Raw genomic sequence first — 230,686 nt, 5'->3', positions numbered from 1 at the left:
AGCACTCTGGCACAACTGGCAGACCACCGCAGGCGGCTGGTCGGGGTGGCAATCCCTCGGCGGCTGGATCGACCGACTCACCGTGGAACGCAATGAGGACGGCCGGCTGGAAGTCTTCGCCCGCGGCGCCGACGGTGCCGTCTGGCACAACTGGCAGACCTCCCCAGGCGGAAGCTGGTCCGGCTGGCAGTCCCTCGGGGGCTGGATCGACCTGATCGACATCGGCCACAACGCCGACGGCCGGCTCGAGATCTTCGCGCGTGGAGCGGACAAAGCACTCTGGCACAACTGGCAGACCACCGCAGGCGGCTGGTCGGGGTGGCAATCCCTCGGCGGCTGGATCAACCGACTCGCCGTGGGCCGCAACGAGGACGGCCGAATCGAAGCGTTCGCCCGCGGCGCCGACGGCGCCGTCTGGCACACCTGGCAAGCCTCCGCAAACGGAAGCTGGTCCGGCTGGCAATCCCGCGGTGGCTGGATCGATCAGCTGAAGGTCAGCCAGAACAACGACGGACGGATCGAGGTGTTCGGCCGCGGTGCCGACGGCGCGGTATGGCACACCTGGCAGACCGCGCCCAACAACGGCTGGTCCGGTTGGGCATCCCTGGGGGGCTGGATCGACTTGATGGACATCGGACAGAACGCGCTCTGAGATGTGTTGCGGCACGTAGGGGCAGGGCGTCCAGGCCCCTACGTTGCCGCGCTACCGTGATGCTTACAGCCGCGTTTCACGATCAACGGGGTGCACCCGCACCGGCACACCGGTCAGCCACGCCATGCCCGCCAGCGCCTCGACGTCTTCGGGCTCCGTCGACATCAGTGCATTGACATTCGCGCCACCGGCGCGGTTGGCGACTTTCCATCCGCCGGTGCCGTCGTGCCCCCAGCCGTGCGGCACGGCGATGACGCCCGGCACAATGTCTTTCGTCAGACCCACCGCCACAGTGATCTTTCCCCACGGCGAACTGATCTGGATCTTGTCACCGTCGGCAATCGCGAGTTCGGCGGCGTCGTCGACATGCATCAACGCCCGGTGGCCCCGGTCACCACGCATCAGCAGCGGTGAGTTGTGCATCCAGGAGTTCTCCGAGCGCGGCTCGCGCATCCCGATGAGCCGTAGTGGGTACTGCGCCGGTTCTTTCCGACGACGCAGCTTCTCGATCTCGCCGGCGATACCGTCGTGGGCCAACCTGACCCGCCCACCCTGGTATGGCACTGTCTTCGGCAGGATTTTCTCGCGCAAGTGCGGTTCGATGATCACCCCGTGTGGGCGGTCGGCCGCCAGCTTGGAGAAGTTCAACGCGCCGCGGCGCAGGCCGAACCGGTCGCCGCCGTCGGCCAGCCGGATCACGGCGTCCATGAGGAGCCGGGGACCGAACTCGATCCCCATGAGGCTCAGCACCTTTCGCATCACGGCCACCATGGCGAAGCCCGGGGTCTGTCGTGCCATCCGCCGCATCAGGCCGTCGACGATCTGCCATTCGGGTTTCGCCTGACCCGCCGGAGCCACCACCGCCTCGCCGGCTTGCCGGAACGGGGTCAGCTGCTGCCCTTGAGCCAGGACGGGAAAGTCGTCACGCTCGTACATGGTGGTGGTCGGCAGCACGTAGTCGCAGAGCGCCGTGGTCTCGGTGAGATAGAAGTCCAACCCCACCATCAGATCCAACTGCGCGGCCGCCGAAACCAGCTCGGCACCGTTGGGCACCGACAGCACCGGATTACCCGCACTGACGAAGAGTGCTTTGATCTGACCCGGGCCCGGTGTGGCGATCTCCTTGGCCATCATGGTGGCCGGTTCTGAACCGAACACCTGAGGAAAGCCGCCCACCCGTGAGCGATTTCGTCGGTAGGCCCGTTGCATGGCGGGGGCCAGCAGCTTCAGAGCCAGCCGCTGGCCGGGAATCCCCAGCGAGCCGAACATGGCACCACCGGCCCGGTCGAGATTCCCCGAAACCAGATTGACCGCATCCAGCAGATACGACGTCAACGTGCCGCTGCGGCCGGTGCTGGTGCCGAAGCGGCCGTACACGCTGGCACCGGCCGAGCGGGCCAGATCCCGCGCCAGACCACGAACGGTGTCGGGGTCGATGCCGGTCACCTCGGCGGTGACCTCCGGGGTGAACGGCAGGCAGTGCGCGCGAAGCCAGTCGACGCCGGTGGCTTGGCGCTGGATGGCGTCGATGTCGGCGAGGCCTTCGTCGAACATGACCTGGAGCAAGGCGAGCAGGAGAAACGCGTCACTGTCGGGCCGGATGCCCAGCCATTCGAACTGTGCGGCGGTCTCGGTCCTGCGCGGATCGATGACGACGACGCGGCCGCCGCGCTTCACGATGTCGTGCAACCGGTCCTTGATGCGCGGGGCGGTGATCATGCTGCCGTGGGAGACCACGGGGTTCGCGCCGATCACGACGCACAGTTCAGCGCGAGTCAGGTCGGGAACCGGAATGGCGGCGGGCGAGCCGTACAGCAGTTGGCTGGCCAGGATTCGATTGCTGACGTCCTGCGACGATGCCGTGAAATAGTGCGACCGCCGGCCCAGGCCCTTGGTGAACAGGCCGGACCACATCGCGTGACCGAAGCTGAACGCGCCGGGGTTGCCCATGTACCAGCCGACGGCACCCGAACCGTGCTGTCGCACAATCGTGGTGAGCCGCGCGGCGATGTCGTCGAGCGCCTGGTCCCAGCTGACTTCCTCGAACTGCCCATCGGGCCGCCGGCGCAGTGGAACGGTGATTCGATCGGGGTCGTTGTTGATCTCGGTGAATGCGATGCCCTTCTGGCAGGCGAATCCCCGGGAGAGCGGATGATCCTTGTCCGGCCGAAGGGCGGTCAGCCGACCGTCTTCGACGGTGGCGATCATCCCGCACAGCGGTTCGCAGATCCGGCAGAAGGTCGGCCGGTGCTCGACGAGGGGTGCCATGGGGCTGAGGATACGACGCGCGCGTCAGCCGAACTGCACTTTTGGACACACCCGTCCTCAGATCTCGCCGCGATCAGAAGCGGGACCCGACACCCTGCACGGCGAAGTAGGCCGACGCCCGCTGCGCGGCCAGATCCGGATCGGTGAACAGCCCCAGCCCGCCGGCCACCCGCACGAGTTCGGCAAGGTGCAGCAGATTGCGACCGGTCTCGAAGCCCTTCAGCATCCGGAAATGATGCTGGCCGCCGTCGAGATACGTCAGCCACGCCACGCCCACCTTGTAGTACTGGGTGGGGGCGCTGAACACCAAGCGGCTCAGCGGCAGCGTCGGCTCCAGGATGTCCCGGAAACCGGCGGTGTCACCGGCGTCCAGACGCGCGAAGGCCGCCGAGGCGAACCGCGGCACAGCCGCGAAGGCACCGAGCAGGGCCTCGCTGTGCCGGGTGCCGTCACCGGCGATCAGGTCCACGTAGTTGAAGTCGTCGCCGGTGAACACCCGTGCGGGCGCCGGAATGAGCTCGCGCAGCAGGGTTTCCAGCGCCGCATCCAGTAGCGAGACCTTGATCCCGCGCACCTTGTCGACGTGGGCGCCGATGATGTCGACGACGCATCCCATGGCGGCTTTGGGTTCGTCGTGCCCCCAGTAGCCCGCCAGCGCGGGGTCGAACATCGCACCGAGCCAGTGCAAGATCACCGGCCGGGTGACCTGCGCCAGCACCTCCCCGTAGACCTTGGCGTAGTCCTCGGGGCTCTGCGCCGCCCGGGCCAGGTGCCTGCTGGCCATCATCACCACAAAGCCGCCGGCACTTTCGATATCGGCGATCTGCTCCAGGTAGGCATCACGAATCTGACCGAGATCGGCTGTCGGACTGTCGATTTGATCGGTGGCGATACCCACCACCACGTCCCCGCCGCGCTCGTCGGCATCGGCGAGGGTCCGCAGGGCCAGCTCGCGGGCCCCGGCCCAGTCCAGGCCCATCCCGCGTTGGGCGGTATCCATGGACTCCGCGACGCCCAGGCCGAGCGACCACAGGCGCCGGCGCAGCTCCAGCGTGGCATCCCAGTCGATCTGTTCGACACCGGGAACCGCATCGCAGGCCCGCAGCGGGTCGGCGACCACATGCGCGGCGGCGTACACGGCGCGGCTGGTGGGTGGAGCCGAGGACGTGATCAGCGCCGCCGGTGCGGCCAGCTCCACCTGGGTGAGTTTGCCGTCGGAGTCCGGCAGAACCAGATGTGTCATCAGCGGGCGTCCAATCCGCCGTCGGCGAGCACGGTCTGGCCGGTGATGAAGCTGGCACCGTCGCCGGCCAGGAAGCACAGCAGCGCGGCGATCTCTTCGGGCTGGGCTGCGCGGCCCAACAGATTGGTGGCCACCTCTTTGCGCACCTCGTCCGACCAGGATTCGGACATATCCGTCAGCACGAAGCCGGGGGCCACCGCATTGACGGTGATGGACGGAGCCAGCGCCTTGGCGAAGGACACCGTGACGTTCTCCAGGGCGGCCTTGGCCGCCGAATACCCCGTCACCTCCGGGCTGGCCAGGTTGTCCCGGCCGCGGATCGAGGACACCGTGACGATCCGGCCACCGCCGTTGGCCAGCATGGACGGTGCCACCGCCCTGATGAAGTTCACCGGGCCCAGGACATTCGACCGGTACTCGTCGATCCAGTCGTCGGTGGAGCCGGACAGCGCGTCGGTGGCCAGCACACTGCCCAGCGTGCAGATCAGTGCGTCGATACGGCCGTGTGTCCCCAGCGCGGCATCCACCAATTCCTGCACGGCGGCGGCATCCTGGCCGTCACAGTGGTAGGCGGTCGCATCGAGTTCGGCCGAAAGCTCTTTCAGCGCAGCAGAATCGCTGCGCCCGTGCAGGATCACCCGAGATCCTCGGGCGGCCTCCTGGCGGGCGGCGGCGGCTCCAATACCGCGGGATGAGCCGGCGATGAGCACGGTTCTGGTCACGAGTTCCTCCTGGAGTTGGTCTCACCGGAGGCGGCGAGATAGCCACCGGCGAGGGAATCGATCAGGGTGGCGGCGTCCGCGGGCGCACTGGACGCCAGGACCCGCTTGAGAATCGACTGCGCACCCGGGGTGGTGTCCAACAGGCTCTGAATCAGGGTGTCCGCCGCGGTACGCACGTCGGCGTCCACGATGTCCACGATGCCCAGCCGAAACGCCTCGGCCGCGCTGACGGGCACGCCGGTGAGCGCCAGCCGCCGGGCCGCGGCAAGCCCCGCGATCTCGCTGATCTTGCCCAGCCCGGACCACCCCGGTGTGGTGCCCAGCGTGGCCTCCGGCAGCGCCAGCACCGCGGACTCGGCGGCCACCCGGAAGTCGCAGTGCATCGCCAGTTCGAGTCCCCCACCGAAGGCACTGCCCGCCAGCACCGCGACGGTGGTCTGCGGTAGTTCGGCCAACGCCCGGAACACCTGCTGGCCCAGCCGGGTCCACCGGCCCCGCACCAGTTCGGCTGACATGTCGGCGAATTCGACGGTATCCGCGCCGGCGCAGAACACCGGGCCTTCACCGACCAGCAGCACCACCCGGGCATCTGAGGCGGCAACCTCTTCGAGCCGGGCCCGCAGTTCGGTGATCAGATGGGTGCTCAGCGCGTTGCGCTTGCGCGGCCGGTCCAGCACGATGCGCGCGACCCGGCCCGAAACCTCCAGCCGGACCGTGCCCTTCTCGAACCCATCGGTCACAGTGCATTCCGCTGCAGGCTTGTCCACCGACGCTCGGTCAGCAGGTCGATGTTGGCGCGGCCACCGAGGTCGTCACCGAGGCCCGACGCGGCGGTTCCACCGAACGGCACCTGCGACTCGTGCATGGCGGTGCCGTCGTTGACGTGCACCATGCCCGAACGCACCTGATCGGCCACACTCCACGCCTTGTCGAGGTCGCGGCTGAACACCGACGTGGACAGGCCGAACCGGGTGCCGTTGACGATCTTGAGCGCCTCATCCACCGAGTCGACGACGGTGACCGGCGCGATGGGCGCGAACACCTCCTCGTCGTGCAGCACCATTCCGGGGCGCACCTGGTCGACGACCGTGGGACGCAGGAACACTCCCTCGGCGGTACCACCTTCCACCACCCGGGCACCGAGTTCGACGCTGCTGGTCACCATCGCCAGCGCCTTCTCCACCTGACGCTCCGACACCATGGGTCCCAGATCGACCTCGGACGTGTACGGGTCGCCGACAGTCAGTTTCGCGGCTTCGGCCGACAGCGCCGCGATGTAATCAGCAGCCACATCGGCCAGCACGATGTGGCGTCCCGTGGCGATACACACCTGGCCCTGGTGACCGAACGACGAACCGGCACCGCACCGCGCGGCGAGTTCCACATCGGCATCGGCGAGCACGATGCTGGCGTTGTTGCCGCCGAGTTCCAGCGCCACCCGCTTCAGCAGGGGTGCGGCGGCGACGTTGATGCGGCGGCCGGTCTCTTCCGAGCCGGTGAAGTGGATCATGTCGACCTGCTGGTGTTTGACCAACCCGGCGCCGGCAGGACCGCCGGTGAGCACCTGCACCACACCGGCCGGCACCCCGGCTTCGGCGAGCACTTCGGCCAGCATCAGTCCGCCGGTGAACGGCGTCTCCGGTGCGGGTTTGAGCACCACCGCGTTACCCAGCGCGATGGCCGGCGCCAGCACCCGCATCGCGATGTGCACCGGCGCGTTCCAGGCGGTGATCAGTCCGACGACGCCGACGGGGCGGCGCTCGATGATGTTGACACGGCCGCGCTGCCCGGACGGGATGATCTCCCCCAGCGGGGTGGTGGCCAGTTCAGCGGCCTGGAAGAACTCGATGACGCTGGCGCCGATCTCGCCCTCGGCCTTGGGACCTACGGCCCCGCCCTCGCGGATCAGGATGTCCTTGAACCGGGCCGTTTCCCGCTCCAGGATCGCGCCGCCGCGGCGCAGGATGGCCGCTCGCTCGGTGGCCGGGGTGGCCGCCCATTCCCGCTGCGCGGCAACAGCACCGGCGACCGCACGCTGGACGTCCGACTCGGTGGCGGTGACGGACTCGCCGATCACCGCCCCGGTGGCCTTGTCGGTGACCGGGAGGACGTCACCGTCGGAGCCGACGAACTCGCCGTCGATGAACACGGAACGTTGCAGGGCTGCGTTGACAGTCATGTCTTCCTTCAGTTTCAGGACCAGTCGGCGCGCGCCGCGGCCCGGCCGAGCATCAGGGCGTGGATCTCACTGGTGCCGTCGATGATCTGGGTGATCTTCGCGTCCCGCATCAATCGTTGCACCGGATAGTGCAGATGAACGCCGTAGCCGCCATGCAGTTGCACCGCCTCGACGGTGTTGCGCATCGCGGCGTCGGTGGCGAACATCTTGGCGGCGGAGATCAAATGGGAGTCGCCGCCACCGCCGGCGGCGTAACTGGCGACGCCTTCGCGCAACAGCCCGCGGGCGGCAAGATAGTCGGCGTGCATCCGGCCGAGCTTCTCCTGCACGATCTGCAGGTCGGCCAGCGACTTGCCGAACGCCTGCCGGTCGCGGACATAGGCCGCACTCTCGCGCAGCGCGGCCCGCATGAAACCCACCCCGTAACACCCGGCGTCGAGCCGGGCCAGGTTCAGGCCTTCCAGCATGCCGCGGAAACCGTCCACCTGCAGCCGCCAGGCCGACGGGATCCGGCAGTTGTCGAAATGCACGTTCGCCATGGGCATTCCGCGGAACCCCGACATGGGTTCGTCTTTGCCGACAGTCACCCCGTCGGCGTCCAGCGGTACCACGAACGCCGCCGTGGGGGCGTCCCGGTCGGCCGAGTTCAGCTTGGTCAGAACGATGCAGAAGTGCGCGGCCGGCGACTGGGTGATCCACGCCTTCTCGCCGGTGATGCTGACGGTGTGGTCGTCGAGTTCCACCGCGACCGTGCGGCCGGCCCGGATGTCGGTGCCGGAGTGCGGTTCGCTGAGTGCGAAGCTGCCCCGCACCGAACCGTCGATGAGCCCGGGCAGCCACCGGTCCCTGACGTCGACGGGCGCGTAGGCCGCCAGCAGGTAGCCGTGCAGCCGGGCGATCGAGATGCCCAGCGCCACCGCTCCCGAGTACGACGCCACCAGTTCGGTGGTCTCGTGGGCGAGCGCGAACATGGTCGGATCGATGGTGCCGTCGTCTCCGAAGATCAAGCCCTGCAACCCGAGATCGGCCGCATCGGCCAGCAGGTCGGGGAAGAATTCACCGGTGAGGTCGATGTCCTGGGCGCGGGGGCCCACCCGCGTGGTGCAGAAGTCAGCCACCACACCGAGGAACTGTTCGGCGTCGGCGTCGAGTGAATACGCAAGTGTCATGACGGCACTCCGTTGTCGGCCCACTCGTAGCGGATCACGCCGCGCAGGTTCTTGCCCGCCAGCAGGTCGTCGTAGGCGTCGTTGATCTGCTCGATGCGGTACTCCTTGGTGACCAGGCCGTCGAGGTTGATCTGGCCGGAGTCCCACAGCTTCAACATCTTCGGGATGTCATTGCGCGGGTTGCAGCCGCCGTTGAGCGATCCGGTGAGCGTCTTCTGCCACAGCACGAAATCCGACGGGTTCACCGGGATGCTGGGCTGGTCGTGCCGGGTGAGGCCCACCACCGCGACGGTGCCGCTCTTGCGTACCGACCGGACGGCCTGGCCGATGGTCTCGGCGGTAGCGATGGCCTCGAACGCCTTGTCCACGCCGACACCCCAGGTGAGTTCGGTGGCGAACTCCACCGGGTCGGTTGTGTTCGGGTTGACGGTGTGTGTGGCGCCGAACAGCTTGGCCTGCTCCAGCTTCCAGTCATTGGTATCGCAGGCGATGATGCGTTTGGCACCGGCGATCTTGGCGCCCTGCACGATGTTCATCCCGATGCCGCCGACCCCGTAGACCATCACATCCTCACCGGGCTCGACGCCGCCGCGGTAGATCGCCGTGCCCACGCCGGTGGTGACACCGCAGGCCACCAGGCAGGCCCGCTCCAAGCGGTAGTGCTTGTCGACCTTGACCACGGACTGCCCGGGTACGACGGTCCACTCGCTGAAGGTCGACACCAGGCAGAACTGACCGAGTTCCACGCCGTCATCGTCGCGGAACCGGTAGGTCCCGTCGATCTGCGGTCCCTCCACGGTGTGCGCGCCGAGATCGCAGAGGTTGGTCTGGCCGTCGGTGCACCAGCGGCAGGTGCCGCACGACGGCAGATACGACATCACCACGTGATCACCGGGAACGACGTGTGTCACGTTGGCGCCCACCTGTTCCACGACGCCGGCACCTTCGTGGCCGAAGATCATCGGCAGGGCGGCGATCTGGTCACCGGTGACGTGGTGCATGTCGGAATGGCAGACACCGGAAGCGACCAGATGCACCAGCACCTCGTTGGGTCCGGGTTCGTCGAGTTCGACTTCCTTGACCTCGAAGCGGGTGTTCAGTCGGTAGGTGACGGCGGCTCGTGTGCGCATGTCAATTCTCCTGTTGTTCGTTGGGGATTCGGCGATCGGGGCTGAAGAGCGAGCTGGACATGGTTGTCACGACGTCGGCGAGTTTGGGCCGGAAATCCATCAGCGCGATCACCTGTTCGGCGGTCCAGCCCGGCGCCACCTCCATGAGCACCGGTCCGTCGTCGCCGAGGGCGAACACCGCGCGTTCGGTGACGTAGATGACCTCCTGGCCGCGTTCGCGGGCCAGGTGTGCATTGAACGTGACTTGGCGTACCTTGTCGATGAACTTGCGGTGCTTACCTTCTGAGGTCACCTTGGGGTGCCCCTCGGACAGGTCGATGCGCAGACCTCCCGCGGTGAGTGTCCCGCAGAACACCACTTTCTTGGCGGCTTGCGAGATGTTGATGAACCCGCCGGCACCGAAGATCCGACCGTCGACCAGGGACGAGTTCACGTTGCCTTCCTTGTCGACCTCGGCGAAGCCCAGGCACGCCACATCCAGGCCGCCACCGTCGTAGAAGTCGAACTGTGAGGCGTGCTCGATCACGGCCTCGGGATTCCAGGACACCCCGAAGATGACCCCGCGCTCGGGCACCCCGCCGACCATGCCCTGCTCGACAGTCAAGGTGATCTCCTTGAGCCGGTCCTCTTCGAGCGCGGCGGTGGCCACACCGTCGGCCATCCCGACCCCGAGGTTGACCACCGAGGCCGGTTTGATCTCGTCGAGTGCCCTGCGCGCCACCACTTTCCGCTCCGACAGCGGCATCGCCGGGGAACGGCCGAACGGGACGTACACCTCACCGGAGAAGGCCGGGTTGTATTCGTTGATCGCGGTCTGCCACTGGTCTTCCTGCACCACCACGATATCGATCAGATGGCCCGGCACCACCACACTCTTGGGATTCAGTGTGTGCACGGCGGCCACGCGCTTCACCTGGGCGATCACCAGCCCGCCGCTGTTGCGCGCGGCCGTCGCGGCCGCCAGCACCCCGAGTTTGGCAGTCTCGTGTTCGAGGGTGAGGTTGCCGTGTTCGTCGGCGGTGGTGCCGCGGATGAAGGCGACGTCGAAGGACGGGCTGGGATAGAACAAGTACTCCTCGCCCTTGATCTCCATCACCTCGACCAGGTCGGTGGTGGTGGCGTTGTTGAGCCGGCCGCCGCCCTGGCGTGGGTCGCAGAACGTGCCCAGACCTACCTTGGTGATCAGCCCCGGCCGTTTGGCCGCGCTCTCCCGCAGCAGTTGTGCGAGCACGCCCTGGGGCAGGTTGTAGGCCTCGATGTCACCGTCGTGGGCCATCTTCGACAGGGTGGGTGTCATGGCCCAGTGTCCAGCGATGGCACTGCGCAGCAGGCCCGGCAGGGCCAGCACGTCCATGCCGGAGCCGTTGCGGTCGCCGACCCCGCTGCAGAAGTACGCCGACAGTTGGCCGGGCCCGCCGGTGCGGCGGTAGCGGTCGGCCAACGCGTTCAGCAATCCCGATGGTTCGATGACTCCGCCGCCGGAGGCCTCGACCAGCAGTCGCGCCCGATCGGGGATCCGTTCGATGGCGTCCCGCGCGGACAGGAATTCGGGTGTGATCGTCTGACTGATCCTCATGGCATCGCTCCTCCCCCATTGACGTTGATGGTCTGCCCGGTGACGAAACTCGCTTCGTCACCCACCAGCCAGGCGACCGCCGTGGCCACCTCGTCCGGTGTCCCGAATCGACCCATGACCAGCGATCTCGTTTTCTGTTCCACCCACTCGGGCGTCGCGTGTGCCGCGGTCATCGGGGTCTCGATCGGTCCCGGCGCAACACAATTCACCCGTACCGCGGGGCCGAGCTCGCGGGCCAGCGCCCGGGTCAGTCCACCCACCCCGGCTTTGGAGGCCGTGTAGGCGGCGCAGTTGATACCGCCCACGTAGCCGATCTGGCTGCCGATGGTGACGACGGTGCCCCCGGTCTTGGTCAGTTCGCCCGCCGCGGCCTTGACACACAGGAACGTGCCGGTGAGGTTGACCGCCAGTGTCTGGTTCCAGGTCGCCAGATCCAGGTCGGGCAGAAACTTCTGTTCCATCACGCCCGCCAGCGTCACCAGGGCGTCGATGCGGCCGTATTCGGCAACCGCTGTGGAAATGAGTTGTGCCACATCACTTTCGGAGGTGACGTCGGCCGGCACCGTCAGCGCGTCGCTGATCGAGGGCGCGGCACTGCCCGGGTGATACCCCAGTACCAGGGTAAAACCGTCTTTGGCCAGCCGTTGCGCGACGGCACGGCCCAGCCCGCCGTCGGCGCCGGTGAGCACCGCTACCTTGTCAGTCATCGGACACCGCTCCCTGGAACGCGAGCTTCATGACGGCTTCCTCGGACGCGTCGGCACGGCTGATCTCACCGACGGTCCGCCCGGCGCGCATCACGACAATCCGGTCGGAGGCGCCCAGCAGCTCGGGCAGCACCGACGACACCATGATGATCGCCAGACCTTCGTCGGCCAGGCTCCGGATCAGCCGGTGCACTTCGGCTTTGGCGCCGACATCGATCCCGCGGGTGGGTTCGTCGAGCAGCAGGACCCGGGGTTGGGTGGCCAGCACCTTGGCCAGCGCCACCTTCTGCTGGTTGCCGCCGGACAGTGATCCGACGGGCATCGAGGTGCTCGCGGCCTTGATCCGCAGTTCCTTGAAGAACCGGTCGACGATCTTGGCGCCCTTGCGGCGTCGCAACCAGGGGCCGGTACTCATCGCGGCCAGGCTGGCCAGTTCGATGTTGGTGCTGATGGGCAGTCCGAGGTGCAGTCCCTGGTTCTTGCGGTCTTCGGGCACCAGCGCGATACCGGCGTCCAGCGCGTTACGGGGGTGCGCCGGGCGGTGCGGCTTCCCGTCGAGACTCATCGTTCCGCCGGCGATCCTGCTGGCTCCGAAGATCGCGGCCAGCACCTCGGTGCGGCCGCTGCCGACCAGGCCGCCGATACCGAGGATCTCCCCCGGGCTGACGTGCAGCGACGCCGAGACCACGCCGGGAGCACTGATGTCACGCACGGTCAGAACGGGGGCGTGCTTGTCCGCCGTCTCGTCGTGCCCGTGATACACCGACTCGAGGTTGCGCCCGATCATGTGCCTGATCAGCGAGTCCTCGGTGAACTCGGCGGCGGGCGCGGTGATGATGTGTCGCCCGTCGCGCAGCACGCTCACGGTATCGGCATACTCCAGCACCTCCGGCAGGTCGTGGCTGATCAACACCACCGCGGCACCATCGTCGCGCAGTTCCCGCAACAACCCCAACAGTCGTACCGAATCATCGTGTGGCAGCGACGATGTGGGTTCATCGAAGAACACCACCCGGACATTCTGCGCCAGGATCCGCGCGATCTCGATGAGCTGCTGCTCGGCGATGGACAGCTCGCCGGCCTGCCTGCGGGGGTCGATGTCCAGGCCGACCCTCTGCAGATGCGCCTTGGCCTGGTGCGCCAGGGCGCGCCGGTCGATCACACCCCACCGTGACGGTTCGGCATTGACGAGCACGTTCTCCGCCACCGAGATCGAGCCGATGACCGAGAGTTCCTGGTGCACGATCCCGATACCGAGCGCCGCGGCCTGGGTGGGGTTCTTGGGGTTGATCGGCTGTCCGTCGAGGGTGATGGTGCCGGCATCCGCCGTCTCGAACCCGGCCAGGATCTTCGACAGCGTGGACTTGCCTGCACCGTTCTCGCCGACCAGCGCGTGAATCTTGCCCGGCTCCAACGTGACTGATACGTCTTCGAGCGCCGCGACACCCGCGTAGTGCTTGGAGATACCGGACGCCTGCACCAGCCCGGTGCGCACAGGAGCTACCGTGCCTGCTGGGGAACTCATTCGCCCGGCTCCCCACCGCGGGTCACCCGGTCCAGCACCACCGCGGCCACCACCACCGCACCGGTGACGATCTGCTGCCAGTAGAACGGGACGTTCATCAGTGTCAGGCCGTTGCCCAGGACAGCGATCACCAGCGCTCCGAGGAAGGTGCCCGCCAACCGCCCGCGACCACCGAACAGGCTGGTACCGCCGACCACCACCGCGGCGATGACGTCGAGTTCGAAGCCCACCGCCCCGGCCGGCTGCCCCGACGAGAGCTTGGCGGTCAGGATCACCGAGGCGACACCGGCGCACAGCCCGGCAAAAGTGAAGGCGAACAACAGCACTCGGGATACCCGGATCCCGGACAGCCGAGCCGCTTCCCGGTTGCCGCCGACGGCGTAGATCCGGCGCCCGATCTTGAGCCGGTGCAGGATCACGTACCCCACGGCGAACGTCACCGCCATGATGATCACCGGGATCGGCACCGGGCCCACCTTGCCGACGCCGATCTGGGTGAAGGCGCTGTTGTTGATCGAGATCGGGTAGCTGTTGGTGACCAGCAGGGCGATACCCCGCAGGGCCGTCAGGGTCGCCAGCGTCGCGATGAACGCAGGTACCCGGCACAGCGTGATCAGGACCCCGTTGAGGAACCCGCACGCCGTGCCGACCACCAGGCTGAGCAGTACCGCCACCACCGCCGACGCTCCCGTCGACAGGATCGCGTGCTGCAGATACAGCGCCGCGATGCTGCCGGTGAGGGCCACCACCGAACCGACCGACAGGTCGATACCGGCAACCAGGATCACCACCGTGGCCCCGACCGCGGCGATGGCTGTGATCGACACCTGCTGAAGGACATTGGTGAGGTTGGCGCTACTGGTGAAGTTGGGCGCGCTGACGGCGAAGACCGCGGCCAGCAGTACCAGTGCGACCACCGGCCCGAGTTGGGCGAGCTGGCGCAGGCTGGGTCCGCCGAACCCCTTGCCCTTGGGCTCCTTTGTCTCGGGCGGGCCTGGAGGACGCAGTGGTGCCGAGGTTGTGGTCATGACTGCTCCGTTGTCAGAATGCCGGCTGGGCGCCGGACTCGATGGTTTCCTTGGTCACCAGGTCCTCGTCGAGGACGCGGTATGCGGGCACCGGGTTACCACGCAGGTAGTCGACGATCTCTTCGACGACGATGCCCGCGGTGGGCTTGTGGATCACCGTGGCCAATGCCTGGCCGGACTGGATGGCGGCGAACATGTCGGTCTGGCCGTCCAGGCCCACCACGTCGACGCCCTGGCGCCCACTGGAATTCAGCGCCGCGATGCCACCGAGTGCGGCTTCGTCGTTGGCGCCGAACAGCAGGTCGACGTTCGTGTTGGCGGCGAGCATGTTCTGTGCGGCCTTCTCGGAGTCGCCGCGGCGGTAGTTGCCCGGCTGGTTGGCCACGATGTTGAAGTTGCAGGACCGCAGCAGCGGCAACAGGAAGGAGTTCACCCGGGCATCGCTGGACTGGTCGCCGGGGATGCCGGAGATGATCGCGACGTTGACGTCTTCCTGCCCCTTGTAGTGCTCCACCACCCACTCACCGAGCTGCTGTCCCTCGTTGGAGTAGGGCGCCAACACCTGCGACACCGGGTCGACGCCGAGCATGCCCTTCTGGGAGAAGAAGTACGGGATCTGCGCGGCCTCAGCCTGTTTGAGCACCGCGTCGAGACCCTGGGTCGTGGCCGGCATCATCATCAGCGCGTCGGTGCCCTGAGCGATCGCGGTTTGGATGTCGTTGAACTGCTGGTTCACATCGTCGTTGGCGCTGATGATGTTGATCTCCGCGCCCAGCTTGGTCGCGGCTTCCTCGGCCAGCTGCTTCTGCTTCACCAGGAAGGGGTGGCTCAGGCCTTCGACCGAGAAGGTGATCTTGATGGGGTCGCCTTCAGGGATGGGGTTGGGGTTGGTGCGCTCATCCTTGCCCGATTCGGCAGCGGCAATGCCGTAGAGGTTCTTGCTGAGATCTGCCTGTAATTGTGCGATCTGGTCGTGGTTCTCGGCGCACCCGCCGTCGTCGATCTCGACGTTGGTTGCCGGCGCGGCCGTGTCGGACGGGTCGGCGTTGTTGTTGACACTCGAACTGCACGCCGTCATGGCGACCACCGAAGCGGCGCAGACGACTGCAGGCAGGATCTTGCGGATCTTCATTTCTCTCCTTTGGGAAACGCGACGACTGCGGACCCGCTGATCAACTGCTTCCGAGTGGTGTCGTCGACAACTGTGATGGTGAAGGTGGCCCGATGGGTCACGGGATCGAGATGCGCGCACACTGCCTGCGCGGTGACGGAGGCACCTTCGAAGGCGGGTGCCAGGAGGTCGAACTGGTAACTGGTGGACACCCCGCCGGGCGCGACGAGTTCGGTGAGGGCGGTCTGGACGTAACCGGCGACGAGCATGCCGTGGGCGACGGGACGCTCGAACCGGGTGTTGGCGGCGTACTCGGCGTCTTCGTGGATCGGATTGTGGTCACCGCAGATCTGCGCGTACGCCCGGATGGTGCCGGCGTCGATGATCGCGGTGTGCTCAGCGCTGGCGCCGAGCTCCATATTGTGGAACGTCTTGACCGTCTCGATACTCACTGAGCCGACCGCTCTTCTGTTTCTTCGATCGGCTTGAACCTCCGCAGGAGTTCGGCGCTGATCGCTTCCGCGGTCTCACACACCAGGTCGGCGAACTTGCCACGGAGGTCTTCTTCGGAGAACCGGAAGATGGGGCCGCCGACGCACACCGAGGCCACCACATTGCCGGACGGGTCCAGCACCGGGGCCGCGATGGAGCGCACGCCGAGTTCGCGTTCCTCCAAGTTGAGGGCGTAGCCGTCGCGCCGGATCTCGTACATCGCCTCGTGCAGTTCCACCGCGGTCGTGATGGTGGACGGGGTGTAGCGCGCCAGCTCCAACTGGTCGATGATGCGCTCTCCGACACCGGGCGGCAGGAACGCCAGGATCACCTTGCCCTGGCTGGTCGCATGCAGGGGAATCTGCTGTCCCACCTCGCCATACATCTGCACGGAATGCGAGGAGGTCATCACCACGAGGTAGGTCAGCTGTAGCCCTTCCCGGACCGCGAGGAACACCGTCTCGGTGGACTTGTCCCGCAGCTGCGCCAGCAGCGGCCGGCCTATCTCCTCCAGCGTCGCGCGGTCCACGCGGTCTCCGACCAGCACCCGCATCTGCGGGCCCGGGACGTACTTGCCCGCGTCGTTCTGAATCGCGAAGCCGCGATCGCACAGCACCCGCAGCAACCGGTGCGCGGTCGGGGCTGTCAGATTCGTGGCTTTTGCAACTTCGCCCGCGGTGGCGCCTGGATTGAGCGACACTTCCGTCAGGACGTCGAGGACCCGGTACGCACTCTGGGCTCCCGCGATTTCCATAATGTGGTCTCCATATCCATATTGTGGATGTGAGCTAGACCATAGGCCGGTGTCCTGGGTGCCGTCAAGCACTCCACAATGTGGAGGCATCGCTGCGCATTGGAACCGCCTACCGTAAGCGTTACAGTTGGCGCATGAATGACGTCGCGATCATCGGTGTCGGGCTGCATCCCTTTGGCCGCTTCGAGGGCAAATCCGCCATGCAGATGGGCGTGGACGCCATCCGCGCCGCTGTCGCCGACGCAGGCGTGTCCTGGAGCGATGTTCAGGCAGCCGCCGGAGGCAGCTGGACGGTGGCCAACCCGGATGCGATCGTCGGCATGGTGGGCCTCTCCGGCATTCCGTTCACCAATGTGTTCAACGCCTGCGCCACCGCCGCCAGCGCCGCCAAGGCATGCGCCGACGGAATCCGGTTGGGCGACTACGACATCGGTATTGCCATCGGCTTGGACAAACATCCGCGCGGTGCGTTCACCGAAGATCCCGCCCTGGTGGGGATGCCGTCCTGGTACGCCGAGAACGGGCAGTACCTCACCACGCAGTTCTTCGGCATGAAGGCCAACCGGTACCTGCACCAGCACAACATCTCGCAACGCACACTCGCCCGCGTGGCCGCGAAGAACTTCCGCAACGGCGCCCTGAATCCGAACGCGTTCCGCCGCAAGCCGATCAGCGAGGACGCCATCCTGGGTTCGGCGATGCTGAATTACCCGCTGACGCAGTACATGTTCTGCGCACCCGATGAGGGCGCGGCCGCCGTGGTGATGTGTAATGCGGCGATTGCGCATCGTTATACCGACAAGCCGGTGTACCTGCGTGCGGTGGAGGTGCGCACCCGTCGCTACGGTGCCTACGAGGTCAATACGACGTTCGCTCCGGTCGACGAGGACGTCTCGCCGACGGTGTATGCCGCCCGCGCCGCGTTCGAACGCGCCGGGATCGGCCCCGAGGATGTCGACGTGGTCCAGCTGCAGGACACCGACGCCGGCGCCGAGATCATCCACATGGCCGAGGCCGGCTTCTGCGCGGACGGCGATCAGGAGAAGCTGCTGGCCGACGGCGCCACCGAGATCGGCGGGGCCCTGCCCATCAACACCGATGGCGGACTCATTGCCAACGGCGAACCGATCGGCGCCTCCGGCTTACGCCAGATCCACGAGCTGGTGCGGCAATTGCGTGGCGAGGCCGGGGATCGTCAGGTACCCGGGTCACCCCGAGTCGGATTCGCCCAGTTGTACGGCGCGCCCGGTACCGCTGGCGCGACCATCCTGAGCACCTAGTCGCCCCCCATTCACGCGCGCACTTCAAGCCGGCGAACCACTCGGTCCGCCGGCTGTCCACGCCGCCCGCCTCACTCACGGATCGTCGGGGGCGAGGATCCGGTCGGGGTGGTGATAGACGTTGATGCGGGTTTGGCCGCAGTCCAGTTCCGGGGGCGGGATCCATTCGGTGATGCCGTCCTCGGGTCGGTTTCGGGTGGTCCAACCGGTGGTTTCCACCATCCGGTTATCCGGCCCACACGCCAGGGTGAGGTCTTCGATATTGGTGTCGCCGCCGTCTTTCCAATCGCGGTTGGCGTGATGGACCTGGCAGCGGTACCCGCAAGCGGTGCACCCAGGCATGGTGCAGCCACCGTGCTGGGCCAACAGCATGATCCGCTGCCCGCGGGAGGCGGTCCGGCGGGCCCGACCCAGGTGCAACGGCACCCCCTTCCCGTCGAACAGGGCGAGGTAGTGGTAGGCGTGGGAGGCCATCCGGATGACCTCGGGCATCGGGATCAACGTCCCGTCGGCGGTCAGGCCGTGGCCCACCCCTTTCTCCAGGTCGGTCAGATTCGCTTTGACGATGACGGTGACGGGCAGCCCGTTGTGCTGGCCGAGGCCACCGGAGGCCAACAACGCCCGACCCATCGCCAGCAACGCATCATGATTGCGTTGGCCCTGGGTGCGGGCATCGGTGCGAGCGCGCTCCGGATCCGGTTCCCCGTCCACCTGCGGGGCCTCATCGGCCGGGTTGCACATACCCGGGGCCGCCAGTTTCGCCTGCGCGGCGTGCAGGGTGGCCGCGCATTCCGGGGTGAGCCTGCCGTGCACCGGCACGTTGCCGTCGGCGTCCTGCTTACCGATGGTGAAATACCGGCCGGCCTGGCGGTCGACATCGCTGTACTCGCCGTCTTGGTTGAGGAGGTATTTCAGTCGGTCGGCGACTTCGGTGAAGCCGTCGACATCCAGGGTCGAGGCGTGGCGGGCCAAGTCGGCTTCGGCGGCTTCACGGGCCGAGAAGTCCACCGATGCCGGGAGTTTCTTGAAGAACGTTTTGACCTTCGCCACATGCTCCGGACCGATCAGGCCGTGGGCCTGGGCGGCGGCGATGTTCGGCAACGCCGGCTCCAACGGTTCCCCGGTCAGCGCGGTCCGCGGACCCAAAAGTGAGGCCGACGTGAGGCGGCGCGCGGCCTCGGCCTCACTGATCCGCAACCGGGCGGCCAGGACCTTTTTGAAGCTGGTGGAGCCCAACTGTTTCGGCGCGCATTCCGACCTCAGGCGTTGATACACCTTGTGATCCAGGGCCGGCTGCATCCAGGCGACGGTTTCGCGGCGCTGCATCAGCGCCAACAACTCCAGCGGAGTGAACGCATCGATCGACAACGAGTTCATCTGCGCGGTCAACACTTCGATCTGCGCCTGGGCAGCCAGCATCGCCTCCTTGTCGGCGATGGCGGATGAACTCATGCTTCGAACACTAGTTCGACGCACCGACAAAACGGCACGCCGTGTGACTACTGATACCGAAGCGACACAGGGGAATTGCGCCCGGTTCGAACCGGCGCATTCCCGATACCTCGGCGGCAGTGATCTCAATTCGACTCCCTACCTACTAGAAGGTAGGCTACGTTTCATGGCCGAACCCACCACCGCAGATGCCATCGTCCGCTGCGCGCAGACCTCGATCATCGCCGGCGGCTACCACGGCTTCAGTTTCGCGACCATCGCCGACGTCGTGGGTATTCGCAAGGCAAGCATCCACCACCACTTCCCCACCAAAGCCGACCTGGTACTGACCCTCGTCCGGCAGTACCGACGTGAGGCCGAGGAAGGCTTCGCCGCGATCGAACACAATGTCTCGGACCCGGCCGATCAGCTGCGCGCCTACACCGGCTACTGGGAATCCTGCATCGGCGAAGCAGAGAGCAGCTATTGCGTGTGCGCCCTCTTGGCCACACAGATTTCTGTTCTGCCCGAGGATATTTCGCTCGAACTCCGAGCCTATTTCCGCACCCTGTCCGGATGGCTGGAAGCAGTTCTGAACCGCGGCGCCGAGCAGGGCAGCTTCATACTCGCCAACGACGCCCACTCCGAAGCCGAGACCTTGATGGCTACCGTCCACGGCGCCATGCTGTCGGCCCGCGCCTACGGCGATCCGAACACTTTCGCGGCCATCACCCGGCCTGCGATCGACCGACTACTCACCCCCCGCTGAACCAAGGAGAAGAACATGGCAGATCAAACGAACAACCAGTGGCTCAAGACCTATTACCTTCTGCGCGGCACCGTTTCGGTCGTATGGGTAGGTGCGGCACTGCTCGTCATGGGACAGGCACCGGTCGTCGCGGGCGCGCTGTTGCTCGTCTATCCCGCCTGGGACGCCGCGGCCAATGTACTGGACGCCGTCAAGAACGGCGGGTTACGCCGCAATCCCACCCAGAGTTTCAACGCCGCAGTCAGTGTCATCACCACCGCCGCCGTGGCCGTCGCGCTCACCATGAGCATGAATGCGGTGCTCGCCGTCTTCGGTGTGTGGGCGGCGCTGTCCGGCCTGTTACAACTGGCGACCGCAGTGCGTCGATGGAAAAGCCATGGCGCACAATGGCTGATGATTCTCAGCGGCGCCCAGTCCGCGTTCGCGGGCACCATGTTCCTCGGCAAGGCTGCCGGACCCGATATGCCGAGCGTCGCCGATCTCGCCCCGTACGCCGCGTTCGGCGCGTTCTACTTCCTCGCATCGGGCGTGTGGCTGATCGTCACGGACGCGCGCCGACGCCGACTTTCGGCGTAGCACCGTAATTCGGCTTGCCCAGTCCCAGCACGTGCTGGGCGATCATGTTCCGGAACACCTCGAGGGTGCCACCGTAGATCCCCGCCAGCGGCGCGAACCGGTACACGTACTCAGCACTGCCTCCATCGGTGGCTCCCTCGGCACCCACCGGCAGCACCGAAACACCACCGAGCACGTCCATCAGATCCGGGGCGATGTCCCGCATCGTCTGTGCGATGGCCACCCGGCCGAAGATGCTCGGCGTGGACAGTGCTGCCTCCAACCGAGCAGCGCTGCGGCCCAGCCGATATGCCACTGATTCGTCGCCGATCATGGCGGCGGCCCGAGCGGCGGTAGCATCCACCGCCGAGGACATGAATCCCGCCTGGTGCATCATGATCGACACATCGGCCAGGCCGTCCTGCGCGGCGGCCACCGCACCGTGCTCGGCGTTGAGTGGCTCCCGCAACACGGTCCAGCCGCCGTTGACGTCACCCAGCCGGTACTTGTCGTCGACGCGCACATCGCTGTAGTAGACGATGTTTGTGCGGTCACCGTCGACGGTCCGGACACCTTGGATCTCGATGCCGTCCGAGTCCAACGGCACCAGGAACATCGTCAGGCTCTTGTGCTTCGGCGCCGAAGGATCGGTGTTGGTGAGCAGAAAGACGTACTGGCAGTTGTGCGCGCCGGTGGTGAACATCTTGGAGCCGTTGATAATCCAACCATCACCGTCCCGCACCGCCCGGGTCTTGCAAGTGGCGATATCGGAACCCCCTTCGGGCTCGGTGTAGCCCAGACACATCCGGACCTCACCGGAGAACACCTTCGGGAGCACCTCCTGAACCAGTTCAGGCGAGCCGAAGGCCGCTACCGAACGCGCCACCATCGCCGTCGTCCCCCACGTCACCCACGGCACGTGGGCGCGACGCTTCTCCAGCTCCCAGATGCGACGACGGATCCGGGTGAAACCGCCGTCCGCTTCCGGTTTCCACTCACCCTCCAGGTAACCGGCGGCGCCCTGTGCGAGGTGCACGGCTTCGTGGAAGTTGTCGCCGGTCTCCCGGTCGTGCTGGATCACCTCGTCGGTGACATGGGTGCGCAAGAACCTGCGGGCCCCGTCGAAGAAGGCCTGATCGTCCTCCGACAGCGCTACTCGGGTGAAATCCACGTCAGTTCCCGCTCTCCCGCGCCGCGACCAGCCTTCCGATGTGCTTGGCCGTGGCTCCCGGATCACCGGCGGCAAGCGGCCAGCCACGCGCCCGGACGAGATACGCCGACGACGCCGCCTCCGCCGACACACCGAGCCCACCCTGGATGTGCACCGCCATGGTGGCGGCTTTGGCGGCCTCTTCTGTCATGAAGACGAACGCCGACCCGGCCAGCTCCGGCCGCTCGTCGGGCTCGTTGTCCAGAAACCACGCGGCGCGCCGCGTCAGGTTGCGGCCACCCTGCACGGCTATCGCCATATTGGCCAAGGGATGCGAGATCGCCTGCAGCGTCGAGATCGGCACGCCCAGTGTGTATCTGGACTTGGCAAATTCCACGGCGATGGTCATGGTCTCCTCGACCAGGCCGGTCAACGCAGCAGCGGTCAGTAGCCGCCACTCATCGAGCGCACCTTGATATGCCAGCACCGCGTCGGACCCACTGGCCAGCACCTCAGTGGTGTCCGCGGCCGCCGGGTCCACCCAGGCCATCGGCAGCCGGCCCAGGTTGTCGACCTTGACCGGACGGGTGGCAAAGCCCAGCCGGACGATGTCGTCGCCCTCACGTACCACGATCTGGTCGGCGATCGAGCCGGCCGAGATCAAACGCGGTCCTCCGGACGGTTCCAGCCGCAGGTCCAGCGCCACGATCTGCTGACCCGACACCACGTCATCGGTGGCAGCGCCCAGACGAGCCAGCAGCCGGGCCGCGCACACGTGGTCGATCCAGGGCACCGGCGCCAGCATGCGCCCCAGTTCTTCGGCCACCAGCGTCAGATCGACCAGCGTCGCCCCGTCACCGCCGGCGGACTCGGGAACAGCCATGGAGGTGGCCCCCATGGCGCACAGCCGTTCCCACAGACTCTTGTCGAAACCGGTGGCTTCCGCCGCCCGCACCACGTCGATCGAGCAGTGCGCTTTGAAGAACTGGCGGTAAGCCGCCTGCAGGTCCACGTGGTCGTCGTTGAGGCTGTAATCCTGCCGTCGCAGTTCGTAGCGGTCCATCACGGCTCCTGGTCTCCGAAGAAGAACGACTGTGCGTTGTCGAACAGGTAGTTGTCGAGCACCTCGGGCGGCAGGTCGAGCGCCCTGGCCTCCGGGACCACCCGGTGCTGGGTGAGCACCGGCCAGTCGGAGCCGAAGATCACCTTGTCGCGGCCACGCGTCCGCATGTAGTGCACAAGGCTCTCCGGCAGGCGTTTCGGCGACCACGCCGACGTCATCAGTCGCAGGTTCTGGTACTTGATCAGCAACCGGATGGCGACGTCCCACCACGGGTCGGCGCCGTGGATCATGCACAGTTTCAGCTCAGGGAACCGGACGCACACCCGGTCCAGATGAATCGGGTTCTGCACCTCACCGGGGATCGGTGGACCCGGAATCCCCGTGTTGACGCACAGCGGCAGACCCAGCTCAGCACACTTGGTGTACAGCGGGTAGTACACCGCATCGCTGGGCGGGTACTGCCCATCTCCCCAGAAGCTTGGGCCCACAACGGCATACACCACCGGGAGGTCCGCGACCACCGCGCTGAGATCGCGGAGCGCGGGAATGGGGCGCAGTAGGTTCACCCCACCCATGGCGAGGGCGAACCGGTCCGGCCGCGCCTCGACGAACTTACGCGCGGTGACCGAGGGCTTGACCAGGTTGTCCATCAGGATCGCCTTGGCGACACCCTGGGAGTCCATCTCGTCGAGCAGTTCGGTCAGGTCCACGGGTGCGAACATCGACCGCGGGCCCTTGAAATAGTCGTCGCGCACCTTCAGCATCCATCCCGGCTGCTGCTCCGTCTCCCCGAAGTGGACGTTGACCAGACAGTCGATGACCGGGTTCACAGCGGCTGCACCGCTCGTTGCACCGCTTGGGTTTTCGCCCACCGATAGTCAGCCTTTCCGTTGCCGAGCCGCCGGACCCGGTCGACGACGATGTACTCCTTCGGAGCCTTGAATTTCGCCAGTTGAGCGGCGCACAATTCCGCCAGGCCGTCGGCCGCGCCACCGCGCAACGCGACGAGCGCCACCACCTCTTCACCCCAACGCTCGCTGGGGCGCCCGACCACCAGGGCGTCCGCCACATCGGGGTGCGCGCGCAGCACTTCCTCGACCTCTTCGACGAAGACTTTCTCCCCGCCGGTGTTGATCACCAACGAGTCCCGGCCAAAGAGCCGCAGTGTGCCATCGGGTTCCACCGAGGCCCGATCCCCGGAGATCACCACCCGCCGCCCGTCCACTTCGGGAAACGTCTTCTGAGTGGCGACAGCATCGTCGAAGTAGCCCAACGGGATCCGGCCGTTGCGTGCCACCCAGCCCACCTCGGGCTCGCCTGGCGAGACGAATCTGGTGTAGTCCTCGGAGAGCACCAGACCACCGGGCCGCAGCTCGAAGGTGTCCTTCTGCTCACCGCGCCGGCTTCGACCGAAGCCCATGTTTCCGGTCTCCGACGAGCCGTAGCCGTTGATCAAGGTGATCTGGGGCAGGTGATCCAGCAGTGCCCGTTGATGTTCAGGGTTGGTGGCGGCACCGCCCGTGCCGATGGCGAACAACGACGAGAGATCATAGGAACGACGGCCGAGTTCCTCCAGCAGAGGCACCGCATACGCGTCGCCGACCATGGTCATCAATCCCACCCGGTGCCGTTCGGCGGTTTCTAGCACGGTGCGGGCGTCGAAACCGGTGCCGGTCTGGTACAGAATGGTCGGCTGCCCGCTGAGTACCGCGGAGAACGCCGTCCACAGCCCTGCCGCGTGCATCAACGGCGATACCGCGAACCACGGCGGCCCGGCGTGGCGCACCTTGTCGTGGATCTCGTCGACGGATTCGTGATCGGCGCCGTTCATCGACGACACGTAGATGTCGGACTGGCGCCACATCACCCCTTTGGGCCGCCCGGTGGTACCGCCGGTGCAGATCATCAGCAGGTCATCGGCACAACCTGGAGGTGGGGTCACCGAATCCCCCTGCGCCAGCGCATCGTCCAACATCACACTGCCGGGCAGTATGGGAGCGTCGTCGCCGTCGTCGACACAGATGAGCAGACGCGCTGCGCCGGTCGGTACGACATCACGCAGGGACCGGTGATACATGATCGCCGTCGGCCGCACGTACGCCAGGAGTTCGGAGACTTCGCGCGGGGTGTAGTAGTGGTTGACGTTCACCGGCACGGTGCGGGCCTTGAGGCAGCCGAGCACGGCGTCGACGTAGAGATCGTTGTGCATCACCAGCGCCACCCGGTCCTGGCCGCACTCCCAGTTGCGCAACGAATCTCGCTCCTCGTGCGCGCCGAGCCCGTGGGCTGTCAGGAAACCGGCAAGTCGACGGGTCCGCTGCGCGGTCTGGGCGAAGGTACTCACCCGGTCACCACACACCGTCATGGTGCGGTCACCGATCACCTCGGCGATGGCGTCGACGACGCCGCCGATGGTCCACTCGCTCATGGCCGGCTGGACGCCGTGACGTCGGCACCGAGCAGCGTCAGTGCGTTGTCGCGCATCACCTTTCGGGTGTCTTCGGCGCTGAACTCCGGGAACTGGGGAATGTCTGCGGTGAACGTCATGGGGTCAGCGAGGCCCTCACCATGAGGCCAGTCCGAACCGAACAGGATCTTGTCCACACCGATGGTGTCGGCCAGCACCTTCACGTCGTCTTCGTAGTATGGCGCGATCCAGACGTTGGCGCGAAGCTGCTCCACCGGATCTTTCTTGAAGTGATACGGCGCGGTGTTGGCCGCCTTCTTCAACCGCTTGATCAGCCGGTAGACGAAGTACGAACCGTTCTCGATGCTCGCCACTTTCAGCGTCGGGTGCCGGGTGAACACCTGGTGCACGATCATCGAGGCCATGGTGTCGTGAATGGCTCGGTCATCGAGGAGGAGTTGATCAAGCGGGTCCTTCTTGCCGAAACCCTCGAAGGTGGCCTTGCCGCCCCACAGTGCGGCGATCGCCAGATAGCCGCTGTCGGACAGGTGGAAGCCGACCGGCACGCCGGCCTCGGCGAGCCGCGCCCACACCGGGTCGTGCAGCGGGTCACCGAGCGAGCGCGGTTTCACCACGCCCGGTACCGGCGCGGGGCGTACCAGCACCATCTTGGCGCCGCGGGCGAGTACGAACTCCACCTCCTCGACGGCCTTGTCCGGGTCGGCCAGGGAGATGATGGGTGCCGACAGGATCCGGTGGTCGGGCCGGTCGAATCCCCAGTCCTCGTCGAGCCAGAGGTTGAACGCATGCACCGAGGCCATGGTGGCCTCGATGTCGTGCTTGAGCGCTTCTTCGACCCCGCAGGCGAAAGTCGGCAGCATGAACACCGTTTCGAGGTTCTGCCGATCCAGCACCTTCACGCGGGCATCACGGTTCTGGTACTCCGGGTGATCCGGCAGCCGGTCGACCTTCATCAGGGAGGCGGGATCCACCCCCTCGGGGATCTCACCACGGAAGAGCAGATCGAGGCAGCCCGGTTCGATGATCGGATCGAAGGTGGGGTTGGGGATGAAGTGGTTGACCTTCTCACCCATCACGGCCAGCGTGCGCTTGCCGTCTTGAACCATCTGCACCCCACGGCGTTTGAACTCCCTGGGCAGATGCCGGGTGAACGCGTCCAGCGGTTCGTAATAGTGATTGTCGACGTCGATCGCCTGATAGTCCAAGGGCTTTGGAGCGCTCATGACCTCTCCCTCATCGAGTCTGCCAGCGGTGGAAAGTCGGGGCTGCGCTTCTCGAGGAAGCTCATGATGCCTTCGACGACATCGGGGCGCAGCAGCGACTCGTGCATCAGCTTCTCGGCGCGTTCACTGGCCTCGGCGACGCCGCGTTCGGCATCGCCGTAAACCTGCTGCTTGATCACCGCCATGGACGCCGGCGAGCAGTTGCGGGCCAGGTCCCCGGCATATTCCAGAGCCCGGTTGAGCAGCGCCTCACCCGGCACCACCTCGTTGACCAGCCCCAGCGCCGAGGCTTCTTCCGCGGCGAAGGTGCGCCCGCTCAGCAGCAGATCGGTGGCCACTCCCCAACCCGCCAAGCGCGGGAGGATCCAGGAAATTCCGTACTCGGCGATCAGTCCCCGCCGGGGAAACGTGGTGGCGAACTTCGCGCCCGCGGCTGCGAAGCGGACGTCGCACATCAGGGCGTGGGTGAGGCCGATCCCGACGCACGATCCGTTGATCGCCGCGATCAGGGGTTTGGCCAGCGCGGTGAGGAAGTGGGGATGACGTTCCCCGACGAGTGCACTGACGTCACGTTGCTGATCGCCGGAGCCGGCCAGCGATTCGCCGATGGTGGCCATCGACCCCAGATGCGCGCCGGCGCAGAAGGCCGTGCCGTTGCCGGTCAGCACCATCGCCCGCACCGAGGGATCAGCTTCGGCGCGGTCGATGCCGGCGTAGAAACCGGCCGCGATATCGCGGCCCCAGGTGTTGAGTCGGTCGGGCCGGTTCAGCGTGATCACCGCGACGCCGCTGTCGGTGACGTCGTAGAGCACGGCTTCGGTTGGGAGGGAATCATTTTCGCGGGCCGCACTACCCATCTCCCGCGGCACCTCCCCCGGATTCACCGACCGGCCACCCTGTCCGAATCACTCATACTGTATACCTTTCAGTAGCTGGTTCCGCAAGGCCGGATCACGGGGTGCGAGCTGCGGCGATCAGGTGAAATCGGAACCTCCGTCGACGTTGATGTTCGCGCCGGTCATGTAGGAGTTGCGCCGGGACGCCAGGAAGGCCACCACAGGGCCGATCTCCTCCGGCAGGCCCGCCCTGGGCAGCTGCGCCGGATGGCCGAAATGCTCGCCGATGGCGTCCATCAGCCGGTAGGGATCATCGCCATCCACGCCCACCGTCTGTGCCCACGCCTTGAGCGACTCCGAGGCCACGCTGCCCGGTGAGATGACGTTGACCAGGATCTCGTCGGGCGCCAAAGACAGCGACAGGTTCTTCGAGATGCTGGTGACCATCGCCTTGGCCGCGGTGTATGCGGGCAGCCGGGCGCTCTGCCGTTGCGTCGAGGTGGCCGAGAAGTTGACGATGCGTGCCCATTCCGCGCTGCGCAGCAGTGGTAGCGCTGACCGCACACTGTGCACCATCGACATCACCCCGGTGTCGACCGCCTGCCGCCACTGCTCGTCGGTCAGACCCTCGAACGCTCCTTGCACATTGGGCCCGACAGCGTTGATCAGGATGTTCAGCTGGCCGTCCCAGCGATCCGCCGTCTCGGCGAACGCTTTCTCGATCTGGGCCTGGTCGGCCGCATCGGCAACCAGACCGACCGTCTCGGAACTGCCGGCGGAGTCCAGTTCGGCCACCGCGGCATCCAACGCCGCACGGGAGCGGCCGATGACCGTTACCTTCGCACCGTCTTCGGCCAGGCATCGCGCCGCGGCCAACCCCATACCGCGGCTACCACCCACCACGACAGCCGTGGCGCCGCCCAGACCCAGATCCACCGTTACCAGCACTCCCCAGCTACGGAAATAGTTACCATTCGTCTTACCGTAGACACATCAAGGCAGCTGCCGTGACCGATGCGACATTGTGGGACGAGTCTCAGCCACCCGCAGCGAAGGGCTCGACCGGATGCCTACCGGTAAGGTTGTCGACATCGCAGGACCCGGATCGTGATGGAGGTGCCCCGTGGCAAAGCAGGTAACCGCGGAGAAGCGGCAACGGCGTGAACGCGGCTCCATCAACCCCGACGACATCATCAAGGGCGCTTTCGAACTCGCCGAACAAGTGGGTATCGACAACCTGTCCATGCCGCTGCTGGGTAAGCATCTCGGCGTCGGCGTCACCAGCATCTACTGGTACTTCCGCAAGAAGGACGACCTTCTCAACGCCATGACAGATCGGGCGTTACGCGAATACGTTTTCGCCACCCCGTATGTCGAGGCGGTCGACTGGCGCGAGTCGTTGCGCAACCACGCGCACACCATGCGCAAGACGTTCATGGGCAACCCCATCCTGTGCGATCTGATCCTGATCCGCTCGGCGCTGAGCCCGAAGGCGGCGCAACTGGGCGTGCTGGAAGTGGAGAAGTCCATCGCGAGCCTCGTCGAGGCCGGCCTGTCGCCGGAGGATGCCTTCGAGACCTACTCCGCGGTGTCCGTCCATGTCCGCGGATCCGTTGTGCTGCAGCGTCTTTACGAGAAGAACCTCACCGGCGAGGATGGCCCGGGAGCACAGTTGGACGACCGCATGAAGATCGACCCGGAAAGCACGCCCCTGCTGGCCGCGGTGACCGCCGACGGCAAGCACCGCATCGCCTCCACCGACGACACCAATTTCGAGTACGCGCTCAACTGCATCCTCGATCACGCCGAGCGCCTGATCGAAGAGGGCCCGGCGCGCAAACCGAAAACCCGCGCACGCAGCCGCGCGAAGTAACCCTCGTCACCCGAGATCGGGTTCGGGCACGTGAAAGTGCTCGTCGCGCAATCGGAAAGCCTCCTTGGTGCCGTGTTCGGCACGGGTCTTGACGAAGTTGAACTCCCCGGGGGAGAACTGCAGGTTCGTCCCGTAAGCGTGGAAAAGGTAGCTGGCTACCTCTTCGCCCTGGTAGGCCTGGCTCTGCTCAACGAGCCGGAATGCCTCTTTGGCGATGACGACACCGTCAGCCGGCATCTTGGCCGCCTTCTGCGCCCAGTACCGCGCCCGCGGCGCCACCGCCTCAGGCGCGCAGGTCTCGGTGAACACCCCGAGGTGTGCGACGGTGCCCGCCTCCACGATGTCGCCGGTCAGCAACAGCCGTCTCGCCAGGACCGGGCCGAGCCGGTGGAAGAACATGTGCAGACTCCCCAACGCCGGACCCAGAAAACGCGTGGCGGGCATACCGATTCGGGTGTCGGCGCCGATCACCGCGATGTCCATCATCAACGCCATTTCGAAGCCCCCGCCCAGGGCGTAGCCGCTGATCTCGCCGACGGTGATCTTCGGGAACCCCATCAGATTGTGGTAGAAGCCGAATGACTTGCGGTCCACGGTGAGTCGCCGGCGCTGGCTGGGGCGTTTGGTGGCGCCGGACTTCTCGCCGTACCAGCCGTAGGCGTTGTTCATGTCGGCGCCGGTGCTGAACACCCCGTCGGCGCCCCGCAACAACACCACCGTCACGTCGTCGTCCTCGGCGACGATGTCCAGGCAGCGGGCCACCGCATCGCGCATCGTTGCATCGTAGGAGTTGCGCTGCCGGGGATTGTTCAGCGTGACGGTGGCGACCCGGATGTCCCGGTCGATCTCGAACAGCACCCGGTCATCGTCTGGAGCACCCATACCCGCATCCCGTTCCGCCGGACGTCATCGCTTGCTAACTTGTACAAGATAGTAAATGGTGATCCCTACTGTAGGGCTATCCGTATAGCAGCGGAAGGGTGCATCCCGTGGTCGAGAACGTGGCTGACGAGGGCCGGGTGCTCACGTCACACGCCGACGGGATCCTGCGCATCACCCTGGACCGCCCGCAGCGGCGCAATGCGTTGAGCCACTCGATGATCGACGAACTGGTCACCGTGCTGACCGGGGCGGCCACTGACGACTCGCTGCGCGCCGTCGCCCTCGGCGGTGCGGGATCCGACTTCTGCTCGGGCGCCGACTGGGTGGCCACCAACGCCGAGGCGCAGCGCCCCCGCACCGGGCATCTGTTACGCAAGATCCCGTTGACCGCCAACCGGGTGGTCGAACTCGTGGCCACCATTGCGCTGCCCGTGGTGTGCGCGGTGCGGGGCTGGGCCGTGGGGCTGGGCTGCAACCTCGCACTGGCCGCCGACTTCACCGTCGCCGAGTCCGATGCGACATTCTGGGAGCCGTTCGTGTCCCGGGGATTCACCCCCGACTCGGGCGCCACCTGGTTACTGCCCAGGCTCGCCGGTCTGGCCCGGGCCAAACGCATGCTGCTGCTGGGTGAGCAGATCACCGGCGAACAAGCCGCGGAGTGGGGTCTCATTCACGAGGTCGCACCCGCCGAAGACCTGGACACCACGGTCGAGGCGCTCCTGGCCCGGGTGGCATCCGGGCCCACCGTGGCCATCGGGCTGGCCAAACAAGCGATCGCCTACGGCCAGCAGGCCACCCTCGGACAATCGATGCAGCGTGAGCTCTCTGATCTCGAACTCTCATGCCGCACCTCTGATTTCAAAGAGGGTCTGGCCGCCTTCAGTCAGCGGCGCACACCCGATTACCGAGGCCGATGAAGGGGGGCGCATGCCGGACTACACAACCATCACCTACTCGGTGCGTGACCGTACTGCCACCATCACGCTGAACCGTCCGGAAGCGCTCAATGCACTGAGCCCGCACATGATCAGCGAGTTACGCGCCGCCTACGACGACGCCGAGAACGACGACGACGTGTGGTTGCTGCTCGTGACCGCCGTCGGCCGGGCCTTCTGCACCGGCGCCGACGTCAAGGAGATCCCCGCCGACGGCCGGGTGATCTACGAGCGGCCCTACCTGTCGACCTACGACCAGTGGGAGGCACCGCAGGAAGGCACGCCACCCTTTCGGCGAATGACCAAACCGGTGCTGGTCGCCGTCAACGGGATCTGTTGTGGCGCAGGGCTGGACTGGGTGACCACAGGCGATATCGTCATCGCTTCGGACCAGGCCACCTTCTTCGACCCGCACGTCAGTATCGGACTGGTCGCCGGGCGGGAAGTGGTGCGCCTGGCACGCTCCCTACCCCGTTCGGTGGCGCTACGGATGGCACTGATGGGCAAACATGAACGGCTGAGCGCGCAGCGCGCCTACGAGCTCGGCATGATCACCGAGATCGTTCCGCACGACCGTCTGCTGGACCGGGCACACGAGATCGCCGACACGGTGAATTCCAACGCACCGCTGGCGGTCCGCGGTACCCGTCTGGCCATTCACAAGACCCTGGACCTACCGCTGAACGAGGCCGAGATCTTGGCCGAGACCTTCCGTGAGCGCGTGGTGCGCACCGAGGACGCCGTGGAAGGCCCGCGAGCCTTCGCCGAGAAGCGGGCACCGAACTGGTTGTGCCGGTGACCCAATCCGCCGCGGCCCCATTCGAGACGATTCTCCTGGAGTTCGATCGTGAACTCCGGGTAGCTACCATCACGTTGAACCGGCCGGACAGGTTGAACGCCTTCAACCGGACGATGTGTGAGGAGATGCAGGCCGCCTGGCGCATCGTCAAGCTCGATGAGGGCACCAACGCGGTGGTGTTGCGGGCCGCCGGCACCCGGGCCTTCAGCGCCGGCCTGGACATGAAATCGAGCTACGGGCAGCCCGACAACGTGTGGAACCACGAAGACCCCGGCGAGTTGCTCAGCCCCAAGTGGCAGAAGATGTGGAAGCCGGTGGTGTGCGCCGTGCAAGGCATGTGCACGGCCGGCGCCCTGTACTTCGTCAACGAATCCGATGTGGTGATCTGCTCCGACGATGCCACCTTCTTCGACTCTCATGTGACCGCGGGGCTGGTGTCAGCGCTCGAGCCGATCGGGTTGATGCGGCGTATCGGGCTGGGCGAGACACTGCGAATGGCGTTGATGGGCAATGACGAACGGGTGTCGGCAGCGACGGCGCTACGCATCGGGCTGGTCAGCGAGGTGGTGAGCGCCGACAGCCTGTGGACCCGGGCCCACGAGATCGCCGCCACCATCGCCGCCAAACCACCCTCGGCCACCCAGGGCACGGTCAAGGCCATCTGGGAGTCGTTGGACAAGCCGTACCGCGCCGCGCTCGACCAGGGTCTCATCTACACCCGGCTGGGCAATCCGTTGGGGACCGCCGAGCTCGCAGGTCAGGCACGCCGACCCGGATCTCCCCGAGTCCGCTGATGCGGCATCCCCTTTCGCAGCGCATCACCGACGTTCTGGACCTGGATCCCCACGCCAACGCCATACAGTTCGACGGCCAGTGGACGACCTGGCAGCGGCTCGCCACCGCCGTAGCCGTCATCAGCGCGCTGATCGACCGCTACGGCGGCAGTGCGCAGCCCCGGATCGGGATCCTGCTGCGCAATCAGCCCGCCCACGTCGCGGCCCTGCTCGGGGTGCTCGCGTGTGGAGGCACCGTCGTCGTGCTCAACCCGTCGCGCGGCGGCACCCGCACCCGCACCGACATCGCCGATCTCGACCTGCCCGTTGTGATCGGGCTGCCCGATGACCTGGCCGATGCCGTAACCCCCTCCCCCACCACCACACTGGTGGCACTCACCGACCGAACACCCACCGTGGTGTCCGCGGCATCGGCCCCGGCGCCGGGCGCCGACCGGCCCGGGGTGGCGGTGTGGATGCTCACCAGTGGAACCACCGGACCGCCCAAGCGTGTCGACCTGACCTACGACATGCTGGCGCGCAGTGTGATGAGCCAGAAGAAACCGGAGGGGATCCGCGCCGGGGTGGCGATCGTCAATTCACCACTGGTGCACATCGGTGGGGTGTTCCGGGTACTGCTGTGCGTGGCCGAGGCCCGGCCGTTCGTCCTGCTGCCGAAGTTCGACCTGGACCGCTGGGCCGCGGCGGTACGAGAACACCGCCCCCGCGCGGTGTCGCTGGTACCTGCCGCGCTGCGGATGGTCCTGCAGTCCGATCTCACCGCCGCCGACCTCGCCGGCGTGCAGGTGGTCACCTCCGGCACCGCGCCGTTGTCCGCCGACGACGCCGACGCCTTCACCGCCAAGTTCGGCATTCCGGTGCTGACCTCCTACGCGGCAACGGAATTCGGCGGCGGTGTGGCCGGCTGGACACTGGCCGACCACCGCGAGTTCTGGCACCGCAAACGCGGCAGCGTCGGCCGGGCGAACCCAGGTGCGCAACTTCGTGTCGTCGGTGAAACGGGCACGCCGCTGACTCCGGGCCAGGTGGGACTACTCGAAGTGAAGCCTGCGCAACTGGGCGCGAACACCGACTGGATCCGCACCACCGATCTGGCCCGGCTCGACGCCGACGGATTCCTCTGGATTCTCGGACGCGCCGATCAGGCCATCATCCGCGGCGGATTCAAGGTGATGCCCGACGAAGTTCGCGCCGCTCTGGAAACCCACCCCGCCGTCCGTGGCGCCGCCGTAGTGGGTAAGACCGATGCCCGGCTGGGAGCGGTTCCGGTCGCGATGGTGGAGCTACGGGCCGCCTCGCGCGCCGAGGAACTCGCCGGTTTCCTGGCCCAGCGACTGGCCCGATACGAGATACCCGTGCAGATCGAGATCGTCGAGACCATTCCGCGGACTCCGTCCGGAAAGCCCGACTTGTCCGCTGTGCGCGAGCATTTCGGTGAGTGAGGGGATCACTGGCTTCTCAGGCGTAGCCGAACGGCCACCGCGGCACAGGAGATGACCGCCAGGCCACCCAGAACTGTTGTCCACGAGAGTTCGACTTCGCCGTCATCGTCCCGTTCACGGCGCTCACCTGGCTGTGGACTGTTGTGATGGCCGCGGTGTTGTTGCGGCGTAGGCCGTTCTGAGTGCGTGAGCGCGGTCAGACGATCGCGCGCTCGCGGAGTTCGGCGATGTGTGCAGCGTCGTAGCCGATCTCGGTCAGCACTTCCTCGGTGTGCTCACCGAGCAGTGGAGCACGCCGGCGGATGGTTCCCGGTGTCGCCGACATCCGGAAGGGCGTCTCGATCACCGGCACGTCACGAGGCGCACCGGGGAACGGTACCCGCTGCAGATAGCCCATCGCCCGAACATGCGGGTCGTCCAGCACATCCTTTGTCGAATGCATGGGTGCGGCAGGAAGTTTCGCCCGCTCCAGCAGGGTGAGGATCTCCGCTTTGGTTTTGTCGGCGCACCACTGCGACATGATGTCGTTGAGCTCGTCGCCGTGCTCCCACCGCCGGTCGTCGTCGGCGAAGCGGGGATCGTCGAACAACTCGTCGCGCCCCACCAGTTGGCACCAGCGCCGGAACATCGGTTGGCCGGCCACCTGAAGCAGCACCCAGCCGCCGTCCGCCGACCGGTAGAGGTCACACGGCGCGACGGACGTGCCGCGGTTGCCCATCCGCGGCTTGTCGATTCCCAGCAGATCCCGTTCGATCAGGAACGCGTTCGACAGCATCATCGCCGTCGGCAACAGCGCCCCCTCCACATGCTGGCCCTGTCCGGTCCGGTCGCGGTGGTACAGCGCCATCATCACCCCGATCGTCAGTGTCAACGCCGTCCCGAAGTCGGCGTACGGCACCACGGTTCGGATGGGTTGGTCGGGCAGACCCTGGCGATGGGTGGCACCGGACATCACCTGTCCGGCCCCGTCGAATCCGATGCGCCCGCTGTACGGTCCGCCTTCGCCGTATGCGGTGGCGCTGGCCAGGATGATGTCGGGCTTCACCGCTCTCAACGTCTCGTAGTCCAGTCCGCTGGCCCGCATACCTGCGGCCGGCATGTTGGCCACCACGATGTCAGCGCGCGCCACCAGTTTCCGGGTGATCTCGGCGCCCTCCGGCGTGGTGGAATCCAGGGTCAAGGACCGCTTGTTGCGGTTGCACTGCAGGAAGGTGCCACCCTCGCCGGTGTCGGTCACCGACTGCACCCAACGGTCCTCTCCCCCTTCGCGTTTCTCCACCCGCAGCACGTCGGCACCCATATCCGCCAGCAGCGCGCTGCACCACGGGGCGGCGATGAACCGGCCATAGTCGAGCACCCGGATACCGTCCAGCACCATCACGTCTCCACCCCCTTACCGTCGCCATTACTGTACTAGCGTCGGTACACCGTTGCGGTGAGGCGGGTGATCACAGCCGCAGAAGTGGCCCGGTGGCGACCGGCCGGCTCGGTGCCACCACGGCGGTGGCAGACCACGGCCGGAACTCGGCTGACCGCGCGGGCAGGAGCACCCCGATCACGGTCCCACTGGTGGGACCCACCGGCGTTTCGAGAGGCAGAGTCTGACCGGGCGTGCCGTAGATGCCCGCGCAGTCGTCACCGTCACACCTCCCCGTCGCCGGATCGATGCGGCCGTCGAGGATGTCGGCGACCCACCCGTCGATGAGCGTCTGCGCGGCCGCCTGATTCTGCGCCGTCGGAAAGCCTTGGTAGAGATGCGATATCAACTGGATGAGCCAGGTGCCCCCCTCCATGGCATCGAGGTGTTTGCCGTTCTCGAGCACCACACCGTTGAACTTGCCCGGCCGGTGTTCATTCAGGGCCGCATCCACCCTGCGGGATTCTTTGGGAGCGCCGAGTTCCAGCACCGGGATGTAGGTACCGAGCCCGTCGAGCTTGTCCAGCGCCTCGGGCAGCACGTTCTGCTGGGGCGCAGCATCGAGCAGAACCACGCCCGCCAGCTGATTGGCTTCACCACCGGCGATCACCGCATCCGCGTAGTACCCCGCCGCCCCAGCCACCAGATTGCCGCCGAGCGAGTGCCCGACAAGTGCGAACCTGCCCGGCAGAGCAACCCCCGCACCGTATCGCTGCGCGTAACCGGCGGCGATCGCACTGGCTGTCAAGGCGTCTCGGTTGCCGAGGAACAACGCGGCGGTGGCGCGCAGCGCCTGATCGTCACCCAGCCAGAATCCGTCCGCGACGTAGCGGTTCGAGGACAGCGTCGGGACCACGACGATGCTGTTGGTGGTCTCGGCCAGATTGGCCGCGGTGTAGCTGTACATCGCACCGACGCCCAGGAAACCGTGTTGCAGCAGGATGATTCGCTGCGGCGGTTCGTCACCCTCGGGGTAATACCAATGGGCCGGGACGTTGCGTCCTTCGGTGATCTCCAAAGACGATGTGCGAACGGTGACCGTGCTGCCCGGCGGTACCACCGGGGGCCCGGCGATGAAGGTGACGGCCACCCCGACGAAGTCGAAGATGAACGACTGGACCAGTTCCTGCAGGGTGCGCTGCGGCACAGCAGCCAGAGCCGGAGTCTCCGTGGGGGTCAGCGCCGTGCGGACCGCACGTTCCTCGGGCGACGCGCCGTACCGGCCGACCAGCGCGACGGCGGGTTCCACATCCGGGGTGACGGGTGCCGGATCGGCGGACTCGATCTCTGCCGGCGCCTGATCCGGCTCGTCCGCCGACGGGATGTCGTCGTCGACGATCACGACTTCGGCGGCGGTTTCCGCCGCTTCCTCGGCACCTTGCTGCGTCTTGTCGTCGGAGTCGGTGTCGGTGTCGGTGTCGGTGTCGGCATCTTCGGCGTCTTCGCTATCGGCGTCGTCCGTATCGTCGGCGTCCTCCGTGTCGGTGTCGTCGGCACGGGTGGTCGAGTACGCACCTCGTCTCTCAGATGCCTCCCGGGCCTGCCGGCGGGGACCTGTCGTTTCGTCCTTGTCCGACGAGTCGGCGCTGGTGTCGGCAGATGTCGAGGTGTCCGCTCCCGTGTCCGCGCTCGCCAGGTCAGCTCCGGCGATGAGTGCGGCCGAAACACCCGCAGCAACCGCACCCGCTCCCATCAACGCCGACAACCGTGCCACGAGACCTCCCAAAGACTACTTCCGTTGACAAGCGTCAAGTTAGAGGATTTTGACGCTCGCGTAGACAGTTTTGGGAAACTGCTCAGATCCGGTAGTCCTCGAGCAGTCGCTTGCTGATGATGTTCTTCTGGATCTCGCTGGTGCCCTCGCCGATCAACAGGAACGGGGCGTCGCGCATCAGTCGTTCGATCTCGTACTCCTTGGAGTAGCCGTACCCACCGTGGATGCGAAAGCTCTGCTGGGTGACCTCGGAGCAGAACTCGCTGGCCAGATACTTCGCCATTCCGGCTGCGACGTCGTTGCGTTCGCCGGAGTCCTTCAACCGGGCGGCGTTGACCATCATCAGGTGTGCGGCTTCGACTTTGGTGGCCATCTCGGCGAGCTGGAAGGCGATGGCCTGGTGTTCGGCGATGGGTTTACCGAACGTTTGACGCTGCTGCGCGTACCGCGCGGCGAGTTCGAAGGCGCGGATGCCGACGCCGCAGGCCCGGGCTGAGACGTTGACCCGCCCGACCTCGACACCGTCCATCATCTGGAAGAAACCGTGCCCGGGTTCCTCTCCCAGCACGTCGGTTGCTGACGCGGTGTACCCGTCGAAGATCAACTCGGTGGTGTCGATGCCCTTGTAGCCGAGCTTGTCGAGCTTGCCCGGGATGACCAGGCCCGGCAGCACTTCGCCGAACCCCGAGGGTTTCTCGATCAGGAACGCCGTCAGGTTCCGGTGCGGTTTGTCGGCACCTTCGTCGGTGCGCACCAGGGCGGCCACCAGAGTGGAGCTGCCGCCGTTGGTCAGCCACATCTTCTGGCCGTTGATGGTGTAAGTGCCGTCGTCGTTTCTGGTGCCGCGGGTCCGGATGGCTGCGACATCCGATCCGAGTTCGGGTTCGGACATCGAGAAGGCACCTCGCGTCTCGCCGGTGGCCATCTTCGGCAGGAAGTGCTGTTTCTGGGCATCGGTACCGTGTTGACGGATCATGTAGGCGACGATGAAGTGTGTGTTGATGACGCCCGAGACGCTCATCCAGCCGCGGGCGAGTTCCTCGACACACAGCGCATAGGTCAGCAGCGATTCGCCCAGGCCGCCGTACGCTTCGGGAATCATCAAGCCGAACAGGCCCATCTCCTTCATGGCATCGACGATGGCCTGAGGATAGGTGTCGGTACGCTCCAGGTCCGAGGCGTTCGGGATGATCTCCTTGTCCACAAATTGCCGGACCGTGGCGAGGATCTCCGTTTGGAACTCGGAAAGCCCCAGTGTCTGAGCGAGTTTCGTCATGAGTCATACCTCTCGAAAACCGCAGCCAGGCCTTGTCCGCCGCCGATGCACATGGTCTCCAGGCCGTAACGCGCCTGCCGCCGGTTCAACTCCCGGGCCAGCGTCGCCAGCATCCGGCCGCCGGTGGCTCCCACCGGGTGGCCGAGCGAGAGACCCGAGCCGTGCACGTTGATGCGCGCCAGATCGTCTTCACCGGCGTTCCATTCCCGCAGCACTGCCAGCGCCTGGGCCGCGAACGCCTCGTTGAGTTCGATCAGGTCGATGTCGGCCAGCGTCAGCCCCGCCTTGCCGAGAGCGGCCTCGGTCGCGGGCACCGGTCCGATGCCCATGATGTCCGGCGCCACCCCGGCCACCGCCCACGACACCAGACTCACCAGTGGGGTCAGGCCGAGTTCACGCGCCTTCTCCGGGGTGGTGACCACACACATCGACGCCGCGTCATTCTGGCCACTGGAGTTTCCGGCGGTGACGGTGGCCTCCGGATCCTGTTTGCCGAGAATCGGTTTCAGCTTGGCCAGCGACTCGACCGACGTGTCGGCGCGGGGATGCTCGTCGGTGTCGATCAGCTCGTCACCACCGCGGGTCGGCACACTGACCGGGATGATCTCCTCGGCGAGGATGCCTTCTTTCTGCGCCGCCACTGCCCGCGAATGCGAGGTCACCGCCAACCGGTCCTGCTCGTCGCGGCCGATGCCGTACTGCCGTCGCAGGTTCTCCGCGGTCTCCAGCATGCCGCCGGGCACCGGGTGGCTACTGCCGCCCGCCGTGGTCCGGCCGCGGGCCAGCGCGTCGTGGATCTGCACCCCGGTGCGTGCGCCGCCCCACCGCATATCGGTGGAGTAGAACACCACGTTGCTCATGCTCTCGGCCCCGCCGGCGATCACCAGGTCGTTGTTCCCGCTGCCCACCTGTAGCGCCGCCTGGATCACCGCTTGCAGGCCGGAGCCACACCGCCGGTCGATCTGCATGCCGGGCACCGTGACGGGCAGACCGGCGTCGAGCGCAACCACCCGGCCGATGGCCGGCGCCTCGCTGTTCGGATAGCAGTGCCCCAGGATGACGTCCTCCACCGCATCGGGTGCGATCCCGGTGCGCTGCAACAGCCCCCGCAGCGCAGCCACCCCGAGGTCGACGGCCGTCAGCGCCTTGAACATGCCGCCGTAGCGGCCGATCGGTGTGCGCACCGGCTCACAGATCACCACCTCTTCCACAGGTGCCGGATTCGTTCGCCTCGTTCCCGTCACTCGCTGGCGCTCCTTCCGCTCACTCGCCTCACAGGTGCCGGATTCGTTCGCCTCGTTCCCGTCACTCGCTGGCGCTCCTTCCGCTCACTCGCCTCACAGGTGCCGCCCGCCGGTGACCTCCAGCACGGTGCCCGTCATATAGGACGACAGGTCCGACGCCAGGAACAGCGCGACGTTGGCGACCTCACCGGGTTCACCGGCTCGCCCCATGGGCACCTCCGCGACCTTGGAGTCCCAAATCCGTTGCGGCATGGCCTCGGTCATGGCGGACCGGATCAGGCCCGGCTGAATCGCGTTGACCCTCACGCCCAGGTGGGCGAGTTCCTTCGAGGCCGCCTTCGTCATCCCGACGATGCCGGCTTTGGCTGCCGAATAATTCGTCTGACCCACCATGCCGACCTTTCCCGAGATCGAGGACATGTTGACGATCGCCCCAGTTTTGTTCTCCCGCATGATCGCCGCAGCATGCCGGATCCCGTTCCAGGTTCCTTTCAGATGCACCGAGATCACCTGGTCGAACTGGTCCTCGGTCATCTTGCGGATGGTCGCATCGCGGGTGATGCCGGCGTTGTTGACCATGATGTCCAGGCTCCCGAATGTGCTCACCGCGGCACCGACCAACGTCGCCACCTCCTCGCCGCTGGTGACGTCGCAGCGCACCGCCGCGGCCACATCGTCCCCGAGGCGGGCGGCCGCAGCCTGGGTGGCCACCAGATCGAGATCCCCGAGCACCACCCGCGCGCCTTCGGCGACAAACCGCTCGGCGATCGCATACCCGAGCCCCTGGGCACCACCGGTGATCACCGCGGTACGTCCGGACAACAACGCCATCAACTCACCCCATCTTCTTCTTGGCGGCTTTGACCAAGCCGCCGCCGATGATCAACCGCTGGATCTCGCTGGTGCCCTCGTACAGTCTGAGCAGGCGGACCTCGCGATAGATCCGCTCCACCGGCACTCCACGCATGTAGCCGGTCCCACCGTGGATCTGCACTCCCAGATCGGCGACCTGGCCGGCCATTTCGGTGCAGAACAGTTTGGCCGCCGACGGCGCGATGCGGCGGTCCTCCTCGGTCACCCACTGGCAGGCCGCCTCACGCACCAGTGCTCGACCGGCCAGCACGCCGGTCTGCTGATCGGCGATCATGGCCTGCACCAGCTGGAAGTCACCGATCGCGGTGCCGCCTTGGGTGGCCGTCGCCGCGTAGGCCACCGATTCGTCGAGCACCCGCTGCGCGGCCCCCACCGCCAGCGCGGCGATGTGCACCCGTCCGCGCGCCAGTGAGGTCATGGCAGCGCGGTAGCCGTGGTCCTCACTGCCACCGACCAGCGCCGTCTCCGGCACCCGCACATCGGCGAGGCGGACATCGGAGGTCCAGGCACCCTCCTGGCCCATCTTGGCATCCTTGACACCCACTTCGACTCCCGCTGCGTCCGCGGGAACCAGGAAGACCGCGATTCCGGCGCCGGCGGCGTCCGCAGGCCGGGTGCGGGCGAACACCACAAAAAGATCGGCCGTCGGGGCGTTGGTGATGAAGCGCTTCTCCCCCGAGATCACCCAGTGGGCGCCGTCACGGACCGCTTTGGTGCGCAGACCCGACGGATTGGAACCCGCGCCGGCTTCGGTCAACGCGAAGGAGGCCACCACCTCACCACTGGCGATCCCCTCCAGCCAGGTGGTCTTCTGCTCCTCGGTGCCAAACCCGACCAGCACCTGACCGGCGATCCCGTTGTTGGTGCCGAACATCGAGCGCAGCGCCAGCGACGTGTAGCCGAATTCCATTGCCAGCTCGACATCCTGCATGAGGTTGAGCCCCAGCCCGCCCCACTGTTGCGGAATCGCGTAGCCGAACAACCCCATCTTCTTGGCCTGCTCGCGCAGGTCATCGGGCACCCGGTCGTCAGCCAGGATCTCCGCTTCGCGAGGCACCACGGCGGTCCGGATGAAGTGCCGGGTCTGCGCCAGGATCTCGCGGAAGTCGTCATCACCGACTTCGGTCGTAACAGTCATCCTCGGCATGCTCCTCGCGTCTGGGACCGGCCATCGGCATACTTTACAAATACCCGCCACAATGTCACGCTACGTCGGAGTGGCACAACCCCGGTTCGACAGGTGTCAGGCCACATGGGCCGAGCCTAGCCGCCCCCGCTGGCCACAATCGGTTAGCCTGGCTAAGTTAGTCGTGAACCCAGGGTCAACCCAGTGAGAGGACTTGATGAGCGGAAAACTCACCGACAGAGTGGCTTTCATCACCGGAGCCGCACGCGGCCAAGGCCGGGCGCACGCCGTGCGACTGGCACAGGAGGGGGCCGACATCATCGCCGTCGATCTGGCCGGGCCGCTGCCGCGCAGTGTCCCGTACGACTCGGCGACGCCGGAGGACCTGGCAGAGACCGTGCGGCTGGTCGAGAAGACCGGCCGCCGGATCCTGGCCTCGGCGGTGGACACCCGAGATCTCGCCGGGCTGACCGCCGCCGTGGACAAGGGCGTCACCGAATTCGGCAGACTCGATGTCATCGTCGCCAATGCCGGCATCACGGTGCCCGAAGCATGGAACGAGACCAGTCCCGAGTCCTTCAAAGACGTGATGGACATCAACGTCACCGGCACCTGGAACACCGTCATGGCAGGCGCACAGAAGATCATCGACGGAGGCCGCGGCGGTTCGATCATCCTCATCAGCTCAGCGGCGGGTCTCAAGATGCAGCCATTCATGGTGCACTACACGGCGAGCAAACACGCCGTCACCGGAATGGCCCGTGCCTTCGCCGCAGAACTGGGCAAGCATTCGGTACGCGTCAACAGTCTGCACCCTGGCGCGGTCAACACCCCGATGGGCACCGGCGACATGATGGCGGCGCTCAACCGCGCCAACGAGACCAATCCCGGTCTGATGAATATGGTGACGCCGTTCCTGCCGGAGTACATCGCACAACCAGAGGACATCTCCGATGCGGTGGCCTGGCTGGCGTCCGACGAATCCAGGATGGTCACCGCGGCACGGATCGCCGTGGATCTGGGTGCGACGGTGTTCTAGAGAGCATGCGTTCGCCGGCTGGGTCCTGGTCCTACGCCACCGCCGAAACCACCCAGACCCGGCCCACGAACTTGACCACCCCGTCGACGAGGTGGCGGCGCAGTTCAGCGCGGACGTCCTCGACCAGCGCCGCCCAGCCCGCGGCGCCGAGTCCGAGTTCCAGTTCCGCACGCGCGGCGCGGCCCGTGGAACTGGTCAGCACCACGGCCAACCGCTCCTCCACCCCGTCACTGCCGTCGATCCCGTAGTCACAGATACCGTCGAAGGGCTCGACGGTGATGTCATGCCAGCCGGCCTCGGTGAGTATCTGACGCGGCCGGCGCCGGTCGCCGAAGGCCAGGGGCCCCACCGGGTCGGACGCCGATGCCAGAGCGGGATTCTGGAGGCGGGCGGCCAGCACGCTGTTGCCCAGGGTGAACATCGGATTGTCGGCATCACGCCAGCAGACGAAGGCGAGGGTGGCACCGGCAGCGGTGGCGGCACGGATGTTGGTGAAGGCCGCCACCGGATCCTCGAAGAACATCACCCCGAACCGCGACACCACCCGGTCGAAGGGGCCCAGCGCGCGGAGGTCGGCGGTCTGAGCGTCGGCCAACAGCACCGTGGCCTCTGCGGCCCGCCGGCGCGCTGCTTCCACCATCACATCAGAGATGTCGACGCCGACGGCGGAGGCGCCGGCCGAAATGGCCCGTTGCAGCAAAGTCCCTGAACCGCAACCGATATCGAGTAACCGGTCCCCCGGGCGAACTCCGACGGCGCGGAGGATCGGTTCGGTAAAGGGGGCGAGTACGGCTTCGAAGATGCGCTCGTTCGTCACCCAACTGGTGCCACGTTCGGACCAGTTGTCCCGCATCTCCTCGTTGGCCACCGCCCCACCCTAGATGGCCGGCACCTCAGACCGTGTGGTGGCGGCCAGTACCCGCTGCAGGAACCGGACCTGATCGGTGGAGGCCTTGTCGAACCAGTCGTGGCCTGGCCACACGTCGAAGTGATCGCACGGGTAACGGTGCACCTGGCCCTGGCCGTGCACCGCCGTTCTGGCCACCGCGTCGGCGGGGACATACCTGTCGAAATCGGCGATCTGCACCAACAGTTTCCCGCGCAGAGTCTTGGCGTGCGCCTTGGTCTTGATGGTCGCGAGTTCCAAGCCCACCGCGGCGTCGACCTCGTTGCGCCAGGTGGGTCCGGACATCCCCACGTAGCTGTCGTAGGCCCCGTCGAGCGCCAGCGCTCCGGCACCGCCGGGGGTGGACACCAGCGGCATCATGACCGGCGCCCGCCCCCGCGCGACGGCGATCCGCGAACGCACGCCGTTGGCGGTGGCGCGCAAAGCACTCCACACGCTGTACTGGGCCAGAATCGCACGGGCTGTTGCCAGGGAGTTGGTCAGCGGCGTCATCGCGATCACCGCCGCGACATCACCACGGCCGGCGCCGGCGCGGATGACGTGGCCGCCGGACAACGACGACCCCCACAGCACGATCCGGTCCGGATCCACACCGTCGAGTTTCTTGGCCGCAGCCATCGCGGCCTGGTAGTCCCGCACCTGGCGCTCGATCGAGATCTGCTGTCGCGGGACACCTTCCGAAGAACCGAAACCCCGGTAGTCGAAGGCCAGAACGTCCAGGCCCGCGGCGCTGAAGTTCTCGGCGAACGGTTGCAGCCCGGAGTCCTTGGTACCACCGAAACCGTGGCCCATGACCACCACCGGTCTGCCCCGCGCACCCGACAGCGCGTCGCAGGCGCCCACGAAATGCCATCCGGTGCAGCGTGTTCCTTCAGAGGGGAAGTCGATATCGGTGTATGTCATGCCGTCTCCTGGGACCGCTGCGGCATCCACGCGATGCCGTAGATCGTACTGAGCCATATCGCCGCGATGCCGTCGATGAGCTGGGCCCTCGTCAACACCCCGCCAAGGGTGAGCCGCTCGAGCATGCGGCCGTTGACGTCCAGCAGAACCGACGCCAGCACCGAGGCGTCCAGACCTTCCGGTGCGCGACCCGCCGCACGGTCGGCACGGATCATCGCCGCCACGGAGTCGACGAAGGAGGCGGTGGCGTCATCCCAGATCTCCCGGATGGTGCCACCGGAACCACGCGCTTCCAGCATCGCCTTGAAGAGGTGCCGATGCCGGGTCCACATGAGGATCAACCCATCGAGCATGGTCTGTATCCGGGCCTGCGGAGGGCCTGTCGAACCGGTGAACTCGTCACTGACGCGTAGCGTCTCGTCGACCATCTGCTCCATCAGCGCCGCTACCGCAGCGGCCTTGTTCTCGAAGTAGAAGTAGAACGCCGACCGGGTCACCCCCGCCTCACCCGCGATGTCGGCGACGTTGATGGTCTCCAGATCCGAGTCCTGCAACCAACGATCCAGTGCCTCCAGGATCGCCGCGCGCCGCACGTCACTGCGCGGTGGCGGGCGCCGGTCGGTGCGCGACCTCATGTCCGGGCCAGATGTGTGGCGGCGCGGCGCATTCCGGCCGGGATCTCGCGCACCCGGATGTCGTGCTCGTAGTAGAAGTAATCAACCTGCTGGGTGTGCCGCGGCCGGTCCACGCAGTGCCCGGCATGCACCTGCTGGTCGGCATCGATGACCCGCTCCATTTCGTCCACCGGGGGCAGCGCGTACTTCCCCGCCGCATAGGCCGCCAGCAGCCGGGCCTGGCATTCGACAAAGGGGAACAGGGTGGGGATGGCCTGCGCGAAGCCGATGAACACCAGATTGTCGAGACCCGGTTTGAACATCCGCTTGTACAGCCGGATCTGATTGTCGGGTGCGCTCAGGAACTCCGGGTCGAAGAACGGGAAGGTGATGTTGTAGCCGGTGGCGTAGATGATGACGTCGAACTCGGCGCTGGACCCGTCCTCGAAATGCACGGTGGCGCCGTCCAGCCGGGAGACATTGGGTTTGGGGGTGACGTCGCCGGAACCGAGCCGCAACGGCAGTTCCACCGACTGGGTGGGGTGGGCCTCGAACAGCTTGTGGTTGGCCGGCGGCAACCCGTAGGAGGTCGGATCGGTACCCAGTAGCGGCGCCAGCATCTGGATCGCCTTGCGCTGCCAGGACAACGGCAGGTACGGCGTGGTGCGGAACAGCTTGTCGCCGGGCTGGCCGGCGATGTACTTGGGCACGATCCAGGCACTCGACCGCGTGGACAGTGTCACCTGGTTCTGCAACGACTTCGAGGACAGTTCGACGGTGATGTCCGCCGCGCTGTTGCCGATACCGACGACGAGGATGCGCTTGCCGGTCAAGGCGAGCGGTGTCTGCGGATCGATGTAGTGATGGGAATGGATGACCTCGCCGGTGAAAGTGCCGGGAAAATCCGGCATTCGAGCGTCCCAGTGGTGTCCGTTTCCGACGACGAGCAGATCGAAGTGACGGGTGGCACCGGCCTGGTCCTGGATCTCCCAGCCACCGGCGGTGGGCCTGGCGTGCACCACCCCGTTGTTGAACTCGATGTGGTCGAGGAGCCCGAAGGCGTCGGCGTAGTCGTCGAGATAGGCCTTGATGTCGGAGTGGTGCGGAAAGGCCGGATAGCTCTGCGGCATCGGAAAGTCCTTGAAGGACAGACGATGCCGTGAGGTATCGATGTGCAGCGAGCGGTAGGCGCTACTGCGGCCGTTCGGGTTGCCGAAGGCCCAGTTGCCGCCGATGCGATCCGACATCTCGAAGGTGGTGTACGGAATGCCGTAGTCCTTGAGCATCTTGCCTGCCGTCAGGCCGCTGATGCCGGCACCGATGATCGCGGTGGTGGGTGCAGACTGGACCATCGTTGGCCTCCTGTCCTCGATGCATGGACAGTAACGCCGCATTTGACATAGGTCAATGAATTCTGACGCGCGTCAGTCAGCCGCGGGCCCGCACCAGTTCGGCGGTTCCGAGCTCGCGTACCGCCTGGCAACCGCGGCGCACCATGGTGGCCACCATATCGTCGCCGCGCTCGGTGCCGACGGCGAAGGCGAAGCCCAGCGCGGAGATCAGCGGAGCCTGCAGCATTCCGTACCGGTAGTCATGCCAACATGTTTCGAGGTCGTAGCCGGTGACTCCGTAGCTCAGCAGGGCCTGGTGATACTCGGCGACCAATGTGCGGTCCAGATCGGCGCGCAGTCGCGGCTCGAGGCTGGTTGCGGCGAAGTACGCGAGGTCGCGGGCGGGCAATCCCACCCCCAGGGTCTGCCAGTCGACCACCCACATCCGCGTCCCGTCCGGATGGAACAGCACGTTGTCGAGTCGGTAGTCGCCGTGGATCAGGCTGAAGCGTCCGAGGTCGGCGAGCCAGGGGGTGACCAGGCCCATGACATCGACGAATGTCGCGCGGTCGTCGCCAGCCAGCTTGGCTCCCAGTTTCTCGACGGTGATGTCGGCGCTCATCACCGCGACCTCACCCATCCCCTTCTTGGACGCATCGTCGAGCATCGACATCGCCAGGCCGGGGAACGTCAGCCACTCCTGCTGATTCCAGGTGGGTCCGTGCAAACCGGCGATCGCGCGTACCGCCAACCGTGCCTGCGCCTCGTTGCAGCCGAGAATCTGATCGCCCTGGACAGCCGGCGCCGCGTCGGTCAGCAGCAAGGCGTAATCGGCTGCGTCGTCGGTGATCTCGCAGTGAAAACAGGACGGCACCGGGACCTGCACCCGGTGCGCCACCGACTCGTAGAACGCGCACTCACTGCGGTAACCCAGGACTACACGGTCACGGACGGTGTCGTCGGCGGCCGGCAGCTTGATCACGAACGTCGCCGGCAGCGCGCCTGGATCACCGGCGTAGGTGACCGACACCCGGTAGGTGGCACCGGTCTGACCCGTTCCGACCGCCACCACGTCGGCTCCGGCGACCTCGGCTCGCAGCACCTCGGACAGCCATGCCGGGGTGACGTCGTCGGGATAACGGGGAATGGACACCGGGACCGTCATGGCCGGACCCCTTCCGAGAACTCCCGTTGCGACCGGCGCTGCTGGGCCATGAACCTGATGGACATGCGTTGCATCAACCCGGGAGCCAAGCGGGCCAGCAGCCAACCGGCATACGCCGTGCGAGGTACCACCAGCAGGGCACGATTGCGGTCGATCGCGCGCAGGGTGTCATGGGCCAGCCGGTCCGGGTCGTAGAACTCCTTGCTGCGCTGACCCATTCGGTAGAACTCACGCCCGTTGATGCCGGTGATCAATCCCTTCTCCAGGATCGGCGTCTCGACCGCGGCCGGGCACAGGGCCAGCACCCCGATGTTGTGGGCGGCAGCTTCGCTGCGCAACGCCAGCGACAGCCCGACGACGGCGTGTTTGGTCATCACGTAGCTGGTGATCTGGCCGGCGGCGGCCAGTCCGGCCATCGACGCGGTGTTGATGATGTGACCGGAGCCCTGCTGCACCATCTGTGGGTACGCGGCTGCCACCCCGTGCACCACACCGCGGATGTTGACGTCGATGATCGAATTCCAGTGCTCCAGCGTGAGCAACTCGGTGTCGGCGGCCCAGGTGATGCCGGCGTTGTTGAACATCAGGTCCAGGCGCCCGGCGCGCAGCACCACGTCGTCGACGGCGGCCTGCACCGAGTCGGCGTTGGTGACGTCGACCCGGATCGAGCGCGCCCGCGGCCCGAGCCCCGCCGCAGTGTGCTCGGCCGCATCGCCGTCGACATCGGTGCACAACACGTGAGCACCTACCTCGATCAGCGCGCGGCACAGTGCGGCGCCGATTCCCGAGCCCGCACCGGTGACGATGGCGTGTTTGCCGACAAGAGATCTCACGCCTGCGCCGTCCGCGCGGCGTGGCCGAGCACGGTGCCGACCCGGACCAGCGGTGTGGGACAACAGTCGACCACGGCGTCGCGGTCAGCGTCGGTTTCGGACAACTCGGCTCCTGGCGCGTGCGGGGGCATTACAGCTGACGCGTCAACTGTAAGTCATACCGCACGGACTCCGGCAGCGTTTCGCACAAGCCCGCCCGGCCTCAGAGCTGGATGCGGCCTTCCAGTGCCGCCAGCCCGATGTCGGTGCGGAAATGGCTGCCCGGCAACCGAATCGCCCCTGTGAGTGCATAGGCGGCGTCGCGCGCGGCGGCCAGGTCGGACCCGGTTCCCACCACCGACAGCACCCGTCCACCGGAGGAGACGACGGCCCCGTCGTCGCGGCGGGCGGTGCCCGCATGCAGGACGCCGGCGGCCTCCGCACCGGTGATGACATCACCCAGCCGCGGACGGCCGGGATAGTTCTCCGCGGCGATCACCACGGTGACCGCCGAACCGTCCTGCCAGCGCAGCGGGCCGAAGTCACTCAATGTCCCGGTGGAGGCGGCGTAGAGCAGCTGGCCCAGCGGTGACTTCAGCAGCGCGAGCACCGCTTGGGTCTCCGGGTCGCCGAAGCGGCAGTTGAACTCCACCACAGCAGGACCGCCCGACGTGATGGCCAGCCCCGCGTACAGCAGTCCGGTGAACGCACTGCCGCGGCGGACCAGTTCCGCCGCAACAGGTTTGACAATCTCGTCGACGATCTGGGCGGTCACCTCGTCGGGCAGCCACGGCAACGGTGCATATGCGCCCATCCCACCCGTGTTGGGCCCGGAATCATCGTCGCCCACCCGTTTGAAGTCCTGAGCCGGCAGCAGCGGCACCACCGTTTCACCGTCCACCACACAGAACAGCGACACTTCTGGACCGTCGAGGAACGACTCGAGCAGCACGGGGTGACCGCCGTCGAGCAGGCCGGCCGCATGGGCGCGCGCGACGTCGCGGTCCGGAGTCACCACCACACCTTTGCCGGCGGCCAGCCCGTCATCCTTGACCACCCACGCCTGTTGGCCGGCCGCCGGACCGAATCGGTCGAGCGCGGCATCGAGGTGGCCGGGGTTGTCGACGACCTCGCTGACAGCGGTGCGCACTCCGGCCGCCGCCATGACATCCTTGGCGAACGCCTTCGAGCCCTCGATGCGCGCCGCGTCCTTGGACGGGCCGAAGGCCGCGATACCGGCGGCACGCAGCGCATCGGCCACGCCGAGGACAAGCGGCACCTCTGGCCCGATGACCACCAGGTCGGCGCCGAACCTGCGGGCCAGCGCCACCACTTCGTCGCTGGAGCTGATGTCGACGTCGTGCTGTTCGGCCGCTGCGGCGGTGCCGGCGTTACCCGGGGCGATTGCCACCGCGTCAACCTGGGGATCCCTGCCCAACGCCAGCAGCAGAGCATGTTCACGAGCACCGGAGCCGATTACGAGGACGCGCACGAGGGTCAAGCCTAAACCGTGTCAGGACGCGCGCCGAGCAACCTCATGAGCGGCAGCGAAGGCAGCGACCGCGGCGCCGGCCCACACCCAGGGCCGAGCGGTGGCGCCGCACAGGGTGGGCGCGACCAGGAACGCGAACACCAGTTCCCGGTCGACCTCCCCGAGATCGGCTCTGGCCTGCGGACAGTCCAGGACGTCGTACAGCGGCGCCAGGCACCATTCCCGCAGGTGATCGGACAGCGCGCGCCGCTCGTCGGCGTCCGCGTCATCAGGTACCAACACCTCATCGAGGCGCGCGGCGGACCCCCGGTCGAGCGCCAGCCAGCACAGGCCTTCCACCAGATGCGGCGACTCGGTGACTGCGCGGGCCTGCTCGGCGAGTACCGCGCTGAGCCGCTCCCGCCACGGTCCCGGCGGCGGTGGCGGCGGCGTGGGCGGGATGGTTTCGTTGAACGCGGCCGCGACCAGTTCCCCGCAACCCGGAAACTGCCGGTACAGCGTGGCCCGAGATACCTGGGCGGCGGTGGTCACCGCGTCGACGGTGATGGCCGCCGCGCCCCCGGTGTCCAACAACTCGACGGCGGTGTCGATCAGCAGCTCACGCGACCACACCGGCCGTGCGTCCGCCACCACGATGCCACCCCTTTGCCTCGCCGCCTACTGAAAGTTATACAGTAGCGACGTCAGTTGACGGTCACTCCTCGCCGAGGTTCTTGCCGGTATGCATCCGCACCGCGTCGTTGACATTGGACTTCTTGTCCGCGCCTTGGCCCTTCTCCGCGGCTTTCCTGCGCTTGGCCGCGACCCGGCCGACCACGCCGTTGAGGCCGGACCCCAGGGGGAACCCGACGTAGTGGGTCAGGAAGACCGCCATCTCCTTCAGCTCGGCCTCGGTGAGCTCTTCGTTCTCCAGGGCCGCGTTGACTTGTACCTCGGTCAGATCCTGCAGCCCCAGCGCGGTCACCACCGACAGGGTCATCAGGCGCTTGTCGCGCATCGACAGGCCCGGCCGGGTCCAGATGCTGCCGAAGAGATGCTCGACGGTGAGGTCGAAGTACTCGTCACCCTCGATGTTGGGCATCTCCCAGGCGTAGACCTCGTTCATCTTCTGCAGACCTTTGCGGCGCAGCTCGTCCATCGTCATTTCCCTCGGTCATCTTCTTCGCCGTGCGGCACACCGAGCCCGGTGGCCAGATTCTGCAGCGCGATCTTCGCCAGGGGCAGGTCCACCCCGGTCGCCTCACCCAAGCCGAGCGCCAACCGCAGGTCCTTTTCCCCCAGGCCGCGGGTGTGGACGAACATGTCGTACAGGAAGTGGTCGGGGGTCAGCGGTTTGGTGTCATCCCGGGCCATGATCGCGCCGGGCCCACCGCTCTGCGCATCACTGTGGCGCACCACCCGGCCCAGCTTCTGCAAGTCGATACCTGCCGCCTCGGCGAGCTGCTGCGCCTCACATGCAGCGGCAAAACCGATGAACGTCAGCATGTTCCGGGCCAGCTTCATCCGGGTTCCCGCGCCCGGTTCGCCGGCGCGTACCACCAGGGAAGCCCACTTCTTGAACACCGGCTTGACCAAGGCGTAGGCGTCCTCGTCGGCGCCGACCATGACAGCCAGTTCACCCTTGTCAGCTGCCGCCGCGCCACCGCTGACCGGCGCATCGACGATGTGAACGCCCCTGGGCCGCAGCTGCTCGGCCAACTCACCGGCGGTGCCGGGCTCGATCGTGGAATGGATGGCGATGACGGTGCCGGGTTCGGCATGCTCGGCCAGCTCGCCGACGACACTGCGCACCTGCGCGTCGGTGAGCACGGTCACGCTGATGACGTCAGCCCGGGCGACGTCGGCGACGGTGTCCGCCGGCGTCGCTCCCAGCTCGGTCAGCGGGCTCATCGCCTCCGCCCGAACGTCGAAAACGACGAGGCCGCCCGGCCAATCGACGAGCCTCTTGGCCATCGGTGCGCCCTGGTTGCCCAGACCGATGTATCCCAGCTTCAGCTCGCTCACCGGTGCACTCATCGAATGATCTGTCCGCCGTCGACGTTGAAGATCTGGCCGGTGATCCATTTGGCTTGGTCGGACAGCAGGAACAACAGCATGCCCACCAGATCCTCCGGCTCACCCATACGCGAGAGGGGGATGCCCTTCACGATGTCGGCGACCATCTCCTGCGGGGTTGTGGTCCGGTTGGCCTCGGTGTCGATGGGCCCCGGCGCAATCGCGTTGACCCGGATGTTCTGGCCGCCGAGTTCGGTGGCCAGCTGCTGGGTCAGGCCGTTGATACCGACCTTGGCCAGGCCATAGAAGTTCGAGTAAAGCCAGGCCGCCGTGGAGGATTGGTTGACGATGGCGCCGCCACCGCGTTTGGCCATCTTGCGGTACACCGCCCTGGTGCACACCAGTGCGCCGTCGAGGTTCACGCTCATGAACTTCTTGTAGTAGTCCCAATCCACGGTGATCAGGAAATCCAGCTTCATACCGCCGAAGATGGCGGCATTGTTCACCAGGTAATCGATGCCGCCGAACTCCGAAAGAGTCTGCGCGGCCATCTCCTTCGCCGATTCGGGATCCGAGACATCGACCCGGACGGCCAGCGCCGTGCCGCCTTCACCCCTGATACCGTCGGCGACCTTCTGCGCGCCGTCGGTGTTGATATCGGCGACCACCACCGCCGCACCTTCCCGGGCGAGTGCTTCCGCGTAGGCCTGTCCGATACCGCCACCGGCACCGGTGACGATGGCCACCTTCTCCTTGAACTGATCGCCGTAAAGACCCATGCACAGGCCCTCCATTTCTCCTAGTTGACAGCCGTGGCAATGAGTTTCGTCTCGAGGTACTCCTCGAACCCGGCCACACCCATCTCGCGGCCGACCCCGGACTGCTTGTACCCGCCGAAGGGTGCGTCCGCTGAGTACCAGACGCCGCCGTTGACGTTGACGGTGCCCACCCGCAGCCGCGACGCCACCGCCTGCGCGCGGTCGTCATCACCGCTGTACACCGTGGCGGACAGTCCGTAGGGCGAGTCGTTGGCGATCCGCACCGCGTCGTCGTCGCCGTCGTGGGCGATGACGACGAGGACCGGCCCGAAGATCTCCTCCCGCGCCACCCGGGCGTCGTTGGTCAGCCCGGAGATCACCGTCGGCTCGATGAAGAAGCCGGTCTCACGGTCAGCGGGGCGTCCTCCACCGCAGGCGAATCGGCCACCCTCGGTGATCGCCAGATCCAGATATCCCTGGATGCGATCGCGCTGCCGCGCCGAGATCACCGGGCCACACACCGTGCGTTTGTGGGTGGGATCCCCCGGCTTGATACCCCCCATGGTGGCGGCCGCCGCAGCGACGGCGTCGTCGTACTTCGCCCGGGGCACCACCAGACGGGTGGTGATGGCGCAGCCCTGACCGGCGTGCATGGCGGCGGTGAACGCCGCGATGGAAGCGGCCACACCCAGGTCCGCGTCGTCGAGGACGAGGAACGCCGACTTGCCGCCGAGTTCGAGGAACACCTTCTTGATGGTGGCAGCGCCGTCTGTCATCACAGCGCGTCCCGTCGCGGTCGACCCGGTGAACGAAACCATGTCCACACGAGGGTCTTTCGACAACAGCGCACCGACAGCGTGATCGCTGGACGTGACGATGTTCAGCACGCCCGGCGGGATGTCGGTGTGCTCGGCGGCGATCTGACCGACCGCGGCCGCGCACCACGGCGTGTCCGGCGCGGGTTTGAGCACCACCGTGTTCCCGGCCGCCAGCGCGGGGCCCAGCTTGGCGAAATTGATCTGGTGTGGGAAGTTCCACGGAGTGATGGCCCCGACCACTCCGACCGCCTCGCGAGCAACCGTGCGTCTGGTCGGAATGCCCTGTGGCGCGGCGTCATCGAGCTGCTGCCGCCACTGATAGCTCGCGGCGGTGTCCACCGAGAACGCCAGATCGTCGATCGGGCCCTCGAGTTGCGCACCCGAGGTCAGCATCAGCGGCGCACCGACCTCGGCGATCGTCAACTCCCGCAGTTCTTCGATGTGGTCCTGGAGCGCATCCCGCAACTGACGAAGACAGCGCACCCGGAACTCGGTGTTGACCGACCAGTCGGTGTCGTCGAAAGCCCGCCGGGCAGCCTCGATGGCGCGGCCCATGTCTTCGATGTCGGCGTCCGCGGCCACCCCGAGCGTCTCTTCGGTGGCGGGGTTGACAGTGGGGAACGTGCCCGCACTGCCGGCCACCAACTTGCCGTCGATCAACAGATCGCTGGTACCACCAGCCAGTAATCCCATCGGTGACTCCTCCTGAGCAAGCTGCGTCGGCATCCTGGACACGTGTCTGATCGTTGTTGGTCCGAACATAGCCGCCGGGCAACTCCGATAGCAAGAGCCTCGACGACACAGCTACGCAAAGATGCCTTGAACTGCGAATTCATTACACCGTCTTGCCGTAGGTACGCGTCCTCGGTTACGTTGGACATGTGTCCAGTGATGCCGTGGTGGCGGTCACAAACGAACTCGGCTCGGTTTCGCGGAACCGGCGCCAGGAGGAGACCTTCCGCAAGGTGTTGGCCGCGGGCGTCGAGATGTTGCGCGAGTCGTCCTACGCCGACCTGACGGTGCGTGCCGTCGCCAAACGCGCGCAGGTCGCCCCCGCCACCGCCTACACGTACTTCTCGTCGAAGAACCACCTGATCGGTGAGGTGTACCTGGACCTGATCAAGCAGGTGCCCTACTTCACCGATGTCAACTCCCCGGTGCTGACCCGGGTCGACAACGTGCTGCGCGCACTGGCCCTGGTGGTTGCCGATGAACCGGAGGTCGCCGCGGCCTGCACCACCGCACTGATGTCGGGCAATGACCCCGCGGTCACGGCGGTGCGCGACCGCATCGGGGGCGAGATCCACCGCAGGGTCACCTCGGCCATCGGCCCCGAGGCCGACCCTCGCGCGGTGTCAGCGCTCGAGATGGCGTTCTTCGGCGCTCTCGTCCAAGCCGGAACCGGGGCCGTCACCTACCACCAGATCGTCAACCGGCTGACCTACGTCGTCGGCCTAGTCCTGGGAGATCAATGACCGTTTCAGCCGAGAACGAACGTACGCATCCCTTTCTGGATCCGTACGACTACGACTTCCACGAAGACCCGTACCCGTACTACCGCCGGTTACGTGACCATGCGCCGCTGTACCGCAACGAAGAGCTGGGCTTCTGGGCGCTGTCGCGGCATGCTGACGTGCTGCAGGGCTTCCGCAACAGCACCACGCTGTCCAACAAGTTCGGGGTGTCGCTTGACCCGGCGTCGCGCGGGCCGCACGCATCCAAGACCATGTCGTTCCTGGCGATGGACGATCCCTCACACCTGCGGCTACGGACCCTGGTGTCGAAAGGCTTCACGCCCAGGCGGATTCGCGAGCTGGAGCCGCGCGTCACCGAGATCGCCGTTGCACACCTGGATGTCATGGTGGAGAAAGCGTCCGGCGGCGAGACCGTGGATTACGTCGACGAGTTCGCCGGCAAGCTGCCCATGGACGTGATCTCCGAACTGATGGGTGTCCCGGAACCCGACCGCGACACGGTGCGCGCGTGGGCCGACGGTGTGATGCACCGCGAGGAGGGGGTCACCGATGTTCCTCCGGAAGCCATCGAGGCGTCGCTGAACCTGATCGTCTACTACCAGGAGATGGTCGCGCAGAGGCGCAAGAACCCCACCGACGACCTGACCTCAGCGCTGCTGGACGCCGAGATCGACGGTGACCGCCTCACCGATGACGAAGTGCTGGGTTTCATGTTCCTGATGGTGATCGCCGGCAACGAGACCACCACCAAACTCCTTGCCAACGCCGCGTTCTGGGGGCATCGAAACCCCGATCAGCTCACCCCCGTGTACGAGGACCCCTCACGGATCCCGCTGTGGGTCGAAGAGACGTTGCGCTACGACACCTCCAGCCAGATCCTGGCTCGCACGGTCCAAGGCGACCTCTCGCTGTATGACACCACCATTCCCGACGGCGACGTGGTCCTGTTGCTGCCGGGTTCCGCGCATCGCGACGAGCGGGTGTTCGACAACCCCGACGATTTTGTGATCGGCCGAGAAATCGGATCGAAGCTGATGAGTTTCGGCAGCGGCGCCCATTTCTGTCTGGGTGCGCACCTGGCGCGGATGGAAGCCCGCGTCGCGCTGACCGAACTGTTCACACGTATTCGCGGTTTCGACGTGGACGAGGACAACGCGGTCCGGGTGCACTCGAGCAATGTCCGCGGGTTCGCCACCCTTCCGATGAGCCTGGAGATCTGACACATGCCCCGTTTCGCACCACTGCCCGAACGCAGGCCCGCCATCGTCGCGGGAGCCTCGTCCGGCATCGGCGAGGCCACCGCGATCGAGCTCGCCCGCCACGGCTTTCCCGTGGCCCTCGGCGCCCGCCGGGTGGAGAAGTTGAATGACCTGGTGGGCAAGATCAACGCAGACGGCGGTCAGGCCGTCGGGTTCCACCTCGACGTCACCGACCCCAATTCGATCAAATCCTTTGTTGCACAGGCTAACAGTGCACTCGGCGATATCGAGGTCCTGGTCGCCGGTGCCGGTGACACCTACTTCGGCAAGCTCGCCGAGATCGCCGGTGACGAGTTCGACTCCCAGCTCCAAATCCACTTGGTCGGCGCTTTCCGCCTCGCCTCCGCGGTACTGCCCGGCATGCTCGAGCGCCAGCGCGGTGACCTGATCTTCGTCGGCTCCGACGTCTCGCTGCGTCAGCGTCCCCACATGGGTGCCTACGGCGCCGCCAAGGCGGCGCTGGTGGCCATGGTGAACAACTTCCAGATGGAGTTGGAGGGCACCGGCGTTCGCGCTTCGATAGTCCACCCGGGCCCCACCAAGACCTCGATGGGATGGAGTCTGCCCGCCGAGAAGATCGGCCCCGCCCTGGAGGATTGGGCCAAATGGGGCCAGGCCCGACACGACTATTTCCTACGCGCATCCGACCTGGCGCGCGCCATCACCTTCGTCGCAGAAACGCCGCGCGGCGGCTTCATCGCCAACATGGAACTGCAGCCCGAAGCCCCGCTGGCCACCACGACCGACAGACAGAAGCTTGCTTTGGGCGAGGAAGGGATGCCTGCGCAATGACGACAACCACCGAAGTACCCAGAGTGTCCGGGGGCGAAGAGGAAGAACACGGACATCTCGAGGAGTTCCGCACCGACCCCATCGGACTGATGAAACGCATCCGCGAGGAATGCGGCGATGTCGGCTGGTTCCAGCTGGCCGGCAAGCAGGTGGTCATGCTCTCCGGCGCGGAGGCCAACGAGTTCTTCTTCCGTTCCAGCGACAGCGATCTCAACCAGGCCGAGGCCTATCCGTTCATGACCCCCATCTTCGGCGAAGGCGTGGTGTTCGACGCCGATCCCGAACGGCGTGCGGAGATGCTGCACAACTCCGCGCTGCGCGGCGAGCAGATGAAGGGCCACGCCGCCACCATCGAGAACGAAGTCAAGCGGATGATCGCCGACTGGGGTGACAGCGGGGAGATCGATCTGCTGGAGTTCTTCGCCGAGTTGACCATCTACACCTCGACGGCCTGCCTGATCGGGGTCAAGTTCCGCGACCAGCTCGACTCACGGTTCGCCAACTACTACCACCTGCTCGAACGCGGCACCGATCCACTCTGTTACGTCGACCCGTACCTGCCGATCGAGAGCTTCCGGATTCGCGACGAGGCGCGCGCCGGTCTGGTCGAACTCGTGCAGGACGTGATGAACGGCCGTATCGCCAACCCACCGGCGGACAAGCGGGATCGCGACATGCTCGACGTGCTGGTCTCGATCAAGGACGAGGAAGGCAATCCGCGCTTCTCCGCCAACGAGATCACCGGCATGTTCATCTCGCTGATGTTCGCCGGCCACCACACCAGCTCGGGCACGTCGAGCTGGACCCTGATCGAACTGTTGCGCCACCCCGACTACTACGCTCAGGTGCAACAGGAACTCGACGAGCTCTACTCCGACGGTCAGGAGGTGAGTTTCCATGCGCTGCGCCAGATCCCGAAAATCGACAACGCTCTCAAGGAGACGCTGCGCCTGCACCCGCCGCTGATCATCCTGATGCGGGTGGCCCAGGACGAGTTCGAGGTGGCCGGGCGCCCCATCCACAAGGGCCAGATGGTGGCCGCGTCCCCGGCCATCTCCAACCGCATTCCCGAGGACTTCCCCAATCCGGATGCGTTCGACCCGGACCGCTACGAGAAGCCGCGCCAGGAAGATCTGCTCAACCGCTGGACCTGGATCCCGTTCGGCGCCGGCAAGCATCGCTGCGTGGGAGCCGCCTTCGCCCAGATGCAGATCAAGGCGATCTTCTCGGTTCTGTTGCGTGAGTACGAATTCGAGATGTCCCAACCACCGGAGAGCTACCGCAACGACCACTCCAAGATGGTGGTGCAGTTGGCTCGGCCGGCGAAGGTCCGCTACCGCAGGCGAGTCAAGGACTGAGCCTGATGGGTTGCTATCGCGTGGAAGTCGACGAGGACCTGTGCCAGGGCCACGCCATGTGCGAGCTGGAGGCCCCCGACGTCTTCACCGTGCCCAAGCGCGGCATTGTCGAGATCACCGACCACGAACCTCCCGACGAGATCCGCGAGGATGTCGAGCGGGCAGTTGAAATGTGTCCCACCCAAGCACTTCTCATCACAGACAAGGATTGACAATGGCGTCACACAAAGAGCTGCAGGACTGGACCGACCGCTGGTTGCAGGCCAACCGGGACGCCGAGAAAGCCGGTGACTGGAAACCCTTGGCCGACTTCTACACCGAAGACGCCACCTACGGCTGGAACATCGGCCCCAAGGAAGACGTCATGTGCATCGGCCGCGACGAGATCCGCGACGTGGCACTGGGTCTGGAGATGGAAGGGCTGGAGAACTGGGTCTACGAGTACCAGAAAGTGCTCATCGACGAGCATCAGAACGAGATCGTCGGGTTCTGGAAGCAGATCGCCAACAAGAGCGACGGGTCCAAGGACGAGATCTACGGCATCGGGGGCAGCTGGTTCCGGCTGAACGACGATCTGTTGATCGAGTGGCAGCGGGACTTCTTCGACTTCGGCCACGTGCAGAAGGCGTTCCTGAAGCTCATCGAGTCGGGCGATCTGACGCCCACCATGCAGAAGCGCATCGAGCGCAGTCTGGCCGGGGAGAAGCTGCCCGGTTACTACCCGCTGGGTACCGCACCCGTCCCGATCTGGTGAGGTCCGGGTGTAGCGCTTGACACCCGTCGAGATCAGGTGAGACCTTCGTCACTACAGTAGTTGAAGCCGAGACGAGATCAGTTCTCCACAGAAAGCGAAAACGCGATCATGAAGACAAAAGGCGCCCTCATCTGGGAGTTCAATCAACCGTGGTCGATCGAAGAGATCGAGATCGGCGATCCCGTCAAGGACGAGGTCAAGATCCAGATGGAAGCGTCGGGCATGTGCCACTCCGACCACCACCTGGTGACCGGTGGCATCCCGATGGGCGGTTTCCCGGTGCTCGGCGGGCACGAAGGTGCGGGCATCGTCACCGAGGTCGGTCCGGGGGTCGAGGGTATCGAACCCGGCGACCACGTGGTCCTGTCGTTCATCCCGTCCTGCGGTGTCTGCCCGTCGTGTCAGTCCGGCCTGCGCAACCTGTGCGATCTGGGCGCCGGCCTGCTCGGGGGCACGGCCGTTTCCGACGGCACCCATCGCATCCAGGCCAATGGCCAGAACGTCTTCCCCATGACGCTGCTGGGCACCTTCAGCCCCTACATGGTGGTGCACAAGAGCTCGGTGGTGAAGATCGACAAGTCGATCCCGTTCGAGGTGGCCTGCCTGGTGGGCTGCGGCGTCACCACGGGCTACGGCTCCGCCACCCGCAGTGCCGACGTCGCCCCCGGCGATGACGTGGCCATCATCGGTATCGGCGGTGTGGGCATGGGCGCCCTGCAGGGCGCGCTCAACGCGGGCGCGCGCTACATCTTCGCCGTCGACCCGGTGGAGTGGAAGCGCGATCAAGCGCTCAAATTCGGTGCGACACATGTCTACCCGGACCTGGACTCCGCAATGGCAGGCATTGCCGAGGTCACCTGGGGACTGATGGCCAAGAAGGTCATCGTCACCGTGGGCGAGCTCGACGGCAAGGACGTCGACAACTACCTCAACCTGACGTCCAAGGGCGGCACCTGTGTCATGACTGCCATCGGCAGCCTGCTCGACACCCAGGTGACCCTGAACCTGGCGATGCTGACCCTGCTGCAGAAGAACCTGCAGGGCACCATCTTCGGCGGCGGGAACCCGCACCACGACATCCCGCAGTTGCTGTCGATGTACAAGGCCGGCCGGCTCAACCTCGACGATATGGTCACCCGGCAGTACAAGCTGGAACAGATCAACGACGGCTACCGGGACATGCTGGAAGGCCGCAACATTCGTGGCGTCATCCGCTACACCGACGCCGACCGCTGACAGTCCACAGGTATCCGGGCCCACAGCACCGCGGCCGGCCCTCTCTCCCCCTCGTACCTCGGGCTCGTCGACCGGCCTGACACAACTAGGCCGGCCCTCTCTCCCCCTCGTACCTCGGGCTCGTCGACCGGCCTGACACAACTAGGCCGGCCCTCTCTCCCCTCGTACCTCGGGCTCGTCGACCGGCCTGACACAACTAGGCCGGCCCTCTCTCCCCTCGTACCTCGGGCTCGTCGACCGGCCTACCCTGAAGCCCATGGCAACCATCTTCACCAAGATCATCAACCGGGAGATCCCGGGGCGGTTCGTCTACGAAGACGACGAGTTCGTCGCCTTCCTGACCATCGCGCCGGTGACCCAGGGTCACACCCTGGTGGTGCCGCGGGCCGAGATCGATCAATGGCAAGACGTCGACCCGGAGGTCTGGGGTCGCCTCACCGCGCTGTCACAGCGCATCGGACAGGCAGTCGTGAAGGCGTTCGGCGCACCCCGCGCCGGGCTGCTGATCGCCGGCCTGGAAGTGCCGCATCTGCACGTACACGTCTTCCCGGCCTACACGCTGGGTGATTTCGACATCTCGGGCGCCGACCCCAACCCGTCACCGGAATCGCTCGACGAGGCCCAGGCCAAGATCACCGCCGCGCTGGCCGAGCTGTAGTCAGCTGACCGGCGCGGGTTCGGCGCCGGTGGCCTTGACGGCCGCGTCTTCGAAGCGCGGTAACCGCACTTCGAACCGGCACCCCTTGCCGGGGGCCGTGGTGACTCTCACGGTGCCACCGTGGGCATAGACCAGCGAGTCGACGATGGACAGCCCCAAACCGGTTCCGCCGCTGGCCCTGTCACGAGAAGAGTCGGTGCGGTAGAACCGCTCGAACACCCGCTGCGCGTCGTCCTCACTGATGCCGGGGCCCTCGTCGGCGACCTCGAGGATGGCGCTGTCGCCTTCGGTGCCAACCCGAACAGTGATACCGGCGGTTTCGGGGGTGTGCTGGATGGCATTGGCCACCAAATTGCCGAGCACCTGGCGCAACCGGGCCTCGTCGCCGATCACCTCCGGGGTGCCGGGGCCGTCGAACACCTCCATCGTCACGCGGCGCCGCGGTGCCACCGACTGCGCGTCGTGCACTGCGTCGGTGGCCAGGGCCAGGAGATCAACACGGTGCTGGTCGAGCGGACGCTGCGCATCCAGCCGGGCCAGCAGCAGCAGATCCTCGACCAGCAGGCCCATCCGGCTGGATTCACTCTCGATCCGCGACATCAGCATCTCGACGTCGCGGGCCGCGCCCTGGCGATAGAGCTCGGCGAAGCCGCGGATGGTGGTCAGGGGGGTGCGCAGTTCGTGGCTGGCGTCGGTGATGAACCGCCGCATTCGTTCCTCGGAGCGGCGCGCCTGCTCGGCGGAATCCTCCGACGCCGCCACCGCACGCTGGATCTGTGCCAGCATGCCATTCAGCGCAAGTGACAACCTACCCACCTCGGTGCGCGGATCACGTTGCGGCACACGACGTTCCAGCTCACCGCCGGCGATCGCAGCGGCCGTCTGCTCGACCTCGACCAGGGGACGCAGGCTGCGGCGGACCACGGCGAAACTGACGATGCCGAGTACCGAGAGCACGGCGGCGCCGATGCCGAGTTGGGTGTAGACCAGCGACCGCACCGTGGACTGGACGTCGGAGAGATCCATCGCCACTGTGGTCAGCTCGCCGTGTGAGCCGCGCACCGACACCGCACGCCATTGCACATGTGATCCGTCGGTCGAGCCGACGGTGGTGGGGATGGGGCCGACATCGTTGTGCTCGGGTAGTGCGGGTTCGGCCTCGCGATCGTTGATCGCCATCCACACCCGGCCGTCGCTGCTGACCCCGCGCACATAGAAGTTGGACGGCGGCCGTCCCGGGTTGGGACCCTCATTCGGGGGCGCGGACATGGGCCGCGGTTCCTGCGCCCAGCTCTGAGACGCGTCGATCAGGGTCTCGTCGACGCGGCTTTCCAAGCTGTGGCTCATGATGGTGGTCACCGCGATGCCCGAGGCCAGCAAACCGCACGCAACCAGCACCAGCGTCGCCGCCACCAGTGCCACCCTCAGCGGCACACCTCGTCGTAGGTACTCGGACATAAAGCTATTGTCCGCCGCTACCGCGGCTCCCTGAGGACATAACCGACACCTCGCAGGGTGTGCAGCAGCCTCTTGTCGCCGGTGTCGATCTTGCGACGCAGATAGGACACGTAGGACTCGACCACGTTGACGTCACCGCCGAAGTCATACCGCCACACGTGATCGAGGATCTTCGGCTTGGACAGCACGGTGCCCGCGTTGATCACGAAGTAGCGCAGCAAGGTGAACTCGGTGGGTGACAGTGACACCGGCTCCCCGGCCTTCCACACTTCGTGGGTGTCCTCATCGAGTTCGATGTCGGCGAAGGTGAGCCGCGAATTGCGGGGCTCCTCGGTGGTCTTGCCGGTGCGGCGCAGGATGACGCGCAACCGGGCCACCACCTCTTCGAGGCTGAACGGCTTGGTCACGTAGTCGTCGGCGCCCAAAGTCAGACCCGCGATCTTGTCCTGCAGACTGTCGCGCGCCGTCAAGAACAGTGCGGGCGCATCGATACCGTCGGCGCGGAGCCGGCGCAACACACCGAAGCCGTCCATTCCCGGCATCATCACGTCGAGGATCACCGCATCGGGCTTGACCTCGCGCGCCCGGTCGAGCGCCGCGGGGCCGCTGACCGCGGTGTACACCTCGAAGCCCTGGAATTTCAGGCTGACGGACAGTAGTTCGACGATGTTCGTTTCATCGTCGACGACCAGCACCCTGGCCTCGGGTTTGGTGACTGCTGATGCCGGCGCTCCCATAAGCATCCAATTTCCTCCCAATTGCTTGTACACAACCGGGGAGAATGCTGTGCGGTTGCTGTGAGTCTGTTCTCGACAATACCGACGGTACGCGCAAAACCGCAGCCATACACTGGCCCGCATGAACCTTCTGGCACTGGCGACAGCGCCCGTTCGGATTGGCCTTGCCGCCACCGAAGCCGGCCTCGACATCGCCAACGGAGCGCTGGGCCTGGCCAAGAGGTCGCTGGCCGAGGCCGGGATCGAAGGTGCGGGCACCCCGTCGGTGACCAACATCTTCGGACTCAACGACACCGTCGCCCGGGCCAACCGCATCGCCGCGCTGATCGACGATGACGCTCCGCTGGGCCGGGCGCTGGCGCCCGACGGCCCGATCGACCGACTGTTGCGGCCCGGCGGCCTGGTGGATCGGCTGACCGCCCCGGGCGGGGTGCTGGACCGGGTGACCTCCGAGGACGGGTTGCTGGACAAGCTGACCGCCGAGGGTGGCGGCCTGGAACGCGCGCTGGCCCCGGGCGGCCTGGTGGATCAACTGCTCGACGAAGACGGCTTGATCGAGCGCATCCTCGCCGAAGACGGCCTGGCCGACCGATTGCTCGCCGAAGGCGGACTGGTGGAGAAATTGACCGCCCGCAACGGTCCACTCGAGCAACTCGCCGACGTCGCCGACACCCTGAACCGGCTGGCGCCGGGCCTCGAGGCGCTGGCCCCCACCATCGAGACGCTGCGCGAGGCCGTCATCACCTTGAGTTCAGTGGTGAACCCGCTGTCGAACATCGCCGACCGCATTCCGCTGCCACGCAGGTTCGATCGTCGCCCGCCGTCACGGAATGTGACGTCGCAACGCGTCATCGAGCACGAGGACAACTAGCCTGCAGGTCGACAGTCACTCCGGAGAATCGGCAGAAAGCCTGTCGGCGGGTGACTCTCGACGAGTTTCGTCGTCGGAGGGTTACCGGATAAGCTGTGCCCCGTTCGACCCGCCTCCGTAGCTCAGTGGTAGAGCACCGCTCTTGTAAAGCGAAGGTCGTCAGTTCAATCCTGACCGGGGGCTCCACATACTTTCGCGCGTCCCACCGCAATTTATTGCAACTTTCAAATAGGCCATGCCGTTCCGAAAGATGCCTCCCGGTTATCGCCTGTATTCATTGGTGATCGGTTAACATCTCTAACCACTGACGCGTGCCTAAACGGGTCGCAGCCGCAGCGGGGCGGCCGGCCAGCGGGAAATTCCGGTTACTCACCCACTTACTGCTTCTCGAGAAGAATCGACACTTCTCATTTGTTGCTGCCCCGGGCTATCTGCAGCTCACGGGCCACGCACCCTTGCCGCAAGGAGGGACCGGTGTCGCTGGGGGGATGCCTGACGGAGTGCGGCCGCGGAAATGCGAAGGAACTTCGGCGGGTGATATGAATTCACTTTTCTCTCCCATTGCAATCATCGGTATGGCCTGTCGGTTGCCCGGTGGCATCAGCTCACCAGAACAATTCTGGGAAGCGTTGATACGTGGTGAAGACCTGGTCACCGAAATTCCCCCCGCCCGGTGGGACGTCGAGGAGTATTACGATCCGCAGCCAGGAGCGTTCGGCCGGTCGGTGTGCAAGTGGGGCGCGTTCCTCGATGACGTCGCCGGTTTCGACGCCGACTTTTTCGGGATCACCGACGGCGAAGCGACTGCGATGGATCCGCAACACCGCTTGCTCCTCGAGACCTCATGGGAGGCGATGGAGCACGGTGGCCTGAGTCCAAACACGTTGGCCATGTCCCGGACCGGCGTGTTCATGGGATTGATGCACGGGGACTACCAATTCCTGCATGCCGAGGCCAACGCGCTGGAGGGACCGTACGGGTACCTGGGCAACAGCTTTGCCATGGGCTCGGGGCGAATCGCCCACGCGATGGGACTGCGCGGTCCAGCGCTGACGGTCGACACGGCATGCTCCTCCGGCTTGATGGCGGTGCACATGGCCTGTCGAAGCCTGAACGACAACGAATGCGATGTCGCTCTTGCGGGCGGTGCGTCAGTTTCCCTGGAACCCCGCAAAGCCTGTTCGGGTTCTGCCATCGGAATGCTGTCCGCCACCGGACGCTGCCACGCATTCGACGTCGCCGCCGATGGATTCGTGGTCGGCGAGGGTTGCGCCGTACTACTGCTCAAACGGCTGCCGGATGCGTTGGCAGACGGCGACCGGATCGTGGCCGTCCTGCGGGGCACGGCCGCCAACCAGGACGGCCGCACGGTGAATGTCGCTACGCCGTCCCACACCGCTCAAGTCGAGGTCTACCGCGCGGCGTTGGCCGCAGCAGGTGTGGACGCCCGGACCGTGGGCATGGTGGAGGCACACGGACCTGGCACTCCGGTGGGTGACCCCATCGAATATGCCAGTCTCGCAGAGGTATACGGCCTCGCCGGACCCTGCGCGCTCGCGTCGGTGAAGACCAACTTCGGGCACACCCAGTCAGCTGCCGGAGCATTGGGACTGATGAAAGCGGTTCTCGCAGTACAACATGGCGTGATCCCGCGTAACCTGCATTTCACCCGGCTACCCGATGAGATGGCCCGGATAGAGACCAACCTCTTCGTGCCACAGACGAACACCCTATGGCCCGACAACAACGACCGCGGCCCTCGGCGGGCGGCGGTGTCGTCCTACGGATTCTCGGGAACCAATGTCCACGCAATCGTGGAGCAAGCTCCCGAAGCGTCCACACCAGGTGTCTCCACCACGTCCGCCGTCGTCCGCCCCCTGCTCTTCCCGCTCTCAGCCACGTCCGCTGACGGGCTGCGCAAGACCGCGGCACGGCTCGCCGACTGGGTAGCAGCACACGAGCCGGGCCTGGCGGCACCGGACCTGGCGTATACCCTCGCTCGCCGGCGTGCCCATCGGCCAGTGCGCACGGCGGTCATGGCCGACAGCCTCGAGGAACTGACCAAGGCACTGAGCAAGGTCGCCGACGGCGATATTCCTTGTCAACGTGCGGTCGGGCAGGACGATCGGGGTCCGGTATGGCTGTTCTCCGGCCAGGGTTCGCAGTGGGCTGCGATGGGCGCCGAACTGCTCGCGGCAGAGCCGGTGTTCGCCGCAACAGTCGCCGAGTTGGAGCCGCTCATCGCGGACGAGTCCGGATTCTCTGTGACCGAGGCGATTTCGGGGCCCGAATCCGTGGCCGGAATCGATCGGATACAGCCCGCCCTGTTCACCGTGCAGGTCGCCCTGGCAGCAACCATGAGTGCTCACGGTGTGCGGCCAGCTGCCGTGATCGGCCACTCGATGGGTGAGGCCGCAGCCGCAGTGGTGGCGGGAGCGCTGTCGATGGAAGACGGGGTACGCGTGATCTGCCGCCGGTCGCGGCTGTTGTCCACCATCGCCGGCGCCGGAGCGATGGCCTCGGTGGAAATGCCCGCCGAGCAAGTACTTCTGGAGCTGATGGCCCGCGGGATCAACGACGTGGCGCTCGCCGTGGTGGCCTCGCCGCAGTTCACGGTGGTCGGCGGCGCCACCCAAACCGTGCGGGAACTCGTCACTGCGTGGCAGCAACGGGAGGTGTCGGCCCGAGAGATCGCCGTCGATGTCGCCTCGCACTCACCACAAGTCGATCCCATCCTCGACCAGCTGTCCGAGGCGTTGGTAGAGCTCACCCCACGGGCACCGGAGATACCCTTCTACTCCGCGACGGCGTTCGACGCCCGCGAGCAGCCTGTGTGTGATGCCTGGTATTGGTCGGACAATCTGCGTCACATGGTGCGTTTCGCCGCGGCTGTCCAGGCGGCCCTGGAAGACGGCCACCGAGTCTTCGCGGAGTTGGGCCCGCATCCCCTGCTCACCCATGCCGTCCAGCAGACGGCCACCGGCCTGGGCATCCCCGTAGCCGTACTCGCTGCCAGTCGCCGCGAACAGAAGCTGCCGCATGGGCTGCGCGACTTCCTCGCAGACCTCCATTGCGCCGGTGCGGCGGTCGACTTCTCGGCGATCCATCCGGGCGGTCAGCTGGTGGATGCACCGCTGCCCGAATGGGATCACCGGACCCTCCTGCTTGCCAGAGGTGAAGGGGCAGGGGCGCGCAGCGGCTCGACGCGTCCGCTGATGGGGACGCGCGTGCGGCTGCACGAACAGCCGGAGCGCCACGTCTGGCAGAGCGAGGTGGGTACCGCCGAACAACCGTGGCTCGCCGATCACCGGATACACAATGTGGCTGTTCTTCCGGCAGCGGCTTACTGCGAGATGGCGTCGGCAGCAGCTCGCACGGTCCTGGGCAGCGACGTCGAGGTCCGCGACATCCACTTCGAGACAATGCTTTTCCTGGATGCCGAGACACCGATATCCGCCATTGCCACAGTGGCCTCGCCGGGCTGTGCCGACCTGGTGGTGGAGACCTTCGCCGAGAACAAGCGAACTCGGCGAGCGACGGCGGTGCTTCAGAAGGCCGAGGATTCGGAGCAGCCGGCGGCCTACGACATCAACGCCCTTGTCCTGTCCCATTCATGCCGACTGGACGGCGCCGAGATGCGGGAACAGTTCGAACAGCACGGGTTGAATTACGGCCCGGCTTTCGCCGGGCTGATCGCGGTGCGCACCACCGACGAGACGGTCGACACGATGTTGGCCGAGATCCGGCTGCCAGGCCCCATCCGCTCACAACACGGCGCGTACGGTGTCCATCCGGCGTTGTTGGATGCCTGTTTCCAATCGGTGGCGGCACACCCGCACGCTCAGGCGGTCGGCTGCGCCGGTCTGTTGCTGCCGGTCTCTGTACGCCGATTCCGCAGCTTCGCGTCTGCCCGCACTGCCCGCTACTGCTTCACGCGGGTGACCCGTACCGACGGAGCCGGTTTGGAAGCCGATCTCGATCTGCTCGACGAGCATGGGACAGTGCTGCTGACCGTCGGCGGGCTTCGAGTGGGCAGCTCCGCTTCCGAGAGCGCCATCCGCGATCGTGTACTCAACGACCGACTGCTGACCATCGACTGGGAGCAGCGCGCTCTGCCGGAGGCCGACCACGAGGCCACCGGTACCTGGCTGCTGGTGAGCACCAGCGTGGACATCGACGCTCTGGCAACACCGCTCGCTGATGCGTTGCACGCCGACTCGGCTGGCTGCACCTCGATGACGTGGCCTCAGCACTCCGACCACCGAACCAAGGCCGGGTTGCTCACCTCGCATCTGGGTGCCGAGACGGTCCATGGGGTGGTCATACTCACCGGCGCCGGAACCGACTCCGCTGCCGACGATTCCGCGGTGCTCGGCCGAGGGCATGTCCAGCACCTGGCCGGCATGATCCGCGAGATCGCCGGAATGGATGATCCACCGCGGCTCTACGTCATCACACGGAACGCCCAGACCGTGTTGCCGGGCGATGTGACGAACCTCGCCCAGGGCGGGCTACGCGGGCTGGTGCGAACGGTCGGCACTGAATATCCTCACCTGCGCGTGACCCTGATCGACATGGACCAGGGCACCGAGGTCCAGCAGTTGGCACAACAACTGCTGGGGAATTCCAGCGAGGACGAAACGGCCTGGCGCGACGGCGGATGGTACACGGCGCGCCTCACTCCGGCGCCGCTGCGCCCCGAGGAGCGACGGACAGCCGTGCTCGCCCATCCGGACACCGGCATGCGCTGCCAGATCCGCACACCCGGTGACCTCCGCACACTGGAACTGGTTGCAGTCGACCGTGTTTCACCGGGGTGCGGCGAGATAGAGGTGGCTGTCACCGCAACGGCGGTCAACTACGACGATGTGCGCTACGCCCGCGGTGGACACCCCGGCGACGTACCGGTGCTCGGGATGGATTTCGCCGGCGTGGTGACTGCGGTGGGCCCCGGCGTGACCACCCATCAGGCCGGCGACCACGTGGGCGGCTTCTCCAGGAATGGTTGCTGGGCCACGTTCCTCACGTGTGACGCCCGTCTGGCAGCGACACTACCGCCGGGCCTTCCTGACGATCAGGCGGCGGCCGTGACCACTCCGTATGCCCTGGCGTGGTACAGCCTCCACCATCAGGCACGGATCACCGCAGGTGATCGCGTGCTGATTCACTCCGGCACCGGAAGTGTGGGGCAGGCCGCGATCGCCATCGCCCGCTCCGCGGGGGCGGTTGTCTTCACCACAGCCAGCAGTGAACAGCGGCGACGTCTGTTGCAGGACATGGGTATCGAGCATGTGTATGACTCGAGCAGCGCCGGATTCGCCGAGCAGATTCGCCGTGACACCGACGGAAGCGGCGTTGACATCGTGCTCAACTCGCTGACCGGTGAGGCGCAGCGCGCGGGCCTGGGAGTGCTGTCCGCCGGGGGACGATTCGTGGAGATCGGCCGAAGCGACGTCCATGACAACCCTCGGCTGGAATACTCCCCCTCCCAACACAATCTCACCTTTCATCGCGTCGATCTCACGATGCTGTCAAAGAGTCACCCGGCGCGGATCGGTGACCTCCTGAGTACGGTTTACCGCCTGGTCGCCACCGGTGAACTGCCGCTGCCGGAGGTCACTCATCATCGGTTGGGCGACGCAGCTGCCGCCATCGACGCGAAAAGCGCTGATGCGTCTACGGTCCGACACGTGCTCGACGTGCCGCAGGCCGGGAGATCCACCGTGGTGGTGCCGCCCGAGCGAGTCCGCGCCTTTCGAGCGGACGGTTCCTACGTCATCACCGGCGGGTTGGGCGGCATCGGACTGTTTCTGGCCGAGAGGATGGCCGCAGCCGGTTGTGGACGCATCGTGCTCAATTCCCGCGCGCACCCGAATCTCAAGGCGCGGGAAACGATCGAACTGATCCGGGCGATGGGCACCGACATCGAGGTGGAGTGCGGTGACATCGCCGAGGCCGGCACCGCCGCACGATTGGTGGCGGCGGCGACCGCCACCGGGCTCCCGTTGCGCGGGGTGCTGCATGCCGCCGCGGTGTTCGAGAACGCGATGCTGCCCACCGTCACCGACGAGCTCATCGACCGCAACTGGCATCCAAAAGTCGACGGCGCATGGAACTTGCATCTTTCGACCGCCACTGTGCCGCTGGACTGGTTCTGCGTGTTCTCCTCGGCGGTGGCTCTCGTCGGCTCGCCCGGGCAAGGAGCGTATGCCGCGGCCAACAGCTGGCTGGACGCGTTCACACGGTGGCGTCGGGGCCAAGGCCTTCCGGCCACGGGGATCGGGTGGGGATTGTGGAACGAAGTCGGCCGCGCCGCCGAGCTCCGAGCCGGGACCGGCGAGGACGTGTTGCTCGGACAGGACGGCGACGGCACAGCGATCGCGCATTGGCGGGACACCGCCTTCACCGCCGACGAGGGCGCCAATGCGTTCGAGGCCCTGCTGCGCCATGACCGGGCGTACTCCGGGTACGCCACGATGAGCGGGACGCCCTGGTTCGCCGCTTACGCCGAGCGGAGCCGGTTCGCAGAAACGTTCCGGTTCAAGCGGCACACCACCGGCCAGACACACGGGCTCCTCGACGAGCTGTGTGCACTTCCGGCAGAAGAATGGCCCGCGCGACTCCGCCGCCTGGTTTCCGATGCCGTCAGCCAGATTCTGCGTCGCACCATCGACCCGGATCACCCTCTGTCCGAATACGGCATCGACTCCATGGGCAACTTGGAGCTTCGCACGCGCGTCGAAGCCGAGACGGGGATACGGCTGACCACCAACGACGTCACCACCATTGCGGGTGTGGCCGGGCTGCTCTGCGAAAGGCTCCGAGTACCCGCTGGGTCACAGGTATCGGACTGAGGGGGAACGGTGCACGTAGGTGCAGGGTCAGCGGGCGGGCTCTTCGTGGGAACGGTGCACGACTGGGTGCCGGATCCCGGCAGGATCGTGTCGTGGCAACCATCTCCGGCATCCCTGGCCAAAGCCCGGATGGCTCCCGTGAGCGAGGTGCCACTCAGCGCGATGCAAGAGGGACACCTGCGGGGCTTCTCGCGCTACGCCAGCCGCGGACTCGACTATGCGCGCTTGGTGATCGGTGCCGGTGACGAACCCGGCCGGTGCGACCTGCGCGCGATGAGCTACTGCATCAACTCGCACCTGCGGCGGCACAAGACGTATCACAGTTGGTTCGAATACCGGGGTTCCGCGGATGTCGTTCGGCATACCATCCGCGATCCCATCGACATCGAGTTCCTGCCGATCGCCCACGATGCGATGGCCCCCGAGGAGTGGCAACGCTTTGTGCTGTCGACACCTGATCCAGTGCAGTGGGATTGTTTCCGGTTCGGCATCATTCAGTACCCGAGCCACTTCACATTCTTCTCGATCGTCGATCATGTGCATTGCGACCCGACGATCATCTCCGGGTTGTACACCGAGATCGCGATGAACTACCGGGCCCTCGTCCGAGGTGGTGCACTCGTCCAATCGCCGCCTCCAGCCAGTCATGACGACTTCTGCATACGCGAGAAACAACGCGTATCGGGCCTGACCGTGGACTCCCCGGAGATTCGGAGGTGGATCGAGTTCGCCGAGGACAACGGCGGAACACTGCCGGATTTTCCCCTGCCTCTGGGTGATCTGTCCGTGCCCACCGGTGGCGATGTCATGGTTGACCGCTTGATGGATCAGGATCAGACAGCCGTATTCGAAGCGCGGTGCATCCGGGCGGGTGCCCGCTTCAGCGGCGGCCTGTTCGCCTGCGTCGCTCTCGCACAGCACCAGTTCACCGGTGCTGCGACCTACTACGGTCTCACGCCGACGGACAAGCGACGGTCGTTGGCAGAGTTCTCGACGATGGGCTGGTTCACCGGCGTGATTCCCCTTGTGGTGCCGGTCGATCCGGCGTCGTTCGACGCTACTGCCCGGGCAGCGCAAGCCTCCTTCGATGCGAACCTGGACCTTGCCGATGTGTCGTTCAACGAGGTACTGACGTTGGCGCCCTGGCTGAGGCCATGGGGGCCGAATTGCACCATGGTGAACTACATGGATACCGGGCTTCCTCCCTTCTCCGCGACCGTCGCCTCACACATGAAAGACGCGAATGTCAGGATCTTCTGCGATCCCAGGGATCCCGCCCACCTCTACATCTCCATCATTCGTCTCTTCGACGAACTGTCGATATGGGTGAACCTGCCGGACAACCCGACTGCCAGGGATTCGGTCACCCGGTACCTGGTTGCGCTCAAGGCCGTTTTCAAGAGGGTCACCGATGGGCGACGCGCCGGCACGTTGATCCAAGTACTGGACGAAACACATTGATGGCTACGACCCACGAGCGGGTCCTCTGGTGAGGGTCGTGTTGGCCGCGCACGGAACTCGTGGCGATGTCGAACCCTGCGCCACAGTCGGTCTGGAACTGCTCCGTCGAGGGCACGAGGTGCACATGGCGGTTCCGCCTGACTTGGTCGAGTTCGTGGAGTCGGTGGGACTTGCTGCCGTCGGATACGGGCCGGTTTCGGAGGAACAGGTGAACGCGCTCGCGGATTTTGTTCATCACGCCTTCACACCGCAGAACCCAGTCAGTTTCGCTCGCGCCGGGCGAGAACTCTTCATCGAGGGCTGGGCGCAGATGAGCAAAACGCTGGTATCGCTGGCCGAGGGTGCGGACCTGCTGGTCACCGGCCAGACCTACCACGGAGTTGTCTCGAATGTGGCTGAATACCATGGTATTCCGTTGGTGTCCATCCACCACATACCGATCTCCGTCAATGGTCGACTCGCGTTTCCGTCGTTACCGTCGCCGGCTCCCCTCGTCCGCTTCTCTCTGAGGGCGGCTTGGTGGCTGTACTGGCAGATGACCAAAGATGTCGATGACGCACAACGCCGTGAGCTGCGCTTGCCGGCGGCAACAGCGCCTGCCTCGAAACGAATGGCCGACCGCGGATCACTCGAGATCCAGGCCTATGACGAAGCCTGCTTTCCCGGCCTCGCGACCGAATGGAATGGCCGACGCCCTTTCGTGGGCGCGCTGACCTTGCAGCTACCAAGTGAATCCGACAGTGAAGTGGAGTCGTGGATTCGTGCTGGACCATCACCTGTCTACTTCGGCTTCGGTAGTACACCCATCCGGTCTCCCGCGGACACCATCGCAATGATCGCGGCCGCCTGTACCGAAGTGGGTGTCCGGGCGCTGGTCTACTGCGGCGCCGGCGGTACCGAACACTTCGAACACGTCAAACCCGTTGGGATGATCAACTATTCAGCTGTCTTCCCGATGTGTCGAGCAGCTGTCCATCACGGCGGTGCAGGCACCACGGCCGCGGCCCTGCGTGCCGGAATCCCCATGGCGGTCTTGTGGGACGTTGCAGATCAACCGTTATGGGCGGCTCAGGTCACCCGATTGAAGGTCGGACGCGCCCAGCGCCTGTCGACGACAACCCGGAAATCGCTCGTCGCGAACCTGCGGCACGTGCTCCAACCGCAGTACGCCACCCGGGCTCGCGAGATCGCCACACGGATGACCAAGCCCACCGAGAGTGTCTCCACGGCAGCCGATCTCCTGGAGAACGCCGGTGGCAGGAAGCGGGCGACCTGAGCTCACCCGCAGCCGAGCCTGTCCAGGTTCGATTGGATGAGCCCGTACGGATAAGGGGTGTGCTCGACGACGTGACGCAGGTGCGCCATGGATACCCGCCAGCGCTTGTCGCGGCGCGCCAGCACCGTCTTGAGGAAAGGGAAGCGAAGATCGGTGATGAGGCCGTCCCACTGGTAGAGGGTGCCGTTGTTCCTCGCGAAGCGCTCACTACCCCATCTCTGCGCCGACGAACTCCGGTAGATCGTCCGAATGGTGTCCGCGGAAACGAACGGTTTGACCCTGAGCCCCGCTTTACGGGCTCGTTCGGATAGACCGACCTCGTACCGCCAGATGAGAGTCCCCTTGTGCACGACGTAGTCAAAGTCATTCCAGAACTCGTCGAGGAAGGGGCGGGTACGCGAGTTGAGATCCCAGGCCAGCAGAAACGATTGCAGATGGGGAACCATCTGGGTGTTCTCGATGGCTCCGTACATATCGGCATCCCGGAACGAACTCCACATCTCCTCGATGGGGAACAGCGGACCGTACACGCTGTCGTTGGCCATCACGAAGCGGTCGAACTGCGCAAGCGACCAACCGCGTTGCCTCAGTAGACACCATGCGAGGTGCCACGAGCCGAAGTCCAGGGAAAGGGTGCGCCGAGTGTAGATGCCGGCACAAAGAGGCAGGATGGGAGCGACCGAGCTCGGTACGAGCGTGGGCGATCCCGAGACGAAGACAATGGTGGCGCCCAGGTCGTGGAGCGCCTTCAGGTAATAGGTGACGTAGGGATCGACGACGCCCTGGGGATCATAGTGCGCGAAGAGAACGAGCGTGCGGCCATCCGCCGGAGGCTTCGCCGGCAGCTCGAGATGGGTCTCACACAGAAACCGGAAAGCGTTGCGGTCCACAAGATAACGGCCGGCTTCCGACGAACGTGCCAGCTCGGTGCCCAGCAGGTTCACTGGGTTCAGAAGGTTCTTCGCGAGCACCGACCACCTTCTAAGACGCGTCCAAGCGCACGAATTGGTTTCGGCGGTACAGCTCGACACAGGCCGCTCTTCTGACTTTTCCGCTTGTCGTGGTGGGGATCGAACCGGGCTCCACGACAACAAGATCGGTGAGGCTGAGCCCATGAATGCGCGAGATGGCAGACGTGACGTCTCGTTTCACGGTGTCGTAGCCGGTTGTTCCCTGGTGTCCGGACTCTGCGCGATTCTTGAGTTCGAGGATCGCCACCAGCCGTTCGGTCTCGCCGTCCGGAACCGAGATCGCGGCACACCGACCGGGCGCGACACTGTGCATTGTTGCCTCCAGGTCGTCGGGTGAGTGATTGCGCCCGTATATGACCAGGAGATCTTTCATGCGGCCGACGATGAACAGCTCGCCTTCGGAGATGAAACCCAGATCGCCGGTCCTCAGCCACGGCCCCTCGGGGGTGCCCGCTACCGCAGACACGAGTCTGGCGGCGAACGTCTGCTCCGTCTCTCGCGGTTTCTTCCAGTAGCCGACGGCGACATTGCCTCCGTGCACCCAGATTTCACCGGTCGACCCCTGCGTGCACTCAGTTGCGGTTTCGGGATCCACGATGCGCACTGTCGGTGACTGTGGCACGCCGTAACTCACCAAGGGTGTGCCGCCTGCACCTGTCCACCGCTTCGCTCGGCCGGCGGTCAGTTCTCGAGAGTCGAAGTGGACGACTTTCGGAGGAGCACCCGCTTCGCGGGTCGCGATATACAGTGTTGCTTCGGCCATTCCATACGATGGCCGAAGCACACTTTCCTGGAGATTGAAACGCGCGAACCGCTCTGAGAAGCGCTGCAACGTAGCCGGCTGCACCCGCTCACCGCCGTTGAAGATGCTGAGTACGTTCCCCAGATCGAGCCCGGCCATGTCTTGGTCTGTTGTCTTGCGTGCTGCCAGTTCCAGCGCGAAGTTGGGCGCTGCTGAGAGTGCGCGGCTGTTACCGGCCAGCAACTGCATCCACCTCGCCGGTTTCTGCAGAAACGACACGGGGCTCATCAGCACAGTCGGCAACCCCGACAGAACCGGGCAGATGATTCCGAGATGTAAACCCATGTCGTGGAAGAACGGTAGCCAGGACACCAACGTGGTGTCCGGCGGAGCGACGCCGCCGTGGTCACCGAAGAAGGCGGCATTGATGTGCGCGAAATTGGCCACGGTGTTCTGGTACGAGACCACTACACCCGCAGGAGTGCGGGTTGATCCGGAGGTGTATTGCACATAGGTGGCGTCCGTCGCGCCGGGCGGCCGCGGCACCACTCGCCGCTTCGAGTCCAGGTCCAGCTGGTCGACCTCGACAACCACAGGAACAGATGCACGTGACGTCGACTCGACATGCTCGGTGAGTTCGCCGGCGACAGCGGATGTCGTGAGCACGACCGAGGGCGACGCGTCAGACAGCACTGAATCGGTCCGATCGTCATGGACGTTTCCCAACGGAACGGCGACGTATCCGGCATGCAGTGCACCGAGAAACGCCGTGATGTAGTCCAGTCCTTGCGGCGCCGAAATCACCGCCCGGTCACCCGGTGATCCATGCTGTCGGAGCTCGTGTGCGAGGTTGAGCACGCGCAGGTACAGCTGCGACCACGTCAGGGATTCGGCCGTGCCCGCTCGGTCCTGTTCGTAGTCCACGAACGTGAACGCCTTTTGGTGAGGCTGCAGGCTGGCACGCTCGCGCAGCAGGGCCGGAAGGGAACCCATCGCCATGGGCGTCAGATTATCGAAAACTGCCCAGGCTGGGGGGCCGGTTTCGTCCAGTTGTTCGCGTACGCAACGATGTGCCGTCCGGCGGTGTCTTGCTGCGCGGCGACACGTGACATCAGTGTGCTGGAATGTGTTCAGTCACAGGACCTTCGATGGTGTGGGTGGCATCGGGTTAAAGGGCTCCCTGGCCTGCCGGGGTGGCCAACGTGCCGAAATCCCGCTATTCCAACCGATACTCATGCCATACTGCGCCGGTGGCGCTCCAACGTACGCCCACAGAAGGCCTCATTGCCCGACTGAACCGCAACCCGGTCTTGCTGAAGGCGCTTGACTCACGATTCAAGTACGGGTACCGGTTGCTCAGCCGTCTGCTCGCCAGAGACGACGTCCTCTTTCTCAACTACGGGTACGAAGAGGCTCCACCGATGGCCCTGCCGCTGACGGCGGCCGATGAGCCCGACCGGTTTCCCATTCAGCTCTACCACCGCACCGCTACCCAGGTCGATATCGACGGCAGAGAAGTACTCGAGGTCAGCTGCGGCCATGGTGGGGGTGCCGCGTACCTGATGCGGACGCTGCACCCGGCCTCCTACACGGCGTTGGATCTGAACACAGTCGCAATAGACTTCTGCCGAAGAAGGCACAAGCTGCCCGGTTTGACGTTCGTCCAGGGCAACGCCGAGCGCCTCCCGTTCCCCGACAAATCCTTCGACGTGGTGATCAATGTCGAGGCCGCAATCAATTATCAGAACGTCCCGCGCTTTTTCGCAGAGGTGAGGCGCGTCCTGAGGCCGGGAGGCCATTTCCTGTACGCCGATATCCGCTACGCAGACACAATGGCCCAGTGGGAGAAGGATATTGCCGGCATACAGATGCGTATGGTGTCGGAAACCGTCATCAATGACGAGGTGATGCGCGGCTTGGAGAACAATCGGCTTCTCACCCAGATCACTCGCCGCCTGCCGAACATCGCCCTGGTCCGCGGAATCGCCAGCGACTACGCGGGCGGGCCAGGCTCGTTGATCTACCGGCGACTGGAGAATGGCGAGGCGTCCTACCGGTTGTTCTGCTTTGCAAATATCTGAGCCCGTCCGTACGGAATTTTGAATTGAACACGGCTCCTTGCGCCGTTGTTCGGCGTCGTTCGTGGCGAGCACCAACGCTCATCACAGACCCGGCTTATTCTTTGAGGACCCCCCCTAATTTCGGGGCCGGGAAGACGGAGGGCGGATGGCTGCCGTAGCTGCGTGCTGGACGTGCGGTACGGAGCGCCTCGAGAATGCACGGTTTTGTCACACGTGTGGCTCGCCGTTCGCCGAGCCCGACGCACAGGCGGAATACAAGCAGGTCACTGTGCTGTTTGCCGACGTCGTGCAGTCCATGGGCATCGCCGCGGCCGTTGGCGCGGAGCGGCTTCGCGAGATCATGGCCGATCTGGTCAACCGCTGCACCAAGCTGGTGCACCGCTACGGGGGCACGGTGGACAAGTTCACCGGCGACGGGATCATGGCGGTCTTCGGCGCGCCCGTGGCCCGGGAGGACCACGCTTTGCGAGCCTGCCTGACCGCCTTGGGTATTCAAGAGGACATCAAGCGCCTTGCAGTCGAGGTCCGCGAGCGCGACGGGGTTGAGCTGCAATTGCGGGTGGGACTGAACTCGGGCCAGGTGATCGCCGGTGAGATCGGTTCCGGACCTCTCGGTTACACCGCGGTTGGCGAACAGGTCGGGATGGCGCAGAGAATGGAATCAGTGGCGCCGCCGGGTGCGGTGATGCTCAGTGACGCCACTGCCCGGCTCGTCGCCCACGCCACCGTCCTGGCCGATGCCGAGGAGGTGCGGGTCAAGGGCAGCGACGTCCCGGTGCGAGCGCACCGTCTCATCGGCCTGTCCGACGGACCTGCCAGAAGTGCTCGCCCGCACGCGGCCTTGGTGGGTCGCGAGTACGAAGTCGCAACGCTCACAAGCCTGCTGGATCGGGCGATGAGCGGGCGGGGGACCGTGGTCTCCGTTGCCGGCCCGCCGGGTATCGGGAAGACCCGGCTCGTCGATGAAGCTGTCGCGCTGGCCCGTCATCGTGGTGTTGAAGTGTTCACGGTCTTCTGCGAGTCGCACACCAGTGATGTCCCTTTTCTCGTGGCGGCGGGGTTGTTGCGCGACGCCGTCGGGATAACAGATCTCGACGAGGAGGCAGCGCGCGCACAGGTGCGTGCAGTCTTCTCCGGGGCCGCCGACGACGATGTGCTGCTGCTCTATGACCTGATGGGTATCGGCGAGCCAGACAGGCCGCCTCCTGCGATCCGCCCCGATGCGCGCCGTCGCCGGTTGAGCGCGCTGATCAACTCCGTGTCGCTGTCGCGTGTCCAACCGGTCCTCTACCGGATCGAGGACGCACACTGGGTCGATGAGGTCAGCGAGTCGATGCTGGCCGAATTCCTGACCGTCGTACCCCAGACCCCGGCGCTTGCACTGATCACCTACCGTCCCGACTATCACGGTGTTTTGGCACGAATGCCCAACGCACAAACCATTTCGCTGGCGCCCCTGAGCGATGCGGAAACCGCGGAACTGCTCGACAACCTGCTGGGCCTCGACCCGTCGGTTGCCGGCGTCAAGTCACTTGTTGCCGAAAGATCCAGCGGGAATCCGTTTTTCGCCCACGAGATGGTCCGCGAGCTCGCCGAGCGCAGTGTGCTTCAGGGCGACCAAGGCGGTTTTCGGTGCACCACGGACCTGGCCGAGATCACCGTTCCGGCTACTCTGCAAGCGACTATCGCCGCGCGCATCGACCGCCTCGATCCTGACGCCAAGAAGACGCTCAACGCCGCGGCGGTCATCGGGTCGCGGTTCACGCAGGAGTTACTGGCCGCGGTCGGCAATACTCCTGCCCTAGACGCGCTTTTACGGGCCGCGCTGATCGATCAGGTCCGTTTCATCCCCGATGCCGAGTTCGTTTTCCGCCACCCGCTCATCCGGACCGTGGCCTACGAATCCCAGTTGAGATCCGACCGCGCCCGGATGCACCGCCGGCTGGCCGGTGCGATCGAGACGCGCGAACCGGAATCGGCCGACCAGAACGCGGCGCTGATCGCAGAACATCTCGAAGCGGCCGGCGACCTGCGTGATGCCTACGGTTGGCACATGCGGGCGGCGGCGTGGGCGACCTACCGCGACATCGCGGCAGCACGGTCGAGTTGGGAAAGCGCCACCAAGCTGGCGGATGGCTTGCCCACCGTCGACCCCGACCGGGCAGCCATGTGCATCGCTCCACGCACGATGTTGTGCGGGATCGCCTGGCGCGTGCATGTGAACAACGTCGGAGACCGCTTCGACGAACTGCGGAACCTGTGCAGCGCCGCGGGCGACAAGGCATCACTGGCCATCGCGATGGCGGGCCTGGTGGTTGATCACACCTTCCAGGACCGGGTGCGTGAGGCGTCGGGGCTGGCGTCCGAAGCCATCGCCCTCATCGAGTCCATCGGCGATCCGGCCCTGACGGTGGGGCTGTCCTTCACGCCGATCCGCGCCAAGGCCGCAAGTGGGGAGTGGTCCGAGATGCTGCGCTTGGCGCAGCGAGTCATCGACCTGGCCGACGGCGACCCTCGTATGGGCAATTTCCTGTTCGGCTCTCCCCTGGCCCTGGCCTTCGCACAGCGGGCCATTGCGCGTTACACCCTGGGCCGTCCAGGCTGGCGAGACGACCTGCAGCAGGGTCTGGCCATGGCGCGGGAGGCGGACTCCTTGTCCTATGTCACCGTGGTCAGCTATATCTACACCGCGGGAGTACCGGCCGGTGCGCTGCGGCCCGACGATGCCGCGGTGCGCGAGATCGAGGAAGCCCTGGCGATCGCTGAAAGGTCCGGCGACGACCTCCAATTGGGTGTCGCCTGGTTGACGTTGGGTCTTGCGCTGGTGCACCGCGACACCGATGCCGAGCGTGATCGCGGACACCAGCTGCTGACGGAGGTCCGTGACGTGTTCGTGCGCGGAGGGCATTTTCTCTGCGACATCGCGATGCTCGACGCGTTCATATTGCGCGAGGCAGCGCGCCGGGGAGATCGCGACCGGACGCTTCCCCCGATGCGCGCCGCCGTCGACCACCTGAACCGGGCCGGGCAGCTGCTGTCGTGGGGCATCATGGCGACGGGCGTTCTGGTGGAGACATTGCTGAGCCGCGGCACCGACAGTGACCTGATCGAAGCTCAACGCGCAATCGAGTTGCTCGCAGCCGCCCCCGCCGACGAGGGCCTGGTGGGACGCGAGATCTGGTTACAACGGTTGCGGGCCCTGGTGGCGCAAGCGCAGGGTGATGCCGAGGCATACGTTCACTTCAGGGATCGCTATCGGCAGTTGGCGCGCGCACACGACCTCGAGGGCCACATCGACTGGGGTCAGTCGATGCCCTGACCACGACGGCCTTCTCCGGCCCCGGGGAATAATCGTGACATGTCACCTACTTATGTCGGACAGGTCGGGAGGACTCACCTCCGGACACGACATCAAGGAGAACGTCATGGCGCAGTTGACGGGCAAGACGGCACTGGTGACAGGCGGCACCTCGGGTATCGGACTGGCGGCAGCTCAGCGCTTGGCCGAAGAGGGCGCGCACGTCTATCTGACCGGCCGAAGCCAGGAAGGTGTCGACAAAGCGGCAGCCGAGATCGGGCGCAATGTCATCGGCGTCCGCAGTGATATCACCAGTCAAGCCGATCTCGACCATCTCGCCGGGGAGATCCGCGCCGGGGGTCACGGACTCGACATCATCTTCGCCAATGCCGGCGGCGGCGAGTTCGCCACGCTGGAAGAGGAGACGCCGGCGCATCTGGCGGACACCCTCACCCGCAATGTCGGGGGCACCACGTTCACCGTTCAGACCATGCTGCCGCTGCTGAACCGGGGCGCGTCGGTGATCCTGGCCGGATCGACCGCCGCCACCCGCGGCACCCCGGCGTTCGGCGCCTACGCCGCCTCCAAGGCTGCCATTCGCTCCTTGGGCCGCACCTGGGCCGCCGAACTCGTCGACCGCGGGATCCGCGTCAACACCGTCATCCCCGGGCCCATCGAAACCCCTGGACTCAAAGAGCTGGCACCCGCCGGCCAGGAGCAGCAGATCCTCGACGCCCAGGCCGCGGCCGTTCCGATGAGCCGCGTCGGCCGTCCCGAGGAAGTGGCCAACGCCGTGGTGTTCCTGGCCTCCGACCAGAGCAGCTTCATGACGGGCTCGGAGGTGTTCGTCGACGGCGGGGCGAATCAGGTCTGATCGAGCGCGCTCATGTCACGGAAAGTCCGGACGGGGCAGGGCGCCCTCCCGCAACAGCGATTCGTACACGGCACCCAGGACGTCGGCCAGCGCCGCCTCCTGTCCGCCGTCGAGGTCGGCGAAGAACGCGCGGCGCACCCATTCGGCGTGGATGGGTGCCGCCTCGCGCAACACCGCCCAACCGTCCTCGGTGAGAATTGCGTCGGTGCCACGGCCGTCGGTCGCCGAGGCGGCCCGATCGACCAAGCCCCGCTTGGTCATCCGCACCAGGTGATGTGAGAGCCGGCTGCGTTCCCACCCGATCGTCGTCGCCAGGACCGTCAGCTGGGCACGGCCCTCCGGGGCGTGCGACAGGGCGTTCATCACGGTGTAGTCCCCCAACGACAGGCCCGAGTCGTTCTGGAGTTGCCGGTTCATCTCGTATTCGAGCCGGTGATACACCTGCATGTAGTTCAGCCAGGCGCGTTGCTGCGACGGGGTCAAGGGGTAGTCGCCCACACCGCCTATCTAAGCAACCACCCGGTGGTGGTGAGCGCCACCGACACGAGCCCCCGCGGTCGGCCACATCCGCGCCGCCACGCAGGCTGCCGTCATCGCCAGCGCCGCCAGAATCCCCGCGGCAACCGCCTGGCCTGCCCACAACCCGAGCCAGCCCGCCAACGGGTAGGTCAGGAAAAAACATGCGTGCGACAGCGAGAACTGCGCGGCGAACACGGCCGGCCGCCCTGCAGGTTCGGTTTCGTAACGCAGCAGCCGCGCCGAGGGAGTGTTGATCAACGACGCTCCGGCACCCAGCGCCAGCCAGGCAACCGGGAAGGTGAGCCACCCGAGCACCGTCGTGGGGCCGATGAGCAGCAACCCCGACGTGACGGCCAGACCCCCGGTGATCACGGCGGCACCTGTCAACATCATCCGCCGGTCGGTGACAACGGCGAGCAGCCGCGGCACCACCAGCGCGACCGCCATCGAGCCCCCGCCGTAACACGCCAACAACACGGCCACTGCGGGATTTCCGCTGCCGAGGACGTCATGGACGTACACCACCGTGTTGACCACCACCAGCGCCGTGGCCGAGGCGACGGCCAGATTCAACACCACCAACGACCTCAGCACCGGACGACGGAACATCGTCTGCACACCGGCGCTCACCCGTTGCCGAAACGATCCACCGGCTTCGCCGTAGACAACTTGCGGCAGAGAGGTTTTCAGGACCAGGACAGCGGACATCACGAACCCTGCCACGGTGCCGAGGAACAGGTGGTGGTAGGTCATCACCGACAGCAGAGCGGCTGCCAGAAGCGGACTCAGCAACGTCTCGAGGTCGTATGCCAGGCGCGACAACGACAATCCGCGGGTGTAATCCTGTTCGGCGACAAGGACAACCGGGATCACCGACTGGAAGGTCGGGGTGAAGGTGGCCGATGCCGCCTGCAAGACGAAGATCAGGGCATAGATCTGCCAGGTGTGGTCGACGAACGGCAGCAGCAGCGCAATCGAGGCCCGCACCGCGTCCGCACCGACCAGCAGAACCCGTCTGGAGATCCGGTGGGTTGCCGCCGAAACAACCGGTGCCACAACCACATAAGCCACCATCTTGATGGCGAGTGCGGTCCCCAGCACCGCACCGGCAGCGGAGCCGGCCAGGTCATAGGCCAGCAGCCCGAGCGCCACCGTCAGCAGTCCGGTTCCCACCAGCGCGACCACCTGCGCGGCGAACAGGCGCCGGAACCGCGGGTCGTGCAGCACCTCGATCACGGCAGGCTTCTCGGCTCGGCCGGGCGCACCGCGGGCTGACCACGATGATGGTCGGGCACCCCCGGGCCGGCATGCTCGGCGTTGAACACCGCATCGCGCACCAGCTCACGGACGTGCTCGTTCTCCAAGCTGTAGTAGATCGTGGTACCCGCACGCCGAGTGCGTACCAGTCGCGCCATGCGCAACTTAGCCAGATGCTGCGAGACGGACGGGGCCGGTTTGGCGACGTGCTCGGCGAGCTCGTTGACGGAGAGTTCACCGCCGACGAGTGCCCACAGGACCTGAATGCGGGTGGCATCGGCCAGCATGCGGAAGACCTCGACGATCAGCGCGGCCTGATCCTCACCCAACCGAGCCGGGCGTGGATCCTTATCTGCATTCATACGTAGATAGTAAGCCAGTCAGACACGGAGGCAACCCGGACACCCGGAGGAATGTGGAGGACGGCGCCTCAGGCGGTGACGTCGCGGGCACCCAGGCGCAGGTGCTCGATGTGGTACACCGCTTCGTCCAGAAGCAGTGCCACGTGGTTGTCGTACAACCGGTACACGATGTTGCGACCACTGCGCTCGCCGCTGACCAGGCCGAGCGCCCGCAGCAGCCGGAGCTGATGCGATACCTGAGGCTGCTCCATCCCCACCGCTGTCGAGAGTTCGGTGACCGTGCAGGGCGATTGACGCAGCCGGGTGAGAATGAGCAGACGGTTGGGCGAGGCGAGAGCCTGCAGGGTCTCGGCGACTTTCACCGCCGCTGCGGCGTCCAGCGACGCCGCAGGCGTCACCGCACCTTCGACGCCGTGCCCCATGCGCCCATTCAAGCACAACGGCTTGACATCACTTGATACATATACAACTGTATATGTCTCCAGGTATATCTTCGTGTGTTGAGTGGCGATTTCAGGGGGAACCGACCGATGAGCCTGACTGTGGCTGAACCAGTTGCTGCGCAACACGTTTCCCGTGGTGCGCGCTGGATCGGCATGTTGTGGTCGGTACCGTCCGTGCGCTGGGCAGCGGTGGCGCTTCTGCTCTTCTGCCTTGGGCTCATCCTGCAGGTGAGCGGCGCGCCCGAACCGTTGTGGTGGGCTGTCTACCTGGCGTGTTACGCCACCGGCGGCTGGGAACCCGCGCTGGAGGGCCTCAAAGCGTTACGCGAGCGCACGCTCGATGTGGATCTGCTGATGATCGTGGCCGCGATCGGCGCGGCGGCGATCGGGCAGGTCACCGACGGCGCTTTGCTGATCGTCATCTTCGCCACGTCGGGTGCACTGGAGGACCTTGCGACCAAGCGCACCGAGGATTCGGTGCGCGATCTGCTGGACCTCGCTCCGGAGACTGCGGTGGTGGTGGGCCACGACGGACGCGAGCACTCGGTCCCGGCCGAGGATCTGGCCGTGGGCGATGTCGTTCGTATCCGCCCCGGCGAGCGCATCTCCGCCGACGGTGTGGTGACCTCCGGCGCCTCCGACGTCGACCAGGCGTCCATCACCGGAGAACCTTTGCCCGCCTCGAAAACACAGGGCGACAACGTTTTCGCGGGAACCCTCAACGGGTCCGGCACCCTCACGGTCACCGTCACGCAGGACCCGTCGACCACCGTGGTGGCGCGCATCGTCGCGCTGGTCAGCGGGGCCTCGGCGACCAAGGCCAGGACACAACTGTTCATCGAAAAGGTGGAGCAGCGGTACTCCGTCGGGGTGGTGGTCGCCACGATCGCGTTGTTCGCCATACCGTTGACATTCGGCGCTGATCTGCAGTCGGCCCTGTTGCGCGCGATGACGTTCATGATCGTGGCTTCACCGTGTGCCATCGTGCTGGCCACCATGCCCCCGCTGCTGTCGGCCATCGCCAACGCCGGCAGGCACGGCATCCTGGTCAAGTCGGCCGTGGCGATGGAGCGCCTGGCCGATGTCACCACCGTCGCCCTCGACAAGACCGGCACGCTGACCCTGGGCTCACCGAAGCTCACTGATATCCGGTGTGCCACCGACGATTTCGACGAAGACGAGATTCTCCGGCTGGCCGCCGCAGCCGAGCAGTACAGTGAGCATCCGCTCGGCCAGGCCATTGTCACCGCGGCTCGTGACCGCGGAATCACAGTTCCGGCGGCCGATGGTTTCGAAGCGCTGATCGGCCGCGGTGTCCGCGCGCGCGTCAGCGGCCGCACCGTCGAGGTCCTCGGCCCCCGCGAGCACGCCGAGACGCCGGGCCTGGCCGAGATCGAGGCCGCCGGCGCCACCGCGGTTGTCGTGATCGATGACGGAATCCTCGTCGGCGTCATGGGACTGCGTGACGAACTGCGGTGCGATGCTGCGCCAGCCGTCGCGGCGTTGACCCGGCAGATGGCCACCCCACCCGTTCTGCTTACCGGCGACAACACCGACGCCGCTACGGCTTTGGCTCGCACAGCCGGGATCGGCGAGGTCCACGCGGGCCTGCTGCCCGACGGGAAAGCCGACGTGGTGGCCGCGCTGGAGGCGACCGGCCAACGGGTGCTGGTGGTCGGCGACGGGATCAACGATGCCCCGGCGATGGCCAGCGCGCACTCGTCGATCGCAATGGGCCGCTCGGGTTCTGATCTCGCGCTCGAGACGGCGGATGCGGTGACGGTGCGTGACGAACTGGTGGTGATCTCTACGGTGGTGGAGTTGGCGCGCCGGGCCCGCCGGGTCGTCATCGCGAACCTCGTCATCGCCGCGACGTTCATCACGGTCCTGGTGACCTGGGACCTCGTGGGCCATCTGCCGTTGCCGCTGGGAGTGGCCGGGCACGAAGGTTCCACAATCCTGGTGGCACTCAACGGGCTGCGTCTGCTGACCGACCGGGCCTGGCGACGCGCTCAAGGGCGTTACGTCTCGTCGGCGAGCTGATGCCGGTCCTGATGCTGACCGGGCGCATCGGCGTCGTCGTTCTTGTGGTTCAACTGCTCCTGTAACTCACGCTGCTCCGCGGTCGCTTTGGTGGCGTCCTCGGGCGTGGCGGGGGGATTGTTCTGCTGCTCCATGACCGCTGGGGTGCCCAGCCTCAGCCGGAAGCCAAACCCTTGTCGGCGTTGTGTGCGGCCACGGCGGCGTTGAGTCGGCAGGCGGCGCCCTCCATGTGGGTGCGCATCGCCTCGCCGGCGGCGTCGCCGTCGCGCACCTCGATGGCCTCGTAGATCGGCACGTGTTCGCGGTATGACGGTTCCCGCGACGGGGCGGCGTCCATGACATTGCGGATCCAGACGTTCAACAGCGACGAGATGCTGCTGATCATGTTCGACAGCACCGTATTCCCGGTGGCCCCGGCGATGCTGAGGTGGAAAGCGACGTCGGCGTCGACGAACTCGTCGGTGTTGGTGGCGTCCCGCATCCCGTGCAGATGGTCACGGATGATCGCCAACTGGTCGTCGCTGCGCCGCTCGGCAGCCAGCCGCGCCGTGATGGGCTCGATGTGCTTGCGCGTCTCCACGAGGTCGGACGTGCGCTGCTCTCCGACCAACAGGCCCCACTCGACGACCCTCGGCAGCAGAGACGAATCGGGCGACCGCACGTAGGTGCCGTCGCCCTGACGGACCTCCAGCAGACCCAGCAGGCCGAGGGACTTGAGCGCCTCGCGCACCACGAACCGGCCCACGCCGAACGATTCGGCGAGCTGGCGTTCCGACGGCATCCGGGTGCCCGGCTTGATCTGACCAGAGAACACCGCGTCGAGCAGAGCCTTGGCCACCTCGGACGACAGCGGCTCGCGAGGAGCCTGCTGAATACGCGCAAATTGGTCGCCCACCGAACCACTGTAGCTCAGGACCTCTCCGGCGCCGGAAGGGTCCGAGCAACCGCGTCAGTTGATCGGCACGTCGAGGATGGGGCGATCCTGGGCGGCACCCGGCCCGTCGAAATGCCACCACTCCCCCGAATACACGGTGAATCCGCCGGCTTCCATCGCCTCCCGCAGCCGGGTGCGATTCGCCTGAGCGGCTGGGCTGACACCCTCGGTTGCGTACGCCAGCGCATGGGGTGAAAAGTCATCGAACCCCGTACCCATGTCCGCCCCGGCGATGGTGACATCAACCGATCGTCCGGCGGTATGGCTGCGCGCGAACGGCCCCGGCCTGGCCACCCATGCCGGGTCCGGTGTGTGTTCGAACATCGTCACCTGCACACCATGCGGCCGGTAGCAGTCCCAGAAGACCAGCACCTCACCGTTCTCCCGCAACCTGGCTGCCGCGGTCGCCAGACCGGGTGCCAACGATTCATGGATCAGGCACCGCGCATCGGCGGGGTACAGCGGCATGCCGACAAAATTGTTCGCCGTGGCGTAACGCAGGTCGATCACCGCGTCAGGGACGGCGGTGCGGACATCGACCAGGCCGGCGGATTGCGCCTGTTCGGAGATCGGGGGTATCGGCTCGGCCGATGCCGTGCCGGAATGACCGGCTGCCGCCAGGCAGCACGCGGCGAACACCATTCCCACCCGTCGGTACCCCATGCCGGTCAACCCTCCAGTTCCGCGACCATCTTGGCAATCCGGAGGCGATCCCGTCCGGTTTGTCACCCGACGGCGCGCCCTCCTGAGCGGGAAGAGTAAACCTGGACCTGTGCGTATCGGATTCATCGGGCTCGGCAACATGGGTGCGGCGATGGCCGCGAACCTCCTCAACGCCGGACACGAGGTGACGGTGTTCAACCGCTCCGCGGCCAAGGCCGACCCCTTGGTACAACAGGGAGCGATCCGCGCCGACGGGGTGGCCGATGCGTGCGTCGGTGACGTCGTGTTCACGATGCTCTCCGACGACGACGCCGTGCACCACGTCGCCTTCGGCGACGAAGACCTGCTCGGCGGCATCGTGGACACACTGGCGCCCGGCGCCACACACATCTCGTCGAGCACCATCAGCCTGGACCTCGCCACCCGGCTGACCCACGCGCACGCCGACCACGGCCAGCGTTTCGTGTCGGCACCCGTGTTCGGCCGGCCTGAGGCGGCCGCGGCGGCCACGTTGTTCGTGGTGGCTGCGGGCGCACCGGAGTCCGTCAACGGCGTCGCTGCGCTACTGGATGCGATCGGTCAGCGGACATTCGTGGTGGGTGAGGACCCGCCGGCGGCCAATCTGGTGAAACTCAGCGGCAACTTCCTGATCGCATCGGTGATCGAGTCCCTGGGCGAGGCGATGGCGCTGGTGGCCAAGGCAGGCGTGGACAAGGGACAGTATCTGGACGTGCTGACCTCGACGTTGTTCGGCGCGCCGGTGTACCAGACCTACGGCAGGATCATCGCCGACGACGCGTATTCGCCGGCCGGCTTCGCGGCGCCGCTCGGGTTGAAGGACATCGGCCTGGTGCTCGATGCCGGTGAACGCCTGCAAGCGCCGCTACCCGTGGCCAGCCTGCTGCGTGACCGCTTCCTGACGCTGCTGGCCACCGGCGGCACCGACCTGGATTGGTCGGCCATTGCGAGTCTGTCCAGCCGGGATTCCGGGCGGTGAACGGCGGTTCCGCGCCGCTTCCGGGGCGTCACACCACCCCGCGTAGCCCTTCGGCCCCGAACACCGGCTCCAGCATCCCGGACAGGTCCGGTCCGCGGCGCAGGCCGTGGCCGCCGTCGACGTTGATGATCTGACCGGTGATGTACTCCCCGGCATCGGAGAGCAGGAACAACGCCAGGTTGGCGATATCGGCCACCTCACCGACGCGGGGCAGCGGGGTGCACGCGCGGTAGTCGTCGCTGATCTGCGGCGAGCTCATGATGGGCTCCACCATGTCGGTTCGGGTGAGCCCGGGCCGGATCCCGTTGACCCGCACCCAGGACGGGCCGAGCTCGTCGGCGGCGAGTTGAAGTAGCGCGTCCAACGCGGATTTCGCCGGGCCGTACGCACCGAACCAGCGGTGGGTGTTGCTCGAGGCGATGGAGGAGATGCCGACGAAGGATCCGCCGCCGCCGCGCACCAGCTCCCGGGCGGCGTGCTTGAGGACGTACATGGTGCCGTTGACGTTGAGGTCGACGGTGCTTCGCCACAGTTCGGAGTCGATCTGGGTGATCGGGCCGATGGTGTGGCTTCCCCCGGCGCTGTGGACAACGCCGTGCAGCCGGCCGTGCCAGGCCGTGGCCGCCTCGACCGCCCGGCTCACCTCGTCCTCGTTGGTGACATCGGCGGGTTCGTAGAGGATCGCCCCCTCGCCGCCCCCAGCCTTGATCTCGTCGGTCGCCGCCGCGAGCCGGTCAGCATTGCGGCCGATGATCATCACGTTGGCGCCGGCGTCCACCAGCGCGCCGGCCACCCCCTTGCCGATACCGCTGCCGCCCCCGGTGACCAGGTAGGTCCGATTCTCGACCGACAACTGCACGCTGACCCCTTCATCCGTGATCCGGTGTTGCTCCGGTAATGGAATCACGGTGATACCGCCGAGGTGAACAGATCGCGCAAACTGTCTACCGTCAGGGGGTGTCCGGGCGCGCCACCTTCGCAGGACCGGCCGTCCGCCAATCTTCCACGTCCGGCGGCATTCCGACCGGCGCCTTGTTCTCGTTGTGCACCGACCAGTGCGCGTGGCCGAGTTCATGGATGTGGAAGCCGTGCCTCAGCGCTTCGGTGAAGCCCATGGCGTCAGAGGCGGCGTTGACCGAATCCTTGATGAGCAGGGAGGCGATGGTGGGCACCTTCGCGATGCGGCGCGCGAACTCCAGCGTCTTGTCCTCCAGCTCATCGCGCGGGAAGACCTTGGACACCATCCCCAGGCGGTAGGCCTCCTCGGCGTCCAGCGAATCACCGGTCAGCAGAAGCTCTTTGGCTTTGCGCGGCCCGAACTCCCACGGATGCGCGTAGTACTCGACACCGGGCATGCCGAGCCGCACCCCCACCACATCGGAGAACTTGGCGTTGTCGGCGGCCACGATCAGATCGCACGCCCAGATCAGCATCAGCGCCGCCGAGATGGCGTTGCCCTGCACCTGGGCGATGGTGATCTTGCGCAGATCGCGCCACCGCCGGGTGTTGTCGAAGTAGTAGTGATACTCCTGCAGGTACAGCTTCTCCACACCGTGGCGGTTGGCGCCCCGGTCCCGAAAGCTGGGGTGCTGATTCGGGCCCGGCGTGTACTCCCCCACCGAAACCTCCGAGCCGAGGTCGTGGCCTGCCGAGAAGTTCTTGCCCCGCGCCGCCAGGATGATGACCCGCACGTCATCGTCGGCCTCGGCCCTCAGGAACGCCGCGTCCAGCTGCACCAGCAGGCCTCGGTTCTGGGCGTTGTGCGCCTCGGGGCGGTTGAGCCAGATACGGGCGATACGGCCCTCATCGAGGGTCTCGTATTCGATGAACTCCGGAGTCGGTTGGTCGGCCATGTGCCACCTGTCTGTTCGCCGCGACGGGACTGACTGCACATTACGACTCGGCGCTGGAATGTCACGCACGGACCCGCCCCGAACCCCGGTGGGACCCCGCCGTCGGCCGCCATTCACCCGACGCCCACCACGCAGTTTCCGCCGTCGCATATGGTTGGAGAATGGCTCCGAAACCTGATCCCGCGGAAATCGATGATGTCGAACCCCTCGCCGATGACACCGCCAGCCAGGCGCGACGGGTAGTCGCCGCCTACGCCACCGACGCCGACGAGTGCAGGGTCTTCCTGTCGATGCTCGGTATCGGACCGGCGAAGCTCGGCGCCTAGATGACGGCCGGGGAGGACCGGCCGGCCGCTTCCGAGGATTCGGCCGGCCCTTCCTCGGCCACCCCGGTCGGGGACTCCGATTTCGTCGTGGTGGCCAACCGGCTGCCCGTCGACAAGGTGAAGCTGCCCGACGGTTCCACGACGTGGAAACGCAGTCCCGGGGGTTTGGTCACCGCACTCGAGCCGCTGTTGCGCAAGCGCAAGGGCGCGTGGATCGGCTGGCCGGGCATCATCGCCGAGGAGGACGACGAGACCGGCGACGTCCAGGACGTGGACCATTCCGAGCCCATCGTCGACAACGACCTGCTGCTCTACCCGGTGCGGTTGAGCGCCCAGGATGTCGCCGAGTACTACGAGGGTTTCTCCAACGCCACGCTGTGGCCGCTGTACCACGATGTGATCGTCAAGCCGATCTACCACCGGGCGTGGTGGGACCGCTACGTCGAGGTCAACCGCCGGTTCGCCGAAGCCACCTGCCGCGTCGCGGCCAAAGGCGCAACGGTGTGGGTGCAGGATTATCAGCTGCAGTTGGTGCCGAAGATGCTGCGGATGCTGCGCCCGGACCTGACCATCGGGTTCTTTCTGCACATCCCGTTCCCGCCGGTCGAACTGTTCATGCAGATGCCGTGGCGCACCGAGATCACCGAAGGCCTTCTGGGCGCCGACCTGGTGGGCTTCCACCTACCCGGGGGCGCCCAGAACTTCCTGATCCTGGCGCGCCGGCTCCTTGCCGCCAACACCTCGCGCGGCAACGTCGGAGTGCGGTCCCGATTCGGCGAGGTGCAGTTCGGCTTCCGCACCGTCAAGGTGGGCGCGTTCCCCATCTCCATCGACTCCGACGAACTCGACCAGAAGGGCCGCGGCCGCGACATCCGCAGGCGGGCCAGGGAAATGCGCGCCGAACTCGGCAACCCGAAGAAGATCATGCTGGGCGTCGACCGCCTCGACTACACCAAGGGCATCGACGTCCGCCTGGAAGCGTTCAACGAGCTCCTCGAGGAAGGCCGGGTGGACCGCGAAGAGGTGGTGTTCATCCAGCTGGCCACCCCGAGCCGCGAACGGGTGGAGAGCTACCGGCTGCTGCGCGACGACATCGAGCGTCAGGTGGGGCACATCAACGGCGAGTTCGGCGAAGTCGGCCACCCGGTGGTGCAATACATCCACCGACCGGTTCCCCGGGATGACCTGATCGCGTTCTTCGTTGCCGCTGACGTCATGCTCGTCACCCCGTTGCGCGACGGGATGAACCTGGTGGCCAAGGAGTACGTCGCGTGCCGCAGCGATCTCGGCGGCGCGCTGGTGCTGAGCGAATTCACCGGCGCCGCAGCCGAATTACGGCAGGCCTACCTGGTGAACCCGCACGACCTCAACGGTGTCAAGGACGCCATCGAGACCGCGCTGAGCCAGGATCCGGAAGAGGGCAGGAGGCGGATGCGCGGCTTGCGCCGTCAGGTTCTGGCCCACGACGTGGACCGGTGGGCGCGGTCGTTCCTGGACGCCTTGGCCGGCAAGCCCAGCACGGAACCCTCGGAGCCGGCCGGCCAGTGAGGCGCGGCCGGGCTCAGATGGGCGTGATGTAACTGATCAACCACTTGCCGCCCACCTTCTGGTAGTCGACCTTCAGACGGCTGCCGTCGTAGACGGATTCCTTGGACTTGTCGGTCACCGTCCGGTTCATGTACACCATGACCGACCCGGAGTCACGTTGCGCCTCGAGAACTCCGACGCCGACGACGTTGGCCTGGCTGACCACCTGGCGTTCACGCGCCTGCGGAATGATCTGCTCGGTGGCGCGCTGCTGGAACTCGCTCCGGTAGTCCGGCGTGAGCAGATTGTAGGCGTCGGTCAGGCTGCCTTCCACCGTCTGGTAGTCATAGCCGAAGACCTTCGGAATCTGTTCTGCCGCAAGGGGAGCCAACTCCGCACGGGTACTCTGCTGTGCTGCCGTCTGGACCCGGTCCCAGTACAGCCCGGCACCGATGGCTGCCAGTGCCACGATCCCGGCCACCACGACCACCGACAGCGACGCGAAAAACCAAGCGGCCCTGCGTCGCATCAGTTGCCTCCGTCCGGGTACTTCAGGTCATAGCCGGTCATCCGGCCGTTGTCGTCCTCATGGACGATGACGCGCATCCGGTAGGCCTGCGACGGTTTGTTCACCCCGTCGATGTCGGTCACGGTGACGCGCACAGCCACCAGCACAGAACCATTGTCGGTGTCCGGGTCCACCGCCTCCAGGGCCGCACCGCTGACCACCGCCTCCGAGCTGGCATTGGTGTCACGGAACAGCGACTTGAGATTGTCCACATTGTTGTTCTGGCTCATCATGTCTCGCAGCGGCCCACTGATCCCGTCGACGAAGCGGTTCACGCTGTCGTCGACGGTGTCGGGGGTGTAGGTGAACATGTTCACCACCGTCTGCGTCGCGGTGTCGACGAACCGTTGCTCACGCGCCGCCTGAGCCTCACCGTCTCGTTGCTGATTGCTCAGTACCAGCACCACCGTCGACAGCACGGCGACAACGATCAGGGCGGCGGCACCGGCCACCGCGCCCACCCGAGCCAGATTGGGCTGCCGCCGCGGCGGTGGCCCGACGGGTCGGGCGGGTTTGGCCACCACTTTCGGGGCACTGTCCACAACCGCGGTCACGGTGGTGCCGTTCACCTGACCGGCCGGCCCCGCCGCGCGAGAGGCACGCCGCCGCGCACGTTTCCGGGCATCACCGGCCGGCGGGACATCCGCAGCGTCGTCGACGTCGGATCCCCCAGCGGGAGTGTCAGCCATCAAACCGGCCTCGGATCGAGCATGAGATCTACCCAATTCTCGGCGGGTCGGTGGTCGGAGTCGCCCGCGGCGTACACGCCGGTTCCACCCGCCGGATCGATGAACGTTCCATCCTGGTCGTAGGTAGCGTACGCCGGACCACTGGCCTGTGGTTGTGGTGCCTCCGCGGGCAACGGGCCGGCCGGCAGCGGAGCCGGGGCCGGTGGCACCGGAGCACCCGGCGGTGGCGGCGGAGCGGGCCGCCCGTACGGCGGGGCCACCTGATCAGGTGGTGCGAAGAACGGCCACGGCGGCGGCGGTGCGTTGTTGTTCGGCGGCACCGGCAACGGGAACGGCGCATTGGGCGCCGGCCCCGGACCCGGCTGCACCCCTGGCGGCAGCTGCACCACCGGTGGGCCCGGGTCGTAATCGGCTTCCGGCGGGATCATCGGGAACTTGTTGGGTGGCAGCACATTCCGGCCATCCTCGATCGGCGTTCCGTACGGGACCGGCGGACCGCGCCACGGATTGTTGCCGATCGGCACGTATCCGACCGGATCACGGCACAGCTGAATGGTCGGTGCCCGCTTGCCCGGAAACTCCTGGCACGGGTAGTTACGTGCACCGCGCACCACCGCCGGGTCGTTCTGGGCGGTCTTGCAGTACAGGTCGGTGGGCAGGTCGCGCACCGTCTCGTCACCGGGGGAACGGATCTCGGTGGCCGGGATGAAGCCGACATTGCACGTCGGCGGGTCACCGAGGTCGATCTTGAAGTCCAGCTTGCCGCCTTCGTCCACCGGGCTGCCACCACCGACCGTCAGCAACGCGGCCATCAACGCCGGGAAGATGACGAACGACTGCTCCAGCGCCTTGTGATAGATCACGCCGATGCGGCCGAGGTTGGCCAGGTTGGCCGCCAATACCGGGAAGCTGGGCCGGATCCCGCTGAATGCCGTGGACGCGGCGTCCGCCGCGCCGGGTGCGGTCTGCAGCAGTTGACGCACCTGCGGGTCGGCCTGGGTGACCTCGCCGGTGAGCCGTGCCAGCCCGTCGGCCAGGGACTTGATGTCGTCCCCGCTGCGGATCTGGGCGTCCAGGAACGGCCCGGCCTGATCGATCAGCGCCGAGGTCTGGCCGTAACTGTGGTTCGCCTCGTCGATCAGCAGCCGCGACGACTGGATCAGCCGTGCCAGTTCCGGCCCGGACCCGTTGAAGGCGTTGAACGTTTCCCGGAGCAGGTCCTGCAGACGACTGTTGTCGATACTGCTCACCAGTTGATCAGCCTGTTGCAGCATGCTGGCGATGTCCTGGCCGATGAACGTCCGGTCCTGACCGATCGAGGCGCCGTTGGCCAGCATCGTCGTCGACGGGTCCTGCGGGGGCACCAGGTCGATGTACTGCTCCCCGACCGCCGAGACGCTCTTGACCGTCGCGGTGACGTTGTCGGGTACCGGTGTGCCGCTGTTGAGCCGCATGTTGGCCACCACACCGTCGGTGGTCAGCCCCACCGACTCCACCCGGCCGATGGTCACCCCACGGTAGGTGACGTTGGCGTTCTGGTAGAGGCCGCCGCCGGCAGCGAAATTGGCCTCGATCTTGTACGACCCCAACCCGACCTTGGCAGGCACGTGGAGGTAGAAGATCGCGATGGCGCCGACGGTGAGGACGGTGACGATCGCGAAAATCGCCAACTGGATACGCGAGAGCCGATCGAGCATCAGCCACCACCCCCCTCTCCGTGCTGAGTCGCCGTACCTGCCGGGATCTGGAACGGATCCGCCGCCTGGCCGGACAGGTTCGCCATCGAGCCGATCAGGAAGTCCGGCGGGTTGAGGATCTCGCTCATGTGCTTCATGTTCGGGTCGAGTCCTGAGGTGGTGAAGATCGATTCGCCGAGTCGCCGCAGCGTGAGGTCGAAGGTGACGAACACGTTGAGGTAGTCACCACGCACGGCCTGACGCAGATACTTGTAGTGGAACGGGAACGTCGGCAGGAACGCCAGGTCCTTGATGAAGTAGTCGGCGTTGTCGTTGAGCGCCTTGATCGCCGGATAGAAATCCTTCAGATCCTGCGCGAAGTCCACTTTCGTCTTGGCCAGGATGTCCGAGGCGACGCCGGCGAAACTCTGCAACGCCGCGAAGGTGTCGACGATGTTGCCGCGGTTGTTGTTCAACACCTTCAACGCCTCGGGCAGCGTGTCCAGGGTGCGGCCCAGGCTGTCCTTGCTGCGCGCGAGGATTCCGGCGAACCGGTCCAGGCCCTCGGCGGCGGCGATGATGTCACCGGTCTGCCGCTGCAGAGAGGCGGTCAGCTCGGCGAGCCGGGGAATCAGGGCTTCGAAGGTGCCGCTGCGCCCGGCGACCGACGCGTAGAGCTCCTCGGTGATGTCCTGCAGCGCACCGAGATTGCCCTTGTTCACCACCACGCCGAGCGAGGCCAGGACCTCCTCGGTGGTGGGATACCGGCCGGCGCTGGTCTCCGGGATGTTGGAGCCCTCCTGGAGTTTGGTCGCCGAAGCATCGGCGGCCGGCGGTACCAGTTCGATGTGCTGGCTGCCGAGCAGCGACGTCTGGGCCACCCGGGCCGTGGCATTCTCCGGCAGGTCGACATTCGAATCCAGCGACAGCTTGACCGCCGCGTAGAAGGTGCCGTCGGGCCGCTGCACCGCATCGATACCGGACACGCTGCCGACGGTGACGTCATCGACCATCACCGGCGAGTTCTGCGGCAACGTCGCCACGTCGGGCAGCTCCACCGTGATGGTGTACGAGCCGGAGCCGTGCCCTCGGGTGCCCGGCATGTCCAGTGAGTTCAGTCCACCGAACGAGCAGCCCGCGAGCATCAGCGCGCCGGTGCCCAGTGCGGTGGCCTGAAACAGCTTGTGTCTCATGTTCATCCTCCAGCTCCCGCAGGAGGCGGCGGCACCGGCCACGGCGGCGGAGGCAACGACGGTGTGCCCGGCGGAGGCGGTGCCAGCACACCGGGTGCATCAGGTGACACCGGCGGTCCCGGCGGGGCCCCGCTGCCGACGATGTGCGGCGGCCCGGGTGAGATCTGTCCCTCCGCGATCGGCGGCGGCAGCACCATGTCGCCCAGTGTCGCTCCCGGCGGGATCGACGGCGGCGTCACGCCGGGGGCGGGCTGCCACTGCAGGTACGGTACGGGCGTCTTGGCCTTGGCCTCGGTGGCCGGGGTGTCATAGATGATCTGACCCTTGTAGGCGGTGATGCTGTTGATCGGGTGGAACAGCAGCGGCGGGAAGTTCATCGTGATGCGCCGCAGCACCGGACCCATGCGCTGCCTGCAGATCTCGGCGCGTTTGTAGTTGTCGGGGTTGGCGCCGGTGTCGAACGTGCCACCGCAGATGAACTGCACCGGGTTGGCGAAGTTCGGCAGTGACAGCGAGCCGCCGACGGTGCCTTGTGCGGGGTTGTAGATGTTGTAGAAGTTGGCCAGGCCGTTGGGCGTGACGTGCAGGATCTGCTCGATGTCATCGCTGTGCTCGGTCAGGATGTTGGTGAAGTCGGCGAGCTTGTTCACCGAGTCGATCAGGGTCTGGTTGTTGTCGCCGACGAACTGGCGCACATCCTCGAGTGCGGTGTTGAGCGTGCCGAGGGTGGCGTCGAGACCTTGCGAGCTGTCGGCGAGCACCTGGGACACCGACGCGACGTGATTGGAGAACTGCACGATCTGTTCGTTGCTCTGTGACAGCGCGTTGACCAGAACCTGCAAGTTCTTGATGGTCCCGAACAGATCGGTGCTGGAGTCGCCGAGCCGGCCTGCCGTCTGCGACAGCTCACGCAGCGCGTTGCGGAACGAGTCGCCGTTGCCGTCGAACGTGGTCGCGGCCTGATCGACGAACTCGCTCAACGGACCCTGCAGTCCACCGTTCTGCGGGCCGAGTTGTTGGGACAGCTTGGTGAGCTCGGTCTTGACGTCATCCCATTCCACCGGGACGCCGGTGCGATCGATTCCGATGGTGGCCCCGTCGGCCAGGGTCTGCGCACCGGTGGCCGAGTCGTAGGCCGGGGTGAGTTGAATGAACCGCGCCGACACCAGGTTCGGCGCGACGACGATGGCACGCGCGTCGGCGGGGATCTTGACCGCGTCGTCGATCGACATGGTGATCTTCACATCGGACGCGGTGGGTTCGATGGAGTCGATGGAGCCCACCGGAACTCCGACCACGCGGACGTCGTCACCCGGATACAGGCCGACCGCCGAGGAGAACAGCGCCACCACCTTGTGCGTGCCACGTCCCGGCCACACCAGGTACAGCCCGACGCCCAGCGCCGCCACCAGGACGACGACCACACCGATGAGAAGACCCCTGTTGCGCGTCATGGTGACTTCGGCCTGATGATGAGTCGTTCGGCGATGAGGCCCTTCAGGTAGTCCGACAGGCTGTCCGGCAGCTTGCCGGGCTGGAAGTAGGTGTCCAGCAAGACTTCCGAGATGGTGGCGGGTGGCAGACCGTACAAGTTGATCTGGAACCCGGACGTCGAGCCCACCACCTCACCCAGTGCGGTGGCGTACGGCGGCAGGCGGCGCAACGCCTCACCGATGTGCTCGCGACGCTCGAGCAGGTTGTCCATCACCAGGTTCAAATTCGCCAGGGTGGGACCGAACTGCTCACGGTTGTCGGCCACGAAACCCGAGATCTGCTGCGACACCTCGTCGATGCCCGCGATCAGCGAGCTCAACGCCTGCCTGCGTTCGTCGAGTGCGGCGAACAGCTGATTGCCGTCGACGATCAGCTGGTTGACCTGGCCGGCCCGCTGCCCCAGCGATGCGGTGACGGTCTGCGCGCGCTGCAGCAGCTGACCGAGCGCCTCGTCCCGGGCGTTGAGGCTGCGCGACAGCGAGGTCACCCCGTCGAGCGCACCGCGCAGTTCCGGCGTGGCATCGCGCAGCGTGTCGGTCAGGATGCCCAGCGCCTGTTCGAGTTTGGGCTTGTCCAGCGCAGCAGTGTTGCCACCGAGGTCCTGCAGGGCGGTCGCCAGCGTGTAGGGCGTGGTGGTGCGTCCCAACGGAATCGTCGTCGAGGTCCCGCCGCCTGCGGGTGTCACGTCGAGGGACTTCTGGCCGAGCACCGTGTCGGTCTTGATCGCCACCAGCGACTGGTCACCGACCCGGATATCGCGGTCGACGGTGAACGTCACCCGCGCGGCAGTGCCTGCCAGACCGACCGATTCGACGTGGCCGACCTTGATCCCGGAGACGTTGACGTCATTGCCGGGCGTGATGCCACCGGCGTCGGTGAAGAAGGCGTCGTACTTCTTGCCCTGCGGCCAGAACGGCAGTCCGGTGTAACCGAACGACACCAACACCAGGCACGCCACCAGGACGATGCCGAAGATTCCTGTGCGGACGGGGTTGCGTCCGTCGTCACTCTGGGACAGGAGCGCACCTCCCCTTGGACGGGTCCGGCGGACCGCCGAACGGGATCAGGATGTCACTACCGGCAGGCCCGTTGATCTTCATGCGGATCGAGCAGTAGTAGATGTTGAAGAACGAGCCGTAGGCGCCGAGTGCGTTGAGCCGCAGGTAGTTCTCGGCGAGCGGCTCGATGACGGCGTTGACTTCGCCCTTACGTCGGTCGAGCTCGCCGGCCAGCGGGCGCAGGTTCTCCAGCACACCCTGCAGCGGGCGGCGGCCGGCCTCGAGCATCTCGGTGAGATCGGTTTCGGCCGATGCCAGCGGGCCGATGGCACCGGCGATGGGATCGCGGCCCTGCGCCAACCCGGTGATCAGCTGCTGCAGCTGGTCGACGCTGGCATCGAACTGCGCATTCTTCTCGTCGACGGTACCCAGCACCGTGTTCAGGTTGTTCACCACGTCGCCGATCAGTTGGTCGCGGGCGGCCAGGTCGGTGGTGAATGTGCTTGTCGACGAGAGCATTTGAGCCAGGGCGCCGCCCTGACCCTGCAGCAACTCGATGACGGCATTGCTGATCTCGTTGACCTTGGAGCCGTCGAGACCTTTCAGCACCGGGCGCAGTCCGCCGAGCAACGCATCGAGATCCAGTGCGGGATCGGTGTTCTCCTGCGGGATGGTGGCCCCGGCGGGGAGTTTACGAAGCTCGCCCGGCCCGGAGGTGATCTCCAGGAACCGGTCGCCGACCAGGTTCTCGTACCGGATGGCAGCCCGTGTCGAAGTGTAGAGCTGATAGCGGTCGTTGACGTCGAATTCGACGTCAACGGTGTTGTCCGGGTTGAGTTTCACCGCCTGCACCGCTCCGACGGGAACCCCGGCGATGCGCACGTCCTGCCCGGCCTTCAGCCGTGCCGCGTTGGTGAAGTTGGCGTGGTAGGTATTGCCCGCCGAGAACCGGAACTCCCCGAAGACCACCACGAGGCCGGCCGCGACCAGCAGCATCACCACGGTGAAGATGCCGACTTTGATCGGGGTGCCGCGGTTATCCATGAGACCAGCCGGCCATCAGAAGTCGTCCCCTTCTGCGAACGCTCCGTTGAACAGGAACTGCAACGTCGAGGGTGCGTCGAACTGCAACTCGGTGTTCGGCTCGTATGGGACGTAGGCGTTGTCGGTGACCAGGAACGGTGAGCGGTACCAGGTACCGCCGACCTGCTTGTTCGGCATGTCCGGCAGGCCACGGCAATTCGGGCCACCGGAAGCGTTGACGATCGGCAGGCTCTCCGGGTACGTGTAGGCCGGGGCACCGGGCAAGAAGTTCGATGACACGAACAGACCCGGCCGGGTGCCGCCCAGTACCGGGGCGAACTTGTCGACGGCCTCGCCGGTGCCCTTGAGCACACACCCGATGATGGGCGAGTACTCGCCGACCACCTTCAGCGGCGCCCTGGCCCGGTTGATGGCGGCGATGTAGTCCTCGGCCGCCGGCGACAAGGTGTCGAAACCGGTGTTGGCCAGGCCGGTGGCGGCCAGCAAGGTGGCGTTGAGATTGTCCTGCTGATCGACGATGGTCCGGCTCAGCGTCGGCGCGTTGTTCATGACCGTCACCAGGTCCGGTGCCGCGTCGGCGTAGATGTTGGCAACCTGCGCGGTCTGCTGCAGATCGCGCTGTACGGTCGGCAACTTCGGATTCAGTTGCGCCAGATACTCGTTGAGGCCGGCGATGGTGGCGCCCAGGTTGTCGCCGTTACCGCGCAGGCCCTCTCCGAGAGCGGTCATGGTGGCGTTGAGGTTCACCGGGTCGATCTTGTGCAGCACGTCGGTGAGCGTCTGGAACAGTGTGTTGACCTCGAGCTGCACCGACGACGCCTCGACGGTGGCGCCGGGGCGCAGGGAGCTGTCCAGCGCATCCTCGGGAGGTACGAACTCCACCGACTTGGCACCGAAGACAGTGTTGCCCGCGATCTTCACCTCGGCGTTGGCCGGCACGTAGGGCAGATCGTCGGCGTTGATCTCCAGTGTCAACTTGGCCTGGTCGCCGGCGTACTCGATGCTCTGGACCTTGCCGATCTGGATACCGCGGTACTTGACCTTGGCGTCCTGCTCCATCACCAGACCGGCGCGTGGTGACAGCACGGTCACGGTGTCGGTGGAGGTGAAGGCGGCGGTGTACCCCAGGTAGGTGACCACGGCGGCCGCCGCGATCACCGCGGCGAGTATCAGTGCCGCGACCCGCACGTGTGTGCGTCTCGATTGCCCGTCAGCCATGTGCCCGCTACCCCGACAGATTGAAGTTGCCGGACCCGCCGTAGACAGCGAGCGAGATGAACAAGACGATGGTGACGACCACGATCAGCGACGTGCGGACCGCCTTGCCGACGGCGATACCCACGCCCACCGGGCCCCCGGAAGCGTTGTAGCCGTAGTAGGTGTGCACCAGCATCACCGCCACGGACATCACGATGGCCTGGAGGAACGACCACAGCAGGTCGCTGGGCACCAGGAAGGTGTTGAAGTAGTGGTCGTACAGGCCGGCGGACTGCCCGTTGATGAACACGGTGGTGAACCGCGCCGCGAAGAAGGCGGCCAGCACCGACAGCGCATACAACGGCACGATCGCGATCAGTCCGGCGATCAGGCGGGTGGACACCAGGTACGAAACCGAGTGCACCGCCATGGATTCCACGGCGTCGATCTCCTCGGCAACACGCATGGCGCCGAGCTGTGCCGTGGTACCCGCGCCGATGGTGGCCGCCAGGGCGATTCCCGCGATGACCGGGGCCACGATGCGCACATTGAGGAACGCCGACAGGAAGCCGGTCAGCGCCTCGATGCCGATGTTGCCCAGCGACGAGTAACCCTGCACCGCGATGACACCGCCGGAGGCAAGCGTCATGAAGGCCGCGACACCCACCGTGCCGCCGATGATGGCCAGTGCGCCCACACCCATGGTCATCTCGGCGATCAGTCGGACCGTCTCGCGCCGGTAGCGCGTCAGCGCGTTGGGGATGTACCGGATCGACTCGCCGTAGAACAGCGCTTGTTCACCGAAGCTGTCCACCGCTCGCGGCGCCCCGGAGAGCAACCGCTTCAATCGCAGCGTCGCGTCATAACTGCCGAATGCGCTCATGAGTCCAGCACCCTGACGCCGATGGCCGTCATGATCACGTTGATGACGAACAGACAGATGAACGCGTAGACCACGGTCTCGTTCACGGCGATGCCGACACCCTTGGGCCCACCCGCGACGGTCAGACCGCGGTAACAGCCGACAAGGCCGGCGACGACGCCGAACAGCAAGGCCTTCACCTCGGCCAGGAGCAGCTCCGGCAGGCCGGTGAGCACGGTCAGGCCGTTGATGAAGGCACCGGGGTTGACGCCCTGCAGGAAGACGGAGAAGACGTAGCCGCCGGACAGGCCGATGGCACACACCAGGCCGTTGAGCAACAGTGCCACGAAGGTCGACGCCAGCACCCGCGGCACGACGAGCCGGTGGATCGGGTCGATACCGAGCACCCGCATGGCGTCGATCTCTTCGCGGATGGTGCGGGCCCCGAGGTCGGCGCAGATGGCGGTGGCGCCGGCCCCGGCGATCACCAGCACGGTCACCACCGGCCCCAGCTGGGTGATGGTGCCGAAAGCCGTTCCCGCACCGGAGAGATCGGCGGCACCGATTTCACGCAGCAGGATGTTCAGCGTGAACGCCACCAGCACCGTGAAGGGGATGGCGACCAACAGAGTGGGGACCAGGGAGACACGCGCGATCATCCAGGTCTGGTCCAGGAACTCGCGGAACTGGAACGGCCTGCGGAATGCGGCGCGGAAGGTGTCGAAGGTCATCTCGACGAAACCGCCGACAGCCCGGGCTGGAACCGCGAGCTGCTTGATCAACGTCGGTTCCCTTCTCGCTCGGGCCGGGTTCGGATTCCGGACTCTAACAGGCTTGGCGAAGCCTCGTGGGGCTATTCGGCCAGCACCTCTCGCGCCCCGGTTTCGGACGTCGATCACTGTGAGCCGGATCATACTAACTAGAACACGTTCGCAGTGTCAAAGAACGGACAAATGAGACAGAACTGGTAGGTATGTCCAGGTCACGCCCGTTAGGCGTAATTCCATTCTGAAACGTGTTCTAGTTCTACCACGTGGGGCGGGGCCGATGGTGACAACATCAGTTGCCCATCAGGCCCGTCGCCGAAAAGCTCAGGTTCGGATCGCGTCCAGCAAAGTAACCGGCCAGGGTCTCACTGAGGTCGGACGGCGCCCACGCCGACCCTTGCGCCGTGAACTGATGCTCGGCGGTAGGGGCGGCGACCAGGGTCACCGACGGTCCGTAGACGATGAACACCTGACCGTTGACCCGCTCGGCCGCGGGCGAGGCCAGGAAGCGCACCAGGCTCACCACGTGCTCCGGCGACAACCCGTCCACTTCGCCGTCCCCCAGTTCGGGCGCATCGCCGAACACATCGGCCGTCATCGCCGTCCGCGCCCGCGGGCAGATGGCGTTGGCACGCACCCCGTACCGCTCGAGGCCGCGCGCCGCGGACATGGTGAGTGCGGTGATACCGGCCTTGGCGGCACCGTAGTTGGCCTGTCCCGGGGGTCCCGCCAACCCCGCCTCGGAGGAGGTGTTGACCAGGCGCCCGTACACGGTGCCCCCACTCTCCTTGGCCTTGTTTCGCCAGTAGGTGGCCGCATTGCGCGTCAGCAGGAAGTGCCCGCGCAAGTGCACGGCGATCACCGCATCCCAGTCCTCGTCGGACATGTTGAACAGCATGCGATCCCGGGTGATACCGGCATTGTTGACCACGATGTCCAACCCGCCGAGCCCGTCGGCCGTCGCCACCAGTTCATCTGCGGTGGCGCGGTCGCTGATGTCGCCCGCGACGGCGACGGCCTTGGCACCGGCATCAGCACAGGCCCCGGCGATCTCGTCCAACACATCGGAGTTGTCGATCGCCTTCGCGATGTCGTTCACGATGACGGTGGCTCCCGAGCGAGCGAGACCGATGGCTTCTGCGCGGCCCAGGCCTGCGGCTGCACCGGTCACGACGGCGACCTTGCCGGACAGATCGATGCCTGGGTCTGCGCCTGCGTTCGAAGTCAAGATACGAATACCTCTAGTCTTTGCGGATCAGGGCGGCGCGTGGGCATTCGGCCACCGATTGCTCGGCCAGATCCTCCTGGTCGGAAGGAATCTCGTCGACTTTCATCACGGCGTAGTCCTCGTCGTCCAGGTCGAACAGATCCGGCGCGATTCCCACGCACACGGCGTTACCTTCGCAACGATCACGGTCAACTTCAACCCGCATGACACCCTCCTCGCGACCCATGGGTCCTCGCATTCCGGCGGCCCGGCCCGGTGATGCGATCACAATACGACCCAACCGGGCGCCAGACCGGCGAAGCCAACCTGGACCCCAAGACTAGAACGTGTTACAACGAGGATGATAAACCGGAGCCCGGAAGCAGACGTACTCGACCAGTGAGGAAGTGGGCCATGCGCATCGGCTACACCCCCGAGCAGGAGGAATTGCGCCGCGAATTGCGGGCGTACTTCACCGCGCTCATGACTCCGGAGCGGGCCGAGGCGCTGGCCTCCAACGACGGGGAGATGGGGCGCGGCAACGTCTACCGCGAAACCGTCGCGCAGATGGGCAAGGACGGCTGGCTCACGCTGAACTGGCCCAAGGAATACGGCGGCCAGGAACGCACGCCGATGGAGAGCCTGATCTTCAACGACGAGGCCGCCATCTCCGGAGTCCCGGTGCCCTTCCTGACCATCAACAGTGTGGCGCCGACGATCATGCACTTCGGCACCGAAGAGCAGAAGAAGTTCTTCCTCCCCAAGATCGCCGCCGGAGAGTTGCACTTCTCGATCGGTTACTCCGAGCCCGGCGCGGGCACCGACCTCGCGTCGCTGCGCACCACCGCCGTCGCCGATGGCGACGACTACGTCATCAACGGCCAGAAGATGTGGACGTCGTTGATCGCGTACGCCGACTACGTATGGCTGGCCGTCCGGACCAACCCGGAGGCCAAGAAGCACCGGGGTATCTCGATGCTCATCGTCCCGACCACCGCCGAAGGTTTCTCCTGGACGCCGGTGCACACCATGTCCGGTGTCGACACCAGTGCCACCTACTACCAGGACGTGCGCGTACCCAAGTCCGCACTTGTCGGCGAGGAGAACGCCGGCTGGAAACTCGTCACCAACCAGCTCAACCACGAACGGGTGGCGCTGGTCTCGGCGCAGCCGATCTACGTGGCGCTGAGCGGCGTGCGCGAGTGGGCGCAGAACACCAAGGACATCCACGGCAAACGGCTCATCGACTCCGAGTGGGTGCAGCTCAACCTGGCCCGGGTGCATGCCAAGGCCGAGGTGCTCAAACTCATCAACTGGGAGCTGGCGTCAGCCTCCGATTCCGCACCGTCACCGGCCGACGCCTCGGCCGCCAAGGTGTACGGCACCGAACTCGCCACCGAGGCCTACCGGCTGTTGATGGAGGTGCTCGGCACCTCGGCGACACTGCGCGCGGGATCACCCGGTGCGCTGCTGCGCGGGCGCATCGAGCGCATGCACCGCTCGGCGTTGATCCTGACGTTCGGCGGTGGCACCAACGAGATCCAGCGCGACATCATCGGCATGGTCGCTCTCGGCCTGCCCCGAGTGAACCGGTAGGAGGAGCTCGCATGGATTTCTCGACCACGGAAGCCGCCGACGACCTGGGTGGACTGGCCCGCACCATCACCGAATCGGTGTGCACCCCCGAACATCAGCGTGAACTCGATGGACTGGAGCAACGGTTCGACAAGGAGTTGTGGCGCAAGTTGATCGACGCGGACATCCTGTCCACGGCGGCCCCGGAAGACCTGGGCGGCGGCGGGTTCGGAGTGCTCGAGCAGGTGGCCGTGCTGGTGGCGCTCGGCAGGCAGGTCGCCGCCGTCCCCTATCTGGAGTCGGTGGTCCTGGCCGCGGGAGCGTTGGCGAAGTTCGGAACCGAGGCGCTTCACCAGCAGTGGGCGGCGCCGGCGGTCCAGGGCCAGAAGGTGCTGACCATCGCTCCCGACGGTGACATGGGTGAAGGCCCGGTGCAGGCGGCGGTCACCGACAACGGGTATCGCCTGACCGGCGCCCGCACCCAGGTGGCCTACGGCCCGGTGGCCGACGCCTTTCTGGTTCCGGCCGAAACCGGCTCCGGTACAGCGGTTTTCCTGGTGGCCGCCGACGATCCCGGGGTCACCGTCACCTCGCTGGAGACCACGGGCCTGGGCAGCGTCGGACATCTCGAACTCAACGGTGTCGAGCTGGGTGCGGACAGGTTGGTAGGCGATCAGGAGGTGCTGGACTGGTTGCGCACCGGGGCACTGCTGGGACGCAGCGCCTTCCAGCTCGGCGTCCTCGAACGGGCGCTCGAACTGACCGCTTCCTACGCCCGCGAGCGTGAGCAGTTCGACCGCCCGATCGGCAGTTTCCAGGCGGTGTCCTCGAGGTTGGCCGACGGATACATCGACATCAAGGGGCTGCGCCTGACGCTGACCCAGGCGGCGTGGCGGCTGTCGGAGGATCTGCCCGCCGAGATCGATGTCCGTTCGGCCGCGTTCTGGGCTGCCGAAGCGGGACACCGTGTTGCGCACACCACTGTTCACGTACACGGGGGCGTGGGCATCGACATGGACCACCCGGTGCATCGGTACTTCCTGGCGGCCAAACAAACAGAATTCGCTCTCGGCAGCGCCACCGGCGCACTGTTGGCGATCGGCCGCGAACTGGCCGACACTCCCGTCTAGGCGATGACCGAGTCCACTCGAGGCCCTACCGTCACCGGCCTGCTGGCACCGCTGGCGGGTGTGGAGGACCGGGGTGTGTCCGCCATCGCGGCAGACACCGTCTCCTTCGTCTCCTGGCGCGAGCACATCCAGGCCGGCGCCGACCTGGCCGCGGCGTTACGGGCCAGGCTCGACCCCGGGAAACCTCCTCATATCGGTGTGTTGCTGGGCAATACACCGTTCTTCTGCACGGTCCTGGTGGCGGCGGCCCTCGGCGGGCTGGTGCCGGTGGGGCTGAATCCCACTCGGCGCGGGGCGGCCCTACAACGCGATATCGACCACGCCGACTGCCAGTTCGTGCTGGCCGACCACGCCAGCGCGCAACCCGGTATCCAAGCCCTGGATGTCGAATCCGATTCGTGGAACGCGGAATTGGCTTCACACCGGGGAGCGCCGGTCACCTTCCCGGCGGTTGATCCCGACGACTTGTTCATGCTGATCTTCACCTCCGGCACCAGCGGCGACCCCAAGGCGGTGCGCTGCACCCACGCCAAGGTGGCGTTCCCCGGAGTGATGTTGGCCGAACGGTTCGGGCTGGGGCCGCAGGACACCTGCTATCTGTCGATGCCCCTCTTCCATTCGAACGCGATCATGGCCGGCTGGGGCCCCGCGGTGGCGGCGGGCGCCTCGATCGCGTTGCGGCGCCGCTTTTCGGCATCACAGTTCTTGCCCGACGTGCGCCGCTTCGGCGCCACCTACGCCAACTATGTGGGTAAACCGCTGTCGTACATCCTGGCCACGGAACCTCGTGACGACGACGCCGACAACCCGTTGCGTGTCGCCTACGGCAACGAGGGCGCCCCGCGTGACCTCGACCGGTTCGCGCGGCGTTTCGGTGTGCAGGTGGTCGACGGGTTCGGCTCCAGCGAGGGCGGAGTGGCGATCGCCCGGACCCCCGACACCCCGGACGGCGCCTTGGGGCCGTTGGCCAACGGAGTGTCGATCGTCGACGTCGACACCGGTGAACCCTGCCCGCCGGGTGTCGTGGGTGAACTGGTGAACCTCACCGGTGCGGGACAGTTCATGGGCTACTACAACGATCCCGACGCCGAGGCGCAGCGCATGGCCGGGGGGATCTACCACAGCGGCGACCTGGCCTACCGCGACGAGGCGGGGTTCGCGTATTTCGCAGGCCGCCTTGGTGATTGGATGCGCGTCGACGGCGAGAACCTGGGCACAGCGCCCATCGAGCGGATTCTGGCGCGCTACCCCGGCGTCGTCGAAGCCGCCGTGTACCCCATACCCGACCCGGACGTGGGTGATCAGGTGATGGCGGCGCTGGTGCTGTCTGCTGATGCCCCGTTCGACGTCGAGGACTTCCACACGTTCCTGTCCAGCCAGAGCGACCTCGGGCCCAAGCAGTGGCCGTCCTACATCCGGATCGCCCAACGCCTGCCCCGCACCGAGACCTTCAAGATCCTCAAACGGCAGCTGTCGGCAGAAGGTCTGGACTGCGCCGACGCGGTGCACACGATCAGCCGTCCCAGCCGCCGGGCGCCGGTCTGAGATGGCCGACTGGCACGAGCACTGCGATGTCCTGGTGGCCGGCTCCGGCGCCGGCGGTGTGACCGGCGCCTACACGGCGGCCCGTGAAGGCCTCGAGGTGACATTGCTCGAAGCGACCGAGAAGTACGGTGGCACAACGGCATACTCCGGCGGCGGCGGTATGTGGTTTCCCGCCAACGCGGTGTTACAGAGAGCCGGCAGCGACGACACCATCGACGACGCGCTCGAGTACTACACGGCGGTCGTCGGTGACCGGACCCCACGCGCCCTGCAGGAGGCCTACGTCCGTGGGGGCGCCCGCCTGATCGACTACCTCGAGACCGATGAGCTGTTGAAGTTCCAGGTGCTGCCCTGGCCTGACTACTTCGGCGCGGCCCCCAAAGCTCGGGCCGACGGTATGCGGCACATCGCCGCAAAGGCGCTGCGGGTCTCGGTCGCCCCCGATCTTCGCGAGTTGGTGCGTGGACCGCTGGACACCGACCGACTGGGAGCCGCCGTACCGGAGGACTACTACGTCGGGGGACGCGCCCTCATCGCACGATTCCTGGCGGCAGCGCGCCGATTTCCGAACAGTTCGGCACGGCTGAACACCGAGTTGGTCGAGTTGGTGGTCGACGACGGTGCGGTGGTCGGTGCGGTGGTGGACTCCGGCGGGGAACGTCGCGCGATCCACGCCCGCCGCGGGGTACTGCTGGCCGCGGGCGGTTTCGAACACAACGAGGCGATGCGCGCACAGTACGGGGTGCCGGGTTCGTCACGGGACACCATGGGGCCGTGGGGGAATCGCGGCTCGGCGCATCTGGCGGCAATCGCGGCGGGCGCGGATGTCGATCTGATGGAACAAGCCTGGTGGTCGCCCGGGCTCACCCACCCTGATGGTCGCTCCGCTTTTGCGCTGTGGTTCACCGGCGGCATCTTCGTCGACGACAACGGGCGCCGGTTCGTCAACGAATCGCTTGCCTACGACCGACTGGGCCGCGCCGTGGTTGCGGCGATGGCCGACGGATCGGTGACCCTGCCGTACTGGATGATCTACGACGACACCGAAGGTGTTGTGCCCCCGGTGAAGGCCACCAACGTGTCCATGGTCGCCCCTGAGCAGTACGTCGCTGCCGGGTTGTGGCACACCGCGCACAGTCTCGACGAGCTCGCCACCCGGATAGGGGTACCGCCGGCCAATCTGGTGCAGACCGTCGACCGGTTCAACCAGTTCGTCGCCCAAGGTGTGGACCGCGATTTCGGCCGCGGTGACGAACCGTATGACCGTGTCTTCTCGGGCGGGGCCTCACCGCTTCACCCGATCACCAAGGCCCCGTTTCATGCGGCGGCGTTCGGGCTCTCGGATCTGGGCACCAAAGGTGGTCTGAGAACCGACGACGTAGGACGGGTGCTGGACACGACAGGCACCGTCATCCGCGGGCTGTATGCGGCCGGCAACACCATGGCAGCGCCGAGTGGGACCACCTACCCGGGCGGCGGAAATCCGATAGGTACCAGCATGGTCTTCAGCCACGTGGCCGTGCTCGACATGTCAGAAGGGTTCGGGCGATGACTGATATCCGCGAGATCGACACGGGCGCGGCGATGACGCGCTTCGCACGAGGCTGGCACTGCCTGGGTCTGGCCGAGGACTTCCGCGATGGAAAGCCGCACGGCATAGACGCTTTCGGAACCCGCCTCGTGGTGTTCGCCGATAGCACCGGCGCGTTGCAGGTGCTCGACGGCTACTGCAGGCACATGGGCGGTGACCTCGCCCACGGCTCGGTCAAGGGCGATGAGGTGGCCTGCCCGTTCCATGACTGGCGTTGGGGTGGTGACGGCAAGTGCAAGCTGGTGCCGTACGCCAAGCGCACACCCCGGCTGGCGCGCACCCGCAGCTGGCCCACCACCGAGGTCAACGGTCAGCTACTGATGTGGCACGACCCCGAAGGCTCGACTCCCGCACCGGAACTGACTCCTCCCACCATCGAGGGGTACGACGAGGGCCGGTGGTCGCCGTGGCAGTGGAGTTCGGTGCTCATCGAGGGTGCGCACTGCCGCGAGATCGTCGACAACAACGTCGACATGGCGCACTTCTTCTACATCCATCACGCCTACCCGACATACTTCAAGAACGTCATCGATGGCCACACCGCCAGTCAGTTCATGGAGTCCAAACCGCGGCCCGACTACACCGCAGACCCCGACAAGCTCTGGGAGGGAACATATCTGCGCTCCGAGGCGACCTACTTCGGGCCGGCCTACATGATCAACTGGCTGCACAACGACCTGGGCCCTGGATTCACCGTAGAGGTCGCCTTGATCAATTGCCACTACCCGGTGACGCACAACTCGTTCACGCTCCAGTGGGGCGTGTCCGTGCAGGCGATGCCGGGGCTGCCCGCGGACAAGGCGGCCAAACTGGCCGCCGCGATGAACCGGTCGTTCGGGGACGGGTTCCTCGAGGACGTCGCGATCTGGAAGAACAAGACCCGCATCGACAACCCGTTGCTCACCGAAGAGGACGGCGCGGTGTATCAGCACCGCCGCTGGTACGAGCAGTTCTATGTGGATGCCGCCGACGTCACCGCCGAGATGACCGATCGGTTCGAGCAGGAGGTCGACACCACCCACGCCTATGACATCTGGCAGCAGGAGGTTCAGGACAACCTCGCGAAGCGGGTTAATGTCGAAGTGTGAGTTATCGCGAGCTGCCACCACCGGCACCGCTGCGCGAGCTGGCTGAATGCATCTGGGTTTCGGACGGTGCCCGGCGCGCACGGGTGCTGCCGGACGGCTGTATGGATCTCATCACGCTCGACGGTGAAGTGGTGGTCGCCGGGCCCGACACCACTGCGCACCTGAGTCGGCAAGACGAAGCCGCGGCAGGTATCCGGTTCCGGCCGGGGGCACTCCCCCGGCTGCTCGCGGTGCCGGCCGCCGACCTGCGTGACCGACGGGTCCCGCTGCGGGACCTGCGACCCGAGTTGTCCGGGGCGCCTCCGCTGACGGCCGCACTGCGGCTGTTGGATTCGGAGACGTCCACGACCACCTCGCCCTGGTCCCTGGCTCTGCTTCGTGAGGTCACCGCGCGGCTGGCCGCTGGGACCCCGGTGCGCGCCGTGGCCGAGGACGCCGGTTACTCGGCCCGCAACCTGCAACGGCAATGTGGCGCGGTGTACGGCTATCCCCCGGCGACACTGCGGCGCGTTCTGCGGTTCCGCCGGGCGTTGACCATGGTGCGTGCGGGTGTGCCGGCCGCGGACGCGGCGGCACGCGCGGGTTATGCCGACCAACCGCACCTCCACCGGGACGTACGCGATCTGGCGGGAGTACCGCTGGGTCAGCTCGCCAATGCGGCGAACAGATCCACGGACGTACCGTCCGGGTCCTCGACCGTCGCGTAGCGCTGACCCCACGGCGCGTCGAACGGCTTCAACATGCCGGCGTGCCCGGCGGCGGTCAGCGTCGTGAACAGTGTGTCCACCTCCTCCGGAGTGGCCACCCCGAAGGCCAGCGCCACCCGTCCCGCCGACTCCGGGGCCGTCCACCCCGGATGCATACCGGCGATCACCTCTTCGGTGTCGAAGGCCAGTTTGTTGCCGCCGGGCAGCGCCACCTCGACGTGTGGCCCGTCGGCGGCGGGCACGTCGAGGCCGAGCAGCCGGTAGAACTCCAACGCCCGCTGCAGGTCGCCGGTGACGATCTCGAACACCACTGATGTCGGTTGAATGCTCATGGACTCCACGCTAGGCAGGCCAGACGCCGCCGTCGTGAACAAATCGGACAACCCGTCGTCAGCCCAGCAGGGACGGAACCATTGCCTCGATCAGATGCGGTCCGGGCTCGTCGAATGCCTTCTGCAGAGCGGCGACGAGTTCCTCGCCGGTGGTGACCCGTTGCGCCGGGACCCCCATGCCCTGGGCGATCGACACGAAATCCAGTGTGGGACGGCTGATGTCGAGCAGGTCGCGCGCTTTGGGTCCCGGGGCGTCCGCAGCCTCGGCGCCGACACGTTGCAGTTCGACCCGAAGGATGTCGTAGACCCCGTTGTTGTAGACCACGGTGGTGATGTTCAGGTTCTCCCGGGCTTGGGTCCACAACGCCGTTGCGGTGTACATGGCCGAGCCGTCGGCTTGCAGCGAGAGCACCGGGCGGTCCGGAGCGGCGATCGCGGCGCCGATCGCCGCGGGCAATCCGTACCCGATAGCGCCACCGGTCAGGGTCAGCACGTCGTGTGCGGGCGCGCCGGCGGTGGCGGCGGGCAGTCCGACTCCCCCGGTGTTGGCCTCGTCGACGATGATCGCGTTCTCGGGGAGCAGCGCGCCGACGGCCTCGGCCACCTTCATCGCGTTCAGCTCGCCGGTGGGGGCGGCGGGACGAGTTGATGCGGCCACCGGCGGTTCCACGTCCGCCGCGATCTCGTCGGCCAGCGCCGACAACGCCGCAGCCGCGCCGGCGTGGCCTGCCAGCACGTGCACATGGCAGCCGTCGGGCACGAGGTCACTTCGCCTGCCGGGGTAGGCGAAGAACGACACCGGGGAACTGGCGCCGGCGAGGATCAGATGCTGCGCACCTGCCAGCTGAGCTTCGGCCGCCTCGGCGAAATAAGCCAGGCGCTCGACGGGCGGGATGCCGGCCCCGCGCTCCAAGCGGGTGGGAAACGTCTCGCACAGCCACCGTGCTCCGGACGCGGATGCAACACGCGCCGCCGCGGAAAGTCCGGGCAGCCGGTTGGCGTCACCTCCGGTGAACAGCACAGTCGGGGCACCGGAGCGCAGCACGTGCGCGGCCGTGGCCACCGCGTCGGCGTCGACGGATTCGACGGAGGTGAGCGCACCGCGCGCGGTCACTGCCGCACCGCCGGTCCAGGACACGTCCGCGGGCAGGATCAGCGTGGCGACCTGCCCGTTGCGCGCGGCCGCGACCGCCTCGGCCGCGTCGCGGGAGACCGTATCCGGACTGGTGCATCGTTTCACCCAGCCGGACACATTGCTCGCCAGCGCCTCGATATCCGATTCCAGCGGCGCGTCATAGTCCTTGTGGGTCAACGCATGGTCACCGACCACCACCACGAGCGGGACCTTGGCACGGCGCGCATTGTGCAGGTTGGCGATCGCATTGCCCAGCCCAGGCCCGAGATGCAGCAGCACCACAGCCGGCTGTTCGGCGATCCGGGCGTACCCGTCGGCGGCCCCGGACGCCACCCCCTCGAACAGCGCCAACACCGCCCGCATCTCGGTCACCGAATCCAGCGCCGCCACGAAGTGCATCTCCGATGTGCCGGGATTGGCGAAGCAGACCCCGACACCGCCGTCGACGAGAGTGGTCAGCAGGGCCTGGGCTCCGTTCACGGGAGCCAACATACCGGCGCGCTGTCACAGCCCGTCGCTACCATCGCGCCATGCCCTTGGCCGAAGAGCTCATCAACGAGGCGACGGCGGTCGCGTTGGCCGGCGCCGTGGAACAGGCCACCGGCACCGCTGCGGCGAGCCTGCGCGCAGCGAGCACCGCCCTGGCACCGTTGCCGTTGCGGGCCCGCTCCGACCTGCTCCGCGATGCCCTACTCAACGATGTTCCCGGCGACTTCGCTGCGTTGGCCGCGGCGGTGCGCGCCTGCGCGCCGTCGTTGACCGGCTGGATGGTCTGGCCGGTCACCACGGCCGTCGCCGAGCGCGCCGTGTCCGATGCCAGCGCAGCCGCCTTCGATGACGCCATGGGGTTGCTGGCCGAGCTGACGGGCCTGCTGACCGCGGAGTTCGCCATCCGCCCACTGCTGCGCCATGACGTCGACCGGGCGCTGCCCATCGTCGTCAAGTGGACCGCGTCGTCCGACCCCGCCGTCCGTCGCCTCGCCTCCGAGGGCACCCGCCCGTATCTGCCGTGGGCCACCAGGGTCCCGCAGATACTCAGCGCACCGGGTGTCATGGTGCCCGTGCTCGATGCGCTGTACCGCGATCCCGACACCGCGGTCCGCCGTTCGGTGGCCAACCACCTCAACGATCTGAGCCGCGATCACACTGATCTGGTGGTCGACACCGCGGCCCGCTGGCTTGCGGCACCGGATGACAACACACCGGCCTTGGTGCGTCACGCTTTACGCACCCTGGTCAAGCGCGGCGAACCGAAGGCTCTGCGGCTCTTGGGCTTTGGTGCGGCGACAGTGACCATCGACGGACCCGTACTGAGCCGGTCCCGGGTGCCGTTCGGCGCGGACGTCGAACTGCGGGCCACTGTTCGCAACGACGGCGAGGAATCCGCCCGGCTGGCCATCGACTACGCCGTCCACCATCGCAAGGCCAACGGGGCCCAGGTGGCGAAGGTCTTCAAGCTGACGACCAGGACCCTGGCCCCCGGCGAAGCGGTGACGGTGACGAAGGTGCATTCGTTCCGGCCGATCACCACCCGCAGGTACTACCCCGGCGCACACGCAGTCGATATCCGGGTCAACGGGATCACTTCGGCGTCAACCGAATTCGATCTACTGCCGGACTGACCGCCTCAGGAGTCCGGGATACCCGCCTGCAGTTTGGCCATCACCTGTTGCAGGTTGAAACTGGCCGACTTCTGTCGCTGCGGGAACTCGACGAGTGTCTGCAGCATCTGACTGACGTAGACCTGTGCCGGTGTGAAGACGAAGACCCGGTCGAGCACCCAATCGAAGTAGGTGTTGGACGTGATGTCGGCACGTTCGTAGGGATCGGTACGCAGGTTGAACAGTTTCGGCGCTCGAAGTTCGGTGTACGGCTCGAGCCAGATCCTCAGGGTGCCGGTGGCCCTCTGTTCCAGGAACACGATCTTCCAGTTGTCGTACCGAAGCCCGGTCAGATCACCGTCGTCGGACACGTAGAAGAAGTGCCTGCGTGGGCTCTTGTCGACCGCGCCGGTGATGTAGTCCAGCTGGTTGTGCCCGTCGAGGTGCACCTTGTAGGTGGTTCCCCCGAGGTCGGTCCCCTTCTTCAACCGCTCGGCGATGTCAACGTCGCCGGCCGCGGCCAGCAGCGTCACGAACCAGTCGTTGTGACTGACGATCCCATTGAGCACTGAGGCTGCGGGGATGCGCCCCGGCCAGCGCACCAGGGCCGGAACTCGGTAGGCACCTTCCCAGTTGGAGTTCTTCTCATTGCGAAACGGCGTCATGCCGGCGTCGGGCCAGCTGTTCATGTGGGGTCCGTTGTCGGTGGAGTACATGACGATGGTGTCGTCGGCTATACCCAGCTCATCCAGGGTGTTCAGCAGGTCGCCGACGATATCGTCATGGTCGAGCATGGTGTCGTGGTACTCGGACTGGCCTTCGCCCGCGCGCCCGATACTCTCCGGCTTGGGGTGGGTGCGGAAGTGCATGTGCGTGGAGTTGAACCACACGAAGAACGGCGTCTGCGCCTCATGCTGTCGTTTGATGAAGTCGATTGCGGCGTCACGGAATTCGTCGTCGCAGGTCTCCATGCGCTTCCGGGTCAGCGGACCGGTGTCCTCGATGCGCTGGGTGCCGTCGCCGTTGGCCCAGGTGTGCAAGACACCACGGGGCCCGAACTTCTTGCGGAATTTGGGGTTCTTCGGGTAGTCGACGTTCTCCGGCTCCTCTTCGGCGTTGAGGTGGTACAGGTTGCCGAAGAACTCGTCGAAACCGTGCATGGTGGGCAGGAATTCGTCCCGGTCGCCCAGATGGTTCTTCCCGAACTGACCCGTGGCGTAGCCCTGGGCCTTCAGCGCCGTGGCAATGGTCGGGTCTTCGGCCTGCAGACCCACGGGTGCACCCGGCATTCCCACCTTGGTGAGGCCGGTACGGTACGGGTTCTGCCCGGTGATGAAAGCGGCTCGCCCTGCGGTGCAACTCTGTTCACCGTAATAGTCGGTGAACAGCGCACCCTCGCGTGCGATTCGATCGATGTTGGGTGTTCGGTACCCCATCAGTCCGTTGCTGTAGCAGCTCAGATTGCTCTGACCGATGTCATCGCCCCAGATGATGAGAATGTTCGGTTTGTCGCTCACCGCGGCGCTCCTTCAGGACGGGCGCCATCTGCTGGATGCCCACGACGCGGGATGTTAGTCGGCTCGCCTCGTCGGGGAAGCCACTATCGGAAAGGACATCGCCGAATCAGTTCCCGCGGATGCCGTCCAACCGCATGGTGGCGTCCTCGAAACCGGCGACCAACTCAGCGATGATGTCGGCGACCGGTCGGATCTCGTTCATCCGGCCGACGATCTGGCCGACGGGCATCGCGACGGTCGTCGGGTCGGTGGACTCACTCATCCGCTGATGGGCCTCGCTGACCAGGATGTTCTGCAGCGGCATCGGCAGCGGCTCCGGGGCGCCCTCGGCGTCCCAGGCGTCGGTCCACCGGCTCTTGAGCAGCCGGGCAGGCTTGCCGGTGTAGATCCGGCGCCGCACGGTGTCACTGGACTCGGCCGCCAGCAGTGCCTGCTGGATCACCGAGGTGCCGCCTTCGGTGCGCACCCCCAGGTCGTACTCGGCTGCGGTCAGGAACGCCGATCCCATCCAGACGCCGTGGGCACCGAGCGCCAACGCGGCGGCCACCTGCCTACCGGTACCGATACCACCCGCCGCGAGCACGGCGGCGCTCTCACCAACCGCGTCGACGATTTCCGGCCACAGAACCATCGACCCGATTTCACCGGTGTGCCCGCCGGCCTCATGGCCTTGGGCGACGACGATGTCGACGCCGTTGTCGACATGTCGTCGGGCATGTTTGGCCGACCCGGCCAGCGCCGCCACCGGAACCCCGGCCGCGTGGGCCTGGTCGATGACGTCCTTCGGAGGCGAACCCAACGCGTTGGCGATGAGCTTGATGGGGTGTTTGAGCGCCACCTCGACGTGGCTGCGCGCCACCGAATGCAGCCAGCCCAGCACCCCTTCGGACTTTTCCTCGTCCTCGGCCAGTGGCGGCACGCCCAGGTCTGCGAGGGTCTTGTCGACGAATTCGCGATGCGTCTGCGGGATCAGTTTGTTGATGTCGACGCTGGTGCCCTCGGTGGGGACCTTGGCGGGCATCACGATGTCGACGCCGTAGGGCAAGCCGCCGGTGTTCTCATCCATCCACTGCAGGACGTTCTCGAGGTCATCGGCGTCGTTGAAGCGCACGCAGCCCAGCACGCCCAGCCCCCCGGCCTTGCTGACCGCGGCGGCCACCTTCTCCGACGGGGTGAAGACGAAGATCGGGTACTCGATCCCGAACCGGTCACAGAGTTCGGTTTTCATGCTCCCACTGCTCCTGCCGCGTGTTTGGCGTGGACGTCATCGGCGGGCCGTTCCTCGGTGGTGTCCTTGGCCCAGCGGTAGTCGGGCTTGCCCGCGGGTGAGCGTTTGATCTCGTCGACCAGCCACAGGCTGCGCGGCACCTTGTAGCCGGCGATCTCGGTGCGCACGAAGGCATCCAGTTCCGCCAGCGTCGGGCGGGTGCCCTCGCGTGGGTGCACCACGGCGGCGACATGTTGGCCGAAGCGTTCGTCGGGAACACCCACCACCAGGGCGTCGAAGACGTCCGGATGGCCCTTGAGCGCGGCCTCCACCTCTTCGGGGTAGATCTTCTCGCCACCGGAATTGATGGACACCGAACCGCGGCCGAGCATCGTGACGGTGCCGTCGGCCTCGACCTCGGCGTAGTCACCGGGAATGGCATAGCGCACGCCGTTGAACGTCTTGAACGTCTCGGCCGTTTTTTTCTCGTCCTTGAAATACCCGACCGGGATGTGTCCGCGCTTGGCGATCACCCCGCGCACACCCGACCCCGGTGTGACCTCGTTGCCGTTCTCGTCGAGCACCACGGTGTTCTTGTCGATGGTGACGCGCGGACCACCGGTGTGCGACTGGCCTTTGGCCACCACGCTGGTGCCGCCGAAACCGGTCTCCGAGGATCCGATGGAGTCGGTGATGATGCGGTTGGGCAGCAGTTCGAGGAACTTCTCTTTGAGGCTGGTGGAGAACAGCGCCGCCGTGCTGGCGAGCAGGAACAGCGATGACAGATCGTATTCGTTTCCCGCGTCCTGGTGGGCCAGGAGTGCATCCAGCAGCGGGCGGGCCATCGCGTCACCGGTGAAGAACAGCAGGTTCACCTTGTGGTCGTGAATGGCTTTCCAGACCTCGTCGGCGTTGAATTCCGGCGCCAGCACCACGGTTTGGCCGGAAAACAGCGCCATCCAGGTGGCCGACTGTGTGGCGCCGTGGATCATCGGCGGAATCGGGTACCGGATCATCGGGTTGTTCTCGGCGGCCTGCTTGGCCAGGTCGTACTCGTCTTTGATCGGCTCACCCGTGGCGAAGTCGGTGCCGCCGAACAACACCCGGTAGATGTCCTCGTGGCGCCACATCACGCCCTTCGGGAAGCCGGTGGTGCCGCCGGTGTAGAGCAGGTAGATGTCGTCTTCGCTGCGGGGGCCGAAGTCGCGTTCCGGCGAGCCCTGCGCCAGCGCGGCTTCGAACTCGACACCGCCGTATCCGCCGAAATCGTCATCGGAGCCGTCTTCCACCACCAGAACCGTCTTGACGTTCGGCGTCTCGGGCAGCACATTGGCCACGCGGTCGGAGTACCGGCGCTCATGGATCAGCGCCACCATGTCGGAGTTCTCGAACAGGTACTTCAGTTCGCCCTCGACGTAGCGGAAGTTGATGTTCACCAGGATGGCACCGGCTTTGACGATGCCGAGCATCCCGATCACGATTTCGATCCGGTTCCGGCAATACAGCCCGACCTTGTCGTCCTTCTTGACACCCTGGTCGATGAGATAGTGGGCCAGGCGGTTGGCCTTGTCCTCCAACTGGGCATAGGTCAGCTGCTCGTCACCCGAGATCAGGGCGACACGGTCAGGCACAGCGTCGATGGCGTGCTCGGCGAGATCGGCAATGTTCAGGGCCACGGAACCCAAACTAGAACGTGTTACATTTCAAGACAAGTCTCAAGCGAAGATGCAGGAAGGCGGCCCCTTGTGAGCGAGCCCCAGAAAGAGCCCGACGCCCTCGTTGAGCAGCGCGGACACACCCTGATCGTGACGCTCAACCGGCCGCAGGCGCGCAACGCACTTTCCACTGAGATGCTCTCGATAATGGTCGAAGCCTGGGACCGCGTCGACAGCGACCCGGAGATCCGGACGTGCATCCTCACCGGCGCCGGCGGCTACTTCTGTGCCGGCATGGACCTCAAGGCCGCGACGGCCAAACCGCCGGGCGACTCCTTCAAGGACGGCAGCTATGACCCGTCGCGCATCGACGGTCTGCTCAAGGGGCGCCGCCTGACGAAACCACTGATCGCTGCCGTCGAGGGCCCCGCGATCGCGGGCGGTACCGAGATCCTGCAGGGCACCGACATCCGCATCGCCGGTGAGAGCGCCAAATTCGGCATCTCCGAGGCGAAGTGGAGCCTCTATCCGATGGGTGGGTCCGCGGTGCGCCTGGTGCGCCAGATCCCGTACACCATTGCCTGCGATCTGCTGCTGACCGGACGCCACATCACTGCCGCGGAGGCGCTCGAGTACGGCCTGATCGGCTACGTGGTGCCCGACGGCTCCGCCTTGGACAAGGCCCTCGAGATCGCCGAGGTGATCAACAACAACGGGCCACTGGCCGTGCAGGCCATCCTGCGCTCGATCCGGGAGACCGAGGGCCTGCACGAGAACGACGCCTTCAAGATCGACACCAAGATCGGTATCGAGGTGTTCCTGTCCGACGACGCCAAAGAAGGCCCGCGGGCGTTCAAAGAGAAGCGGGCGCCGAAGTTCCAGATGAAGTAGCGATTTCGGCGCGCTCGTAACCGCTGAGCGGTTACGAGCGCGCCGAAATCCCTAGTTGACCCGGGCGCTGGGGGTGAAGACCACCGGCATCGACTCCAGGCCGCTGACGAAGTTGGCCGGCCGCAACGGCAATGCAGAGGGATCCGCCAGGCGCAGATCGGGCAGCCGCTGCAGCACCTTGCCCAGCATCAACTTCAGCTCCAAGCGGGCCAGCTGATTGCCCAGGCAGAAGTGCGAGCCGAAGCCGAAAGCGACGTGGCTGTTCGGATTTCGATCGATGCGGAAGTTGTCCGGATCACCGAAGACCGCCTCGTCGAAGTTCGCGGACTCGAACATCAGCATGATCTTCTCGCCGGCCTTCAGCGATGTGCCGTGGAATTCGGTGTCGGCCGTCAAGGTGCGGCACATGTTCTTCACCGGCGAGGTCCAGCGCAGCATCTCCTCGATGGCCCCGGGTAGCAGCTCGGGGTCGGCCACCAGACTCTCCCACTGGTCCTGATGGCGCAGAAGCTGTTCGGTGCCGCCGGAGAGGGTGTGCCGCGTGGTCTCGTCGCCACCGATGAGGATCAACAGCGTCTCGAAGACGATCTCGTCGTCGGACATCCGCTCGCCGTCGACCTCGGCGTTGACCAGGATGGAGAACAGGTCATCGGTCGGCTCGGCTCGCCGCTTGGTGATGACGTTCTTGGTGAATTCCGTGTAGGCGGCGAACGTCTCCATCAGCTTCATGATGGTCTGCTCGTCCACGGTGGAACTCAGCCCGCACACCAGGTCGTCGGACCACTTCAGCAGCATCTCGCGTTCTTCGGGGAGCACGCCGAGCATGTCGCCGATGACCGCCATCGGCAGGGGCGCGGCGATGTCGCGGACGAAATCGGCCTCTCCCCGCTCGCACACCCCGTCGATCAAGGTGTCGCACAACCTCTCGATCGAGGGCACTTTGTCCATCACGCGTTTGCGGGTGAAGCCGGAGTTGACGAGCTTGCGCCGCAACACATGTGCGGGGTCGTCCATGTCGATCATGTAGGGCATACCGGGTTGGTCCGGCCGGATACCGCCGGTGTTGGAGAACAACTCCGGATTGCGCTCGGCGTCGAGCACCGCCTGGTACGTGGCGGCGGCGGCCAGGCCGTTGCGGTCGCGGAACACCGGCTGGTTGGCGCGCATCCACCGGTAGGCCTCACGCGCGTTGCCGTCGGCGTAGAAGTTGCCGTCGGCCAGGTCGACGTCGAGGCCGGGCAGTGTGCTCGTCATGGATGATCTCCTGCTCGTCGGTGGGTGCTCAGTGCGAAATCACTAGGGCGTCAGCGAAAGTCATGTCGACGTTGGCCGCTGAACTCGACACGAGCGCACGTCTGGGCAAGCCCAGGGATGCCAGTTCGCGTGCGTAGGGATGTTCGCCGAGTCGGAGGACGACACCACCGGGCCGGTACCGCACACCCGAGAGCACCATCTCCCCCGCGGTTTCGCGGGTGACACCGTCGAGGTGTGAGTACGTCGAATGCACCTGCTTGCGGCCGGTGAGCGCCGCGGGTGTCGGCAGACCGGGCCGGAACTCCATGCTGACCACCCGTTGGCCGTCGATGCTGACATCGAAGCCGAACTGACGCCCGTTACGAACGGTGAAGTCCGCCATCACTTTCGGATAACCCCAGATGGTGCGGCCGGCCTCCAGTGTGAACGGCTGATCGACGGGCAGATGGTGCACGAAGGCACCCGCCGACTGCAGCGCCTTCACACCGGTGGCCGTAGAGCCCGGCGGATTCACCATCACGTTGGTGCCGTACTCGTAGTACTGGCCCAGGTCGGTGTCTTCGTAGCGCATCAGCATCAGCACCACGAGCGCCTTGCCCCGTCCGAAGCGGCAGACCTGCAGGCCGCTGTAGTCGATCATCCGCTGGGCAGCATCAGCGTCGACGGCGAACATCGCGGTGTGCTGGTGCGCGGTCCGCACGCGGACCGGCATGGTCAGGACGGTGCCGGCGATGGTGTGCTGAGAGGTGGCTTGGCTCACACCGTCAATCTAGAACGTGTTCTAGACACATCGCAAGAAGTGTCTACACGAGCTGGGCCAACTCCTGGATCTGCTCGACGGAGCGGGCGCCGATCACCATCATGGTGACGCCGGCCTCTTCCCAGACCTTGATCTGGGACTTCACGTGGTCGACATCGCCGACGATGGCCGCGTCATCGACCAGCTCGTCGGGAATCACCTTGGCCGCTTCGTCTTTTCGGTTGCTGCGGAACAGCTCGGTCACCTCGTCGACCACCTCCGAGTAGCCCATGCGGCGGTACACATCGGCGTGGAAGTTGGTGTCTTCGGCCCCCATTCCGCCCATGTAGAGCGCCAGGAACGGCTTGATCATCTCGAACACCGCCGGACGGTCATCGGTGACCACCACCTGGGCCGTCGCGCAGATCTCGAAGGTCTCGCGAGTCCGGCGCGCGCCCGGGCGGGCGAATCCCTCATCGAGCCAGGAGTTGTAGGTGTCGGCCATCCGGGGGGTGTAGAAGATCGGCAGCCAGCCGTCGCAGATCTCGGCCGCCAGCGCCACGTTCTTCGGGCCTTCGGCGCCGAGCATCACCGGGATGTCGGCGCGCAGCGGATGGGTGATCGGCTTGAGTGGCTTGCCCAACCCGGACGTGCCTTCGCCCGTGAGAGGCAGCGGATAGTGCGGGCCCGCACTGGTCACCGGGGCTTCGCGAGCCCAGACCTGGCGCAGGATGTCGATGTACTCGCGGGTGCGCGCCAGCGGCTTCGGGAACTTCGCGCCGTACCACCCCTCCACCACCTGCGGGCCGGACACCCCGAGCCCGAGGATGTGCCTGCCGCCGGAGAGGTGGTCGAGGGTCAGTGCTGCCATGGCACACGCGGTGGGGGTGCGCGCCGACAGTTGCACCACCGAGGTGCCCAGTCGCAGCCGCGACGTCGACGAACCCCACCAGGACAGCGGTGTGTAGGCATCCGAGCCCCACGCCTCGGCCGTGAACACCGTGTCGAATCCGGCGTCCTCCGCGGCGGTGACGAGCTCCGCGTGGTTGGTGGGCGGCTGCGCACCCCAGTACCCGAGTTGGAGACCCAGTTTCATGGGAGGACCTTTCTTGCCACGATTGTTAGAACCTGTTCTACTCGATGCTGTGACCGCCAGCCAGAGCAGCCCGGCGCTGATCGATCAGCATGAGCCGCCGCTTTCCGCACCGTTGAAACTGTCATTCGACTACACCCGTTCAGTCGGTCCGATCCTCGGTCAGTTCTTCACCGCACTACGCGATCGCCGCATCGTGGGCAACCGCGGATCCGACGGTCGGGTGCATGTGCCACCGGCCGAGTACGACCCCGTCACCTATGAACAGCTGACCGAGATCGTACCGGTGGCCAGTGTCGGAACCGTGCTGTCGTGGACATGGCAGTCGACCCCGCTGGAGGGCCAACCGCTGGACCGTCCTTTCGCGTGGGCGCTCATCAAACTCGACGGCGCGGACACTCCGCTGCTGCACGCGGTCGACGGGAAGGTCGGCACCGGCGACCGGGTGCACGTGCACTGGGCCGACGAGACCGTGGGCGCCATCACCGATATCGCGTACTTCGTACCGGGTGACACCCCGGAACCGGACGGCGAGGCTTCCGACAAGGACCCGGTGACCATGCTCGTCACCCCCACGTCCATCGAAATCCAGCACACCGCTTCACTTCCCGAGACCCGGTTCCTGAAGGCCCTCGAGGAGGGCAAGCTGCTGGGCGCGCGGTCGGGTGACGGCGGCAAGGTGTACTTCCCGCCCAAGGAGGCCGACCCGGCCACCGGCAAGGAACTCGACCAGTTCGTCGAACTGCCCGACAAGGGCACCGTGACCACGTTCGCCATCATCAACATCCCGTTCGCCGGGCAGCGCATCAAACCGCCGTATGTGGCGGCCTACGTACTGCTCGACGGCGCCGACATCCCGTTCCTGCATCTGGTCACCGAGATCGAGGCCAGCGAGGTGCGGATGGGCATGCGGGTACAGGCCGTGTGGAAACCCCGCGAGGAGTGGGGCCTGGGCATCGACAACATCGATCATTTCCGGCCGACGGGTGAACCCGACGCTGACTACGACTCCTACCGCCACCACCTGTAAAGGGACACTCCCGTGACTGACATAGCTGTCGTCGGCTTTGCGCACGCGCCCCACGTCCGCCGCACCTTGGGCACCACCAACGGTGTCGAGATGCTCATGCCGTGTTTCGCCACCCTCTACGACGAGCTGGGCCTGAAGCAGACCGATATCGGTTTCTGGTGCTCCGGATCCTCGGATTACCTTGCCGGCCGCGCCTTCTCGTTCATCTCGGCCATCGACTCGATCGGTGCGGTACCGCCGATCAACGAGTCGCACGTGGAGATGGACGCCGCCTGGGCGCTCTACGAGGCCTACATCAAACTGCTGACCGGCGAAGTGGAGACCGCGCTGGTGTACGGGTTCGGCAAGTCGAGCGCGGGCACCCTGCGCCGGGTGCTGGCGCTGCAGACCGACCCCTACACCGTCGCCCCGCTGTGGCCGGATTCGGTGTCGATGGCGGGATTGCAGGCCCGCTTCGGCCTGGACTCCGGCAAATGGACGGCCGAGCAGATGGCCCAGGTGGCCCTGGATTCCTACGCCGCCGGCGGACGCACGGACAACGAGGCGGCGACCGGGACCATCGAGGAACTGTTGAGCCGCCCCTATTTCGCCGATCCTCTGCGCCGTCACGACATCGCACCCATCACCGACGGTGCGGCGGCCATCGTGCTGGCCTCCGGCGATCGGGCCCGCGAACTGCGGGAGAACCCGGCCTGGATCACCGGTATCGAGCATCGCATCGAGACACCGATACTGGGGGCCCGCGATCTGACCACCTCCCCCTCGACCGAGGCGTCGGCCAAAGCGGCCACCGGCGGGGACACCGGATCCATCGATGTCGCCGAGATCTACGCGCCGTTCACCCATCAGCAGCTGATCCTCACCGAGGCGATCGGACTCAACGGCTCCACCAGGATCAACCCCTCCGGCGGCGCCTTGAGTGCCAACCCGATGTTCGTCGCCGGTTTGGAGCGCATCGGCTTTGCCGCCCAACACATCTGGGACGGCAGCGCCCAGCGCACCTTGGCGCACGCGACCAGTGGGCCTGCGCTGCAACAGAATCTGGTGGCCGTGCTCGAGGGAAGGGACGGTAAGAACTGATGGCCGGTCAGAGAGCAGCGGTGCTGGGCACCGGGCAGACGAAGTACGTCGCCAAACGCCTCGACGTGTCGATGGCCGGTTTGGTCCGCGAAGCCATCGATCGGGCGCTGGCCGATTCGGGTCAGACGATGGCCGATATCGACGCCGTGGTCGTCGGCAAGGCGCCGGACTTCTTCGAAGGCGTCATGATGCCCGAGTTGTTCCTCGCCGACGCCGTGGGAGCGACGAACAAGCCGCTGATCCGCGTGCACACCGCCGGTTCGGTGGGCGGTTCCACCGCTGTCGTGGCCGCGTCGCTGGTGCAGTCCGGCAAATACCGCCGGGTGCTGTCGATGGCATGGGAGAAGCAGTCCGAGTCCAACGCCATGTGGGCGCTGTCGATCCCGGTGCCGTTCACCAAACCGGTGGGCGCGGGCGCCGGCGGCTACTTTGCCCCGCACGTGCGCGCTTACATCCGCCGCTCGGGAGCCCCGAACCACATCGGGGCCATGGTCGCGGTGAAGGACCGCCTCAACGGCGCCAAGAACCCGTTGGCGCATCTGCACCAGCCCGACATCACGCTGGAGAAGGTGATGTCGTCGCAGATGCTGTGGGACCCCATTCGCTTCGACGAGACCTGCCCCTCCTCGGACGGTGCGGCCGCCATCGTGATCGGCGACGAGCAGGCCGCCGACGCCCGGGTGGCCGACGGGCACCCGGTGGCCTGGGTGCATGCCACCGCGCTGCGTACCGAGCCGCTGGCCTACTCCGGCCGCGACCAGGTGAATCCCCAGGCCGGCCGCGACGCCGCCGCCGCGCTGTGGAAATCGGCCGGCATCACCAGCCCGATCGACGAAATCGACGTCGCCGAGGTGTACGTGCCGTTCTCCTGGTTCGAACCGATGTGGTTGGAGAATCTCGGTTTCGCACCCGAAGGGGAAGGCTGGAAACTCACCGAGGCCGGCGAGACCGCGATCGGCGGGCGGATTCCGTTCAACCCGTCGGGTGGGGTGCTGAGCTCCAACCCGATCGGCGCGTCAGGCATGATCCGGTTCGCCGAATCGGCCATCCAGGTGATGGGTAAGGCCGGTGAACACCAGGTCGAAGGTGCGCGCAAGGCGCTCGGACACGCGTACGGCGGCGGCTCGCAGTACTACTCCATGTGGGTCGTGTCCTCGGACAAACCATGAGTGCGGTTCATGAGGCGGGCGCCCGCTCACGCGCCGCGGCCGTCGCGCGGGACAAGGACGCCTGGCTGGCACTGTTCGCCGACGACGCCATCGTCGAAGACCCGATCGGGCCGTCGCATTTTGATCCCGAGGGCAAGGGCCACCGGGGTAAGCAGGCCATCGCGGCGTTTTTCGACAAGGCGATCGCGCCCAGTGAGTTGGAGTTCCATTTCGAGGACAGCTTCGTGTGCGGTAACGAGGAGGCCAATGTGGGCTACATCCTCATCACCGCCCAGGGTTACCGGGTCAAGGCCGAAGGCGTGTTCACCTATCGGGTGGACGACGCCGGTCTGATCACCGCCCTGCGGGCCTATTGGGAGTTGCAGCGCGCGGCCGCCACCGCCACCAAAATCTGAGGAACCACGATCTGAGGGTGTGGTCGGCGTCATTTTGCCGCCCCGTTGAGTGCACCGGTAGCGTCGAAGGTCAGGCCTGTCGCCTAGGCTTTCCCTTGCTCCCCTTTCCCTATTCAGATGGCTTTGACTGATTTTCGTATGCGCACACCTCAGAACCGATACCTCGCCCTGACCGTCGCCTCGGCCGCCGCCCTCAGCGTCGCGCTCGGCGGCTGTACGCCGGCACAGCAATCGTCCACCGGCAGCACCAGCACCACGTCGAGTCCGGCAGTGCCGACCCTGCCGGCGTTCGCCCCGACCACCACCACCAGTGCGGCCGAACAACCCGTCGATTACAGCCGGTTCCTGCTGACCGCCGAAGACCTCAGCGACGGGGAAGACACGTTCATACAGCGGTCGTCGACGCCCGATGCCGACGGCACACCCGGCGCCAGCGCGTTCTTCGTCAACGACCAGGACACCCGCGCCATCACCGACACGATCGTCGCCTACCCCGACGCACAAGCCGCCAGTGCTGCGTTGCAACAGGTGGTGGCGGACCCGTCGAAGGTGGTCCGCGGCGGTGAGCCCCAGCCGTTCCCGGTGGGCACCGATGGCACCCTGTTCCGAGGTACCGCACCGGACGGTAGCAAGGATGTGACGCTGCTCGTCTTCACCGAGGGGCGTGCACTGGTCAGGCTCCGATTCGAGAGTGCCACCGGTGACCCCACCACCGATCCGTTCGTGACCAGCGTCGGCAAGATGCAGCAGATCGCGCTGCGGACCGGCCTCGCCGACTCCGAATAACCCACCCGTCACGGGGTATGTCGCAGGTCGTGGCGTTTACATTGCGCGCCACCCGGGAAAAACTGTAACGTGTTCTAGTTAGTGAGCAACGACTGGAGGCGTCATGGCTACCGAGACGGCCGGCATTCGCGAGATCGACACCGGTGCGCTGCCGGACCGCTATGCCCGTGGCTGGCACTGCCTGGGGCCCGTGAAGGACTTCCTGGACGGTAAGCCGCATGGGGTGGAGATCTTCGGAACCATGCTGGTGGTGTTCGCCGATTCTCAGGGCGAACTGAAGATCCTCGACGGCTACTGCCGCCACATGGGCGGGAACCTCTCCCAGGGCACCATCAAAGGTGACGAGGTAGCGTGCCCGTTCCATGACTGGCGCTGGGGCGGCGACGGTAAATGCAAGCTCGTTCCCTACGCCAAACGCACCCCTCGCCTGGCCCGCACCCGCGCCTGGACCACCGACGTACGCGGCGGCCTGCTGTTCGTGTGGCATGACCACGAAGGCAATCCACCGCCGGAGGAGGTGCGGATCCCCGAGATTCCGGAGTTCGCCAGTGAGGAGTGGACCGACTGGCGATGGAACACGATGCTGATCGAGGGCTCCAACTGCCGCGAGATCATCGACAACGTCACCGACATGGCCCACTTCTTCTACATCCACTACGGATTGCCGACGTACTTCAAGAACGTCTTCGAGGGTCACATCGCCTCGCAGTACCTGCACAATGTCGGCCGGCCGGATGTCAACGACCTGGGCACCACCTACGGCGAGGCGCATCTGGATTCCGAGGCGTCGTATTTCGGCCCGTCGTTCATGATCAACTGGCTGCACAACAACTACGGCGGTTACAAAGCCGAATCCATCCTGATCAATTGCCACTACCCGGTGTCCCAAGACTCCTTCGTCCTGCAGTGGGGCGTGATCGTGGAGAAGCCCAAAGGCCTGGACGAGAAGACCACCGACAAACTGGCCCGCGTCTTCACCGAAGGCGTGAGCAAGGGTTTCCTGCAGGACGTCGAGATCTGGAAACACAAGACCCGTATCGACAATCCGCTGCTGGTCGAGGAGGACGGCGCCGTCTACCAGATGCGCCGCTGGTATCAGCAGTTCTATGTCGACGCCGCCGATGTCACCTCGGATATGACCGACCGCTTCGAGATCGAGGTGGACACCACGGCCGCCAACGAGAAGTGGAACGTCGAGGTCGCCGAGAATCTGAAACGGCAGGAAGCCGACAAGGAGCAGGCACCCGCATCACAAACTCCTGAGGAGCAGCCGGCGCGATGACCCTGCGCGACGAGCGAACCACACCGCCGGACGTGGACCGGTTGGCGCGCTCGATGCTGCTCCTGCTCGGAGAGGGTCACGACGAGTCCGACGACGACCGTCCCGAGGTCGACGGGCGCGGTGGCGGGTCCTGGCGCAAAGCACCGGACTTCGCCTCCGACCCGGACCGGGCGGCCGCAGTGCGCGAAGCCAGCCTCCAGGACCGCGAACGGTATCTCAGTTCAGGCCTGACGCCGGTGGACTGCCGGTTCTGTCACGCCACCGTAGCGGTGAAGAAGCTTGGTCCGGGACACACTGCGGTGCAGTGGAATTCGGAGGCATCTCAGCGATGCGCGGTGTTCGCCGAGTTACGCGCCGAGGGCGGGAACAGCAGCCGTAGCCGTAACTGTCCGCGACTGGCCGACAGCATCAAGCACGCCGTGGCCGAGGGCTGCCTGGAGGAGGTCTCCAGCGCGCCCTCGCCCGGCGACGGCTAGCGTGTGTTTCATTCTTTGACGAAATCGAACACCCGGTAGACCAGCTCGCCCTTCTCCACCGACTGGTGCAGCTTCTGTCCCTGCACCCCACTGATATCGCGGAAGATCTTCCGCAGCGGCTTCGGGGCGTGTTTGGCGATCAACTCGGTGTGCCGCGCCGAGTTCTTCTCCAGACCCCGCTGGACCTCGGTGATGATGTCGGCGCGGGAAAGCTCGCGCAGCGGTGAGGCCGCCATGTCCGCTTCCCACTGGGCAATCTGGTCGTGGCCGCGCAGATCGGCGTACAGGAAGTGCCCTCCGGGTCTCAGCACGCGCGCGACCTCGGACAGGAACACCGAGAAATGTGGATAGAGATGAGCCGCCTCGACATTGATGACGGCGTCGAAGGATCCGTCGGGAAACGGCAGCTTCTCGGCGTCGCCGTGCACGAACTTCAGACCGGGCAGCGGGTGGCGCTCACGGCAGTACTCGATGCCGGCCGGATTGAGATCGAGACCCGTGTAGCTCTTGGTCTTGAGGTACCGCGAGATGTAGGACGCGGCGCCGCCGTGGCCGCAGCTGACTTCCAGGACGTCCTTGCCCTCGAGATCCATCTGCGCCGCGGTCCGGTGGTACAGCTGGATCGAGTGTCGATCGATCTCGTCTCCGGGCTCCAGCGGGATTGCCATCGGCGGATCTTCTTCGTACCCCCAGTTGAGGAAATGCGCCTCGTCGTCACCGAGTCGCTTCGTCATGATGCGGTACCCGTAGCTGGAGATGAGTTTGCCGAAATGCCGGTGCGTCATTCCGACGAACCCCATCAGCCAGTCTTGATGGCGGCGTTGTTTGGTGATGTTCCCCATGGCAACGATTCAAACAGAGCAAACCGGATCTGTACGACCTAAAGCCCGTCCACCGCTCGGTTTAGTTGCCAAGTCAATAAAAATGCTTCGCGGTCCCCAGTGCGTCGCCTGATCCCTACACTGTCGACGTGGGCAAACAGGCTCTGATGGTCGCGCTGTGCATCGCACTCGTCGGCTGTACAAAAGTGGTGGACCCGCCGCAGGCACTGCCCGGCATTCCCGTCGCGCCCATCCCGGCCGGCCAGGTCGCGGACCTGATGAGCAAAAACGTCGAAGAACAGGACGGAAACCTGTTCGTGAGTGTCGAGCCCGCCCGCTGTAGCGGTGTGGCACAAGAAGTCGACGCTCCGTTCATCTTCGACCACAACCCGGCCGCGCACGACGGCGGCCATTGGGTGCAGGCCGGCAATCCGCAGATCTTCGTCGAGGAGATCGTCGGGGTGTTCCGCGCCAACTTCGACGCCGAAGCCGCACTCGCCGACGCCCGGCGCATCATCGAGTCATGCCAGGGCGTCACCTTCACCGTCACCAGCATGACCGACCGCTCATATGACTTCCGGCTGCTGCCACCGCGGGAATCCGGCTCGCCGGACATCGTACTGTGGTCTTTCACCAGCCCGGACTGGGCGTGCGACAACGCCTTTGTGGCGGCCCACAACGCGGCGATCGAAATCACCACCTGCGCCGAGGCAAACGGGTACGACGTGACGGCGCTGGCCGAGGATGCCCTCAAACGTATTGAGGCGCTGGCCAATACGGTGGCCTGACGTCGACGCTCACAGTCCGGCGAAGCGTTGTTTCACCTCGTCGTCGGTCAACCCGTAATCGGCCAACGAGTACGTGTGCTTCGGCGCACGGGGGCCCTTCTTGCTTTCCTCGTGTGTCGCGACCATCGCCTGCCGGGCAGCGTCGGTGAACTCGATACCGAAGGCGCGGTAGATATCGTCGACCACACTGATGGGATCCTTGATCAGCGCGAAGTAGTCGAGATCGTAGAACTGAGCGGGATCGTGCTTGGCACGTTCGGCGTTGAACAACTCCAGCCCCCGCGACCAGGTCTCCATCGAATCGGCCCCGATGACATCACCGACGAATGTGTTCGACCAGCCCTCGGTGGTGTGCTCGGCCAAGGAACACATCGATGCCATGATGGTCTCAGCGGGCCGATGACACTGCACCACAAGGGCATCTGGATACGTGGCGAACAGGGCATCGAGCGCGAACAGGTGGCTGGGGTTCTTCAGCACCCAGCGCTTGTCGCGGTCGTTGAGTCCGATCAGCTGCAGGTTCTTGCGATGCCGCTGATACGGCTTGGTCCAGTCCTGACGCGCCAGCCACTGCGAATAGGTCGGCAGATGTGCCAGCGTCTCGTAGGAGACCGAGTGCAGGGACTGACGCAGCAACTGCCAGCACTCCTCCACTTCGTCGGCGGTCATGTAATGCAAACCGGTGTAGTCCGGGTTCTCCTCGTGCGCCTTGGTGAACTGCGCGTCCAGCTGCTGGAAAACCGGGTTCTCTGACCAGGTTTCACGCGGTGGCCGCGGTTGCGGAAACTCCGCCAGCCACAGTTCTAGCCCTTGGTGACGAGGATCGGCCGCCAGCAGCCGGTGCACGGCCGTGGTGCCTGTGCGGGGCAGGCCGGTGACGAAGATCGGGCGCTCGATGGCGACCTCGGAGTGTTCGGGGTGTTGTTTGAACGCGGCCTCGGACACCAGCCGCGCCACCAGTGCGTTGCGGACGAAGAAGCGTTGCATCTTGCTGCCCAGTTCGGTGAGATCGGCATCGCGTTGGTAAGACTCGAGGAGCACCCCCAGCGCTTCGCGATAGTTGTCGTCGTCGGCGCCGAAATCGTCGAGCCCGCAGGCTTTGACGGCCGATGCATGGAGATCTTCGACCGTGCCGACGTTGGTTCGGGTCATCGTCGCCCCTCGCTCGCTCGATCCTCACTCAGTCCCACCGTCATGCCTTGTACTCCCCGCAGTTGACGTCCAGGGCCTGCCCGGTGATGCCGCTGGACAGATCGCTGGCCATGAACAGGATGGCCGAGGCCACCTCATCCTCGGTGGGCAGCCGTTTGAGGTCGGACGCCGCCGCGGTGGCCTTGTAGATCTCGTCCACCGTGGTGCCGTATTTGCCGGCCTGGTGGGTGAAGTAGCTTTCCAAGGTTCCACCCCAGATATAGCCGGGGAGAATGGAATTCACGCGGATGCCCTGGTCGCCGAGTTCGGTGGCCAGCGACTGGGACATCGCCAGCAGAGCCGACTTGGCCATCTTGTAGGCACCGTACTTGGCCTGGGAGTGGCGCACCACCATCGAGTTGACGTTGACCACCGAACCAGTGGCCTCGGCGAGAGCGGGGGTGAAACCCTGGATCAGCCGCAAGGCACCGAAGACCGTGAGTTCGATGGCCTCACGCATGTGCTCGAACGTGGTGTTCGCGAGGGGTTTCATGGACGGCACCCGGAACGCGTTGTTGATCAACACATCCACCTTGCCGTAGGCCTCGAGAGACTCCTCGACCAGGTTGGCGACCTGGGCTTCGTCGGTGATATCGGTGCCCACGGTCACCGCTCGCCTCCCAAGACCGGTGACCGTCTTGGCGACGTCGTCCAGTCGCTCGACGGTGCGCGCAGCGAGCACCAGGTCCGCGCCCTCTTCCGCGCAGCGCCGTGCCAGCGTCGTGCCCAGCGCCGGACCGACGCCGCTGATCACCACCACCTTGCCTGCCAGCAGGTTGTTGTGCGTACCGGTCACGGCTAGCCCACCATCCTCTCGCCGATCTGTTTTTGGCGCAGGGCGATCCGCTGGCGCCAATCCTGTTCGGAGATCTTGTTCGTGTCGTGGTACGGCAGCACTTCGGCGATCCGGTCGATGTCGACGATCTCCGCGGTGGGTCCGTCGGCCTCGGTGAGCTCACGCGAAACCCGCTGCCAACGGAACTGCAGATAGCCCTTGCGGTGCCCCAGCGTCTCGCACCAGTTCGTCACCCCCGGGTTGATGTCGGAGACCACGATTCGGATCTTGCCGTCCGGATCCGCCTGTGCCTGAGTGCCGTTGAGAGAAGTCTGATGGTTGATGTAGTCCAACGAGATGTACCACAGGCTGCCCAGCTGGAAGCCGAGATACGGCGCGTCGGTGACCGGCAGGGTGATGACCATCGCCTGCTGCGGGTCCAGGTCGTAATGCCCCACCGACGAATACTGGGTGGCCAGTCCTCCGGGTGTGAGCCGCGGCGCCACCAGGGTGTTCACCGGCAGGTTGTTGTAGAACCACTGCGGGAACTGCAGCCACGTCTTGACCCGCTGCACCAGCTGCTTACCTGCCACGGCGTACCGCTTCTCGATGATCTCGCGGGTCAGCGGTGGAGGCGCGGTGCCTACGGTGTCGGTACGCGCGATCGCGAAGGAGCCGCGTTGCGCCGACCAATCGTTGTAGACCTCGCGGATCACCAACTGTGACGGCACTTCTGGGGTGAACCTCCACTCGAAGGTACCGTCGGGCGCGATGTCGAGCTTGCGGTCGTCGAAGGCCGTCTCGCTGTCGGGTACCACTTCGTCGGTGTATTCGCCTCCCAGCAATTGGAAGCTGACATCGGTGGTGGTACCGCGCTTGCCGGTGACGACATACTCGTGACCGGGCTGTACGCGGGTGCCGAAATACATGGTGTCGGGATTGTCCAGACCCATTTTGGTGAACGGGCCCGTGCCGCTGTGCAGAAAAGGATGATCGCGGTCGTAGTCGAAGGCGACGTGCGTGCACGCGGCGATACAGCCGGCGAGATACTGCAGTCCTTCCAGCAGGTCGGCCTCGGATTCGATGAACGGCGCTGCTGCCACCAACTTCTCCGCCTCACCGATGGCCTCGATCAGGGGCTGCGAATACATCCAGTTACCGTCCTCTCGGTCCATTATTCGACCGCGCTGGTAGAGTTTCCGACTGCAGATTAGAACGTGTTCTAGTTCGCGTCAACGCCGCCGTCACAGAGGACCGAGATGACCGACACGAGCGGGCGCGCTTCGCCGCCCACCGGGCGCGTCGTCGCCGTGCTCGAGTTCCTGGCCCGCCACCCGCACGACCAGTTCGGGCTGTCCGAGCTGGCCCGGCGCCTCGGGCTGAGCAAGCCGACGTGCCTCGGGATCATCACCACGTTGACCGAGTGCGGTTATCTGATCCGCGACGCCACCGACAAGACCTACCGACTGGGACCCGCACTGATCGCGCTCGGCCACATCGCCCAGGAGTCCATGCGGGTCAACCCCGCCGCGCGCGAAGCCTTGCGCGCCCTGTCCCAGGACTACGACACCACCGCCGCTCTGTCTGCCGTCGTCGATGATCGGATCACCCTGTTGGAAATGGTGGCCCCGCCGGGTGTCCGCACCGCGGTTCAGGTGGGCCAGAGCTATCCGTTCGCCCCGCCGGTGGGTCTGATGTTCGTGCTGTGGGATGACAAAGCCCTCAGGGCGTGGTTGGCCCGCACCCCCACCATTCCGCTGCGCACCGACAGCCACCGGCTCGAGCGGGTGGTCGCCGAATGCCGCACCGCAGGTTATCTGGTGGAACTGCTGACCCCCGGCGGCCGCCGGCTCTACGCATTGATGGCAGGCATGTCCTCCACCCTGCCCGACGAACTACGGGCACTGCTGGGCGAGATGATCTCCGATATCGGTGAGCGGGTCTATCTGCGCGACGAGGCGGGTGTCTCCAGAGCGCAGCGGCACGATGTCGGCGTCATCTCCGCACCGGTGTTCGACCATCACGGCAGACAGGCGATGGTGGTGTCACTGCAGATCGGACGTGCCCTGACCGATGCCGAGATCACCCGGCACGCCAGAGGTTTGATGAGAACCGCCGCGGCGCTGACCACTGCGCTCGGCGGCCACACCCCCGTCAGCTGACGGCGGCCAAGGCGAACGGCAACACCGCTGGGGCCCCGGCACGGCGCACGACGCGGGCCGCCATGGTCAGGGTCCAGCCGCTGTCGGTCACATCGTCGACCAGCAGAACCGGGCCGGCGATGTCACCCAACTCGGGAGGACTCCACGAATCATGAAGCGCCGCCACCCGGTACGCGGAGTTCGCGGCGGTGACCGGGCGCCGGTCCGGCGCGTACCGCAGGGTCCCCAGGTTGGTCAGTCTGCCGAGCTCGGACAGTCGGGCCACCATCGACGTGATCAGGATGGGGTGCCGCGCAGAATCCAACCCCATCACCGCCACCGGCCGCGTGTCCCAGTCCCACGCGGCCAAGACGTCGACCGCGGCGCGCACCATCACCTCGGGCACGGGGGCGTCGTCCTCGTCGAGCAGTCGGCGCAGGCGCTCGCCCCAGCCCAGATCGGTCAGGCGGCCGATGACCCGTCCGGGTTCCGGACCATCGGTGATCCGGCCGGACAACTGGACGCCGATCTTGCCCAGCCCCGTCGGCCACTGCTTGCGCGGCGTGATCTCCACACCGGGGCGAAGCAACCGCGACTGGGTGTCGGCGACGGCGGTGTCGTCCACGTCCGCGGTGAAGGTGGGCCCGGCACAGTTGTCACAGCGCCCACACCGCTCGTCGGCAGCCAGCTCGGGGTCATCGAGTTGGTTGCGCAGGAAGGACATTCGGCAGCCGGTGGTCGACTGGTAGTCGAGCATGGCTTGTTGCTCACGCCGCCGGGCCTCCTCGAGTGTGCGGTAGCGCTGCTCGTCGTAGGACCAGGGCTCACCGGTGCTGATCCAGCCGCCTTTGACCCGGCGTACCGCACCGTCGACATCGAGCACCTTGAGCACCATCTCCAGTCGGGTGCGCCCGAGATCCACCAGTGGCTCCAGGGCCGGGGTGGATTGCGGCCGGTCGGTATCCAGTGCATGAATCACGTTGCGTACCATGGCTTCCGAGGGGAAGGCCACCGAGGCGAAGTAGCGCCACACGTCCTGGTCCTCACGGCCGGGCAGCAGGATCACCTCGGCGCTGTCAGTGGACCGGCCGGCACGGCCGACCTGCTGGTAGTAGGCGATGGGCGAGGAGGGCGCCCCCAGGTGCACGACGAATCCGAGATCGGGTTTGTCGAAGCCCATACCAAGAGCCGAGGTGGCAACCAGTGCCTTGACCCGGTTGGCCAACAGATCAGCCTCGAGTTGTTCGCGTTCGGCGGTCTCGGTGCCGCCGGTGTAGGCGGCCACCTGATACCCGCGCTCGCGCAGCAGAGTGGCCACATCGTGGGCCTGCGCCACGGTGAGGGTGTAGATGATGCCCGACCCCGGCAGCGAATCGAGCTGCGCGGCAATCCATGCCGCGCGTTGGGCACCGCCGCCGGCCTGTACCACCGACAGTCGCAGGGACTGACGGTCCAGCCCGCCGCGCAACACCACCGTGTCACGGCCACCCACCCCCAGCTGATCCGCGATATCGGTGACCACGCGGTCGTTGGCGGTGGCGGTGGTGGCCAGCACCGGGATGTCGCTGCCCAGTTCGCCGATCAGGGTCCGGATCCGTCGGTAGTCAGGACGGAAGTCGTGGCCCCAATCAGACACACAGTGCGCCTCGTCGATCACCACCAGTCCGGCATCGGCGGCCAGTGCCGGCAGAACGTTGTCACGGAAGTCGGGGTTGTTCAGCCGTTCTGGGCTGACCAGCAGCACGTCCAAGTCGCCGCTCTTGACCTGTTGGTGGATCTCGTCCCAGTCCGTCACATTGCTGGAGTTGATGGTGGCGGCCCGCACCCCGGCCCGCTCGGCGGCACCCACTTGGTTACGCATCAGCGCCAGCAGCGGCGAGACGATGACGGTGGGCCCGTGCCCGCCGGCGCGCAGCAGTTTCGCGGCGATGAAGTACACCGCCGATTTGCCCCACCCGGTGCGTTGGACCACGAGCGCCTGTTTGCGCTGGACCACCAGAGCCTCGATGGCGGTCCACTGGTCGTCGCGCAGGACGGCGCCGGAACCGGCCAGCTGTTCCAGCAGGGCTTGTGCATCGTGTCGGGTCGCGACGGGCGAGCGAAGCGACGGGGAATCAACCATGCCCCCAAGGATGCCCGCTGACTGTGACAGGGTTACAGATTGCCTTCCCGATGTCTCGCGAATTCTGCGAACCCGGCCCGCCGCGGTACGACATCGGCTATATCTGGCAAATGCACATACGGGGGTTTGTGGGTGGGGTCGGAGGGCTGGCGGTCGCTCTCGGCATCGGATCGGCGGTCACACTGGGCTGGGGCTGCAGCGTCGCCGGGGCGGATGCGCCGGAGCGTTCTTCGTCGTCGTCTCGGACGTCAGCCGAGCGTGCGGATGGCCCAACGCAGCAACGGCGCAGCGCCGACCGGCACACGCAGAAGCAACCCGACGAGGGCTCTCCGACGACACGGAAGAAAGGCCGCGCCGCCGACACCCAGCAAACTGACGAGGACACTGCCGAATCCCGTACACCCCGGGCGCAACGGATGTCGTCGACGCCGGACCCGAGAACGACGGTGCGCGCGTCGCAGACCAAGGCAGACACCGATGTCGCCTCAGTGGACCGCAGGCCTTCGCCGACCGAGAACGCGACCGCCGCCGGGGTACTCGCGTACGCCGGCCGTGAACTCGAGCGGGCACGACGGATGCCGGAGAAGTCAGAGCCGGCAACCCCGGTGGGCCTGGCGCCGGGCATCGTGGTTCCGCCGTCACTCACCGATCATCACGAGGTCACCGGCCCGCCGTCGCTGGTCGACCAGATCACTGTCCTGGGCCTGCAGGTCTTGCGTTCGGTCTCCGAGGTGATCGGCATCGATCTGGTGATGAAGAGCGGTGAGGCGATCCTGTCGCCGAGACCGCCGTGGTTCACCACCCTCGGACTCGACGTGGACAGGTCCGAACACGAAGGGCAAGACGTCTGGACCATCACACCGCCGAAGCCGACCGGCGAGGTGGTGGTGGCTGCCCACGGCAGCGGATTCATGTATCCGCCCAACATCATTCACTGGCTGGACTACACCCAGATGGCCCGGCAGACGGGCGCCACCGTGATCGTGCCCAGGTACCCGCTGATTCCCGACGGCGGCACCGCCGCCAACAGCGTTCCGCCCATGGCCGACTTCATCGCGGCCCAGGTCCGGCTACACGGTGCCGACCAGGTGAGTGTGTACGCCGATTCGGCCGGCGGCACGCTGGCGATGCTCGCGGTGCAGAAAATCGTGCGGGACTGCAACAGTGACTCGACGTGCCTGGCGGACAGTGTGCCGTCGCGCATGGTGCTCGTGTCCGCGAGTCTCAGCGGGCCCGAGATCTACACCGATCCCGACGTCGTGCTGGTCAGGGACCCGGTGTCACCCATCCCGGACCCCGTTGACTTCGATGAATGGAACGCAGGCGATCCGCTGCTGTCGAACCCGATGCTCGGACCGACAGTGGGCATGCCGCCGGCCACGGTGTACATCGGCACCCGGGAGATCGGCGCACCCGGTGTCCTGGCCTACGGAGACCACCTTCTGACCGAGAATCCGGACGCCGCCTTCCACGTCGTCATCGGGATGGGGCAGATCCACGACTGGGCACAGGGCGGGGGTCTGCCGTTGAACTCGCAGACCGCCCTCTACCGTGATGACGTCTACCGTCAGCTCGGCATCGTCGACCGGCTCTAGTGCACCACCAGCCAGATCGCGACGAAGTGGCAGGCTGCTGCCGCGGCGGTGAACGCATGGAAGAACTCGTGATGCCCGAATGTCGTGGGCCAGGGATTCGGCCAGCGCGTGCCGTAGAGAACCGCGCCGATGTTGTAGAGCACACCGCCGGCGGCGAGTAACGCGACGACGGTGACGCCTGCACCGTCGAGCAGCGTCTCGGCGAACCAGATTGCCACGTAACCCAGTAGCAGGTACAGCGGTACTCCGACCCACCGCGGGGCAGACGGCCAGCACATCTTCAGGGCGACGCCGGCCGCGGCTCCGGTCCACACGATGGTCAACACCTCCGCGCCGACGGGCGCCGGCATGGCCAGGACCGCAAGCGGTGTGTAACTGGCCGCGATGAAGACGAAGATCGCCGAGTGGTCCAGGCGCATCATCCACTTCTCGGCCAGCGGCGAGCCCCAGCGGACCCGGTGGTAGGTGGCACTGATGGTGAACATCGCCACGATGGCGGCGACGTACACCGACGCGGCCCATCCGGCCTGCGGGGAGGCGGCGAACCAGGCCACCTGGATCAGCGCCGCACCTGCGACGACGGCGACGACGGCCGCGCACAGGTGGATCCAGCCGCGGGCACGGGGTGTGCTGACGAGCTCGGCGACGGCTGCGGGTCCGCTTGCCGTGGTTACGTTGCTCAGGTGGCCTCCGTCGTAGTGAGCGGCCCGGACCTTGCGCGCGCAAGCGGAACACTAGCCGGGTGAACAGGCGCCATGCCGGCTATGGGGCTGCGGCACGGTGAATGTCACCGGAACGTGAGGTTTCGCCGGCTCGCCGAACGGGGGCAGGTCGTACCCGTCAGTGCCCTGCGCTCGGCCGTGTCAGCTCCCACCCGTTCAGGTGGCCGCTTCCATCTCGCGCTTGATCTCGAGCGCGATGTCGATGAGTTGGTCTTCCTGACCACCGATGAGTTTGCGCTGGCCGGCACGGTGCAGCAGCTTGTGTGCCGGCACGCCGTAGCGTTCGGATTGGCGGATGGCGTGTTTGAGGAAGCTGGAGTACACCCCGGAATAGCCCATGATCAGTGCGTTGCGGTCCAGCAGGCATTCGGCCGGCATCGCCGGGGCCACCACCTCTTCGGCGGCATCGGCGATGTCGAAGAAATCGATACCGGTCTTGACGCCGATCTTGTCGAAAACCCCGATCAGCGCCTCGACCGGCGCGTTCCCGGCGCCGGCGCCGAAGCGGCGACACGACCCGTCGATCTGCTTGGCCCCGGCACGCACCGCTTCGATGGAGTTCGCCACGCCCAGACCGAGATTCTCGTGACCGTGGAAACCGACCTGCGCGTCGTCACCGAGCTCGGCCACCAGCGCGGCCACCCGGTCACGCACCCCCTCGAGCACCAACGCCCCGGCGGAGTCGACGACGTAGACGCACTGACACCCGGCGTCGGCCATGATGCGGGCCTGGGCGGCCAGCTTCTCCGGGGAGATGGTGTGGCTCATCATCAGGAACCCGACCGTCTCCAGGCCCAGCTCGCGGGCCAGCCCGAAATGCTGGATCGAGACGTCGGCTTCGGTGCAGTGGGTGGCGATGCGGCAGATGGAACCACCGTTGTTCTGGGCCTCTTTGATGTCTTCTTTGGTGCCCACCCCGGGCAGCATCAGGAACGCGATCTTCGATTCCTTGGCCGTCTCGGCCGCCAGTTTGATCAGTTCCTGCTCCGGGGTCTTGGAGAACCCGTAGTTGAAGCTGGACCCGCCCAGCCCATCACCGTGGGTGACCTCTATAACAGGAACGCCGGCACTGTCCAGTGCCGCGACAATGGCACCGACCTCGTCGGTGGTGAACTGGTGCCGCTTGTGATGCGACCCGTCGCGCAGCGACGTGTCGGTCATCCGGATATCCCACATCGGGTCGAAATAGATCTCGTTGGTACTCATGCGTGGCCTCCTGTCGTGGCTGCCAGTACTTCCTTGGCGATCTCCTCGCCCACCTTGGTGGCCGCGGCGGTCATGATGTCGAGGTTGCCGGCATACGGCGGCAGGTAGTCACCGGCACCTTCGACTTCGATGAAGGTGGTGACCACCGCATGCCCGCCGGAGTTCATCGACGGATCGTCGAACTGCGGCTCGTTGAGCAACCGGTAACCGGGCACATACGTCTGCACCTCGGCCACCACGTCCCGGATGGACGCCGCGATGGCATCACGGTCGGCGTCTTCGGGGATGGCGCAGAAGATGGTGTCGCGCATGATCATCGGCGGATCGGCGGGGTTGAGGATGATGATGGCCTTGCCCCGCTGAGCGCCGCCGATGTTCTGCACACCGGCGCTGGTGGTCTTGGTGAACTCATCGATGTTGGCCCGGGTACCGGGACCAGCCGACGCCGAAGACACCGACGCGACGATCTCGCCGTAGGGCACCACTCCCCCCTGTTCGACGACAGCACGACACACTGCGTAGACGATGGGGATCGTGGCCTGTCCACCACAGGTCACCATGTTGACGTTCGGGGCATCGAGATGTTCGCGCAGGTTCGCCGGCGGGATGACGCCCGGGCCCACCGCGGCAGGGGTCAGGTCGATGGCGCGGATGCCCGCCTCGGCATACCGCGGCGCGGCATCACGATGCACGTACGCGCTGGTGGCCTCGAACACCAGATCCGGCTTCTCACTGAGGTTCAGCAGCCAGTCCACCCCCTCGTGACTGGTCTCCAATCCCAGCTTGCGGGCCCGTGCCAAGCCCTCACTGTCCGGGTCGATGCCGATCATCCACCGCGGCTCCAACCAGTCGGAGCGCAACAACTTGTAGAGCAGGTCGGTGCTGATGTTGCCGGAACCGACAATCGCCACTGTCGCCTTATCGGGCATGTGTTTCCCTCGCTATTCGAAAGTCAGCTCTACTGAACCTAACCCGGTGAAGTCCGCGATGAAATGGTCACCGGGATGTGCATCTATCGCCCTGGTGCACGAGCCCGGCAACACCACATCACCGGCTTTCAACCGCACCCCGAACTGATCGACCTTGCGCGCCAACCACGCCACGGCCGTCACCGGATTACCCAGCACGGCATCACTGCGTCCCTCGGCGATCACCTCACCGTTGCACCGTAATTCGGCGTTGATGGCTCGTATGTCCACATCCTTGGGAGACACCCGCTGCGCACCGAGCACCCAGCCCGCCGAGGACGCGTTGTCGGCGATGGTGTCGCAGAGTTTGATCTTCCAGTCCTTGATCCGGGTGTCGATCAACTCGATCGACGGCGCGAAGGCCGCCGTCGCCGCCAGCACGTCGTCCTCGGTGCAGCCTGCACCCGGCAGATCGTCGGCCAGGATGAACCCGACCTCCACCTCCACCCGCGGGTACAGGTACTTGGCCGCCTTGACCGGCACATCCTCGAACACCGCCATGTCTTCGAGCAGGTGACCGTAGTCGGGCTCGTCGACGCCCATCATCTTCTGCATGGCCTCGCTGGACAGACCCACCTTGTGGCCGATCACCTTGGCGCCCTCGGCCACCCGCTGCCGAATATTGATCAGCTGGATCTCATAGGCGTCGACGACGTCGATATCCGGATGGGCACTGGTCAACGGATCGATCGGCACCCGACTGCGCTCGGCTTCCGCCAGGTCGGCGGCCAACTCCGCGCGGGTCTGTTCACCCAGCATTTCGTGAATTCCCCTCACTTGTTTGACCGGGGCAGTTGTTCGCAGCCCGGGCAATTCTATAACGTGTTCTACATGACGGGTCAGGAGTGCGCTGCATTCGACGTAGTGGTGGTGGGGAGCGGCGGCGCAGGCATGGTCGCCGCCCTCACCGCCGCCCACCAGGGACTGTCAACACTAGTTGTTGAGAAGGCCCCGCACTATGGCGGTTCGACCGCGCGTTCCGGGGGTGGTGTGTGGATCCCGAACAACGAGATTCTCAAGCGGGCCGGTGTCTCCGACACCGCGCAGAACGCCCGCACCTACCTGCACGCCATCATCGGTGACGTGGTGCCTGCCGAGAAGATCGACACCTACCTGGAGCGAGGGCCGGAGATGCTCTCGTTCGTACTCAAGCACTCGCCGCTCAAGCTGTGCTGGGTGCCCGGGTATTCCGACTACTATCCCGAGACCGCGGGCGGCAAGCCGACCGGGCGCTCCGTGGAACCCAAACCCTTTGATGCCAAGAAGCTCGGTGCGGACCTGGCAGGTCTCGAACCGCCGTACGGCAAGGTGCCGCTCAACGTGGTGGTGATGCAACAGGACTACGTTCGGCTCAACCAACTGAAACGACACCCACGTGGCGTCCTGCGCAGCCTCAAGGTGGGTGGGCGCACCATGTGGGCCAAGGCCACCGGCAAGAACCTCGTCGGAATGGGCCGCGCGCTGATCGCCCCGCTGCGGATCGGCCTGCAGCAGGCCGGTGTCCCGGTACGGCTCAACACCGCGTTCACCGACCTCCATGTCGAGGACGGGGTGGTACGCGGAATCTACGTCCGCGACACCAATGCCCCGGAATCCGCTGAGCCCGAACTGATCCGGGCCCGCCGGGGCGTGATACTCGGCAGTGGCGGCTTCGAGCACAACGAACAGATGCGGGTGAAGTACCAACGCGCCCCCATCACCACCGAGTGGACCGTCGGGGCCAAGGCCAACACCGGTGACGGCATCCTGGCGGCCGAAAAGCTGGGCGCTGCACTCGATGTCATGGAGGACGCGTGGTGGGGGCCGACGGTTCCGTTGGTCGACGCACCCTGGTTCGCGTTGTCGGAGCGCAACTCCCCGGGCTCCATCATCGTGAACATGGCAGGCAAGCGCTTCATGAATGAATCTATGCCGTATGTCGAAGCCTGCCATCACATGTATGGCGGCCAGTACGGGCAAGGCCCCGGGCCGGGCGAGAACATCCCCGCATGGCTGGTGTTCGACCAGCAGTACCGTGACCGCTACATTTTCGCCGGTCTGCAACCCGGGCAACGGATCCCGAACAAGTGGCTGGACTCCGGCGTCATCGTCAAAGCCGATACCCTGGCGGAGCTGGCCGAGAAGGCGGGGCTGCCCGCTGCCGCGTTCGCCGAGACCGTGGAACGGTTCAACGGTTTCGCGCGCTCCGGAGTGGATCAGGATTTCCACCGCGGCGAGAGCGCCTATGACCGTTACTACGGCGATCCCACCAACAAGCCGAATCCCAATCTGGGTGAGATCACCCACGGACCGTTCTACGCGGCCAAGATGGTGCCGGGCGACCTGGGCACCAAGGGCGGCGTGGTCACCGACGTGCACGGTCGCGCACTGCGTGACGACGGTTCGGTCATCGAGGGTCTGTATGCCGCGGGTAATGTCAGCGCACCCGTGATGGGCCACACCTATCCCGGCCCCGGCGGCACCATCGGACCCGCCATGACCTTCGGGTATTTGGCGGCACTGCACATCGCCGGAAAGGCCTGAGATGCCCATCGATCTCGACGTTGCCCTGGGCGCGGCGCTGCCGCCGGCCGAATTCTCCTGGACCAGCAGCGACATCCAGCTCTACCACCTCGGGCTCGGGGCCGGAGCAGACCCGCTGGATCCCCGCGAACTGAGGTACCTGGTGGACGACACCCCACAGGTCCTGCCGACGTTCGGCAACGTGGCCCAGAGCTTCCACATGACCACGCCGCCGACGGTGAACTTCCCCGGTATCGACATCGAGTTGTCGAAGGTGCTGCACGCCAGCGAAGGCATCTCCGCGCCGGCACCGATTCCGCCGTCGGGCACCGGTGTCGCCGTGACCAGGTTCACCGATATCTGGGACAAGGGCAAGGCCGCCGTCATCTGGTCGGAGACAGAAGTCACCGCGCCCGATGGCACGCTGCTGTGGACGCAGAAGCGTTCTATCTTCGCGCGGGGCGAGGGCGGTTTCGGCGGTGACCGGGGCCCGTCAGGGACACAGGTCACCCCAGAGCGAGCACCGGATCTCGAGCTGGCCATCGCGGTGTTGCCGCAGCAGGCGCTGCTGTACCGGTTGTGCGGTGACCGCAATCCGCTGCACTCGGATCCCGAATTCGCCTCTGCAGCAGGCTTTCCCAGACCGATCCTGCACGGGCTGTGCACCTACGGCATGACCTGCAAGGCCATCACCGACGCATTACTCGACGGTGACGCCGCCGCCGTGGGCTCATACGGTGCGCGCTTCGCGGGCGTCGTCTATCCCGGCGAGACCCTCAGGGCGCGCGTCTGGAAGGAAGACGGCCGCTTCGTGGCCAACGTGGTGGCGCCCGGCCGCGACGACGCCGCGGTGCTGTCCGACGTGGAGTTGACGCCCGCCTGACCTCTCGAGGTCACACCCCAGCGGAACCTCCTCCGCCTCCGTCGCCGCCCGAGTTGTTGGAGTCGTTGTTGTTGGACTCGTTGTTGGACTCGTTGTTGTTGGACTCGTTGTTGTTGGACTCGTTGTTGTTGGACTCGTTGTTGTTGGACTCGTTGTTGTCGTTGTTTCCGGAGCCGCTGTTGTCTTGACCGTCGGAGCCGGACGGCCCCGCCCCGGCCGACCCGCCGCCGGACGAGTTGTTGTTGTCAGCGCCGGTGTTGTCACCGATGCCGCTGCCGGAGTCATTGTCGGTGGAACCGTCGTTGCCGATGCCGCCGCCGATCGTGTCGCCCCCTGAGGGTTCCTGCGGCGCTGCGACCACAGGCTCCGGCTCACTGCTCGGGGGTGGGGCATCTGGGGTACTCGGCGAGGTGGTGCCGAGATCGATGACGACGTTCGAGACGGGCACCTCGACACTCGGAGGCTCAGCCGGGGGCGGCTCGACGGCCACCGGGGCCGGTTCGGGCGCCGACGCGACAGGCTCGGGGTTCACCGGAGCCGGGTCCGGCGGCGGGGGTGGTGGTGGCGCAGCCGGGGGTGCGGGCGGAGCCGCGGTTTCCGGGGGTGCAGCTGGGGCCGGCGCGTACGGCGCCACGGGCCCGGAGAGCACGGTCATTCCCGTCGTGGGCGGGGGCCCCGGCGGCACCCATGGTGTCGCCGACTGTTTCACCCACGGCGGCAGCCACAGCCATGACGGTACCGGCAACCATGTCGGCCACTGGAAGAAGAACGGTACCGCACCTTCTCCCGTCCACCCGCCACCGCCGCCGGGGCTGAAGGGCAGGGCCGGATAGGTGCCGTTGATGGGCGAAACCGCAAACTCGAGTGCTTGTGCCGCGGCGAAGAATTCAGAGACAGCGGCAAGTTCGATGTGCGCCTGCTCGGCGAGTTCATGCTGAAGGAAACCCAGGAATTCCGCCACCGCCGGAGCGGGCCCGGACAGTGATTCGAACACGATCTGCCTGAGCGCCAACGGTTGAGCGTCGGTCCACAGGTCCCAACCGAAGATCGCCTTGCGTCCCTCCGCGTTCACGGTCTGGGACTGGTCGATGCTCTGCTGTCCCGGATAGGGACCGATGGCATCGCGCTGGCCATACAATTCCGGGACTCTTCCGGTGATCATCGAGAACCCGAGCGACGCCGCAAATGCGATGCCGCCGGCAACCACTATCGCGTCGCGGATACTTCCCCGGCCCGGCTGCTCCTCCCCCCGAGGGGCCGACGCCTGTCCGTGCGTACCGATAGTCTGATCCACCATCAGGACCTCCCCAAGTCCGTGGCGTGAGCAACAGACGTTGCGCCGCTGATTGTTTCGCGGATGCGAACCAATCGTTACTGGCAGCTGTGCTTCATCGCAGTTCATCCTCAGCATATGCCGTTGCTGTAACAGCGTCAACATGCGATTTACATGCGCCTAACGTCGGCGAAACGCAGGTTGCTGTTTCGCGGTACCACACAGGTAACACATCGAACTCATTCCGGTGCACTGGCCTTAAATGCCTGCGTAACAATCAAAATCAAGTATTCAATTCAACTGTGGGGCCTCGGTGGACAGCAAAGGCGCGACGGCAGGCAGTCGATCGACCCGGCGCTCAGAGCGACCCTCGATCTGATTCCGCAAAAGTTTGCCAGAGAAAGCACTTACGGAGTCACATGAACAGCGTCTGTTCGATCAACCGGTGCCCCAGCTCGGGATGAATGGCCTTGTGAGGGTCGGCATCTGAGGGGCTGAACCACGCGAGGTCCGCCTCGGGATGCGGACCGACCAGACCCACTCGGCCGCGGCCGTATGAGGCGACCACAGCGGCTGCCTCCCCGCCCGGATAGGTGGCGAGAACCGTCGCGGGCGCATTGGGTGCCAGCGAGAACGCCGGCCCGTCCTGGAAATACATCTCGCGGGCCTGGCCGGACCAGTCCGTCATCACCGTCGTGTAGTCGTCCGTGCTGACGGACGCATTGGGTGAATCGATATAGCGGTAGACCTCGCCGGGAAGCAGACCGTATCCCGGGTCGGCGCCGGCGAGATAGGCGCCCAGACAGAATCCGAGATAGTTTCCACCACCCAGCACCCACTGCCGAATGGTGTCCGCATCATGGCGCAGATGGTTCCACGCCGAGCTGACATCGCCGCCACCCGGTTGCGCGTACAGCAGCATGCCGCTCAAGGTTTCCGGGCTGACATCGCGCGCCTCGTCGGGCCCGATGAACTCGACCTCGAGCGGGGTGGGGCTGCTCCCGAGCAGTCGGGCGACGGCCTCGCTACATCCGTCACACGACCCGGCACCACGTCCGCGGTACACCGCGGCGCGGGCGGGCGACGCCGACAGGTTCGCGGCCATCGTCCCCGCGCTCGCCCCGATCAGCAGGGCGATGGAGGCCGCCGCACCGGTGACGAACCTGCGTCGAGTGATCACGGATGTACCTCCCCCGGGGTGACGGTCGGGCGCGGCGCCTTCTTCGTCACGCGAATGGCGAACCGCTTGGCGCGGCCGGTGACCGTGGCGGTCAATGCTTCCAGCGGGCCGCGGCCGGCACTGGCCTGCCACGCGATGCCGAGCACGATCGCCGCGATCACCTGCAGCACCAAACTGGTTGTCGGAACGTAGGTGTCGTGAATCGAATTGATGAACATCACATGCAGCGTGTAGAACGTCAGCGTCATCTTCCCGGCGGCGGCCAGCGCGTAGGAGACCAGTCCGGCACTCATCCGGAACAACGGCGTGGTGACATGGTCGAGCAACAGGATCGCGGCCAACACCGCGACCGCGATACCGATGGTCGACACCAGATCGAGCGGCGTGCCGCTGTGCGGTTCGACAAGCGCGAGCCACCACCAGGTACCCGACGGCGGAGTTCCGTCGCCGCCGTAGGTCAGCACCTCTCTGGTGTAATCGGCGGTGGCGGTGTCGGCCGCCGACCAGATGTGCTGCAGCCCACCGTAGCGATACAGCAACAGGCCCGAGGCCACCTGCGCCAGCGCGGCCGCCACGCACCCGGCGACCAACAGCCGCGAGGCGGTACGGCTGGACGACAACGTGAGCCGGCCGATCACCAAACCCGCACAGACATAGGCTATCCACGTCAGTGCCGGAAACTCGCCGGTCACCATCAGCTCCGAGAACAGCTGCAGTGGGCGGGTGAACAGATCATCGAATCCAGGGTTCAGTGTCGTTTCCTGCGGAACCGGGAGATGGGGGATCAGCAGGAACGTCAGTGCCGGTGACCCGAACACGAACGTGAACCCGGTCAACGCCACGGCCCAGGTCGGCAGAAACACCAGCGGGATCGCGAGGATGAACATCAGTGCGTAATAGGGCAATATCACCGAGGCCAATTCGGCATCGGTGTAACCGAGCGCCAACCCGATGAAGCCCACGACCGCGGCACGCGCGATCAGCGAAGCCACCGTTCCGGGCACCCGGTCGAGTCCGACTCGGGAACGACCGGTGGTGAACGCGATGGACACCCCCGCGAGCACCGCGAAAAGCGCCGAGGCGTTACCCGCGCTGACGACATACGTCCAGGCGGGGCCGCCCGTTGCGGGGTTCTGATCCGGTAGCACGTGGATGACCATCATTCCGATCAGCGCGACACCACGCGCCGCGTCGACACCGTGCAAGCGCAGTTTCGGCCGGTGGTCGGCCGCCGGCGCCGCGCGGGGGTGCGGCGCGGTGACCGCGGGGGGTACCGAATCGAGGGTGGTCGTCATGGGCGCATGATCTCGTTGAGCAGGTCCAGACCCAGGTCCCGGCCACGGGCATTCGCCGCGGCCGAACTCCGGTGACCGGGATCCGGCAGACCGACGTCGGTGAACCAATCCTCGCCGGCCTCGGGATGCGGGCCCACCACCCCCACCCGGCCGTTACCGAACCTGTTCACCGCGGCGGCAACCGTGTCATTCGGATATCTGGCCAGGACAGTGACTTTGACTTCGGGATCGAGCTGGAAGCAGGGGCCGTCCTGGAAGTACATCGCGCGGCGCGACCCTCGCCAATTCACTTCCACGATGGCGTCCTCCTCGGTGTGGACCGTCGCGGAGGGTGACTTGATGTACTGATCGCTGTCGCCGGGGATCAACGCGAAACCCGGTGAGGTACCGGCCAGGTAGCCGCCGAGGCAGATGCCCAGATAGTGTCCGCCGCCGGCGACGAAGCCCCTGATCATCCTGCTGTGCGCGCGCAGGTGACGGTATGCGTCGTCGAGGTCGGGGCCGCCGGGCTGGACGTACAGAGTCGCGTCGGCGAAGGACGCCGGGCTCAGCGCGCGTTTCTCTTTCGGCCCGACGAACGCAACCTGCAGGTCGAGACCGCTGGCGGACAACAGATCCGCGGCGGCTTCGGGGCATCCCGGTGAGGACGCAGGCCCGCGGTAGATCAAGGCAACCGGGCTCGGGGTGGGCCGGCCGCCGGCCTCCCGACGACTGCGGCGCGGTCCTCGTGATCGGGTGTACCGCCGTACGGGGTGGGTCAGTGAGATCATCGTTGGCCTACTTGGTGCCGAGAGTCAGCGCCGTGCAACGGATTCCGCCGCCGCCCTTACGCAACTCGGTGGTGTCGAGTTCGATCACACGCAACCCGCGGTCGCGCAGATCAGCTGCAAGTGCCGGCGCGCCGGACGTCATCGTCACCGTCGTACCGTCACTGACGAGGTTCAGCGCGAAGTTCGCCGCCTCGTCCACGTTCACCTTGATGAGATCGAGACCGAGCCCGTGCAGGGTGTAGACACTGAGTTCGTCGAGCGCTTCCGGGCAGTACGCGATGGTCTGCGGCGCGTCGATCACCGCCACGGCGAGATCGAGGTCGTACCACAGCGGACCCGAGGTGGCCAGCGCCACCACCTCCAGGCCGAGATGCTCGGCGAGCACCGCGTGCATCCGGATGTCGGTACGCTGCCCTGACGCGGCGAGCAGCATCGACCCGCATCGCAACGCATCCCCCTGGCCGCTGAAGGCATAGGGTGCGTCGATGACGTCGTAACCCCGCCCGCGCAACCACCGGCCCACGTGTGGGACCTCCGGACGTCGGGGCACGGGTGGTTGTCCGAGGACGGCCCGGTCACCCACCACGACTGCGGTGTTGGCGGTGTACACCATGTCCGGACATCCGATGACCGAGGGCAGGTAGTCGACTCTCCGGCCGGCCGCACGGTGCGCTTCGATGATCGAGCTGTGTTCGGCTGCTGCGCGTGCCGAATCCGGTTGATCTCCGACGGACATGTACGGGTTGATCTCGTACTCGATCTGATAGTGCCGCGTGTCCGACACCAGCAGGTGCGTGTTCATCGAATTTTCCTCCCCCACAGAGTTTTTCACAGCGATACCGTCTCCCGAGCCTGATCCCCTTGCCGCCGCCGCCGGTGGGCCCCCGGGCCGGCGCGGTGCCACCGCAACCGAGTTGGCGGCCGTCGCGTGGGTTCACCCGCGGTGTCGCCGCGGCTCTGCGCCGGGATCCCACCCCAGTGCGTCCCGATCGCGAGGTGTTCACCCTTCATCAACAGCGACAGCGAATCCAGCGCCACGTCGCGGTCGATCGTGCTGTCGTACAACACAATTGCCCGGTTCCCCACACTGGCGCCCGGACCGATACTGAGCTTGGACATCTTCATCACCCGGTCCTCGAACAGGTGGGTCTGCAACGACGCCTCGACTCCGACTGCCGCATCGTCTCCGATCTCGACCAGATCGAACTCGGTGATGTAGGTGGTGCCCACCCAGGCGCGCCGGCCGACGGACACGCCGAACCATCGCAGCACCGGCGGCAGCATCGGCGTGCCGATCAGAAGGCCCAAACCGACAGGGACCGCCGCGGCCTCGTAGAGGCCGGTCACCAGTTCCGAGCGCCGGACATACTTGCTCCACAACGGTTCCACCCTGGGGGCATACGCACCGATGAGGTTTCGTTTCACGGCGGCGCAGTAACCGATCACCGCGAGCGCACAGCCTGCCGCGATGAAGGGCGATAACAACGCCGGCCACAGCAGATCGCGACCGCGTGCGAGTTCGGACAACACCCACAGGAACAGATAGGTGCTGATGCCCAGCAGGGAAGCAGGCAGCGTGGCGCGGACGAACTCGATCGCAAGACGGTGCCGCACGAGTTCCTTTGACGGACGGTATGTCTCGGACTCGGCGAAGTTCCCGCTGAACTGCCGGGCCGGCAGGTTGATCGCGGGTGAGCCCAGCCAGGACGTCCCCGACGGGATGCCGCCCGGCGGAGGTACCGTCGCCACCCCCAGCAGACAGTTCTCCCCGATGCAGGAGCCGGCCGGCACGACCGCCGCATTGCCGATGAACGAACGTCGGCCTATCACCGTGGGCGCTGCGGACAGATGGCCGCCGGCAAACGTGGCCGACCCGACACTGGCCATGTCCGCGATGAAGGTCTCGTCCTCCAACCGCAACAGATCGGGATCGAGGTGACCGGCCGTGGAGATCTCCGAACCGCGGCCGATCTTGGCGCCCAGCAGACGCATCCACGGCACGGTGTACAGCGTGGCGTAGAGCGAGTTGGTGTAGTCCAGGCTGGTCTCGAGGAGTTTGTCCGAGATCCATTTGCGGACACCGAGCGCCGAGCGCGCCGAGTATGTACCGGGCGACAGCCTCGGCAGGATCAGTCGCTTCCCGACCGCGACGATGACGCACACGGTGATCACGAAGATGGGTCCGGCCAGCAGCGTGATGAGCAGCCCGGCGAGGATCCCCCAGTTCAGCAGTACCGCCCACACCGCCATGACGGTGGGCGCGATCATCGCGATGACCGCCAGTTCCAGACCTACCAGGCCGATGAACGTCGCGATGAGAAGCCGAGCCGGCCACGCCCGGGGATTCGGTGCACCGCGCAGCAGGTGTTCCACCGGCTGCGAGAGTTCGGACACCTGGGCCGCCGGCGAACCGGCCCACCGTTGCCCGGAAGGTACCGTCGCGTCACCGACGAGCAACGACTGCTCGCCCAACGCTCCACCCGCTTCCACGGTGGCCCCCGGATCGAGCACGGCATGGGCGCCGACGAAAGCGCCGGCGCCGATCGTGATCGGCTGGACCAACACCCAACCGTCCTGTACCCGCCATGGCCTCAGCGTCGCTCCATATCCCACCGAGGCCCCGTCACCGATGCGCAGCATCGTGGGCATGGCCAGCGCGCTCGACCCCAGATGAGTTCCCCGGCCGATCGAGGCACCCAGCCACCGGAGGTACCCGGCGGCCAACGGCGACCCACTGAGCACCGGCAGCGGCGCGACGCCCAGCAGCATGCTCGACGTCCAGATCCGCAGATACGTCCACCCCCACAGCGGATAGCGCCCGGGCCTGATCCCGGAGAGCAGCACGCGGACGAACATCAACGGCAGCACCCACCGCACCGCCACATAGGTCAGCAGGATCGCCGCCATCAGCTCGACGAGAACCACCACGGTCGCGTAACCGTCGTTGACCGTGTACACGTAGGCCACCGGCACCGTGATGACGAAGAACAGCAGGTAGAGCACCACGATCTGGATGGCACCCGCGGCCCCGACCGCCCAGGACGGATGCCGTAGGGGGCCCGGTCGGGTGCTTGCCGCGGTCGGCCCGCTGGACAGGTACCTGCACAGCGCCCGCACGGTCGGATTCTGATAGATGTCACGCAGCGCGGCGGACACGAAACCGGCCTCCCGCAGCCGGGACACCGCTCGCGCCGCCAGCAGGGAGTGACCACCGAGGTCGCGGAAGAAGTCCGCCTCCACCGACACCGACTCGGCGGGCACCTCCAGCGTCTGGGCCCAGGCCGCCACCACCCGTTCCTCGGTCGGCGTCTCCGCGGCAACCAGGGGACCGCCACCGGTGAAGCGGTGTCCGGCCGGCTCGGGCAGGCGCTTGCGGTCCACCTTGCCACTGGGCATGGTCGGGAGTTCGGGCAGTACATCGACTGTCGCGGCCACCATGTAGGGCGGAAGCTTGCGCCGCATCCGTTCATGCAAACCCTGCGCCAGTTCGGTCTCCTCGATGTCGCCCTCGGCCTGGACGACAAACGCTGCCAGCGTTTCCGCAGCGCCCCCGGGGGTCGCGGCCACCGCGGTGACCACCGCCTCCGCGACGAGGGGATCCTCCATCAACACCGATTCGACCTCGCCGAGGTCGATGCGGTGCCCCCGGATCTTGACCTCGGCGTCGGCGCGACCGTGGTATTCGATGTTTCCGTCCGCATCGATCCGGCCGAGGTCTCCGGTCCGGTACAGCCGACTGCCCGGCGGAGCCATCTCGTGTTCGATGAACCGGTCCGCGGTCAGATCCGGCCGGCCCGCGTAACCGAGTGCGACACCGGGACCACCGATGCAGATCTCTCCGATCTCACCGTCGGGTACCGGCACCCGCTGCTCGTCGAGCAACACGACCGAATACGTGGGCAGGGGACGCCCGATGGTCACCGTCCGCCCGGGGATCAGCTGCCCCACGGTGGCGGTCACGGTGGCTTCGGTGGGCCCGTAGGTGTTCAGCATCCGGCGACCCGGGTCGGCCCACCGGTTGACCAGTTGCGCGGGGCACGCCTCCCCACCGACGAGCACCGACCGGATGGAGGGCAGCACGCGCGGAAGCGTCGCCAACAATGTTGGAACGCAATACAGCACCGTGACGCCGCGGTCTTCCAGGAAGTCGGCCAGCTCACCACCCAGGCGCCGGGAATCGGTCGGTCCCACGACAAGCGTTGCTCCCCGGACCCAGGTCGGCCAGATCTCCTCGATGGAGAAATCGAACGAGATGGTCATTCCTTGATACACCCGGTCATCCGGCCGTACGTCGTACACCTCGGGCACCACCGACAAGAAGTTGCAGATGCTGGCCTGGGAGACCATCACGCCCTTGGGCCGCCCACTGGATCCCGAGGTGAACATGACATAGGCGATCTCGTCTTCGGTGGGAGGCGCGAGCTCGATCGGGGTACACGGGCAGCCGGCGATCTCGGCGGCTTCGGTGTCGATCAACACGACCCCGCAGGGCGACCCTTCGGTGGCCGGGGCCAGGTCCGAGGTGGTGATGACCACCTCGACCTCGGCGTCGCCCACGATGTAGCCCACCCGCTCCTGTGGCGCGGCCGGGTCGATCGGCACCAGGGTCGCGCCTGCCTTGCCCCCTGCCAACAGGGATACATACGTCGAGATCGAGCGCGCCAAGAACACCGCAACCCGGGAGCCCGGGCCCGCGCCCCGCCGGCGCAGATAGTGCGCCAACTGGTTCGCCATCGAGTCGAGTTGGCCATAGGTGACGGTGCCACCGTCGTGCTCGACCGCTACGCGTGCCGGTTCACGAGCACAACTGCGCTCGAACAGCTGATGCATCCGTCGCGGAACCAGGTCCACCACAGCGGTATCAGCCGCGGGCGCCTCCAACCCGTAGACACTCAATGTCATCTGATCGATTCCCCCCTAGCGATTCGAAGACCGCTGTTGGTCAACCACTTTCGGCTCACCCCAGCCGGTCTTCCGCCCCCGGTCGCCGGACAGTGGTCTGAAGACCGGCGGCACCAGCCGCCGGCAGCGAATTCCGCCCGGCATGTCACTCACTATCAATGGACGGCGACTGTTAGTACATGGGCCATTAGATCCAATCTTCGAAAGTGCGGATCTAGTTCCGATTGTGAGTGGCCGGCCTTCTCGAAAACCGCACGAGCCGACCGCAGTTGGGCCGATACGCCAACGTAGCTGGTATCGAAGGGGACCGTTCGTCCGTCGGTGACCGGCAGCCCGCCGACGGGCCTTCTGCGGGCACCTGAGTGGGTACTCTGACCCGGACCCTTGGGTCAGGTGTCGAGCTCGGCCAGCCGCAGGGTGCGGAACCGCGCCGCCGCTTCGGACCGGGTGCTGACCCCCAGTTTGGTCAAAACACTGTGTACATGGTTTTTCACAGTGTGCACCGCGATGCTCAGATGCGCGGCGATGTCCCGGTTGGACAGCCCCATCTCCAACAGTCGCAGTACCTCCACCTCACGGGCGGTGAGAACCAACTTCTTGGTGACGACACGGCGCTGCGCGGCAAGCGCAGACAGGCGTCGCAGCAGGACTGCCGAGACTCTCGGAGAATGTGCAGGTTTACCGTCCGCAACGCGTCGGATGAGGGCGAGCAGCTCGTCAACCGACTCGCTGCGCAAGTGGTACCCGGCGGCGCCGGCCTCGGCACACGCGGCGATGCCGGCCTCGTCGTCAGAGGCGCCGATCACCACCACCGCCGTGGTGGGGCTGATCTCGAGTGTCGCCTGCAGGAGCATGGCACTGTCACGCGTATCGAGATTGACCAACACCAGATTGGGTGAATGCTCGGTCAACACCTCGTAGAGCGTCGGCAGATCCCAGGCGAACCATGGTGTCGCCCAGCCGTTTGCGGAGATCACCGCGGCCAGGTTCTCCCGATAAAGCGTGCAGTCGTCGACGATCAGCAACACGCATTCCCAATCAGCCGGACTCTCATCGGAAGTCACCCGGTTGAACGCGGCCGCCGCAGCCGACCTCTCGGCGGTCATGACTGTTGCCGAGTTTCCCAGTCAGCGCGCATAGTCTTCCCCATATCACCCTCCAACGGGTGACTCCCGTCCGGTGCAAACGTGCCCATTGTGCTCACGAAACCAGGGCATTGTCAGCCGGATACCGCATGCCGGGGTCTTAATCCTTGCGTTGGCCAGCATCACGGTCCGTCGTTGTTTCTTGCCCGCCGCCGTCGAGCCGAGACCGCCGGCGAACCCCCGGGACCCTCTCAGCAAAGCTCAGGCGCGCGTTGGGGCCTTGTTCTGTCAGAACCGGCGACGCTTCCTGGCTAACCCCCGAAGCCAGGAGGCAATGCCGCAGGACCAGCCCAAACGATTTGCTGACCACCGTTGCGACAGACCGGATTCCGAGAACGCTCACGCGGCAGTTCCACCGGAACGCACCAACGGTCGGGCCAACCGGGCGCGGAGACTCTCCAGGGCGGCCGATCTTTCCGAGATCTGGTTGAGCCGGTAGTACAACCGGGGCGGGACGTAAGGGAGAATCGGCGAAGAACGCTTGAGCAGCAACGCCGAGAAAGCGTCCGCGGGCAGATCGGTGTACCGGGTGAGATCTTCGTACCATCCTGCGCTCCGCCGCGCCCATCCCTGCAAAGGGAGAATCGCCGCCTTGCGTTCCGTTTCGTATCCGCTCAGCGCCAGTTCCAGATCCGTTTCCTTACAGAGCTTTTCCGCCAGACAGATCGCGTCGTCGAAAGCGAGCATGGTGCCCGCGCCGATGCTGTAGTGCGTGGTATGCGCCGAATCTCCGAGCAAAACGGTGCGGCGGTGATGCCATCGCCTGTTGGTCACCGTCCGGAAGGTGAGCCAGCGCGCGTCCCCGCGATCAGCTCCACCGATCAGAAGGGGGTGCCCGCCCAACTGCCGCCGGAAGATGTCCCCCAACACCGCGACACTCTGGTCCATCGTCATCCTGTCGAAGCCCAGCCCGGTCCAGGTCCGGGACGAACACTCCACGATGACTGTGCTGGTCCGGTTGTCGAAGGCATACGCGTAGAACCAGATCGGGCCGGATTCAGTGTCGGCGAACGCGAAGGTGAACGCGTCGAACACCTTGTTCACACCCAGCCATGCATACCTGTTGTCCCCCATCACTTCCCGGGTGCCGAAACCGTCGACGTGCTCTCTGCGCAGCCGGCTGCCCGCGCCGTCGGAGGCCACGATCAGGTCGGCAGTCGACAGTTCGGGCGGGTCGGCGTCGGTACGGAAACGCACGTCGACGCCTGCCTCGGTGGCCCGCCTCGCCAACAGGTCGACCAGTGTGCGTCGACTGATACTGAAGCCCTCCTCACCGTGGGTGAGGGTCTGGACGCCATCGAAGTCGACAGCGGTGTCGGTCCACCGGAAAGAGTGGGCGCGCAACTCCGAGGCCAGCGATGGATCGCTGCGTTGCAGCTCGGCCAACAGCGAGGGCAGGAACGTCACGCCCCAGCCGTATGTCGAGCCTGGCTCGTTGCGCTCCAGAACGGTTACTTCGCCACTCGGGTTTCGTCGTTTCATCAGAGTCGCGAAGTACAGCCCGGCGGGCCCACCTCCCACGCACACGATGTTCATCGGTCGTCCTTTCCGAGCGGTCATCTGACCGACCCTGCTTCGGAGCGGCTCGCCGGCCGACCCCCCATCCCACGGCGCACGTACGAATCGATGCGGGCACCTTGAGTGCGCACACTCTGTGCGGCCCGGAACAGCGCAGAATGCCGCCGGGTGAACCGCCGCAGTGAACGTTCCGAGGCGTACCGGACCATCCGGGGCCCCGAGGCAGCCGAACGTCTGACCACTTCTCCGGCCGCGACCATGACCTCACCGCTGCTGAACATCTCCTTGTAACTCGCTGCGCCCGCGCCCATGTCGATTCGCTCGATGCCGGCATCTGCTGCCGACCGCGCAAGCTGCAGTATCTGGATCAATCCGGGCGAATACTTCGGCAGTTCCCTGTTGTAGGTCAGGTGCCAACCCGCCAGCACCGGCCCGGCACGCAACCCGAAATGCAGTGCCACCAGTTGATCACCGGCATATAGCTCCGACTGTAATCCTGCGAAATAATCTGTGGTGCAACCCATCAGCTCTTCCATGAGCTGCATGACCCAGCGCCTGGAGAACACATCGATGGCCCCCGTCCTCTGGCACTGCGACGATTTCCACGCCATCAGGGTGTGCAGAGCTCGCGGGTCGGTGGAGTCGAGAACAAAGCGGAGTTCGCCGACGTCGCGGGCCAGGCGACGTTCCTTGGTCGCCAGTTCCCGCAGCGACACCCCGCGGTGTTTGTGGTCCGCGGCCGCGGCCTTGGCGCGCTGGCGGGACAGGAACTCGTCATACCCGCCTGAGACGTCCATGATCGGCGACGGGAGCTCCGACTGGTGGTAGGCGACGAACGGCCGCTGCGCGTTCAACAACCGATCGAACTTCCACACCACCAAGCGGCACGCCCGCATCAGCTGCTGCGGGTCCCATTCCAAGCCCGCTTCATGGACCAGCCCCTGGCACCCGTTCACGCCCGGAGCCACCGGCACCCCGACCCCCAGCGCGTGACGCTCGAAGGGGAGGAAGCCGACGATGCGCCCGCCATCGGCCAGCACAGCCACTCTGGTCTGACGGCGTACCCGACCCGCGGCGCAGGTGAATTCCGGCGCCAGAAAGGGATTGGCCAGCGCTGGTTCAGACCGCTGGAATCCCCGCCAGATCGACAACTCGCCCTCCCCGAGTTCCTCCGGGCGTACAACGGTGATCTGCATGCCTCTTCTCCCCCGTTACTCGTGGCCGTCAGACCTCGGCGCGGTCCACCACTCGATCGTGAGTTCCCCTGTGTTCCACGGGCGTGACGGTGCCCACCCGGCGTCGAACGGACGCGTCCGCGCGCAGGTAGCCGGCTCGGGCGCGTTTGGCGACCCGGTGCAGCGACGGATTGTCCTCCATCAACCGGTGAAGCCGTGCCGAGGGCGTGCGCTTGGCCCAGTGCAACGCGGCTCCCGGTGACCGCCGGACCACATGCCCCTGGCCGACCATCACGTCGCGGCTCTTGAACACGTCTTTGTACGGCTCACCGCCAGGGCCCATGTCCAGGCACTGGACCCCGGCGTCAGCCGCACCCTCGGCGAGCAGCAGGTTCATGATCAAACCGGGTGAGTACCGGCCGAAGCGGGCGTCGTAAGCGGGGAACCACAGCACCATGGTCCGGTCGGTGCGCATCCCGAAGTGACCGGCCACGGGTTCGTCGCCCGCATAGAGCATGGACAAGACGCCGGAGAAGTTGTCGGATCTGGTGTCGAGGAGATGCTCGACCAACTGCACGATGTAGGGCTTCGCGAATCGATCCGACCATCCGGAGCGCAGGTACTGCGCCGATTTCCATCCCATCAGTGTGTGCAGGGCACCCAGGTCAGGTGAATCGAACACAAACCGCAGATCTCCGACCTCACGTGCGAGTTTGCGCTGCTTTCGCAGCACGCCCCGGAAGGTGGTCGAATTGTCCTGTAGACAGGCCAGATAAGGCGCGAATCCGGCGGAGAAGTCCATGACCGGAGAGGCGACCCGCGTACTGCGGTACATCTCGAGGGGGCGTTGCCCCGGGGCCAGGTGGTCGAAGTCCCACACCGCGAGCCCACAGGCCCGCAGGAGCTCGCGCGCGTCGAAATCCAGCCCCGGTACGTGCACCACGCCTTGGAAATCGTTGTACCCCGCCCCGATAGGCACCCCTTGCCCCAGTCCACGCCGCTCGTAGGGGAAGAACCCGACGATATCGGGTCCTTCCGTGAGAACCGCGGTACGCGCATGCGGTCGCACCCGGGCGACACTCAACGCGAAATCGACTGATAGAAAGGGATTGTCGAGCTCGGCCGTCATCTTCTGAATACGGCGCCATGCATCGATCTCGGTCTGACCGAGTTCACCGGGATGCACCACACTGACTCTCATCGTGCTCTCGCCCACCAATCGCGAACCACTTGCTCGGCAGCCTTGCCCCTGATGGGAAAGCCCAGCGGTTCGCCACTACCGTCGTCGGGCAATGCACTCCACACCCACCAGTACACCCCCGCCCACCAACTCTCCTGGCTGAAGGAGGACAGCAAGGCCTCGTACGCGGCGGCCTGCTCGGCCTGGTTCGGCGTACCGCTGATGGTCCAGTCGTGGGGTCGGGTGGTGGTGCCCTGTTGGCTGGTGTATGCGGCCTCGGTGAACAGGATCCGGCGCCCGTTGCGGGCGGAGAAAGCGGCCAGGTCGGATCTGATGGGGACCCAGGCCTGTTGCAGGGCAGCCACATCCGTGGTCGGTGAGGTGCTGAGCGGCCAGTATGCATCGATACCGATCAGGTCGACGGCGTCCCAGAACGGCACCTCTGCGTACTCACCGGGGTCGGCCGCGTACACCAGTGTCCCGCGATACTGCGCGCGCACGGCCGCGATCACCTGCACCCATGCGTCGCGATCGTCGGAAACCGAGGCGAGTTCCGTGCCCACCGCAAACTGTTCGACACCCATACGCGCCGCGATCGACGCATAGTGAGTGATGAACGTGGTGTACGAGGCGAACCATGCCGGCCGGTCCGCAGGCGCGATCTGGGAGCGAGACCCGTTGTCGGCCAAGTCGACATGGGGTTTGAGGAACACCTTCAACCCCTGCGCATGCGCCAGCGTGATCGCCCGTTCCAGGCCGGCGTCACCGGCTGTCCGCGACGTCCGCGCGATCTGGCTCGCGCCGACCGAGTTCTGGTACCAGGTGGGATTGAGCTGGACCCACGTCCCGCCCACCGCCGATACCTCGCTGAATGCCGCCGACACCTGGGGTCCGTCGTATCCCGCTGCTTCCCAGGTCGGGAGCGCGAAGCCGCGTTGTGTCGGCCCGGGTTCACCCTGGGCAGGTCCCGCGGTGATCGCGTAGGCGACACCGGCGAGAGCCACCAGTACGGAAAGAACCGGTGCCCAGAGGAATCGGTCCCGCCGGTACCGGCCGCTCGTCGGTTCAGCCGTCGAATGGTGCCACTTCAGCTTTTCCCACATCAGCTTGTCCCCCCGCGTCGTAGGGCCCAGCGGTTCCGGACGGTCAAGGCGGAAACCAACCGCTTGGCGTCCATCCGCCAGGGACTGTCCCCGTTGTGGATGTAGGTGCGCGGGATCGCATGGCGGCCGATCTCGGTGGACCGCCAGATGGCACACCCGTAGTCGTAACCGGCATCCCGTACCGCGCCGACCGCGCGGGTGTCCACGCTGCCGTAGGGATAGCAGAAGCCTCGCACCCGCTGCCCCAGCAGATTCTCCAGCGCAGCCTTGCTGTGGTGGACCTCGGTCGCGAGCACGGCACTGTCGGTGCCCGACCCCAGCGCGACATGGTTGACCCCGTGTGACGCGATCTCGATCCCCGATGCCGCGATGTGCCGGACCTCGCTGTCGGTCAGCAGCGCCTTCTCCGGGCCGGGCCGATCCCAGTCGTTACTTCCGCCGAACCGTCCGGTCAACACGAAAACGGTTGCCGTGAAACCGAACCGGTCCAGAACCGGCATCGCCTCGGTGAGGAAGTCCCGGTAACCGTCATCAAAGGTGAGGCCGACGAGTCCGCGCCCGTGCCCCGCCGCCGAAGCATCGACCAGCGCCGCCATGGAAACACCCCGCAGCTTCCTGGAGCGTAACCAGCGCATCTGCTGTTCGAACCGTTGCGGCGAGACGGTGACCTCGTAGGGATCCTCACGCTCCGGTGCGACCGAGTGGTACATCAAGACGAGCGGCATCGTGGCCAGACCCGGCCCGACGCCAACGCGGGTGTTGGTAAAAGCGGTCATGCTTGCGCCCTCTCCCCCACAGCTGTCGACTCAGAATCGATCACTCGCCGGTACACCGCCTCCACCCTCGGCGCCACGTGCGAGAGCGTGAACTGCGCCGCCTTCGCGGGCCCGGCACCGCCGAGCCGCGTCCGGAGTGGTTCGTCCTTCAGCAGGATCTGCAGCGCACCGGCCAGTGCCGTGGTGTCACCGGGAGGGACGTGCAAGCCCTCGACACCGTCTGCCACGACGTCCAACAGCCCGCCGAGCGCAGAGACCACGCAGGGGGTACCCGCAGCAAGGCACTCGACGGCAACCAATCCGAAACCCTCGGGGACCCGGCTGGGCACCACGCCGATGGCGGCGTGTCGCCAGGCCGCCACCACGTCGGCATGCGGAACGTGGGTGACCACCGAGACGCCCGGACGGTCCTCGACGTGGAAGTCTGGGCGCGGCAGCCCCGCGAGAACCAGTGGCACGTCAACACCGTTCGCCGCGAGCATCGTGTGAGCGTCGAGCAGGACATCGACTCCTTTGTGTGTGCCCAGCGCGCCCGCATAGAACAGGTAGGGGCCCTCCGGCGGTACGAAAGCCGGTCGCGCCGCGGTCCGTTCGTCAGTGGCGAGACTCAGGAGGTCGTCTTCGATGAAGGTCGGGATCACCTCGACCGGCCGGTGGTCGGCGGGGCGGGGCGCCGAACCGCGCGCCGCCAGCGCCGACGACGCAGCCATCCATTGCGCCACCTCGCGGTGTCGGCGAGAGCCGATCTCGTACAGGCCGGCAGCCAGCGGGATCCCTTTCAACCCATAGTGACCCGCGGCGCAGCTCGTGCATTTCCGCAGCCCCGGACCGGTGCACAGGCTGTTTCCCTGGTACAGCATCGTTTTCGTGGCACACACCTGGCTGTGGTCGTGCGCGGTCGCCACCACGGGCACTCCCGCTCGCTTAGCGGCGCCCAGGACGCTGTACAGGATCCAGCCGTGCGTGTGGATGACGTCCGGTTTGAAGGTCCGGATCAGTTCTGCGAATGACCGGGCGAACAGTGGGTCCGGAACGGGCGGGAAGAACAGACGGTTGCGATCTGCGTAGGCTCCGGGCACCGAGGCCATCGCCATCGTCAACCGGTGCACCTGGACACCGTCGGTGTCCTGTCGGTCTGCGGCGTCCGGGTGCGGCGCGGTGGCGATGGCCACCGAATAGCCCTGCGCGGCCTGGAACCGCACCAGCGACGCGATGGCCAGTTCGAGACCACCGACGTTCGGCAGGAAGCTGTCCGTGGCGTGCAGGACGCGCAGACGGCGGGCACCTTGCTCGCCCTCTGCGGGCCGCATACGCCGGCATGACATGTAAAGCGGCGCAGACGATGCCTGCGCGTCGACGGCGGGGACAGCGGAGGGGCGCTGCTGTGCGCGCGACCGCCGGAAGGCGATGGCCGCGACCGTGGTGGCGACGATCAGGGAAGTGCCGAGCGTGGCCAGGCCCGCCCCGAGGATGCCGAAGTGCGACATCAGCAGCCAGGCCAGCGTCATGGTGAGCAGCGCGTCGGTCACCGTCATCGCAGCCACCTCGGCCAGCTTGCGGCGCACCCGCAGGATGGTCACCGCCAACTCGATCACCGCGACGGGGAAGGCGGACAACAGCAGCACCACCAGGAGTGTGCTGTGCTGGGCGTAGTCGGCGCCGAACAACCCGAGGATCTCGGACGCGAGGAGGCTGGTCACGATCACCGGGACGGTGACCAGGGCGGCCATCATCCACAGGGCCCGATTCACCTGCGCCCGAAGCTGTTCGGGACGATCGGCGCAGTCGGCCAGCAGCGCGTTCGTGATCGCCGTGGACACCGAGACAAAAGCTCCGCTGACCATCCAGGCCATCACGAGGTAGGCGACCTGGTCGGCGGGAAACATCGCGGCAGCCAGGATCGGCATCGCGAAGTCGGGTGAACGCGTGCCCAGGGTGGCCAGATGCTCCCACGCCACCGCACCCCGTAACCGGGTCAGCCAGATGGTCCCCGGACGGAACCTGAATCCGGGTGTGGCGCGGGCGAACAACCGCAGAGACAGCAACAGGGACACGGCGAGTGAACCCACCCACACCGTGAGAATCGTGCGCGCCGCAGCGGTGTCGGCTGCGGTCGCCAGTAGGCCCACACTCAGGAGCGCGCCGACTGCGGTGAGTCGCGACAGGCTGGCCACCGTGGTGCCCAGCAGCGACAGTTCCGCCCGCCGAACCCCCAACAGCGCCGCGTTCACCACGAGCAGCAGGGCCGTACCCGCCGATCCCACGGCCAACAAGCTGACCAGCCAACCGGTTCCGACCGCGGTGTGCACCGAGTCGGGCAGCAGCAGCGCTCCGACAGCTCCACCGCCCGACGAAGCGGCCGCGGTGAGAACCAGGGCGGTGCTGAACAAGCCGCTGCGTTCTCGGGCATCGGCGCCGGGGAGCAGTCGCGTCAGAAGTGGTTCGAAGCCGGCGGCGGTGAGGATCGCCACGAGCGTCATGGCGGAGATCACCGTGCTCGTGGTGCCCACCGCGGTGGCCGAGACGTGGCGCGCACAGGCCATCCAGAACAGGTACCCGAGCAGTGAACTGACCGGGATCAGGGCCAGTAGGGCAACGCTGTTGCCCACCAGCCCCCGCCCCCCTGCCTGGTGGGCGCTGTCGGCCGGCTGCGACGTGACCGCCCCGGATGCGGTCGTCTGCGCCGTCATTGTTCACACCACTGCGGCGCGATGACACCCTGCACCAGCAGGCCGGACGTGGCGTCCCGGAGGGTCAGTTTGGCCGGGCTGGTCCGTCCATCGACATGAGACACGCTGCTGCACAACAGAGGTCGACTGGTCGGATCGAGGATCACGAGGAGCACCACATGATCGGCGGTGTGCTGGGTGAATTCCGCGAGTATCCGGGCCGGGACCGCAGCGCCGGTGTCGTCGAATGCGTGGAAATCCGCTCGTTGAATCAACTCGGCCCCTTCCGGGCTGATCGCGGTCAGTGCGAAGGCGAGGTCGTACTCACCGGTGGGCCCGACGATCTGCTCGGCGCTGAACGCTGACGGCATCCGTTGCTGGGGAGACCATTTCCCGCCGGCCACCAGCAGGATCGCGGCGGTCATCTCGATCATCACCACCGACACCACGATCATCCTGGTGTGGCGCCGGCTTCGAAGTGCCGGAAGCTGCGGACGGCGGCGCATCCCGACCGCCGTCAACACCGCGCACGCCAGCGCGATCAGCCAGTTGAGTCCGCGCAGCGCACTGTGGTCGGCGTCGAAGGGCCACAGCGTCATGGCCGTCCACATCACCCCTTGCGCGCACAACGCTCCGACGACCAGCGCCAGTATGGTGCGCGCCCTGGTTTCCACCGGTCTGCGAAGCAGACCCAACGCCACGCCCAGGCACACCGCGGCGGTGGCCGCCACCGTCGTGCCCACCAGAACACCTGTGGTGACCCGTGCGCCCCCGGAGATCTGGTGGACAACGGGACCCACGAGGGCGTACCACGCCAGCGTCGCGCCGATCCGGGTGGCCAGCCAGGCCGGCAGCCCAACTCCGGACCGAATCATCACGGCGCACAGCCACAGACCCGGTACCAACCAGATACCTATCAAGCCGAGCACGATCGACGTCCGCCACGCCAGGGCGTCGAGATCCGATTGAGCTGGAGCCATCTGCCAGGTGTAGAGCCACTGGGCCACCGCCAGACAGCTGACGCCCAATGCGGATGCGCCGAGAACGCGCCGCCGCGGCAACCGGTCCCGCAGCATCTCGAAATAGCGCGCATCGGCGTCATCGCGATCGCGCGTATCGATCTCGAGGTAGGTCGGTTTCGTCATGGCGCGTCCGTTCGGCAGCTACCGGCCATCCCCGTCGGGATGGTGGCGCGGAGCATCTCGGCGTCGACCTGGTAGACGGTCAAGGGACCCGCCGCGTAGACGGCGTGCAACCAGGGCAGGCAGTTGAATCGGTCCAGCGCCGACTGCGGATACGGCTCGGTGCCGTCGACGCCCGGTTCGTCCACGGTGAACCAGAAACCCAGCCTCGGCCGGGTCGTCGACATCCGTGCGTCGACCACGAAGTATCGGATCTCGGCGTCGAGGACCTGTTGGAGCACATCGGGGCGCACAGGTTCGGCACTCATGTACAGATCCCAGATCGGGAACGTGACGCTGGGCGACAAGGTGGCCATCCGTCCGACCGACCCGAGCTGCTGAGACACATACCGATCAGCCATGACGGGCGTGTCCACAGCTGTCCGCGCCTCCATCCAGGCTGTGACCGCGCCACCTTCCTGCGAGACCGACCTCATGTCGTCACCGACGTTGGGGCGCCCGGGAAATCGTGTGGAAACGTTCGATCCCACCGACGCCGCGCCGATCGACATGACGACGAGTACGACACCCGCGGCCGTCACCCCGGCCGCCGGTCGGCCCAATACGCCGCGAGGAAAACGGTGTGTGACAACGTATCCCGTGGCGATTCCGCAGACCACAGCCAAGCCGATGAAGCTGAACGCCCATGAGCGGTGCGCACCCTCGGCGCCGCCTTTGGTCAGCACCATCGGCAGACTGGCGAAGTACATCGCGCCGATGGCGGCGAAAGCCCACGGGAAGGACCCCAGCGTGTGCCGGAGCCGCCACAGCACCGCGATCCCGATCAGGAACACCAGTAGCGCCAGGACGGGGAACAAGAAACCCGCCACCAGCTCGTAGAGCGGATTCTCCGCCCCGCTGAACAGCGCGCGCTCCCCCGTCTGCGCCGCCTCGGGTTGATCGCCGAGACCGGTGAGATCGGTCAGCTGAGCCCCGCCGCGGGTCAGCGCCGGGCTGAGGTAGGTGACCAGCCATTCATACTTGTTGGACCACCAGAAGGCGATCGAGGCGGTCAGGCAGAACCCCGCGAACGCCAAGGGCCAGATCCGCTCCCGCTGTGTGCCAAGGCGTTTGAGGACTCTACGGCAGAGCAGCTCGACCGCGATCAGCGCGCCGATGATCAGGCAGAGGATGATCGTGGTGAGATGGTGGACGATGGGCAGTGTCGCGGCGCAGAGTGCGATGGCGGTGATGTACCGCGGACCCGGGCGTGAGGCACATCGGCAAGCACCGATCGTGACGGCCAGACACCACAGCAGCATCGGAAGCGCCAGGCTCTCGTAGGAGACCGCGGTATCGAAGTAGGCCCAGGACGGATTCAGCGTGTAGAAGACCGCACCCGCGGCTGCTGCCGGCGCGATGACGCCGAGTGCCCGCACCAGCTGGTAGACAGCCAGGACCGACAGCACGTGCGCCAACACGATGATCAACATCCCCGCATGCCACAACGGGAGTCCGGTCAGCCGCGCGAAGGCGCTCACGGCCTGGTGCAGCCCGGGAAACTCTTTGGTGATCGGCAGTAGGTAGGAGACGTGACCGACGTCGCCCCGCAGAGACGTCTCGATGGCTTGCCGCAGATGCGCGAACTCATCAGCGCTCAAGGGACCGGACGGGCCACGCAACAACGTGGGAACCATGCCGAAGAGGCCGATGCCGGCGAGCGCGCTTGTTCGCAGAACTCCGTCGATTCTCGCTGCGCAGGCCACGGCGATGAGCGGGAGCATGCCGCCCAGGAAGCCGGCCCAGAACAGCGCGAACTGTAATTGGTCGGGTTCGGGCTGGCCGGCCGCGTGATGAAACGACAACAGGACGAGTATCGCCCCCACCGGCGGCATGACGATGGCGGTCGCCAGCCGTGCTCGCCGCCAGTGTGAGCCGGAACCGAGAGCGTGGGCACCCGAAACATGTTCGGGGGCTGACTCTTCGACGGTGGATACGGTCAGCACCATTACCTCACCGCAGGACCGAGGTGAGCGTGTCGAACAGCTGATCTGCCATCTCGTCGACGCTGGGCAGCGTGCACCGGGCGGCACGCTCGCTGCGTGATCCCGGGTCCGCGAGCACGGCGGCGATGGCATCGGCGTAGTGCACGGCATGATCGGGCTCAGGCCCGTCGATGCCGCACAGGCGCACCTGGGCAGCGGTCCCGGCCAGGCGCGTCACCTCCCGATGGGCCGGGATGTCGCTGGCGACGACCGGCAGTCCGGCCACCAGGGCCTGCGCGAATCCGATGCCGAATGCCTCGCGGGTACTCGCCGTCGCGTACACATCGGCCGAGGCCCACCATCGCCGCAGGACGTCCTCGTCGACCGCACCCGCAATGGTCACCACACCGTCTGCACGCAAGCTCGTGACGAGCCGCGCGATGTCAGCCAGCGCGGGCCCGTCGCCGACCACGACGAGCCTGGCCGGTACGGCACGGTCACGCAGTTCGACCATCGCGCGCACCAGGACGTCGGTGCGCTTGTACTGCTCCTGCCTGGCAACCGTCAGGACCAGGGGGATCTCGCCGACATCCGCCGGTTCCTGCCCACACACGGGATCCGCGACTCCCAACGGCACCACGGCGATCTTCGATCCACCCGCCTGGTCCGGGAAATCCCTGGCCACCAAGTCGGCTTCGGCTTCGGTGTCCACCACGATGCGCCGACTCATCGCCATCAGCCGGCGCCCGGCTGGGCGGTAAGGCCGGTGTAACGCCTGCCGAAGGGGAGTGTGGCCACCGCCGTGGTAATGCGGGGTGAGGACAACCGGGGCCGTCGCCCGCTGTGAGGCCAGCCAGGCCAGCGGAGTGTGATAGCTGTGCAGCCACATGACGTCGAAACGGTTCGGCCGCCACGCGGCTCGCACCGCAGCCGCCGAAGGCACGTCGAACACATCTCTCAACGGAAGACGGTGTCGCTCAACGGTGTATCCGTCCCGGGCTTCCGACACCGGCAGTTCGGAATGCCGAGGAACCTGTGTCACGACGGTCACCTCGGCGCCCTTGGCGGCCAAGGCCGCCGCTGCCTGTGCGGTGTAGGTCTCGACACCACCGCGAAACGGGGCGAAACGCGGCACGATGACACCGATCCGCGGGTGTGTCACACGAAGACCCCCGTCACGCGATGTGCACGCCTCGCTGTCGGCGTTCCGGCGGGCGCGGCCTCGGGCTCGGGTGCGGACCAGCCGGCGTCTATCCGGCACAGCAGGCGCTCGTAGCGCTCTGCCGTACGAGACCATGTGTGCGGGTCGGTATGCGACAGCCCCACCAGCGGAAGAGCCTTGCGGATCCCCTCGGCCAGATCCACCGGGTCCCCGGGCGCCACCAGTACCGCCCCCGAATAGTCGGCCGCCGCTTCGACAAGGCCTCCGACGGCGGTGGTGACCACCGGTAAGCCGCAGCTCATCGCAATGTGCAGCGGTCCGGACGCCGACGAGCGGCGGTACGGAAGCACCACCATGTCCGCGGCGGCGAAGAATCCCGGGACCTCGGCATCGGCGACGTACCGGTCGACAATGGTGAGGCGGTTCTCCGGGAGGATCGATGCGAGCTGGTCCAGCGGTGCCCGGTAGCCCTGCCAGACCTCCCCTACGACGGTCACGTGGACGTCCACCCCCGCCGCGGTGAGCAGCCGCACCGCCGCGGCGATCTCGCTATGGCCCTTGTAGGGGCGCACCACCCCGAAGGTCAGCAGCCGCACCGGCTCGCCGGGAATGCGTACGCGTGCCGGCGGTGCCTTGTATTGCGCGTAGGGGCCGTGTGGGATCACCTCGAGAGGTGTCTGGGCCAACTGCGGATAGGCGTCCAGAACAGCGCGTCGGTCGAACTCTGAATGCACCACCACGGCATCGGTTCGGCTCAACAGGAACCGCATTCCTGCCCCCGCGTACGCCTTCGCCAACGGCAGACGGGCCTCGCCGACGTCCTGAACCTCGTGGAATTCCACCACCAGCCGCGCGCCCACCCGCTTGGCCAGCCAGGCGATGACGAGGTAGCTGTGCAGCACCGTGCCTGTCCACCACTGGAGAACCACGACAGTGGGGCGGGCACGTCGCCAGAAGCGCAGCGCGCGCAGGGCCGATGCCCCCCAGTACCAATCCAATCCGTTGAAAACGGGGACCTTGGGATACTTCAGTGTCCCGTCTGTGCGACCGACGCGCGCCCGACCGGGATACGCTGCGCGGGGGCAGATCCTGCGAAGCAACAGCATCGACACCGCTCCGCGGGTGCCCAGAGCAGCCGCGAGCAGTGAGGTGTAATAGCTTATCCCCGAAAGGAATCGGTCGCCGGGACCGACCACCAGAACCATGGGACCAGCAGGGGCGCGTCCACTCACGCCGGCCGCCGAGCGATCGCCGGCCCCGCCGGAGAGTCCGTGCGTCGGCGGTTGAGCAAAGCCTGTGCCAACCGCCCCGTCAACCCCGTTCGCCGGCCCCGCAAGACCGTCACCAACACCCGGGTGCCGTCCCGGACCACGTGCAGGTTGGACTTGCCCGTGCGCCGCGGCAGTTCCAGACTGGGCACCTCGGCGATCCTCAGTCCGCTGTGCACGGCCTGGACGGTCATCTCCGCCTCGATCTCGAAGCCCGTCGCCGCCAAGCCGAGGTGCTCGAGGTATCGACGGTGGAACGCGCAGAACCCGTAACAGAGATCGGTCAACTCGGCGTCGTACAGCGAGTTGAACACTGCCAGAAGGAACCGGTTGCCCAGCCGCCGCAGTCGCGTGATGTCCAGCGACCCCCCGCCGGCGATGAACCGCGAACCTTTGACGAAATCGTAACCATTGGACAGGAAGTGGAGGTAGTGGCGGATCTCCTGGGGCAGCATGCTGCCGTCGGCGTCCATCATCACGATGATGTCGCCGGTGGCGGCCATGAAACCCGTCCGCAGCGCCGAACCCTTCCCCACACCCTCCTGGTCGACGACCCGGACATCGGGACGCGCCCGGCAGGCGGTGATGAGTGTGGCGTCGGTGGACCCCCCGTCCACCAGGATGATCTCGTCGACGTCATCGGTGATCTGCTCGAGGACCCAGGCGATGTTGCGCGCCTCGTTCCTGACCGGGATGACCAGGCTCACCGAATTGGTCTGCTTCCTACCGTCATTGAGCACCTCGGCCGTGTAATCGACATGTGCTCTGGCCGCGGCGACGGCCAAACCGTCTGGAAGCCGGTGGTTTTGCCGCCCGTTGTTGATCTGTAGGTCGCTCATGGCATTCCCCCAATTGTGTTGATCTCTAGTGTCTTTGGAAGTATGGGAAAAGGGCTGTGCAGCTGACTCATCGGCTCACTCCACGGTCACGGACTTGGCCAGGTTCCGTGGCTTGTCCACGTCCCGACCCAATGCCAAGGCCAGATTGCGGGCCAGGATCTGCAGCGGAATCGCGCTCTCGACCGGCCCCCAGGGCTGTGCGTCCGGCTCCACCACAGCGACAGTGCTGCCCGGACCACCGATGCTGATGATGCGGCCCCCGCGCGTTTCCACCTCGGCGACATTGGCGCGCAGCTTCGGGTCGCCGTTGTCCACCACGACGACGGGCGTGCCCGGGTCGACCAGCGCCAGCGGTCCGTGCTTGAGTTCTCCCGCGGGGTAGTGCTCGGCCCATCGGTAGGTGAGTTCCTTGAGCTTGAGCGCACCTTCGGCCGCGTAGGGAAGACCGGCACCCCGCCCGAGGAAGATCACGCCGCTTGCGGTGACCAATTCGTCTGCGAGCGTCGGGATTACGCACTTGGCCACCGTGGCGGCGGCGGCCAGGCGGTCCGGGAGGCCCCGCAGGGCATCCACCGCTTGACCGGCCAGCGTGGTGCTGAGGCGATCCATCGCCACCAGTGCCGAGATCATCACCGCGGTGCCGGCAACGATCTGGCAGATGAAGGTCTTTGTGGCCGCCACCCCGATCTCAGGACCTGCCATACAGGCCATCACCGCATCGGCTCGCCTCGCCAGCGTCGAATGCCCGCTGTTGGTGAGCGCCAGGAGTGGCCGCCCCACCCCCAAGGGAGCGGCCACAGCATTGAGGACGTCGGCGGTTTCGCCCGACTGGCTGATCGCCAGTTGGAGTGTGCCCCGCTCCAGGATCTCGCCCGCGGCTTCACTCGCCACGGTGACATGCGCGGGCAATCCACCGAGAGCGCGGACCACATTGCTGATCACCATGCCGGCATTGATCGATGTGCCGCAACCGATCACCTGCAGACGCTCGAACGGCGCCATCCCCAGGTCGCGCCAGAGCCCGCCGTTGGCGATACCCCCGCCGAACTCGTCGAGCACCCTGGCCACCGCCGCGGGCTGCTCGTCGATCTCCTTGGCCATGTAGTCCGCATGGCCGTTGAGACCGGTGTCAGCAGCGCGCCAGGTACAGCGTGCCGTCAACGGGCGCCGCCTCGAGGAGCTCATGCGGCGCGCCGGCACACTCTCGACAGCGCTGAGCTCCATGACGTCACCGTCTTCGAGGACCTGGAACTCCTCCACCCAGTCGGCAAGCGCCGCAATGTCGCTGGCCGCGAAGACCCCCCAGGAAGTGCGCGCGACGAGTAACGGGGATTGTTTTGCGGCCACCACGACGCGGCCGGTTCCCTCTTCCAGCACCGCCAGCGCCCAGGATCCCTCGATCGGTTCGAGGGCGGCATGCACGGCGTCGAGGAGGTCACCGGAAACCACGAGCTGGTCTTCGATGAGGTGACACAGGACTTCACTGTCGACGGTCGAGGTGAAGTGGTGCCCGGACGTCTGGAGTGCACGCTCGAGCAGACCTGCATTGGTGATGATTCCGTTGTGCACCAGATGGATTCGTCCGGTGCAATCGGTGTGCGGGTGCGTGTTGTCGACGCTCACCGCTCCGTGTGTGGCCCAACGCGTATGACCGATCCCCACGCCGTCGAGCTCCGGTCCGGACCAGTCTGTCAACGCCTTGTCGAGTGCGCCGACCCGCCCGACGGTGCGCACCCTGGCCACGTCGCCCCGGGTGGTCTGGATGGCGACACCGGCCGAGTCGTATCCGCGATACTCGAGCCGGCGTAGCGCCTGGACCAGGTAATCGACTGCGGGACCGTTGGTTCGGCACGCGATGATGCCGCACATCAGTTCCACCTCGGATCGCTGTGCCCCAAATTGAACGACCTGTTGTTCAGAACCCGCCATGCCCCGAACCGGGAGCATCGGTTCCGCCTGTACGCGCTCCGGTACTCGGACTGGTGAACGCCTAAACCGTTCGCCAGCAGGCGATTACACCGGGCTGGTTCCGACTTCGCTGACACTCCATAACTATCGGCTTCCGCAACGTTTTCGTACATGGGTAATCCGAGCGAAATTTGCCTAGTTCGCGGTCTAGTTCTGCCGTGGGGATCCACGGTCTACGCGCATCGCCCGCGAGAGTGCCGCGGCCTCGGCCCTGGTGTTCACTCCGAGCTTGGTCAACAGGTTGTGGACATGGTTCTTGACGGTGTGTACCGCAATTCCCAGCTGCACAGCGATATCCCGATTTGAGCGACCCAGTTCGAGCATCCTCAGGATCTGGATCTCGCGCGCTGTCAGGGCTGGATCCCGGTCGCTCGACTGGGGTGCCAGAGCAAGCGAGGAAAGCCGCCGCAACAAGATTGCCGCGATGCGAGGTGGGCAGGAGGACATTCCGTTAGCTACCGCATGCACCAGCGCGATCAGGTCTTTCAGAGAGTCGGTCCGTACGTGGTATCCGACAACACCCACTTCTGCGCACGCGACGATCTCGGCCTCGTCCTCCTCCGAGGCACCGAACGCGATGACACGAAGATTCGGGTTGATGTCCATCGCCGCCCTCAACAACAGGTGCCGGCCCCGAGTGGCCATGTTCACGAGCACAATTCGCACCCCGTCGTCCTGAAGTGCCGGGACCAGGGAGGCGAGGTCCCACGCACTGTGGGGTGGCGGGAACCCGTTGAGGACGAAGACCGCCGCCAGATTCTCCCGGAACAGCGTGCAGTCATCGATGATCAAGATCCGCTCGTCGAGCGGGGGCCCTTGACTGGCCACCTGTGACCAGGCCGTCGCCGCGTCACGCTCATCCCGTGGTGGTGAGCCCCAGCCGCGCGGACTGTCCGGGCCTTCGTTCCAACGCTTCACGTCAGTGTGAGACACGGCGCACCGCCTGCGGAGTACGGCCACTCGCTTCGCTCGGTCATCGACCCCCCACACTTTCCGAATGGACTCGCGTTGGTGGACATCGCAGACGATCCCCGGATCACCGCACCCGGCGGTGTGATTCAGCTTCCCGGCGCCGAGTTCTCGTTGTCGGGCTTGTCATTGGGCTCGGACGGTTTGTCCTCTGACGACTTCGGCGGCTCGCTGGCCGGCTCCTCGTCGTCGTCATCGGGCTGCGACGGTGTCCCCGACGTCGTCTCCCGGTCATCTTCTGGTTCCGTCACATCCGTTGGCCCGGAACCGTTGTCGGATGGTGTCGAGCTCGGGGTGCTCGGCGCGGTCGGCGTGCTGGTGGGTTCCGCGGTGGGGCTGGCGGTAGGTGTCCCCGCTGATTCGGTCGGCGGAGCCTCCGAACTGGTAGGCGTCTCCACCGTCGGCGGCGGCGCCGGTATGGGAGCTTCTGTCGGAGTGGCAGTGGGAGCGGGCACCGCAGACTGCGCCGGCGCAGGCGCCTGGGGGGGTGCATCGGCGGGCTTGGTCGGCGCCTGCGTGGTTGGATCGGGCACGGCGGTGGGAGTCACCGTCAGCTGCGGTAGCGGTGCGTGCACCGTTGATTCGTCTTGGGTGAACACCTTGGTGTCCAGCGGTGGGACGCCCGGCGGGCCTGACAGTCCCAGCGATTGAGCAAGCAGCGGCAGGAGTTCCGTCAGTACCGCCGCCAGCTGGTGATTCGCCGAGGTGGGCAATGCCTCGAGCAGCAGTTCGAGAAGCGTCCACAGCTCGGGCAAGGTGGTGGAGGGGACGTTCACCGTGGTCCCACCGCCACCGCCACCGCCCGAGAGAGCGAGAGGGTGTCCCTGAGTAAGCGATTGGAACGACCTGAGAAGCTCGAGAGACCTCGCAGTGTCGGGCAACCCACGCGTATTCACCAGTTCCAGCAGGGTATCCGTGCGCAGGACCAGCACGTCGTTGTCGATGACTTCGACGATGTCCGTCAGATTCGACGCGCGTCCCGATGCCTCGGCGATGCGCCGGTTGGCGACGGCCGATCGGACGAGCGCAGGGAAGTCCGAGGTCTCGTACTTCGGCGGCGAGAGCTCCAGAAGGGGAGCGATAGCCGGTAGCGGGTACAACGCGGTGCTGAGCGCCAAACCGGTTGTCACGATGAGGGCTTCCCACACCTTCGTCCGGTGTCGCTGTCCCGCAGCGCGCTTGCCCGGGGCCCGGTATTGCGGAAGCCCCGTGTCCGCCGTCGGCCGCTCATCTCCCATTGATCCACTATCGACCCCCGAGCACGTGCGCGTATATGGGCCATCGGAGCCAATTTCATGTTGCCGAGGACCTAGTCCGCCGATTGAGCGCAAGTCCGCTGACGTGGTGTTGAGCGGGGATTGTCCCAGACAAATGACACGTTCTGGTTACCCGCGGATTCCACTCGAAGGTCATCGGATCCATGCCGGCAGGTATCGGATCTAGTCCTTCGCAGCGTGTCGGACTAGTCCTGTTGTACGCCACCGATTTCCGTTTGCGAACGGCACGATTCCGCGGCGGTCGGCGGCAGTACGCCAGTTTGCGCTAAACAGATGCATTCATGAACGCGCACTTGCTCGGGACGTCAGATCGACTGAGCGGTAGCCACTTTGCCGATGCGCCGTGGGGCGTGCCCGGACATGGTTACGGGACGACGCCCTCAAGGCGTGACGGTGTGCTGGCTACGGCTTTACTGCATGGAGTGAGCGAGCGCTGCCGCCTGCCCTCGGGTGTTCACACCGAGCTTGGTCAGCAGGCTGTGTACGTGGTTCTTCACGGTGTGCACGGCAATGCAGAGTTGCTCGGCAATCTCACGATTGGACAGGCCGAGTTGGAGAAACCTGAGAATCTCCGCCTCGCGCGCCGTGAGAACCAACTCCTCGGGGGCGACCGGACGTCGGGACGCCAGCGCCGAGAGCCTACGAAGCAGAATCGCAGACACCCGCGGAGAACACACCGACTCGCCGGCGTCGACCTTGGTGACCAGCGTGAGCAGGTCCTCGATGGACTCAGCCCGCGTGTGATAGCCCGCAGCGCCCGCCTCAGCGCAGGCCACGATGCCGGATTCATCGTCCTCGGAGACCCCCAGGACGATGACACGGACATCGGGTGCTATCTCACGAGCCGCGCGTAACAACATGGCGCTGTCGAGCGTCGCCACATTCAGCAGCATGATGCTGGGCGAACGATCTCGAACGGCGCCGATCAGCGTCGGCAGGTCCCAGGCGGTGCTGACCTCGGCCGCGCCGTTGACGGCAATGAGTGCGGCCAGGTTGTCCCGGTGCAGCGTGCAGTCGTCGACGATCAGCACACGGGCGGCACGAAGCGCCTCCGCGGGCCCCACGACCATGTTTGGTTGCGCCTGCAGCGCAGGTGCGCGATGCGGCAAATGCCAACTAGAAACTCCGCCAAGACCGTTAGGAAGGCTCACGTGGTTGCTCTGTCGAGCCTCTCCGTGTGCCGACAACGGTGTCTGCGCTAGAACCCCCACCGAATCACGCCCCGTCTTGATGTTTGCCAGTGCCTAAGACCACTGTGTGGCTCGATCGCCATACCACCCTCCCCGTTACTGGATCCGCATGCGGTGGCCTACATGCAACACCCATTGTGACCACGTGACCGGGCAATTGTCACGTTAATGCAGAGATTTTTTGGCTCGCCGAAAACTTTGCCAAAATCGATCTTGAATCGAAGGTGCCGCCCACGGCGCCGCCGTCTGGCGTCAGGCAAACTGAGGATCGCCCTTCGTTCGGCGCAATTTTTCCTAAGAATCCGCTGGTAAGCCTCTTGGTATCACCACAAAAAGCGACATCCGTGGCTAATTGACACCGGCGGTACCGACGGTCGACCCGGCCTCCAAGAAGTTTGCCATATTTGCACTTGCAGGTAACTCCGCGCGCCCACGCGAGCGCCCCCGCAGCCTCACCGAGTGGGGCCGGGCGCACTGGTGGGACCCCGATTCAGATGTTGCTATCGCGGCAGATGAGTGTTGAGTGAATGTTGCTAACAGACGCCAGAGTGCGTCGCCGGCCAGGCTGGGCCATGTTCGACGCCCGCGGTCTGGTTCGAAGTGACGCTGCGCCCCGGCTCGGACATGTTTGATGGCCCCGACCTGGGTGCAGTGACACCTAGCCCCAGCTCGGAGTTGTTCGACGTATTCGTCCCGGGTCGAGTGACACCCAGGCCGAGCTCCGACTTGTTTGACGCCTCGACCTGGGCCGAGTCACGCTCAGCCCAGGATCAGACCGGAGGTCGGGACGCCGGTACCGGCGGTGACAAGCACATGCTCGACATCGTCGACCTGATTCACCGACGTCCCACGCAACTGTCTGACGCCCTCGGCGATGCCGTTCATGCCGTGGATGTACGCCTCACCGAGCTGGCCGCCATGGGTGTTGATGGGGAGCCGGCCACCGAGCTCGATCGCGCCGCCGGCGATGAAGTCCTTGGCCTCACCCTTGCCGCAGAACCCCAGCTCCTCGAGCTGGATCAGGGTGTACGGAGTGAAATGGTCATAGAGGATGGCCGTCTGGATATCGGCCGGTTCCAGACCCGACTGGCCCCACAACTGCCGTCCCACCAGTCCCATCTCGGGCAATCCCAGCTCGTCGCGGTAGTACGAGTACATGGTGAACTGGTCGGCGCCGGCGGCCTGGGCCGCCGCTTCGATGACCGCCGGCCGGTGTCTGAGGTCCTTGGCGCGCTCGGCGGTGGTGACCACGATGGCCACACCGCCGTCGGTTTCCTGACAGCAGTCCAGCAGCCGTAGCGGCTCGGCGATCCACCGCGAGTTCTGGTGATCCTCGATGGTGATCGGCTTACCGAAGAAATGCGCCTTGGGGTTGTTCGCGGCGTGCTTGCGATCGGCCACTGATACCGCACCGAAATCCGCGCTGGTGGCGCCATATTCGTGCATGTAGCGCTGCGCGATCATGGCTACCGAGGCGGCCGGTGTGCTCAGCCCGTGGGGGTAGGACCAGCTGTACTCCACTCCGCGGGAATCGGCGTTGACGGTCAGGCCCGTCATCACCTGGCCGAAGCGGAACTCCGAGCGCTCGTTGAAAGCCCGGTAGGCCACCACGACTTCGGCCACCCCGGTGGCAACGGCCAGGGCGGCCTGCTGCACCGTCGCCGCCGCGGCGCCGCCGCCATAGCCGATCTGGCTGAAGAACTTCAGGTCTCCGACGCCGGTGGCGCGGGCCACAGCGGTCTCGAGATTGGAGTCCATGGTGAAGGTGACCAGCCCGTCGACGTCAGCCGGCGAGAGGCCGGCGTCGTCGAGCGCGTCCAGCACCGCTTCGGCGGCCAGGCGCAACTCGCTGCGGCCGGAGTTCTTGGAGAAGTCGGTGGCGCCGATACCGACGATGGCCGCCTTGCCGGACAGGCCGGTCATGAGTCTGCTCCCAGAGTCAGTGTGGCCGTGGCGATGACGTGCTTGCCCAGGCTGTTGGTGCCGGTGACATCGAGGGTGACCACATCGTCGTCGACGGCGGTGACCTCACCGGTGAACACGATGGTGTCGTAGGCGTACCACGGCACCCCGAGACGCAGCCCGATGGACCTGACGCGCGCCGCAGGCCCCGCCCAGTCGGTGATGTAACGCTGAACCAGACCGGTGTCGGTGAGGATGTTGACGAAGATGTCCTTGGACCCCTTCGCCTGTGCCTTATCGCGGTCGTGGTGCACGTCCTGGTAATCGCGCGTCGCGATCGCCGTGGAGACGATGAATGTGGGGTCGCCGTAGATCTCGAGTTCCGGGAGTCTGGTGCCGACCGCCACAACCGGTGCGCTCATCCGACCGGCTCCCAGGCGTACAGCGTCCAGGCGGGACTGACATCACTGTCCGGAAAGTCGAGATACGTTGCGCGCACTGGCAATCCGATCTTCACATCGTCGGGTTCGATGCCACGGAGCTCACCCAGCATACGCACCCCTTCCTCGAGTTCGACCAGCGCGATCACGAACGGCAGGGTGCGGCCCGGCACCTTCGGCGCGTGGTGCACGACGTAGCTGAACACCGTGCCGTTACCGCTGGCAACGACGTAGTCGGTGGTCTGCTCCTTGTCGAGCCACACCGCGGGCACCGGCGGGTGCTGCAGGCTGCCGTCGGGCCGCTTCTGGATCCGCAGCTCGTGGGCGTTGACGCCGTCCCAGAAGAACTTGGTGTCCTTCGACGACGCCGGCCGCATCAGCTTGTCGGGATCGAGGTCCGCCGGCACCGCCGGCTTGCCCTCCGCCCGGGGCTTGAACTTCATGATGCGCCAGATCATCTCGGCCACCGGCTCGCCCCCGGCCACCGTCCAGGTGATGAGCTGGTTGATGAAGAACCCCTCGCCCAACGCAGTCTGCTTGGGCCCCACCACGTCGGTGATGTCGGCATGGATGGTCACCTGCTCACCGGGCTGGAGATACCGGTGATAGGTCTGCTCACAGTTGGTGGCGACGACGCCGACGTAGCCGGCGTCGTCGAACAGCGCCATCATCTTCGACAGCGGGTCGTCGTCGGACCGGCCCTCACCCAGACCCCCCATGGTCCACACCTGAATCATGGCGGGCGGTGCGACGATGCCGGGGTGACCGGCGGCCTTTGCGGCCTCGTCGTCGACATAGATCGGATTCGTGTCGCCGATGGCGTCCACCCAGTGGTGAATCATGGGTTGGTTGACCGGATCTCGACCGGTGCGCGGCTCGCTCTTGCCGGCCGCCTTGATCTCTTCGATGCGCGGCCGCAGGTCGTCTGTACTCACCGGGGCACCCTCGGCACCTTGAGGCCCGACGCCGCGATCATCTCACGCATGACTTCGTTGACGCCGCCACCGAAGGTGATGACCAGGTTGCGTTTGGTCTGGCTGTCCAGCCACTTCAACAGCTCGGCGGTGTCGGGGTCGGCGGGGTTTCCGTAGGCGCCGACGATCTCCTCGGCCAGCCGGCCCACCTTCTGAATGCGTTCCGTGGAAAAGACTTTCGTGGCCGCGGCATCGGCCACCTGGATGGTCTCCCCGCCGGCGGCCACCTGCCAGTTCAGCAGCTCGTTGATCCGGTAGATCGCGTGGATCTCCCCGAGAGCCCGTTTGACGTTGATGTTCTCGATGGGTGTGACGCCGTTGCTGCCCGGTTTCGAGGCCCACGCGTGCACGCGGTCGTAGACTCCGGCGACCTTCCCGGCCGGTCCGAGCATGACTCGTTCGTGGTTGAGCTGGGTGGTGATCAACCGCCACCCCGCGTTCTCCTCACCGACCAGCATATCGGCCGGCACCCGGACGTCGTTGTAATAACTGGCGTTGGTGTGGTGCGCGCCGTCGGACAAGATGATGGGCGTCCACGAGTAACCGGGATCCTTGGTGTCGACGATGAGGATCGAAATTCCCTTGTGCTTGGGCGCTTCCGGGTCGGTCCGCACCGCCAGCCAGATGTAGTCGGCGTCATGGGCACCCGTGGTCCAGATCTTCTGGCCGTTGACGATCCACTCGTCGCCGTGCCGGACCGCCGACGTCCGCAGCGACGCCAGGTCGGTGCCCGCCTCGGGCTCGGAGTAGCCGATGGCGAAGTGCACCTCACCGGCCAGGATGGCGGGCAGGAACTTCTTCTTCTGCGCCTCGTTGCCGTACACCTGCAGCGTCGGCCCCACGGTCTGCAACGTGACGGCAGGCAGCGGGATGTCCGCGCGGGCGGCCTCGTTGACGAAGATGGACTGCTCGACGGGCCCGAAACCCAGGCCGCCGAACTCCTTCGGCCATCCGACGCCGAGTTTGCCGTCGGACCCCATCCGCTTGATCACGGCGCGGTAGGCCTCGTTGTGGCGGTCGGACTCCATGGCCTTGGCCTCGTCCGGCGACACCAGCGTCGAGAAGTACTGCCGGAGTTCGGCTTGCAGTTGCCGCTGCTCCGGGGTCAGATCGATGAACATCAGGCTCCCACGAGATCCAAACGGTGCGACGGGCCGCCGAGCAGACGGCTCAGGTCTTTGATCGACGAGTAGTAGCGATCCATCGGGTAGGTGATGTCCATACCCATACCGCCGTGCAGATGGTGGCAGGTCTGCATCACCGGTGGAGCCTGGGATGTCAGCCAGTACCCGAGTACGTCCAGATCATCGTCGGCGTCACGGCCCTCCGCGAGCCGCCACAGCACCGATACCGAAGCCAGATCCAGGGTGCGCGAGACGATGTACACCTCGGCCAATTGCGCCGCCACGGTCTGGAAGGTCGACAGCGGGCGGCCGAACTGCTCCCGGTGGGCCACATAGTCCGCGGTCAGCCGCAACGCGCCGGCCACCAGTCCGGCCGCGAAGGCGCCGGTGGCGGCAAGCGCCAGTTGATTCACCCGGTGCGCGGTGGCATCCGAAAGGGTGTCGGCTTCGGTGTCGGTGAACGTCACCGCGAACTCGTCGGAGCCGTTTGCCGTCGGCGTCCTGGTGACCGCCACACCGTCGGCGGTGGGTGCGACCACCACCACTCCGGTGTCAGCGGTCACCAGAATCCACGCCGCCGAATCTGCATACGGCACACCGACTTTCGTACCGTGGAGCCGGCCACCACTCAGGGTGACTCCCGGCCGGTCCGGCAACGCCGCGCCCGGTTCATTGAGCGCCGCCGTCAGCACGGCACCCTTGGGCACGTCGGCCAGATACCGGTCCTGCTGGTCCGCTGAGGCCAGGTCGAGGACGGCCAGCAGGGTCCCCAGGGTGGCCAACGCGGGCCCGGTGGTGCCGTGACGACCGATCTCGGTCAGTGCGGTCCCGATCTCCGCCAACCCCACCCCGTCACCGCCGAGGCGTTCCGGGACGCCCAGCGCTGTCACGCCACCGGCCACCAGGGCCACCCAGGTGTTCTCACGCTCGAGCACCGAGGTCACCACATCGGCGACGGCCCGCTGACCCTCGTCTGGACTGAAATCCACCCGACTCCTCCTTGAGCCTCAGTTACCGGTGTAGTCAACCTGCCAGTGCTTGATGCCGTTCAGCCAGCCCGACATCAGCCGTTCGGGTTCACCGGCCGGCTTCAGATCGGGCATGGCGTCGGCGACGGCGTTGAAGATCAGATTGATGGTCATCCTCGCCAGGTTGGCGCCGATGCAGTAGTGCGCACCTGTGCCACCGAACCCGACATGCGGGTTGGGGCTGCGCGTGATGTCGAAGCTGTGCGGGTTCTCGAACACCTCTTCGTCGAAATTGGCCGAGCGGTACGACATCACGACGCGCTGGCCCTTCTTGATCTGTATGCCGCCCAGTTCGGTGTCCTCGAGCGCGGTGCGCTGGAAGGCCGACACCGGGGTGGCCCAGCGGACGATCTCGTCGGCCGCGGTCTCCGGGCGTTCCTTCTTGTACAGCTCCCACTGCTCGGGGTGCTGCGAGAACGCGATCATGCCGTGGGTGATCGAGTTGCGTGTGGTCTCGTTCCCTGCCACCGCCAACATGACCACGAAGAAGCCGAACTCGTCGTCGGAGAGCTTCTCGCCGTCGATATCCGCCTCGATGAGCGTGGTGACGATGTCGTCGGTCGGGTTCTTCGCCCGCTCCTCCGCCATTTTCATGGCGTAGGTGATCAGTTCGAACGAGGACATGGCCGGATCGATGTCGGCGTACTCCGGATCCTCCCCGGCTGTCATCTCATTCGACCACCGGAATAGCTTGTCGCGGTCCTCCTGCGGCACGCCCAGCAGTCCGGCGATGGCTTGCAGCGGCAGTTCGCACGACACCTGCTCGACGAAGTCGCCGGAGCCTTCGGCGGCGGCCGTCTCGGCGATCTCCCTGGCCCGCTCCCGCAGCTCGTCCTCCAGCCGGCCCACCGCGCGGGGGGTGAAACCACGGGAGATGATCTTGCGCAGCCGGGTGTGCTGCGGCGCGTCCATGTTCAGCAGGACGGCTTTCTGCAGATCGATCGCCGAGCGTTCCATGCCCTGCGGCCACACCGGGATGGCACCGTCGGGAGAGCTGCCGAAGATGTCGTTGCGCTTGGACACCTCTTTGACGTCGGCATGCTTGGTGACCAACCAATATCCTTTGTCGCCGAAGCCGCCCGTACCGCCGGGCACGTCGACCCAGTGGATAGGCTCGGACTTACGCAACTCGGCGAGCTCCTCGACAGGCAGACGCTCAAGGTTGAGGTTCGCGTCGAGGAAGTCGAAGTCAGGGGCGATAGGGCTCAGATCAGGACCTGGCATTGTTGTGCGCTCCTCAAATGCAACGTGTTCTAGTGCCAGTAAAACATGCCTCCACCGCAGATGAAAGGCACGGCGGCATCGCTGCTTGTCAGAGTAATGAAACGTGTTCTAGCCTGCTTGTCATGGGCAATCCTGTGATCGTCGAAGCCACCCGCAGCCCCATCGGCAAGCGCAACGGCTGGCTCTCCGGGCTCCACGCCACCGAATTGTTGGGTGCAGTGCAGAAGGCACTGGTGGACAAGGCCGGCATCGAAGGCTCGGACGTGGAGCAGCTGATCGGTGGCTGCGTCACGCAGTACGGCGAACAGTCCAACAACATCACCCGGGTCGCCTGGCTGACGGCCGGGCTGCCCGAAGAGGTGGGCGCCACCACCGTCGACTGCCAATGCGGCAGCGGTCAGCAGGCCAATCACCTGGTTGCGGGACTGATCGCCGCGGGCGCCATCGACATCGGCATCGCCTGCGGTGTCGAAGCGATGAGCCGGGTGGGCCTCGGCGCCAATGCGGGACCCGATCGTGCCGCCATCCGCGCCGCCTCGTGGGACATCGACATGCCCAACCAGTTCGAGGCCGCCGAGCGGATCGCCAAACGGCGCGGCATCACCCGTGAGGACATCGACGCGTTCGGGCTGGCGTCCCAACAGAAGGCCAAGCAGGCCTGGGCCGAGGGTCGCTTCGACCGCGAGATCAGCGGTATCGAGGCGCCGGTGCTCGACGAGCAGAAACAGCCGACCGCCGATCGGCACGTCGTGAGCAAGGACCAGGGCCTGCGCGACACCACGCTGGAGGGTCTGGCCTCGCTGAAGCCTGTGCTCGAGGGGGGCATCCACACCGCGGGAACGTCATCGCAGATCTCTGACGGCGCCGCCGCCGTCCTGCTGATGGATGAGGACAAGGCCCGTGCGCTGGGCCTGAAGCCGCGCGCCCGGATCGTCAGCCAGGCGCTCGTCGGCGCCGAGCCGTACTACCACCTGGACGGACCCGTGCAGTCCACCGCCAAGGTGCTGGAGAAGGCGGGGATGAAGATCGGCGACATCGACATCGTCGAGATCAACGAAGCCTTTGCCTCCGTCGTACTGTCCTGGGCCCGGGTGCACGAACCGGACATGGACCGGGTGAACGTCAACGGCGGCGCCATCGCGCTGGGGCATCCGGTGGGCAGCACCGGTAGCCGGCTGATCACCACGGCACTGCACGAACTCGAACGCACAGACAAGAGCACCGCCCTGATCACCATGTGCGCCGGTGGCGCTCTTTCGACCGGCACCATCATCGAGCGGATCTAGTGCCGAGCTACACCGACACGCAGCGCATCGAGGCCGCCCAGGCCTATATCGATGCGCTGGTGAGCCACCGGGCCGACGCCGTTCCGTTCGCCGCCGGGTGCACCCGCACCGAGGTGGGGCTGAAGACCGGTTTCTCCGGAGATCACCTGCGCCGCAGCCTGAATCGCGGTGTCCAGTACCGCGTCATCGCCTCGGCATCGGCACCTGAGTTCACCGTGAACGGTGATGAGGTGCGGGCGCGGTTCGAACTCGTCACCAAACCGAACATCGCGGGCCGCCGGGTAGGTGCGCGGATAGACGAGACGTTTCTCATCCCCGCCACCGGCGACACCGAGCGTCCCGAAATCCATCAGATCCGTGCCGGCATAACGCCGTTTCTCACGAAATAGGTAGACGATCATGGCCAACCCGCCCCGCGCGCTGAACTCCAAGCAGACCGGCACCATCATCAAGTGGATGTCGCGGGCCAACACCTGGATCTTCAAGAAGACCAACGGCCGCTTCGGCGACAAGTTCCTGCGCGGCGCACCGGTCGGCATTCTCACCACCATCGGACGCAAGAGCGGTGAGGCCCGCGAGAGCCCACTGCTGTTCCTGCAGGAGGGCAAACGCATTGTCCTGGTGGCTTCCCAAGGTGGTCGCGCGAACAACCCGATGTGGTATCTGAATCTGAAAGCCAATCCGCAGGTCACTTTTCAGACCAAGCACGAGGTGCTGAAGCTGACGGCACGTGAGGCCACCGATGCCGAACGCGACGAGTACTGGCCGAAACTCGACGCCATGTACCCCGACTTCGTGACCTACCGGTCCTACACCGACCGCAAGATCCCCATCGTCATCTGCGACCCGTGATCGGGTCGGGCCGTCGAACCTGATGGCCGGCTGAATACTTAGATCGTTTACGTTAAGATTCGACCATGCGTGGAGTACGGATGGCGGCACTGGCCGCGGGCGCGGCACTGAGCCTCGCCCTTGCCCCGGTCGCCAATGCCGATCCCGATGAGGCGTTCGCCGAGCAGTTACACACGTTCGGGATCTACGGGCAGAAGGATTTCAACGCCTGGATCGGCAAGATCATGTGTAAGCGGCTCCGCAACGGCCACGACGCGGATGCCTTCGCCTCGGCCAAGTTCGTCCACGACCAACTGATCAAGGGCAGCACCACTGATCAGGCCTGGCAGTTCGTCGGCGCCGGCATCCCCATCTACTGCCCCGACCAGCTGCCCGTCCTGCAGCGCGCCGCCGAGCAACGGAGTCAGCGATGAAGCGTTTCCTGTTGGCGGCCTTGGCTGTTGGCTTCGTGACCACAGCAGCGCCGGCTGCCGCCGATGCCACCGACGAGTACCCCATCCCCAGCCGGATGCTCAAGACCACCTGCACCGTCGACCAGTACATGGCCGCGGTACGCGACACCAACCCGGTGTACTACGAGCGCTACATCATCGACTACAACAACAAGTCCCCCGATGTGCAGAAGTGGGCCCGCGACCGCATCACCTGGTTCTTCTCCATGGATTACGCGGGGCGCCGGGCATATTCGGAAGAAACCGCCACCAATGCCTTCTACGAGACGCTGGCGTGGAACTGGCCCAACTGGGCCAAGCTGTTCTTCAACAACAAGGGCGTCGTCGCCCACGGCACCGATGTCTGCATGACCTACCCGCCGGTGGACCCCACCGTCTGGACCTGGTAGGCACCTGCGCCGCGAGTGTGGACTTGATCCACGCCGGCGCCGCCTAAGCGTGCACCTTTTCCACACTCGGGCAACGCACTTCGCGACCACCAGTGTGGAGTTGGTCCACGCCAAGCCAAGCCTGGCGTGGACCAGCTCCACACTCGGTTACACCGGAGTCGGTTCCTTCTCCGCCGGCGGCGCGGGCCACGGTGACGGCTTGGGACGGGTCCGCACATTCTGCGGCCACCAGAACCACCTGCCCAGCAGCGCCGCGATCGCGGGTGTCATGAACGCACGCACCACCAGGGTGTCGAACAGCAGACCCAGGCCGATCGTCGTGCCCACCTGGCCGATGACCGTCAGCTCACTGACCGCCATGGACATCATGGTGAAGGCGAATACCAACCCGGCCGCCGTCGCCACCGAGCCGCTGCCACCCATGGCCCGGATGATGCCGGTGTTCAGGCCGGCGTGTATCTCCTCTTTGAGCCGGGACACCAGTAGCAGGTTGTAGTCAGCACCGACGGCCAACAGGATGATCACCGACATGGCCAGCACCATCCAGTGCAGTTCGATGCCGAGGATGTGCTGCCACAACAACACCGACAGACCGAACGACGCACCCAGCGACAACACCACCGTGCCGACGATCACCGCCGAGGCGACCACCGCCCGGGTGATGATCAGCATGATGATGAAAATCAGGCAGAGCGAAGAGATTCCGGCGATCAACAGGTCATAGGTGTTGCCGTCGGACATGTCCTTGAAGGTCGCCGCCGACCCACCGAGGTAGATCGTCGAGCCCTCCAACGGCGTGCCCTTGATGGCCTCCTTGGCCGCCAGCTTGATCGAGTCGATGCGGGCAACACCCTCGGGTGAGAGCGGATCACCGTCGTGGCTGATGATGAACCGCACCGCATGCCCGTCGGGCGACAGGAACTGTTCGAGACCGCGCTGGAAGTCGGGATTGTCGAACGCTTCCTGCGGTAGGTAGAACGAATCATCGTTCTTGGCCGCGTTGAAGGCTTCGCCCATCTCGGTGCCGTTTTCCTGCATGATGCGCTGCTGTTCCTGCATACCAGCCTGTGTCTGGTGCATCGTCAGCATCATGGTCTTCATTGACTTCATCGTCTCGATCATCGACGGCATCAGCGCGACCATCTGAGGCATCAGCGTGTCCAACCGCTCCATCTGCGGCATCAGATTCTGGATGTCGTCGGTCATGATCTGGATGCCGTCGAGGGTGTCGAAGATCGACCGCAGGGCCCAGCAGATCGGGATGTCGTAGCAGTGCGGTTCCCAGTAGAAGTAATTGCGCAGCGGCCGGAAGAAGTCGTCGAACGTCGAGATGTTGTCGCGCAACATCTGGATGTCGACCACCATGTTCTTCATCTGGCCCACCATCTGATGCGTGGTGTCGGCCATCTGGACGGTGATGCTCTGCATCTTCGTCATGTTGTCGATGGTCTTCTGCATGTCGTCGGCCTGAACCAGCATGTCCGCCATGCGGTCCTGGTTGTACTTCTGGTTCAGTGTCGAGAGCGTGCCCTGCTGGCTCATCATGAAGGGGATCGACGTGTTCTCGATCGGCTGCCCCTGCGGCCGGGTGATCGCCTGCACACGCGCGATGCCGTCGACCTGGAAGATGGCCTTGGCGATCTTCTCGATCACCAGGAAGTCGGCCGGGTTCCGCAGATCGCGATTGCTCTCGATCATCAGCAGTTCCGGGTTCATCCGCGCGTTGTTGAAGTGACGGTCGGCCGCCGCATAACCCTCGTTGGCGGGTAGGTTCGCCGGCAGGTAGTCCCGGTCGTTGTAGTTGGTCTTGTAGCCCGGCAGGGTCAGCAGGCCGACGAGCGCCAACGCGGTGGCGCCGACGAGGATGGGCCCGGGCCAGCGCACGACGGCCGCACCGACCTTGCGCCAGCCGCGAATACGCATTGCACGCTTGGGCTCGAAGAGCCCGAACCGGCTGGCCACCGTGATGATCGCGGTCCCGAGCGTCAGCGCCGAGATGATGCCCACGCACATGCCGATGGCCAACGGCACACCCATGGTCTGGAAGTACGGAAGCCGGGTGAAGCTCAGGCAGAACGTGGCACCGGCGATCGTCAGGCCAGAGCCGGCCACGACATGGGCCGTGCCGTGGAACATCGTGTAGAAGGCCTGCTCTTTGTCCTCGCCGAGACTTCGGGCTTCCTGATAGCGCCCGATCAGGAAGATCGCATAGTCCGTGGATGCCGCGATGGCCAGTGTGACCAGCAGGTTGGTGGCGAACGCCGAGAGCCCGATGACCTCGTGATAGCCGAGGAACGCCACGACGCCGCGGGTGGCGGCCAGCGAGAGCACCACCATCACCAACATCAGGATGGTGGTGATGATCGACCGGTAGACCAGCAGCAGCATCACGATGATGACCGTGAACGTGACGGCCTCGATCAGCCGCATACTGCGGTCGCTGGCGATGTGCTGGTCGGCGGCCAACGCGGCCGGGCCGGTGACGAAGGCCTTGACGCCGTCCGGCGGTTGGAGGCCGGCGATGATCTCCTGGACGGCTTCGACCGACTCGTTGGCCTTCGCCTCGCCCTGGTTGCCGGCGAGCTTCACCTGGACGTAGGCGGCCTTGCCGTCCGGGCTCTGCGAACCCGGGGCGGTCAGCGGGTCACTCCAGAAGTCCTGCACCGACTGCACGTGCTCCGGGTCCTCCCGGAGCTTCTTGATCATCTCGTCGTAGAAGCGGTGCGCCTCGTCACCGAGCGGCTCCTGCCCCTCGAGGACGATCATCACCGCGCTGTCCGAGGTGCCCTCCTGGAACAGATCGCCCACGCGCTTCATCGCGATCACCGACGGCGCCTCGTCGGGGCTCATCGAGACCGCCTGCTGCTGCCCGACGGTCTCGAGTTGCGGAACGGTGATGTTGACGAAGGCGATCAGACCGATCCAGACGAGGATGATCGGCACCGCGAAGGCGCGGATCATCCTCGGGATGAACGGGCGGTGCTGCTCTTTGACCGGCGCGAATGCGTCGGTGGGTGGATCGCTCTTCAGCGGTTCGTTATGGCGTGCGCTCATGCGGACTTGTCAATGCAGTAGGTCTGGGCACTCACGCCGTCGACGGTCCTCTCTTCTTTCAACTCACCGTCGACGATGATGCGACAGGTCAGGCTGCTGCCCTTACCCTGCGCCACCACCTGGGCCATCGCCGATGGGTTGGTCGTCTCCAGCCGGACCCGCCACGGCAAGGCCGCGCCGTCCACGCGCTGGGGCTTGCCTTCGAGATCGATGTAGTTCACGTCGGCCGTGCCACCCGACCCGTAGATCTCGTACTCGACGACCTTGGGTTCGAACGGTTCGGGATCGTCGGCGAAATTCACCGGCGTCACCAGTGGCCCCTCCGAAGCGAAGAAGCCTCGGATACGGTTGACGGTGAACCCAGCGATCAAGACGACGACTACGATGAGCAGCGGGATCCATGCCCGCTTCAACGCCCTAGTCATGGAACCCCGACTTCCGCTGAACCTTGCTGGCTGAGCCCTGGCGGACCGCATCGGCGCACCAGTCGATCTCAGCCCTCTCTAACAGTCGACTTAGATTAGTTCATATAACTAGTGACCGTCTCCCCCAGGTTGAGCCTTTTGCTGTGTGCTGGCTCACCGAATGTGACAAGTGAGAGCCCAGGCGCATTCGGTGTCGCACTTACCCCCGCTTTGCCGACAACACGACGGCGCCGCCGATGATTGCCGAGGACACCGACGCGAGACCGTGAAGCGAGGCGGAATCGCACCGCATCTGCAGCTGATCAGCCCAGGTGAGCGCGCCCCCGGCCGGGCGATTGCCCGCGCTTGCGCGCAGGGTCGCCTGCTCGGTGCCCCGGGTTTTCTGGGCGCCACTCGGCGCGTGCGCCGGCCGGGGGCGCGACGCCAGACTCCTACTTTCGCTCTCCGCGAACAGAAAGCATGATTTTCATCTCAGTAGAATGGGATTTTGCTCGGGGCTCGAACCGCGGGTGAACGTGTTTCAGTATCGAGCGAATCAGGCGCCGTACACCGGGACCGGTGGCCGCGCCTGGGCCAGCAGGTCCGCGACCACCGGACCCAGTTCGGCGGGATCCCAGCGTGCGCCTTTGTCCACCTGCGGGCCGTGCGCCCAACCCTCGGCCACCCGGATCTTGCCGCCCTCGACCTCGAAGACCTTGCCGGTGACCTCGCGGGATTCGGGGCTGCCCAGCCACACCACCAGCGGGGAGATGTTCTCCGGTGCCATGGCGTCGAAGTCGTCGTCCTGAGTCGACATCATGTCGGCGAAGACGGTCTCGGTCATGCGAGTACGTGCCGATGGGGCGATCGCGTTGACGGTGACGCCGTAGCGGCCCATCTCGGCGGCGGCCACCAACGTCATCCCCGCGATACCGGCCTTCGCAGCGCTGTAGTTGCCCTGACCGACACTGCCCTGGAGCCCGGCGCCGGAGCTGGTGTTGATGATGCGAGCGTCCACCGGATTGCCCGCTTTGGACTGGGCGCGCCAGAACGCGGCCGCGTGCTTCATCGTGGCGAAATGCCCTTTGAGGTGCACGGCGATGACGGCGTCGAACTCCTCTTCGCTGGTGTTGGCGAACATGCGGTCACGGACGATGCCCGCATTGTTGACCAGCACATCGAGACCACCGAAGGAGTCCACAGCCGTCTGGATCAGACCTTCGGCCTGCGTCCAGTCCGCGACGTTGGCCCCGCTGGTGACGGCTTCACCGCCCGCGCCGACGATCTCGTCCACCACCGCCTGGGCGGCGCTGCCGCCACCGGCAGGTGAGCCGTCGAGGCCCACGCCGATGTCGTTGACCACCACACGAGCGCCTTCTGCGGCGAACGCCAGCGCATGCGCACGGCCGATGCCGCCGCCTGCGCCCGTCACGATGACCACGCGGCCGTCGAGCAGTCCCATGTCGATGTCTCTCCTCATTTGTTGGCACTGGAAGCTTCGAGGTACGTGGGCGGCTCGCCACCACCGTGCACCTCGAGGGTGGCGCCGCTGATATACGACGCCGCGTCAGAAGTGAGAAATGCTGCGGCCCAACCGATATCCGACGGCTTCGCGAGCCGTTGCAGTGGCACGGTGGCCGCCACCGCCGCCACCGACTCGGCATCACCGTAGAACAACTCGGACTGTTCGGTCTCGACCATGCCCACGACGACGGAGTTCACCCTGACCTTGGGCGCCCACTCGACGGCCAGCGTGCTGGTCAGACTGTCCACGCCGGCCTTGGCGGCGCCGTAGGCGGCGGTCCCCGGGGTGGGGCGGCGCCCACTGACGCTGGAGATGTTGACGATCGTGCCGCCACCGGCCTGGTTCTGCATCACGGCGTTGGCGTGCTGCGAGACCGACAGCGGGCCAAGCAGATTGAGTTCGATGATCTTCGTGCTGAACTTGGCCGACGCCTCGGCAGCCGGCACGTAGGGCGACCCACCCGCGTTGTTGACCACCGCGTCGAGGCGGCCGTGCCTTGCGACAACGGCATCTATCAGTCCCCGGACCGCGTCGTCGTCGCGGACATCGCAGGCGTGGAACTCGTAGGGCAAGCCGTCGACCGGCCGCCTGGCGCAGGTCACCACCGTCGCCCCCTGGCCGGCGAACACGGCGCTGATACCCGCGCCGACCCCTCGCACGCCCCCGGTCACGAGCACGACGCGACCCTCGAGCCCCAGCTGGATTGTGTTGTCAGAGCCTGCGGTCACTGTGTTAGCGTACCAAGCAAGTGCTTGCTTAGGTATCCACCCAGGAGCTCCGTATGCCGATCACCACAAAGACCGTGGAACCGGGCATCGTCTCGGTCACGGTCGATTACCCGCCGGTCAATGCGATCCCGTCGCGCGGCTGGTTCGAACTCGCCGACACCCTGACCGCCGCAGGACGCGATCCGAGCACCCACGTGGTGGTCCTTCGTGCCGAAGGACGCGGCTTCAACGCCGGGGTGGACATCAAGGAGATGCAGCGCACCGAAGGATTCACCGCCCTGATCGACGCCAACCGCGGATGCTTCGAAGCCTTCCGCGCGGTGTACGAATGCGCGGTGCCCGTGGTGGCCGCCGTGAACGGGTTCTGCGTCGGTGGCGGTATCGGCCTGGTCGGCAACGCCGACGTGATCGTCGCTTCCGATGATGCGACGTTCGGCCTGCCGGAGGTCGAACGCGGAGCACTCGGAGCGGCCACCCATCTGTCGCGATTGGTGCCGCAGCATTTGATGCGCCGGCTGTTCTTCACCGCGGCCACGGTGGACGCCGACACCCTGCACCACTTCGGGTCCGTGCACGAGGTCGTGCCGCGCGCCGACCTCGACGAAGCCGCCCTGCGCGTCGCACGTGACATCGCCGCCAAGGACACGCGGGTCATTCGCGCCGCCAAGGAGGCGCTGAACTTCATCGACGTGCAGCCCGTCAACGCCAGGTACCGCATGGAACAGGGCTTCACCTTCGAGCTGAACCTCGCCGGCGTCTCCGATGAGCACCGGGATGCGTTCGCCGGCACGTCGAAGAAGGACGCCAAATGATTCGGAGGGCAGGAGCGAAGCGACAGGGGCCGAAATGACAGACAAGACAACCACTCTGGACGAGGCCGTCGCGTCCATCGAGAGCGGCATGACGATCGGGATCGGCGGCTGGGGCTCACGTCGTAAGCCGATGGCACTGGTGCGCGCACTACTGCGGACCGACGTCACCGACCTCACGGTGGTCACCTACGGCGGACCCGATCTCGGGCTGCTGTGTTCAGCAGGCAAGGTCAAGCGCGTCTACTACGGCTTCGTGTCGTTGGACTCACCACCGTTCTACGACCCCTGGTTCGCCAGAGCCCGCACTTCTGGGGCCATCGAAGCGCGTGAGATGGACGAAGGAATGCTGCGCTGCGGGTTACAGGCTGCGGCACAACGCCTTCCGTTCCTACCGATCCGCGCGGGACTGGGCAGCGACGTCCGGGCATTCTGGGGCGACGAACTCAAGACGGTGCGTTCGCCGTATCCGACCGGGGACGGATACGAGGAGTTGATCGCCATGCCGGCGCTGACGCTGGATGTGGCGCTGACCCACCTGAATCTCGGTGATGTCCACGGCAATGCGGCTTACACCGGTATCGACCCCTACTTCGACGACCTGTTCCTGATGGCCGCGGAACGGCGCCTGCTCAGCGTCGAAAAGCTGGTGCCCACCGACGAATTGGTGAAAGCCGTTCCGCCGCAGGCTCTGCTGGTGAACCGCATGATGGTCGATCATGTGGTCGAGGCTCCCGGCGGGGCCCACTTCACCACCGCCGAACCGGATTACCGGCGCGACGAGAAGTTCCAGCGCCACTATGCCGAGGCCGCAGGCAGCGATGAGGGGTGGCAGCAGTTCGTCTCGACATATCTGTCCGGTAGTGAAGACGACTACCAGGCCGCAGTGCGCAAGTTCGCCGAGGAGGCAGTCAAGTGAGCACCGCCACCCGAGCCGAGATCTGTGCGGTTGCCTGCGCCGAGCTGTTCCGCGATGCCGGCGAGATCATGGTGAGCCCCATGGCGAACATGGTGTCGATCGGCGCCCGCCTGGCTCGACTCACCTTCTCCCCGGACATCCTGCTGACCGACGGTGAAGCCCGGATCCTGGCCGACACCCCGGCCCTGGGCGCCACCGGGGCCATCGAGGGCTGGATGCCGTTCGGTCGCGTTTTTGAAACCCTGGCGTGGGGGCGCCGGCATGTGGTGATGGGCGCCAACCAGATCGATCGCTACGGCAACCAGAACCTCTCGGCGTTCGGGCCGCTGCAGCATCCCAAACGGCAGATGTTCGGCGTGCGCGGGGCGCCCGGCAACACCATCAACCACGCCACCAGCTACTGGGTGGGCAACCACAGCACCCGGGTGTTCGGATCCGTGGACATCGTTTCGGGGATCGGCTGGGACAAAGTCGATCCCGACAACCCCGCCTATCGATTCGTCAACGTCTACCGGGTGGTGTCCAACCTCGGGGTGTTCGACTTCAACGGCCCGGAGCATCAGATGCGGGCGGTGTCGCTGCACCCGGGCGTGGAGGCCGCGCAGGTCGCCGAGAACACCGGCTTCGAGGTCCACGGCCTGGAGTCCGCCGAGACCACCCGGTTGCCGTCCGATGAGGAACTGACCTTGATTCGCGAGTCGATCGATCCGAAGACGTTGCGGGACAGGGAGATCCGCTCGTGACCAGATTGGTCACGCCGCTGACCGAGCTCGTCGGCATCGAGCATCCCGTGGTCCAGACCGGCATGGGCTGGGTGGCCGGAGCCCGGTTGGTCTCGGCGACGTCGAATGCGGGCGGGCTGGGCATCCTGGCATCGGCCACCATGACGTTGCAGGAGCTGCAGACGGCGGTGACCAAGGTCAAGGCGGCCACCGACAAGCCGTTCGGCATCAACATCCGCGCCGACGCCGGGGACGCCGGGGAACGGGTGGACCTGCTGATCCGGGAGGGCGTCAAGGTGGCGTCCTTTGCGTTGGCCCCCAAACCGGAGCTGATCGCCAGGCTCAAGGAGGCGGGCGTCGTGGTGATCCCCTCGGTGGGGCTGGCCAAACACGCCAAGAAAGTCGCCGGCTGGGGCGCCGACGCCGTGATCGTGCAGGGCGGAGAAGGCGGCGGGCACACCGGGCCCATCGCGACAACCCTGCTGCTGCCGTCCGTGCTCGACGCGGTCGCCGACACCGGGATGCCGGTGATCGCCGCGGGTGGATTCTTCGACGGCCGTGGGCTGGCCGCCGCGCTGTCGTACGGCGCCGCGGGCGTCGCGATGGGCACCCGGTTCCTGCTGACCTCGGATTCGACGGTGCCCGAGGCCGTCAAGCAGCGCTACCTCGCCGCGGCCCTGGACGGCACCGTGGTGTCCACCCGCGTCGACGGCATGCCCCATCGGGTGTTGCGGACCGGTCTGGTGGAGAAGCTGGAGAGCGGCTCACGTGCCCGGGGATTCTCGGCGGCCCTCCGCAACGCCCAGAAGTTCAAGAAGATGTCGGGCATGACCTGGAAGTCGATGATCACCGACGGCCTGGCGATGCGGCACGGCAAAGATCTCACCTGGTCCCAGGTGGTGATGGCCGCCAACACGCCGATGCTGCTCAAAGCCGGTCTGGTCGAGGGAAACACCGACGCGGGGGTGCTGGCCTCGGGTCAGGTGGCGGGCATTCTCGACGATCTGCCGTCGTGCGCCGAGCTGATCGACGAGATCGTGCGGGACGCGGTGAAGCACCTGCAATCGGCTGCGGGGCACATTCAACCCTGAGTTCTGCCAATCCCCCGTGACAGGTGTCGAGCTTTCCTACACTCACGCGACATGAAGATGAACGCGGCTGTCCTGTGGGACGTGCACGGCGACTGGAGCATCGAGGAGATGGACCTCGATCCACCGAAGGACGGCGAAGTCCTGGTGTCGTTCGAAGCCACCGGACTGTGCCACTCGGATCACCATGCCCGCACCGGCGATTTCCCGGCCCCCTTCCCCATCGTCGGCGGACACGAGGGTGCCGGCATCGTGCAGGAAGTCGGCCCGGGGGTCCGCGATCTCAAACCCGGCGACCACGTGGTCGCGTCGTTCCTGCCGGCCTGCGGCAAATGCCGGTGGTGCGCCAGCGGACACCAGAACCTGTGCGACCTGGGCGCACTGCTGCTGTCCGGGACGCAACTCGACGGCACCTATCGCAGACACATCGGCTCGCAGGACATCGGAGTGTCCCTGCTGCTCGGCACCTTTGCGCAATACGGTGTGGTGTCCGACGCCTCGCTGGTCAAGATCGACGACGACCTGCCGCTGTCGCGGGCCTGCCTGCTGGGCTGCGGTATCACCACGGGCTGGGGTTCGGCGGTCAACACCGCGCAGGTCTCACCGGGTGACACCGTGGTGGTGATCGGCGTGGGCGGAGTCGGCAGCGGCGCCATCCAGGGCGCGCGGATCGCCGGGGCCGAGCGGATCGTCGCCGTGGACATCGTTGCCGAGAAGCGGGACAAGGCACTGGAATTGGGGGCGACGGACTTCGCCACCTCGATCGAGGAGGCCACCGCGCTGGTGGCCGAGACCACCCATGGCGTGATGGCCGACTCGGCGATCCTCACCGTGGGTCTGGTGGAGGGCGCGATGATCGGTCAGGCCCTCGACATGATCCGCAAAGGCGGCGCCGTGGTGCTCACGGGCATCGCCGCGGCCGCTGATGTCACCCCGACGCTACCGATGGCCATGTTCACGTTGTTCCAGAAACGGCTGCTGGGCAGCCTGTACGGGGAGGCCAATCCCCGCGCCGACATCCCGCGACTGCTGCGGTTGTTCCGCGAAGGCAAGCTCCTGCTCGACGAGGCCGTCACCACCGAGTACAAGCTCGGCGACGTCAACGTGGCGTTCGACGACATGCTCGCCGGACGCAACATCCGCGGCGTCATCATCCACGACCACTGACCATGAAAACCACAGCCGCGGTGCTCTGGGAGTACGGCCAGGACTGGAGTGTCGAAGAGATCGACCTGGACCCGCCGCAAGACGGCGAAGTGCTGGTCTCCTTCGAGGCCACCGGTTTGTGCCACTCCGATGAACACGTCCGGACCGGCGATCTGCCGGCTCCACTGCCGATTGTCGGCGGTCATGAGGGTGCGGGCGTCGTCCAGGAAGTCGGGCCCGGGGTGCGTGACCTCGAGCCCGGTGACCATGTGGTGGCCTCGTTCCTGCCGGCCTGCGGCCGGTGCCGGTGGTGCGCCCGCGGTCAGCAGAATCTGTACGACCAGGGTGCGATGACCATGACGGGCATGCAACTCGACGGCACCTACCGGCGCCGCGCCCGGGACACCGACGTGGGCGTGATGGCCGGATTGGGAACGTTTTCGCAGCTGAGTACGGTCTCGGAATCATCGCTGGTCAAGATCGACAACGATCTGCCGCTGTCACGTGCGTGCCTGCTCGGCTGCGGCGTGACAACCGGATGGGGCTCTGCGGTCAACACCGCCGACGTCCGGCCCGGTGACACGGTGGTGGTGATCGGCTGCGGCGGCATCGGCAGCGGCGCCATCCAAGGTGCGCGGCTCGCGGGTGCGGAGAGGATCATCGTCGTCGATATCGTGGAAGCGAAGCGGGACAGAGCTTTTCAGTTCGGCGCCACCCACTTCGTCACCTCGGTGGACGAAGCCACATCGTTGGTCGCCGAACTCACCCGCGGTGTGATGGCCGACTCGGCGATCCTGGCGATGAGCATGCTCGAGGGCCCGATGATCAACGACGCGCTGAACCTCGTATCCAAAGGGGGCGCGGTGGTGGTCACGGCCATCGCGTCGATCACCGAGATGAGCGCGACGCTGCCGCTGATGTTCTTCACCCTGTACCAGAAGCGTCTGCTGGGCAGTCTCTATGGACAAGCCAATCCGCGCAACGACATTCACCGTCTCCTGGACCTCTACCGTGACGGCAAGCTGCTGCTCGACGAGACCGTGACCCACGAGTACAAGCTCGGCGAGATCAACGAGGCGTACGCCGACATGCGCGCAGGCCGCAACATCCGCGGCGTGATCCTGCACTGAGCGGGATTTGGGATTTGGGCGCGCTCGTAACCGCTGAGCGGTTACGAGCGCGCCGAAATCGCAGGTTCTAGAGGCGCTCGATGATCGTGACGTTGGCGGTGCCGCCGCCCTCACACATCGTCTGCAGGCCGTAGCGGCCGCCGGTGCGCTCCAACTCGTTGAGCATGGTGGCGAACAGCTTGGCTCCGGTGGCGCCCAGCGGATGCCCTAGCGCGATCGCACCGCCGTTGGGGTTGACCTTCTTCGGGTCGACCTTGAGTTCCTTGATCCACGACAGCACCACCGGCGCGAACGCCTCGTTGATCTCCACGGTGTCGATATCATCCATGGTCAAACCGGTTTTCTGCAGCGCGTACCGCGTCGCCGGGATGGGACCCGTCAGCATGAGGACCGGATCCGCTCCACGGGCGCTGATGTGGTGGATGCGGGCCCGCGGCGTCAGATTGTGGTCCTTGACGGCCTGCTCCGAGGCGAGCAGCACCGCCGATGCGCCGTCGGAGATCTGGCTGGCCAAGGCGGCCGTCAGCCGGCCGCCTTCGACCAGGGTCTTCAATCCGGCCATCTTCTCCAGCGACGTCTCGCGCGGGCCTTCGTCGACACCGAACCCGTCGATGGGAATGATCTCGTTGGCGAAGTGCCCGCCGCGGATTGCCGCCAGCGCTCGCTGGTGGCTGGCCAGGGCGAACTCCTCCATCTCCTCACGCGACAGATCCCAGCGCTCGGCGATCATCTCGGCGCCCCGGAACTGCGAGATCTCCTGGTCGCCGTACCGGTGCAGCCAGCTCTTCGATTCGTTGGTGGGCGAGGTGAAGCCGTACTGCTCCCCCGCCGTCATCGCCGACGAAATCGGGATCTGGCTCATGTTCTGCATGCCACCGGCCAGGATGAGGTCGGCGGTACCCGCCATGATCGCCTGCGCGCCAAAGGAGATGGCCTGCTGACTGGAACCGCACTGACGGTCGACGGTGACCCCGGGAACCTCTTCCGGGTATCCGGCGGCCAGCCAGGACAGCCGCCCGATGTTGCCGGCCTGGCCGCCGATGGCATCGACACAGCCGGCGATCACGTCGTCGACGACACCGGGGTCGACGTCGACGCGGTCGAAGAGACCACGCCAGGCGGCGGCACCCAGGTCGACCGGATGCAGGCCGGCCAGCGATCCGTTGCGCTTGCCGACCGCGGTACGCACGGCGTCGATGACGTACGCCTCGGGCATGTCAGACTCCTTCGGTTTGACTGGTGGCGGCGATGCCGCCGAGAACGATCGAAAGATACTGGGCACCAACCTGTTCGGCGGTCAGACCGCCCCCGGGTTGATACCAGCGCACCGACACCCAGGTGGTGTCGCGGATGAATCGGTACACCAGATCCACGTCAATGTCGGGACGGAAGTGCCCCTCGTCGATGCCCTGCCGCAGGACGTCGACCCACATCTTGCGTTGTTCGCGATTGCGGGCTTCCAGGTAGGCGAAACGCGGCTGGGAGGACAGCCGCTTGGCCTCGTCCTGGTAGATCACCACCTGGGCGTGGCGGTGTTCGATTGCCTCGAATGACGCCATGAACAGCCCCTTGAGCCGTTCCAGGGGATTGGGCTCGGTGTCGATGATCTGCTGATACCGAGCGAACAACCAGTCCAGGAAGCTCCGCAGCACCTCGTCGACGATCTCTTCTTTCGACTTGAAATGGTGATAGAGGCTCCCGGACAGGATCCCGGCGGCGTCGGCGATATCGCGGACCGTGGTGGCCCGCAACCCGCGCTCGGCCATCATCGTCGCGGCGAGCGTCAACAGCTCGTCGCGGCGCGTGGGCGCGGTGTTGTCCATCCTGGCAGAGTACCAACCAAGCACTTGCTTGGCCAGCTATGGGTGCTGGCTCGACACCGAGATCACCTCGCCGGTGAGGTAACTCGAGTAGTCGCTGGCCAGGAACGCGATGGTGGCCGCCACTTCCCACGGCTCGGCCGCACGCCCGAACGCCTCGTCCGACGAGAGCCGATCCAGGAGGTCCGCCGAGCTGGTCTTCTCCAGGAATTTGTGCCGGGCGATGCTCGGCGAGACGGCGTTGATCCGCACACCGAACTCGACGGCCTCGATGGCGCTGCACCGCGTGAGCGCCATGACGCCGGCCTTGGCGGCGGCGTAGTGCGCCTGTGAATGCTGAGCCCGCCAGCCGAGCACGCTGGCGTTGTTGACGATGACACCACCGTGGTCCGCATCACGGAAGTAGCGAAGCGCAGCACGGGTGGCCCGCATGACGGAGGTCAGCGTGACGTTGAGAACGCGGTCCCATTCGTCGTCGGACATGTCGATCACGGGGGTCTGCCCGCCCAGGCCCGCGTTGTTCACCAGGACGTCGATACGGCCCAGCTTGTCCACCGCACCGGCGATCAGCGCGTCGACGGCGGCGGTGGACGTCACGTCGCACACCACTGCCTCGACCTTGCCCAGACCCAGCGCCGCCAACTCGTCGCGGGTCTCCCCGAGTCGGCGTTCGTGGTAATCGGACACGATGACGTCGGCACCCTCGGCCAGCGCACGGCGCGCGGTGGCGGATCCGATCCCGGTTCCGGCGGCGGCGGTCACCAAAACCACTCTGCCGCGCAATAATCCATGGCCCTCGATCTCCTTGGGGGCTTGCGACAGACTCATCCTCTGGGCTTCCTCACGCTTTGGGCTCTCGCGGTAGGCCGAGCACCCGCTCGGCGATGATGTTGCGCTGGATCTCATTGGATCCGCCGTAGATGGTGTCGGCGCGGGAGAACAGATAGAGCCGCTGCCACTCGTCGAACTCGCCGCCGTCGAGGGTGAGCCCGGAGGCGCCCTTGACGTCCATGGCCAGCTCACCGAGTCCGCGATGCCAGTTCGCCCACAGCAGCTTTGAGACGTTGTCGCCGCCGGGACGCTCGACGTCCATGGTGGCCAGCGCGTACGAGCGCATGGCCCGCAGACCCACCCAGGCACGGGTCAACCGCTCCCGGATCACTGGATCATCGACACTGCCATTGCGCCGAGCCAACGCGACGATGCCGGAAAGCTCACGGGCATAACGGATCTGCTGACCGAGCGTGGAAACACCGCGCTCGAAGGTCAGCGTGCCCATGGCCACCCGCCACCCGTCGCCCGGCTCGCCGACCACCAGATCCGCATCGGTGCGGGCGTCGTCGAAGAACACCTCGTTGAACTCGGAGTCACCGGTGAGCTGGATGATCGGGCGGATCTCGACACCCGGCTGGTCCAGCGGCACCAGAAGATACGACAGACCGGCATGGCGCTTGGAACCCTTCTCCGTGCGCGCCACCACAAAACACCACTGCGCCCAGTGCGCCAGCGAAGTCCACACCTTCTGCCCGTTGATCACCCAGCTGTCGCCGTCGAGCTCTGCGGTGGTGGACACATTCGCCAGGTCGCTGCCGGCGCCGGGTTCTGAGTAACCCTGCGACCACAGTTCGGTGACATCGAGGATTCGCGGCAAGAACCGCTGCTGCTGTTCGGGTGTGCCGAAGGCGATGAGCGTCGGCCCCAGCAGCTCCTCACCGAAGTGGTTGACCTTGTCCGGGGCATCGGCGCGCGCGTACTCCTCGTAGAACGCGACGCGATGGGCCACCGACAGGCCGCGTCCGCCGTGTTCGACCGGCCAGCCCAAGCAGGTCAGCCCGGCCTTGGCCAGGTGCTGATTCCATGCCCGCCGCTCCTCGAACGCTTCGTGTTCACGACCCGGGCCGCCGAGGCCTTTCAGCGCCGCGAACTCGCCGACGAGATTGTCAGCCAGCCACTCGCGGACCTCTGCCCGGAACTTCTGGACCTCCTCCACCCCTGTAGGCTAACCTACCAAGCACTTGCTTTGTTGCCCGGTCGACCGATGCGAGACGCGGAGCCTGTGGAGCGGCTCGAGGAGGAGCCGGGTGATGTACATCGGCCCGGTCGACCGATGCGAGACGCGGAGCCTGTGGAGCGGCTCGAGGAGGAGCCGGGTGATCAGATCCGAAAGAGGCAACGATGACGACCGTCCCGCAGACGACTCCTGCGGTGTTGGACCGGATCGCACGCGAGTTACCCGAGCACGAAGCACTGGTCACCGCCGACAGGACCTTGACCTTCGGCGCGCTGCGCAACGAAGTGCGCCAGGCTGCCGCGGCACTGATCGACCTCGGTGTGGCTCCCGGTGACCGGGTGGCGATCTGGTCCCCCAATACCTGGCACTGGGTGGTGGCCTGCTTGGCCGCGCACTACGCCGGGGGCGTCGTCGTTCCGCTGAACACCCGGTACACCGCGAGTGAGGCCTCCGACATCCTGGCCCGCACCGAGGCGCCGGTGTTGATCGCCATGGGTGAATTCCTGGGCGCCGACCGTGTCGCCGATCTCGATCGGGCGGCGCTGCCCGCGCTGCGGCACATCATCCGCGTACCGGTGGACAGGGACGACGGCACCTGGGACGAATTCGTCGCGCGCGGAACCGATGTGGCGGCCGCGGACGCCCGCGCCGCGGCCGTCGCACCGGACGACGTCTCCGACATCCTCTTCACCTCGGGCACCACCGGCCGGAGCAAGGGTGTGCTGTGCGCACATCGGCAGTCACTGTCGGCGCCGGCGGCCTGGGCGGCCTGCGGCGAAGTCACCAGTTCCGATCGTTACCTGTGCATCAATCCGTTCTTCCACAACTTCGGCTACAAGGCCGGCATCCTGGCGTGCTTGCAAACCGGCGCCACGCTCATCCCGATGCTCACTTACGACCCCGAGAAGACGATGCAGGCCGTCGCCGAGCATCGCGCCACCGTGCTGCCGGGACCGCCGACGATCTATCAGACCCTGCTCGACCACCCCCACCGCGCCGACTACGACCTGTCCTCACTGCGATTCGCGGTCACCGGCGCAGCCGTGGTTCCCGTGGTCCTGATCGAGCGGATGCAGTCCGAACTCGACATCGACATCGTCCTGACCGCCTACGGTCTCACCGAGGCCAGCGGTTTCGGCACGATGTGCCGCGCATCCGATGACGCCGTGACGGTAGCCACCACCTGCGGGCGGCCGATCGCCGACTTCGAGCTGCGCATCGCCGATACCGGCGAGGTGCTGCTGCGGGGGCCGAACGTGATGCTGGGTTATCTCGACGACCCGGCCGCCACCGAGGCGGCCATCGACAACGACGGCTGGTTGCACACCGGTGATATCGGGACCGTCGACGCGGCAGGCAATCTCAGCATCACCGATCGACTGAAGGACATGTACATCTGCGGCGGGTTCAACGTCTACCCCGCCGAGATCGAGCAGGTGCTGGCCCGCCTGGACGGGGTTGCCGAGGCCGCGGTGATCGGCGTCCCGGATGACCGGCTGGGTGAGGTCGGCAAGGCGTTCGTCGTCGTCAAACCCGGGTCGACATTGGACCAGGAGACGGTGATCGCCTACACCCGCGAACATCTCGCGAACTTCAAGACACCACGTTCGGTGGAGTTCCTCGACGTGTTGCCACGCAATCCGGGCGGCAAGGTCGTCAAACCGCAGCTGAGAGAAAGACGCTGATGGATCTCAATTTCGGGGACGAGGCGCAGGCCTTCCGCATCGAGGTACGGAAGTTCCTGACCGCTCACAAGTCCGACTTTCCCACCGAATCCTATGACACCGCAGAAGGTTTCGAGCAGCACCGGCGCTGGGACCGGATCCTGTTCGACGCTGGATTGTCGGTGATCACCTGGCCCGAGAAGTACGGCGGCCGCGACGCCACCCTGCTGCAGTGGGTGGTCTACGAGGAGGAGTACTTCCGCGCCGGAGCACCGGGGCGGGCCAGCGCCAATGGCACCTCGATGCTGGCACCGACTCTGTTCGCGCACGGCACCGAAGAGCAACTGGACCGGATTCTGCCGAAGATGGCCAGCGGTGAGGAGATCTGGGCGCAGGCCTGGTCCGAACCGGAATCCGGCAGTGACCTCGCCTCCTTGCGTTCCACCGCCACCAAGACCGACGGCGGCTGGAAACTCAACGGGCAGAAGATCTGGAGCTCACGTGCGGTGTTCGGCGAGCGCGCGTTCGGGTTGTTCCGTTCCGACCCGGACGCGCAGCGGCACAAGGGCCTGACGTACTTCATGTTCGACCTGAAAGCCGACGGCGTGACCGTGCGGCCCATCGCTCAGCTCGGTGGCGACACCGGTTTCGGGGAGATCTTCCTCGACGACGTGTTCGTCCCCGACGAAGACGTGATCGGCGCACCCCACGAGGGCTGGAAAGCCGCCATGAGCACGTCGAGCAACGAACGGGGCATGTCGCTGCGCAGCCCGGCCCGGTTCTTGGCGCCGGCTGAACGCCTTGTCACGGCGTGGAAGCACAATCCACGGCCCGAATTCACCGACCGGGTGGCCGATGCGTGGATCAAAGCGCAGGCGTATCGCCTGCACACCTTCGGCACTGTCACCCGAGTGGCCGGCGGCGGCGAACTCGGCGCCGAATCATCGGTCACCAAGGTGTTCTGGTCCGAACTGGATGTCGACATCCACCAGACCGCGCTGGATCTGCGCGCGGCCGACGGTGAGCTGGCCGACTCCTGGACCGACGGTTACCTCTTTGCCCTCGGCGGCCCGATCTACGCCGGTACCAATGAGATCCAACGCAACATCATCGCTGAGCGGTTGCTCGGATTACCGCGTGAAAGCCAAGGACAGAAAAAGTGAATTTCGAAATCGACGAAGGACAACGCGATTTCGCCAGGAGTATCGACGCTGCGCTGGGGGCCGCGGATGTGCCTGCCGCGGTGCGCGCCTGGTCGGCGGGCGACACCGGCCCCGGACGTAAGGTCTGGGCCACCTTGGCCGACCTCGGCGTCACCGCCTTGGCGGTGCCCGAGGAGCAGGACGGTATCGGTGCGCACCCGGTGGATCTGGTGGTGGCTCTGGAACGGCTGGGACGCTGGTGTGTGCCGGGTCCGGTAGTCGAATCCATTGCCGTGGCACCGGTTCTGCTGGCCGGAGATGAACGCAACAGTGCCCTGGCCGCCGGTGAGCTGATCGCCACCGTCGCCGTACCCGGCGTCGCGCCCCGCGCCGTCGACACCGGATTCGCCGGGCTGATCCTGGTGGCCGACGGAGTGGAGGTACAGGAAGGCGTCGCCGGCGCGAGTCACCGCTCCGTCGACGTCAGCCGCACCCTCTCCGACGTCACCGCCACCGGCCAGTCCTGGACCGCCGACGTCGACCGCGCCGTCGAGTTCGGTTCGCTGGCCACCGCGGCGCTGTTGATCGGGGCCGGACAGGCCCTGCTGGACATGGCATGCGAATATGCCTTGCAGCGCAGCCAGTTCGGCCGGATCATCGGTTCCTACCAGGCCATCAAACACAAACTCGCCGATGTCCACATCGCGCTGGAGTTGGCCCGGCCGCTGGTCTACGGCGCTGCGTTGTCGCTGGGCGATGCGACGCCGGAGACGGCGCGTGATGTCAGCGCCGCCAAGGTGGCCGCCTCAGACGCGGGGCTGTTGGCGGCGCGCTCGGCATTGCAGACCCATGGCGCCATCGGCTTCACCGCCGAGCACGACCTGTCACTGTGGCTGCTGCGGGTTCAGGCGCTGCGTTCGGCGTGGGGCGACCCGGCCGGCCATCGGCGGCGCCTGCTGGAGGTCATCGATGTCTGACGAAAGAAAACTGCTGGTCCAGACGGTGCGGGATCTGGTCGGCAAACATGCCTCCCCGGCCGCCGTGCGCGCGGCGATGGACTCCAAGCGGGGATTCGACGAGAAGCTCTGGCAGCTGCTGTGCGAGCAGGTCGGGGTTGCAGCCCTGGTGGTACCCGAAGATCTCGGGGGTGCCGGCGGCGAACTCAGCGACGCTGCGGCCGTGTTGACCGAGCTCGGCCGCAACCTGGTGCCGACCCCGCTGCTGGGCACCATCCTGGCTGAGGTGGCCCTGTTGTCGGTCGCCGATCCCGATACCGACGCCTTGGAGGCGCTGGCCGCTGGTGAGGCCACCGGCGCCGTGGTGTTCGACGCCGATCACGTGGTGGGCGGCGATACAGCCGACATCGTGGTCGCTGTCGAGGACGGGCAGCTGGTTCGCTGGACGGAGTTCGCGGCGCACCCGCTGACGACCATGGACCCCACCCGTCGGCTGGCCCGCATCGATGCCGGGCAGCGCCAGCCCCTCGGCGCTGACCCCGGCCTGCTCGACGTCGCCGCACTCTTGCTCGCCGCCGAAGCTGTGGGGGCGGCCGCCCGGGCGCTGGAACTCACCGTCGAGTACTCCAAGGAGCGGGTGCAATTCGGCCGCGCCATCGGCAGCTTCCAGGCGCTCAAGCACCGGATGGCCGATCTCTACGTCAAGGTGCAGGTGGCGTCCGCTGTGGTGGAGGAAGCCGTGAACCAGCCGTCGCCGTCGGCGGCCGCACTTGCATTCGTCATCGCCAGCGAGGCGTTGACCGATGTCGCGGGCGAGGCCATCCAGATTCACGGCGGCATCGCGATCACCGCTGAGCACGACATCCAGCTGTATTTCAAACGCGCGCACGGCACCTCGCAGCTGTTGGGCCCCGTGCGCGAGCACCTGCGTCGCCTCGAGCAGGACGTGCTCCAGATGGACGGGGACGTGCCCGTAATCTGACTACGGTGAAGACCGCGTTGCGGGCGGGCATTCCGCCGTTCTATGTCATGGACGTCTGGTTGGCCGCCGCGGAGCGCCAGCGCACCCACGGTGATCTGGTGAACCTGTCGGCCGGGCAGCCCAGTGCGGGTGCGCCCGGCCCGGTGCGTGCGGCGGCCGTGGCCGCCCTGAACAGTGATCAGCTGGGCTACAGCGTGGCGCTGGGCATCCCCGAACTGCGGGCGGCCATCGCGCAGTCCTACTCGACGGCGCACGGCCTCGACGTCGACCCGACGGACGTCGTGGTGACCACCGGCTCCTCCGGAGGCTTCCTGCTCGCGTTCCTGGCATGTTTCGACGTCGGTGACCGGGTGGCGGTCACCAGCCCCGGCTACCCCTGCTACCGCAACATCCTGACGGCACTGGGCTGCGAGGTGGTCGACATTCCCTGTGGACCGGAGACGCGGTTCCAGCCCACCACGGAAATGCTCGCGGCGGTGGATCCGCCGCTGGACGGCGTGATCGTCGCCAGTCCCGCCAATCCGACCGGAACAGTGATCGCACCCGAGGAGTTGGCCGCGATCGCCACCTGGTGTGCGGACACCGGAGTGCGGTTGATCAGCGACGAGGTGTACCACGGCCTGGTGTATCCCGGTGCGCCGCAGACCAGTTGCGCATGGACGACGTCGCGGGATGCGGTGGTGGTCAACAGTTTCTCGAAGTACTTCGCGATGACGGGATGGCGGCTGGGCTGGCTGGTGGTGCCGAAACCGCTGCAGCGGGCTGTGGATCGGCTGACGGGCAACTTCACGATCTGCCCGCCGGTGCTGTCCCAGCGGGCGGCGGTGGCCGCGTTCACCCCGGAGTCCGTCGCGGAGGCCGACAGCCACCTGCAGCACTATGGCAACAATCGCGACCGACTGCTGAACGGCTTGCGGCACATGGGGATCGACCGCCTGGCTCCGACCGACGGTGCCTTCTATGTCTACGCCGATGTGTCGCATCTGACCGACGACTCGCTGGGCTTCTGCGAGAAGCTGCTCGCCGAGACGGGGGTGGCGATCGCGCCGGGAATCGACTTCGACACGGTGCGCGGCGGGTCCTACGTGCGGTTGTCGTTCGCGGGCCCCACCTCCGACATCGACGAGGCCGTGTCACGTATCGGAGCCTGGATTTCGTGATTTCGGCGCGCTGGTAACCGCTGAGCGGTTACCAGCGCGCCGAAATCCCGACTAGCGGGCCGCCAGACGCGACTCCTGCACAGCGGTGATGTACGGATCGGCCCCCAGGAGCGCTGCAATCTCGATGACCTCGAGTATCTGGTCGGCCGTGGCCCCCGCGTCGAGTGCGTTTCGCGCGTGGATCTCCACCCCGGGCACGTAAAGATGAGTCGGCACCGAATCGATGGCGATGTAGATCAGTTCACGCAGTCTTGTTCCGAGGCTGCCCTCTTCGGCAGCCGAGGTGGAGAACTCGGTGTACGCGGCGAACATCTCCGGGTCCAATACCAGTACGTCGTCCCATGTTTCGTGCCAGTACCCACGTCGTCGCTCGAAATCCTCCTTGAGCGAACGCTGGCGGTCGTCGAGGCTCCGACCCGGGGCCAGGCCGCGCTCTACAAGGACTCTCATCAGGGCGGGCACGCTGGTGGTCATCGCATGGATACTCATGATGCTGACGAGCTGCAGTACGTCGCGGATCTGTTCACGGGTGGCACCGGCGTCCAGAGCCACCGTCTGCTGCGCCTCGAATCGACTCCACTTGGTGTTGGCAACATTGCCGACCAGCGCCACCCCGATGAGAGCACGATCGACCGGCGAGAGACTTCGGCGCTCGGCCGGCACTGCGACCATGGCAGCGAAGCGATCGAAGAACAGGGGCCGTTGCTCGCGTTCCGACTCCAGATCACTGGTCCAGCCACCGACATGGCTTTCTAGCTGTTTCATGACGTTCCTAGAGTTGGATGCTGACGGTTTTGGTCTGGAGGTAGTGATAGACCGCGTCCGGCCCTTTCTCGCGGCCGAATCCGCTGGCTTTGTAGCCACCGAAGGGAGTCCGGATTCCGCCGGCGAAGTAGTTGTTGATGGACACCTGACCGGCATCGATCTGGCCGGCGACCCGATGTGCGCGCGACAGATCGCGGGTCCACAGACCTGCGGTCAACCCGTACGGAGTGTCATTGGCGATGGCGACCGCCTCGTCTTCGTCTTCGAACGGAATCACCGCGAGCACCGGCCCGAAGATCTCCTCCTGCGCGATCCGCATGTCGTTGCTCACATTGACGAAAATGGTCGGTTCGATGAAGCGGCCGTTTTCCAGGCCCTCGACAGTGGCCGCACCACCACCGACGACGACCTCGGCGCCTTCGGAACGCCCGATCTCGAGGTATTCCAGGACTTTCTGGAACTGCTTCTCGGTGGTCATTGGTCCCATCCCCGGGTTCTGCAGGCCACGACCCAGGGTCACCGCACGATCCAGTTCGGTCAGGCGGCTGACGAACTCGTCGTGGATGCTGGCCTGGACCAGCAGCCGGCTTCCTGCCATGCAGACCTGGCCCGCGTTGAAGTTGATGGCAGTGAGCGAACCCGCGGCGGCCGCGTCCAGGTCGGCGTCGGCGAAGACCACGTTCGGGGACTTGCCGCCCAGTTCGAGGGTCACGGGGCTCAGATGCTCGGCGGAGGCTCGCAGCACCGACTGCCCCGTGGGCACCGACCCTGTGAACGCGATCCGGCGCACCTTCGGGTTCGAGACGAGAGAGGCCCCCGCCTCGGTGCCCAGACCGGTCACGACGTTGATGACACCCGGTGGAACTCCCGCCTCCACAGCGAGGCGGGCGAACTCCACCACCGCCATCGAGGTGTCCTCGGCGGGTTTGACAACAGCGACATTGCCTCCCGCGATTGCCGGCGCCACTCCTCGTGCCGCCTGCTGCAACGCGGCGTTCCACGGCACAATGTGTGCAGTGACGCCGAAAGGTTCCACCCTGGTGTACGAATGGAATGCAGGTCCCAGGGGCACGGTCTCACCGTGGATCTTGTCAGCGATCCCGCCGTAGTACTCGTAGTAGCCGGCCGCCAGCCGAACGTCACCCTCGGCTTCGCGCAAGGGTTTTCCGTTGTCGACCGACTCCAGATAGGCCAGCACGTCCAGATTCTGGAGCAGGATGTCAGACAGGCGACGCATCGCCCGACCACGTTCCGCGCCGTCTGCGTCGCGCCATGCGGGCAGACTCGCTTCGGCGTTGTCCACCGCCTCGGCCACGATGTCGGCGCCGCCGCGCTGAATGCGCGCCAGCACGGCCCCGGTCGCGGGGTCGATGCTGTCCATCACCTGAGCGCGGGCCTCCGGCACTTCCTTGCCGCCGATGACTGACCCGTAGTACTCGCGATGCATGTGGGGGTTCTCCTCTCAGTGGGTGGATCAGGACCGGGCGGAGATGCCGCCGTCAACGGGAATCGTGACGCCCGTGATGAATTCAGAGTCATTGCCGGCCAGGAACAACGCCGCCTTGGCGATGTCCCCGGGCAGAGCGAGCCGGCCGAGGGGCACCCCGGCCCTCTGGCCTGCAATGGTGGCGTCGATGTCGTGCTGCTTGGCCATGAACGTGCGCAGCATCGGTGTCTCGGTGGACACCGGCGCGACAGAGTTGACCCGCACTTCCGGTGCGAATTCGACGGACAGTGCGCGTGTCAGTTGAATTGCGGCGCCTTTGGACGCCGAGTAGGCGCTGTTGTTGGGGCGGGCCCGGAAACCCGACAGAGACGAGGTGATGATGAAGGACGCGACCGGCCGCTTCTTCAGGTGCGGCATGGCAACTCGCGCCCCCAGCCATGGGCCCTTGGCGTTGACCGCCATGAGCTTGTCAAAGAAGTCGATCGACTGTTCACTGACGGGGCTCATCGGAGCGGCGACACCGGCGTTTGCCCAGAACACGTCGATGGCCCCGAAGCTGTCCAGGGCCGCGTCGACGATCGCCTGATTTCCTTCGAGGCTCGACACATCGGCTTCCACCGCCACGGCTTCTCCGCCTTGTTCGACGACTGCGGCAGCGGCTTCCTTGGCTGCCACACTGTCGAGGTCGGCGACCACCACCCGCGCGCCTTCTGCCGCGAACAGCCGCACACCGGCAAGACCCATCCCCGACCCGCCGCCGGTGACCACGGCAATCTTGTCTTGCAATCTCATGTCGTACGTCCTTTCCTAGGGGTTTGACTCATTCAGTGCTGCGGGGCCAGAGCAGACGAGGTGGTCTCGCCCTTCAAAGCTCCGGAGGTCATCAACCGTTCGATCTCGGGGTCGTCGAGTCCGAGTACGTCGTGCAGCACCGCTCGGGTGTCCTGTCCGAGCCTCGGTGGATAGCGGCGCGGGGGTGCCGGTCGATCAGGAAATCTGATCGGCGTGCCGACACTGTCGATGGTGTTGCCACGGCCGTCGTCGAGTTCGACGATCAGGCCTCGGCCGCTGTGGCGGGCCTGTTCGAGGGCTGAACTGACGTCGAGGACCGGCGCCGCCGGAACGTTGGCCGCCACCAGGAGTTCCACCCACTCATGGGCGGGTTTCTCCATGAAGGCGGCCTCCAGCGCATCCCAGAGTTCGTCTCGGTGGGCAAGGCGACCCCGTTCGTCGGCGAACCGGGCGTCGTTGAGGAAGCCATTCAGACCGACCACCCGGGCCATTCGCTCCCACATCTGCTGAGTATTCGCGGTCACCACGAACTCCTGGCCGTCGCCACCTTGAAACGCGCGGTAGGTGGGTATCGAATCATGCTGTGCGCCTTGCGGTTTTGGTGAAACCCCACTGAGAAGCGTGTAGACCGCCTGATAGGACAGTTGACTGATCTGGCCGTCGAGCATCGCGATGTCGATGACATCCCCCCGCCCGGTCCGCTCCCGCGCCAGCAGCGCCGCCAACACACCCACCACCGCGTACATGCCGGCGATGACGTCGCCGGCCGGGATGCCGAGTCGGGTCGCAGGACCGCCCGGGTGGCCGGTCACGCTCATGACACCGCTCATGGCCTGCACGATCATGTCGTAGGCGGGACGCTCGCGGAGTGGACTCACCTGACCGAACCCACTGATGGATGCCCACACCAACCTGGGGTTCATCGCCATCACGGCAGTGGCGTCCAATCCGAGCCGGGCGCACACGCCGGGCCGAAAGTTCTCGATCAGGACATCGCATTGCCCTGCCAGGTGTTTTACCACCGCCAACCCGTCGGGATTCTTGAGGTCGACGACGATGCTGCGTTTGTTGCGATTGCTCGCCAGGTAGTACGCGCTGTCGTCGCCAATGAAGTGCGGTGGGATGGATCTGCTCGAATCACCCTGCGGTGGCTCAACTTTGATGATCTCGGCACCCAGATCACCCAGGAGCTGCGTGGCGGAGGGGCCGGACAGGAAGGTTGTCAGATCCAGCACGCGGATGCCCGCGAGCGGTTGCACCGGCGATTTCACCGGCTCTTGAGTGGCAGCAGGTTCCATTTGTTCGTTCCCTCCGTGACTAAGTGTCGACACTAGGGCAGTTGCGTCGAGTTGACAAGGGGTTGCCGATTCTGGAATCAGATCCTCGTAATGGCCTGTTAGTTGGCGATTTAACGGCGATTATTGCAGAGCGCAGATCCGGACTCGCTGCCTAGTGCGACTTACCAAGTGCCGACACTTCTAAGAAGAGTCGACACTCCTGCCCATTGCCGTCCGATCGGCGGGCTACGGTGTGGTGATGACGACCGTGGATCAACCCGCTACGTCCGCCGAGAGCGCTTCCCCCGACCTGGTGGAGGAGCTCCTGACGCGCCTGCTGGGCGTCACCGGCCGGGAGGATTCACTGGTCGGCAAGATCGCCGTCGAAGTGGCACGCGACATCATCGAGGAGCGCGTCAACCCAGGCGGCGACCTGAACTCGTTCGAGCTGGCCAAGCGGTTCGGCACCAGCCGCACGCCTGTGCGTGAGGCGCTACTACTGCTCGAGAAGCAGGGCATGGTGGAGGTGCCGCCCCGCAGACGACCACGGGCCACCATGTTCTCACCGCAGGCGGTCGGCGAGATCTACGAACTCCGGGGTGAGTTGTATGCCCTTGTGGCACAGCACATCGTTGCGCACTCTGATGACACGGCTTTGAGAGCACTCGACAATCGACTCGCCAACATGGCCGAGGCTGCCGGCCGCGAAGACCATGAGGGTTACTTTTGGCAGTTGGTGCTGTTCCAGGAAGAATCCTGCGTGCTGGCGGCCAACGACACACTCAAACAGACGATCGACACACTCGGCTTGCGCGTCCTTCACCTGCGCCACCTTGGCATGGACCGAGGCTGGCAGTTGGACCGGTCGCTGGCCGATCACGAGCGACTGGTGCAGGCGTTTCACGAGCGCGACACCGCACTGGCAGCGGCGCTTAACCGGACGATGGCCCGCAATGCGCTCGCGGGCCTCATGGCGCTGTTCGTGGACGGTCGATTCGTTCGGCGACAAGAGACCGAACCCGTCCACCGGACCTAAAAGTCGACAGTTTGCGGCCAGTTTCCGGGATTCGCTTGCCACGGCATGGCTTAGTACGCCATAGTGTCGACTGTGATGGTGAGGACGTGACCCCCATCACCTAACACCACCCGTGGTGGCCCCTCATATGCCCGGCCCGTTCGCGGAGCCCCCAACGACACTCGCGGAGTACGCATGGTCAGCGCCCCTGATACCTCCAATAGCAGTTCCGGCACGTCATTACGGTCGTCTTCCTTCGCCGCCAAGCGGCGGTCACTCGTCGCCGCGGGCGTCGGGAACGCGCTCGAATGGTTCGACTGGAACCTCTACGGAATCTTCTCCGTATACCTCGCGGCCAACGCGTTCAGCTCCGAGGATCCGACCTCCGGGCTTCTGGCGACACTCGCCGTCTTCGCGGTCGGATTCGTCGCCCGGCCGGTGGGCGGCTTGATCTTCGGTCGACTCTCGGACCGACTCGGCCGCAAGACAATCCTGGTGGTGACCATGTGCCTGCTTGCCGGGTCCAGCGTCGCACTCGCCGTGATGCCCACCTACGGCCAGGTCGGCGTGGTCGCTTCGGTTTTCCTCTTGGTCGCCCGCTTGATTCAGGGGTTGGCCCATGGCGGTGAAGCCGGTGTTGCCTACACCTATGCCGCCGAACTCGCCCCGCCGGAACGACGGGGCCTGTGGGGCTCGGTCCCCTTCATCTCCTCGACCATCGGGTTGATGACCGCCACCGCCAGCGCGGCGATCCTGAGCGCGTTGCTCTCCAATGCGGACATGGAGTCCTACGGTTGGCGGATCGGCTTCGCGTTCGGCGGGGTGCTGGGACTCTTCGCGTTGTGGTTGCGCCGGTCTGCGGTCGAGTCCGACGTCTTCATCGAAACCGCCGAAGAAACCACTCCTGACGAGCGCACGGTGTCTCGTCGCATCGGCGCCAAGCAGGCAGTTCTCATCGGCGTACGCATCATCATGGTCTCGGTCGGTGTCAATATGTCCTTCTACGCCTGGATTTCGTTTGCGCCGACCAACGCGATCTCTCAGCACGGCATGGATCAGACAGCCGCCTTCACTGTCAGCCTTGTCGCCCAGGGATTGATCATCATCCTGCTGCCGTTCATGGGATTGCTCTCGGACAAGATCGGGCGCAAGCCGATGGTGCTCGCCCAAGGCATCCTGATGATCGTGCTTGCGTTCCCCATCGCCGGCATAGTGTCCGACGCCCCCTGGACGCTGTTCGTGGCCATCCTGCTGGGCAATATCGTGTGGGCATGTGTGGGGTCGATCTACTCGGCGATCGTCGCTGAACAGGCCCCAACGGCGGTACGCGCCACGGTGGTTGGATTCGTGGTGTCGTTGTCTGTCGCCGTCTTCGGCGGCACCGCCCCGTATCTGAACACGTGGCTGAACTCGATCCACAAAGGGTGGCTGTTCAACGCGTGGATCATGCTCCTCGGTGTCATGGTCATCGCGGGCTCCTTCGTGATTCGCGAAACCAAAGGCATCGACCTGCGCGACCTCGACAACGAGCTCGAAGCCAAGGCGTCGTGACACCGGATCTGACAGGTCGCACCGCCATTGTCACCGGGGCAGCTCGGGGCATCGGACGGGCCATTGCCGAAGTGCTCGCCCGACACGGCGCCACAGTTGTGGTGGCCGACCTGGAACAGACTCGCGCAACGGAAGTGGCGTATTTCATCAACGAAACTTGCGGTAAAGCAGTGGGTTTCGGTGTCGACGTGACCAACAGCGAGCATGTCAACGACATGGTGAGGTTCGCAGAATCTCTACCCGGCAGCCTCGACGTCCTGGTGAACAACGCGGGGGCGACCTCTGCGGCAACCGTGGAGAACACCGACGAGGCAGATTGGAGACGGGTCCTCGACGTCAATCTCACCGGGCCGTTCCTGTGCTCCAGGGCGGTGTTGCCGGGGATGCGAACCCGAGGCCACGGCCGGATTGTCAACGTCGCTTCCATTGCGGCCAAACGGATCAGTTTCAACTCTGGGGCCGGTTACACCGCGAGCAAGGCCGGGCTGCTCGGTTTCACCCGGCACCTTGCCTACGAAGCAGCACCACTCGGAATCAACGTCAATGCCGTGTGTCCGGGACCGGTGGCCACGGCGATGGTGGAGAATCTCACCGACACAGGAGCATTGGAACAACGCCTGCGCAATCTCCCGGCCGGCAGATTCCCCACGCCGCAGGATCAGGCCGATGCAGTGCTGTTCCTGGTTTCCGACGCAGCCGACATGATCTTCGGTCAGGCCCTCGACATCGACGGCGGCAGCTTGCTCGGCTGGTACGACACCGAAACCTACAACGCTCGCCGTACCCCAATCACCCAACCCTCTGAACAGAAAGGCAGCTTGTGACCTTCGTAGCCGAAGTTTCGGCATTCGAGTTCACCCATCCCAGAATCATGCGCGTCGGCGGAGGCACGCTGGAGTCGCTGAGCGAGGTGCTCACCCTGCTGGGATTGAGGCGGCCGGTGGTGCTGACCGATCGTTTCCTGGTGTCCTCAGGGGTGGCAGGCAGAGTTGCCGATCTCTTGCTCGGCGCGGGCCTGGAACCCCAGATCTTCGCCGACACCGTGCCCGACCCCACAACTGAATCTGTCGACATTGCCGTCGAAGTCGCCAGGGCCCACGACGCTGATTCGGTCATCGGGCTCGGCGGCGGAAGCCCCATGGACACGGCCAAAGCGGTCGCCCTCCTGATCCGGCAACCCGGTGAGATGGCGAACTACAAGGCGCCACGGCAGAATCACGGCCCGGCACTGCCCGTCATCGCCGTCCCCACCACAGCGGGAAGCGGGTCCGAGGCCACCCAGTTCACCATCATCACCAACAGCGTCAACGACGAAAAGATGCTGTGCACCGGGCCTGCGTTCCTGCCGATCGCCGCGATTGTCGACTATGAGCTCACGATGTCGATGCCGGCCCGGCTCACCGCCGACACCGGCATCGATGCCCTTACCCACGCGGTGGAGGCCTACGTCAGCCGTAGATCGAACCCGTTCTCGGACGGTCTGTGTCTCAGCGCGGTCTCCACCATCGGAACCTACCTGCGTCGGGCCGTGGCCGATGGGCAGGATCGCGAGGCGCGGTCGGCGATGATGCAGGCCGCCACTCAGGCCGGCATTGCGTTCTCGAATTCGAGCGTCGCATTGGTCCACGGTATGAGCAGACCGATCGGTGCGCACTTCCATGTGGCACACGGGCTTTCCAATGCCATGCTCTTTCCCGCGGTCACCGAGTTCTCTCTGTCCAGCGCGATCAAACGTTACGCGGACTGCGCGCGGGCTTTCGGAGCGGCGACGTCTAGCGATACCGATGAGGTGGCAGCCACCGCGTTCGTGATCGCATTGAAGACGCTGTGCGCGGATCTCGAAGTCCCCACACCCCATGATCACGGCATCGAGGCGAGCACCTGGCATGCGCTGATTCCCACCATGGTGGCGCAGGCCATCGCCTCGGGTTCACCGTCCAACAATCCCCGTCAGCCCACCGACCGCGAAATCGCCGACATCTACTCGGCGATCTACCGCTGAACCTCAGGAAGCCATGAGCATCTCGATGACGACAGCGATCGTCGGTGTCGGCGCGACCCGCCAAGGCCAGCTGCCCGGGCGGTCCGCCAACGACATTGCCGCTGAGGCAATACAACTCGCGCTCGAAGACGCGGGTATCTCCAAGGACGAGGTGGACGGCTTGATCACCTGCCGGAACCTTCAAGGCCGAGCCTGCATCGACGAGCAAGTGGGACTCCTGATGGGAATGAACCCGTCGTACAGCGCCACCCTCGACTACGGCACCGGGAACTTCTCACTGCACCTGGGGGTCATGGCCATCGCAGCCGGTCTGGCAAACACGGTTGTCCTGGCGTACGGCACCAATCAGCGATCGCAACGGATCGGTTTCGGCAACACCGTCGGCGGTGGCGCGGCTTTCGCGGCCGCCGCCGGGCTGGTGCACGTCGCGGGGCCGGCTGCGCTGGCGTTTCGGCGTCACCAGCATCTCTACGGAACCACCGAGGAACAACTCGGCTGGGTTGCAGTGGCTCAGAGGGAGTGGGCGACCCTCAACCCACTCAGCATTTTCCGCGACCCGCTCAGCATCGAGGATTATCTCGCGTCACCGTATCTTGCTGAGCCGCTGCGCCGTCCGGATCTCACGATGATCTCCGATGGCGGTGCGGCATTGGTGTTGACACGCGCCGACCGCGCCCGTGATTGCGCGAAGCAGCCTGTCCTCGTGGCGGGCATCGCCGAGCGCACCGCACTGCGGGGGTATCAGAATCCCGATAATCTGTTGCGGCCGTGGCTCGCTGCGACCGCGGCTGATCTGTGGCGCACCACCGGCGTCCGTCCCGAGGACATCAGTGCGCTCTATGTTCAGGACGCAACCTCAGTCTGGGTACTGCAGATGCTTGAGGCATACGGCTTCTGCGGCGAGGGCGAAGCCGGCGAGTTCCTGGCGGCTGGACACACCCGCCCCGGCGGGCGCTTGCCGGTGAACACCAACGGTGGCCAGCTGTCGGAGAGCTACATGTGGGGCTGGCTGCATCTCTGTGAGGCGGTGCGCCAGTTACGCGGAGAATGTGGCGACCGCCAGATTTCCAATCCTGGCTTCGCCCTGGACTGTTCGTCCCACGACTTCCTCAAGGCGGCAGCGACATTGCTGACGGTGAACTCATGACCAGTCACCTCATCCCGGACCTCGATGATCCGATCACCCAGCCGTTCTGGGAGGGCCTCACGCAACGCAGGCTCTCTTTCCAACGCTGTGTCGAGTGTGCCTACCTTCGATTTCCAGCGGCCGAACGCTGCCCTGAGTGCTGGACGCCTGGCGGCGAGTGGACTGTCGTCCCAGCCGCAGGCACTGTCTGGAGTCACACGACCTACCACCGGGCGTTCCACCCGGCGCTCAGTGCCGCAGTGCCCTATCAGGTGATATTGGTCGAACTCGACGCCGGACCGGTGCTTCCTGGCCGCTTGACCGGTGCCGGCGATCCGAAGATCGGTGCACGGGTCACCGGCGTGTTCACGCCCGTCACCGACTCCTTCACCATGCTCGACTGGAGCCTGGATTTCGTGATTTCGGCGCGCTGGTAACCGCTGAGCGGTTACCAGCGCGCCGAAATCCCGACTAGCGGGCCGACCAGCCGCCGTCCATCGTGTAGGAGGCGCCGGTGACCATCCCGGCCGCCGGCGAGGCCAGCCAACCGACCAGCGCGGCAACCTCTTCCGGCTCGACCAGGCGCTTGATGGCGCTCTCGGTCAGCAGGATCTTGGACAGCACTTCGTCCTCGTCGATGCCGTGTGTGCGCGCCTGATCGGCGATCTGCTTGGTCACCAACGGGGTCCGCACATAACCTGGGTTGACGCAGTTGCTGGTCACCCCGTGCGAACCGCCCTCGAGCGCAGTCACTTTCGACAGCCCCTCGAGTCCGTGCTTGGCGGTCACATAAGCCACTTTGAACTCGCTCGCACGCAGCCCGTGCACCGACGAGATGTTGATGACGCGGCCGAACCCATGGGCGTACATGTGCGGCAGCGCCGCGCGGACCAACAGGAACGGCGCCTCCACCATCAACGTCTGGATCATCCGGAACTTCGCCGGATCGAACTCCTGGATGGGGTTGATGCTCTGCACGCCGGCGTTGTTGACCAGAACGTCGACGTCCAACGACAGCCCTTCGAGCGCGGTGACATCGAGAAGGTCCACCGCCCAAGCGGTCCCGTCGATCTCGTCGGCCACGGCCTTGGCGGCCGACTCGTCGATGTCGGCCACGGTGACCTTCGCGCCGCGGGTCGCGAGCTCGCGGGCACAGGCCGCCCCGATCCCACTGCCGCCGCCGGTGACCAGTGCCGACCTGCCCTGCAGCTCACTCATGCGTACGTCCTGGGTTCACCTTTGACGTCCTGGATGTCAGCGATGTCCAGCGACTTGAGATCGATTCCGTTGGTCTCCCGCACGAACACCACGGCGACCAGCGTCACCAGGCACGCCGCGGCGAGATAGATCGCGACCGGCACCGAGGAGTCGTAGATGTCCAGGAGCTTGACGGCGATCAGCGGCGCCAGCGAGCCGGCCACGATGGAGGTCACCTGGTAGCCCAGGGAGACACCGGAATAGCGCATCCGCGTCGGGAACATCTCGGCCATGATCGCCGGCTGCGGCGCGTACATCAGCGCGTGGAAGACCAGACCGATGGTGACCGCGGCGGTGACGACGACGTAGTTGCCGGTGTCCATCATCGGGAAGGCGAAGAAGCCCCATGTCGCGCCGACGATGGCACCGACCATGTACACCGGGCGCCGGCCGAAGCGGTCGGCCAGGTGCCCGACGAGCGGAACCACCGCGAAGTGCACGGCATGCGCCACCAGCAGGTACCACAGGATCGACGAGGTGTCGGCGCCCACCTGCACCTTGAGGTAGGTGATGGTGAACGTGACCACCAGGTAGTACATGATGTTCTCGCCGAAACGCAGGCCCATCGCGGTGAAAACGCCCCGCGGGTAACGCTTGAGCACCTCGACGACACTGAACGACGTCGACTTGATCCGTTCTGCCTCTTCCTGCGCCTGGACGAAGATCGGTGCGTCGGTGACCTTGGTGCGGATGTAGTAGCCGACGAGCACGACGACGGCCGACAGCCAGAACGCAACCCGCCAGCCCCAGGACAGGAACGCCGCATCCGACAACGTGGACGTCAGCACCAACAGGACGACGGTGGCCAACAGGTTGCCTGCGGGCACACCCGCCTGCGGCCAGCTGGCCCAGAAGCCACGCTGTTTGTCCGGGCTGTGTTCGGCGACCAGCAGGACGGCACCACCCCATTCGCCGCCCACTGCGAAGCCCTGGATGAACCGCAGCGCCACCAGCAACCCCGGCGCCCAGTAGCCGATCTGGCCGTACGTGGGCAGACACCCCATCAGGAAGGTGGCCGCGCCCACCAGGATCAAGCTGAACTGCAGCAGCTTCTTGCGGCCGTACTTGTCGCCGTAATGCCCGAACACCACACCGCCGAGGGGCCGCGCGATGAAACCGACGGCGTAGGTGGCGAATGCCAGGAAGATGGCGTTGAGCTCACTGGTGGTCTCCGAGAAGAACACCTTGCTGAACACCAGAGTGGCCGCGGTGCCGTACAGGAAGAACTCGTACCACTCCACAACGGTGCCGGCCATGGACGCCGCGACCACGCGACGCAGGCCGGTTGATATCGGCTGGCTCATCCCATCTCCCTCACTGTGATGCCCACCACAAACTCTGCTGAGTATTGATGCAGGTTCCCCTCTCCGCAATGACCAAACCCGCACCAACAATCTGCAAAAATGCAGAAATGCCTGGCACGCAGCGCATCAATGCCGACGATCTCCTGATCCTGCTCGCGGTCGGCCGCACCGGCCGCTACATATCCGCCGCCGACGAACTCGGGCTGAACCACACCACGATCGCCCGCCGCATCGGAGCCCTGGAACAGGGACTGGGTGGCCGGGTCCTGGCCCGGGTCGCCGGCAGCTGGGAGCTGACCGAACTGGGGCGCCAAGCGCTGGCCGCCGCCGAGACGGTCGAGTCGGCGGTGCGGTCACTGTCAGCACCCGACGGCGCCGAGCGCACGCTGGAAGGCGTGGTGCGGATGTCGGCGACCGACGGTTTCAGCGCCTACATCGCCGCACCGGCGGCGGCCGCCGTGCAACGTCGCCATCCGGGTATCGCCGTCGAGATCGTCGCGGCCACCCGTCGAGCCACCCAGCAGCGTTCCGGCCTCGACATCGAGGTGGTGGTGGGCGAGCCACAGGTGCACCGCGCGCAGGCCATCCCCCTGGGCGACTACCGGCTCGGGCTCTACGGCGCGACCGAGTACCTGGCCGCCCGCGGCGTACCGGAGTCCGTCGCCGACCTGACCGAGCATCGGCTGATCTACTTCATCGACTCCATGCTGCAGGTCGATGACCTGGACCTGGCCCGCACCTTCGCCCCGGTCATGCGGGAATCTGTCTCCTCCACCAACGTGTTCGTGCATGTCGAGGCCACCCGGGCCGCCGCGGGTCTGGGGCTGCTGCCCTGCTTCATGGCAGACCGGCACGATGACCTGACGCGGGTGCTGACCCGCACAGTGGCGATTCAGCTCAGCTATTGGCTGGTGGCCCGCGCCGAAACGCTGCGCAGGCCCGAGGTCGGTGCGTTTGTCGACGCGATTCGCGCCCGTGTGCACGAACAACACGACGTCCTGCTGGGTATCAGGGGTTTATGAAATATCTGCGCACCGGTTCGGGCGCTCCGCTCCTGCTCATTCATGGCATCTCCCACCTGCACAACTGGGATCCTGTTGTTCCCGCACTGGCCCGGGAACGCGAGGTTTTCGCCGTGGACCTGCCCGGCTTCGGTAACAGTCCCCCGCTGGCCGGCGAGGTGACGATCGCCTCGCTCACCGATGCCGTCGAGCAGTTCATCACCGATCAGGGGTTGCCTGATGTAGACGTCGTCGGTAGCTCGATGGGTGCGCGGATGGCGCTGGAACTGGCCCGGCGCGGGCACCGCGGCGCCGTGGTGGCTCTGAACCCGGGCGGTTTCTGGTCCGATGCCGAGGTCCGCTATTTCGGGGCGACGGTCATGCCGTCGATCGCGTTGGTGCGCCACATCCAACCGCTGCTGCCGGCCCTGGTGAGCAACGCGGTGGGACGCACCGCCCTGCTGACGCAGTTCTCCGCCAGGCCGTGGGCCCTGAGTTCGGATCTGGTGCTGCAGGAACTACGCAATTTCGCCTCGTCACCGAGCATCCGCGACGCGCTGCGCGCACTGGTGCACGGCCCTCGACAACAGGGAGGGCCCGTGCACGACCGCGTGGTGATCGGGTGGGGTCGCAAGGACCGGGTGACATTTCCCCGCCAGGCCGCGCGGGCTCTGGAGTTGTTTCCGGATGCCCGGCTGCACTGGTTCTCCCGCTCCGGGCATTTCCCGCATTGGGATCAGCCCTCCGAGACCGTACGGCTGATCCTGGATTCCACCGGGTCTTCCTGAGCCGAAGTCTTGCGGTGCCACCGGTCGCCTGGTGCAGTCGGTGCATGCCGCACTTCGACTCTGATCACGGCCGGTTCTACTACCGGCACTGGGCTGCCACTGACCCGCGCGCCGCGGTGGTCTTCCTGCACGGTTTCGGCGAGAACACCTCGCTGTATCACCGGCTGGGCTTCACACTCAACGCTGCGGGGCTCGACCTCTGGGCCGTGGATCAGTTGGGCCACGGGCTGAGCCCGGGCGAGCGCGGGAACTTCGGCCGCATCGCAGACAGTGCGAGGCTGGCCGAGCAGCTGACGGGGCTGGCCGAGGAGGCAACCCCGGGGATTCCGCTTGTCTTGCAGGGGCATTCGTTCGGCGCGGCGGTGTCGTTGTCGATCCTGTTGGACAAGCCGGACCGGTATGTCGCCGCGGTGGTGTCCGGCGCCCCTCTGGTGCCGGTCCCCGAGCTGCTTGATGCGAACACCAGTTTCGAACTCGATCTGGCGTTGTTGTCGACGGACCCGTTCTACCTCGACGCGCTTGAGAACGACCCGCTGGGATTCGAAGATGCCGACGGCGGCGCGCTGGCCCGCGCACTCGACACCATCTGGGACAGCCTCGGCTCGACGCTGCCGGCTCTGACGGTGCCGACGCTGGCGGTGCACGGCTCGATCGACGCGATCGCACCGGTGGGCGCGGTCCGGGCGTACGCCGACCAGATCGACGCATTGGAATTGGTGGAGTTTCCCGGCGGCCGCCACGACATCCTGAACGAGTCGGTGCACCAGGAGGTGGCCGCCACCATCATCGAGTTCATCGACCGGGTGGTGGGCTAAGCTCGCCGGATGCTGCGACGGATTGGCATCCTCACCGGCGCGTGCGCGCTGATCGGCGGCGTGCTGGCCGCTCCTGTGTCGGCCGAGCCGATGCCGCCGTGCGAGTTCGGCCTGTCATTCCTGTGCAGCCTGCTGCCCATCGCGCCCGGCCTTGAAGGCGATATCGACCTGACCCACGATGTGCCGCCGGCGAACTCGCTGCCCGAGGATCAGGTGGCCGACCCGTGCGCGCTGGGGTGCATCTGACCGGCTACTTCCTTCAGTCCGGCCCTCTCTTCCCGACTCGTCCCTCGCCGGCTCGTCGACCGGACTAGAGCCAGGTGTCGGGTGTGGTGGCGGTGATGAACGCCTCCAGATCGTCACGCCACTGCGCGGGAGAATTCTTGTCGGGCTCGATACCGGTGTACTCGCCGCGGTAGAACAGCAACGGCCGCGGTTTGACCTTCGGCACCTCCGAGAGGGAGTGCACCGAGCCGAACACCACGAAGTGATCGCCGCCGTCGTGCACCGACGCCACCGTGCACTCGATGTGCGCCAACGCTCCCTCGATGATCGGCGATCCCAATTTTCCTGGGCGCCAGTCGATTCCGGCGAACTTGTCCGGCTCCTTCGAGCCGAAGCGTGCCGAGACCTGCTTCTGCTTCTCGGTCAGGATGTTGACACAGAACTGGCCGCTGGCCTCGATCGCCTGCCAGGAGCGCGAGACCTTGGTGGGGCAGAACAGCACCAGCGGCGGATCCAGGGACAGCGCGGCAAACGACTGGCAGGCGAAACCGATGGGCTGCTCGTCGGTGACGGTGGTGATGATCGTGATGCCCGTGCAGAACTGCCCCAGGACGTGGCGGAACGTCCGTGGGTCGATCCCCGGTGTGCTCATCAGGAGAAAGCCGTGGCTACTTGAAGCCGACGCTGAAGTCGTGCCCCCACAGGCTGACCGCGGTGCTCTCGCGGGCCACCCAGTTGTCGTCGTCGACTTCGAGCCCCTCGCAGCCGAACTCGATGTCGAACCCGCCGGGTGTCTTCATGTAGAACGACAGCATCTTGTCGTTGACGTGCCGGCCAAGGGTGGCAGACATCTTCACCTTGCGTCGCAGCGCACGGTCCAGGCACAGGCCCACGTCGTCGGCTTCACCCACCTCGACCATCAGATGGACGATTCCGCTGGGCGTCTCCCCCGGCATGAACGCGAGGCTGTGATGGCGAGGATTGACACCGAGGAAGCGCAGCCACGCCGGCGCACCGTCGGCGGGCCGGCCCACCAGCTGAGGAGGCAGCTTCATCGAGTCGCGCAAGAAGAAGCCCAGCACGTCGCGGTAGAAGTGCAGCGTCTCGGCGTCGTCACGGGTGGTCAGGACGACATGGCCGAGCCCTTGCTCCTCGGTGACGAACGTGTGTCCGTAGGGGCTGACCACCCGGCGGTGCTCGAGCGCCACTCCGTGGAAGACCTCGAGCGTGTTGCCCGACGGGTCGTCGAAGATGATCATCTCGTCCACGCGACGGTCGGCCAGCTGCGTTGCGGTGGCCTCCTTGTAGGGGGTGCCCTCGACGTCCAGGCGTTGCCGAATGTCCTGCAGTGCCGCGGCATTCGCGGTCTCCCAGCCGGATTCCAGGAGGCGGTCGTGCTCACCGGGCACGATGATCAGGCGGGCCGGGAATTCGTCCATCCGCAGATACAGCGCCCCATCGGTCTCCCCCTTGCCCTCGACCATACCGAGGACCTTCAAGCCGTATTCACGCCACGCAGCGACATCGGTGGACTCGATGCGCAGATACCCAAGCGATTTGATCGTCATGACTCGGCTCCCAGGAAATCGATGGTGAGCTTGTTGAATTCGTCGAACTTCTCCAGCTGCGCCCAGTGTCCGCACTGTCCGAACACGTGCAGCTGAACGCGCGGAATCTGCTTGAGCGCCACCAGCGCACCGTCGAGCGGGTTCACCCTGTCCTCGCGCCCCCAGATGAGGAGCACCCGCTGGCGCAGCTTGTACACCTCGCGCCACATCATGCCGAGCTCGAAATCAGGTCCGGCGAACGACTTGCCCATCGCCTTGGTGGCGGCCAGCGATTCGGGGGTGCTGGCGATCTGGAACCGCTCCTCGACCAACTCGGGAGTGATCAGGCCTTGATCGAACACCATGATGCGCAGGAACTTCTCGATGTTCTCGCGCGTCGGGTCCTGGGCGAACCGGCCCAGCAGCTTGACGCCCTCGGTGGGGTCGGGGGCGAACAGGTTGACACTCAGTCCGCCGGGCCCCATCAACACCAACCGGCCGGCCCGCTTCGGGTTGTCCAGAGCGAAACGCACCGCCGTGCCCCCGCCGAGTGAATTGCCGACCAGCGCGGCTCGCTCGATGCCCAGATGATCGAACAGGTTCAGCAGCGCGGTGGCGCTGTAGCGGTTGTACTGCTCGTGCTCGGTGTGCTTGTCGGACAAGCCGTAGCCGGGCTGGTCGACGGCCAGGACGTGGAAGTGCTTGGCCAGCACCGCGATGTTGCGGCTGAAGTTCGACCAGCTCGAGGCACCGGGACCACCCCCGTGCAAGAGCACCACCGTTTGCGAATTGCCCACTCCCGCTTCGTGGTAGTGCAGCTTCATGTCCTCCCGGACCTGCGCATACCGCGAGGTGGACTCGAAGGTGATCTCTTGCTGCTGGGCGGCTTCGGCGGCGAAGGACGTCATGGCTCAGACCATCGTGTCTGCGGGCGGGAGACCGAACTCGTCGTTACCGAAGATCAGGTACGCCCGCTCGGGTTCGTTGGCGGCATGCACCCGGCCGGCGTGGGCGTCGCGCCAGAATCGCTGCACGGGCTGATCCAGGTTCAGCGCGGTGGCACCGGAGGCCTCGAACAGCAGGTCGATCGAGGCGATGGCGCGCGCGGTGGCACGCACCTGGTCGCGACGGGCGCGGGCGCGCAGGCTGAACGGAATGTCTTTGCCCGCGCTCAGCAACGCGTACTCGTCGCTGACATTGCCGGACAGCTGACGCCAGGCGGCGTCGATGTCGCTGGCCGCCTCGGCGATGCGGATCTTGGCAAACGGATCGTCCTTCGACTTCTCTCCCGCGAACGCCGCCCGCACGCGCTTGCCCTGATGCTCGACGTGCGCGTCGTAGGCCCCGTAGGCCATTCCGACGATGGGCGCCGAAATGGTCGTGGGATGCATTGTGCCCCAAGGCATCTTGTATACCGGCGCGGTGTTCTGCTGATAGCCGCCCGCGGTGCCGTCGTTCATTGCCTTGTAGGACAGGAAGCGGTGGCGCGGTACGAAGACGTCCTTGACCACCACGGTGTTGCTACCAGTCGCTTTGAGTCCCACGACATTCCACACGTCGTCAATCCGGTAGTCGGTGCGCGGGATCAGGAAGCTGCCGAAGTCGACCGGCCGCCCATCCTTGATCACTGGGCCGCCCAGGAATGCCCACACCGCGTGGTCGCACCCCGACGACCACTGCCAGGCGCCACTGACCTTGTACCCGCCGTCGACCACCTCACCGGCGCCCATGGGAGCGTAGGACGAGGAGACCCTGACCGTCGGATCATCACCCCAGACTTCTTCCTGGGCCTGCTGATCGAACAGCGCGAGGTGCCAGTTGTGCACGCCGATGATCGATGAGACCCAGCCGGTGGACCCACACGCGGTGGCCAGTCGTCGGACGGCTTCGTAGAACAGTGCCGGATCCGCCTGGAAGCCATCCCACTGCTCGGGTTGCAGCAGTTTGAAGAAACCCACCTCATTGAGGTCGTTGATGGTGTCGTCGGGCAGCCGGCGGAGTTCTTCGGCAGCTTGGGCGCGTTTGGCGATCAGGGGGAGCAGATCGTCGATACCGGCCAAGACCGACTGCGCGTCACGTTGTTGAATGGAAGTCACTGCATTTCCTCCCGAGGGGTGCGGGACCCGTAAACATCTGGGACCAAGACTAGAACACGTTACGATTTGTGTCGAGAACCGTGCACGTGCAGCGGCTGGACCTGCGAAGGTGCATTTCTGTAACCTGTTCTAGTTATTACCCGGCGATGAGGAGGGTGCAGTGGCGACGGACGAGCCGCTCGGCAGCCATGTACTGGAGCTCGAGATCGCCGACGTCATCGCCGAGACCGAGGATGCCCGGTCGTTGGTGTTCAAGGTCCCCGACGGTGCCGACGTACCGGTGGAACGGTTGCGGTACACCCCCGGCCAGTTCTTGACTCTGCGAGTACCCAGCGACCGCACCGGATCGGTGGCACGCTGCTACTCGCTGTGCAGCTCTCCGCACACCGACTCCGCACTGACCGTCACCGTCAAACGCACCGTCGAGGGATACGCTTCGAACTGGCTCTGCGACAACGCACACGCCGGGATGAAGATGCACGTGCTCGCCCCGTCGGGCACGTTCGTGCCCAAGTCGCTCAAGGGCGATTTCCTGCTGATCGCCGCGGGCAGCGGTATCACCCCGATGATGGCGATCTGCAAGTCCGCGCTGTCGGAGGGCGACGGACAGGTGACCCTCCTGTACGCCAACCGCGACGAGAAATCGGTGATCTTCGCCGAGGAGTTGCGTGAACTGGCGGCGAAATACCCCGACCGGCTGTCGGTGATCCACTGGCTGGAGTCGGTGCAGGGCCTGCCCTCTGTCGCGGCGCTGACGCGGTTGGCGGACCCGCACACCTCGCGGCAGGCGTTCATCTGCGGGCCCGGCCCGTTCATGGCTGCCGCAGAGGAGGCGCTGCGGGCCCTCGGGATGCCCGACCAGCAGGTCCACATCGAGGTGTTCCGTTCCCTGGACACCGATCCTTTTGCCGCGGTCGAGCTCGAGGAACCCGAAGAGGGCGCAGAGGCGCCGGCCACCGCTGTGGTGACGTTGGACGGCACGACCCATGAGCTCAGTTGGCCGCGCAATGCCAAGCTGCTCGATGTCCTGCTGAACAAAGGCCTCGATGCGCCGTTCTCCTGCCGCGAGGGCCACTGCGGCGCGTGCGCGGTGTTGAAGAAGAGCGGCGAGGTCAGCATGGAGATCAACGATGTCCTGGAACCGTCGGATCTCGAAGAGGGGCTGATCCTGGGTTGCCAGGCGCTGCCGGCATCGGATTCCGTCGAAGTGACCTACGACGAATGACGACGGGATAGTTTCGTGCAGATGAAGCGGCTCTTGGCGATTCCCGCGGCGCTTGCTGCGGTCATGCTCGCGCAGCCCGCGTCGGCCGGCGCCGCCTCCGATTCGGGGATGTCGTCCTTCCCGGTCGACGCGGCAACTCAGGTGGAAATGCATGTCAACGCCAACTGCGTGCCCGCCGAAGCCAGGTGTTACTTCGACACCCAGGCCAACCTGATGACACCCACCGGGCCAACGGGATTTCCCGGCGACTTCTGGGCCCGGCAGACCATCACCCTGCGCAGCAACGATCGCAATGTCTGGCAGGAAGCCGAGTACAGCGCTCCGGCCGGAATGCCACGAGAGACCAAGGGCGCCAACCACAACAACGTTCTGTCCCGGATGCTGAAGAACCCGAGCGGTGTCGAGATCTCGGTGACCTATTTCGGCGGTGGGCCACTGGAGCGGTTCCGCGTGGACGGCAGTTCGGTGCCCACCGATTGGAAGACCGGCCGGCCCAACACCGCTGCCGACTTCATCGTCTGCTCCCAGATCCAGGTCGTCTACGGCGGGCACAACGTCACCACCCGCGGGGCGTGCGGCCAGACTTCGTTCTAGAAGCGCAGCTCGAGCCCCGTGTGCGTCGCACAGAACGCGAGGATTTCGGTGAGCCGCCGGGCGGACTCGATGGCCCCCTGCGCACCGTGGCCCTGATCGGCGTGCACCCGCAGCAGGATCGGCGCGTCGCCGGAGTGCACACTGTCGAGCTTGTCGACGAGTAACCGCGCATGGCCGGCCGGGCAGCGCGGGTCGTTGGCGCCGGCGATCACCAACGTCGGCGGGTAGTCGGCAGGTTGTGCGTTGACCACCGGGTCGATGGCCTCCATCCAGCTCCGCTCCGCGGGGATCCTCGGGTCGCCGTACTCGTCGCGACCGATGGCGTAGGTCAGTGCAGAGCGGTCCATGTTGACCAGGTCGGTGATCGGCACATCCGACACCACCGCGGCCCACAGGTCGGGGCGCTGCGTCAACGCGACCGCGGTGAGCAGGCCGCCGTTGCTGGCGCCGTAGATCGCGAGGTGCTCACTGCTGGTCCAGCCCAGCTCGATGAGTTTCTCGGCCACAGCGTAGAAGTCGTTGAAGGTGTTCTGTTTCTGATCGCGGTGACCGGCACGCCACCAATCGGCACCGTACTCACCGCCGCCGCGCAGATGTGCCAGAACGTAGATACCGCCGGCCTCCAGCCAGGCGGCATGGCCGTTGACGTACGCGGGCGGATTCGCCAGACGGAAACCGCCGTAGCCGGTCAGGAACGTCGGGTTCGGCCGGGTCAAGTCGAGGTCGGCGCGATGGATGACGTGTGCCGGGATCTCAACGCCGTCCGCGGAGACCGCGGTGAGGTAGCGGACGGTCATGTTCTCCAGGACCAACGCCGGGGCCTCCAGGCATTCCAGCCGTCGATCGCCGAGTTGGTAGCGGTAGATCCCCGGCGAGGTGGCGAGGTCGGAGTACAGGAACGTCAGCTCGTCGGTACCACGCGCGAACGCCGGCAGGGCCGGGTGAGCGGCCCGCTCGGTTACCGCTCCCACCCCGCCCCGTCCGGGCAACGGCACTTCGGTGCGCTCGCCGGTGGACAGGTCGATGACGTCGATCGCCGCGCTGCACTCACGTAGGCTCGCCACTACCATCGTGTCGCCGAAGATCTCGAAATCGAGCACGGTGTGCGCACTTTCGGCGAGCAGCTCCGACCAGGTACCTGGATCGCCGGAGGTGCCGAGCGGGACGCGCACGATGCGGTTGCGCGGCGCGTCGTTGTCGGTGAGCGCGTAGATCATCTCGTCGGCGATGACACAGCGGAAAACGCCGGGCACCCCTTCGAACACACGCATCACCTGAAGATCTTTGGTGATGAGATGGTCGACACGCACCTCGGTGTTGCCGGTGACGACGGCGACGTAGTGACCGTCCTTGGAGACCTTGGGAACGGGAAACGACAGGTCCTCCGGCAGCGGGGCCGCCCAGTCCGATGCCGGCTCCCCGAGGATGAACCGGCGAATCGGCATCCGCACGGTGTCAGCTGTGACATCCCTTGTGGCACACCAGAATCCTGAACCATCAGGCAGCCATGAGGGCTCGAAGCAGACGTTCCACGGCACCTGGTCGGGCAAGCGCTCACCGCTGGCCACGTCCACCAGGAAGACCTCGTTGACCTCGGCGCCCTGGGCGGTGATCGAGTAGGCCACCACCGCACCGTCCGGCGACGGTGATACCCACCCCAGAGAGATCGGCAACCCATCGGCTGCGATATGGCCATTCGGATCGACCAGGATCAGCGGTCGGCCGTCGACGGCGTCACGGACAGTGATCGCGGGCAGTTCCGCGGTGGAGTCCAGGCGCGCCAGCTGAAACCAGAATCGGCCGGCCCGGATCGGCGTCCACCTGCTCGCGGCGTCCGAGTACCGCAGAACCGAGGCTTCGAGGCCGGCGAAGCCGTTGACCGCGTGCAGTGCGGCCACCGCCTCGGCGGAGCGTTGCACCTGCCAGTGCAGGGCGGCGGGGTTGTCGGTGCGCAGATCGATCACGGGGCTCCTCCCATCGAGGTGACAGCCCAAGTTTGTGTCGACCCAAATTATTTGTCAACACCCAAAGTTTTGCGTTTCACTTCGGCCAGGCTCGCTCCAGCCGCACGAACACCTCGTCCAGACGCTCGGCGATGTCGGCCGTCGTCCACTCCTCGGTGACCTCCGAAAGCAGGACCGACAGCGCCGCCACCGTCGCGTGGGCGGCCATTCGTGCCTGCAGGGCCGACCAGTCCGGGGCGCGGTCGGCGTACAAAGCCGCGAGCGTCTCTCCGGTGTCGTGGTTGATGCGCAGATACGAACCCCACAGTGCCGGATCGGATCGGACGGCCGTGAGAAAGCGCACCGTCTCGGCAGCCTCGAACACGGCGCCACTGTCGGCGCCGTCGCGAATCAGGTTGAGCAGCGCGGTGAACGGACCTTCGTCGGTGGGCCGCGTCGCCAGCAGCGTCGCCAGGTTGGTGGCGCTGGCCAGTTCGGCGACCACGGCGTCGAGCAGGTCGGATTTGGTCTTGAAATAGTTGAAGACGGTCGTGTCGGAGACACCGGCGAGCTCGGCGACCTCCACCATGGACGTGCCCGCGGCGCCGTCGCGTGTCATCAGCAGCTGAGCGGCTCGCAGGATCGCTTCGCGTGTCTGCTGGCGATTGCGGTCACGAAGACTCATCCGTGGCGTGGCACTGCCCCCACTGGTCGGCATCGTGTGAGCATAGGGTGCCAGAGGTTACCGCGGCAGCCCCAGCAGACGCTCGCCGGCGACGGTCAACAGAATCTGTTCGGTGCCACCGGCGATGGTCAGGCAGCGGGTGTTGAGGAAGTACCGCACCTCGGGATTGTCGACTAACCCGCCGCCGGGGGTCAGCTCCATGACCCGTTCGGCCAGCGCTTGCCGGTACCGCACGCCGACGAGCTTGCGCACACTGGACTGCGCACCCG

General features: G+C 66.0%; 209 protein-coding genes and 1 tRNA gene (2 of these 210 only partly in view). 78 read left to right on the top strand and 132 right to left on the bottom strand.

Going from position 1 to position 230,686, the window contains the following annotated elements:
• Positions 1–652: the final stretch of a DUF8189 domain-containing protein gene (locus NL241_RS03850; RefSeq protein ID WP_494396824.1), read on the top strand. 1,988 nt of this gene lie to the left of the window's left edge; only the last 652 of its 2,640 coding nucleotides appear in the window; the start codon falls outside the window, past its left edge; its stop codon occupies positions 650–652.
• A 63-nt stretch (positions 653–715) separates the two neighbouring features.
• Here the strand turns inward: NL241_RS03850 and NL241_RS03845 are convergent, their stop codons facing one another.
• The 14 genes from NL241_RS03845 to NL241_RS03780 form a co-directional block, all read right to left on the bottom strand.
• Positions 716–2,920 (bottom strand): molybdopterin-containing oxidoreductase family protein, encoded by a 2,205-nt coding sequence (locus tag NL241_RS03845; protein ID WP_494396823.1) that lies wholly within the window; start codon positions 2,918–2,920, stop codon positions 716–718.
• Between the two features lie 73 nt (positions 2,921–2,993).
• Positions 2,994–4,163 (bottom strand): dihydrodipicolinate synthase family protein, encoded by a 1,170-nt coding sequence (locus NL241_RS03840; RefSeq protein ID WP_494396822.1) that lies wholly within the window; start codon positions 4,161–4,163, stop codon positions 2,994–2,996.
• Complete coding sequence (locus NL241_RS03835; protein WP_494396821.1) at positions 4,163–4,885, bottom strand: SDR family NAD(P)-dependent oxidoreductase; 723 nt, start codon at positions 4,883–4,885, stop codon at positions 4,163–4,165. The genes NL241_RS03840 and NL241_RS03835 overlap by 1 nt, the downstream gene beginning before the upstream one ends.
• Entirely contained in the window at positions 4,882–5,625 is a 744-nt protein-coding gene (locus NL241_RS03830; RefSeq protein ID WP_494396820.1) for an enoyl-CoA hydratase/isomerase family protein, read from the bottom strand. Before NL241_RS03830 ends, NL241_RS03835 begins: the two co-directional genes overlap by 4 nt.
• Entirely contained in the window at positions 5,622–7,064 is a 1,443-nt protein-coding gene (locus NL241_RS03825) for an aldehyde dehydrogenase family protein (RefSeq protein WP_494396819.1), read from the bottom strand. The genes NL241_RS03830 and NL241_RS03825 overlap by 4 nt, the downstream gene beginning before the upstream one ends.
• Before the next feature lie 14 nt (positions 7,065–7,078).
• On the bottom strand, positions 7,079–8,233 hold the full coding sequence (locus NL241_RS03820; protein WP_487694352.1) for an acyl-CoA dehydrogenase family protein: 1,155 nt from the start codon (positions 8,231–8,233) through the stop codon (positions 7,079–7,081).
• The gene (locus NL241_RS03815) at positions 8,230–9,363 is read right to left on the bottom strand and encodes a Zn-dependent alcohol dehydrogenase (protein ID WP_487694351.1); all 1,134 of its coding nucleotides are present in this window, start codon (positions 9,361–9,363) and stop codon (positions 8,230–8,232) included. The genes NL241_RS03820 and NL241_RS03815 overlap by 4 nt, the downstream gene beginning before the upstream one ends.
• Before the next feature lies 1 nt (position 9,364).
• The gene (locus NL241_RS03810; protein ID WP_487694350.1) at positions 9,365–10,939 is read right to left on the bottom strand and encodes an acyl CoA:acetate/3-ketoacid CoA transferase; all 1,575 of its coding nucleotides are present in this window, start codon (positions 10,937–10,939) and stop codon (positions 9,365–9,367) included.
• The gene (locus tag NL241_RS03805; RefSeq protein ID WP_487694349.1) at positions 10,936–11,646 is read right to left on the bottom strand and encodes an SDR family NAD(P)-dependent oxidoreductase; all 711 of its coding nucleotides are present in this window, start codon (positions 11,644–11,646) and stop codon (positions 10,936–10,938) included. The genes NL241_RS03810 and NL241_RS03805 overlap by 4 nt, the downstream gene beginning before the upstream one ends.
• On the bottom strand, positions 11,639–13,171 hold the full coding sequence (locus NL241_RS03800) for a sugar ABC transporter ATP-binding protein (RefSeq protein WP_494396818.1): 1,533 nt from the start codon (positions 13,169–13,171) through the stop codon (positions 11,639–11,641). The genes NL241_RS03805 and NL241_RS03800 overlap by 8 nt, the downstream gene beginning before the upstream one ends.
• Positions 13,168–14,199, bottom strand: a complete 1,032-nt coding sequence (locus NL241_RS03795; protein WP_487694347.1) for an ABC transporter permease — start codon at positions 14,197–14,199, stop codon at positions 13,168–13,170. The genes NL241_RS03800 and NL241_RS03795 overlap by 4 nt, the downstream gene beginning before the upstream one ends.
• 13 nt (positions 14,200–14,212) lie before the next feature.
• A complete protein-coding gene (locus tag NL241_RS03790; protein WP_494396817.1) occupies positions 14,213–15,331 on the bottom strand; it encodes a substrate-binding domain-containing protein in 1,119 nt (372 codons plus the stop codon).
• Positions 15,328–15,762, bottom strand: a complete 435-nt coding sequence (locus NL241_RS03785) for a MaoC/PaaZ C-terminal domain-containing protein (RefSeq protein ID WP_487694345.1) — start codon at positions 15,760–15,762, stop codon at positions 15,328–15,330. Before NL241_RS03785 ends, NL241_RS03790 begins: the two co-directional genes overlap by 4 nt.
• The gene (locus NL241_RS03780) at positions 15,759–16,556 is read right to left on the bottom strand and encodes an IclR family transcriptional regulator (protein ID WP_487694344.1); all 798 of its coding nucleotides are present in this window, start codon (positions 16,554–16,556) and stop codon (positions 15,759–15,761) included. The genes NL241_RS03785 and NL241_RS03780 overlap by 4 nt, the downstream gene beginning before the upstream one ends.
• 134 nt (positions 16,557–16,690) lie before the next feature.
• Here NL241_RS03780 and NL241_RS03775 point away from each other — a divergent pair, with 134 nt between their 5' ends.
• Positions 16,691–17,836, top strand: coding sequence for a thiolase family protein (locus NL241_RS03775; RefSeq protein ID WP_487694343.1), 1,146 nt, complete (start codon positions 16,691–16,693; stop codon positions 17,834–17,836).
• 75 nt (positions 17,837–17,911) lie between these two features.
• Here the strand turns inward: NL241_RS03775 and NL241_RS03770 are convergent, their stop codons facing one another.
• Entirely contained in the window at positions 17,912–19,288 is a 1,377-nt protein-coding gene (locus NL241_RS03770; protein WP_494396816.1) for an HNH endonuclease signature motif containing protein, read from the bottom strand.
• A 166-nt stretch (positions 19,289–19,454) separates the two neighbouring features.
• On the opposite strand from NL241_RS03770, the gene NL241_RS03765 reads away from it, so the two are divergent.
• Positions 19,455–20,036, top strand: coding sequence for a TetR/AcrR family transcriptional regulator (locus NL241_RS03765; RefSeq protein WP_487694341.1), 582 nt, complete (start codon positions 19,455–19,457; stop codon positions 20,034–20,036).
• 15 nt (positions 20,037–20,051) lie between these two features.
• Positions 20,052–20,612, top strand: coding sequence for a DUF308 domain-containing protein (locus NL241_RS03760; RefSeq protein WP_487694340.1), 561 nt, complete (start codon positions 20,052–20,054; stop codon positions 20,610–20,612).
• Here NL241_RS03760 and NL241_RS03755 read toward each other — a convergent pair.
• The 7 genes from NL241_RS03755 to NL241_RS03725 form a co-directional block, all read right to left on the bottom strand.
• Positions 20,578–21,762, bottom strand: coding sequence for an acyl-CoA dehydrogenase family protein (locus NL241_RS03755; RefSeq protein WP_494396815.1), 1,185 nt, complete (start codon positions 21,760–21,762; stop codon positions 20,578–20,580). The genes NL241_RS03760 and NL241_RS03755 overlap by 35 nt on opposite strands.
• Before the next feature lies 1 nt (position 21,763).
• Entirely contained in the window at positions 21,764–22,804 is a 1,041-nt protein-coding gene (locus NL241_RS03750) for an acyl-CoA dehydrogenase family protein (protein ID WP_494396814.1), read from the bottom strand.
• A complete protein-coding gene (locus NL241_RS03745) occupies positions 22,804–23,634 on the bottom strand; it encodes an amidohydrolase family protein (RefSeq protein ID WP_487694336.1) in 831 nt (276 codons plus the stop codon). Before NL241_RS03745 ends, NL241_RS03750 begins: the two co-directional genes overlap by 1 nt.
• Positions 23,631–25,232 carry an acyl-CoA synthetase gene (locus NL241_RS03740; RefSeq protein ID WP_494396813.1) on the bottom strand — a complete coding sequence of 534 codons (1,602 nt, stop codon included), beginning with the start codon at positions 25,230–25,232 and terminating at the stop codon, positions 23,631–23,633. Before NL241_RS03740 ends, NL241_RS03745 begins: the two co-directional genes overlap by 4 nt.
• Positions 25,229–26,455 carry an amidohydrolase family protein gene (locus tag NL241_RS03735; protein ID WP_494396812.1) on the bottom strand — a complete coding sequence of 409 codons (1,227 nt, stop codon included), beginning with the start codon at positions 26,453–26,455 and terminating at the stop codon, positions 25,229–25,231. The genes NL241_RS03740 and NL241_RS03735 overlap by 4 nt, the downstream gene beginning before the upstream one ends.
• Complete coding sequence (locus tag NL241_RS03730) at positions 26,452–27,312, bottom strand: enoyl-CoA hydratase (protein WP_494398237.1); 861 nt, start codon at positions 27,310–27,312, stop codon at positions 26,452–26,454. Before NL241_RS03730 ends, NL241_RS03735 begins: the two co-directional genes overlap by 4 nt.
• Positions 27,313–27,429: 117 nt before the next feature.
• Positions 27,430–28,227: an SDR family NAD(P)-dependent oxidoreductase gene (locus tag NL241_RS03725; RefSeq protein WP_494396811.1), complete on the bottom strand. Its 798-nt coding sequence runs from the start codon at positions 28,225–28,227 to the stop codon at positions 27,430–27,432.
• A gap of 187 nt (positions 28,228–28,414) precedes the next feature.
• On the opposite strand from NL241_RS03725, the gene NL241_RS03720 reads away from it, so the two are divergent.
• Positions 28,415–29,164: a TetR/AcrR family transcriptional regulator gene (locus NL241_RS03720; RefSeq protein WP_494396810.1), complete on the top strand. Its 750-nt coding sequence runs from the start codon at positions 28,415–28,417 to the stop codon at positions 29,162–29,164.
• 6 nt (positions 29,165–29,170) lie between these two features.
• Here NL241_RS03720 and NL241_RS03715 read toward each other — a convergent pair whose 3' ends face one another.
• Positions 29,171–30,046, bottom strand: a complete 876-nt coding sequence (locus NL241_RS03715) for an enoyl-CoA hydratase/isomerase family protein (protein WP_494396809.1) — start codon at positions 30,044–30,046, stop codon at positions 29,171–29,173.
• Between the two features lie 107 nt (positions 30,047–30,153).
• Here NL241_RS03715 and NL241_RS03710 point away from each other — a divergent pair, with 107 nt between their 5' ends.
• Genes NL241_RS03710 through NL241_RS03695 form a run of 4 tightly spaced genes read left to right on the top strand, consistent with a single transcriptional unit; the run spans position 30,154 to position 34,016 of the window.
• Positions 30,154–30,963, top strand: a complete 810-nt coding sequence (locus NL241_RS03710) for an enoyl-CoA hydratase/isomerase family protein (RefSeq protein WP_494396808.1) — start codon at positions 30,154–30,156, stop codon at positions 30,961–30,963.
• A gap of 10 nt (positions 30,964–30,973) precedes the next feature.
• Complete coding sequence (locus tag NL241_RS03705) at positions 30,974–31,780, top strand: enoyl-CoA hydratase/isomerase family protein (RefSeq protein ID WP_494396807.1); 807 nt, start codon at positions 30,974–30,976, stop codon at positions 31,778–31,780.
• Complete coding sequence (locus NL241_RS03700; protein ID WP_487694324.1) at positions 31,777–32,574, top strand: enoyl-CoA hydratase/isomerase family protein; 798 nt, start codon at positions 31,777–31,779, stop codon at positions 32,572–32,574. The genes NL241_RS03705 and NL241_RS03700 overlap by 4 nt, the downstream gene beginning before the upstream one ends.
• The gene (locus NL241_RS03695) at positions 32,574–34,016 is read left to right on the top strand and encodes a class I adenylate-forming enzyme family protein (protein WP_494396806.1); all 1,443 of its coding nucleotides are present in this window, start codon (positions 32,574–32,576) and stop codon (positions 34,014–34,016) included. The genes NL241_RS03700 and NL241_RS03695 overlap by 1 nt, the downstream gene beginning before the upstream one ends.
• 196 nt (positions 34,017–34,212) lie before the next feature.
• On the opposite strand, the gene NL241_RS03690 is transcribed toward NL241_RS03695, so the two are convergent.
• From NL241_RS03690 to NL241_RS03665, 6 genes are all read right to left on the bottom strand, one after another.
• Complete coding sequence (locus tag NL241_RS03690) at positions 34,213–35,394, bottom strand: CaiB/BaiF CoA transferase family protein (protein WP_494398236.1); 1,182 nt, start codon at positions 35,392–35,394, stop codon at positions 34,213–34,215.
• Positions 35,395–35,464: 70 nt separating this feature from the next.
• Complete coding sequence (locus tag NL241_RS03685) at positions 35,465–37,147, bottom strand: alpha/beta hydrolase (protein WP_494396805.1); 1,683 nt, start codon at positions 37,145–37,147, stop codon at positions 35,465–35,467.
• 82 nt (positions 37,148–37,229) lie between these two features.
• Positions 37,230–38,423, bottom strand: a complete 1,194-nt coding sequence (locus NL241_RS03680) for an acyl-CoA dehydrogenase family protein (protein WP_494396804.1) — start codon at positions 38,421–38,423, stop codon at positions 37,230–37,232.
• On the bottom strand, positions 38,420–39,634 hold the full coding sequence (locus NL241_RS03675; RefSeq protein WP_494398235.1) for an acetyl-CoA C-acetyltransferase: 1,215 nt from the start codon (positions 39,632–39,634) through the stop codon (positions 38,420–38,422). Before NL241_RS03675 ends, NL241_RS03680 begins: the two co-directional genes overlap by 4 nt.
• A gap of 126 nt (positions 39,635–39,760) precedes the next feature.
• Entirely contained in the window at positions 39,761–40,498 is a 738-nt protein-coding gene (gene fabG, locus NL241_RS03670; RefSeq protein WP_487694320.1) for a 3-oxoacyl-ACP reductase FabG, read from the bottom strand.
• A gap of 4 nt (positions 40,499–40,502) precedes the next feature.
• Positions 40,503–41,678 (bottom strand): acyl-CoA dehydrogenase family protein, encoded by a 1,176-nt coding sequence (locus tag NL241_RS03665; RefSeq protein ID WP_494396803.1) that lies wholly within the window; start codon positions 41,676–41,678, stop codon positions 40,503–40,505.
• A 205-nt stretch (positions 41,679–41,883) separates the two neighbouring features.
• On the opposite strand from NL241_RS03665, the gene NL241_RS03660 reads away from it, so the two are divergent.
• Complete coding sequence (locus NL241_RS03660; protein WP_494396802.1) at positions 41,884–42,705, top strand: mycofactocin-coupled SDR family oxidoreductase; 822 nt, start codon at positions 41,884–41,886, stop codon at positions 42,703–42,705.
• 31 nt (positions 42,706–42,736) lie between these two features.
• On the opposite strand, the gene NL241_RS03655 is transcribed toward NL241_RS03660, so the two are convergent.
• The 12 genes from NL241_RS03655 to NL241_RS03600 all read right to left on the bottom strand — a co-directional run bounded on the left by NL241_RS03655 (position 42,737) and on the right by NL241_RS03600 (position 54,193).
• Entirely contained in the window at positions 42,737–43,573 is an 837-nt protein-coding gene (locus NL241_RS03655; protein WP_494396801.1) for a class I SAM-dependent methyltransferase, read from the bottom strand.
• 9 nt (positions 43,574–43,582) lie between these two features.
• A complete protein-coding gene (locus NL241_RS03650) occupies positions 43,583–44,515 on the bottom strand; it encodes an alpha/beta hydrolase (protein WP_494396800.1) in 933 nt (310 codons plus the stop codon).
• A complete protein-coding gene (locus tag NL241_RS03645) occupies positions 44,512–45,150 on the bottom strand; it encodes a TetR/AcrR family transcriptional regulator (protein WP_487694312.1) in 639 nt (212 codons plus the stop codon). Before NL241_RS03645 ends, NL241_RS03650 begins: the two co-directional genes overlap by 4 nt.
• Positions 45,147–46,481: a flavin-containing monooxygenase gene (locus NL241_RS03640; RefSeq protein WP_494396799.1), complete on the bottom strand. Its 1,335-nt coding sequence runs from the start codon at positions 46,479–46,481 to the stop codon at positions 45,147–45,149. Before NL241_RS03640 ends, NL241_RS03645 begins: the two co-directional genes overlap by 4 nt.
• Positions 46,482–46,557: 76 nt before the next feature.
• Positions 46,558–47,625 carry a phosphotransferase family protein gene (locus NL241_RS03635; RefSeq protein ID WP_494396798.1) on the bottom strand — a complete coding sequence of 356 codons (1,068 nt, stop codon included), beginning with the start codon at positions 47,623–47,625 and terminating at the stop codon, positions 46,558–46,560.
• Positions 47,622–48,458 carry an SDR family NAD(P)-dependent oxidoreductase gene (locus tag NL241_RS03630; protein ID WP_494396797.1) on the bottom strand — a complete coding sequence of 279 codons (837 nt, stop codon included), beginning with the start codon at positions 48,456–48,458 and terminating at the stop codon, positions 47,622–47,624. The genes NL241_RS03635 and NL241_RS03630 overlap by 4 nt, the downstream gene beginning before the upstream one ends.
• Before the next feature lie 202 nt (positions 48,459–48,660).
• Complete coding sequence (gene purD, locus NL241_RS03625) at positions 48,661–49,929, bottom strand: phosphoribosylamine--glycine ligase (protein ID WP_494396796.1); 1,269 nt, start codon at positions 49,927–49,929, stop codon at positions 48,661–48,663.
• A gap of 21 nt (positions 49,930–49,950) precedes the next feature.
• The gene (locus NL241_RS03620; protein WP_487694307.1) at positions 49,951–50,562 is read right to left on the bottom strand and encodes a TetR/AcrR family transcriptional regulator; all 612 of its coding nucleotides are present in this window, start codon (positions 50,560–50,562) and stop codon (positions 49,951–49,953) included.
• Positions 50,563–50,623: 61 nt separating this feature from the next.
• Positions 50,624–51,067 (bottom strand): carboxymuconolactone decarboxylase family protein, encoded by a 444-nt coding sequence (locus tag NL241_RS03615; protein WP_487694306.1) that lies wholly within the window; start codon positions 51,065–51,067, stop codon positions 50,624–50,626.
• 2 nt (positions 51,068–51,069) lie between these two features.
• Positions 51,070–51,933 (bottom strand): NAD(P)-dependent oxidoreductase, encoded by an 864-nt coding sequence (locus NL241_RS03610; RefSeq protein WP_494396795.1) that lies wholly within the window; start codon positions 51,931–51,933, stop codon positions 51,070–51,072.
• A gap of 8 nt (positions 51,934–51,941) precedes the next feature.
• Complete coding sequence (locus tag NL241_RS03605) at positions 51,942–52,703, bottom strand: SDR family oxidoreductase (protein WP_487694304.1); 762 nt, start codon at positions 52,701–52,703, stop codon at positions 51,942–51,944.
• A gap of 20 nt (positions 52,704–52,723) precedes the next feature.
• On the bottom strand, positions 52,724–54,193 hold the full coding sequence (locus tag NL241_RS03600) for an aldehyde dehydrogenase (protein ID WP_494396794.1): 1,470 nt from the start codon (positions 54,191–54,193) through the stop codon (positions 52,724–52,726).
• 188 nt (positions 54,194–54,381) lie between these two features.
• Between NL241_RS03600 and NL241_RS03595 the strand changes: the two genes are divergently transcribed.
• The 8 genes from NL241_RS03595 (at position 54,382) to NL241_RS03560 (ending at position 61,032) form a co-directional block, all read left to right on the top strand.
• Complete coding sequence (locus NL241_RS03595; RefSeq protein WP_494396793.1) at positions 54,382–54,975, top strand: TetR/AcrR family transcriptional regulator; 594 nt, start codon at positions 54,382–54,384, stop codon at positions 54,973–54,975.
• Positions 54,972–56,195 carry a cytochrome P450 gene (locus tag NL241_RS03590; protein ID WP_487694300.1) on the top strand — a complete coding sequence of 408 codons (1,224 nt, stop codon included), beginning with the start codon at positions 54,972–54,974 and terminating at the stop codon, positions 56,193–56,195. The genes NL241_RS03595 and NL241_RS03590 overlap by 4 nt, the downstream gene beginning before the upstream one ends.
• A gap of 3 nt (positions 56,196–56,198) precedes the next feature.
• A complete protein-coding gene (locus tag NL241_RS03585; RefSeq protein ID WP_494396792.1) occupies positions 56,199–57,026 on the top strand; it encodes an SDR family oxidoreductase in 828 nt (275 codons plus the stop codon).
• The gene (locus NL241_RS03580; RefSeq protein ID WP_487694298.1) at positions 57,023–58,384 is read left to right on the top strand and encodes a lanosterol 14-alpha demethylase; all 1,362 of its coding nucleotides are present in this window, start codon (positions 57,023–57,025) and stop codon (positions 58,382–58,384) included. The genes NL241_RS03585 and NL241_RS03580 overlap by 4 nt, the downstream gene beginning before the upstream one ends.
• 5 nt (positions 58,385–58,389) lie before the next feature.
• Positions 58,390–58,596: a ferredoxin gene (locus NL241_RS03575; protein ID WP_487694297.1), complete on the top strand. Its 207-nt coding sequence runs from the start codon at positions 58,390–58,392 to the stop codon at positions 58,594–58,596.
• A gap of 2 nt (positions 58,597–58,598) precedes the next feature.
• Positions 58,599–59,138: a nuclear transport factor 2 family protein gene (locus tag NL241_RS03570; protein ID WP_487694296.1), complete on the top strand. Its 540-nt coding sequence runs from the start codon at positions 58,599–58,601 to the stop codon at positions 59,136–59,138.
• 108 nt (positions 59,139–59,246) lie between these two features.
• A complete protein-coding gene (locus NL241_RS03565) occupies positions 59,247–60,374 on the top strand; it encodes an NDMA-dependent alcohol dehydrogenase (RefSeq protein WP_487694295.1) in 1,128 nt (375 codons plus the stop codon).
• A 256-nt stretch (positions 60,375–60,630) separates the two neighbouring features.
• Positions 60,631–61,032 (top strand): HIT family protein, encoded by a 402-nt coding sequence (locus NL241_RS03560; RefSeq protein WP_487694268.1) that lies wholly within the window; start codon positions 60,631–60,633, stop codon positions 61,030–61,032.
• Here the strand turns inward: NL241_RS03560 and NL241_RS03555 are convergent, their stop codons facing one another.
• Positions 61,033–62,490 carry a sensor histidine kinase gene (locus NL241_RS03555; protein ID WP_487694266.1) on the bottom strand — a complete coding sequence of 486 codons (1,458 nt, stop codon included), beginning with the start codon at positions 62,488–62,490 and terminating at the stop codon, positions 61,033–61,035.
• Between the two features lie 17 nt (positions 62,491–62,507).
• Positions 62,508–63,233, bottom strand: a complete 726-nt coding sequence (locus NL241_RS03550; protein WP_487694265.1) for a response regulator transcription factor — start codon at positions 63,231–63,233, stop codon at positions 62,508–62,510.
• Between the two features lie 115 nt (positions 63,234–63,348).
• On the opposite strand from NL241_RS03550, the gene NL241_RS03545 reads away from it, so the two are divergent.
• The 5 genes from NL241_RS03545 to NL241_RS03525 all read left to right on the top strand — a co-directional run bounded on the left by NL241_RS03545 (position 63,349) and on the right by NL241_RS03525 (position 73,689).
• Positions 63,349–64,098, top strand: a complete 750-nt coding sequence (locus tag NL241_RS03545) for a hypothetical protein (protein ID WP_487694264.1) — start codon at positions 63,349–63,351, stop codon at positions 64,096–64,098.
• A gap of 111 nt (positions 64,099–64,209) precedes the next feature.
• Positions 64,210–64,284, top strand: a tRNA-Thr gene (locus NL241_RS03540).
• A 353-nt stretch (positions 64,285–64,637) separates the two neighbouring features.
• Positions 64,638–70,952 carry a sulfolipid-1 biosynthesis phthioceranic/hydroxyphthioceranic acid synthase gene (pks2, locus tag NL241_RS03535; protein WP_494396791.1) on the top strand — a complete coding sequence of 2,105 codons (6,315 nt, stop codon included), beginning with the start codon at positions 64,638–64,640 and terminating at the stop codon, positions 70,950–70,952.
• 9 nt (positions 70,953–70,961) lie between these two features.
• Positions 70,962–72,413 carry an amino acid adenylation domain-containing protein gene (locus NL241_RS03530; protein WP_494396790.1) on the top strand — a complete coding sequence of 484 codons (1,452 nt, stop codon included), beginning with the start codon at positions 70,962–70,964 and terminating at the stop codon, positions 72,411–72,413.
• Between the two features lie 28 nt (positions 72,414–72,441).
• Complete coding sequence (locus NL241_RS03525) at positions 72,442–73,689, top strand: glycosyltransferase (RefSeq protein ID WP_494396789.1); 1,248 nt, start codon at positions 72,442–72,444, stop codon at positions 73,687–73,689.
• A gap of 2 nt (positions 73,690–73,691) precedes the next feature.
• Here the strand turns inward: NL241_RS03525 and NL241_RS03520 are convergent, their stop codons facing one another.
• Positions 73,692–74,660 (bottom strand): rhamnan synthesis F family protein, encoded by a 969-nt coding sequence (locus NL241_RS03520; protein WP_494396788.1) that lies wholly within the window; start codon positions 74,658–74,660, stop codon positions 73,692–73,694.
• 10 nt (positions 74,661–74,670) lie between these two features.
• Positions 74,671–76,401: an AMP-binding protein gene (locus NL241_RS03515; RefSeq protein WP_494396787.1), complete on the bottom strand. Its 1,731-nt coding sequence runs from the start codon at positions 76,399–76,401 to the stop codon at positions 74,671–74,673.
• A 251-nt stretch (positions 76,402–76,652) separates the two neighbouring features.
• On the opposite strand from NL241_RS03515, the gene NL241_RS03510 reads away from it, so the two are divergent.
• The 3 genes from NL241_RS03510 to NL241_RS03500 all read left to right on the top strand — a co-directional run bounded on the left by NL241_RS03510 (position 76,653) and on the right by NL241_RS03500 (position 81,655).
• Complete coding sequence (locus tag NL241_RS03510) at positions 76,653–77,483, top strand: phthiotriol/phenolphthiotriol dimycocerosates methyltransferase (protein WP_494396786.1); 831 nt, start codon at positions 76,653–76,655, stop codon at positions 77,481–77,483.
• A 145-nt stretch (positions 77,484–77,628) separates the two neighbouring features.
• Positions 77,629–80,802 (top strand): adenylate/guanylate cyclase domain-containing protein, encoded by a 3,174-nt coding sequence (locus tag NL241_RS03505; RefSeq protein ID WP_494396785.1) that lies wholly within the window; start codon positions 77,629–77,631, stop codon positions 80,800–80,802.
• 106 nt (positions 80,803–80,908) lie between these two features.
• Complete coding sequence (locus NL241_RS03500) at positions 80,909–81,655, top strand: SDR family oxidoreductase (protein ID WP_494396784.1); 747 nt, start codon at positions 80,909–80,911, stop codon at positions 81,653–81,655.
• A 15-nt stretch (positions 81,656–81,670) separates the two neighbouring features.
• Here the strand turns inward: NL241_RS03500 and NL241_RS03495 are convergent, their stop codons facing one another.
• The 4 genes from NL241_RS03495 to NL241_RS03480 all read right to left on the bottom strand — a co-directional run bounded on the left by NL241_RS03495 (position 81,671) and on the right by NL241_RS03480 (position 84,215).
• The gene (locus tag NL241_RS03495) at positions 81,671–82,153 is read right to left on the bottom strand and encodes a MarR family winged helix-turn-helix transcriptional regulator (RefSeq protein WP_494396783.1); all 483 of its coding nucleotides are present in this window, start codon (positions 82,151–82,153) and stop codon (positions 81,671–81,673) included.
• A 9-nt stretch (positions 82,154–82,162) separates the two neighbouring features.
• Entirely contained in the window at positions 82,163–83,410 is a 1,248-nt protein-coding gene (locus NL241_RS03490) for an MFS transporter (RefSeq protein WP_494396782.1), read from the bottom strand.
• The gene (locus NL241_RS03485) at positions 83,407–83,793 is read right to left on the bottom strand and encodes an ArsR/SmtB family transcription factor (protein ID WP_487694250.1); all 387 of its coding nucleotides are present in this window, start codon (positions 83,791–83,793) and stop codon (positions 83,407–83,409) included. Before NL241_RS03485 ends, NL241_RS03490 begins: the two co-directional genes overlap by 4 nt.
• Positions 83,794–83,861: 68 nt before the next feature.
• Entirely contained in the window at positions 83,862–84,215 is a 354-nt protein-coding gene (locus tag NL241_RS03480) for an ArsR/SmtB family transcription factor (protein WP_494396781.1), read from the bottom strand.
• 108 nt (positions 84,216–84,323) lie between these two features.
• Here NL241_RS03480 and NL241_RS03475 point away from each other — a divergent pair, with 108 nt between their 5' ends.
• Positions 84,324–86,279, top strand: a complete 1,956-nt coding sequence (locus NL241_RS03475) for a heavy metal translocating P-type ATPase (RefSeq protein ID WP_494396780.1) — start codon at positions 84,324–84,326, stop codon at positions 86,277–86,279.
• On the opposite strand, the gene NL241_RS03470 is transcribed toward NL241_RS03475, so the two are convergent.
• Genes NL241_RS03470 through NL241_RS03460 form a run of 3 tightly spaced genes read right to left on the bottom strand, consistent with a single transcriptional unit; the run spans position 86,258 to position 87,876 of the window.
• Entirely contained in the window at positions 86,258–86,413 is a 156-nt protein-coding gene (locus NL241_RS03470) for a hypothetical protein (RefSeq protein ID WP_494396779.1), read from the bottom strand. The genes NL241_RS03475 and NL241_RS03470 overlap by 22 nt on opposite strands.
• A gap of 20 nt (positions 86,414–86,433) precedes the next feature.
• A complete protein-coding gene (locus NL241_RS03465; protein ID WP_487694245.1) occupies positions 86,434–87,174 on the bottom strand; it encodes a FadR/GntR family transcriptional regulator in 741 nt (246 codons plus the stop codon).
• 54 nt (positions 87,175–87,228) lie between these two features.
• On the bottom strand, positions 87,229–87,876 hold the full coding sequence (locus NL241_RS03460; RefSeq protein ID WP_487694244.1) for a M15 family metallopeptidase: 648 nt from the start codon (positions 87,874–87,876) through the stop codon (positions 87,229–87,231).
• A gap of 109 nt (positions 87,877–87,985) precedes the next feature.
• Between NL241_RS03460 and NL241_RS03455 the strand changes: the two genes are divergently transcribed.
• Entirely contained in the window at positions 87,986–88,873 is an 888-nt protein-coding gene (locus NL241_RS03455; protein ID WP_494396778.1) for an NAD(P)-dependent oxidoreductase, read from the top strand.
• 28 nt (positions 88,874–88,901) lie between these two features.
• Here the strand turns inward: NL241_RS03455 and NL241_RS03450 are convergent, their stop codons facing one another.
• Both NL241_RS03450 and NL241_RS03445 read right to left on the bottom strand, forming a co-directional pair.
• Entirely contained in the window at positions 88,902–89,732 is an 831-nt protein-coding gene (locus tag NL241_RS03450) for an SDR family oxidoreductase (RefSeq protein WP_487694242.1), read from the bottom strand.
• A 91-nt stretch (positions 89,733–89,823) separates the two neighbouring features.
• Entirely contained in the window at positions 89,824–90,726 is a 903-nt protein-coding gene (locus NL241_RS03445) for an enoyl-CoA hydratase (RefSeq protein ID WP_494396777.1), read from the bottom strand.
• Between the two features lie 161 nt (positions 90,727–90,887).
• Between NL241_RS03445 and NL241_RS03440 the strand changes: the two genes are divergently transcribed.
• Positions 90,888–91,052 carry a hypothetical protein gene (locus tag NL241_RS03440; protein WP_487694240.1) on the top strand — a complete coding sequence of 55 codons (165 nt, stop codon included), beginning with the start codon at positions 90,888–90,890 and terminating at the stop codon, positions 91,050–91,052.
• Entirely contained in the window at positions 91,053–92,600 is a 1,548-nt protein-coding gene (locus tag NL241_RS03435; protein WP_494396776.1) for an alpha,alpha-trehalose-phosphate synthase (UDP-forming), read from the top strand.
• Positions 92,601–92,613: 13 nt separating this feature from the next.
• On the opposite strand, the gene NL241_RS03430 is transcribed toward NL241_RS03435, so the two are convergent.
• The 12 genes from NL241_RS03430 to NL241_RS03375 all read right to left on the bottom strand — a co-directional run bounded on the left by NL241_RS03430 (position 92,614) and on the right by NL241_RS03375 (position 104,500).
• On the bottom strand, positions 92,614–93,108 hold the full coding sequence (locus NL241_RS03430; RefSeq protein ID WP_487694238.1) for a mammalian cell entry protein: 495 nt from the start codon (positions 93,106–93,108) through the stop codon (positions 92,614–92,616).
• Positions 93,108–93,836, bottom strand: coding sequence for an Rv1363c family protein (locus tag NL241_RS03425; RefSeq protein ID WP_494396775.1), 729 nt, complete (start codon positions 93,834–93,836; stop codon positions 93,108–93,110). The genes NL241_RS03430 and NL241_RS03425 overlap by 1 nt, the downstream gene beginning before the upstream one ends.
• A complete protein-coding gene (locus NL241_RS03420) occupies positions 93,836–95,533 on the bottom strand; it encodes an MCE family protein (protein ID WP_494396774.1) in 1,698 nt (565 codons plus the stop codon). The genes NL241_RS03425 and NL241_RS03420 overlap by 1 nt, the downstream gene beginning before the upstream one ends.
• A complete protein-coding gene (locus tag NL241_RS03415; protein ID WP_494396773.1) occupies positions 95,533–96,705 on the bottom strand; it encodes an MCE family protein in 1,173 nt (390 codons plus the stop codon). The genes NL241_RS03420 and NL241_RS03415 overlap by 1 nt, the downstream gene beginning before the upstream one ends.
• Before the next feature lie 2 nt (positions 96,706–96,707).
• Positions 96,708–98,159 (bottom strand): MCE family protein, encoded by a 1,452-nt coding sequence (locus tag NL241_RS03410; RefSeq protein WP_487694234.1) that lies wholly within the window; start codon positions 98,157–98,159, stop codon positions 96,708–96,710.
• On the bottom strand, positions 98,156–99,217 hold the full coding sequence (locus tag NL241_RS03405) for an MCE family protein (protein WP_487694384.1): 1,062 nt from the start codon (positions 99,215–99,217) through the stop codon (positions 98,156–98,158). The genes NL241_RS03410 and NL241_RS03405 overlap by 4 nt, the downstream gene beginning before the upstream one ends.
• Positions 99,204–100,241 (bottom strand): MCE family protein, encoded by a 1,038-nt coding sequence (locus tag NL241_RS03400; RefSeq protein WP_494396772.1) that lies wholly within the window; start codon positions 100,239–100,241, stop codon positions 99,204–99,206. The genes NL241_RS03405 and NL241_RS03400 overlap by 14 nt, the downstream gene beginning before the upstream one ends.
• A 15-nt stretch (positions 100,242–100,256) precedes the next feature.
• Entirely contained in the window at positions 100,257–101,459 is a 1,203-nt protein-coding gene (locus NL241_RS03395; RefSeq protein ID WP_494396771.1) for an MCE family protein, read from the bottom strand.
• A gap of 7 nt (positions 101,460–101,466) precedes the next feature.
• Positions 101,467–102,321, bottom strand: coding sequence for an MlaE family ABC transporter permease (locus tag NL241_RS03390; protein WP_487694230.1), 855 nt, complete (start codon positions 102,319–102,321; stop codon positions 101,467–101,469).
• Complete coding sequence (locus NL241_RS03385) at positions 102,318–103,082, bottom strand: MlaE family ABC transporter permease (RefSeq protein WP_487694229.1); 765 nt, start codon at positions 103,080–103,082, stop codon at positions 102,318–102,320. Before NL241_RS03385 ends, NL241_RS03390 begins: the two co-directional genes overlap by 4 nt.
• A gap of 277 nt (positions 103,083–103,359) precedes the next feature.
• Positions 103,360–104,295 carry a 3-oxoacyl-ACP reductase gene (locus NL241_RS03380; RefSeq protein ID WP_494396770.1) on the bottom strand — a complete coding sequence of 312 codons (936 nt, stop codon included), beginning with the start codon at positions 104,293–104,295 and terminating at the stop codon, positions 103,360–103,362.
• 13 nt (positions 104,296–104,308) lie between these two features.
• Entirely contained in the window at positions 104,309–104,500 is a 192-nt protein-coding gene (locus NL241_RS03375) for a ferredoxin (RefSeq protein ID WP_487694227.1), read from the bottom strand.
• A 188-nt stretch (positions 104,501–104,688) separates the two neighbouring features.
• On the opposite strand from NL241_RS03375, the gene NL241_RS03370 reads away from it, so the two are divergent.
• Genes NL241_RS03370 through NL241_RS03345 form a run of 6 tightly spaced genes read left to right on the top strand, consistent with a single transcriptional unit; the run spans position 104,689 to position 111,910 of the window.
• Positions 104,689–105,870, top strand: a complete 1,182-nt coding sequence (locus NL241_RS03370; RefSeq protein WP_487694226.1) for an acyl-CoA dehydrogenase family protein — start codon at positions 104,689–104,691, stop codon at positions 105,868–105,870.
• Between the two features lie 11 nt (positions 105,871–105,881).
• Positions 105,882–106,979, top strand: coding sequence for an acyl-CoA dehydrogenase family protein (locus tag NL241_RS03365; protein WP_494396769.1), 1,098 nt, complete (start codon positions 105,882–105,884; stop codon positions 106,977–106,979).
• 3 nt (positions 106,980–106,982) lie between these two features.
• Positions 106,983–108,524, top strand: coding sequence for a long-chain-fatty-acid--CoA ligase FadD17 (fadD17, locus tag NL241_RS03360; protein WP_494396768.1), 1,542 nt, complete (start codon positions 106,983–106,985; stop codon positions 108,522–108,524).
• Between the two features lies 1 nt (position 108,525).
• On the top strand, positions 108,526–110,076 hold the full coding sequence (locus NL241_RS03355; RefSeq protein ID WP_494396767.1) for an FAD-binding protein: 1,551 nt from the start codon (positions 108,526–108,528) through the stop codon (positions 110,074–110,076).
• Positions 110,073–111,203 carry a 3-ketosteroid-9-alpha-monooxygenase, oxygenase component gene (locus tag NL241_RS03350; protein WP_487694221.1) on the top strand — a complete coding sequence of 377 codons (1,131 nt, stop codon included), beginning with the start codon at positions 110,073–110,075 and terminating at the stop codon, positions 111,201–111,203. The genes NL241_RS03355 and NL241_RS03350 overlap by 4 nt, the downstream gene beginning before the upstream one ends.
• Positions 111,200–111,910: a DUF6597 domain-containing transcriptional factor gene (locus NL241_RS03345; RefSeq protein WP_494396766.1), complete on the top strand. Its 711-nt coding sequence runs from the start codon at positions 111,200–111,202 to the stop codon at positions 111,908–111,910. The genes NL241_RS03350 and NL241_RS03345 overlap by 4 nt, the downstream gene beginning before the upstream one ends.
• Here NL241_RS03345 and NL241_RS03340 read toward each other — a convergent pair.
• Positions 111,847–112,242 (bottom strand): VOC family protein, encoded by a 396-nt coding sequence (locus NL241_RS03340; RefSeq protein ID WP_487694218.1) that lies wholly within the window; start codon positions 112,240–112,242, stop codon positions 111,847–111,849. The two genes, NL241_RS03345 and NL241_RS03340, sit on opposite strands and share 64 nt — an antisense overlap.
• 58 nt (positions 112,243–112,300) lie before the next feature.
• A complete protein-coding gene (locus tag NL241_RS03335) occupies positions 112,301–113,857 on the bottom strand; it encodes an acetolactate synthase large subunit (protein WP_494396765.1) in 1,557 nt (518 codons plus the stop codon).
• Positions 113,858–113,907: 50 nt separating this feature from the next.
• Here NL241_RS03335 and NL241_RS03330 point away from each other — a divergent pair, with 50 nt between their 5' ends.
• Entirely contained in the window at positions 113,908–114,999 is a 1,092-nt protein-coding gene (locus tag NL241_RS03330; protein WP_494396764.1) for a DNA alkylation repair protein, read from the top strand.
• Between the two features lie 5 nt (positions 115,000–115,004).
• Here NL241_RS03330 and NL241_RS03325 read toward each other — a convergent pair whose 3' ends face one another.
• From NL241_RS03325 to NL241_RS03315, 3 genes are all read right to left on the bottom strand, one after another.
• Entirely contained in the window at positions 115,005–116,495 is a 1,491-nt protein-coding gene (locus tag NL241_RS03325; protein ID WP_494396763.1) for an arylsulfatase, read from the bottom strand.
• Positions 116,496–116,601: 106 nt separating this feature from the next.
• Positions 116,602–117,723 (bottom strand): NAD(P)H-dependent flavin oxidoreductase, encoded by a 1,122-nt coding sequence (locus NL241_RS03320; protein WP_494396762.1) that lies wholly within the window; start codon positions 117,721–117,723, stop codon positions 116,602–116,604.
• Complete coding sequence (locus tag NL241_RS03315; RefSeq protein WP_494396761.1) at positions 117,720–119,378, bottom strand: medium/long-chain-fatty-acid--CoA/3-oxocholest-4-en-26-oate--CoA ligase; 1,659 nt, start codon at positions 119,376–119,378, stop codon at positions 117,720–117,722. The genes NL241_RS03320 and NL241_RS03315 overlap by 4 nt, the downstream gene beginning before the upstream one ends.
• Before the next feature lie 69 nt (positions 119,379–119,447).
• Here NL241_RS03315 and NL241_RS03310 point away from each other — a divergent pair, with 69 nt between their 5' ends.
• Positions 119,448–120,248: a crotonase/enoyl-CoA hydratase family protein gene (locus NL241_RS03310; RefSeq protein ID WP_487694212.1), complete on the top strand. Its 801-nt coding sequence runs from the start codon at positions 119,448–119,450 to the stop codon at positions 120,246–120,248.
• Positions 120,249–120,299: 51 nt separating this feature from the next.
• Here the strand turns inward: NL241_RS03310 and NL241_RS03305 are convergent, their stop codons facing one another.
• The 3 genes from NL241_RS03305 to NL241_RS03295 form a co-directional block, all read right to left on the bottom strand.
• Positions 120,300–121,502 (bottom strand): cytochrome P450, encoded by a 1,203-nt coding sequence (locus NL241_RS03305; protein ID WP_487694211.1) that lies wholly within the window; start codon positions 121,500–121,502, stop codon positions 120,300–120,302.
• A 28-nt stretch (positions 121,503–121,530) separates the two neighbouring features.
• On the bottom strand, positions 121,531–122,214 hold the full coding sequence (locus NL241_RS03300; RefSeq protein WP_494398234.1) for an acetoacetate decarboxylase family protein: 684 nt from the start codon (positions 122,212–122,214) through the stop codon (positions 121,531–121,533).
• Positions 122,215–122,305: 91 nt separating this feature from the next.
• On the bottom strand, positions 122,306–123,337 hold the full coding sequence (locus NL241_RS03295) for an LLM class F420-dependent oxidoreductase (protein WP_494396760.1): 1,032 nt from the start codon (positions 123,335–123,337) through the stop codon (positions 122,306–122,308).
• A 49-nt stretch (positions 123,338–123,386) separates the two neighbouring features.
• On the opposite strand from NL241_RS03295, the gene NL241_RS03290 reads away from it, so the two are divergent.
• The 7 genes from NL241_RS03290 (at position 123,387) to NL241_RS03260 (ending at position 129,552) form a co-directional block, all read left to right on the top strand.
• Positions 123,387–124,364, top strand: a complete 978-nt coding sequence (locus NL241_RS03290; RefSeq protein ID WP_494396759.1) for a Zn-ribbon domain-containing OB-fold protein — start codon at positions 123,387–123,389, stop codon at positions 124,362–124,364.
• Between the two features lie 12 nt (positions 124,365–124,376).
• Entirely contained in the window at positions 124,377–125,444 is a 1,068-nt protein-coding gene (locus NL241_RS03285; RefSeq protein ID WP_494396758.1) for a thiolase family protein, read from the top strand.
• On the top strand, positions 125,444–126,613 hold the full coding sequence (locus NL241_RS03280) for a thiolase family protein (RefSeq protein WP_487694205.1): 1,170 nt from the start codon (positions 125,444–125,446) through the stop codon (positions 126,611–126,613). The genes NL241_RS03285 and NL241_RS03280 overlap by 1 nt, the downstream gene beginning before the upstream one ends.
• Complete coding sequence (locus tag NL241_RS03275) at positions 126,610–127,008, top strand: nuclear transport factor 2 family protein (protein ID WP_494396757.1); 399 nt, start codon at positions 126,610–126,612, stop codon at positions 127,006–127,008. The genes NL241_RS03280 and NL241_RS03275 overlap by 4 nt, the downstream gene beginning before the upstream one ends.
• 138 nt (positions 127,009–127,146) lie before the next feature.
• Positions 127,147–127,794, top strand: coding sequence for a hypothetical protein (locus NL241_RS03270; protein WP_494396756.1), 648 nt, complete (start codon positions 127,147–127,149; stop codon positions 127,792–127,794).
• A 103-nt stretch (positions 127,795–127,897) separates the two neighbouring features.
• The gene (locus tag NL241_RS03265; RefSeq protein ID WP_494396755.1) at positions 127,898–129,076 is read left to right on the top strand and encodes a 3-ketosteroid-9-alpha-monooxygenase, oxygenase component; all 1,179 of its coding nucleotides are present in this window, start codon (positions 127,898–127,900) and stop codon (positions 129,074–129,076) included.
• A complete protein-coding gene (locus tag NL241_RS03260; RefSeq protein ID WP_487694200.1) occupies positions 129,073–129,552 on the top strand; it encodes a hypothetical protein in 480 nt (159 codons plus the stop codon). The genes NL241_RS03265 and NL241_RS03260 overlap by 4 nt, the downstream gene beginning before the upstream one ends.
• Before the next feature lie 8 nt (positions 129,553–129,560).
• Here the strand turns inward: NL241_RS03260 and NL241_RS03255 are convergent, their stop codons facing one another.
• Positions 129,561–130,352 (bottom strand): phthiotriol/phenolphthiotriol dimycocerosates methyltransferase, encoded by a 792-nt coding sequence (locus NL241_RS03255; RefSeq protein WP_494398233.1) that lies wholly within the window; start codon positions 130,350–130,352, stop codon positions 129,561–129,563.
• Positions 130,353–130,522: 170 nt separating this feature from the next.
• Between NL241_RS03255 and NL241_RS03250 the strand changes: the two genes are divergently transcribed.
• Positions 130,523–131,161, top strand: a complete 639-nt coding sequence (locus tag NL241_RS03250) for a sensor domain-containing protein (RefSeq protein WP_487694199.1) — start codon at positions 130,523–130,525, stop codon at positions 131,159–131,161.
• Positions 131,162–131,170: 9 nt separating this feature from the next.
• On the opposite strand, the gene NL241_RS03245 is transcribed toward NL241_RS03250, so the two are convergent.
• From NL241_RS03245 to NL241_RS03235, 3 genes are read right to left on the bottom strand one after another with little or no spacing between them, the layout of a single operon-like run.
• Positions 131,171–132,313: a sulfotransferase family protein gene (locus tag NL241_RS03245; RefSeq protein ID WP_494396754.1), complete on the bottom strand. Its 1,143-nt coding sequence runs from the start codon at positions 132,311–132,313 to the stop codon at positions 131,171–131,173.
• A 40-nt stretch (positions 132,314–132,353) separates the two neighbouring features.
• Positions 132,354–133,148: an SDR family oxidoreductase gene (locus tag NL241_RS03240; protein ID WP_494396753.1), complete on the bottom strand. Its 795-nt coding sequence runs from the start codon at positions 133,146–133,148 to the stop codon at positions 132,354–132,356.
• 2 nt (positions 133,149–133,150) lie between these two features.
• Positions 133,151–134,278, bottom strand: a complete 1,128-nt coding sequence (locus NL241_RS03235) for a hypothetical protein (RefSeq protein WP_494396752.1) — start codon at positions 134,276–134,278, stop codon at positions 133,151–133,153.
• A gap of 108 nt (positions 134,279–134,386) precedes the next feature.
• Between NL241_RS03235 and NL241_RS03230 the strand changes: the two genes are divergently transcribed.
• On the top strand, positions 134,387–135,289 hold the full coding sequence (locus NL241_RS03230; RefSeq protein ID WP_487694195.1) for an IclR family transcriptional regulator: 903 nt from the start codon (positions 134,387–134,389) through the stop codon (positions 135,287–135,289).
• Here NL241_RS03230 and NL241_RS03225 read toward each other — a convergent pair.
• On the bottom strand, positions 135,282–137,390 hold the full coding sequence (locus NL241_RS03225; RefSeq protein WP_494396751.1) for a RecQ family ATP-dependent DNA helicase: 2,109 nt from the start codon (positions 137,388–137,390) through the stop codon (positions 135,282–135,284). The two genes, NL241_RS03230 and NL241_RS03225, sit on opposite strands and share 8 nt — an antisense overlap.
• A gap of 128 nt (positions 137,391–137,518) precedes the next feature.
• On the opposite strand from NL241_RS03225, the gene NL241_RS03220 reads away from it, so the two are divergent.
• The gene (locus tag NL241_RS03220; protein WP_494396750.1) at positions 137,519–138,985 is read left to right on the top strand and encodes an alpha/beta hydrolase; all 1,467 of its coding nucleotides are present in this window, start codon (positions 137,519–137,521) and stop codon (positions 138,983–138,985) included.
• Here the strand turns inward: NL241_RS03220 and trhA are convergent.
• The 4 genes from trhA to NL241_RS03200 all read right to left on the bottom strand — a co-directional run bounded on the left by trhA (position 138,982) and on the right by NL241_RS03200 (position 142,640).
• Positions 138,982–139,668, bottom strand: coding sequence for a PAQR family membrane homeostasis protein TrhA (trhA, locus tag NL241_RS03215; protein ID WP_494398232.1), 687 nt, complete (start codon positions 139,666–139,668; stop codon positions 138,982–138,984). The two genes, NL241_RS03220 and trhA, sit on opposite strands and share 4 nt — an antisense overlap.
• Before the next feature lie 195 nt (positions 139,669–139,863).
• Positions 139,864–140,913, bottom strand: a complete 1,050-nt coding sequence (gene dmpG / locus NL241_RS03210; protein ID WP_494396749.1) for a 4-hydroxy-2-oxovalerate aldolase — start codon at positions 140,911–140,913, stop codon at positions 139,864–139,866.
• Positions 140,910–141,842, bottom strand: coding sequence for an acetaldehyde dehydrogenase (acetylating) (locus NL241_RS03205; protein WP_494396748.1), 933 nt, complete (start codon positions 141,840–141,842; stop codon positions 140,910–140,912). Before NL241_RS03205 ends, dmpG begins: the two co-directional genes overlap by 4 nt.
• 12 nt (positions 141,843–141,854) lie before the next feature.
• Positions 141,855–142,640, bottom strand: a complete 786-nt coding sequence (locus NL241_RS03200; RefSeq protein ID WP_494396747.1) for a 2-keto-4-pentenoate hydratase — start codon at positions 142,638–142,640, stop codon at positions 141,855–141,857.
• Between the two features lie 72 nt (positions 142,641–142,712).
• On the opposite strand from NL241_RS03200, the gene kstD reads away from it, so the two are divergent.
• Both kstD and NL241_RS03190 read left to right on the top strand, forming a co-directional pair.
• Positions 142,713–144,404, top strand: a complete 1,692-nt coding sequence (kstD, locus tag NL241_RS03195; protein WP_494396746.1) for a 3-oxosteroid 1-dehydrogenase — start codon at positions 142,713–142,715, stop codon at positions 144,402–144,404.
• Position 144,405: 1 nt separating this feature from the next.
• The gene (locus tag NL241_RS03190; protein WP_494396745.1) at positions 144,406–145,266 is read left to right on the top strand and encodes an enoyl-CoA hydratase ChsH3; all 861 of its coding nucleotides are present in this window, start codon (positions 144,406–144,408) and stop codon (positions 145,264–145,266) included.
• A gap of 10 nt (positions 145,267–145,276) precedes the next feature.
• Here the strand turns inward: NL241_RS03190 and NL241_RS03185 are convergent, their stop codons facing one another.
• The 28 genes from NL241_RS03185 to NL241_RS03050 all read right to left on the bottom strand — a co-directional run bounded on the left by NL241_RS03185 (position 145,277) and on the right by NL241_RS03050 (position 182,723).
• Positions 145,277–146,563, bottom strand: coding sequence for a hypothetical protein (locus NL241_RS03185; RefSeq protein WP_494396744.1), 1,287 nt, complete (start codon positions 146,561–146,563; stop codon positions 145,277–145,279).
• Between the two features lie 391 nt (positions 146,564–146,954).
• Positions 146,955–147,719, bottom strand: coding sequence for a BPL-N domain-containing protein (locus NL241_RS03180; protein ID WP_487695957.1), 765 nt, complete (start codon positions 147,717–147,719; stop codon positions 146,955–146,957).
• Positions 147,716–149,014 carry a heparan-alpha-glucosaminide N-acetyltransferase domain-containing protein gene (locus tag NL241_RS03175; RefSeq protein WP_487695958.1) on the bottom strand — a complete coding sequence of 433 codons (1,299 nt, stop codon included), beginning with the start codon at positions 149,012–149,014 and terminating at the stop codon, positions 147,716–147,718. Before NL241_RS03175 ends, NL241_RS03180 begins: the two co-directional genes overlap by 4 nt.
• On the bottom strand, positions 149,011–149,784 hold the full coding sequence (locus tag NL241_RS03170; RefSeq protein WP_487695959.1) for a BPL-N domain-containing protein: 774 nt from the start codon (positions 149,782–149,784) through the stop codon (positions 149,011–149,013). The genes NL241_RS03175 and NL241_RS03170 overlap by 4 nt, the downstream gene beginning before the upstream one ends.
• A 7-nt stretch (positions 149,785–149,791) precedes the next feature.
• Positions 149,792–150,586 carry a dimethylarginine dimethylaminohydrolase family protein gene (locus tag NL241_RS03165; RefSeq protein ID WP_487695960.1) on the bottom strand — a complete coding sequence of 265 codons (795 nt, stop codon included), beginning with the start codon at positions 150,584–150,586 and terminating at the stop codon, positions 149,792–149,794.
• Between the two features lie 26 nt (positions 150,587–150,612).
• On the bottom strand, positions 150,613–154,686 hold the full coding sequence (locus tag NL241_RS03160) for a Pls/PosA family non-ribosomal peptide synthetase (protein ID WP_494396743.1): 4,074 nt from the start codon (positions 154,684–154,686) through the stop codon (positions 150,613–150,615).
• A gap of 389 nt (positions 154,687–155,075) precedes the next feature.
• Positions 155,076–155,792, bottom strand: coding sequence for a LuxR C-terminal-related transcriptional regulator (locus tag NL241_RS03155; protein ID WP_487695962.1), 717 nt, complete (start codon positions 155,790–155,792; stop codon positions 155,076–155,078).
• A gap of 378 nt (positions 155,793–156,170) precedes the next feature.
• Positions 156,171–157,367 carry an FAD-dependent monooxygenase gene (locus tag NL241_RS03150; RefSeq protein ID WP_494396742.1) on the bottom strand — a complete coding sequence of 399 codons (1,197 nt, stop codon included), beginning with the start codon at positions 157,365–157,367 and terminating at the stop codon, positions 156,171–156,173.
• Between the two features lie 20 nt (positions 157,368–157,387).
• On the bottom strand, positions 157,388–158,545 hold the full coding sequence (locus tag NL241_RS03145) for a GNAT family N-acetyltransferase (RefSeq protein ID WP_487695964.1): 1,158 nt from the start codon (positions 158,543–158,545) through the stop codon (positions 157,388–157,390).
• Positions 158,546–158,573: 28 nt separating this feature from the next.
• The gene (locus NL241_RS03140; RefSeq protein WP_487695965.1) at positions 158,574–159,725 is read right to left on the bottom strand and encodes a GNAT family N-acetyltransferase; all 1,152 of its coding nucleotides are present in this window, start codon (positions 159,723–159,725) and stop codon (positions 158,574–158,576) included.
• The gene (locus NL241_RS03135; protein ID WP_487695966.1) at positions 159,722–160,807 is read right to left on the bottom strand and encodes a glycoside hydrolase family 113; all 1,086 of its coding nucleotides are present in this window, start codon (positions 160,805–160,807) and stop codon (positions 159,722–159,724) included. Before NL241_RS03135 ends, NL241_RS03140 begins: the two co-directional genes overlap by 4 nt.
• Positions 160,807–161,583, bottom strand: a complete 777-nt coding sequence (locus NL241_RS03130) for a polysaccharide deacetylase family protein (protein WP_494396741.1) — start codon at positions 161,581–161,583, stop codon at positions 160,807–160,809. The genes NL241_RS03135 and NL241_RS03130 overlap by 1 nt, the downstream gene beginning before the upstream one ends.
• Positions 161,580–164,273 (bottom strand): glycosyltransferase, encoded by a 2,694-nt coding sequence (locus NL241_RS03125; protein WP_494396740.1) that lies wholly within the window; start codon positions 164,271–164,273, stop codon positions 161,580–161,582. Before NL241_RS03125 ends, NL241_RS03130 begins: the two co-directional genes overlap by 4 nt.
• Positions 164,270–165,397, bottom strand: a complete 1,128-nt coding sequence (locus NL241_RS03120) for a hypothetical protein (protein ID WP_494396739.1) — start codon at positions 165,395–165,397, stop codon at positions 164,270–164,272. The genes NL241_RS03125 and NL241_RS03120 overlap by 4 nt, the downstream gene beginning before the upstream one ends.
• Positions 165,394–167,382 carry a hypothetical protein gene (locus NL241_RS03115; protein ID WP_494396738.1) on the bottom strand — a complete coding sequence of 663 codons (1,989 nt, stop codon included), beginning with the start codon at positions 167,380–167,382 and terminating at the stop codon, positions 165,394–165,396. The genes NL241_RS03120 and NL241_RS03115 overlap by 4 nt, the downstream gene beginning before the upstream one ends.
• A 4-nt stretch (positions 167,383–167,386) precedes the next feature.
• On the bottom strand, positions 167,387–168,520 hold the full coding sequence (locus NL241_RS03110) for a glycosyltransferase family 4 protein (protein WP_494396737.1): 1,134 nt from the start codon (positions 168,518–168,520) through the stop codon (positions 167,387–167,389).
• On the bottom strand, positions 168,517–169,725 hold the full coding sequence (locus NL241_RS03105) for a glycosyltransferase (RefSeq protein ID WP_487695972.1): 1,209 nt from the start codon (positions 169,723–169,725) through the stop codon (positions 168,517–168,519). The genes NL241_RS03110 and NL241_RS03105 overlap by 4 nt, the downstream gene beginning before the upstream one ends.
• A gap of 23 nt (positions 169,726–169,748) precedes the next feature.
• Entirely contained in the window at positions 169,749–170,627 is an 879-nt protein-coding gene (locus NL241_RS03100) for a glycosyltransferase family 2 protein (protein ID WP_487695973.1), read from the bottom strand.
• 75 nt (positions 170,628–170,702) lie between these two features.
• Entirely contained in the window at positions 170,703–172,496 is a 1,794-nt protein-coding gene (glmS, locus tag NL241_RS03095) for a glutamine--fructose-6-phosphate transaminase (isomerizing) (RefSeq protein WP_494396736.1), read from the bottom strand.
• Positions 172,497–172,742: 246 nt separating this feature from the next.
• The gene (locus NL241_RS03090) at positions 172,743–173,528 is read right to left on the bottom strand and encodes a response regulator transcription factor (RefSeq protein WP_487695975.1); all 786 of its coding nucleotides are present in this window, start codon (positions 173,526–173,528) and stop codon (positions 172,743–172,745) included.
• A 125-nt stretch (positions 173,529–173,653) separates the two neighbouring features.
• Positions 173,654–174,694, bottom strand: coding sequence for a hypothetical protein (locus NL241_RS03085; RefSeq protein ID WP_494396735.1), 1,041 nt, complete (start codon positions 174,692–174,694; stop codon positions 173,654–173,656).
• Positions 174,695–175,251: 557 nt separating this feature from the next.
• Positions 175,252–175,911 (bottom strand): LuxR C-terminal-related transcriptional regulator, encoded by a 660-nt coding sequence (locus NL241_RS03080; RefSeq protein WP_494396734.1) that lies wholly within the window; start codon positions 175,909–175,911, stop codon positions 175,252–175,254.
• Positions 175,912–176,790: 879 nt separating this feature from the next.
• Complete coding sequence (ltp2, locus tag NL241_RS03075; RefSeq protein WP_487695978.1) at positions 176,791–177,954, bottom strand: 17-hydroxy-3-oxo-4-pregnene-20-carboxyl-CoA lyase; 1,164 nt, start codon at positions 177,952–177,954, stop codon at positions 176,791–176,793.
• Positions 177,951–178,355 carry a MaoC family dehydratase gene (locus tag NL241_RS03070; RefSeq protein ID WP_487695979.1) on the bottom strand — a complete coding sequence of 135 codons (405 nt, stop codon included), beginning with the start codon at positions 178,353–178,355 and terminating at the stop codon, positions 177,951–177,953. Before NL241_RS03070 ends, ltp2 begins: the two co-directional genes overlap by 4 nt.
• Entirely contained in the window at positions 178,352–179,308 is a 957-nt protein-coding gene (locus NL241_RS03065) for a bifunctional MaoC family dehydratase N-terminal/OB-fold nucleic acid binding domain-containing protein (RefSeq protein WP_494396733.1), read from the bottom strand. The genes NL241_RS03070 and NL241_RS03065 overlap by 4 nt, the downstream gene beginning before the upstream one ends.
• Entirely contained in the window at positions 179,305–180,468 is a 1,164-nt protein-coding gene (fadE29, locus tag NL241_RS03060; RefSeq protein ID WP_487695981.1) for an acyl-CoA dehydrogenase FadE29, read from the bottom strand. The genes NL241_RS03065 and fadE29 overlap by 4 nt, the downstream gene beginning before the upstream one ends.
• Positions 180,468–181,460 carry an acyl-CoA dehydrogenase family protein gene (locus NL241_RS03055; RefSeq protein ID WP_494396732.1) on the bottom strand — a complete coding sequence of 331 codons (993 nt, stop codon included), beginning with the start codon at positions 181,458–181,460 and terminating at the stop codon, positions 180,468–180,470. Before NL241_RS03055 ends, fadE29 begins: the two co-directional genes overlap by 1 nt.
• 18 nt (positions 181,461–181,478) lie before the next feature.
• A complete protein-coding gene (locus NL241_RS03050) occupies positions 181,479–182,723 on the bottom strand; it encodes a cytochrome P450 (protein ID WP_494396731.1) in 1,245 nt (414 codons plus the stop codon).
• A 122-nt stretch (positions 182,724–182,845) separates the two neighbouring features.
• Between NL241_RS03050 and NL241_RS03045 the strand changes: the two genes are divergently transcribed.
• The 5 genes from NL241_RS03045 (at position 182,846) to NL241_RS03025 (ending at position 185,702) form a co-directional block, all read left to right on the top strand.
• Positions 182,846–184,009: a steroid 3-ketoacyl-CoA thiolase gene (locus NL241_RS03045; protein ID WP_494396730.1), complete on the top strand. Its 1,164-nt coding sequence runs from the start codon at positions 182,846–182,848 to the stop codon at positions 184,007–184,009.
• Positions 184,009–184,398, top strand: a complete 390-nt coding sequence (locus NL241_RS03040; protein WP_487695985.1) for a DUF8021 domain-containing protein — start codon at positions 184,009–184,011, stop codon at positions 184,396–184,398. Before NL241_RS03045 ends, NL241_RS03040 begins: the two co-directional genes overlap by 1 nt.
• Before the next feature lie 10 nt (positions 184,399–184,408).
• Positions 184,409–184,861, top strand: a complete 453-nt coding sequence (locus tag NL241_RS03035; RefSeq protein WP_494396729.1) for a nitroreductase family deazaflavin-dependent oxidoreductase — start codon at positions 184,409–184,411, stop codon at positions 184,859–184,861.
• A gap of 65 nt (positions 184,862–184,926) precedes the next feature.
• Positions 184,927–185,274, top strand: coding sequence for a DUF732 domain-containing protein (locus NL241_RS03030; RefSeq protein WP_494396728.1), 348 nt, complete (start codon positions 184,927–184,929; stop codon positions 185,272–185,274).
• Positions 185,271–185,702: a DUF5078 domain-containing protein gene (locus NL241_RS03025; RefSeq protein WP_487690183.1), complete on the top strand. Its 432-nt coding sequence runs from the start codon at positions 185,271–185,273 to the stop codon at positions 185,700–185,702. The genes NL241_RS03030 and NL241_RS03025 overlap by 4 nt, the downstream gene beginning before the upstream one ends.
• 147 nt (positions 185,703–185,849) lie before the next feature.
• On the opposite strand, the gene NL241_RS03020 is transcribed toward NL241_RS03025, so the two are convergent.
• The 4 genes from NL241_RS03020 to NL241_RS03005 all read right to left on the bottom strand — a co-directional run bounded on the left by NL241_RS03020 (position 185,850) and on the right by NL241_RS03005 (position 191,413).
• Positions 185,850–188,756, bottom strand: a complete 2,907-nt coding sequence (locus NL241_RS03020) for an MMPL/RND family transporter (protein ID WP_487695988.1) — start codon at positions 188,754–188,756, stop codon at positions 185,850–185,852.
• Complete coding sequence (locus NL241_RS03015) at positions 188,753–189,181, bottom strand: MmpS family transport accessory protein (protein ID WP_487695989.1); 429 nt, start codon at positions 189,179–189,181, stop codon at positions 188,753–188,755. Before NL241_RS03015 ends, NL241_RS03020 begins: the two co-directional genes overlap by 4 nt.
• Positions 189,182–189,716: 535 nt before the next feature.
• Positions 189,717–190,622, bottom strand: coding sequence for an SDR family oxidoreductase (locus tag NL241_RS03010; RefSeq protein WP_494398231.1), 906 nt, complete (start codon positions 190,620–190,622; stop codon positions 189,717–189,719).
• 14 nt (positions 190,623–190,636) lie between these two features.
• Complete coding sequence (locus NL241_RS03005; protein WP_487695991.1) at positions 190,637–191,413, bottom strand: SDR family oxidoreductase; 777 nt, start codon at positions 191,411–191,413, stop codon at positions 190,637–190,639.
• Positions 191,414–191,466: 53 nt separating this feature from the next.
• On the opposite strand from NL241_RS03005, the gene echA20 reads away from it, so the two are divergent.
• The 6 genes from echA20 to NL241_RS02975 are packed head-to-tail and all read left to right on the top strand — an operon-like array spanning position 191,467 to position 197,227.
• On the top strand, positions 191,467–192,225 hold the full coding sequence (gene echA20, locus NL241_RS03000) for a (7aS)-7a-methyl-1,5-dioxo-2,3,5,6,7,7a-hexahydro-1H-indene-carboxyl-CoA hydrolase (RefSeq protein ID WP_487695992.1): 759 nt from the start codon (positions 191,467–191,469) through the stop codon (positions 192,223–192,225).
• A 34-nt stretch (positions 192,226–192,259) separates the two neighbouring features.
• Positions 192,260–193,141, top strand: a complete 882-nt coding sequence (gene ipdA / locus NL241_RS02995; protein WP_494396727.1) for a cholesterol ring-cleaving hydrolase subunit IpdA — start codon at positions 192,260–192,262, stop codon at positions 193,139–193,141.
• Positions 193,138–193,884: a cholesterol ring-cleaving hydrolase subunit IpdB gene (gene ipdB / locus NL241_RS02990; RefSeq protein ID WP_487695994.1), complete on the top strand. Its 747-nt coding sequence runs from the start codon at positions 193,138–193,140 to the stop codon at positions 193,882–193,884. The genes ipdA and ipdB overlap by 4 nt, the downstream gene beginning before the upstream one ends.
• The gene (gene ipdC / locus NL241_RS02985; protein ID WP_487695995.1) at positions 193,881–194,954 is read left to right on the top strand and encodes a (3aS,4S,5R,7aS)-5-hydroxy-7a-methyl-1-oxo-octahydro-1H-indene-4-carboxyl-CoA dehydrogenase; all 1,074 of its coding nucleotides are present in this window, start codon (positions 193,881–193,883) and stop codon (positions 194,952–194,954) included. The genes ipdB and ipdC overlap by 4 nt, the downstream gene beginning before the upstream one ends.
• Before the next feature lie 51 nt (positions 194,955–195,005).
• Positions 195,006–196,118 carry an NDMA-dependent alcohol dehydrogenase gene (locus tag NL241_RS02980; protein WP_494396726.1) on the top strand — a complete coding sequence of 371 codons (1,113 nt, stop codon included), beginning with the start codon at positions 195,006–195,008 and terminating at the stop codon, positions 196,116–196,118.
• A gap of 2 nt (positions 196,119–196,120) precedes the next feature.
• Positions 196,121–197,227: an NDMA-dependent alcohol dehydrogenase gene (locus NL241_RS02975; RefSeq protein WP_494396725.1), complete on the top strand. Its 1,107-nt coding sequence runs from the start codon at positions 196,121–196,123 to the stop codon at positions 197,225–197,227.
• A gap of 67 nt (positions 197,228–197,294) precedes the next feature.
• On the opposite strand, the gene fadA6 is transcribed toward NL241_RS02975, so the two are convergent.
• Genes fadA6 through ipdE1 form a run of 4 tightly spaced genes read right to left on the bottom strand, consistent with a single transcriptional unit; the run spans position 197,295 to position 201,037 of the window.
• On the bottom strand, positions 197,295–198,443 hold the full coding sequence (gene fadA6 / locus NL241_RS02970) for a steroid 3-ketoacyl-CoA thiolase FadA6 (RefSeq protein ID WP_487695998.1): 1,149 nt from the start codon (positions 198,441–198,443) through the stop codon (positions 197,295–197,297).
• A 1-nt stretch (position 198,444) separates the two neighbouring features.
• Positions 198,445–199,050 carry a TetR family transcriptional regulator KstR2 gene (kstR2, locus tag NL241_RS02965; RefSeq protein ID WP_494396724.1) on the bottom strand — a complete coding sequence of 202 codons (606 nt, stop codon included), beginning with the start codon at positions 199,048–199,050 and terminating at the stop codon, positions 198,445–198,447.
• A 36-nt stretch (positions 199,051–199,086) separates the two neighbouring features.
• Positions 199,087–199,875 (bottom strand): (5R,7aS)-5-hydroxy-7a-methyl-1-oxo-2,3,5,6,7,7a-hexahydro-1H-indene-carboxyl-CoA reductase, encoded by a 789-nt coding sequence (gene ipdF / locus NL241_RS02960; protein WP_494396723.1) that lies wholly within the window; start codon positions 199,873–199,875, stop codon positions 199,087–199,089.
• 13 nt (positions 199,876–199,888) lie between these two features.
• On the bottom strand, positions 199,889–201,037 hold the full coding sequence (ipdE1, locus tag NL241_RS02955) for an acyl-CoA dehydrogenase IpdE1 (protein WP_487696001.1): 1,149 nt from the start codon (positions 201,035–201,037) through the stop codon (positions 199,889–199,891).
• Between the two features lie 185 nt (positions 201,038–201,222).
• On the opposite strand from ipdE1, the gene fadD3 reads away from it, so the two are divergent.
• The 5 genes from fadD3 to NL241_RS02930 are packed head-to-tail and all read left to right on the top strand — an operon-like array spanning position 201,223 to position 206,962.
• On the top strand, positions 201,223–202,743 hold the full coding sequence (gene fadD3, locus NL241_RS02950) for a 3-((3aS,4S,7aS)-7a-methyl-1,5-dioxo-octahydro-1H-inden-4-yl)propanoate--CoA ligase FadD3 (protein WP_487696002.1): 1,521 nt from the start codon (positions 201,223–201,225) through the stop codon (positions 202,741–202,743).
• Entirely contained in the window at positions 202,743–203,885 is a 1,143-nt protein-coding gene (locus tag NL241_RS02945) for an acyl-CoA dehydrogenase family protein (RefSeq protein ID WP_494396722.1), read from the top strand. The genes fadD3 and NL241_RS02945 overlap by 1 nt, the downstream gene beginning before the upstream one ends.
• On the top strand, positions 203,882–204,841 hold the full coding sequence (locus tag NL241_RS02940) for an acyl-CoA dehydrogenase family protein (protein ID WP_494396721.1): 960 nt from the start codon (positions 203,882–203,884) through the stop codon (positions 204,839–204,841). Before NL241_RS02945 ends, NL241_RS02940 begins: the two co-directional genes overlap by 4 nt.
• Positions 204,834–205,802: an acyl-CoA dehydrogenase IpdE2 gene (gene ipdE2 / locus NL241_RS02935; RefSeq protein WP_494396720.1), complete on the top strand. Its 969-nt coding sequence runs from the start codon at positions 204,834–204,836 to the stop codon at positions 205,800–205,802. The genes NL241_RS02940 and ipdE2 overlap by 8 nt, the downstream gene beginning before the upstream one ends.
• A gap of 47 nt (positions 205,803–205,849) precedes the next feature.
• On the top strand, positions 205,850–206,962 hold the full coding sequence (locus NL241_RS02930; protein WP_487696068.1) for a pyridoxal phosphate-dependent aminotransferase: 1,113 nt from the start codon (positions 205,850–205,852) through the stop codon (positions 206,960–206,962).
• Positions 206,963–207,013: 51 nt separating this feature from the next.
• On the opposite strand, the gene NL241_RS02925 is transcribed toward NL241_RS02930, so the two are convergent.
• Genes NL241_RS02925 through NL241_RS02910 form a run of 4 tightly spaced genes read right to left on the bottom strand, consistent with a single transcriptional unit; the run spans position 207,014 to position 211,264 of the window.
• Positions 207,014–207,727 (bottom strand): carboxymuconolactone decarboxylase family protein, encoded by a 714-nt coding sequence (locus NL241_RS02925; protein WP_494396719.1) that lies wholly within the window; start codon positions 207,725–207,727, stop codon positions 207,014–207,016.
• Positions 207,728–207,734: 7 nt separating this feature from the next.
• Positions 207,735–209,174, bottom strand: coding sequence for an aldehyde dehydrogenase family protein (locus NL241_RS02920; protein ID WP_494396718.1), 1,440 nt, complete (start codon positions 209,172–209,174; stop codon positions 207,735–207,737).
• A gap of 27 nt (positions 209,175–209,201) precedes the next feature.
• Positions 209,202–209,966, bottom strand: coding sequence for an SDR family NAD(P)-dependent oxidoreductase (locus NL241_RS02915; RefSeq protein WP_494396717.1), 765 nt, complete (start codon positions 209,964–209,966; stop codon positions 209,202–209,204).
• A 32-nt stretch (positions 209,967–209,998) separates the two neighbouring features.
• Entirely contained in the window at positions 209,999–211,264 is a 1,266-nt protein-coding gene (locus NL241_RS02910) for a CaiB/BaiF CoA transferase family protein (protein WP_494396716.1), read from the bottom strand.
• 238 nt (positions 211,265–211,502) lie between these two features.
• Here NL241_RS02910 and NL241_RS02905 point away from each other — a divergent pair, with 238 nt between their 5' ends.
• The 6 genes from NL241_RS02905 (at position 211,503) to NL241_RS02880 (ending at position 217,374) form a co-directional block, all read left to right on the top strand.
• Positions 211,503–212,279: a GntR family transcriptional regulator gene (locus NL241_RS02905; protein WP_494396715.1), complete on the top strand. Its 777-nt coding sequence runs from the start codon at positions 211,503–211,505 to the stop codon at positions 212,277–212,279.
• Between the two features lie 174 nt (positions 212,280–212,453).
• On the top strand, positions 212,454–213,809 hold the full coding sequence (locus NL241_RS02900; protein ID WP_494396714.1) for an MFS transporter: 1,356 nt from the start codon (positions 212,454–212,456) through the stop codon (positions 213,807–213,809).
• Positions 213,806–214,633: an SDR family NAD(P)-dependent oxidoreductase gene (locus tag NL241_RS02895; protein WP_494396713.1), complete on the top strand. Its 828-nt coding sequence runs from the start codon at positions 213,806–213,808 to the stop codon at positions 214,631–214,633. Before NL241_RS02900 ends, NL241_RS02895 begins: the two co-directional genes overlap by 4 nt.
• A 47-nt stretch (positions 214,634–214,680) precedes the next feature.
• The gene (locus NL241_RS02890) at positions 214,681–215,811 is read left to right on the top strand and encodes an iron-containing alcohol dehydrogenase (RefSeq protein WP_494396712.1); all 1,131 of its coding nucleotides are present in this window, start codon (positions 214,681–214,683) and stop codon (positions 215,809–215,811) included.
• Positions 215,812–215,962: 151 nt separating this feature from the next.
• The gene (locus NL241_RS02885; protein ID WP_494396711.1) at positions 215,963–216,958 is read left to right on the top strand and encodes a thiolase family protein; all 996 of its coding nucleotides are present in this window, start codon (positions 215,963–215,965) and stop codon (positions 216,956–216,958) included.
• Positions 216,955–217,374, top strand: coding sequence for a Zn-ribbon domain-containing OB-fold protein (locus NL241_RS02880; protein ID WP_494396710.1), 420 nt, complete (start codon positions 216,955–216,957; stop codon positions 217,372–217,374). The genes NL241_RS02885 and NL241_RS02880 overlap by 4 nt, the downstream gene beginning before the upstream one ends.
• 34 nt (positions 217,375–217,408) lie before the next feature.
• Here NL241_RS02880 and NL241_RS02875 read toward each other — a convergent pair whose 3' ends face one another.
• Both NL241_RS02875 and NL241_RS02870 read right to left on the bottom strand, forming a co-directional pair.
• Entirely contained in the window at positions 217,409–218,155 is a 747-nt protein-coding gene (locus NL241_RS02875) for a 3-hydroxybutyrate dehydrogenase (protein WP_494396709.1), read from the bottom strand.
• Complete coding sequence (locus tag NL241_RS02870; RefSeq protein WP_487696007.1) at positions 218,152–219,498, bottom strand: MFS transporter; 1,347 nt, start codon at positions 219,496–219,498, stop codon at positions 218,152–218,154. The genes NL241_RS02875 and NL241_RS02870 overlap by 4 nt, the downstream gene beginning before the upstream one ends.
• Before the next feature lie 68 nt (positions 219,499–219,566).
• Here NL241_RS02870 and NL241_RS02865 point away from each other — a divergent pair, with 68 nt between their 5' ends.
• Genes NL241_RS02865 through NL241_RS02850 form a run of 4 tightly spaced genes read left to right on the top strand, consistent with a single transcriptional unit; the run spans position 219,567 to position 222,348 of the window.
• Complete coding sequence (locus NL241_RS02865; RefSeq protein ID WP_494396708.1) at positions 219,567–220,520, top strand: LysR family transcriptional regulator; 954 nt, start codon at positions 219,567–219,569, stop codon at positions 220,518–220,520.
• Positions 220,517–221,287 (top strand): alpha/beta fold hydrolase, encoded by a 771-nt coding sequence (locus tag NL241_RS02860; protein ID WP_494396707.1) that lies wholly within the window; start codon positions 220,517–220,519, stop codon positions 221,285–221,287. Before NL241_RS02865 ends, NL241_RS02860 begins: the two co-directional genes overlap by 4 nt.
• 44 nt (positions 221,288–221,331) lie before the next feature.
• A complete protein-coding gene (locus NL241_RS02855) occupies positions 221,332–222,102 on the top strand; it encodes an alpha/beta hydrolase (protein ID WP_487696010.1) in 771 nt (256 codons plus the stop codon).
• A 9-nt stretch (positions 222,103–222,111) separates the two neighbouring features.
• The gene (locus tag NL241_RS02850; RefSeq protein ID WP_487696011.1) at positions 222,112–222,348 is read left to right on the top strand and encodes a fibronectin-binding protein; all 237 of its coding nucleotides are present in this window, start codon (positions 222,112–222,114) and stop codon (positions 222,346–222,348) included.
• Positions 222,349–222,412: 64 nt separating this feature from the next.
• Here NL241_RS02850 and hsaB read toward each other — a convergent pair whose 3' ends face one another.
• Genes hsaB through hsaA form a run of 4 tightly spaced genes read right to left on the bottom strand, consistent with a single transcriptional unit; the run spans position 222,413 to position 225,970 of the window.
• A complete protein-coding gene (hsaB, locus tag NL241_RS02845; RefSeq protein WP_487696012.1) occupies positions 222,413–222,979 on the bottom strand; it encodes a 3-hydroxy-9,10-secoandrosta-1,3,5(10)-triene-9,17-dione monooxygenase reductase subunit in 567 nt (188 codons plus the stop codon).
• 16 nt (positions 222,980–222,995) lie between these two features.
• The gene (hsaC, locus tag NL241_RS02840; RefSeq protein ID WP_494396706.1) at positions 222,996–223,895 is read right to left on the bottom strand and encodes an iron-dependent extradiol dioxygenase HsaC; all 900 of its coding nucleotides are present in this window, start codon (positions 223,893–223,895) and stop codon (positions 222,996–222,998) included.
• On the bottom strand, positions 223,892–224,782 hold the full coding sequence (gene hsaD / locus NL241_RS02835; protein WP_487696014.1) for a 4,5:9,10-diseco-3-hydroxy-5,9,17-trioxoandrosta-1(10),2-diene-4-oate hydrolase: 891 nt from the start codon (positions 224,780–224,782) through the stop codon (positions 223,892–223,894). Before hsaD ends, hsaC begins: the two co-directional genes overlap by 4 nt.
• A 3-nt stretch (positions 224,783–224,785) precedes the next feature.
• Positions 224,786–225,970 (bottom strand): 3-hydroxy-9,10-secoandrosta-1,3,5(10)-triene-9,17-dione monooxygenase oxygenase subunit, encoded by a 1,185-nt coding sequence (gene hsaA / locus NL241_RS02830; protein ID WP_494396705.1) that lies wholly within the window; start codon positions 225,968–225,970, stop codon positions 224,786–224,788.
• Positions 225,971–226,130: 160 nt separating this feature from the next.
• Here hsaA and NL241_RS02825 point away from each other — a divergent pair, with 160 nt between their 5' ends.
• Positions 226,131–227,195 (top strand): 2Fe-2S iron-sulfur cluster-binding protein, encoded by a 1,065-nt coding sequence (locus NL241_RS02825; RefSeq protein WP_494396704.1) that lies wholly within the window; start codon positions 226,131–226,133, stop codon positions 227,193–227,195.
• 21 nt (positions 227,196–227,216) lie between these two features.
• Positions 227,217–227,789, top strand: coding sequence for a hypothetical protein (locus NL241_RS02820; protein ID WP_487696017.1), 573 nt, complete (start codon positions 227,217–227,219; stop codon positions 227,787–227,789).
• Here NL241_RS02820 and NL241_RS02815 read toward each other — a convergent pair.
• From NL241_RS02815 to NL241_RS02805, 3 genes are all read right to left on the bottom strand, one after another.
• On the bottom strand, positions 227,786–229,753 hold the full coding sequence (locus NL241_RS02815; RefSeq protein WP_494396703.1) for a prolyl oligopeptidase family serine peptidase: 1,968 nt from the start codon (positions 229,751–229,753) through the stop codon (positions 227,786–227,788). The genes NL241_RS02820 and NL241_RS02815 overlap by 4 nt on opposite strands.
• 76 nt (positions 229,754–229,829) lie before the next feature.
• Positions 229,830–230,450, bottom strand: a complete 621-nt coding sequence (locus NL241_RS02810; RefSeq protein WP_487696019.1) for a TetR/AcrR family transcriptional regulator — start codon at positions 230,448–230,450, stop codon at positions 229,830–229,832.
• Positions 230,451–230,474: 24 nt separating this feature from the next.
• A protein-coding gene (locus tag NL241_RS02805; RefSeq protein ID WP_494396702.1) for an acyl-CoA dehydrogenase family protein crosses the window boundary here: on the bottom strand, positions 230,475–230,686 show its final stretch. The gene runs 1,903 nt beyond the window's last position; 212 of the gene's 2,115 nt are visible here — the last part of the coding sequence; the start codon falls outside the window, past its right edge — the gene reads right to left on this strand; the stop codon is at positions 230,475–230,477.

The sequence above is a fragment of the Mycolicibacterium sp. SMGY-1XX genome, from assembly GCF_059132455.1.
This window is presented reverse-complemented; position numbering and strand designations above follow the sequence as displayed.

Excerpts from the sequence above, each read along its gene's own strand:
- NL241_RS03120 (WP_494396739.1), bottom strand. The coding sequence starts at position 165,397 with ATGACGAAACCGACCTACCTCGAGATCGATACGCGCGATCGCGATGAC.
- NL241_RS02925 (WP_494396719.1), bottom strand. The coding sequence starts at position 207,727 with ATGAAACAGCTAGAAAGCCATGTCGGTGGCTGGACCAGTGATCTGGAG.
- NL241_RS03825 (WP_494396819.1), bottom strand. The coding sequence starts at position 7,064 with ATGACTGTCAACGCAGCCCTGCAACGTTCCGTGTTCATCGACGGCGAG.
- NL241_RS03695 (WP_494396806.1), top strand. The coding sequence starts at position 32,574 with ATGCGGCATCCCCTTTCGCAGCGCATCACCGACGTTCTGGACCTGGAT.
- NL241_RS03780 (WP_487694344.1), bottom strand. The coding sequence starts at position 16,556 with ATGGAAATCGCGGGAGCCCAGAGTGCGTACCGGGTCCTCGACGTCCTG.
- NL241_RS03560 (WP_487694268.1), top strand. The coding sequence starts at position 60,631 with ATGGCAACCATCTTCACCAAGATCATCAACCGGGAGATCCCGGGGCGG.
- fadE29 (WP_487695981.1), bottom strand. The coding sequence starts at position 180,468 with ATGTTCATCGATCTGACCCCGGAGCAGCGGCAACTGCAAGCCGAACTC.
- NL241_RS03775 (WP_487694343.1), top strand. The coding sequence starts at position 16,691 with ATGAATGACGTCGCGATCATCGGTGTCGGGCTGCATCCCTTTGGCCGC.
- NL241_RS02865 (WP_494396708.1), top strand. The coding sequence starts at position 219,567 with ATGACCAAACCCGCACCAACAATCTGCAAAAATGCAGAAATGCCTGGC.
- NL241_RS03320 (WP_494396762.1), bottom strand. The coding sequence starts at position 117,723 with ATGAAAACCGAACTCTGTGACCGGTTCGGGATCGAGTACCCGATCTTC.
- NL241_RS03410 (WP_487694234.1), bottom strand. The coding sequence starts at position 98,159 with ATGACGCGCAACAGGGGTCTTCTCATCGGTGTGGTCGTCGTCCTGGTG.
- NL241_RS03690 (WP_494398236.1), bottom strand. The coding sequence starts at position 35,394 with ATGGTGCTGGACGGTATCCGGGTGCTCGACTATGGCCGGTTCATCGCC.
- kstR2 (WP_494396724.1), bottom strand. The coding sequence starts at position 199,050 with ATGGACAACACCGCGCCCACGCGCCGCGACGAGCTGTTGACGCTCGCC.
- NL241_RS03770 (WP_494396816.1), bottom strand. The coding sequence starts at position 19,288 with ATGAGTTCATCCGCCATCGCCGACAAGGAGGCGATGCTGGCTGCCCAG.
- NL241_RS03810 (WP_487694350.1), bottom strand. The coding sequence starts at position 10,939 with ATGAGGATCAGTCAGACGATCACACCCGAATTCCTGTCCGCGCGGGAC.
- NL241_RS03815 (WP_487694351.1), bottom strand. The coding sequence starts at position 9,363 with ATGCGCACACGAGCCGCCGTCACCTACCGACTGAACACCCGCTTCGAG.
- NL241_RS03135 (WP_487695966.1), bottom strand. The coding sequence starts at position 160,807 with ATGTGGGAAAAGCTGAAGTGGCACCATTCGACGGCTGAACCGACGAGC.
- NL241_RS03045 (WP_494396730.1), top strand. The coding sequence starts at position 182,846 with ATGGGCAATCCTGTGATCGTCGAAGCCACCCGCAGCCCCATCGGCAAG.
- NL241_RS03280 (WP_487694205.1), top strand. The coding sequence starts at position 125,444 with ATGGCCGGTCAGAGAGCAGCGGTGCTGGGCACCGGGCAGACGAAGTAC.
- ipdF (WP_494396723.1), bottom strand. The coding sequence starts at position 199,875 with ATGAGTCTGTCGCAAGCCCCCAAGGAGATCGAGGGCCATGGATTATTG.
- NL241_RS03130 (WP_494396741.1), bottom strand. The coding sequence starts at position 161,583 with ATGACCGCTTTTACCAACACCCGCGTTGGCGTCGGGCCGGGTCTGGCC.
- NL241_RS03155 (WP_487695962.1), bottom strand. The coding sequence starts at position 155,792 with ATGACCGCCGAGAGGTCGGCTGCGGCGGCCGCGTTCAACCGGGTGACT.
- NL241_RS03485 (WP_487694250.1), bottom strand. The coding sequence starts at position 83,793 with ATGAATGCAGATAAGGATCCACGCCCGGCTCGGTTGGGTGAGGATCAG.
- kstD (WP_494396746.1), top strand. The coding sequence starts at position 142,713 with ATGACGGGTCAGGAGTGCGCTGCATTCGACGTAGTGGTGGTGGGGAGC.
- NL241_RS03575 (WP_487694297.1), top strand. The coding sequence starts at position 58,390 with ATGGGTTGCTATCGCGTGGAAGTCGACGAGGACCTGTGCCAGGGCCAC.
- fabG (WP_487694320.1), bottom strand. The coding sequence starts at position 40,498 with ATGGCGTTGTTGTCCGGACGTACCGCGGTGATCACCGGTGGTGCCCAG.
- NL241_RS03020 (WP_487695988.1), bottom strand. The coding sequence starts at position 188,756 with ATGAGCGCACGCCATAACGAACCGCTGAAGAGCGATCCACCCACCGAC.
- echA20 (WP_487695992.1), top strand. The coding sequence starts at position 191,467 with ATGCCGATCACCACAAAGACCGTGGAACCGGGCATCGTCTCGGTCACG.
- glmS (WP_494396736.1), bottom strand. The coding sequence starts at position 172,496 with ATGTGCGGCATCATCGCGTGCCGAACCAACGGTCCCGCAGTCGATTAC.
- NL241_RS03665 (WP_494396803.1), bottom strand. The coding sequence starts at position 41,678 with ATGACTGTTACGACCGAAGTCGGTGATGACGACTTCCGCGAGATCCTG.
- NL241_RS03800 (WP_494396818.1), bottom strand. The coding sequence starts at position 13,171 with ATGAGTTCCCCAGCAGGCACGGTAGCTCCTGTGCGCACCGGGCTGGTG.
- NL241_RS02920 (WP_494396718.1), bottom strand. The coding sequence starts at position 209,174 with ATGCATCGCGAGTACTACGGGTCAGTCATCGGCGGCAAGGAAGTGCCG.
- NL241_RS03580 (WP_487694298.1), top strand. The coding sequence starts at position 57,023 with ATGACGACAACCACCGAAGTACCCAGAGTGTCCGGGGGCGAAGAGGAA.
- NL241_RS03265 (WP_494396755.1), top strand. The coding sequence starts at position 127,898 with ATGGCTACCGAGACGGCCGGCATTCGCGAGATCGACACCGGTGCGCTG.
- NL241_RS03460 (WP_487694244.1), bottom strand. The coding sequence starts at position 87,876 with ATGGGGTACCGACGGGTGGGAATGGTGTTCGCCGCGTGCTGCCTGGCG.
- hsaC (WP_494396706.1), bottom strand. The coding sequence starts at position 223,895 with ATGACGATCAAATCGCTTGGGTATCTGCGCATCGAGTCCACCGATGTC.
- fadD3 (WP_487696002.1), top strand. The coding sequence starts at position 201,223 with ATGACGACCGTCCCGCAGACGACTCCTGCGGTGTTGGACCGGATCGCA.
- NL241_RS03615 (WP_487694306.1), bottom strand. The coding sequence starts at position 51,067 with ATGGACGAGCTGCGCCGCAAAGGTCTGCAGAAGATGAACGAGGTCTAC.
- NL241_RS03645 (WP_487694312.1), bottom strand. The coding sequence starts at position 45,150 with ATGAGGTCGCGCACCGACCGGCGCCCGCCACCGCGCAGTGACGTGCGG.
- NL241_RS02980 (WP_494396726.1), top strand. The coding sequence starts at position 195,006 with ATGAAGATGAACGCGGCTGTCCTGTGGGACGTGCACGGCGACTGGAGC.
- NL241_RS03275 (WP_494396757.1), top strand. The coding sequence starts at position 126,610 with ATGAGTGCGGTTCATGAGGCGGGCGCCCGCTCACGCGCCGCGGCCGTC.
- NL241_RS03635 (WP_494396798.1), bottom strand. The coding sequence starts at position 47,625 with ATGACGGTCCCGGTGTCCATTCCCCGTTATCCCGACGACGTCACCCCG.
- NL241_RS03015 (WP_487695989.1), bottom strand. The coding sequence starts at position 189,181 with ATGACTAGGGCGTTGAAGCGGGCATGGATCCCGCTGCTCATCGTAGTC.
- NL241_RS03260 (WP_487694200.1), top strand. The coding sequence starts at position 129,073 with ATGACCCTGCGCGACGAGCGAACCACACCGCCGGACGTGGACCGGTTG.
- NL241_RS02880 (WP_494396710.1), top strand. The coding sequence starts at position 216,955 with ATGACCAGTCACCTCATCCCGGACCTCGATGATCCGATCACCCAGCCG.
- NL241_RS03340 (WP_487694218.1), bottom strand. The coding sequence starts at position 112,242 with ATGAGCATTCAACCGACATCAGTGGTGTTCGAGATCGTCACCGGCGAC.
- hsaD (WP_487696014.1), bottom strand. The coding sequence starts at position 224,782 with ATGACGTCCTTCGCCGCCGAAGCCGCCCAGCAGCAAGAGATCACCTTC.
- NL241_RS02820 (WP_487696017.1), top strand. The coding sequence starts at position 227,217 with ATGAAGCGGCTCTTGGCGATTCCCGCGGCGCTTGCTGCGGTCATGCTC.
- NL241_RS03415 (WP_494396773.1), bottom strand. The coding sequence starts at position 96,705 with ATGAGACACAAGCTGTTTCAGGCCACCGCACTGGGCACCGGCGCGCTG.
- NL241_RS03245 (WP_494396754.1), bottom strand. The coding sequence starts at position 132,313 with ATGACCCGAACCAACGTCGGCACGGTCGAAGATCTCCATGCATCGGCC.
- NL241_RS03790 (WP_494396817.1), bottom strand. The coding sequence starts at position 15,331 with ATGAAGATCCGCAAGATCCTGCCTGCAGTCGTCTGCGCCGCTTCGGTG.
- NL241_RS03370 (WP_487694226.1), top strand. The coding sequence starts at position 104,689 with ATGCGCATCGGCTACACCCCCGAGCAGGAGGAATTGCGCCGCGAATTG.
- NL241_RS03235 (WP_494396752.1), bottom strand. The coding sequence starts at position 134,278 with ATGTATTCGCAGCCCCTGATCGAGGCCATCGGTGAGGCGGAGAAGTTG.
- fadD17 (WP_494396768.1), top strand. The coding sequence starts at position 106,983 with ATGACCGAGTCCACTCGAGGCCCTACCGTCACCGGCCTGCTGGCACCG.
- NL241_RS03735 (WP_494396812.1), bottom strand. The coding sequence starts at position 26,455 with ATGAGCGCTCCAAAGCCCTTGGACTATCAGGCGATCGACGTCGACAAT.
- NL241_RS03650 (WP_494396800.1), bottom strand. The coding sequence starts at position 44,515 with ATGACATACACCGATATCGACTTCCCCTCTGAAGGAACACGCTGCACC.
- ltp2 (WP_487695978.1), bottom strand. The coding sequence starts at position 177,954 with ATGACCGGCCTGTCCGGCAAGGCGGCCATCGTCGGTATCGGCGCCACC.
- NL241_RS02905 (WP_494396715.1), top strand. The coding sequence starts at position 211,503 with ATGACGACCGTGGATCAACCCGCTACGTCCGCCGAGAGCGCTTCCCCC.
- ipdE2 (WP_494396720.1), top strand. The coding sequence starts at position 204,834 with ATGTCTGACGAAAGAAAACTGCTGGTCCAGACGGTGCGGGATCTGGTC.
- NL241_RS02850 (WP_487696011.1), top strand. The coding sequence starts at position 222,112 with ATGCTGCGACGGATTGGCATCCTCACCGGCGCGTGCGCGCTGATCGGC.
- NL241_RS03730 (WP_494398237.1), bottom strand. The coding sequence starts at position 27,312 with ATGGGTAGTGCGGCCCGCGAAAATGATTCCCTCCCAACCGAAGCCGTG.
- NL241_RS03010 (WP_494398231.1), bottom strand. The coding sequence starts at position 190,622 with ATGGGACTGCTCGACGGCCGCGTGGTCATCGTGACGGGCGCAGGCGGC.
- NL241_RS03420 (WP_494396774.1), bottom strand. The coding sequence starts at position 95,533 with ATGCTCGATCGGCTCTCGCGTATCCAGTTGGCGATTTTCGCGATCGTC.
- NL241_RS03430 (WP_487694238.1), bottom strand. The coding sequence starts at position 93,108 with ATGCGACGCAGGGCCGCTTGGTTTTTCGCGTCGCTGTCGGTGGTCGTG.
- NL241_RS03565 (WP_487694295.1), top strand. The coding sequence starts at position 59,247 with ATGAAGACAAAAGGCGCCCTCATCTGGGAGTTCAATCAACCGTGGTCG.
- NL241_RS03200 (WP_494396747.1), bottom strand. The coding sequence starts at position 142,640 with ATGCTGGGTGAACAGACCCGCGCGGAGTTGGCCGCCGACCTGGCGGAA.
- NL241_RS03760 (WP_487694340.1), top strand. The coding sequence starts at position 20,052 with ATGGCAGATCAAACGAACAACCAGTGGCTCAAGACCTATTACCTTCTG.
- NL241_RS03640 (WP_494396799.1), bottom strand. The coding sequence starts at position 46,481 with ATGGTCCAGTCTGCACCCACCACCGCGATCATCGGTGCCGGCATCAGC.
- NL241_RS03100 (WP_487695973.1), bottom strand. The coding sequence starts at position 170,627 with ATGAGCGACCTACAGATCAACAACGGGCGGCAAAACCACCGGCTTCCA.
- fadA6 (WP_487695998.1), bottom strand. The coding sequence starts at position 198,443 with ATGCCCGAGGCGTACGTCATCGACGCCGTGCGTACCGCGGTCGGCAAG.
- NL241_RS02900 (WP_494396714.1), top strand. The coding sequence starts at position 212,454 with ATGGTCAGCGCCCCTGATACCTCCAATAGCAGTTCCGGCACGTCATTA.
- NL241_RS03355 (WP_494396767.1), top strand. The coding sequence starts at position 108,526 with ATGGCCGACTGGCACGAGCACTGCGATGTCCTGGTGGCCGGCTCCGGC.
- NL241_RS03025 (WP_487690183.1), top strand. The coding sequence starts at position 185,271 with ATGAAGCGTTTCCTGTTGGCGGCCTTGGCTGTTGGCTTCGTGACCACA.
- NL241_RS03605 (WP_487694304.1), bottom strand. The coding sequence starts at position 52,703 with ATGGGTCTTTACGGCGATCAGTTCAAGGAGAAGGTGGCCATCGTCACC.
- NL241_RS03545 (WP_487694264.1), top strand. The coding sequence starts at position 63,349 with ATGAACCTTCTGGCACTGGCGACAGCGCCCGTTCGGATTGGCCTTGCC.
- NL241_RS03750 (WP_494396814.1), bottom strand. The coding sequence starts at position 22,804 with ATGGACCGCTACGAACTGCGACGGCAGGATTACAGCCTCAACGACGAC.
- NL241_RS02930 (WP_487696068.1), top strand. The coding sequence starts at position 205,850 with ATGGACGTCTGGTTGGCCGCCGCGGAGCGCCAGCGCACCCACGGTGAT.
- NL241_RS02910 (WP_494396716.1), bottom strand. The coding sequence starts at position 211,264 with ATGGAACCTGCTGCCACTCAAGAGCCGGTGAAATCGCCGGTGCAACCG.
- NL241_RS03555 (WP_487694266.1), bottom strand. The coding sequence starts at position 62,490 with ATGTCCGAGTACCTACGACGAGGTGTGCCGCTGAGGGTGGCACTGGTG.
- NL241_RS03105 (WP_487695972.1), bottom strand. The coding sequence starts at position 169,725 with ATGGTTCTGGTGGTCGGTCCCGGCGACCGATTCCTTTCGGGGATAAGC.
- NL241_RS03500 (WP_494396784.1), top strand. The coding sequence starts at position 80,909 with ATGGCGCAGTTGACGGGCAAGACGGCACTGGTGACAGGCGGCACCTCG.
- NL241_RS03480 (WP_494396781.1), bottom strand. The coding sequence starts at position 84,215 with ATGGGGCACGGCGTCGAAGGTGCGGTGACGCCTGCGGCGTCGCTGGAC.
- NL241_RS03070 (WP_487695979.1), bottom strand. The coding sequence starts at position 178,355 with ATGAGCGCACCGGTTGTGGCGGTCGGCACCAGACTCCCGGAACTCGAG.
- NL241_RS03330 (WP_494396764.1), top strand. The coding sequence starts at position 113,908 with ATGCCCTTGGCCGAAGAGCTCATCAACGAGGCGACGGCGGTCGCGTTG.
- NL241_RS03680 (WP_494396804.1), bottom strand. The coding sequence starts at position 38,423 with ATGACGAAACTCGCTCAGACACTGGGGCTTTCCGAGTTCCAAACGGAG.
- NL241_RS03795 (WP_487694347.1), bottom strand. The coding sequence starts at position 14,199 with ATGACCACAACCTCGGCACCACTGCGTCCTCCAGGCCCGCCCGAGACA.
- NL241_RS03300 (WP_494398234.1), bottom strand. The coding sequence starts at position 122,214 with ATGCCGGTCCGCGTGCGGACCGCGCACCAGCACACCGCGATGTTCGCC.
- NL241_RS03505 (WP_494396785.1), top strand. The coding sequence starts at position 77,629 with ATGGCTGCCGTAGCTGCGTGCTGGACGTGCGGTACGGAGCGCCTCGAG.
- NL241_RS02860 (WP_494396707.1), top strand. The coding sequence starts at position 220,517 with ATGAAATATCTGCGCACCGGTTCGGGCGCTCCGCTCCTGCTCATTCAT.
- NL241_RS03845 (WP_494396823.1), bottom strand. The coding sequence starts at position 2,920 with ATGGCACCCCTCGTCGAGCACCGGCCGACCTTCTGCCGGATCTGCGAA.
- dmpG (WP_494396749.1), bottom strand. The coding sequence starts at position 140,913 with ATGAGTACCAACGAGATCTATTTCGACCCGATGTGGGATATCCGGATG.
- NL241_RS03440 (WP_487694240.1), top strand. The coding sequence starts at position 90,888 with ATGGCTCCGAAACCTGATCCCGCGGAAATCGATGATGTCGAACCCCTC.
- ipdA (WP_494396727.1), top strand. The coding sequence starts at position 192,260 with ATGACAGACAAGACAACCACTCTGGACGAGGCCGTCGCGTCCATCGAG.
- NL241_RS03590 (WP_487694300.1), top strand. The coding sequence starts at position 54,972 with ATGACCGTTTCAGCCGAGAACGAACGTACGCATCCCTTTCTGGATCCG.
- NL241_RS02915 (WP_494396717.1), bottom strand. The coding sequence starts at position 209,966 with ATGAGATTGCAAGACAAGATTGCCGTGGTCACCGGCGGCGGGTCGGGG.
- NL241_RS03585 (WP_494396792.1), top strand. The coding sequence starts at position 56,199 with ATGCCCCGTTTCGCACCACTGCCCGAACGCAGGCCCGCCATCGTCGCG.
- NL241_RS03270 (WP_494396756.1), top strand. The coding sequence starts at position 127,147 with ATGCGCACACCTCAGAACCGATACCTCGCCCTGACCGTCGCCTCGGCC.
- NL241_RS03175 (WP_487695958.1), bottom strand. The coding sequence starts at position 149,014 with ATGACGACCACCCTCGATTCGGTACCCCCCGCGGTCACCGCGCCGCAC.
- NL241_RS03190 (WP_494396745.1), top strand. The coding sequence starts at position 144,406 with ATGCCCATCGATCTCGACGTTGCCCTGGGCGCGGCGCTGCCGCCGGCC.
- NL241_RS02890 (WP_494396712.1), top strand. The coding sequence starts at position 214,681 with ATGCGCGTCGGCGGAGGCACGCTGGAGTCGCTGAGCGAGGTGCTCACC.
- NL241_RS03715 (WP_494396809.1), bottom strand. The coding sequence starts at position 30,046 with ATGGGTGCTCCAGACGATGACCGGGTGCTGTTCGAGATCGACCGGGAC.
- NL241_RS03435 (WP_494396776.1), top strand. The coding sequence starts at position 91,053 with ATGACGGCCGGGGAGGACCGGCCGGCCGCTTCCGAGGATTCGGCCGGC.
- NL241_RS02855 (WP_487696010.1), top strand. The coding sequence starts at position 221,332 with ATGCCGCACTTCGACTCTGATCACGGCCGGTTCTACTACCGGCACTGG.
- hsaB (WP_487696012.1), bottom strand. The coding sequence starts at position 222,979 with ATGAGCACACCGGGGATCGACCCACGGACGTTCCGCCACGTCCTGGGG.
- NL241_RS03205 (WP_494396748.1), bottom strand. The coding sequence starts at position 141,842 with ATGCCCGATAAGGCGACAGTGGCGATTGTCGGTTCCGGCAACATCAGC.
- NL241_RS03600 (WP_494396794.1), bottom strand. The coding sequence starts at position 54,193 with ATGGGATTACTGGCTGGTGGTACCAGCGATCTGTTGATCGACGGCAAG.
- NL241_RS03740 (WP_494396813.1), bottom strand. The coding sequence starts at position 25,232 with ATGAGCGAGTGGACCATCGGCGGCGTCGTCGACGCCATCGCCGAGGTG.
- NL241_RS03805 (WP_487694349.1), bottom strand. The coding sequence starts at position 11,646 with ATGACTGACAAGGTAGCGGTGCTCACCGGCGCCGACGGCGGGCTGGGC.
- NL241_RS03375 (WP_487694227.1), bottom strand. The coding sequence starts at position 104,500 with ATGCGGGTTGAAGTTGACCGTGATCGTTGCGAAGGTAACGCCGTGTGC.
- NL241_RS03660 (WP_494396802.1), top strand. The coding sequence starts at position 41,884 with ATGAGCGGAAAACTCACCGACAGAGTGGCTTTCATCACCGGAGCCGCA.
- NL241_RS03365 (WP_494396769.1), top strand. The coding sequence starts at position 105,882 with ATGGATTTCTCGACCACGGAAGCCGCCGACGACCTGGGTGGACTGGCC.
- NL241_RS02975 (WP_494396725.1), top strand. The coding sequence starts at position 196,121 with ATGAAAACCACAGCCGCGGTGCTCTGGGAGTACGGCCAGGACTGGAGT.
- NL241_RS02810 (WP_487696019.1), bottom strand. The coding sequence starts at position 230,450 with ATGCCGACCAGTGGGGGCAGTGCCACGCCACGGATGAGTCTTCGTGAC.
- NL241_RS02870 (WP_487696007.1), bottom strand. The coding sequence starts at position 219,498 with ATGAGCCAGCCGATATCAACCGGCCTGCGTCGCGTGGTCGCGGCGTCC.
- NL241_RS03515 (WP_494396787.1), bottom strand. The coding sequence starts at position 76,401 with ATGGCGATGGGTTCCCTTCCGGCCCTGCTGCGCGAGCGTGCCAGCCTG.
- NL241_RS03230 (WP_487694195.1), top strand. The coding sequence starts at position 134,387 with ATGACCGACACGAGCGGGCGCGCTTCGCCGCCCACCGGGCGCGTCGTC.
- NL241_RS03765 (WP_487694341.1), top strand. The coding sequence starts at position 19,455 with ATGGCCGAACCCACCACCGCAGATGCCATCGTCCGCTGCGCGCAGACC.
- NL241_RS03475 (WP_494396780.1), top strand. The coding sequence starts at position 84,324 with ATGAGCCTGACTGTGGCTGAACCAGTTGCTGCGCAACACGTTTCCCGT.
- NL241_RS03125 (WP_494396740.1), bottom strand. The coding sequence starts at position 164,273 with ATGACGGCGCAGACGACCGCATCCGGGGCGGTCACGTCGCAGCCGGCC.
- NL241_RS03350 (WP_487694221.1), top strand. The coding sequence starts at position 110,073 with ATGACTGATATCCGCGAGATCGACACGGGCGCGGCGATGACGCGCTTC.
- NL241_RS02945 (WP_494396722.1), top strand. The coding sequence starts at position 202,743 with ATGGATCTCAATTTCGGGGACGAGGCGCAGGCCTTCCGCATCGAGGTA.
- NL241_RS03080 (WP_494396734.1), bottom strand. The coding sequence starts at position 175,911 with ATGGTCGTGGGGCCCGCGGAGGCGCTTCGTGCCGCCCGTGTGCTGATC.
- NL241_RS03115 (WP_494396738.1), bottom strand. The coding sequence starts at position 167,382 with ATGGTGCTGACCGTATCCACCGTCGAAGAGTCAGCCCCCGAACATGTT.
- NL241_RS03170 (WP_487695959.1), bottom strand. The coding sequence starts at position 149,784 with ATGATCTCACTGACCCACCCCGTACGGCGGTACACCCGATCACGAGGA.
- NL241_RS03840 (WP_494396822.1), bottom strand. The coding sequence starts at position 4,163 with ATGACACATCTGGTTCTGCCGGACTCCGACGGCAAACTCACCCAGGTG.
- NL241_RS03395 (WP_494396771.1), bottom strand. The coding sequence starts at position 101,459 with ATGGCTGACGGGCAATCGAGACGCACACACGTGCGGGTCGCGGCACTG.
- NL241_RS03570 (WP_487694296.1), top strand. The coding sequence starts at position 58,599 with ATGGCGTCACACAAAGAGCTGCAGGACTGGACCGACCGCTGGTTGCAG.
- NL241_RS03305 (WP_487694211.1), bottom strand. The coding sequence starts at position 121,502 with ATGACGAGCACACTGCCCGGCCTCGACGTCGACCTGGCCGACGGCAAC.
- NL241_RS03820 (WP_487694352.1), bottom strand. The coding sequence starts at position 8,233 with ATGACACTTGCGTATTCACTCGACGCCGACGCCGAACAGTTCCTCGGT.
- NL241_RS03160 (WP_494396743.1), bottom strand. The coding sequence starts at position 154,686 with ATGACATTGAGTGTCTACGGGTTGGAGGCGCCCGCGGCTGATACCGCT.
- NL241_RS03400 (WP_494396772.1), bottom strand. The coding sequence starts at position 100,241 with ATGGATAACCGCGGCACCCCGATCAAAGTCGGCATCTTCACCGTGGTG.
- NL241_RS03030 (WP_494396728.1), top strand. The coding sequence starts at position 184,927 with ATGCGTGGAGTACGGATGGCGGCACTGGCCGCGGGCGCGGCACTGAGC.
- NL241_RS03550 (WP_487694265.1), bottom strand. The coding sequence starts at position 63,233 with ATGCTTATGGGAGCGCCGGCATCAGCAGTCACCAAACCCGAGGCCAGG.
- NL241_RS03145 (WP_487695964.1), bottom strand. The coding sequence starts at position 158,545 with ATGCAGATCACCGTTGTACGCCCGGAGGAACTCGGGGAGGGCGAGTTG.
- NL241_RS03255 (WP_494398233.1), bottom strand. The coding sequence starts at position 130,352 with ATGGGGTTCGTCGGAATGACGCACCGGCATTTCGGCAAACTCATCTCC.
- NL241_RS03035 (WP_494396729.1), top strand. The coding sequence starts at position 184,409 with ATGGCCAACCCGCCCCGCGCGCTGAACTCCAAGCAGACCGGCACCATC.
- NL241_RS03185 (WP_494396744.1), bottom strand. The coding sequence starts at position 146,563 with ATGGTGGATCAGACTATCGGTACGCACGGACAGGCGTCGGCCCCTCGG.
- NL241_RS03165 (WP_487695960.1), bottom strand. The coding sequence starts at position 150,586 with ATGAACACGCACCTGCTGGTGTCGGACACGCGGCACTATCAGATCGAG.
- NL241_RS03390 (WP_487694230.1), bottom strand. The coding sequence starts at position 102,321 with ATGAGCGCATTCGGCAGTTATGACGCGACGCTGCGATTGAAGCGGTTG.
- NL241_RS03140 (WP_487695965.1), bottom strand. The coding sequence starts at position 159,725 with ATGAGAGTCAGTGTGGTGCATCCCGGTGAACTCGGTCAGACCGAGATC.
- NL241_RS03470 (WP_494396779.1), bottom strand. The coding sequence starts at position 86,413 with ATGGAGCAGCAGAACAATCCCCCCGCCACGCCCGAGGACGCCACCAAA.
- NL241_RS03150 (WP_494396742.1), bottom strand. The coding sequence starts at position 157,367 with ATGAACATCGTGTGCGTGGGAGGTGGGCCCGCCGGGCTGTACTTCGCG.
- pks2 (WP_494396791.1), top strand. The coding sequence starts at position 64,638 with ATGAATTCACTTTTCTCTCCCATTGCAATCATCGGTATGGCCTGTCGG.
- NL241_RS03425 (WP_494396775.1), bottom strand. The coding sequence starts at position 93,836 with ATGGCTGACACTCCCGCTGGGGGATCCGACGTCGACGACGCTGCGGAT.
- NL241_RS03705 (WP_494396807.1), top strand. The coding sequence starts at position 30,974 with ATGCCGGACTACACAACCATCACCTACTCGGTGCGTGACCGTACTGCC.
- NL241_RS03050 (WP_494396731.1), bottom strand. The coding sequence starts at position 182,723 with ATGCCAGGTCCTGATCTGAGCCCTATCGCCCCTGACTTCGACTTCCTC.
- NL241_RS03295 (WP_494396760.1), bottom strand. The coding sequence starts at position 123,337 with ATGAAACTGGGTCTCCAACTCGGGTACTGGGGTGCGCAGCCGCCCACC.
- NL241_RS03225 (WP_494396751.1), bottom strand. The coding sequence starts at position 137,390 with ATGGTTGATTCCCCGTCGCTTCGCTCGCCCGTCGCGACCCGACACGAT.
- NL241_RS02875 (WP_494396709.1), bottom strand. The coding sequence starts at position 218,155 with ATGAGTGAGCTGCAGGGCAGGTCGGCACTGGTCACCGGCGGCGGCAGT.
- NL241_RS03445 (WP_494396777.1), bottom strand. The coding sequence starts at position 90,726 with ATGGCCGACCAACCGACTCCGGAGTTCATCGAATACGAGACCCTCGAT.